198 protein-coding genes, 2 rRNA genes, 2 pseudogenes, 2 riboswitches and 1 other annotated feature (1 of these 205 cut by a window edge) are annotated in these 230686 nt (G+C 41.9%); of the genes and pseudogenes, 161 read left to right on the forward strand and 41 right to left on the reverse strand.

Going from position 1 to position 230686, the window contains the following annotated elements; translation table 11 throughout:
- Positions 1-42: 42 nt before the first annotated feature.
- The 22 genes from ACSBOP_RS03200 to ACSBOP_RS03305 all read left to right on the forward strand — a co-directional run bounded on the left by ACSBOP_RS03200 (position 43) and on the right by ACSBOP_RS03305 (position 29422).
- Positions 43-2971 (forward strand): 23S ribosomal RNA (locus ACSBOP_RS03200).
- A 151-nt stretch (positions 2972-3122) separates the two neighbouring features.
- Positions 3123-3239, forward strand: a 5S ribosomal RNA gene (gene rrf / locus ACSBOP_RS03205).
- Positions 3240-4112: 873 nt separating this feature from the next.
- Positions 4113-5078 (forward strand): ABC transporter ATP-binding protein, encoded by a 966-nt coding sequence (locus ACSBOP_RS03210; RefSeq protein WP_442603038.1) that lies wholly within the window; start codon positions 4113-4115, stop codon positions 5076-5078.
- A gap of 25 nt (positions 5079-5103) precedes the next feature.
- Positions 5104-6060 carry an ABC transporter ATP-binding protein gene (locus ACSBOP_RS03215; RefSeq protein WP_442603039.1) on the forward strand — a complete coding sequence of 319 codons (957 nt, stop codon included), beginning with the start codon at positions 5104-5106 and terminating at the stop codon, positions 6058-6060.
- 31 nt (positions 6061-6091) lie between these two features.
- Positions 6092-7747, forward strand: a complete 1656-nt coding sequence (locus ACSBOP_RS03220; RefSeq protein ID WP_442603040.1) for a peptide-binding protein — start codon at positions 6092-6094, stop codon at positions 7745-7747.
- A gap of 32 nt (positions 7748-7779) precedes the next feature.
- Complete coding sequence (locus ACSBOP_RS03225) at positions 7780-8751, forward strand: ABC transporter permease (protein WP_442603041.1); 972 nt, start codon at positions 7780-7782, stop codon at positions 8749-8751.
- Between the two features lie 4 nt (positions 8752-8755).
- On the forward strand, positions 8756-9628 hold the full coding sequence (gene opp4C / locus ACSBOP_RS03230) for an oligopeptide ABC transporter permease (protein WP_442603042.1): 873 nt from the start codon (positions 8756-8758) through the stop codon (positions 9626-9628).
- A gap of 200 nt (positions 9629-9828) precedes the next feature.
- Positions 9829-9930: riboswitch (purine riboswitch) on the forward strand.
- 162 nt (positions 9931-10092) lie between these two features.
- Complete coding sequence (gene purE, locus ACSBOP_RS03235) at positions 10093-10578, forward strand: 5-(carboxyamino)imidazole ribonucleotide mutase (RefSeq protein WP_442603043.1); 486 nt, start codon at positions 10093-10095, stop codon at positions 10576-10578.
- The gene (gene purK / locus ACSBOP_RS03240; RefSeq protein WP_442603044.1) at positions 10575-11771 is read left to right on the forward strand and encodes a 5-(carboxyamino)imidazole ribonucleotide synthase; all 1197 of its coding nucleotides are present in this window, start codon (positions 10575-10577) and stop codon (positions 11769-11771) included. Before purE ends, purK begins: the two co-directional genes overlap by 4 nt.
- A 236-nt stretch (positions 11772-12007) precedes the next feature.
- Positions 12008-13303 (forward strand): adenylosuccinate lyase, encoded by a 1296-nt coding sequence (purB, locus tag ACSBOP_RS03245; RefSeq protein WP_442603045.1) that lies wholly within the window; start codon positions 12008-12010, stop codon positions 13301-13303.
- Positions 13304-13492: 189 nt separating this feature from the next.
- Positions 13493-14389, forward strand: a complete 897-nt coding sequence (locus tag ACSBOP_RS03250) for a phosphoribosylaminoimidazolesuccinocarboxamide synthase (RefSeq protein WP_442603046.1) — start codon at positions 13493-13495, stop codon at positions 14387-14389.
- Positions 14390-14453: 64 nt separating this feature from the next.
- Complete coding sequence (gene purS / locus ACSBOP_RS03255) at positions 14454-14693, forward strand: phosphoribosylformylglycinamidine synthase subunit PurS (RefSeq protein WP_442603047.1); 240 nt, start codon at positions 14454-14456, stop codon at positions 14691-14693.
- Positions 14694-14770: 77 nt separating this feature from the next.
- Positions 14771-15466 carry a phosphoribosylformylglycinamidine synthase subunit PurQ gene (purQ, locus tag ACSBOP_RS03260; RefSeq protein WP_442603048.1) on the forward strand — a complete coding sequence of 232 codons (696 nt, stop codon included), beginning with the start codon at positions 14771-14773 and terminating at the stop codon, positions 15464-15466.
- Positions 15444-17687 (forward strand): phosphoribosylformylglycinamidine synthase subunit PurL, encoded by a 2244-nt coding sequence (purL, locus tag ACSBOP_RS03265; protein ID WP_442603049.1) that lies wholly within the window; start codon positions 15444-15446, stop codon positions 17685-17687. The genes purQ and purL overlap by 23 nt, the downstream gene beginning before the upstream one ends.
- Positions 17672-19159: an amidophosphoribosyltransferase gene (gene purF, locus ACSBOP_RS03270; RefSeq protein ID WP_442603050.1), complete on the forward strand. Its 1488-nt coding sequence runs from the start codon at positions 17672-17674 to the stop codon at positions 19157-19159. The genes purL and purF overlap by 16 nt, the downstream gene beginning before the upstream one ends.
- 373 nt (positions 19160-19532) lie before the next feature.
- The gene (gene purM, locus ACSBOP_RS03275) at positions 19533-20573 is read left to right on the forward strand and encodes a phosphoribosylformylglycinamidine cyclo-ligase (protein WP_442603051.1); all 1041 of its coding nucleotides are present in this window, start codon (positions 19533-19535) and stop codon (positions 20571-20573) included.
- Between the two features lie 3 nt (positions 20574-20576).
- Positions 20577-21200: a phosphoribosylglycinamide formyltransferase gene (gene purN / locus ACSBOP_RS03280; RefSeq protein WP_442603052.1), complete on the forward strand. Its 624-nt coding sequence runs from the start codon at positions 20577-20579 to the stop codon at positions 21198-21200.
- 67 nt (positions 21201-21267) lie between these two features.
- Positions 21268-22809: a bifunctional phosphoribosylaminoimidazolecarboxamide formyltransferase/IMP cyclohydrolase gene (gene purH / locus ACSBOP_RS03285; protein WP_442604354.1), complete on the forward strand. Its 1542-nt coding sequence runs from the start codon at positions 21268-21270 to the stop codon at positions 22807-22809.
- Between the two features lie 240 nt (positions 22810-23049).
- The gene (gene purD, locus ACSBOP_RS03290; protein WP_442603053.1) at positions 23050-24321 is read left to right on the forward strand and encodes a phosphoribosylamine--glycine ligase; all 1272 of its coding nucleotides are present in this window, start codon (positions 23050-23052) and stop codon (positions 24319-24321) included.
- 197 nt (positions 24322-24518) lie between these two features.
- Positions 24519-26258 carry an SWIM zinc finger family protein gene (locus ACSBOP_RS03295; RefSeq protein ID WP_442603054.1) on the forward strand — a complete coding sequence of 580 codons (1740 nt, stop codon included), beginning with the start codon at positions 24519-24521 and terminating at the stop codon, positions 26256-26258.
- On the forward strand, positions 26255-29194 hold the full coding sequence (locus ACSBOP_RS03300) for a DEAD/DEAH box helicase (RefSeq protein WP_442603055.1): 2940 nt from the start codon (positions 26255-26257) through the stop codon (positions 29192-29194). Before ACSBOP_RS03295 ends, ACSBOP_RS03300 begins: the two co-directional genes overlap by 4 nt.
- Before the next feature lie 15 nt (positions 29195-29209).
- Positions 29210-29422 carry a hypothetical protein gene (locus ACSBOP_RS03305; RefSeq protein ID WP_442603056.1) on the forward strand — a complete coding sequence of 71 codons (213 nt, stop codon included), beginning with the start codon at positions 29210-29212 and terminating at the stop codon, positions 29420-29422.
- 6 nt (positions 29423-29428) lie between these two features.
- Here ACSBOP_RS03305 and ACSBOP_RS03310 read toward each other — a convergent pair whose 3' ends face one another.
- Together ACSBOP_RS03310 and ACSBOP_RS03315 are read right to left on the reverse strand one after the other, a co-directional pair.
- Entirely contained in the window at positions 29429-29590 is a 162-nt protein-coding gene (locus ACSBOP_RS03310) for a hypothetical protein (protein ID WP_442603057.1), read from the reverse strand.
- 436 nt (positions 29591-30026) lie between these two features.
- Positions 30027-30446 carry a thiol-disulfide oxidoreductase DCC family protein gene (locus ACSBOP_RS03315; protein ID WP_442603058.1) on the reverse strand — a complete coding sequence of 140 codons (420 nt, stop codon included), beginning with the start codon at positions 30444-30446 and terminating at the stop codon, positions 30027-30029.
- A 68-nt stretch (positions 30447-30514) separates the two neighbouring features.
- Here ACSBOP_RS03315 and ACSBOP_RS03320 point away from each other — a divergent pair, with 68 nt between their 5' ends.
- Positions 30515-30865, forward strand: coding sequence for a DUF3048 C-terminal domain-containing protein (locus ACSBOP_RS03320; RefSeq protein WP_442603059.1), 351 nt, complete (start codon positions 30515-30517; stop codon positions 30863-30865).
- Positions 30866-30893: 28 nt separating this feature from the next.
- Here the strand turns inward: ACSBOP_RS03320 and ACSBOP_RS03325 are convergent, their stop codons facing one another.
- On the reverse strand, positions 30894-31448 hold the full coding sequence (locus tag ACSBOP_RS03325; protein ID WP_442603060.1) for a hypothetical protein: 555 nt from the start codon (positions 31446-31448) through the stop codon (positions 30894-30896).
- Positions 31449-31678: 230 nt separating this feature from the next.
- On the opposite strand from ACSBOP_RS03325, the gene ACSBOP_RS03330 reads away from it, so the two are divergent.
- The 9 genes from ACSBOP_RS03330 to ACSBOP_RS03370 all read left to right on the forward strand — a co-directional run bounded on the left by ACSBOP_RS03330 (position 31679) and on the right by ACSBOP_RS03370 (position 44029).
- Positions 31679-31969 (forward strand): YerC/YecD family TrpR-related protein, encoded by a 291-nt coding sequence (locus ACSBOP_RS03330; protein WP_442603061.1) that lies wholly within the window; start codon positions 31679-31681, stop codon positions 31967-31969.
- 137 nt (positions 31970-32106) lie between these two features.
- Positions 32107-32880: a sirohydrochlorin chelatase gene (locus tag ACSBOP_RS03335; RefSeq protein WP_442603062.1), complete on the forward strand. Its 774-nt coding sequence runs from the start codon at positions 32107-32109 to the stop codon at positions 32878-32880.
- Positions 32881-32921: 41 nt separating this feature from the next.
- The gene (locus ACSBOP_RS03340; protein WP_442603063.1) at positions 32922-33878 is read left to right on the forward strand and encodes a diacylglycerol kinase; all 957 of its coding nucleotides are present in this window, start codon (positions 32922-32924) and stop codon (positions 33876-33878) included.
- Entirely contained in the window at positions 33862-35397 is a 1536-nt protein-coding gene (gene rlmD, locus ACSBOP_RS03345; RefSeq protein ID WP_442603064.1) for a 23S rRNA (uracil(1939)-C(5))-methyltransferase RlmD, read from the forward strand. The genes ACSBOP_RS03340 and rlmD overlap by 17 nt, the downstream gene beginning before the upstream one ends.
- Before the next feature lie 739 nt (positions 35398-36136).
- Entirely contained in the window at positions 36137-38698 is a 2562-nt protein-coding gene (locus ACSBOP_RS03350; RefSeq protein ID WP_442603065.1) for a type I restriction-modification system subunit M, read from the forward strand.
- Positions 38698-39960, forward strand: coding sequence for a restriction endonuclease subunit S (locus ACSBOP_RS03355; RefSeq protein ID WP_442603066.1), 1263 nt, complete (start codon positions 38698-38700; stop codon positions 39958-39960). The genes ACSBOP_RS03350 and ACSBOP_RS03355 overlap by 1 nt, the downstream gene beginning before the upstream one ends.
- Complete coding sequence (locus tag ACSBOP_RS03360) at positions 39957-43040, forward strand: type I restriction endonuclease subunit R (protein WP_442603067.1); 3084 nt, start codon at positions 39957-39959, stop codon at positions 43038-43040. The genes ACSBOP_RS03355 and ACSBOP_RS03360 overlap by 4 nt, the downstream gene beginning before the upstream one ends.
- Positions 43041-43561: 521 nt before the next feature.
- The gene (locus ACSBOP_RS03365) at positions 43562-43723 is read left to right on the forward strand and encodes a hypothetical protein (RefSeq protein WP_442603068.1); all 162 of its coding nucleotides are present in this window, start codon (positions 43562-43564) and stop codon (positions 43721-43723) included.
- A gap of 42 nt (positions 43724-43765) precedes the next feature.
- Positions 43766-44029: a hypothetical protein gene (locus tag ACSBOP_RS03370; RefSeq protein ID WP_442604355.1), complete on the forward strand. Its 264-nt coding sequence runs from the start codon at positions 43766-43768 to the stop codon at positions 44027-44029.
- Here ACSBOP_RS03370 and ACSBOP_RS03375 read toward each other — a convergent pair.
- A pseudogene (locus tag ACSBOP_RS03375) lies at positions 44024-45140 on the reverse strand (IS3 family transposase). The gene ACSBOP_RS03370 and the pseudogene ACSBOP_RS03375 sit on opposite strands and share 6 nt — an antisense overlap.
- A 132-nt stretch (positions 45141-45272) precedes the next feature.
- Positions 45273-45410, reverse strand: coding sequence for a hypothetical protein (locus ACSBOP_RS03380; protein ID WP_442603069.1), 138 nt, complete (start codon positions 45408-45410; stop codon positions 45273-45275).
- Between the two features lie 361 nt (positions 45411-45771).
- On the opposite strand from ACSBOP_RS03380, the gene ACSBOP_RS03385 reads away from it, so the two are divergent.
- From ACSBOP_RS03385 to ACSBOP_RS03410, 6 genes are all read left to right on the forward strand, one after another.
- Positions 45772-46719: a Hachiman antiphage defense system protein HamA gene (locus ACSBOP_RS03385; protein ID WP_442603070.1), complete on the forward strand. Its 948-nt coding sequence runs from the start codon at positions 45772-45774 to the stop codon at positions 46717-46719.
- A complete protein-coding gene (locus tag ACSBOP_RS03390) occupies positions 46700-48739 on the forward strand; it encodes a DEAD/DEAH box helicase (RefSeq protein ID WP_442603071.1) in 2040 nt (679 codons plus the stop codon). The genes ACSBOP_RS03385 and ACSBOP_RS03390 overlap by 20 nt, the downstream gene beginning before the upstream one ends.
- Positions 48740-48783: 44 nt before the next feature.
- Complete coding sequence (locus ACSBOP_RS03395) at positions 48784-49083, forward strand: hypothetical protein (RefSeq protein ID WP_442603072.1); 300 nt, start codon at positions 48784-48786, stop codon at positions 49081-49083.
- Between the two features lie 282 nt (positions 49084-49365).
- Entirely contained in the window at positions 49366-50694 is a 1329-nt protein-coding gene (locus ACSBOP_RS03400; RefSeq protein ID WP_442603073.1) for a DUF4261 domain-containing protein, read from the forward strand.
- A 341-nt stretch (positions 50695-51035) separates the two neighbouring features.
- Positions 51036-52409 (forward strand): GTP pyrophosphokinase, encoded by a 1374-nt coding sequence (locus tag ACSBOP_RS03405; protein ID WP_442603074.1) that lies wholly within the window; start codon positions 51036-51038, stop codon positions 52407-52409.
- 264 nt (positions 52410-52673) lie between these two features.
- Positions 52674-53057, forward strand: a complete 384-nt coding sequence (locus ACSBOP_RS03410) for a DUF6985 domain-containing protein (protein WP_442603075.1) — start codon at positions 52674-52676, stop codon at positions 53055-53057.
- A gap of 848 nt (positions 53058-53905) precedes the next feature.
- Here ACSBOP_RS03410 and ACSBOP_RS03415 read toward each other — a convergent pair.
- Positions 53906-54652, reverse strand: coding sequence for a MerR family transcriptional regulator (locus ACSBOP_RS03415; RefSeq protein WP_442603076.1), 747 nt, complete (start codon positions 54650-54652; stop codon positions 53906-53908).
- Between the two features lie 86 nt (positions 54653-54738).
- Here ACSBOP_RS03415 and ACSBOP_RS03420 point away from each other — a divergent pair, with 86 nt between their 5' ends.
- The gene (locus ACSBOP_RS03420) at positions 54739-55443 is read left to right on the forward strand and encodes a CPBP family intramembrane glutamic endopeptidase (protein ID WP_053489874.1); all 705 of its coding nucleotides are present in this window, start codon (positions 54739-54741) and stop codon (positions 55441-55443) included.
- Between the two features lie 422 nt (positions 55444-55865).
- Here the strand turns inward: ACSBOP_RS03420 and ACSBOP_RS03425 are convergent, their stop codons facing one another.
- Entirely contained in the window at positions 55866-56144 is a 279-nt protein-coding gene (locus tag ACSBOP_RS03425; protein ID WP_442603077.1) for a hypothetical protein, read from the reverse strand.
- Between the two features lie 489 nt (positions 56145-56633).
- On the reverse strand, positions 56634-57527 hold the full coding sequence (locus ACSBOP_RS03430) for an aminoglycoside phosphotransferase family protein (protein ID WP_442603078.1): 894 nt from the start codon (positions 57525-57527) through the stop codon (positions 56634-56636).
- Positions 57528-58351: 824 nt separating this feature from the next.
- On the opposite strand from ACSBOP_RS03430, the gene ACSBOP_RS03435 reads away from it, so the two are divergent.
- The 4 genes from ACSBOP_RS03435 to ACSBOP_RS03450 all read left to right on the forward strand — a co-directional run bounded on the left by ACSBOP_RS03435 (position 58352) and on the right by ACSBOP_RS03450 (position 64102).
- Positions 58352-59284, forward strand: a complete 933-nt coding sequence (locus ACSBOP_RS03435; protein ID WP_442603079.1) for an aldo/keto reductase — start codon at positions 58352-58354, stop codon at positions 59282-59284.
- A gap of 111 nt (positions 59285-59395) precedes the next feature.
- Entirely contained in the window at positions 59396-59767 is a 372-nt protein-coding gene (locus tag ACSBOP_RS03440) for an ester cyclase (protein ID WP_442603080.1), read from the forward strand.
- Positions 59768-60336: 569 nt separating this feature from the next.
- Entirely contained in the window at positions 60337-61308 is a 972-nt protein-coding gene (locus ACSBOP_RS03445; RefSeq protein WP_442603081.1) for an NAD(P)-dependent alcohol dehydrogenase, read from the forward strand.
- A gap of 136 nt (positions 61309-61444) precedes the next feature.
- Complete coding sequence (locus tag ACSBOP_RS03450) at positions 61445-64102, forward strand: LuxR C-terminal-related transcriptional regulator (RefSeq protein WP_442603082.1); 2658 nt, start codon at positions 61445-61447, stop codon at positions 64100-64102.
- Between the two features lie 82 nt (positions 64103-64184).
- Here the strand turns inward: ACSBOP_RS03450 and ACSBOP_RS03455 are convergent, their stop codons facing one another.
- On the reverse strand, positions 64185-64565 hold the full coding sequence (locus tag ACSBOP_RS03455) for a winged helix-turn-helix transcriptional regulator (protein ID WP_442603083.1): 381 nt from the start codon (positions 64563-64565) through the stop codon (positions 64185-64187).
- A 156-nt stretch (positions 64566-64721) separates the two neighbouring features.
- Here ACSBOP_RS03455 and ACSBOP_RS03460 point away from each other — a divergent pair, with 156 nt between their 5' ends.
- Positions 64722-65438 carry a 3-ketoacyl-ACP reductase gene (locus ACSBOP_RS03460; protein ID WP_442603084.1) on the forward strand — a complete coding sequence of 239 codons (717 nt, stop codon included), beginning with the start codon at positions 64722-64724 and terminating at the stop codon, positions 65436-65438.
- A gap of 156 nt (positions 65439-65594) precedes the next feature.
- Here ACSBOP_RS03460 and ACSBOP_RS03465 read toward each other — a convergent pair whose 3' ends face one another.
- The gene (locus tag ACSBOP_RS03465; protein WP_442603085.1) at positions 65595-66755 is read right to left on the reverse strand and encodes a hypothetical protein; all 1161 of its coding nucleotides are present in this window, start codon (positions 66753-66755) and stop codon (positions 65595-65597) included.
- A gap of 570 nt (positions 66756-67325) precedes the next feature.
- Between ACSBOP_RS03465 and ACSBOP_RS03470 the strand changes: the two genes are divergently transcribed.
- Positions 67326-68543 (forward strand): DUF1963 domain-containing protein, encoded by a 1218-nt coding sequence (locus ACSBOP_RS03470; protein WP_442603086.1) that lies wholly within the window; start codon positions 67326-67328, stop codon positions 68541-68543.
- Between the two features lie 200 nt (positions 68544-68743).
- Complete coding sequence (locus ACSBOP_RS03475) at positions 68744-69715, forward strand: C40 family peptidase (protein ID WP_442603087.1); 972 nt, start codon at positions 68744-68746, stop codon at positions 69713-69715.
- Positions 69716-69793: 78 nt separating this feature from the next.
- On the opposite strand, the gene ACSBOP_RS03480 is transcribed toward ACSBOP_RS03475, so the two are convergent.
- Positions 69794-70153, reverse strand: a complete 360-nt coding sequence (locus ACSBOP_RS03480) for a 2OG-Fe(II) oxygenase (RefSeq protein WP_442603088.1) — start codon at positions 70151-70153, stop codon at positions 69794-69796.
- A gap of 313 nt (positions 70154-70466) precedes the next feature.
- Here ACSBOP_RS03480 and scfA point away from each other — a divergent pair, with 313 nt between their 5' ends.
- The 8 genes from scfA (at position 70467) to ACSBOP_RS03520 (ending at position 79486) form a co-directional block, all read left to right on the forward strand.
- Entirely contained in the window at positions 70467-70616 is a 150-nt protein-coding gene (gene scfA, locus ACSBOP_RS03485) for a six-cysteine ranthipeptide SCIFF (RefSeq protein WP_442604356.1), read from the forward strand.
- A gap of 124 nt (positions 70617-70740) precedes the next feature.
- Entirely contained in the window at positions 70741-72144 is a 1404-nt protein-coding gene (gene scfB / locus ACSBOP_RS03490) for a thioether cross-link-forming SCIFF peptide maturase (RefSeq protein ID WP_442603089.1), read from the forward strand.
- 295 nt (positions 72145-72439) lie between these two features.
- A complete protein-coding gene (locus ACSBOP_RS03495) occupies positions 72440-73501 on the forward strand; it encodes a suppressor of fused domain protein (RefSeq protein WP_442603090.1) in 1062 nt (353 codons plus the stop codon).
- Between the two features lie 30 nt (positions 73502-73531).
- Positions 73532-74014, forward strand: coding sequence for a hypothetical protein (locus tag ACSBOP_RS03500; protein WP_442603091.1), 483 nt, complete (start codon positions 73532-73534; stop codon positions 74012-74014).
- Between the two features lie 38 nt (positions 74015-74052).
- On the forward strand, positions 74053-75405 hold the full coding sequence (locus ACSBOP_RS03505; protein WP_442603092.1) for an SMI1/KNR4 family protein: 1353 nt from the start codon (positions 74053-74055) through the stop codon (positions 75403-75405).
- 306 nt (positions 75406-75711) lie between these two features.
- Entirely contained in the window at positions 75712-76953 is a 1242-nt protein-coding gene (locus tag ACSBOP_RS03510; RefSeq protein WP_442603093.1) for a chloride channel protein, read from the forward strand.
- Positions 76954-77178: 225 nt separating this feature from the next.
- Positions 77179-78243: a hypothetical protein gene (locus tag ACSBOP_RS03515; protein ID WP_442603094.1), complete on the forward strand. Its 1065-nt coding sequence runs from the start codon at positions 77179-77181 to the stop codon at positions 78241-78243.
- Positions 78244-78358: 115 nt separating this feature from the next.
- Positions 78359-79486, forward strand: a complete 1128-nt coding sequence (locus ACSBOP_RS03520; RefSeq protein ID WP_442603095.1) for a beta-ketoacyl-ACP synthase III — start codon at positions 78359-78361, stop codon at positions 79484-79486.
- A gap of 68 nt (positions 79487-79554) precedes the next feature.
- Here ACSBOP_RS03520 and pgtP read toward each other — a convergent pair whose 3' ends face one another.
- Entirely contained in the window at positions 79555-80913 is a 1359-nt protein-coding gene (pgtP, locus tag ACSBOP_RS03525; protein WP_442603096.1) for a phosphoglycerate transporter PgtP, read from the reverse strand.
- A 310-nt stretch (positions 80914-81223) separates the two neighbouring features.
- On the opposite strand from pgtP, the gene ACSBOP_RS03530 reads away from it, so the two are divergent.
- From ACSBOP_RS03530 to ACSBOP_RS03550, 5 genes are all read left to right on the forward strand, one after another.
- Positions 81224-82144 carry a substrate-binding domain-containing protein gene (locus ACSBOP_RS03530; protein ID WP_442604357.1) on the forward strand — a complete coding sequence of 307 codons (921 nt, stop codon included), beginning with the start codon at positions 81224-81226 and terminating at the stop codon, positions 82142-82144.
- Positions 82141-83571: an ATP-binding protein gene (locus ACSBOP_RS03535; protein WP_442603097.1), complete on the forward strand. Its 1431-nt coding sequence runs from the start codon at positions 82141-82143 to the stop codon at positions 83569-83571. The genes ACSBOP_RS03530 and ACSBOP_RS03535 overlap by 4 nt, the downstream gene beginning before the upstream one ends.
- Positions 83571-84239 carry a response regulator gene (locus ACSBOP_RS03540; RefSeq protein ID WP_442603098.1) on the forward strand — a complete coding sequence of 223 codons (669 nt, stop codon included), beginning with the start codon at positions 83571-83573 and terminating at the stop codon, positions 84237-84239. The genes ACSBOP_RS03535 and ACSBOP_RS03540 overlap by 1 nt, the downstream gene beginning before the upstream one ends.
- A 153-nt stretch (positions 84240-84392) precedes the next feature.
- Positions 84393-85391, forward strand: coding sequence for a DUF3829 domain-containing protein (locus ACSBOP_RS03545; protein WP_442603099.1), 999 nt, complete (start codon positions 84393-84395; stop codon positions 85389-85391).
- Positions 85392-85546: 155 nt separating this feature from the next.
- Positions 85547-86035, forward strand: a complete 489-nt coding sequence (locus ACSBOP_RS03550; protein WP_442603100.1) for a DUF2199 domain-containing protein — start codon at positions 85547-85549, stop codon at positions 86033-86035.
- Between the two features lie 84 nt (positions 86036-86119).
- Here ACSBOP_RS03550 and ACSBOP_RS03555 read toward each other — a convergent pair whose 3' ends face one another.
- Positions 86120-86764: a formylglycine-generating enzyme family protein gene (locus ACSBOP_RS03555; protein ID WP_442604358.1), complete on the reverse strand. Its 645-nt coding sequence runs from the start codon at positions 86762-86764 to the stop codon at positions 86120-86122.
- Positions 86765-86801: 37 nt separating this feature from the next.
- Positions 86802-87461, reverse strand: a complete 660-nt coding sequence (locus ACSBOP_RS03560) for a TetR/AcrR family transcriptional regulator (protein WP_442603101.1) — start codon at positions 87459-87461, stop codon at positions 86802-86804.
- 188 nt (positions 87462-87649) lie between these two features.
- On the opposite strand from ACSBOP_RS03560, the gene ACSBOP_RS03565 reads away from it, so the two are divergent.
- The 10 genes from ACSBOP_RS03565 to ACSBOP_RS03610 all read left to right on the forward strand — a co-directional run bounded on the left by ACSBOP_RS03565 (position 87650) and on the right by ACSBOP_RS03610 (position 102237).
- A complete protein-coding gene (locus ACSBOP_RS03565; protein ID WP_442603102.1) occupies positions 87650-88300 on the forward strand; it encodes a Vat family streptogramin A O-acetyltransferase in 651 nt (216 codons plus the stop codon).
- 101 nt (positions 88301-88401) lie between these two features.
- Positions 88402-88821: a hypothetical protein gene (locus tag ACSBOP_RS03570; protein ID WP_442603103.1), complete on the forward strand. Its 420-nt coding sequence runs from the start codon at positions 88402-88404 to the stop codon at positions 88819-88821.
- Positions 88822-88837: 16 nt separating this feature from the next.
- Entirely contained in the window at positions 88838-93802 is a 4965-nt protein-coding gene (locus ACSBOP_RS03575; protein WP_442604359.1) for a DUF4132 domain-containing protein, read from the forward strand.
- A gap of 194 nt (positions 93803-93996) precedes the next feature.
- Positions 93997-94995, forward strand: a complete 999-nt coding sequence (locus tag ACSBOP_RS03580) for a DUF3829 domain-containing protein (RefSeq protein WP_442603104.1) — start codon at positions 93997-93999, stop codon at positions 94993-94995.
- An 18-nt stretch (positions 94996-95013) separates the two neighbouring features.
- Entirely contained in the window at positions 95014-96048 is a 1035-nt protein-coding gene (locus ACSBOP_RS03585; protein ID WP_442603105.1) for a DUF3829 domain-containing protein, read from the forward strand.
- A gap of 169 nt (positions 96049-96217) precedes the next feature.
- Entirely contained in the window at positions 96218-97996 is a 1779-nt protein-coding gene (locus ACSBOP_RS03590) for a LytS/YhcK type 5TM receptor domain-containing protein (RefSeq protein WP_442604360.1), read from the forward strand.
- Complete coding sequence (locus ACSBOP_RS03595) at positions 97974-98720, forward strand: LytR/AlgR family response regulator transcription factor (protein ID WP_442603106.1); 747 nt, start codon at positions 97974-97976, stop codon at positions 98718-98720. Before ACSBOP_RS03590 ends, ACSBOP_RS03595 begins: the two co-directional genes overlap by 23 nt.
- 143 nt (positions 98721-98863) lie before the next feature.
- Positions 98864-100669: a carbon starvation protein CstA gene (gene cstA, locus ACSBOP_RS03600; RefSeq protein WP_442603107.1), complete on the forward strand. Its 1806-nt coding sequence runs from the start codon at positions 98864-98866 to the stop codon at positions 100667-100669.
- Positions 100670-100784: 115 nt separating this feature from the next.
- Positions 100785-101387: a hypothetical protein gene (locus ACSBOP_RS03605; RefSeq protein WP_442603108.1), complete on the forward strand. Its 603-nt coding sequence runs from the start codon at positions 100785-100787 to the stop codon at positions 101385-101387.
- A complete protein-coding gene (locus ACSBOP_RS03610) occupies positions 101308-102237 on the forward strand; it encodes a DUF7832 domain-containing protein (RefSeq protein WP_442603109.1) in 930 nt (309 codons plus the stop codon). Before ACSBOP_RS03605 ends, ACSBOP_RS03610 begins: the two co-directional genes overlap by 80 nt.
- Before the next feature lie 172 nt (positions 102238-102409).
- Here ACSBOP_RS03610 and ACSBOP_RS03615 read toward each other — a convergent pair whose 3' ends face one another.
- The 3 genes from ACSBOP_RS03615 to ACSBOP_RS03625 form a co-directional block, all read right to left on the reverse strand.
- Positions 102410-103054, reverse strand: a complete 645-nt coding sequence (locus tag ACSBOP_RS03615) for a formylglycine-generating enzyme family protein (RefSeq protein WP_442604361.1) — start codon at positions 103052-103054, stop codon at positions 102410-102412.
- Positions 103055-103091: 37 nt separating this feature from the next.
- Positions 103092-103751 carry a TetR/AcrR family transcriptional regulator gene (locus ACSBOP_RS03620; protein ID WP_442603110.1) on the reverse strand — a complete coding sequence of 220 codons (660 nt, stop codon included), beginning with the start codon at positions 103749-103751 and terminating at the stop codon, positions 103092-103094.
- Between the two features lie 202 nt (positions 103752-103953).
- Positions 103954-104520 carry a TetR/AcrR family transcriptional regulator gene (locus tag ACSBOP_RS03625; RefSeq protein ID WP_442603111.1) on the reverse strand — a complete coding sequence of 189 codons (567 nt, stop codon included), beginning with the start codon at positions 104518-104520 and terminating at the stop codon, positions 103954-103956.
- A gap of 195 nt (positions 104521-104715) precedes the next feature.
- Between ACSBOP_RS03625 and lpdA the strand changes: the two genes are divergently transcribed.
- The 18 genes from lpdA to ACSBOP_RS03715 all read left to right on the forward strand — a co-directional run bounded on the left by lpdA (position 104716) and on the right by ACSBOP_RS03715 (position 119284).
- On the forward strand, positions 104716-106113 hold the full coding sequence (gene lpdA, locus ACSBOP_RS03630) for a dihydrolipoyl dehydrogenase (RefSeq protein ID WP_442603112.1): 1398 nt from the start codon (positions 104716-104718) through the stop codon (positions 106111-106113).
- 204 nt (positions 106114-106317) lie between these two features.
- The gene (locus ACSBOP_RS03635; protein WP_442603113.1) at positions 106318-106749 is read left to right on the forward strand and encodes an N-acetyltransferase; all 432 of its coding nucleotides are present in this window, start codon (positions 106318-106320) and stop codon (positions 106747-106749) included.
- A gap of 99 nt (positions 106750-106848) precedes the next feature.
- Positions 106849-107310, forward strand: coding sequence for a GNAT family N-acetyltransferase (locus ACSBOP_RS03640; RefSeq protein WP_132420618.1), 462 nt, complete (start codon positions 106849-106851; stop codon positions 107308-107310).
- Between the two features lie 242 nt (positions 107311-107552).
- The gene (locus ACSBOP_RS03645; protein ID WP_442603114.1) at positions 107553-107960 is read left to right on the forward strand and encodes a DUF6188 family protein; all 408 of its coding nucleotides are present in this window, start codon (positions 107553-107555) and stop codon (positions 107958-107960) included.
- 342 nt (positions 107961-108302) lie between these two features.
- Positions 108303-108398, forward strand: a complete 96-nt coding sequence (gene comI / locus ACSBOP_RS03650) for a competence inhibitor ComI (protein ID WP_235857441.1) — start codon at positions 108303-108305, stop codon at positions 108396-108398.
- Between the two features lie 479 nt (positions 108399-108877).
- Positions 108878-109405, forward strand: coding sequence for an AAA family ATPase (locus tag ACSBOP_RS03655; protein ID WP_442603115.1), 528 nt, complete (start codon positions 108878-108880; stop codon positions 109403-109405).
- Positions 109406-109649: 244 nt separating this feature from the next.
- Positions 109650-110078 carry a GNAT family N-acetyltransferase gene (locus ACSBOP_RS03660; protein ID WP_442603116.1) on the forward strand — a complete coding sequence of 143 codons (429 nt, stop codon included), beginning with the start codon at positions 109650-109652 and terminating at the stop codon, positions 110076-110078.
- A gap of 227 nt (positions 110079-110305) precedes the next feature.
- Positions 110306-110977 carry a hypothetical protein gene (locus ACSBOP_RS03665; protein WP_442603117.1) on the forward strand — a complete coding sequence of 224 codons (672 nt, stop codon included), beginning with the start codon at positions 110306-110308 and terminating at the stop codon, positions 110975-110977.
- A gap of 450 nt (positions 110978-111427) precedes the next feature.
- Positions 111428-111622, forward strand: coding sequence for a hypothetical protein (locus ACSBOP_RS03670; protein ID WP_442603118.1), 195 nt, complete (start codon positions 111428-111430; stop codon positions 111620-111622).
- A 143-nt stretch (positions 111623-111765) separates the two neighbouring features.
- Positions 111766-112311 (forward strand): GrpB family protein, encoded by a 546-nt coding sequence (locus ACSBOP_RS03675; RefSeq protein WP_442603119.1) that lies wholly within the window; start codon positions 111766-111768, stop codon positions 112309-112311.
- Between the two features lie 235 nt (positions 112312-112546).
- Positions 112547-113011, forward strand: a complete 465-nt coding sequence (locus tag ACSBOP_RS03680) for a GNAT family N-acetyltransferase (protein WP_442603120.1) — start codon at positions 112547-112549, stop codon at positions 113009-113011.
- A 329-nt stretch (positions 113012-113340) separates the two neighbouring features.
- Positions 113341-114396, forward strand: coding sequence for an ankyrin repeat domain-containing protein (locus tag ACSBOP_RS03685; protein WP_442603121.1), 1056 nt, complete (start codon positions 113341-113343; stop codon positions 114394-114396).
- A gap of 565 nt (positions 114397-114961) precedes the next feature.
- A complete protein-coding gene (locus ACSBOP_RS03690; protein WP_442603122.1) occupies positions 114962-115399 on the forward strand; it encodes a hypothetical protein in 438 nt (145 codons plus the stop codon).
- A 186-nt stretch (positions 115400-115585) separates the two neighbouring features.
- Positions 115586-116017 (forward strand): hypothetical protein, encoded by a 432-nt coding sequence (locus tag ACSBOP_RS03695; protein WP_442603123.1) that lies wholly within the window; start codon positions 115586-115588, stop codon positions 116015-116017.
- 286 nt (positions 116018-116303) lie between these two features.
- Positions 116304-116657 (forward strand): hypothetical protein, encoded by a 354-nt coding sequence (locus ACSBOP_RS03700; RefSeq protein ID WP_442603124.1) that lies wholly within the window; start codon positions 116304-116306, stop codon positions 116655-116657.
- Positions 116658-116854: 197 nt separating this feature from the next.
- On the forward strand, positions 116855-117721 hold the full coding sequence (locus ACSBOP_RS03705) for an alpha/beta hydrolase fold domain-containing protein (protein ID WP_442603125.1): 867 nt from the start codon (positions 116855-116857) through the stop codon (positions 117719-117721).
- A gap of 233 nt (positions 117722-117954) precedes the next feature.
- Positions 117955-118515, forward strand: a complete 561-nt coding sequence (locus tag ACSBOP_RS03710; protein WP_442603126.1) for a 2'-5' RNA ligase family protein — start codon at positions 117955-117957, stop codon at positions 118513-118515.
- Positions 118516-118849: 334 nt separating this feature from the next.
- Positions 118850-119284, forward strand: a complete 435-nt coding sequence (locus tag ACSBOP_RS03715; protein ID WP_442603127.1) for a VOC family protein — start codon at positions 118850-118852, stop codon at positions 119282-119284.
- Positions 119285-119400: 116 nt separating this feature from the next.
- Here the strand turns inward: ACSBOP_RS03715 and ACSBOP_RS03720 are convergent, their stop codons facing one another.
- Together ACSBOP_RS03720 and ACSBOP_RS03725 are read right to left on the reverse strand one after the other, a co-directional pair.
- Positions 119401-119865 (reverse strand): hypothetical protein, encoded by a 465-nt coding sequence (locus tag ACSBOP_RS03720; protein WP_442603128.1) that lies wholly within the window; start codon positions 119863-119865, stop codon positions 119401-119403.
- Positions 119866-120250: 385 nt separating this feature from the next.
- The gene (locus ACSBOP_RS03725) at positions 120251-120940 is read right to left on the reverse strand and encodes a helix-turn-helix transcriptional regulator (RefSeq protein ID WP_442603129.1); all 690 of its coding nucleotides are present in this window, start codon (positions 120938-120940) and stop codon (positions 120251-120253) included.
- A gap of 175 nt (positions 120941-121115) precedes the next feature.
- On the opposite strand from ACSBOP_RS03725, the gene ACSBOP_RS03730 reads away from it, so the two are divergent.
- The 11 genes from ACSBOP_RS03730 to phnE (ACSBOP_RS03780) all read left to right on the forward strand — a co-directional run bounded on the left by ACSBOP_RS03730 (position 121116) and on the right by phnE (ACSBOP_RS03780) (position 130934).
- On the forward strand, positions 121116-121496 hold the full coding sequence (locus ACSBOP_RS03730) for a RidA family protein (protein WP_442603130.1): 381 nt from the start codon (positions 121116-121118) through the stop codon (positions 121494-121496).
- Between the two features lie 25 nt (positions 121497-121521).
- Positions 121522-122811, forward strand: coding sequence for an MFS transporter (locus tag ACSBOP_RS03735; RefSeq protein WP_442603131.1), 1290 nt, complete (start codon positions 121522-121524; stop codon positions 122809-122811).
- A 40-nt stretch (positions 122812-122851) separates the two neighbouring features.
- Positions 122852-123802 (forward strand): sugar phosphate isomerase/epimerase family protein, encoded by a 951-nt coding sequence (locus ACSBOP_RS03740; protein WP_442603132.1) that lies wholly within the window; start codon positions 122852-122854, stop codon positions 123800-123802.
- Between the two features lie 153 nt (positions 123803-123955).
- The gene (locus ACSBOP_RS03745; protein WP_442603133.1) at positions 123956-124990 is read left to right on the forward strand and encodes an ABC transporter permease; all 1035 of its coding nucleotides are present in this window, start codon (positions 123956-123958) and stop codon (positions 124988-124990) included.
- A gap of 1 nt (position 124991) precedes the next feature.
- Positions 124992-125669: an ABC transporter ATP-binding protein gene (locus tag ACSBOP_RS03750; protein ID WP_442603134.1), complete on the forward strand. Its 678-nt coding sequence runs from the start codon at positions 124992-124994 to the stop codon at positions 125667-125669.
- 225 nt (positions 125670-125894) lie between these two features.
- Positions 125895-126407 (forward strand): ferritin, encoded by a 513-nt coding sequence (locus ACSBOP_RS03755; protein ID WP_442603135.1) that lies wholly within the window; start codon positions 125895-125897, stop codon positions 126405-126407.
- A gap of 95 nt (positions 126408-126502) precedes the next feature.
- Positions 126503-127156 carry a M48 family metallopeptidase gene (locus tag ACSBOP_RS03760; protein WP_442604362.1) on the forward strand — a complete coding sequence of 218 codons (654 nt, stop codon included), beginning with the start codon at positions 126503-126505 and terminating at the stop codon, positions 127154-127156.
- Positions 127157-127446: 290 nt separating this feature from the next.
- On the forward strand, positions 127447-128370 hold the full coding sequence (locus tag ACSBOP_RS03765) for an EamA family transporter (protein WP_442603136.1): 924 nt from the start codon (positions 127447-127449) through the stop codon (positions 128368-128370).
- A gap of 220 nt (positions 128371-128590) precedes the next feature.
- Entirely contained in the window at positions 128591-129364 is a 774-nt protein-coding gene (gene phnC / locus ACSBOP_RS03770; RefSeq protein ID WP_442603137.1) for a phosphonate ABC transporter ATP-binding protein, read from the forward strand.
- Entirely contained in the window at positions 129361-130140 is a 780-nt protein-coding gene (phnE, locus tag ACSBOP_RS03775) for a phosphonate ABC transporter, permease protein PhnE (RefSeq protein ID WP_442603138.1), read from the forward strand. Before phnC ends, phnE (ACSBOP_RS03775) begins: the two co-directional genes overlap by 4 nt.
- Before the next feature lie 35 nt (positions 130141-130175).
- Entirely contained in the window at positions 130176-130934 is a 759-nt protein-coding gene (phnE, locus tag ACSBOP_RS03780; protein ID WP_442604363.1) for a phosphonate ABC transporter, permease protein PhnE, read from the forward strand.
- Between the two features lie 121 nt (positions 130935-131055).
- On the opposite strand, the gene phnD is transcribed toward phnE (ACSBOP_RS03780), so the two are convergent.
- A complete protein-coding gene (phnD, locus tag ACSBOP_RS03785) occupies positions 131056-132024 on the reverse strand; it encodes a phosphate/phosphite/phosphonate ABC transporter substrate-binding protein (RefSeq protein ID WP_442603139.1) in 969 nt (322 codons plus the stop codon).
- A gap of 181 nt (positions 132025-132205) precedes the next feature.
- On the opposite strand from phnD, the gene ACSBOP_RS03790 reads away from it, so the two are divergent.
- The 6 genes from ACSBOP_RS03790 to ACSBOP_RS03815 all read left to right on the forward strand — a co-directional run bounded on the left by ACSBOP_RS03790 (position 132206) and on the right by ACSBOP_RS03815 (position 141055).
- Positions 132206-133804: a bifunctional metallophosphatase/5'-nucleotidase gene (locus ACSBOP_RS03790; protein ID WP_442603140.1), complete on the forward strand. Its 1599-nt coding sequence runs from the start codon at positions 132206-132208 to the stop codon at positions 133802-133804.
- A gap of 187 nt (positions 133805-133991) precedes the next feature.
- Complete coding sequence (locus ACSBOP_RS03795) at positions 133992-134705, forward strand: response regulator transcription factor (protein WP_442603141.1); 714 nt, start codon at positions 133992-133994, stop codon at positions 134703-134705.
- Positions 134702-136186 carry a sensor histidine kinase gene (locus tag ACSBOP_RS03800; RefSeq protein WP_442603142.1) on the forward strand — a complete coding sequence of 495 codons (1485 nt, stop codon included), beginning with the start codon at positions 134702-134704 and terminating at the stop codon, positions 136184-136186. Before ACSBOP_RS03795 ends, ACSBOP_RS03800 begins: the two co-directional genes overlap by 4 nt.
- Before the next feature lie 7 nt (positions 136187-136193).
- A complete protein-coding gene (locus ACSBOP_RS03805; protein WP_442603143.1) occupies positions 136194-137264 on the forward strand; it encodes a LolA family protein in 1071 nt (356 codons plus the stop codon).
- Between the two features lie 169 nt (positions 137265-137433).
- A complete protein-coding gene (locus tag ACSBOP_RS03810) occupies positions 137434-139530 on the forward strand; it encodes a stalk domain-containing protein (RefSeq protein WP_442603144.1) in 2097 nt (698 codons plus the stop codon).
- Positions 139531-139651: 121 nt separating this feature from the next.
- On the forward strand, positions 139652-141055 hold the full coding sequence (locus ACSBOP_RS03815; RefSeq protein ID WP_442604364.1) for an MATE family efflux transporter: 1404 nt from the start codon (positions 139652-139654) through the stop codon (positions 141053-141055).
- Positions 141056-141110: 55 nt separating this feature from the next.
- Here ACSBOP_RS03815 and ACSBOP_RS03820 read toward each other — a convergent pair whose 3' ends face one another.
- Together ACSBOP_RS03820 and ACSBOP_RS03825 are read right to left on the reverse strand one after the other, a co-directional pair.
- On the reverse strand, positions 141111-141512 hold the full coding sequence (locus tag ACSBOP_RS03820) for an NUDIX hydrolase (protein WP_442603145.1): 402 nt from the start codon (positions 141510-141512) through the stop codon (positions 141111-141113).
- 70 nt (positions 141513-141582) lie between these two features.
- The gene (locus ACSBOP_RS03825) at positions 141583-142584 is read right to left on the reverse strand and encodes a quinone oxidoreductase family protein (protein ID WP_442603146.1); all 1002 of its coding nucleotides are present in this window, start codon (positions 142582-142584) and stop codon (positions 141583-141585) included.
- 177 nt (positions 142585-142761) lie between these two features.
- Here ACSBOP_RS03825 and ACSBOP_RS03830 point away from each other — a divergent pair, with 177 nt between their 5' ends.
- The 8 genes and pseudogenes from ACSBOP_RS03830 (at position 142762) to ACSBOP_RS03865 (ending at position 149504) form a co-directional block, all read left to right on the forward strand.
- A complete protein-coding gene (locus ACSBOP_RS03830) occupies positions 142762-143448 on the forward strand; it encodes a winged helix DNA-binding protein (RefSeq protein ID WP_442603147.1) in 687 nt (228 codons plus the stop codon).
- A gap of 686 nt (positions 143449-144134) precedes the next feature.
- A complete protein-coding gene (locus ACSBOP_RS03835; RefSeq protein ID WP_442603148.1) occupies positions 144135-144929 on the forward strand; it encodes a GNAT family N-acetyltransferase in 795 nt (264 codons plus the stop codon).
- 14 nt (positions 144930-144943) lie between these two features.
- Positions 144944-145495, forward strand: coding sequence for a histidine phosphatase family protein (locus tag ACSBOP_RS03840; protein ID WP_442603149.1), 552 nt, complete (start codon positions 144944-144946; stop codon positions 145493-145495).
- Positions 145496-145577: 82 nt separating this feature from the next.
- A pseudogene (locus tag ACSBOP_RS03845) lies at positions 145578-146264 on the forward strand (class I SAM-dependent methyltransferase).
- Between the two features lie 27 nt (positions 146265-146291).
- The gene (locus ACSBOP_RS03850; protein WP_442603150.1) at positions 146292-147044 is read left to right on the forward strand and encodes a class I SAM-dependent methyltransferase; all 753 of its coding nucleotides are present in this window, start codon (positions 146292-146294) and stop codon (positions 147042-147044) included.
- Positions 147041-147916: a helix-turn-helix domain-containing protein gene (locus ACSBOP_RS03855; RefSeq protein ID WP_442603151.1), complete on the forward strand. Its 876-nt coding sequence runs from the start codon at positions 147041-147043 to the stop codon at positions 147914-147916. The genes ACSBOP_RS03850 and ACSBOP_RS03855 overlap by 4 nt, the downstream gene beginning before the upstream one ends.
- 566 nt (positions 147917-148482) lie before the next feature.
- A complete protein-coding gene (locus ACSBOP_RS03860; protein WP_442603152.1) occupies positions 148483-149007 on the forward strand; it encodes an ankyrin repeat domain-containing protein in 525 nt (174 codons plus the stop codon).
- A 32-nt stretch (positions 149008-149039) separates the two neighbouring features.
- Entirely contained in the window at positions 149040-149504 is a 465-nt protein-coding gene (locus ACSBOP_RS03865; protein ID WP_442603153.1) for a GNAT family N-acetyltransferase, read from the forward strand.
- 54 nt (positions 149505-149558) lie between these two features.
- Here the strand turns inward: ACSBOP_RS03865 and ACSBOP_RS03870 are convergent, their stop codons facing one another.
- Positions 149559-150503 carry an MraY family glycosyltransferase gene (locus ACSBOP_RS03870; RefSeq protein WP_442603154.1) on the reverse strand — a complete coding sequence of 315 codons (945 nt, stop codon included), beginning with the start codon at positions 150501-150503 and terminating at the stop codon, positions 149559-149561.
- Between the two features lie 112 nt (positions 150504-150615).
- Between ACSBOP_RS03870 and ACSBOP_RS03875 the strand changes: the two genes are divergently transcribed.
- The 7 genes from ACSBOP_RS03875 (at position 150616) to ACSBOP_RS03905 (ending at position 160044) form a co-directional block, all read left to right on the forward strand.
- Positions 150616-152028 carry a serine hydrolase domain-containing protein gene (locus ACSBOP_RS03875; RefSeq protein WP_442603155.1) on the forward strand — a complete coding sequence of 471 codons (1413 nt, stop codon included), beginning with the start codon at positions 150616-150618 and terminating at the stop codon, positions 152026-152028.
- A 2-nt stretch (positions 152029-152030) separates the two neighbouring features.
- A complete protein-coding gene (locus ACSBOP_RS03880) occupies positions 152031-152900 on the forward strand; it encodes a phosphotransferase (protein WP_442603156.1) in 870 nt (289 codons plus the stop codon).
- Positions 152890-153765: an aminoglycoside 6-adenylyltransferase gene (locus ACSBOP_RS03885; protein WP_442603157.1), complete on the forward strand. Its 876-nt coding sequence runs from the start codon at positions 152890-152892 to the stop codon at positions 153763-153765. The genes ACSBOP_RS03880 and ACSBOP_RS03885 overlap by 11 nt, the downstream gene beginning before the upstream one ends.
- Before the next feature lie 278 nt (positions 153766-154043).
- Positions 154044-154730 carry a hypothetical protein gene (locus ACSBOP_RS03890; RefSeq protein WP_442603158.1) on the forward strand — a complete coding sequence of 229 codons (687 nt, stop codon included), beginning with the start codon at positions 154044-154046 and terminating at the stop codon, positions 154728-154730.
- Positions 154731-154890: 160 nt separating this feature from the next.
- Positions 154891-155805, forward strand: coding sequence for a phosphotransferase (locus ACSBOP_RS03895; RefSeq protein ID WP_132420591.1), 915 nt, complete (start codon positions 154891-154893; stop codon positions 155803-155805).
- Between the two features lie 483 nt (positions 155806-156288).
- Positions 156289-158937, forward strand: coding sequence for a phosphoenolpyruvate synthase (gene ppsA / locus ACSBOP_RS03900; RefSeq protein WP_442603159.1), 2649 nt, complete (start codon positions 156289-156291; stop codon positions 158935-158937).
- Positions 158938-158991: 54 nt separating this feature from the next.
- The gene (locus ACSBOP_RS03905; protein WP_442603160.1) at positions 158992-160044 is read left to right on the forward strand and encodes a leucine-rich repeat domain-containing protein; all 1053 of its coding nucleotides are present in this window, start codon (positions 158992-158994) and stop codon (positions 160042-160044) included.
- A gap of 123 nt (positions 160045-160167) precedes the next feature.
- Here ACSBOP_RS03905 and ACSBOP_RS03910 read toward each other — a convergent pair whose 3' ends face one another.
- A complete protein-coding gene (locus tag ACSBOP_RS03910; protein WP_442603161.1) occupies positions 160168-161247 on the reverse strand; it encodes a M42 family metallopeptidase in 1080 nt (359 codons plus the stop codon).
- Positions 161248-161290: 43 nt separating this feature from the next.
- Between ACSBOP_RS03910 and ACSBOP_RS03915 the strand changes: the two genes are divergently transcribed.
- Positions 161291-162199 (forward strand): metallophosphoesterase family protein, encoded by a 909-nt coding sequence (locus ACSBOP_RS03915; protein WP_442604365.1) that lies wholly within the window; start codon positions 161291-161293, stop codon positions 162197-162199.
- Positions 162200-162203: 4 nt separating this feature from the next.
- On the opposite strand, the gene ACSBOP_RS03920 is transcribed toward ACSBOP_RS03915, so the two are convergent.
- The gene (locus ACSBOP_RS03920) at positions 162204-162950 is read right to left on the reverse strand and encodes an MBL fold metallo-hydrolase (RefSeq protein WP_442603162.1); all 747 of its coding nucleotides are present in this window, start codon (positions 162948-162950) and stop codon (positions 162204-162206) included.
- Between the two features lie 135 nt (positions 162951-163085).
- On the opposite strand from ACSBOP_RS03920, the gene ACSBOP_RS03925 reads away from it, so the two are divergent.
- A complete protein-coding gene (locus ACSBOP_RS03925; RefSeq protein WP_442603163.1) occupies positions 163086-163514 on the forward strand; it encodes an Lrp/AsnC family transcriptional regulator in 429 nt (142 codons plus the stop codon).
- Here ACSBOP_RS03925 and ACSBOP_RS03930 read toward each other — a convergent pair.
- Positions 163494-164024: a methylated-DNA--[protein]-cysteine S-methyltransferase gene (locus ACSBOP_RS03930; RefSeq protein ID WP_442603164.1), complete on the reverse strand. Its 531-nt coding sequence runs from the start codon at positions 164022-164024 to the stop codon at positions 163494-163496. The genes ACSBOP_RS03925 and ACSBOP_RS03930 overlap by 21 nt on opposite strands.
- Positions 164017-164604, reverse strand: a complete 588-nt coding sequence (locus tag ACSBOP_RS03935) for a bifunctional transcriptional activator/DNA repair enzyme AdaA (protein WP_442603165.1) — start codon at positions 164602-164604, stop codon at positions 164017-164019. The genes ACSBOP_RS03930 and ACSBOP_RS03935 overlap by 8 nt, the downstream gene beginning before the upstream one ends.
- 190 nt (positions 164605-164794) lie before the next feature.
- Here ACSBOP_RS03935 and ACSBOP_RS03940 point away from each other — a divergent pair, with 190 nt between their 5' ends.
- Positions 164795-165778: a hypothetical protein gene (locus ACSBOP_RS03940; protein ID WP_442603166.1), complete on the forward strand. Its 984-nt coding sequence runs from the start codon at positions 164795-164797 to the stop codon at positions 165776-165778.
- Between the two features lie 142 nt (positions 165779-165920).
- A complete protein-coding gene (locus tag ACSBOP_RS03945) occupies positions 165921-166529 on the forward strand; it encodes a metalloregulator ArsR/SmtB family transcription factor (RefSeq protein ID WP_442603167.1) in 609 nt (202 codons plus the stop codon).
- A gap of 49 nt (positions 166530-166578) precedes the next feature.
- On the opposite strand, the gene ileS is transcribed toward ACSBOP_RS03945, so the two are convergent.
- Entirely contained in the window at positions 166579-169659 is a 3081-nt protein-coding gene (gene ileS / locus ACSBOP_RS03950) for an isoleucine--tRNA ligase (RefSeq protein ID WP_442603168.1), read from the reverse strand.
- Between the two features lie 293 nt (positions 169660-169952).
- Positions 169953-170208, reverse strand: a binding site (T-box leader).
- A 200-nt stretch (positions 170209-170408) separates the two neighbouring features.
- On the opposite strand from ileS, the gene ACSBOP_RS03955 reads away from it, so the two are divergent.
- From ACSBOP_RS03955 to ACSBOP_RS04050, 20 genes are all read left to right on the forward strand, one after another.
- Positions 170409-171326 carry an ABC transporter ATP-binding protein gene (locus ACSBOP_RS03955; RefSeq protein ID WP_442603169.1) on the forward strand — a complete coding sequence of 306 codons (918 nt, stop codon included), beginning with the start codon at positions 170409-170411 and terminating at the stop codon, positions 171324-171326.
- 3 nt (positions 171327-171329) lie between these two features.
- Positions 171330-172478 (forward strand): ABC transporter permease, encoded by a 1149-nt coding sequence (locus ACSBOP_RS03960; protein WP_442603170.1) that lies wholly within the window; start codon positions 171330-171332, stop codon positions 172476-172478.
- 1 nt (position 172479) lies between these two features.
- On the forward strand, positions 172480-173586 hold the full coding sequence (locus ACSBOP_RS03965; RefSeq protein WP_442603171.1) for an ABC transporter permease: 1107 nt from the start codon (positions 172480-172482) through the stop codon (positions 173584-173586).
- Positions 173587-173608: 22 nt separating this feature from the next.
- Positions 173609-176260 carry a condensation domain-containing protein gene (locus ACSBOP_RS03970; RefSeq protein ID WP_442603172.1) on the forward strand — a complete coding sequence of 884 codons (2652 nt, stop codon included), beginning with the start codon at positions 173609-173611 and terminating at the stop codon, positions 176258-176260.
- Positions 176241-177383, forward strand: a complete 1143-nt coding sequence (locus tag ACSBOP_RS03975) for a condensation domain-containing protein (RefSeq protein ID WP_442603173.1) — start codon at positions 176241-176243, stop codon at positions 177381-177383. Before ACSBOP_RS03970 ends, ACSBOP_RS03975 begins: the two co-directional genes overlap by 20 nt.
- Before the next feature lie 11 nt (positions 177384-177394).
- Positions 177395-178975 carry a non-ribosomal peptide synthetase gene (locus tag ACSBOP_RS03980; RefSeq protein WP_442603174.1) on the forward strand — a complete coding sequence of 527 codons (1581 nt, stop codon included), beginning with the start codon at positions 177395-177397 and terminating at the stop codon, positions 178973-178975.
- Positions 178959-180434: a condensation domain-containing protein gene (locus ACSBOP_RS03985; RefSeq protein ID WP_442603175.1), complete on the forward strand. Its 1476-nt coding sequence runs from the start codon at positions 178959-178961 to the stop codon at positions 180432-180434. The genes ACSBOP_RS03980 and ACSBOP_RS03985 overlap by 17 nt, the downstream gene beginning before the upstream one ends.
- Before the next feature lies 1 nt (position 180435).
- Positions 180436-181596 carry an ACP S-malonyltransferase gene (locus ACSBOP_RS03990; RefSeq protein ID WP_442603176.1) on the forward strand — a complete coding sequence of 387 codons (1161 nt, stop codon included), beginning with the start codon at positions 180436-180438 and terminating at the stop codon, positions 181594-181596.
- Between the two features lie 40 nt (positions 181597-181636).
- On the forward strand, positions 181637-185404 hold the full coding sequence (locus ACSBOP_RS03995; RefSeq protein WP_442603177.1) for an SDR family NAD(P)-dependent oxidoreductase: 3768 nt from the start codon (positions 181637-181639) through the stop codon (positions 185402-185404).
- A gap of 18 nt (positions 185405-185422) precedes the next feature.
- Positions 185423-189925 (forward strand): SDR family NAD(P)-dependent oxidoreductase, encoded by a 4503-nt coding sequence (locus ACSBOP_RS04000; protein WP_442603178.1) that lies wholly within the window; start codon positions 185423-185425, stop codon positions 189923-189925.
- Positions 189918-191132: a beta-ketoacyl synthase N-terminal-like domain-containing protein gene (locus ACSBOP_RS04005; protein ID WP_442603179.1), complete on the forward strand. Its 1215-nt coding sequence runs from the start codon at positions 189918-189920 to the stop codon at positions 191130-191132. The genes ACSBOP_RS04000 and ACSBOP_RS04005 overlap by 8 nt, the downstream gene beginning before the upstream one ends.
- Entirely contained in the window at positions 191129-191872 is a 744-nt protein-coding gene (locus tag ACSBOP_RS04010; RefSeq protein ID WP_442603180.1) for a thioesterase II family protein, read from the forward strand. Before ACSBOP_RS04005 ends, ACSBOP_RS04010 begins: the two co-directional genes overlap by 4 nt.
- A complete protein-coding gene (locus ACSBOP_RS04015) occupies positions 191869-193470 on the forward strand; it encodes a non-ribosomal peptide synthetase (protein WP_442603181.1) in 1602 nt (533 codons plus the stop codon). The genes ACSBOP_RS04010 and ACSBOP_RS04015 overlap by 4 nt, the downstream gene beginning before the upstream one ends.
- A complete protein-coding gene (locus ACSBOP_RS04020) occupies positions 193451-194110 on the forward strand; it encodes a hypothetical protein (RefSeq protein ID WP_442603182.1) in 660 nt (219 codons plus the stop codon). Before ACSBOP_RS04015 ends, ACSBOP_RS04020 begins: the two co-directional genes overlap by 20 nt.
- 14 nt (positions 194111-194124) lie before the next feature.
- Positions 194125-194799 carry a 4'-phosphopantetheinyl transferase family protein gene (locus tag ACSBOP_RS04025; protein WP_442603183.1) on the forward strand — a complete coding sequence of 225 codons (675 nt, stop codon included), beginning with the start codon at positions 194125-194127 and terminating at the stop codon, positions 194797-194799.
- Between the two features lie 179 nt (positions 194800-194978).
- On the forward strand, positions 194979-195632 hold the full coding sequence (locus ACSBOP_RS04030; protein ID WP_442603184.1) for an accessory gene regulator B family protein: 654 nt from the start codon (positions 194979-194981) through the stop codon (positions 195630-195632).
- A complete protein-coding gene (locus ACSBOP_RS04035; protein ID WP_442603185.1) occupies positions 195613-195780 on the forward strand; it encodes a cyclic lactone autoinducer peptide in 168 nt (55 codons plus the stop codon). The genes ACSBOP_RS04030 and ACSBOP_RS04035 overlap by 20 nt, the downstream gene beginning before the upstream one ends.
- 169 nt (positions 195781-195949) lie before the next feature.
- Entirely contained in the window at positions 195950-197251 is a 1302-nt protein-coding gene (locus ACSBOP_RS04040; RefSeq protein WP_442603186.1) for a sensor histidine kinase, read from the forward strand.
- An 11-nt stretch (positions 197252-197262) separates the two neighbouring features.
- On the forward strand, positions 197263-197997 hold the full coding sequence (locus ACSBOP_RS04045; RefSeq protein WP_442603187.1) for a LytR/AlgR family response regulator transcription factor: 735 nt from the start codon (positions 197263-197265) through the stop codon (positions 197995-197997).
- Positions 197998-198016: 19 nt separating this feature from the next.
- Positions 198017-198952 carry an MBL fold metallo-hydrolase gene (locus tag ACSBOP_RS04050; RefSeq protein ID WP_442603188.1) on the forward strand — a complete coding sequence of 312 codons (936 nt, stop codon included), beginning with the start codon at positions 198017-198019 and terminating at the stop codon, positions 198950-198952.
- A 100-nt stretch (positions 198953-199052) separates the two neighbouring features.
- On the opposite strand, the gene greA is transcribed toward ACSBOP_RS04050, so the two are convergent.
- The 4 genes from greA to ACSBOP_RS04070 form a co-directional block, all read right to left on the reverse strand.
- The gene (gene greA, locus ACSBOP_RS04055) at positions 199053-199529 is read right to left on the reverse strand and encodes a transcription elongation factor GreA (RefSeq protein WP_442603189.1); all 477 of its coding nucleotides are present in this window, start codon (positions 199527-199529) and stop codon (positions 199053-199055) included.
- Between the two features lie 191 nt (positions 199530-199720).
- Positions 199721-199810 (reverse strand): putative holin-like toxin, encoded by a 90-nt coding sequence (locus tag ACSBOP_RS04060; RefSeq protein WP_442603190.1) that lies wholly within the window; start codon positions 199808-199810, stop codon positions 199721-199723.
- Between the two features lie 108 nt (positions 199811-199918).
- Entirely contained in the window at positions 199919-200761 is an 843-nt protein-coding gene (locus ACSBOP_RS04065; RefSeq protein ID WP_442604366.1) for a 1,4-dihydroxy-6-naphthoate synthase, read from the reverse strand.
- Complete coding sequence (locus tag ACSBOP_RS04070) at positions 200761-201426, reverse strand: futalosine hydrolase (RefSeq protein WP_442603191.1); 666 nt, start codon at positions 201424-201426, stop codon at positions 200761-200763. The genes ACSBOP_RS04065 and ACSBOP_RS04070 overlap by 1 nt, the downstream gene beginning before the upstream one ends.
- A 382-nt stretch (positions 201427-201808) precedes the next feature.
- Between ACSBOP_RS04070 and ACSBOP_RS04075 the strand changes: the two genes are divergently transcribed.
- Both ACSBOP_RS04075 and ACSBOP_RS04080 read left to right on the forward strand, forming a co-directional pair.
- Positions 201809-202351, forward strand: a complete 543-nt coding sequence (locus ACSBOP_RS04075; protein ID WP_442604367.1) for an ECF transporter S component — start codon at positions 201809-201811, stop codon at positions 202349-202351.
- A 27-nt stretch (positions 202352-202378) separates the two neighbouring features.
- A complete protein-coding gene (locus ACSBOP_RS04080; RefSeq protein ID WP_442603192.1) occupies positions 202379-204685 on the forward strand; it encodes an ATP-binding cassette domain-containing protein in 2307 nt (768 codons plus the stop codon).
- A 27-nt stretch (positions 204686-204712) separates the two neighbouring features.
- On the opposite strand, the gene ACSBOP_RS04085 is transcribed toward ACSBOP_RS04080, so the two are convergent.
- Entirely contained in the window at positions 204713-205147 is a 435-nt protein-coding gene (locus tag ACSBOP_RS04085; RefSeq protein ID WP_442604368.1) for a threonine/serine exporter family protein, read from the reverse strand.
- Positions 205148-205167: 20 nt separating this feature from the next.
- Entirely contained in the window at positions 205168-205926 is a 759-nt protein-coding gene (locus ACSBOP_RS04090; RefSeq protein ID WP_442603194.1) for a threonine/serine exporter family protein, read from the reverse strand.
- A gap of 135 nt (positions 205927-206061) precedes the next feature.
- Between ACSBOP_RS04090 and ACSBOP_RS04095 the strand changes: the two genes are divergently transcribed.
- Positions 206062-207048 (forward strand): Gfo/Idh/MocA family protein, encoded by a 987-nt coding sequence (locus ACSBOP_RS04095; RefSeq protein WP_442603195.1) that lies wholly within the window; start codon positions 206062-206064, stop codon positions 207046-207048.
- 169 nt (positions 207049-207217) lie between these two features.
- Here ACSBOP_RS04095 and ACSBOP_RS04100 read toward each other — a convergent pair whose 3' ends face one another.
- The 3 genes from ACSBOP_RS04100 to ACSBOP_RS04110 are packed head-to-tail and all read right to left on the reverse strand — an operon-like array spanning position 207218 to position 209366.
- Positions 207218-208045 (reverse strand): RnfABCDGE type electron transport complex subunit D, encoded by an 828-nt coding sequence (locus tag ACSBOP_RS04100; RefSeq protein WP_442603196.1) that lies wholly within the window; start codon positions 208043-208045, stop codon positions 207218-207220.
- Positions 208038-208931, reverse strand: a complete 894-nt coding sequence (locus ACSBOP_RS04105; protein WP_442603197.1) for an FAD:protein FMN transferase — start codon at positions 208929-208931, stop codon at positions 208038-208040. Before ACSBOP_RS04105 ends, ACSBOP_RS04100 begins: the two co-directional genes overlap by 8 nt.
- A 12-nt stretch (positions 208932-208943) precedes the next feature.
- Positions 208944-209366, reverse strand: coding sequence for an FMN-binding protein (locus tag ACSBOP_RS04110; protein WP_442603198.1), 423 nt, complete (start codon positions 209364-209366; stop codon positions 208944-208946).
- 114 nt (positions 209367-209480) lie between these two features.
- On the opposite strand from ACSBOP_RS04110, the gene ACSBOP_RS04115 reads away from it, so the two are divergent.
- The 7 genes from ACSBOP_RS04115 to treR all read left to right on the forward strand — a co-directional run bounded on the left by ACSBOP_RS04115 (position 209481) and on the right by treR (position 216785).
- Complete coding sequence (locus tag ACSBOP_RS04115; protein WP_442603199.1) at positions 209481-210413, forward strand: metallophosphoesterase family protein; 933 nt, start codon at positions 209481-209483, stop codon at positions 210411-210413.
- An 85-nt stretch (positions 210414-210498) separates the two neighbouring features.
- A riboswitch (PreQ1 riboswitch) is annotated at positions 210499-210543 on the forward strand.
- A 167-nt stretch (positions 210544-210710) separates the two neighbouring features.
- On the forward strand, positions 210711-211373 hold the full coding sequence (gene queC, locus ACSBOP_RS04120) for a 7-cyano-7-deazaguanine synthase QueC (RefSeq protein WP_442603200.1): 663 nt from the start codon (positions 210711-210713) through the stop codon (positions 211371-211373).
- Complete coding sequence (queD, locus tag ACSBOP_RS04125) at positions 211373-211846, forward strand: 6-carboxytetrahydropterin synthase QueD (protein ID WP_442603201.1); 474 nt, start codon at positions 211373-211375, stop codon at positions 211844-211846. Before queC ends, queD begins: the two co-directional genes overlap by 1 nt.
- Positions 211839-212555 (forward strand): 7-carboxy-7-deazaguanine synthase QueE, encoded by a 717-nt coding sequence (queE, locus tag ACSBOP_RS04130; protein WP_442603202.1) that lies wholly within the window; start codon positions 211839-211841, stop codon positions 212553-212555. Before queD ends, queE begins: the two co-directional genes overlap by 8 nt.
- 206 nt (positions 212556-212761) lie before the next feature.
- Positions 212762-214204, forward strand: a complete 1443-nt coding sequence (treP, locus tag ACSBOP_RS04135; protein ID WP_442603203.1) for a PTS system trehalose-specific EIIBC component — start codon at positions 212762-212764, stop codon at positions 214202-214204.
- A gap of 29 nt (positions 214205-214233) precedes the next feature.
- Complete coding sequence (gene treC, locus ACSBOP_RS04140; protein ID WP_442603204.1) at positions 214234-215919, forward strand: alpha,alpha-phosphotrehalase; 1686 nt, start codon at positions 214234-214236, stop codon at positions 215917-215919.
- A 161-nt stretch (positions 215920-216080) separates the two neighbouring features.
- On the forward strand, positions 216081-216785 hold the full coding sequence (treR, locus tag ACSBOP_RS04145; protein WP_442603205.1) for a trehalose operon repressor: 705 nt from the start codon (positions 216081-216083) through the stop codon (positions 216783-216785).
- Positions 216786-217131: 346 nt separating this feature from the next.
- Here the strand turns inward: treR and ACSBOP_RS04150 are convergent, their stop codons facing one another.
- Positions 217132-218532, reverse strand: coding sequence for an SEC-C metal-binding domain-containing protein (locus ACSBOP_RS04150; RefSeq protein WP_442603206.1), 1401 nt, complete (start codon positions 218530-218532; stop codon positions 217132-217134).
- Positions 218533-218722: 190 nt separating this feature from the next.
- Between ACSBOP_RS04150 and ACSBOP_RS04155 the strand changes: the two genes are divergently transcribed.
- From ACSBOP_RS04155 to ACSBOP_RS04190, 8 genes are all read left to right on the forward strand, one after another.
- Entirely contained in the window at positions 218723-219835 is a 1113-nt protein-coding gene (locus ACSBOP_RS04155; RefSeq protein WP_442603207.1) for an S-layer homology domain-containing protein, read from the forward strand.
- 89 nt (positions 219836-219924) lie between these two features.
- Positions 219925-221169 carry an MDR family MFS transporter gene (locus ACSBOP_RS04160; protein ID WP_442603208.1) on the forward strand — a complete coding sequence of 415 codons (1245 nt, stop codon included), beginning with the start codon at positions 219925-219927 and terminating at the stop codon, positions 221167-221169.
- Positions 221170-221173: 4 nt separating this feature from the next.
- A complete protein-coding gene (locus tag ACSBOP_RS04165; protein ID WP_442603209.1) occupies positions 221174-222106 on the forward strand; it encodes a helix-turn-helix transcriptional regulator in 933 nt (310 codons plus the stop codon).
- 85 nt (positions 222107-222191) lie between these two features.
- A complete protein-coding gene (locus tag ACSBOP_RS04170) occupies positions 222192-222950 on the forward strand; it encodes an effector binding domain-containing protein (RefSeq protein ID WP_442603210.1) in 759 nt (252 codons plus the stop codon).
- 90 nt (positions 222951-223040) lie between these two features.
- Positions 223041-223880 carry a MerR family transcriptional regulator gene (locus ACSBOP_RS04175; RefSeq protein WP_442603212.1) on the forward strand — a complete coding sequence of 280 codons (840 nt, stop codon included), beginning with the start codon at positions 223041-223043 and terminating at the stop codon, positions 223878-223880.
- Positions 223881-223962: 82 nt separating this feature from the next.
- Entirely contained in the window at positions 223963-225312 is a 1350-nt protein-coding gene (locus ACSBOP_RS04180) for an MATE family efflux transporter (protein ID WP_442603213.1), read from the forward strand.
- A 93-nt stretch (positions 225313-225405) separates the two neighbouring features.
- Positions 225406-226356 (forward strand): sugar-binding transcriptional regulator, encoded by a 951-nt coding sequence (locus ACSBOP_RS04185; protein WP_442603214.1) that lies wholly within the window; start codon positions 225406-225408, stop codon positions 226354-226356.
- A gap of 90 nt (positions 226357-226446) precedes the next feature.
- Positions 226447-227466, forward strand: a complete 1020-nt coding sequence (locus ACSBOP_RS04190; RefSeq protein ID WP_442603215.1) for an FUSC family protein — start codon at positions 226447-226449, stop codon at positions 227464-227466.
- 54 nt (positions 227467-227520) lie between these two features.
- Here the strand turns inward: ACSBOP_RS04190 and cysC are convergent, their stop codons facing one another.
- The 3 genes in view from cysC to ACSBOP_RS04205 are tightly spaced (each overlapping or abutting the next) and all read right to left on the reverse strand, a layout consistent with a single transcriptional unit that may run on beyond the window.
- On the reverse strand, positions 227521-228054 hold the full coding sequence (gene cysC / locus ACSBOP_RS04195) for an adenylyl-sulfate kinase (RefSeq protein ID WP_442603216.1): 534 nt from the start codon (positions 228052-228054) through the stop codon (positions 227521-227523).
- On the reverse strand, positions 228041-228778 hold the full coding sequence (locus tag ACSBOP_RS04200) for a sulfotransferase (protein WP_442603217.1): 738 nt from the start codon (positions 228776-228778) through the stop codon (positions 228041-228043). Before ACSBOP_RS04200 ends, cysC begins: the two co-directional genes overlap by 14 nt.
- Positions 228766-230686, reverse strand: partial view of a glycosyltransferase gene (locus tag ACSBOP_RS04205; RefSeq protein ID WP_442603218.1) — the 3' portion only. It continues 713 nt past the right edge of the window; the window shows 1921 of its 2634 coding nt (coding positions 714-2634); the start codon falls outside the window, past its right edge — the gene reads right to left on this strand; it ends in the stop codon at positions 228766-228768. Before ACSBOP_RS04205 ends, ACSBOP_RS04200 begins: the two co-directional genes overlap by 13 nt.

The raw sequence follows: 230686 nt of genomic DNA on the forward strand, positions 1-230686 counted from the left end.
CATTCTTATGTTTCATAAGAATTGCCTAGTTAGTTGATCGCAAGATAAGCTAATAAGGGCGCACGGAGGATGCCTAGGCGCTAGGAGCCGAAGAAGGACGTGGCGAACGACGAAATGCCTCGGGGAGCCGTAAGCAGGCTTTGATCCGGGGATGTCCGAATGGGGGAACCCAGCTGTGGTAATGCACAGTTACCCTGCAGTGAATACATAGCTGCAGAGGAGGTATACCGAGGGAACTGAAACATCTAAGTACCTCGAGGAGAAGAAAACAAAAGTGATTCCGTCAGTAGCGGCGAGCGAACGCGGATTAGCCCAAACCAAAGAGCTTGCTCTTTGGGGTTGTAGGACGTCAACATGGAAATAGCTTGCTAGGCGAAGAGATCTGGAAAGGTCTGCGATAAAAGGTAACAGCCCTGTAGCCAAAAGTGAGCGAAATTCCTAGACGGATCCTGAGTACGGCGGGACACGTGAAACCCCGTCGGAATCTGGCAGGACCATCTGCCAAGGCTAAATACTCCCTAGCGACCGATAGTGAAGCAGTACCGTGAGGGAAAGGTGAAAAGCACCCCGGAAGGGGAGTGAAAAAGAACCTGAAACCGTGCGCTTACAAAAAGTCAGAGTCCGTTAAGGGATGATGGCGTGCCTTTTGTAGAATGAACCGGCGAGTTACGTTTGCATGCGAGGTTAAGGTGATAAGCCGGAGCCGCAGCGAAAGCGAGTCTGAATAGGGCGACTATTAGTATGTAGACGTAGACCCGAAACCGTGTGATCTACCCCTGTCCAGGGTGAAGGTGCGGTAACACGCACTGGAGGCCCGAACCCACGCATGTTGAAAAATGCGGGGATGAGGTGGGGGTAGCGGAGAAATTCCAATCGAACTCGGAGATAGCTGGTTCTCCCCGAAATAGCTTTAGGGCTAGCCTTGGAATAAGAGTAGTGGAGGTAAAGCACTGATTGGATGCGGGGCCCCCCAAGGGTTACCAAGTTCAGTCAAACTCTGAATGCCACATACTTATATCCAGGAGTCAGACAGTGAGTGCTAAGATCCATTGTCAAGAGGGAAACAGCCCAGATCATCAGCTAAGGTCCCCAAGTGTGTGTTAAGTGGGAAAGGATGTGGAGTTGCAAAGACAACCAGGATGTTGGCTTAGAAGCAGCCATCATTTAAAGAGTGCGTAATAGCTCACTGGTCGAGTGACTCTGCGCCGAAAATGTAACGGGGCTAAACACACCACCGAAGCTATGACAACAGATGAATTTCTGTTTGGGTAGGGGAGCGTTGTGTACAGCAGTGAAGGTTGATCGTGAGGACAGCTGGAGCGTACACAAGTGAGAATGCCGGTATGAGTAACGAAAAGACAAGTGAGAATCTTGTCCGCCGAAAACCTAAGGGTTCCTGAGGAAGGTTCGTCCGCTCAGGGTAAGTCGGGACCTAAGGCGAGGCCGAAAGGCGTAGTCGAATGGACAACAGGTTCAAATTCCTGTACCACCAAAAACCGTTATGAACGATGGAGTGACGCAGTAGGATAGTGACGCGAGCCGATGGATACGCTCGTCCAAGCAGTGAGGCTGATGTGTAGGCAAATCCGCACATCGATAAGGCTGGGCTGTGATGGGGAGGGAAACTTAAAGTACCGAAGGTCATGATTTCACACTGCCAAGAAAAGCTTCTAGTCAGGTCAAGGTGCCCGTACCGTAAACCGACACAGGTGGGTGAGAAGAGAATTCTAAGGCGCGCGGAAGAACTCTCGTTAAGGAACTCGGCAAAATGACCCCGTAACTTCGGGAGAAGGGGTACCCCGGTAGAGTGAATAGCTCGAGGGGGTCGCAGTGAAAAGGCCCAAGCGACTGTTTAGCAAAAACACAGGTCTATGCGAAGCCGTAAGGCGAAGTATATGGGCTGACGCCTGCCCGGTGCTGGAAGGTTAAGGGGAGTGGTTAGGGGTTAAACCCGAAGCTGTGAACCGAAGCCCCAGTAAACGGCGGCCGTAACTATAACGGTCCTAAGGTAGCGAAATTCCTTGTCAGGTAAATTCTGACCCGCACGAATGGCGTAACGACTTGGGCGCTGTCTCAACGAGAGATCCGGTGAAATTTTAATACCTGTGAAGATGCAGGTTACCCGCGACAAGACGGAAAGACCCCATGGAGCTTTACTGCAGCTTGATATTGAACTTTGGTACGATCTGTACAGGATAGGTGGGAGCCTTAGAAGCCTGAGCGCCAGCTTAGGTGGAGGCAACGTTGGGATACCACCCTGATCGTATCGGAGTTCTAACCTACTACCGTATAACCGGTAGAGGGACCGTGTCAGGTGGGCAGTTTGACTGGGGCGGTCGCCTCCTAAAGAGTAACGGAGGCGTCCCAAGGTTCCCTCAGAATGGTTGGAAATCATTCGAAGAGTGCAAAGGCATAAGGGAGCTTGACTGCGAGACCTACAAGTCGAGCAGGGACGAAAGTCGGGCTTAGTGATCCGGTGGTACCGCATGGAAGGGCCATCGCTCAACGGATAAAAGCTACCCTGGGGATAACAGGCTTATCTCCCCCAAGAGTCCACATCGACGGGGAGGTTTGGCACCTCGATGTCGGCTCATCGCATCCTGGGGCTGAAGTAGGTCCCAAGGGTTGGGCTGTTCGCCCATTAAAGCGGTACGCGAGCTGGGTTCAGAACGTCGTGAGACAGTTCGGTCCCTATCTGTCGTGGGCGTAGGAAATTTGAGAGGAGCTGTCCTTAGTACGAGAGGACCGGGATGGACGTACCGCTGGTGTACCAGTTGTTCCGCCAGGAGCACCGCTGGGTAGCTATGTACGGAGGGGATAAGCGCTGAAAGCATCTAAGCGCGAAGCCCCCCTCAAGATGAGATTTCCCAATTAGTAAGACCCCTTGTAGACGACGAGGTTGATAGGTTGGAGGTGGAAGCGCAGCAATGTGTGGAGCTGACCAATACTAATCGGTCGAGGGCTTATCTAAAATATTATGAAGATCAGACTTCGTAAACCCTATCTTTACTCTTCAATTCGCATCTAGTTTTCAAGGTACAAGCCTTGGTATGCAAGTCATTTCTTCTTACCCATAGGGATCGAAGAAATACTCGCGGGTCGCTTTTGTGAACAAAAGCTAGTTTGGTGACGATGGCGGAAGGGAACCACGCGTACCCATCCCGAACACGACCGTTAAGCCTTCCAGCGCCGATGGTACTTGGACCGAAGGGTCCTGGGAGAGTAGGACGTCGCCGAGCAAATTGAAAAAGCTGCAGCCTTAAAAGGGGCAGCTTTTTTATTTTGTGAATAACGACAAATGATATATTGAAAATGATGTGGATATGTTGATTTATATAATGAATATCTGGATAAGTTTGAAAATAATTTTCACTTGTCCACAGAATTGTACGTATTTAAGAGCCTATTGAGTAAATTCTTTAGGTTCTTTTTTGTCTTACACACATTCTGTGCACAGTAGTGGGATAAGTCTGTGATTAAAATGTGTTACTTAAAATAACTGGCTGCTGGAAGTTGCGGTGAGAACACTAGGGATACGGATGAATTCAGAGTAAAACGGCTTAAATAAGCGCTACTAGATTAAAGAGGTGTATAAACGCGGGAATATGCGTTTAAACGGATTGTAGGGGTTTCTAAGAGCCTTTATATAGCTATTTACATTAGACTAAGTCATTTTACATTTAAGGGCATAGAGCGTTTATTTTGTTGGTCACAAGAGGGATGGGCTTAAAAAGAGGAAAAATCAGTTGATTATAAACAAATTCCATGCCAATCATAACAAAAAACATAGGATTATTTAGGATTTTTTTATTTTCAATATCTGGAAGATGGAAAAGGAACAAAATTAACTTCTCTTATGCTTATCATTCTCCCAAATGCTGATCTGCCGGGGATCTATGAATAATGCAACAAATATTAACCATTGGTAATAAAAGTATATTTAAGAAAACTCTTCTAGTTTACCACGTGCGATTTCATTATTTCAATATTTTTCAAGCGAAAATATATAAAGAATTTTTAAAAAAGTTCGTGACAACATGGTCAATAAACCTTAAAATGAGACAAGTGCACTATTGTACCTATTTAACCGGACTGAAATGAAGGTGAGCAGCATGCAGGAAGCAATTTTAGAAGTTAAAGCACTGAAAACGGTGTTTAAAGACAAAAAGAAGAATGAAAAGGTAATTGTCGACGGGATCGATTTTGAAATCGGGACTAATGAAGTAGTCGCGTTGGTCGGTGAATCCGGCTGCGGCAAGAGCATGACGTCCTTATCTATTATGCAACTTCTTCCTCAAGCAGGAGAAATTGCTAGTGGCGAAGTCCGGTACCGTGGAAAGAACCTTGTTGGACTCAATAAGAAGGAAATGGCGAACGTTCGTGGTGGTAAATTATCCATGATTTTTCAAGAGCCAATGACTTCACTTAATCCGGTTCTAACAATTGGATTTCAATTGACAGAGTCGATTACGAAACATTTGAAAGTTTCTAAGGATGAAGCAATTAAAATTGCGGATGATTGGTTAAAACGAGTAGGGTTCCCTGAACCTACACGGATTCGTAAAGAATATCCACATCGATTATCTGGCGGTATGAGACAACGTGTCATGCTGGCAATGGCAATGTCTTGTAAACCAGATTTACTTATTGCAGATGAGCCAACAACTGCTCTGGACGTAACAATTCAAGCACAAGTCCTGGATCTTATTCGCAACTTATTAGATGAAACAGATATGTCAGTCTTGTTTATTACACACGACCTTGGCGTAGTCGCTGAGATGGCGAACCGAGTTATTGTTATGTATGCAGGCCAAATCGTGGAGACAGCAGATGTTCGTACGATTTTCACATCACCGCAGCATCCGTATACGAAAGGTTTATTGCAATCTACTCCTCGTATGACTGGCTCCATTGAGAAGTTACATCCAATTCCAGGAACGGTACCTGCAGCTGGAGCATTTCCAGAAGGTTGTCGTTTTGCGGAGCGTTGCCCAGTAGCCACTGCATCATGCCGAGAACAAATGCCAGAATTGCGCGAAATTAATCCGGGTCATAAAGTTCGTTGCATCTTGGTTTAGCAGACGCAAAAGGGGGATATAGAAAGTGAGTACTCCACTTCTCGAGGTCAAGGATCTCAAAAAGCATTTTATGATTGGCAGCAGCGGAAAGAAAGGCACTGTCAAAGCCGTAGATGGCGTGGAATTTAATGTATATGAAGGTGAAACACTCGGTATTGTTGGTGAATCTGGTTGTGGTAAATCGACGGTTGGTCGCTTAATATTACGTTTACTTGATCCAACCTCTGGTCAAATACTATTCGATGGTAAAGACCTGAGTAAATTGAATCAACGTCAGCTGCGACCATTGCGTAAAGATATGCAGTGTGTATTCCAAGATCCATTTGCATCTTTGAATCCACGCATTGCAATCGGTAAAGCGATTGCTGAACCGATGGTCATTCAAGGTGGACTAAGTCAACAAGAAGCGATGAAGCGCGCAGAGGAATTACTTGGATTAGTTGGTTTACGACCACATACATCCGTACTTTATCCTCATGAGTTCTCAGGTGGGCAAAGACAACGTATCGCGATCGCTCGTGCGATTGCATTAAATCCGAAGCTGATTATTGCGGACGAGGCTGTATCTGCTTTGGACGTATCGGTGCAAGCACAAATTGTGAATTTGCTTGGTGATTTACAGCAGCAAACGAAAGTGTCCTACTTATTTATTTCTCATAATCTAAGTATCGTAAGACACATTTCGGATCGAGTAGCTGTTATGTACTTAGGAAGAATTGTTGAAACGGGTACCCGTGACCAATTGTTTGACAATCCGAAACATCCATACACACAAGCATTATTATCGGCAGTACCCGAACCTGAGATCGATGCAAAGCGTGAACGAATTGTCTTAAGTGGCGAGGTGCCGAACGCAGCGAATCCGCCATCAGGTTGTCCGTTCCACCCACGTTGTCCACACGCAGTGGAGCGTTGTCGTATAGAAAGACCCGCATTTACAGAAGTGGAGCAAGGGCATTATGCTTCTTGCCATTTCATATAAAAAATAAAGTATTAGAGAGGGGATTATCAGCATGACAACAAAATCATTTGGCAAGTACGGAACGGTTGCACTTGCTACATTAATGTCAACTAGCTTGTTCCTATCCGCTTGTGGATCAAGCAACTCTGCAAAGCCAGAAACAACGCCAGGAGCTTCTCCAGCAGCTGCAGCAAAAGAAAAGGTAGATGGTGGTGAAATCACAACTGCATACCTTGGAGATCCACAAGGCTTTATCCGCTTCTGGGCAACAAGCGCAAACTCATCAGAAGTTATTGAATTGGTATTCAGCTCCTTGTACAAATTTAACGAGAAACAAGAAATCGTTCCTGATTTGGCTGTAGGTCAGCCGACTTTCTCCGAAGACAAAAAAACAATGACAATAAAAATTCGTAACGATGTGAAGTTCTCTGATGGTCATGCATTAACAGCTGACGACGTTGTATTCACATACAACATTGCAATTAACCCTGATTACAAAGGACCACGTAAAGGAACGTTTACATCCGTTGCTAAGGTTGAAAAAGTTGACGATACAACAGTTAAATTTACGCTTAAAGAACCAAATGCAGGTTACATTGACATGATGCCTTACAACATCTTGCCGCAACATTTGCTTAAAGATGTACCTGTTAAAGATATGGATAAATCCGAATTCATGAAGAAGCCAATCGGTTCTGGTCCGTACAAGCTAGATGAGTGGAAATCCGGTCAATACTTGAAGTTCAGCCGTGTTGAAAACTACTATGCTGGCAAGCCTTCCATTGAGAAAGTTAACATCAAGATCCTAGGTGATGCTAACGCTATGATGGCTCAATTGCAAACGGGTGAAATCAACCAAGTGACTGTTCCAGTTGACAACTTGTCTGTTATTGAAAACTATGCAAAACAATCCGGCAAAATTAAGCTTGAAAAAGGCGTTAAAACAAGCAGCTACAGCTACATTGGCTGGAACTTGAAAAACCCATTATTCCAAGACAAGGCTGTACGCCAAGCTTTGACAATGTTAATGGATCGTCAAGGTATTATTGATGGTGTAATTGAAGGTCAGGGTACAATCGTGAACGCTCAAACACCTCCAACTTACTGGACATTCACTGACAATGTTCCGAAGTTCAACTACGATGTTGATAAAGCCAAGAAAATGCTTGCTTCCGCTGGTTGGAAAGATTCCGATGGCGATGGCATCCTAGATAAAGACGGTAAGAAGTTCGAGTTTGAAATGACTGGCGTTCAAGGTAACAAAGTTCGTGAAAAAGCAATGACTGTTGTTCAACAGCAATTGAAAAAATCCGGAATTATCATGAACATTCGTATGCTTGAATCTTCTGCATACTCCAAAGCTGTTATTACAGAAAAGAAATTTGAGTCTGTGTATGGAGCATGGAACATTGCTGGAGACCCGAACCCACGCGGTACATGGCACTCCAGCGAGATTGAAACAGGTATGAACACCACTGCTTACAGCAATCCTGAAGTGGATAAATTGATCGACGAAGATTTGAAAACATTTGATAAGAACAAGCGTAAAGAATTGTTAAATAAAGTCGATGCTCTAGTTGCTGAAGATCAACCTTACACATTCTTGTACTCTGGTTTCTCAACAAATGCTTACCCAAGCAATCTTGCAGGTTACAACCCGCAACGTGACGGTTTGAAAGAAATTGAGAAATGGTACTTCACGAAGTAATACAAAGTCTTAAAAGAAAGAAGTGACATCCGGTGGTCAAATATGCACTACGACGTATACTAAACGCCATTCCTATTCTTCTCGGCATCACGATCATATCATTCGCCATTATCCACTTGGCTCCGGGTTCACCTCTGTCGCAATATATTGAGGATCCGACCATTACGGCATTAGACAAAGAAAATATGATCAAAGCGTACGGCTTGGATAAACCGCTTCCTACTCAATATTGGGAATGGCTCACCGGCATGCTGCAAGGGGACTTTGGTATTTCTTACATGAAGAATGAACCTGTTCTTAAGATCGTTCTAGATCGATTGCCTACAACGTTACTCTTGACGGTTACGAGCTTTATCATATCCATGTTGATTGCGATACCGCTGGGTATTTTATGTGCTCTGAAAGCAAATTCTAAATTTGATCGAATTATATCAGGATTTAGTTTTGTCGGGATGTCGATCCCTGGATTCTGGCTTGCATTAATCCTATTGATGGTCTTTGGTGTTAAGCTTGGGTGGTTGCCAACAGGTGGCTTGCAATCCATTAGTGGACCGACTGGTTTTTGGGATCGAGTGCAACACTTGATCTTGCCGATCTCCGTAATGGTGTTCCACGAAGTAGCGATCTGGCTGCGATACATTCGTTCCAGCATGCTCGAAGTTATTCATCAAGATTACATGAGAACTGCAAAGTCCAAGGGGTTATTGCCAGGTCGAATTCTGGGAATCCACGGCATGCGCAATGCACTTGTTCCGCTTGCTACACTATTAGGACTAGCAGTCCCTGGATTTGTGGCAGGTTCCCTTATTCTCGAAGCACTGTTCTCCATTCCTGGAATGGGAGCCTTGTTTAGAGATGCAGCATTTCAACGTGATTATCCGATTATCTTTGCTATTACAACATTAGGAGCAGTGCTTACTGTCCTTGGTAATATTTTTGCTGATATCTCCTATGCGTTCCTTGATCCACGTGTAAGTCTAAGTAAACAAGAAGTGAAGGGGTGAGAAGATGAACGTAGCGATTTCTGAACAAAATACAGCTCTAGTCAAGCCGAAAAACCGTGCTTGGGAGCGATTCAAAAGCAACAAGATGGCGCTAATCGGTCTCATTATTCTTGTCACTCTTGTAATCTTAGCTTTAATTACACCATTCATTGCACCGTATGATCCTGCAGCGCAGGACTTGCTAGCTCGTCTTAAACCGCCAAGTGCAGAGCACTGGCTCGGAACGGATGAATTAGGGCGCGACTTGTTCTCTCGTGTTCTCTATGGTGGACGTGTTTCATTATCAGTAGGTATATTCGCAGTAATATTCAACGTAATAATTGGTGTTATCGTGGGTTCATTATCAGGTTACTATGGTGGTAAAGTAGATTCTATCTTGATGCGCTTTGTTGACATTATGCTAGCGTTCCCAACGATGTTCATGCTGATTACCGTTGTAACATTGCTTAAACCGAGTTTGGTTAATATTATTATTGTATTGGTAGTGTTCGGTTGGATGGGTAAAGCGAGACTTTTACGCGGACAAATCTTGTCTGTGAAAAATCGCGAGTTTGTGGATGCAGCACGTACGATCGGGATGTCGGATTTCCGTATCATCTTCCGTCATATTTTGCCTAACTCCCTTGCGCCAGTTATCGTATCTGCTACCCTACAAATGGGTAGTATGATCTTGACGGAATCCTCCTTGAGTTTCTTAGGTCTAGGTATTCAACCTCCAAATGCAAGCTGGGGTAATATTTTGAATGGCGCACAAAGCTTGAAGGTCATGCTTGAAGCACCGTGGGTTCCAATTGCTCCGGGTGTGATGATTTTCATTACAATCATGTGCTTTAACTTTATCGGGGATGGATTGCGCAGCGCGCTAGATTCCAGATAACAATTGAATGAAGAAGGGATTCCTGATGTAAATCAGGGGTCTCTTTTTTTAGGCATTTTCTTCCATCCATTAATGGAGTGAAACACGAATGATTTTATGCTTATTTCATTAAATGTTCGCTTTTTAAAATTGACATCTTAACACTGCTGCTGTTACACTAGAGGAGCCAAAGTACTATTTTAGCAACATAGTATGCCAAATTAAATAATAAAGAACGAACTCGTATAAAGTCAGGAATATGGCCTGAAAGTCTCTACCCGAGAACCTTAAATTTTTGGACTACGAGGATGTTGCTTGTTGGTTAAACTGCCCCTGTTTATGGATGGTTGGATCAACATGTTTTTTTAGCATCCCCAAGTCCAGAAACTCGAGTTACTCGGTTGGTTTCTGGATTTTTTAGTTTCTATTGGGTTAAGATGCGAATTTTGGAAAATGATAAATAGAAGAATGGAAGTGGATGAAACGTGTCAGTGCGTGTTGGGGTCATAATGGGAAGTCAGTCAGATTGGGAAACCATGAAAAAAGCTTGTGACATTCTGGATGAATTGGCGGTACCTTATGAGAAAAAGGTCGTATCTGCGCACCGTACACCAGACTTAATGTTTGAATACGCAGCGAGTAGCGTAGAACGCGGACTCAAGGTGATTATCGCGGGTGCAGGTGGGGCAGCTCATTTGCCAGGTATGGTAGCTGCGAAGACAGAACTGCCGGTCATCGGTGTACCTGTGCAATCCCGAGCACTGAACGGACTTGATTCACTTCTATCGATTGTGCAGATGCCAGCAGGTGTACCTGTTGCAACTGTAGCAATTGGAGCGGCGGGTGCTGCTAACGTGGGGTTACTTGCAGCGCAGATTTTAGGAGCATTCGATCCTGAGCTGCAAGTAAGATTACGTGAACGTCGTGAAAAGACGAAGCAAGCTGTGCTGGAAAGCTGTGAACTGCTATGATGGAAGTGTCGGAAAAGCAATTGACACAGCCAGGTTGTAGCCAGAGGCAAGTCATACTCCCGGGAAGCACAATTGGTATTCTTGGCGGGGGACAACTTGGTCGAATGATGTCGCTTGCGGGTCGAGCAATGGGTTACCGATTCGTGACTCTCGATCCGGTGACAGATGCTCCTTGTGGACAAGTGGCTGATGAGCAAATTGTAGCAGCTTATGATGATTTAATAGCGGCACAGCAATTGGCGGATCAATCAGATGTCATCACGTATGAGTTCGAAAATGTGGATGCAGGGGTAACGGAACTTCTCATGAAGCAATCCTATGTCCCGCAGGGTAGTCAATTGTTGTTTACGACTCAGCACCGACTTAGAGAGAAACGGGCAATCGAAGCTGCAGGTGTAAAGGTTGCTCCTTACTTGGAGATTGATAGTGAGGAGAAGCTGCGAGAGGGTGTTCGTGCATTCGGTACACCTTGTGTATTGAAAACAGCGACTGGCGGTTACGATGGTAAGGGTCAGTGGGTTATTCGTTCTTTAGATGAAGTAACAGATGCTTACAACACTCTTAGCCAAGCAAAAACGGAACTTGTGTTGGAGAAGTTTATTCATTTTGACAAGGAACTATCGGTTATTGCAGCTCGGAGTCCACGTGGCGAAGTGAAAGCATTCCCTGCCGCTGAGAATGTGCATGTGGACAATATCTTGCATGTGTCGATCGTACCGGCTCGTGTATCAAATGAACTTCAGCGTCGAGCGGAACAGTTAGCGATTCAAATTGCGAAAGGGCTCGATGTTATTGGTCTTATTGCGGTGGAAATGTTCGTAACATCAGACGGTGAGATCTACGTCAACGAGCTAGCTCCTAGACCGCACAATTCAGGGCATTATACGATGGAAGCGTGCCACACCAGCCAGTTCGAACAGCACGTTAGAGCAATTTGTAACTTACCACTTGGTCCGACAGAGTTACTTACACCTGCTGTGATGGTGAACTTGCTTGGGGAGCATATGGAGCCGTTGATGAACTGGATGGAGCAGGAAGAGGGTCTTCCAACGGATGTAACACCAAAAATTCACCTTTACGGTAAACATGAAGCTAAAGTGAAGCGGAAGATGGGTCATGTGAATCTTTTGACGAAAGATGTTGAAAAGGCTCTAAAATGGATAGAAGACTCATCAATATGGAAAAATATGTAGAGTGTGACTGAAAAGTTAAGCGAAGAAATTAAAGGCGTACTGTAGGATGCTTTCGATGTACTTTTTCTTCGAAAAAGTTGTATCGCCTTTGGAATCGTGAAATTACCATTAAATCAATTCAAAATTCACGAGTCCAACAGCGACCGGAAGTATTCCTTTAATTTCGTAGCGATCTAACTTTGTAGGAACACGCTCCAATAGAGAAAAAGCAAGAGTCGAGATTAGGAGGATGGAAAATGATTGAACGTTACAGCCGCCCGGAAATGGCGCGAATTTGGACGGAAGAAAATAAGTTTAAAGCTTGGTTAGAGGTTGAGATTTTGTCATGTGAGGCATGGGCAGAACTTGGCGTAATTCCGAAGGAAGATGTAAAAGCACTTCGTGAGAAAGCAGGCTTTGATATTGATCGCATCTACGAAATTGAGCAAGAAACACGTCATGACGTCATTGCCTTCACACGTGCGGTGTCGGAAACACTTGGCGATGAGCGTAAATGGGTGCATTACGGTTTAACTTCAACGGACGTTGTGGATACAGCACTTGGTTATTTGCTGCGTCAAGCTAATGAAATTTTGGAAAAAGACTTGATCAATTTCATTGAAATTCTTCGTGAAAAAGCAGTCGCTTATAAACACACAGCGATGATGGGAAGAACACATGGTGTTCATGCAGAACCGACAACTTTTGGTTTGAAAATGGCACTGTGGCATGAAGAAATGAAGCGTAATTTGGAGCGTTTCCGTTTTGCAGCTGACGGCGTGCAGTACGGTAAAATATCTGGCGCAGTAGGTACGTATGCGAATATTGATCCTTTTGTAGAGAGCTATGTATGTGAGAAGTTAGGCACAAAGCCTGCTCCGATCTCTACACAAACGTTGCAGCGTGACCGTCATGCTGAGTATATGGCTACACTTGCGCTAATCGCAACTTCAATGGATAAGTTCGCAACGGAAATTCGTGCTTTGCAGAAGAGTGAAGTGCGTGAGGTTGAAGAAGGTTTTGCAAAAGGTCAAAAGGGTTCTTCCGCAATGCCGCATAAGCGTAACCCGATCGGCTGTGAGAGTATTTCCGGTTTATCCCGTGTAATCCGTGGACATATGATCTCCGCTTATGAGAACGTAACGCTATGGCATGAGCGCGATATTTCGCACTCTTCGGTAGAGAGAATTATTTTGCCAGATGCAACGATTCTATTGAACTACATGCTTAATCGCTTCGGAAACATCGTGAAGAACTTGACTGTATTCCCTGAGAATATGAAGAGAAATATGAAAGCAACGTATGATGTGCCATTCTCTGGTCGCATTATGACGAAGCTGATTGATAAAGGATTTGCTCGTGAAAAAGCGTATGATACGGTACAGCCGCGTGCGATGCAAGCTTGGGAAGAACAACGCTCATTCCGAGATATCGTAATGAATACGCCTGAAATTACAGATGTATTAAATGCAGAAGAAATCGAAGATTGCTTTAACCCAAGCTGGCATTTGAAGCATGTGGATACGATTTTTGATCGTTTAGGGTTGAATTAGTGTGTTCAAAAGTCAAGCGAAGGAGAAAAGAAGCAACTGAAGGAGTGGAACGTTCGCCTTTGAAATTGTGAATCTACAATAATATCAATTCAAAATTCACAATTTCAACAGCGACCGGAAGTGCTACTTTTATCTGTAGTGAACAGACTTTTGGACACGTATAAATGAGAGAAATGGGAGGTTGAATCGATGTCACAAACATTAACTACAGCGGTGGATTTGGTCAAAGCCCCGCTGCTTTATAAAGGCAAGGTTCGTGAGTTGTACGATTTGGGCGAGCATTTGCTAATCGTTGTAACGGATCGAATTTCGGCATTCGATTATGTGCTTGAGCCTGCGATTCCTTTTAAGGGTGATGTGCTTAATCTTCTTACAGGGTTCTGGTTCGATATGACGTCAGAAATTATGGCGAATCATGTTGTTCATAATGATATTGATCTAATCGACGACTTAGTGACAGATAAAGAGGCGCTTCGCTATCGCATTATGGTGACTCGTAAAGCGACTCGTATTCCAGTTGAGTGCGTGGTTCGTGGTTACTTAACAGGAGGCGGTTGGCGTCAATACCTGGAGACAGGTAAAGTCAACGGTCATGAGCTCCCTGAAGGCATGCGTAAAAATCAACAGCTGCAAAGCCCAATCTTTACGCCTGCGAAGAAAAATGATGTTGGTCATGACGAAGATATCACGATTGAGCATATGCGTGAATGGCTAGGTGACCGTTTAACGACGCAGCTGATCCAAAAGAGTATGATGCTCTACGTACTTGCACATACGTATTGCGAGCAACGCGGTATTATTTTGGCAGATACGAAGTTTGAATTTGGCTTTATTGGGGATGAAATCATTCTAATTGATGAGATCTTTACTCCAGACTCTTCTCGTTTCTGGGCACAAGATCAATATCAGTTAGATGTGGAAATTGATTCTTTAGACAAAGAACCTGTTCGCTCGTACTTGGCAAATTCGGGTTGGGATAAAAATTCGCAGCCTGCACCATTGCCTGAAGAGGTAGTCGAGGCAACTTCGGTTCGCTATCGTCAAATTTTGGGTCTTTTACTTGCTCAATTGCAGCAAGCGGAGTAGATTGCTAGATTGTTCTTATTTTTATTTTAATAGAGTTGGTCATTCATAGAGGAGGATTCACCAAATGAAAGCAACTGTCTACGTTACGATTAAGCAAAATGTTCTAGACCCGCAAGGAAGCGCCGTTCAAGGCGCTTTACATGCAATGGGTTTTGAGGAAGTAGGAAAAGTTCGAATTGGGAAGTACATGGAATTTGAACTGGATACGACGGATCGTGCTGAAGCAGAATCACGTGTGACTGCTATGTGCGAGAAGCTGCTTGCGAATACGGTAATTGAAGACTACCGTTTTGAATTGAATTAACGGAAGTCTCTTACTATTAAGTTTCCCAATACTCAGAAATCCTATCATTCGACTTACAAACTTGAGGAGGTACCCTGATGAAATTTGCGGTTCTCGTATTTCCGGGATCGAACTGTGATATCGATTGCTATAAAGCGGTGGAGGATACGGTTGGCCAGCAAGTCGATTATGTATGGCATACTGCGACTGATCTATCAAGCTATGATTGTATTCTAATACCAGGAGGCTTCTCCTACGGTGATTACTTACGCTGCGGTGCTATCGCACGTTTTGCACCTGTGATGCAGGCTTTGATTGAAGCAGCTGAACAAGGTAAGTACATTCTTGGTATCTGTAATGGTTTCCAAATCGTTACGGAAGCAGGATTACTACCAGGTGCTCTACTGCGTAATAAAGGAATGAAATTCCTATGCCACCCGACGAATCTGGAAGTTGTGAATGCGAATACGCCGTTTACATCGGATTTCCGAGAAGGCGAAATCATTAGTATCCCGATTGCGCATGGTGAAGGTAATTACTATGTGGATGATGAAACCCTAGCAGAACTGCAAGCGAATAAGCAGATTGTGTTCCGTTATCAGCAAGGTACGAATCCAAATGGTGCAGTCGATGATATTGCAGGTGTATGCAACAAGGCAGGCAATGTCGTAGGGATGATGCCGCATCCAGAGCGTGCAGTTAGTGATCTGCTCGGATCAAGTGACGGTAAGCGAATGTTTACATCGATTCTGAACACATGGAGGAAACAACATGACGCAGCAGTTGTCCGTTAAGGAACCGACCGCAGAACAAATTGCGGAGCAGCAAATATATAAGCAAATGGGTGTAACCGATGATGAATACGCAAAAATTTGCGGTTTTCTCGGACGTCAGCCTAATTACGTTGAAATCGGCGTGTTCTCCGTGATGTGGTCGGAGCACTGTTCCTATAAAAACTCTAAACCTTTACTAAGAAGATTCCCAACTTCAGGACCTCGCGTCTTGATGGGGCCTGGTGAAGGAGCGGGTATCGTAGACATTGGTGATAATCAAGCGGTTGTTTTCAAAATTGAAAGTCATAACCACCCATCAGCGATTGAGCCTTACCAAGGCGCAGCTACGGGTGTTGGCGGAATCATTCGTGACATCTTTTCAATGGGTGCGCGTCCCGTTGCATTGTTAAATTCATTACGCTTCGGGAACCTCAAGAATGATCGTGTTAAATATTTGTTTGAACATGTCGTATCCGGTATTGCGGGTTATGGGAACTGTATTGGGATTCCAACCGTTGGCGGCGAAGTGATGTTCGATGAAAGTTATGAAGGAAATCCACTCGTTAACGCCATGTGCGTAGGTTTGATCAATCATGATCAAATTCAGCGCGGTGTGGCAAAAGGTGTAGGCAATCCTGTATTTTATGTAGGTCCGGCTACGGGGCGTGACGGTATTCACGGAGCGACGTTCGCTTCTGAAGAGTTGACTGCGGAATCCGAAGCGAAGCGTCCAGCCGTGCAGGTTGGCGATCCTTTTATGGAAAAGTTGGTACTTGAAGCTTGTTTAGAGCTTATTGATACAGGCATCGTACTTGGTATTCAAGATATGGGTGCTGCGGGTCTTACTTGTTCTTCAGCAGAGATGGCATCTAAGGCTGGTAACGGTATGGAGTTGTACCTGGATGCTGTTCCACAACGTGAAGAAGGCATGACGGCTTATGAGATGATGTTGTCTGAATCTCAAGAGCGTATGTTGTTTGTTGTTGAACCGAAGCATGAAGCGCAAGCGACAGAAATTTTCCATCGTTGGGGCTTGATCTGTGCGAAGGTTGGTAAGGTAACGGACGATGGTCGTCTGAAACTAATCCACCATGGTGAAGTTGTTGGGGATATGCCGGTTACAGCGCTTGTTGATGAGTGTCCGGTATATGATAAGCCATCCCAAATGCCTGCGTATTACGAGACTAGTGCGAATATCGATACGAATCGTTATGCAGAAGTAACAGATTTGAATGATGCGCTTGGTAAAGTGTTGGCGTCCCCAACTGTAGCAAGCAAGGAATGGGTATATAACCAATACGATCACATGGTTCGTACATCGACAGTTGTTCGTCCGGGTTCGGATGCGGCTGTTGTATCGATCCGTGGAACACGCAAGGCGCTTGCGATGACGACAGATTGTAATGGACGTTATGCGTACCTTGATCCTGCTGTAGGCGGTCGAATTGCGGTTAGTGAAGCTGCGCGTAATATCGTATGTTCAGGTGCTGAACCCCTTGCGATTACGGATAACTTGAACTTCGGTTCCCCAGAGAAACCAGAAATTTTCTGGCAGATGGAGCAAGCTGTAGACGGTATGGCTGAAGCTTGTCGTGTACTGGATACGCCTGTTATCGGTGGTAATGTATCGCTATATAACGAGAATGCAAAAGGGGCTATCTATCCGACTCCTGTTGTCGGTATGGTGGGTTTAGTTCATGATACCGATCACATTACAACGCAAGCGTTCAAGCAAGCTGGCGATGTTATCTTCGTACTTGGTGAAACAAAAGCTGAGCTCGGCGGTTCTGAGTTCCAATATATCGTGCATAATGTGACAGAAGGTCGTCCACCTGTTCTAGATTTAGAGACGGAGAAGAAATTGCACAGCACAGTGCTTGGCGCGATCCAACAAGGATTAGTTGCTTCTGCGCACGACTTGTCCGAAGGCGGTCTTGCAGTTGCACTTGCTGAATCATGTATTTCATCGGGCCTTGGTGCTGTAGTGAATTTCGCAACGGAATTACGTGCGGATATTGCTTTATTCAGTGAGAGCCAATCCCGCATTCTTTTGTCGGCAACACCTGCTAAGGCAGATGCACTTGAAAAATGGATTGCTTCCCAAGGCGTGCCATATCAAGTCATTGGTACCGTTCAAGGTGAAGAATTAAACATTCAAGTAAATGGGCAAGGAGCTGTTCAAGCTACCGTTCGTTCATTCGAAAAGATCTGGAAGGATGCGATCCCATGTCTGATGCAGTAAAATCCGGACATGGATTGTGGACCGGGGACTACTATAACGAAGGCATGAACATACATGCCGGGGTGATGGATAAACTTGGCGAAGAGTGCGGCGTATTCGGTGTTTTCGGGCATGATGACGCTGCCTCCCTTTGTTACTACGGACTTCATGCGCTTCAGCATCGAGGTCAAGAAAGTGCAGGGATTTGCACAGCCGATCCAAACAACTTTCACTATCATCGCGGAATGGGTCTTGTAAAAGAAGTGTTCAACAATACGAACCTTCCGAATCTTATGGGATCCTCAGCAATCGCACACGTACGTTATTCAACGGCGGGTGAGAGCAAGCTGGCAAATGCGCAACCGCTCGTTTTTAAATATCGGGAGGGTGATCTGGCTATTGCAACGAACGGTAACCTTGTGAATGCAGGAGAAATTCGTCGTAAGCTGGAGAAGATGGGTTCCATCTTCCAGACGACCTCCGATACGGAAGTTGTCGCACATTTAATCGCACGCTCCGAGCATGATGAGATTGAGGATGCAGTAAAAGATGCATTATCCCAAGTAGTGGGCGCTTATGCGTTCCTTATTTTAACGAAAGATAAGCTTATTGCAGCTCTTGATCCACATGGACTTCGTCCATTCGTAATCGGTCGCTTAGGTGATGCTTACCTATTCGCTTCTGAAACGTGTGCGTTCGAAGCTGTGGGGGGTCAATACTATCGTGATGTACGTCCAGGTGAGCTGCTCGTCTTGGATCGAAATGGTTTGAAGGAAGATCGTTTTGCCGAAAGAGAGAAGCGAGCGATTTGCTCGATGGAATATATTTATTTTGCAAGACCAGATTCAGATATGAATGAAATTAATGTCCATGCCGCTCGCAAGCGGATGGGTAAGCAGTTAGCGAAGGAAGCATTCGTTGATGCGGACATTATTACAGGTGTACCGGATTCTTCGACTTCCGCAGCGATTGGTTTCGCCGAGCAGACGGGTATCCCGTATGAGCTTGGTCTGATTAAGAATCGCTATACCGGTCGTACTTTCATTGAACCGAGCCAAGAATTACGTGAACAAGGTGTCAAAATGAAGCTTAGCGCCGTACGCGGAGTTGTCGAAGGAAAACGCGTCGTGATGATTGACGACTCGATCGTTCGTGGCACAACCTCCCTACGGATTGTGAACTTGCTTCGTGAAGCGGGTGCAACTGAGGTACATGTTCGCATCTCCTCACCACCATTCAAAAATCCGTGCTTCTACGGAATCGATACACCAAGCCGCAAAGAGCTCATCGCTTCTTCGCATAGCATTGAAGAAATGCGCAAGAAAATCAACGCAGACTCCTTGTATTTCTTAAGCAAAGACGGAATGCTAGATTCCATCGGTCGCACAGCGGATGAGTTCAAACACGGCTATTGCACCGCATGCTTCGACAACGAATATCCAACCGAGGTCGATGACGAGGAAGCACCTGCGGCTGTGAAGTGCTCTGGCTGAGTGGGGCTAGAGGATGTTCAAAAAGTTTGGTCACTGCGAAGAAAGGGAGTACTTCCGGTCGCTGTTGGAATCGTGAAAGTTGAATGGAATTAGCGGTATATTCACGATTCCAAAGGCGATCGCTTCGCCATAACGGAGTGAAACGATCGTTATTGGCAAAATGATGCGTTCGTGCGGCTGGTGCGAGGGGGCGGAGAGCAGCATATGTCCTGGAGAGCAGAAGCGATCCGCATTTGTTGTTTCGTTCCCTCTTCACCAACCTAATCAAGGAACGAAACGACAACAGCGGACGGAAGGACATATGCAGCTCGCAGCCCTCTCTCCCCGCACTCAAGCCATATTTTCCACAAATTTAAAAAGGGAGTTGAACGAAATGTCCGATGCGTATAAAAAAGCCGGCGTCGACATCGCTGCAGGTAACGAAGCGGTCGAACGCATGAAAAAACATGTTCAATCCACCATGCGTCCTGAAGTCATGGGCGGACTTGGCGGATTCGGCGGATTGTTCGGCCTGAATAAAGATAAATATGCAGAGCCTGTTCTCGTATCAGGTACAGACGGCGTAGGTACTAAGCTTAAGATCGCTTTTGCAATGGATAAGCACGATACAATCGGCATTGATGCCGTTGCGATGTGCGTGAACGATATCGTCGTGCAAGGTGCCGAACCGTTATTTTTCCTTGACTATCTGGCATGTGATAAAGTCGTACCTGAGAAAATTGAAGCAATCGTCAAAGGTGTGGCAGATGGTTGTGTACAATCGGGCTGTGCCTTGATCGGTGGCGAAACGGCTGAAATGCCGGGTATGTACGCAGATGGTGAGTATGATATGGCTGGATTTACAGTTGGTATCGTAGACAAAAGTAAAATGATCGACGGCTCCACCATTCAAGCTGGTGATGTTGTGCTTGGACTTGCATCCTCAGGTGTACATTCCAACGGCTTCTCTCTTGTACGCAAGCTGCTTTTAGAAGATAAAGGCTACACGCTGCAAGATGAAGTAGCTGAACTAGGTGGAAAGCTTGGCGACGTACTTCTTACACCTACACGGATTTACGTGAAGCAAGTTTTGGCTATGCTAGAAAAAGTAAAGGTTAAAGGACTTGCCCACATTACGGGTGGCGGTTTTATCGAAAATATTCCCCGTGTGCTACCAGCAGGAGTTAACGTGGACATCGAGTATGGTGCATGGCCGATTCTACCGATCTTTGAATTGATGCAGCGCGTCGGCGACATCTCTAACCGAGACATGTTCACGACTTTCAATATGGGTATTGGTATGGTCATTGTCGTTCCTGCTGAGGAAGCGGAAGAAGCGATTCGTATTGCAGCTGAGCAAGGTGAAGTGGCATATAAGATTGGACAAGTAACAGAAGGCGACCGAATTGTGACTTTTACAGGAGCGGTGGTATAGTCCATGAGGGATTATCGGATTGCTGTATTTGCATCGGGCAGCGGCTCGAATTTTATGGCGATTATGGATGCAATCAAGCAGGGGAACTTAGATGTGACCATCTCTCTCCTCGTCTGTGATCGTCCAGATGCTCCCGTTGTGGAAAAAGCAAAGCAGGCGGGAGTGCCTGTTTTTGTTTTTCGCCCTAAGGATTACGCTTCGCGAGAAGCGTATGAGGAAGAAATTGTTCATCAATTAATGAAGCATCAAGTTGATCTTATTGTGCTGGCTGGCTATATGCGTCTGATTACGGACAAGCTCGTGAAACCTTTTTATGGAAAAATAATCAATGTGCACCCATCGCTGCTCCCCGCTTTTCCGGGTAAGAATGCTGTACAGCAGGCATTAGCGTATGGTGTCAAAATAACAGGTGTGACGGTGCATTTGGTTGATGGTGGACTCGACAGTGGTCCAGTTATTGCGCAAAAAATCGTCGAAATTCAGGATACAGATACAGAAGAAACTGTGCTAGCTCGTATCCATGAGGCTGAGCATCAGTTGTATCCACAGGTGATTGATTGGTTTAGCAAGGGACAGATTCGATTAGCAGATCGACATGTTCGAATTGAAGCGCCAAATCCATCCTGATCGATGGAGATGAACACAGACTTAAACAACAAATAACGCAACACATAATAGATGGGGGTTATTAATGATGGCAATCCGAAGAGCGTTAATCAGCTTATCTGACAAAACCGGTTTGGTCGATTTTGCGCGTGAGTTGGTGAATTTAGGTGTGGAGTTAATCTCTACCGGTGGAACGAAATCATTACTTGAAAAAGAGGGCTTACCTGTCGTTGGCATTTCGGAAGTTACAGGTTTTCCAGAAATTCTAGATGGTCGTGTGAAAACACTTCATCCCAACGTCCACAGCGGATTGCTCGCAATTCGTGATTCCGAAGAGCATCAAGCGACCATGAAGGAATTGGGTCTGGACTACATCGACCTTGTCGTGGTCAATTTGTATCCTTTTGCAGAGACGATTGTAAAGCCTGATGTGACGTACGAAGATGCGATTGAGAACATCGATATCGGTGGACCGACTATGCTTCGCTCAGCGGCGAAAAACCATGCGTTTGTGACAGTTGTCGTGGATAATGCGGACTATGCAAAGGTTGTTGAAGAACTGCGCGCAGAGGGAGACACAACGCTTGAAACACGTAAACGTTTAGCAGCTAAAGTATTCCGTCATACGGCGGCTTATGATGCATTAATCTCGGATTACTTGTGCGAGCAGCAAGGGGAAGTGTTCCCTGAGCGTTACACCGTGACGTATGAAAAAGTGCAAGATCTGCGCTATGGCGAGAATCCGCATCAGAAGGCAGCATTCTATCGCAATCCGCTTGCTGAAGCAGGCTCTTTAACAACGGCGGAGCAGTTACATGGGAAAGAACTGTCCTATAACAACATCAATGATGCCAATACAGCTGTTCAAATTGTAAAAGAGTTCAGCGAACCGGCAGTCGTTGCGGTGAAACATATGAATCCATGCGGCGTTGGGATCGGTGCAACGATTCTGGATGCCTATCGCAAAGCGTATGAAGCAGATCCTGTATCGATCTTCGGCGGTATTGTAGCGGCTAACCGTACGATTGATGAAGCAACAGCACAGTTGCTGCATGAGATTTTCTTAGAAATCGTCATTGCACCAGACTTCACGCCGGAAGCACTTGAGATCCTTATGAAAAAGAAAAACATCCGTCTGCTGAAACTTGATGTAACAGCATCGGCGAGCAAAGCGAAGCCTGTAATCACTTCTATCGATGGCGGAATGCTCGTACAAGATCGTGATGAATATGCGCTGACAGAAGCGGATATCAAAGTCGTAACAGATCGCAAGCCTACGGAAGAAGAAATGAAGCAATTGTTATTTGCATGGAAAGTTGTAAAAAATGTCAAATCCAATGCGATCGTTCTTGCTGCTGACAATATGACGATCGGTGTAGGTGCAGGTCAAATGAACCGCGTCGGAGCGGCTCGTATTGCTATCGAACAAGCAGGCGATTTAGCTCAAGGCTCTGTACTTGCATCCGATGCATTCTTCCCAATGGGGGATACACTAGAGATCGCTGCAAAAGCAGGCATCAAAGCTGTCATTCAACCAGGGGGTTCCATTAAAGACGAAGAGTCCATTCGCGTTGCCAATGAGAACGGAATTGCTATGGTTATGACGGGCGTGCGTCATTTTAGACATTAATAGTTGGACTATATAAAGATAAAATAATGAGTGTGTTTAAAAATCAAACGAAGGAGAAAGAAAGCAACTGGAGGATTTGCTTACGATGTAACATTTTCCTTTGGAAAAGTTTTGTCGCCTTTGAAATCGTGAAATAACAACCTCATATAATCAAAATTTCACGATTTCAACAGCGACCGGAAGTGCTTTCTTTCTCAGTAGTGATTAGATTTTTAAGAATGCTCCACGGGAGTGGAAGAAATGCGGATTTTAGTTATTGGAAGAGGTGGTCGCGAGCATGCGATCATCTGGAAGCTAAGTCAAAGCCCGAAAGTGACAAAGCTGTTCTGTGCGCCGGGTAATGGAGGCATTGCGGAACTTGCAGAATGCGTGCCGATCACGGAAATGCAATTCGAGCAAGTTGCACAGTTTGCAAAAGAGAAGCAGATTGATCTTGTGTTCGTAGCACCTGATGATCCTCTTGCAGCAGGCATGGTCGATTATCTAGAATCACAAGGCATTGTCGCGTACGGACCGCGTGCAAATGCCGCTCTGATCGAAGGCAGCAAGAAATTTATGAAGGATTTGCTTGCGAAATACAACATTCCAACTGCTGCATACGAAACGTTTGATCGCTATGAAGCAGCGTTAACTTACTTGGAACAGCAATCTGCGCCAATTGTTATCAAAGCAGATGGGCTTGCGGCAGGTAAAGGTGTGATCGTGGCACAAACGCTGGACGAAGCGAAGCAAGCGCTGCAAGATATTATGCTCGATCAAGTATTCGGTGCATCAGCTGGGGCTCAAGTCGTGATTGAAGAATTCCTGCAAGGACAAGAGATGTCGCTGCTTGCATTTGTTGAAGGGGAAACGGTTCGCGTGATGGTGCCATCCCAAGATCACAAACCTGTATTCGATGGTGACAAAGGCCCAAATACAGGCGGGATGGGTACGTATTCGCCAGTTCCGCACATTGCGCAATCTATTGTAGATGAAGCGATTGAGACGATCGTGAAACCTTGTGCGCGAGCATTGGTACAGGAAGGACGCCCTTTTAAAGGCATCCTTTATGCAGGACTCATGATCACACCGGAAGGGAAGCCGAAGACGATTGAATTTAACGCTCGCTTCGGTGATCCGGAGACACAGGTGCTTCTCCCTCGCTTGCAAACCGATCTACTGGAAATCGTCTTAGCAACCCTAGAGGGTCGCTTGGCTGATCTTCCGATTCAATGGAGCGAGGATGCGGCCGTGTGCGTCATCCTCGCCTCGCCGGGCTATCCCGGCGAATACCCAAAAGGCCTGCCAATCACAGGCCTGAACGAACTGATGGAACACGCTGTTGTGTTCCATGCAGGGACTGCTCGCCAAGCGGATGGCTCTATCCTCACAAATGGCGGTCGTGTGCTAGGCATCACCGGTATGGGTCGTGACATCGCCGAGGCTCGCACAAGAGCATACGCGGCAGCAGATCACATCCGCTTCGAAGGCAAACACTATCGCACAGACATTGCGATGAAGGCGCTGCGCTAGATGAATAGCCTGTAAACAGCTATTTTGATAGAAATATAGAACGTGAAATTGGACATCATAATGTCATAATGAGTTGAAGAGGAGTTGTCGAAACCTGACAATTCCTCTTTTTTTTATTTGAGTCTGACACGCAAGACTCGAACATGATCGATTCATTCCTTATGGTATAATTGGCTTATATTTAGGGGGAACGATGGATGAATAACGTGATCATTTCGGAAGAAACACTGGAGCGGACAGCAGATGCGGTTCGTACTCATTTTAATATAATCATACTTCTCCGGGGGCTTGAGTATTGTGTGAAAAAGGCGGTCATGCATATGACCTTGATCCATCAAGATACAGCGCTTCGTGCTGTCGTTCGGGGGACGGATCGGTACGAGGTCATTCTGGACTTGGAGCAGTTTGAGCGGAGCTCGTGCGAATGTCCATATGATCATGGCTATTGTAAGCACATCGCGGCGGTGTTCCTCACCGCATATGCGCTGCAAGGTAAACGTCCGGAACAGTTCGTTCAGACGTTTAAGCAAACGCAAGCAGGCGTGGTATCTCGTTTAGCACCAAGGGAGTCGTTGTCAGCTGACAAAGTAAGAGCCAAGTTAGCACAAGCTGATGAAGAAGCAGTGCTCACAGCAGATCAAATCTTAACGGGTGGATCGGCTAAAGCATCACAGGATGAATCAGATCAACTTGCGCAGTATCAGTCCGTTCAAACTGCGATGTCTGCTCCGCAGCCAAATGAGCTCCCCGAGCAGTGGCATACTTATTTTGGAATGCGGTGCGGCGGGTATTTGAAGCGACAGCAGGGGAATGTTCAATCCTTTTACAGTGAAGCAACGAAAGTTCTATATCCACATGCAGAATCTTGGGAACCGATGCTTCGCCAGATTTATGAGCTACATGTATTGCTGTTTATCATCATTGAAATTGAACGGGGTTTTCTGAGACTTGGGAAAAATGCGCATACGTACAATATGTACTACTACCAAAATAGCTATGAACTAGCAGGAGATCAGACCGAGCGTGCAATTCAAAAACATGTCAGTCAGATGAACATTCAGGAAGCACTTACAGCTTATCCCGAATACATGGAGCCAATCGCAGCTAATCTTGCGGATCATGCGTTTACGATCGATCGAACACCTGTAGATTGGCTTAATATGTATCGATATCTATGGGGGAATGTACTTCTACGCAGATCATGGGGAGAGGCTGAGGTTGCTCGTTTGCAAGAAGAGCGAAGCAAGTATGCTTCCGATCGGGTGTTATCGGAGAAAATCAATTTAGCGTTAGCGCACTTTGAATTTATGAACGGTGAGGACGAATTAGCGATTAACCGATTGGAACCTTTTACCCGTAATGAAAAAATATTCGCGCTGGTGTGGCCCTATCTGCAATCGCATTTTAACCAAAAACAGTGGGATAAGCTGTCTCTTTGGCTTGAGTTTGTCGCGCAATTTATCGAGCGGTCATACGGAAAAGATTGGGAAATGTTCTGCTCCTATTGGCATAAGGCCATGGAGAATGCACCGAATAAAGTGAAGTTAGAGGCAGTCATGCGTTCGCTGCACCCGCGATCTTTTATATTTTACACGGGATATTTAACGGATGAAGAACGTTGGCAGGATTGGGTCGATGTTCATTTGTATCACGGTGTCTCACCCTTACAAGCGAATAAATTTACCATCAAGGAAATTGAGAAGAACGATCCAAGTTTATTGCTCCCGATGTATTATCAAGCCGTTGAGACACTCATTGTATTGAAAAATAGAGATGCGTACCGCCTCGCTGTACGGATGCTTAAAAAGCTGCGGACGATCTATAAAAAGCAAAAACAAGAGCATAAGCTGCAGCCTTATGTGGATTACTTGGTTAAGCAGCATTCACGCCTACGTGCACTGCAAGAAGAGCTAAGGAAAGGAAACTTCATCGCATGAGAGAAGATCAGCGTATTAAGGATGATGCAGTGATTTCTGGAAAATATTTGGAAGATGGGACGTTTTTCTTCTGGATGGATGAAGGTCAGCAGTCCAATATGATGCTCATCAAGCATCGCTTGTTCGGATGGCATAAAGCTTCCTACTACGGGACGATTCTGGAAATTAGAGAACAGGATAGAAGACAGGGGATCGTTGTCTCTAGCTGGCTTGCGATGGATTACCTAGCGAATGCATCCACAGTTAAGGCGATGGAGATTCAATGGAGTGAAGAACTGAGTGTGCTGCGACGTGCGGCACAAGTGATGCGTACCCTACTTGATCAAGGGTTGTTTGCGCCAGATCATGAGCAGTGGGCAGCAGGGGTAAAAGGCTGGAAGCTGATGCTGCCAGCAAAGCTAAATCGCGAATATGCACAGATCGAGTATGAAGCTAAATATCTAGGCATCACCTACTTGTCGGAATGGTTCAATCAAGTTGTTACGGAGTTAATTGCAACTAACCCTGCTGTAAATACGGCGTGGGAGCAGTTGATAGATGCTTATCCAGCGCTTCGCAAGCAAGGGAAAAGTGAGGGTACTCCTGAATTTGATGGTGTAGAAGATGAACATGATTGGCTGGTCTCGATCGGCTGGAAGCAAGATGAAGTCCCATTTATTATGGGTCTTCAACTCCTAGAACCTGATCTCGAAGATGACTGGGGTCTAAGGGTTATTTTGCAGGATAAACAAATAGCCGATCTTATTATGGAATGTACGCTTGAAAAAGATGGTGACAGCTATATGGCGCATCCGCTTGAAGGCGGATTACCTGCGCATTGGCAGCCTTATGCTGCATCCAAAACCGAGCGAGAAATTCGGAAGTGGCTTAGCGCCGTTCCTTGGCTCGAAAGTCACAACCGTGATGGACAAGTTAGACGTACACTGAGTGAAGATGAGGCATGGGATTTTCTTGATCAAGGGAGTCTACGTCTGCTAGAAGCAGGGTGCTCCGTGTTCCTTCCGTCTTGGTGGGAGCGGGTGCAGAAATTCACGCCTAAGCTGAAGGCGAAGGTTGCTTCTACGGTGGGTGCCACGACGCATTCCTTTTTCGGGATGAAACAGCTAATAGAGTTCAATTGGAAACTAGCGATAGGGGATTTGGAGCTTTCTGAGGAAGAGTTCCGAGAACTGGTGCTGCGCAAACGGCGATTCATTCAAATTCGTGGTAGATGGGTACATCTGGATCCTGCATCGATTGAGCAAATACGAGAGATTTTGAAGCAGGTAGAGAAGCAGCGCGGGTTGTCTTTTCAAGATGTGTTGGAACTTCATTTACTTGAAGATGAAGTGCCTCAAGAGGCTTATGATCCAGATACAGCGGTGGAAGAGCAGCAGCGGGTGCAAATGGAAGTGGAGCTGAATGATCATTTGAAAGAAATGATAGCAAAGCTGCACGATCACACACAAATGCCGCTTTACGATACCCCATCTGATTTTCAAGGAAGCTTGCGAAAGTATCAGCAGGAGGGATTTTCTTGGCTGTTATTCTTGCGTCAGATCGGTTTGGGTGGTTGTCTGGCAGATGATATGGGACTTGGGAAAACGATCCAATGGATCTCCTATTTGCTCACGATTAAGCAGACAGAAGATATTAACGCTCCCGCGCTGCTCATTTGCCCGACGTCAGTGCTTGGTAATTGGCAGATGGAGTTGGAACGTTTTGCGCCATCGCTTCAGGTTCATATGCATTATGGAGCGGGGCGTGCAAAGGGAGCGGCGTTTATCGAGTCAATCCGGGGGGCCGATTTGGTGATCACATCTTATACCCTCGCTCAGATGGATGAACCCGAAATTTGTTCCGTGACATGGAGCTCGCTTTGTCTAGACGAAGCACAAATGATCAAGAACGCCTATACGAAGCAGTCAGCCGCGATCCGGCAAATTCCTGCCGATCATCGGATTGCCTTAACGGGTACACCGATTGAGAACAGGCTGACTGAACTCTGGTCGATTTTTGATTTTGTAAACCCAGGATACTTAAGCAGTCTGCATGATTTCCGCAAAAGATACGTGAATCCAATTGAGAAAGAACAGGATCAAGGACTTATTGATCAAGTACAGAAGCTGATTCGACCGTTTCTACTCCGTAGACTTAAGAAAGATCCGAAGATCCAGCTTGCGCTCCCTGAAAAAAATGAAATGAAAACGTATGTGTCACTAAACGCTGAACAGGGCAGTTTGTACGAGAACCTCATTCAAAACATGCTTGAGAAAGTTGATGAGCTAACTCCAATGGAACGTCGTGGGCTTATCTTAGCTACACTGACTAAATTAAAACAAGTGTGTGACCATCCTTCCTTATTGGTCCAAGAAGATGTACCTATTAGCGAAGATTTGCGATCTAATAAGCTGGCTCGTTTAGTAGAGATGATTCAAGAGCTGCGTGCAGAAGGGGAAAAATGTTTGATCTTCACGCAATTTGTGCAGATGGGTCATCTGATGCAAGCTGTTCTCGAACGGGAACTTGGCGAAAAACCGCAGTTCTTACATGGTGGTGTTCCGAAAGCGAAGCGGGATGCGATGGTTGCTCATTTTCAAAAGGAAGATGTGGCAGACGAAGAGTCATGTTCGGTGTTTATTTTATCGCTAAAAGCAGGCGGTACAGGTCTGAACTTAACAGCAGCCAATCACGTATTCCATATTGATCGTTGGTGGAATCCAGCGGTGGAAAATCAAGCGACAGATCGAGCATTCCGGATCGGACAAAGACGTGATGTGCAGGTGCATAAATTCATTACACTAGGCACACTTGAAGAGCGAATCGATGAGATGATTGAGAGTAAGCAAGGATTAAGTGAACAAATTGTGGGCAGTGGGGAAGGTTGGGTAACAGAGCTGTCGACTAGCGAACTGCGTGAATTGTTCGCCCTTCGTAAGAAATGGATTGATACGTAAAGGGAGGGAAGATGAATGGCGATAGATAAGGAAGGCAAAGAGGAGCAAGCTTCCATTGCAAAAGCAAAGGCACCAAGAGGCAAACGCAAATTATCTGCAGAAGAGCTGCAGGCACAGGAAATTGAATCATTTGCTGAGCAGTCTGAGTCTGATCATCTCAAACTCGGTGCACAGCCGTGGAAAGCCTTTTATTATCAGATTCATAAAAGGGTTCGAGAAGGGGATTGAGCCATACTAGTCGATTTTCGCAGGTTTATCCGGCTCAACAGTCTCTGTCTCATCTTCGAGTTGGTACTCGCTTTTATTGACGATAATCTTGATGGCAGCCACGATGACTCCGAGAATGAGTAGGATGGAAAGCCAGTTTTCCTTGATCCAGATGAAAAAAGTTGGCATGAGGGACACACTCCAAATGAGCGATTTTCGTGTAGTACGTTGTAGTTTGTCCTTTATTACATTTTAAATAATCGGTTTGTACTCCCAAAAAATGGCTTTATTTCCGGATGACATTATTGTAAGCTTAAAGTAATCAATATCGATGGAGCGAATGCTTCTAAATACAGTACACTAGTCTCGTAAGACAACGATTAAATCGAACGAGGAGGATGGTACGTATGAAAAAGTTTATCGCAGAATTGGTGAAAGTAACATTCGGAGTATTGATCCTAGGACGTAGTTACGTCGAGGAGATCGGGCTTGAACAGCAAATCGTGTCACTTCGATAGATGTTAAGATCATCCTACTTCATATACAGATTTATAGCGTTAGCTTAGACCGAATCACTTCAGACAGAGGGGGTTCGGTCTTTTCGTTAATATAAAGTTCTAAAGCTTTATTCGCTTAAGAAGCGCTGCTTCATATCTGGAGTCGGGACCATGCAAGCCTCGGCTTGACCGAACCACTTGTAACGATGGTGTGCAATATAACTGTAAATCGAATCTCGTAGTGGACGTGGGACGACAATGCCTACATATAAGAGGGGCCATAACTTATTCAGTTTACGTATTAAGCGTAGAGCCGCTGTTGATTTTGTATAAGCGCGATTATTGTCAATGAGGACGAAGGTGTTGAGATCGGATGTGGACAAGCTATAAGCTTCAAGGAGCCGCTGTCCCGCATTCGATTGCAGAGACGCGAACTGTAATTGTTTCTTAGGATCATGACGAATCGTAAATTGGACTATGCCATTACACATGTTACATACCCCATCGAACAGCACAATGACAGGGTCATTCATTGGCTTCCTTGTCATCGAACGTCTCCTTTTCTTTACTTTACTTTACCTAATTTAAGCATAGCATGAAAAAGAGGTGTTTCCAATTGCGTGCTGATCGCATAGGCACGTCTCAATCCGGGCTGGGTAAAGTAGAAGTTGGACACAATCGACCTGTGCGCTCGAGGCGGCTTTATTTCGTGGGACAGCTGGCTGCTACGAATCTAGTTGTCATTGAGACGGAACATCAGGTTCTGGATAAAGAAGGACGCCGTAGTGTAAATGTGAATGGTCCTGGCCGAGGTGTAATTCTGCAAGAGGGAAAGTCGCAGCAAATAACGTGGGAGCGTAATGACGGGATGATACGTGCTTTTGCAAACGGCAGCGAAATTCCACTCCTTGCAGGAACAACATGGGTTCAGATTGTGCCTATTGGGACGAAGTTTGTGTTGGAATAGCATGATGCGGTGTATGCGTTTGAATGGATTATCGAGCAGGTTTCTTCTTAGCTAGCGGCCTTGAAGGTTTTGCACTTGGAACAACACGGTTAACTTTGGATAAGTTGTTCTTGGCTGCCTTGTTATAACCGGAGTAGACTTTGCTTGAAGTTTTTCTTTTCTTACGTCTACGACGACTCGTTCTCGGCGGGTCCTCTAAGGAACTGGATTTGTTTTTTGAAAATGAACTAAAGACCATTTTGATCATAGGTGCCATTTGTTGAAAAGAGTTCATGAAACCTTGCACTTTATTCATCGTGCCGACGATGCCTTCAATACCGCCCATGCGGTCTATAAATCCTTTGACTTGGCCTAGGTTGAGTAAGCCTGAACCTTTGGCAGCAGTTGCTGCGCCGACTTCAGTAAGTGCAACGGCACCTCCCGGGTTTACTGGATACGGGGAGTACGACGCTTCGATAGGGTACGGAGCGCTTTCGATGACTTGCTGGTTGGCAGGAGCTGATCCACCGCCGAACAAGTTGCCGAAGGCTCGCTGATCTTTAGCAGGGGAATTATAGCCTTCGTTTGGGTAATAATTGTTCACGGGAGTCACAATCCTTCCTTTGGATTTTCTGGTATAGTGTATGTGGTAGGCAAATGTTTCGTATAGACGATTGTCATGGGTCTGCACATTTTATCTCTTTAACGCATGACATTTATAAAGTTTTTTATCCGACATGGAAAGGAAAAACTATATTCTTGTCGAACAAATATGGTATTCTTTAATAAGGTAATGAGTTGAACACAAAGTTTTTAGTAGGGGTTGATTATGTAATGCAACTAAAAAAATTAAATGATAAAGCGATAGACCAGCTTTTTGAATCGGTATTAACCTTAAAGGATATTGAAGAGTGCTATGTGTTCTTTGACGATCTGTGTACGGTAAATGAAATTCAATCCCTTTCTCAACGTCTAGAAGTTGCGCGTATGCTCCGCAAAGGCTGTACGTACAATCAGATTGAAACCGAGACGGGGGCTTCAACAGCTACGATCTCGCGTGTTAAAAGATGCTTAAACTATGGCAATGACGGCTATATCTTGGCCTTAGATCGCTTAAATCGTTAAGTGGCTCGGACGAAAATGTAGATGAGAAAACCGAAATCCTATTTTACGATTGTAAAGTGGGATTTTTCGTGTTGATTGACATCTTAGAGTGGTTTGGATAGCATGGGGGTAATGGCTTAATTCGGAGGGAATAGTAAATGGGACGAAAATATGGCGTCCTCGTGATTGCGCACGGATCACGCAGCGAGGCATGGGTCAATCTCGTTGACGAAATGGCGTCTAATGTCGAGCTGCCGCAAGGCATACCGCTTGTTGTCAGTTTCTTAGAGCTTGTAGCGGGACGTGGCATTCAAGATGGCATTGACGAGCTTGAGCGGCAGGATGTCTCCGATCTCATTACGATTCCTTTATTTATATCCAAGGGGAGTACACATGTGCATGAGATTGCTTATGCACTTGGTGTGATTCCACATACATTAGTAGAGACAGAGCTTGAAAAGTACCATATAAAAGGACGAATTCATTATACATTGCCCATTGATGATGACGCGGATGTCGCGGGTGTCATATGGGAAAAGATTCGCTCGTTATCGGATCGACCCGAGCGGGAAGTGATTCTTCTTGTTGGTCATGGCAGCCCGCATGCGGGATTTTATGACCAATGGCATGAAGGACTGCATCAGCTTGCTCAGAGGGTAAGACAATTAGGTGGTTTTGCTGCATGTGATGCCGCGATGCTGCGGCCAGATCAACTTCGCGAGCGGGTGGTTGAGTGGCAAGCAAGCAGGCCAGAACTGAAAGTGATCGTAGCTCCAGTTTTCCTAAGTGAAGGCTATTATACGAATCAAGCCATCCCGAACAGGTTGGTAGATTTAAAATATCGGTATCATGGTCAAACCCTGCTGCCGAGTTTTCGGTTGTCGAAATGGGTTGAGCGCCAAATGATGCTTGTAATTGAACAGGAACAGTGATTTAACTGAAGGTACTACAGGAAGGTAATAGGTGATAGTTCATGGCAACAAAAAGAGCAAGGTTAATCTATAATCCGTCTTCCGGTCGGGAAGAAATGCGTAAGCGATTACCTGAAATTTTGCAGCGTCTGGAGCAAGGCGGTCTTGAAACATCAACACACGCCACAATTGGAGCGGGTGATGCGACACTTGCTGCGGCAGATGCTGTGGAAAGGGGCTTTGATGTCATTATCGCGGCTGGCGGAGATGGGACGCTCTATGAGGTCGTCAACGGAATTGCGGAGAAAGAGAATCGACCGAAGCTTGGGATTTTACCGCTGGGCACAACAAATGATTTTGCCAGAGCATTATCCATCCCTCGTGATTGGAAGGAAGCTTGTGATCTTATTATTGGTGGGGAAACGCGCAGCATCGATGTCGGAAAAATAAATAAGCGATATTTTATCAATATTGTAGGCGGGGGCTCCATGACGGAGCTGACCTACGAAGTACCAAGTAAGCTTAAGACGATGCTTGGTCAGCTTGCTTATTATATGAAGGGACTTGAGAAGCTGCCGCGATTTAAGCCAACTAACATGCATATCAAGTCCAAAGAAATGGAACTGCATGAAGATGTGATGATGTTCCTGATCGCCAACAGCAATTCTGTGGCTGGTTTTGAAAAATTAGCACCTGACGCGAGTCTGAATGATGGTCAATTTGATGTAACCGTTCTGCGTAAATGTAACTTGGCTGAATTTATTCGTGTTGCGACTCTGGTGCTGCGTGGCGATCACTTAAATGATCCGCATATTATTCAGTTCAAGACGAATCATATCGAAATTGAATCACCCGATTATGTGCAGCTTAACTTAGATGGTGAACTAGGCGGCATATTGCCATGCGTAGTTACGAACTTACCGTCTCACTTGGAAATTTGCATCGATCCATCGGGTCAATCGACCTACATGAAGCCAAGAATGATTCGTAGGAGGTTCCTGAATGACAACGAAGAGTAACAGAGGGAAAAGAGCTGGGAGCGCGGGACGTAATCGAAGTGCAGCCCAAGTGGATCTGTCGCATCTTCCGGTAGCGAAGAATGAAGAGTATGAAGCAGAGATTATTGGAATTGGGCATGATGGTGAAGGGGTGGGCCGTGTAGACGGCTTTACCCTTTTTATTCCTGGGGCGTTACCTGGGGAGCGTGTACGGGTTAAGGTTGTGAAGTTGAAGAAGCAGTATGGATACGGAAAGCTGCTTCAAGTGTTGGAAGCAAGCCCTGAACGTGTTCATGCACCTTGTGAAATTAACGATAAATGCGGCGGTTGTCAGCTGCAGCATCTGAGCTATGAGGCACAGCTGCGTTGGAAGCGTCAGTTCGTCGTCGATAACTTGGAGCGGATTGGGAAGTTGAACGTGGCTTCGAGTACTGGATTGAATGGGGCAACTAATGGCGATTCGAGTATTGCTGCCGATGGCGAACATGCAGCGCCAAACGAAGGGATCGTGGTTTACCCTACACTTGGGATGGACGACCCTTGGCGTTACCGCAACAAAGCGCAGGTTCCGATTGGTGAGGAGCAAGGCGGGCTAGTTGGTGGGTTTTATTCACAGGGTAGCCATCGCATCGTCGATATGGAAACTTGCCTGATTCAGCATGAGAGTAATGATGAAGTGATTGCAAAGATTAAGGAAATCGGTAATCGCTTAGGCATTACAGCTTATTCCGAGGAGACACATCAAGGACTATTACGACATGTTGTCGTAAAGGTTGGCTTCACGACAGGTGAAATGATGGTTGTATTAATCACGAATGGATCCAAAATACCGAATCAAGAGCAGTGGATTCGTGAAATTCAGGAAGCCCTTCCGAATGTTGTATCGATCTGTCACAATGTGAACAAAGAGCGGACGAATGTGATCTTCGGTACGGAGACACGTGTATTGTGGGGTCAAGAGCATATCTATGATTACATCGGTGATGTGAAGTTCGCAATTTCCGCGAGATCGTTCTATCAAGTGAATCCTGTGCAGACCGAAGTGCTGTATCGGAAAGCACTGGAGTATGCCGACTTAAGCGGGAATGAAGTCGTGATCGATGCGTATTGCGGCATCGGAACGATTTCGCTGTTCCTTGCGCAGCATGCGCGCAAGGTGTATGGCGTCGAGATCGTGCCGGAGGCGATCGCGGATGCCGTATGTAATGCCGAGTTAAACGGCATTACGAATGTTGACTTCGGCGTCGGCGCCGCCGAAGTGGTGATTCCCGCGTGGATTGACGCGGGATTGCAGGCTGACGTGGTGGTCGTTGACCCACCACGCAAGGGTTGCGACGCGGCATTGATCGCGTCGATTCTTGCGATGCGGCCTCGCCGCATCGTCTACGTGTCGTGCAGCGCATCGACACTAGCCCGCGACCTCCGTCTGCTTGAGGACGGAGGGTATCGCACCGAATGCGTGCAGCCGGTGGATATGTTCCCGCATACCGTTCACGTAGAATCGGTGGCTTTGTTGGTGAGGGATGATACAGATCGCTGAGATTGCAGTGGTGGAGCGGGTTTAGGGAGTAGTACAGATCAGATGGAATTGTGAAACAGAAGCAAGAAATTAATAGAGTTGACTGATTGTTGACGAAATAATAGGGAGATTCCTGATTCTTGAATCGGGCCTTTTCAATTACAGGGAAAGGGGTTCAACTCCCCTCAAATGTTGGACCCCCTTTCCCTGCAAGGGTGTAAGCCCTTTTTGGGAAGGGGTTCGGTGCGCTTATAGTCTAATTCAGGTTTATCTTTATTGAATGCGCCAGTTCTTTCAGATGCGTCATGTGACGGATTTGAGGATGCTGGTGCTTTTTGAGTTACCCGAAGTTTATCCATCGTTGGGAGTTTGTTAGCTGGGTTGGGAACTACTGCGTACGCTTGAGCCTATGTACTTTATGAAGCATCAAACTTCTTGTAAAATTTTGGGCTATAAATGTATAATTGGTACTCAAGGAACTACCGTAAAGATGGAATGGATCATAATGTACGTAACGCCAGGACGTTAAACAACTGAATTTAGTTACTGAGGTGATAACTTTGGATGTAACAATTTTAGGAAGTAAATCTGGACCTGAGTACGAGGCAGCCGAACATTTGGCTAGGATTTTCAAGTGTTTTTAAACAATTTTTGTTTTTGTATTGAGGTTAAAGACCATCCTCCTGAATCAGTAATGTTTCAAGGGGATTAAGTGATATGATTGAGCTGAAAAAATAAAGAAATCAATGGAGGCTATAAAGTGATTACATCAGAAGAAATTAAACGCAGATTATGGGACGGGGCAAATGAACTGCGAGGCTCAATGGATGCCAGCCGTTACAAAGATTATATGCTTGGGCTGATGTTCTACAAGTTTTTGAGTGATAAGACTTTAGAAGCATTTAAAGTGACCAGTGGTTTAGGGCAAGTGACTGACAATGAATTGGTTGAGGAGTACACAAAGGCCAAAGCTGAATACGGTGAACAGCTAGATAAAATGCTTCAAAATATACTAGGTTATTATGTTTTACCCGAGCATCTCTATCAGACTTGGTTGAAAGACATCAACTCAGGAGATTTTGAAGTTCAAAAAGTAACGGATAGTTTGAATAACTTCGAGCGTACAATTGCCGTGTCTGGCGATTCGAATGAATTCAAGGGATTGTTCTCAGGTTCTGCGCTTGATTTAACTGATACTGCTTTAGGTAGTAGCCTAAACGATCGTAGCAAAAATATTAAGGCACTGATTCTGCTGTTTGCAGACTTGAACATGGTGGCATTGCAAAAAGGTGATGTATTGGGTGATGCGTATGAGTACCTCATTGGTCAGTTTGCGATGGAGTCAGGGAAGAAGGCTGGAGAGTTCTACACACCACGCCAAGTGAGTGAAGTCATGGCACAAATCGCAGTGAAAACGCCAGCCATCAAGTCAATCTACGATCCGACTGTCGGTTCAGGTTCCCTACTATTAACGGTAAAGAAGCATTTAGATGCAGATGTTCAAAAGAATTTGAGCTATTACGGACAAGAAAAGAATACAGCAACTTACAACTTGACTCGTATGAATTTATTGCTCCATGGTGTTCGCCCAGATAAGATGACTGTTAAAAACGGCGATACACTTTCTCAAGACTGGCCAGAAGATCCAACACTTCCAAATGAAGGTGTACAGTTTGATGCAGTGGTTATGAATCCACCTTATTCTGCGAAGAACTGGAACAGAGCAAATTTAAAAGTCAGCGACCCTCGGTTTGAAGTAGCGGGAGTGTTGCCACCAGACTCCAAAGGAGATTTTGCATTTCTTTTACATGGATTATTCCACTTAGGTCAAAACGGAACAATGGCGATTGTCTTGCCTCACGGGGTTCTGTTCCGTGGTTCATCTGAAGGTGAGATTCGTGAACGATTGCTCAAGAAGAATTACATTGATACCATCATCGGCTTGCCAAGCAATTTATTTACCAATACAGGTATCCCAGTAGTTATTATCATTCTGAAGAAGAACCGGGCAATCGGCGAACCTGTCTTAATTATTGATGCTTCTCGCAATTTTGTTAAAGTTGGCAAACAAAACATGCTACAAGAAAAAGACATCGCTAAAATCGTGGATACGTATGTTGAACGAAGATCACAGAAGGGGTACAGTCATTTAGCAACTCGTGAGGAAATACTGGCGAATCAATATAACATGAATATTTCTCGCTACATTGAGGCGCTTGACGAAGAAATTTCTCATGATGTAGATGCGCATCTTCTGGGTGGGATTCCTCAGAAGAGCATTGACGACTTGAAGATTTTGCAGTCTACCGTGTCAGATGTATTGGGGCAATCGTTGAGAGAAATTCGTGCCGGGTATGTTGAACTATTAAAACCAGTTGATGAAATTTCTGTGGATATACTGAGCGACTCGCGCATTATTGACAAATCAAAAGAAATCGCAAGTAAAGCCAAATCTTATATTGATAAATATTGGGATATTCTACGATATGTAAACATCGACAGTAATTTGACTCAATTAATGGATGAGATGCTCGTTGAAATCAAGGTGGAGTTATCAGAGTTCAAGTATATTGATACTTATGATGGATATCAGATTGTCGCTGAGATTTGGAAGAATGCACTGGCACATGATACCGAAATAATTGCGTCAAGTGATTTCTATACGGCAGGACGCACTCGCCAGCCGAATATGGTAACTAAAGGAACGGGTGAAAAGAAACGTGAAGAGCAAGATGGCTGGTTTGGTAGTATCGTACCGAATGAGTTGATCGCGCAACGTTTATTTAGTGACAAGCTGGAAGAAATTGAATCGAAAAATATTCGCATTCAAGAGATTGAAGCTGAGCTGTCAGACTTAATTGAAGCTGCAAAGGTTGAAGATAGCGATGAAGCTAATGCTTTAGGCGACATCTTAAATGAAGCTGGTGAGGCTTTTGAAAGCAAATTAGTTAAAACAGAGTTGAAGAAGTCTATCAACGGAACAGTTGAATATAACCTACTGAGTAACGTTGAAAAGTTATTCGCAGATAAATCAGCGCTTAGTAAAGCCGTCAAAGATGATGAAAAGGCGCTTAAAGAAGCCGTGTACGAGCGTATCTTAATTTTGACAGACGAAGAAATCGACAACTTAATGTATGAAAAATGGTTCGGAAACGCCGTGGATGCTATGGTTGGTTTGGTAGAACTACCGCTAAAAAAAGAGCTGAAAACGTTGCAAATGTTGAACAATCGCTATGCCCATACATTGTCAGCCATTGATGATGAAAGTCGAAACTTGGAACCAGCGTTTGAAGCATTAATGAGTGAATTGGTGGTGCGATAATGAATGAACAAAAAAAACTAGTGCCAAAAAGGCGTTTTAAGGAATATCAAAACACTAACGCTTGGGAACAGTGTGAGTGGGTAAACACAGTCGATATTTCGACTAATATGATAGATCCCAGAACCGGTAAGTATGATAATTTGCCGCACATCGGGCCGGGAAATATTGAATCATTCAGCGGACGATTATACGACAATGTGAACACCGTGAAAGATGATAACTTGATTAGTGGTAAGTTCCTTTTCAATAAAGGCGATATCATTTACGGGAAGATAAATCCGCAACTCGGAAAGTACGTTTTTGCACCATTTGAAGGGCTTGCGAGTGCAGATGCTTACGTACTGAATGCAAAAAATGGACTTGAGCAAACCTTCTTATTCACTCTGCTTCAAACGCAGCATTTCTTCAAATATTCAGTGTCGGTTTCAATGCGTTCCGGTATGCCGAAAATTAACCGCGACGAGTTGAATGAGTATAAATTTAATGCTCCAAGCGTAGAGGAGCAGAAGCGTATAGGCGAATTTTTCTTATCACTTGACCACCTCATCACCCTTCATCAGCGTAAGTTAGAAAAAACGAAAGCGTTAAAATCTGCTTATCTATCTGAAATGTTTCCCGCTGAAGGTGAGTGTGAGCCAAGAAGGAGATTTGCCGGATTCACGGAAGCTTGGGAACAGCGTAGGTTGGGGGAACTCATGGAGATTTCATCTGCGTCTCGCGTTCATAAAGAAGAATGGACGAAAACCGGAGTCCCTTTTTTTAGATCCAGTGATGTTGTATCAGCGTTTAAAGGATTAGAAAATGATAAGGCTTTTATCTCATATGAGCTTTTTGAAGAGTTATCAAATAAATCTGGAAAAGTACAGGAAGATGATCTATTGGTAACAGGTGGTGGCTCAATAGGAATTCCCTATAAGGTTAAGAACAATGAGCCTTTATACTTCAAGGATGCTGACTTAATTTGGCTAAAAAAATCAGTCTTAATTAATAGCGATTTTTTATATACCTATTTAATAACATCAGTTTTTAGAAGATACGTTGGTAGTATTACTCATATTGGAACAATTTCACATTATACGATTGAGCAGGCAAAGGCTACTCCGATTATGATGCCTAAAATTGAAGAACAATCGCAAATCGGCAAATTCTTCGCACACCTCGATCACCTCATCACCCTTCATCAGCGTAAGCTGGAAAAATTACAAAGTATTAAAAAAGCATACCTAAATGAGATGTTTGTTAGAGGGGAGCGTAAGTCATGAGTAGTGCACCAAAAGCTGCGGCAGAGAAAACCTATCAAGAAAATTTTGTTAAAGAACTTCAAAAATATAAATGGCAAGCTCCTGACTTCTTAGATGGAAATATTCAAAAAGTGACCGTTGCTGATCTGGTTGCTCATTGGCGTTGCGAATTGAACCGTATTAATGCCGACCAGCTAGAGGGTGTGGAATTAACGGATAACGAGTTCAAACAAGTTATGGCAAAAGTTAATCGTATCAGCAACAGCTATGAAGCATCCAAGATTTTAGCCATTGAAGAATCAAAAGGAAAGATTGATGGCATTTACCGAGATGATAATCCAAATATCACGAGAAAACAAATCACGTTGACCATATTTAAAAAAGCTGAAGTCCGTGGCGGAGATTCAAGCTATAAAATTGCTAGAGAAGTACAGACATCAAATAACAACCGTTTTGATCTTGTCTTGCTTATCAATGGCTTACCGTTAATTAATATTGAGCAAAAACGTACTGACAAAACGCTAGACGAGGCATTTGGACAGTTTATACGCTACTATCGTGACGGCGAATACAGCAATAACTTTATGGCCTTTTCGCAGATGATGGTCATTACTTCTGAAATTGCCACTCGATATTTTGCCACTCCAAAAACCGTAGGAGATTTTAACCCTAGCTTTGTCTTTCATTGGTCGGATAAAGACAACAAACCGATTAACAATTGGCAAACAGTAGTGGAGCACTTTCTGATGATTCCAATGGCTCATCAAATGGTAGGAGATTACTTGGTGATTGACGAAGCAAAAGATGAAGAAAATAGGCGCCATATGCTATTGCGTCCATATCAAGTGTATGCCCTACAATCTGTCGAAGGTGCTGCTTTTGGTTGGGATAATGATGAGAAAATTCCTCATGGTGGATTTGTCTGGCATACCACTGGCTCAGGGAAGACCATCACGAGTTTTAAGACAGCTTTGTTTTTATCGACTAGGGCAGGATTTGATAAGGTCGTCTTCCTTGTTGATAGACGAGAGTTAGACAACCGTACAAGTGAGAACTTCAAAGCGTACGCTGCTTACGAAGCTGTTTCCGTTGATGATACGAAGCACACTTATCAGCTGAAAAAGATACTTAAGTCAGCTAAACATGGAATTGTGGTAACGACAACATTCAAACTGAACTCTTTAGTTAAGGAACTGGAAGAAGCTCAGGATCATAGTTTAGCAGATAAGAGAATCGTTTTTATCATCGATGAAGCTCACCGTACGACAATGGGTCAGATGATGGGAACCATTAAGAGTTATTTTAAGAAAAACGGACTTTTCTATGGCTTTACTGGAACACCATTATTTGATGAGAATAAGATCAAAGGAAAAGTTAACGAAAAAAGCGAAGTCATCGATACAACCGAAAAGCTATTTGGACCTAAGTTACATCAATATACAATTGATGAGGCGATTACGGATAAAAACGTATTAGGTTTTCATGTTGATTATATCAACACTGGAGAGTTCAAGAGCTATGATGATTTAAGAGAGAAATTGGCTGAAAAGATTAAGGAAAAACATCCGGAATTGACGGAAAGAGAAATCGAACGTCAAGTTCAAGAAAAGTCAGAAGTAGACCTCGAAAAGGAAGCTAAAGAACGAGGATTACTTATTTACCAAGATGAAACGCATATCCCACGTGTGGTTGAAGAAATTTTGAATAACTGGGAGTCTCAATCACAAAATAGAGAATTTAATGCTATTTTAACTGTAGCCTATAAATACCGAGTGATTGCATATTATGATGAATTCAAGAAACAACTGACAGCTCGTGGTGAAAAGTTAAACGTGGCGATGACGTTTAGTTTCGGTAACGAAAATGATCCTACGCCAATAGATCCTAAACTTGTAAAGGGCATGTTTAAGGACTACGCTGCATTTACCGGTATTGAGTTTGTCGCCGGTGATAAAAAACACGGTGAGGATGCTTATTTTGAAGATCTCGTGGAGCGTGCCACTCGCGGCGGTAGTGGACGAAATCCTAAAAATATTGATCTAATAATTGTGGCAGATCAATTACTGACAGGCTATGACTCTAAGCGTCTTAATACACTTTATGTTGACCGTTCACTTGAACTTCAAGGGTTGATTCAAGCCTATTCACGAACAAATCGTGTGTTTGGCTCAAATAAAGAGTTTGGAACGATTATCAATTTCCAATATCCACGGCTTACTGAAAAAATCGTAGATAAAGCTTTGGAGCTGTATGGAAGCGGGGGTAAGAGCAGTAAAGCAATCGTAGATACTTATGAAACAGCTGTAAAAAAACTAGCCATAAAAGTAATTGAAATGATCCCTACTTTACCTGATCCTACTGAGTGGCAGGCGATTGGAAATGATGAAGAGAAAAAAGAAGCATTTATACTTGCTTATAAGGATGCTGCTGAACAGCTTAATCTAGTAGAACAATACTATGAATTTAAGTGGAATGATTTAGCTTTTGGTATTGATGAGCATACTTGGTTGCAGTATGTAGGTGCTTATAGAAACTTAACGTGGAAGCCAGGAACTACACCTCCAACAGCATCAATCAATCCACTTGTTGGAAAAACTAAGCTAGCAGGAACACAAGTAATTGATGCGAATCATATTCTTAGTTTGATTGGTTCAAAAGTTACCGTGTCTAACGGCGTACAAACAGTGGATGGTGAAACACTCCGTATTATATATGAGCAAATTCAAGAGCTGAGTAACATGGGGGAACACGAACAAGCTCAAATATTGAAGGAATTTGTGGATACGGAACTTGTATCCGGTAACTTATCGAGCGGTCTGGAATTTGATGAGGCGTTTGAAGTTTGGAAAGCAGGTAAGCTGCAGAACATAGTTAATGGTTTTGCTTTAGAGTGGGGACTAGATAGTGATTTGCTCTACAAATCGGTGAATGCATATTCTATATTACAGCCTGATGTTGTTCCTTACATCAATGAGCTCATTAGTAGTATTAATTTTAGTAAGGCAACCAATCAAACGGCAGGCAACTTATTAAGGCATAATATGACGCTAACTACCAAACTTCCGGCGTGGATTGCTGAAATTAAGCAAAAATATAGTTAACCTGATGGTGCTCTTGTAGTGTTTACGGACCTGTTGACGTCTTGTTGACGAACATCGTCAACAACCAATAAAACGCAAACAAATAGAACAGTACGGCATGGTTAAAACCCTTGTAAATTAAGGGTTTTAACCAACTAATACAGAACCCAACCAACTCCCACATGTTCCCGCATACGGTGCATGTGGAGTCGGTGGCTTTGTTGGTGAGAAAGTAGTTTGAAGTCACATTTACCTAAAAACCATAACCTTTAGAAAAAGCTCAAAAAGATAATTTTGAGCTTTTTTTTACGAAATAAAGGGGCATAAATGAGAATGTCGAATCTACTGCCAAGTGGTTTCCATCAGTTACCGTTTTACCGCTACTATATTTTTGGAGGGAATATCCGATTAATAGAAAATTTCATTTAGAGAATGTTGGAAAAGAGGAAGACATTTACGCATCAAACGGAGAAGCTACTTCAGGATTCGGTTTGTTTGTTTTGTCTAATGAACGCATAGAATACCATTTTAGAGAGGAAGACATGAGTTTAGACGAAGCGGAGTCATATATCGAAAATTATTTAAATAATCTACCTGATGAAACAGTCGATGAATTATGCAAAAAAATGTGCGCTTGGAAAGATAATGTACTGACAGATTGTTATCCAGATATGAAATGCCCAGATGGTTTGTTGGATGCTTAGGGCAGGGATATCTTACGTTTTATTTCAGTAAGTGATATTTATATCTACAGAAATCCTTATGATAAAAATGATACCCTATTTGGAGCAAGTGTTTGGGCTGGTATGGAATGGGAATTTGAAGATGGTATTGAAATTATTATCAAAGGCAAGGAAGTTCTTGAAGTACGTGAGTTTCTAGGTTATGGGGAGAAAACGACTACATGTAACGAAATAAGCCTTAGCAGAACTCTACTTTCCGATTCTTGTCCCGTTCCATCCAAGGAATCCGTAGTGTATTGTCAACAGAAAATTGGACAACATTTATGAGGTCAATCGTCTAGCTTCTACAGGCGTAAGATAACCTAGAGTCCCATGATTTCGATGATAGTTGTACCGGTTGACGTAATCGCTGAGTTCCAGCGCTAACTGCTCCGAATTCAGAAAATGAACATGGTTGGCAAACTCCGTTTTGAAGATCTTAAACATGGCTTCTGCAACCGCATTGTCATAAGGGCAGCCTTTCTTACTTAGGGAACGTTCGATGCCGAAGGCTATCAGGGCCTCAGAGATAAGCTTGTTATCGAATACCCTGCCTCTATCGGTGTGGAACATTTGGATGCGATCCAGGCGCACTGAAATGCTCGCAATGGCCCTGTAAACCAATTCGGCTGTCTTTCGGGGACCACTGCTAAAGCCCAAGATTTCACGGTTAAACAGGTCGACAAACAAGCATACATACATAATGTCATTTACCGGCAACACGTACATAAGTCAAGTCGCTCACCAAATCGGCATAAGGCTCGTCCTGATTGAACTTTCGCTGTAGCTGGTTTTCCATCTTAGACTCGTTAGAATCGGCCTTATGTGGCTTGAATTGGGCAACGGTGTAATTGGATACTAACCCATGCTTTTTCATAATCTGACCGATTTTTCGGCGTGAGATCTCAATCGACTCTTTCTTTAGCTCCACTTTGATCTTGCGCGTTCCGTAGTTATTGCGACTGGCAGTGAAGATCCTGAGAACGGCATCTTCAAGGGGTTGTTCCTCTTTATTCGTTGCAGGTTCGGGCTTGTAATAATAAGAGCTTCTCGGGATTTGTAGGACGCTGCACATTGTTGATACCGAGTATTTGTGAGCATTGTTTCTAATCACATTTACTTTCGTCCCATTGATCAGTGCTGCTTGCTTTAAAATGTCATTCTCCATCTTGAGGCGCTGGTTTTCTTTTCGCAGGGCAATGAGTTCATTATCTTCGGGAGATCGGTTTGCTTTCTCAGAAAACGATCCAGAGCGTTGACTCTGCCCAATCCAACGGTCAAGAGCAGATGCAGTCAGATCGTATTCCCTAATAAAGTCGCTCCGTGATTTACCACCTTCGTACAGTTGAACCATCTGTTTCTTAAATTCATCTGTAAACTTACGTCTAGTTTGAGGCATTGTAGTTTCACTCCTTGTCTGTTGTGCTCATTCTACTAGCCCTCAATTTATCTGTCCAACTTACTGTAACCGATCCATATTATTCCCCTTAGTGGGGTAGGGGAATGGGAAACACATGTGGGTTCAGGTTTCCTACATGACATATGACGTGCTCAGGTACGGCTTTACCACGTGCATGATAACATGATCTGTCATGAATCCCTCGCTCTTAAGATTCATATAGTAAGCGGCTTCTTCAACCGTCATCAGCCTGTTACTTTTGATAAGCATGTTGTCACCTCTTTTCATACTTTTGATGACAGTATAAGAACAGGTTGTCATGACATAACAAGCAACGGGTAATGATTTCAACCCGCAAATATGGAATCTAGCAATTTTATTGATGAAAGGCGAGAAGAGGATATGAAAATTATGTTATAAATGTAGCCATAAAAGTGCAGGTAGAGCATATTGGGGGGAATTTTGTACAGAGAAAATGAGGGTAAATTTTGTGGAGGGAATTAAATACAACACGTTAGGCACTGGGTACTAGAAATGAGACAGCTCAATTCGACTTCAATCGCCTAAATTATGGTACTATGGTATCAGAGCATTAAAATTCTGTAAGTATTCGTTAATTCGGGGTGAAAACATGAGTACTACAATAAAATTTACATCTAAGAAGTATAAAACATTTGAAGTGCATAATATCGTGGATAATTTTAGTTTTTTTCATATTGAAATAAAAAATGATGAATCACTTTTTCTAAAGGGATTATCTGACTACATTTTCAATGAAGATAATTTGCTGTGCTATGCAAAAAATATAAAAGCTATTAATTTTGAACCTGAAAGAAGGAATTACGTTTCCTTATTCAGGGAACTGCATAATTTTATTGACGATGAAAATATTGACTGGGTAGAAATTGATCTTGATTTAGAAGATGTATTAGTTGATGAGTACGATAAGGTTAAAATAAAGAACGGGAAGAAATTTATAAGATTAAGTAAGATCGGCAGAATAGGGGAATATATTTTTCATATTTTTCTTTCAGACTATTTTAATTTCAATTGCATAATTCCAAAGGTTAAGCTTACTACCGACAGAAACATGAGCGTGTATGGAATCGATGCGCTCTTTTTAGATAAAACAAATCAAATGATTCTATTTGGAGAGTCAAAAGTTGCAAATAAATTAGATAATGGAATCACATTGGTAAACAAATCTCTAAAAAATTATGAAAAAGAAATCAGAGAAGAATATTCATTAGTCTTATCAAATAGCCATTTGAAACTAAATGGATTGGAAGATTTATTTCCAGGGCAGACAGAAGTATGCATAACATTTGATGAGTTTCTAACTCAAACAAATACCAAGAACATAGGCGTGCCAATATTCATTGCACATGGAGAAGAAATTGACCATAAAGTAATTCTCCAAAGATTACACAAAAAAATTAATCGAACAAGGTATTTTAACCTGAACACAATTTATTATGTTATTTCACTTCCAATAATCAATAAAAGAAAATTATTTAGTTATCTAACTAATACAATTAGTGAAAAGTTGGAGGAGTATAATGCGTCTGCAAACGGTTAGAGAAAACATTATTTTAGAAATCGAAGAATCGGAAAATAAAACAAGAAAAGTGCAGCAAATTGCTGATAAGTTATTTACAGTGGGCTTAACAATGTATTCGAAGAATTATTCATTTGACTCGATTTTTTATAATTCATTTGCAACCTCGTTTCTTGACAATAATATTTCATTACATCCTGAGCAATTAAATATCATCAGCGAATTAAAAAAAAATGAAGGTGTGATATTCAGTGCTCCTACAAGCTTTGGAAAAACATTTGTTGTTTTTGAATACATAGCTAGAGAAAAACCGAAAAATGTTGTTTTAATTGTTCCTACACTTGCACTAGTTGATGAATATAACAAAAAGATTATTAAAAGGTATCAATCTACATTCAGTAAATATAAGGTATACCTATCTCTTCATGAAGATCAGGTTTACAATTTTGATCAATATAATTTATTTATTCTTACTCATGATAGGGCTATTGAAAATGCTAACTATTCAATTCTTGAACAAATAGATTTCCTAGTAATTGACGAAGTATATAAATTAAAAAGAAATGCACTTGATGATAGAGTACTGATTTTGAACTTGGCTTATTTCCATTTAGTAAAAATTGCAAAAAAACATTTACTTCTAGCCCCCTTTATAAGCGGGATTCAAAATGTAGATGTCTTACAAAAGACCCCAGTATTTCAAAGAAGTGAATTTTCGCCAGTTGTAAATAAAGTAAAAACTTATGACATTATAGACGATAAAGATCGTAATTCAACAGTGATCGATATTTTGGATAAGCTGTCATTGGATGAAAAAACGATGATTTACTTTCCGGCTGTAACACAGATTTATTCTTTCGTAAAAAAACATCTGTCGAATTTCGATGATATTAATGAGAATGAGACTGAGATTAATGAATTTATTGAATGGTTAAGGGATGAAATTCATGAAGATTGGTATTTAGTAAAAGCGATGGAAAAAGGGTTCCTTGTACATAATGGTCAACTGCCATTGGGCATAAGAATTTATCAATTGGATTTATATGATAGAAAGGATTCAAATTATAGTAGGCTATTATGCACTTCAACCCTTCTTGAAGGAGTCAATACATCAGCTAAACATATAATTATTTCTAAACCCGCTAGAACTTCTGATGAAAATTTTGATGCATTCGATTTTTATAATCTAGTAGGAAGATCGGGAAGAATGTTTGAACACTATCTTGGCATTGCCCATTATATTAAAGGTCCAACAGACCCTTATTTTTCAAAAGAAGAAGCTGTAAAGAAAATTGAGTTTGAAATAACAGAAAATAGCGAGGACATTAATATCCAAACAGATAATATTGAACATGAATATGATTACTTGTTTTTTTTGAAGACGTTAGGGATTACTCATGGAGATTATAAAGAAAACATTGGTGCCAAATATAGATTTCGGACAATTCTCAGACTTTATACTAACTATTGCTCTAAGAAAAATGAGTTGTTATATGAGTTGGAATTAATGTTCAATGATGAGAAAAGAGGACGCCCCAACCTCATTCGAATCTTGTATTTCATCTTTGAAGGAAGAAATAATAAGTTGGAGTCAAGGATAATAAATCAACTTCTTAATAAAAAAAGGCTAAAAATAAAGAAGATTATTAATGATACATTTGAGAATTCCACAATCATAGATATAGACCACATAATTACAACAACACTGAGGTTAAAATCAAGTTATATTGAACATAATTTTTATTCAAAATTATTGATTGTAATGTATTTTATGAAATGTGAAAAAGTTGAACCAAGGTTTATCGACATAATCGAACAAAAAGTAAAAAGCAGCATCGATTACTTATATTTCACAGAATCAAAAGCAAAAAAGATGCTTAAGGATTTAGGTTTTTATGAAAGAGATATCGAATATATTCTGAAGGTTATAGGAGATAGATTTACAGATACTTTCTCACTAAAGAACCTTTTAATAAGAAATAAATTTAAGTTAGGAAAAGTAACGTACCTTTCAAAATATATTATCAATTCGCTAAGCTAGGATATAAATTGCTTTTATTTTTCTTTGTATGGAGTTATTAACGTATGAATGGTGATTTATATAATCTTCTTATTTCAGGAGATGAAAATGCTTGGGAATCGGATACAAAGATATTTGATTTAATATGCGAGATGGACCCGATGACTGGAAAACTGACTGAAAATATGTTTGGAATTAGTGTTAACGATGTGAAAAATATTTCTCTGAAAAAAGGTTTATTAAAAACAAAAGTGAAGATCACTTTTTCTGATGATTCAGTGATCCTGTTTAAGCCAAATAATTTTTGCATTGGTCTGTCCAACCACAAGATGAACTTGTTAAAACTCAAGGAAATGTACAGTTGATTGAATACGCAACCCACACATAGTAAAAAGGTACTATTAAAAATAGTACCTTTTTAATTTGAATCAACATCTATTCCCTCCTGCAAATCCTTATGCACTTAATCTCAACTGTTTTAAGCTTCAGACCACCCGCAATTTAATAAATCATCGTACTCAAGTTTTTTCCTAACTACGCATTAAATGTCGGCCATTGTTGGTTTCCTATTAGCGAAGTAAGGAGGTTTTCCGAAATAAAACTAGAAAAATATCTAAGAGGCTTTTGGAAACTAAGGAGGTAGTGTTATGGAAAAAGACCTGTTGGAACAGCTAAACCTATGGCATGAAGATGATGAATTTGAAAAAATAGTAGGCAAGATTGCGGAAATTCCCGAACAGGACAGAGACTATGATTTAGTCGGCCATTTAGCGAGAGCATTAAACAATCTGGAGCGTTATAATGAAGCATTGCAGCAGCTTTTGATGATCAAAACGTTAGGCGAACATGATCCTCTTTGGCATTTCCGTGTAGGTTACGCCTACTACTACCTATCGCAATATGAGGACGCAGTAACAGCATTCGAAATAGCGAATAAACTTGATCCCGAGGATGAAGATACTTCGTTGTTATTGAAATGGAGCCGTCATGAGGTTGGCCTAACAGACCGTCAAGAGAACTCAGTGACAGTGCAGCCAAACGCAATTGCTTCGGTGAAGAATGATATTGAGGCGAATGAGATGCTTGAACAGGAAAAGGACTTTGGTTTTGCCCGGGTGTACGCTGTGGAGCTAAAATACAAGCAGCCGCCGAAGCTGGACCGAAACCTGCTTTACGAGAAGATGGAACTTTACACGGGTAAGGTTGATCGCGGAGAACATCATCCGGATGCCGCGGGACTTGCTGTGTGGGAAGCGAACAGTCAGGAAGATCAGAATTTGCTGCATTTTTTCCATTTGAATTATATGGTTGAATATACGCAAGGCGAAATGCCGGCGCAAACCAGCTTGATGGATACAGAAAGCCACCCGGTTACGGACTACGAGACGGCCATTCAGCAGTCCTGGCATTGGCAAGAAGCCGCTCAAGTCGTGAGTGATTGTAAGCACTCGCTGCTGTTGATCGACATGATGGCATCGGGACTCGATCCCAAATCGCGGCTGCAGCTGTTCACCGGCTCGCTGCGGGCGGTGCTGGAAACGGCGCCTTGTGACGCCATCTATTTCCGGGAAAGCGACAAGCTCGTCGAACCTAGCGCTTATCTGGCGGCGATTGAAGAAGGAGAACTGTTATATGGTGCGCTGAACATTCGTTTTTATAATGTTGAAGGCACAGGCAGCGACCGCCCTGAAGGTCTGATGGATTCATTGGGACTCGCCGCGCTTGGTATTCCGGATGTTCAGTGTCATTATCACGATCTGGAGCCTGATGAAGTAGCCGGAAATTTGCTTAATATCGCCTATTATTTATTCGACCGCGGGGACGTTATTACTGACGGGGAAACAGTTGGTTTCACCGAAGAGATGCGCTGGCGCTGCGAACACCAATACGGGCTGGCCGCACCACACCGGGTTGTCATTGATATAGATCCGGGAGAACCTTATTATGCCGGCAGACAAGGCTCAGAGCAGTCGTAACCAGCAGTTACCTATCCGCGATGGTGCCTATGTTGCATGTTTTAATATCACGAGTTGTTCTCACTGATTACTCGTCACACGTGGAGTCCGTTGCACTGTTAGTTCAGAATGATGTAACCAACGGTTAAACCCGTCCTATTCCTAATAAACTCATGCTAAAAATCGAATAAAGACGTGATACAATCGGGGAAAGGATGAATGGAGAAGGGAAAACCCAGATCCATCAAGCCTTTCCTCTGTTTTTGTATCAAGACATTATTCAGAATATACCGACCTTTGCTTTTGCATACATCGATGCAGGATGGTATCCTGATCATGATTAATCATAAGGAGGAGACTTTGTGGAATTAAAATTGTTCAATTTTATAGAGAATGTTACAGAGTATCTGGAGGATTCCAAAGATGAGTTGAATGCAGCAAGCAGAGATATACGGTTATATTTTGAAAAAGTATTAGAAGATTATAATGAAGGGTCTTTGAACGTTAATTCCAGAGTCAAATCTACATCAAGTCTAAAAGAAAAAATTCTTCGAAGTAGCTACTATAAAAAATATACATCTCCACAGCAACTAATTTCGAGCCTGTCAGATTTAATCGGGATACGAATTGAATGCAGATTTATTGAAGATGAAAAAGAAATATGTGAGCTACTAAAAAAACATTTTCATGAACAAGATGAAGATGGGTATTTTTACAATTCCACGAATAAAAACATAAAATTAAAGTTGGCAGGAGAACAACCTCAACGGCAAAAAAATGGCTTTGAAATATTCAGGATAGACGGGTATTGCCAATATGAGGGTGAAAAGATCAACTTTGAATTGCAAATTAAATCTCTCGTGAATATATTCTGGGGAGAGATTGAGCACAAGGTCATCTACAAAAATAATAATTATACCTTGGGAGACGAATTTATAAAAAGCCTAATGACGTCGATTAAGAAAAATCTCTTGATGATTGATAGTCAACTACTGGCAGTAGATAATCAAATCAATAAACAAAATTCGATTAATCCTGTCAATCGGAAACGGCAGATCCAGAAGCTGCTGTCAAAGATTATTTATGATATTTATTCATTAAAAATGGAAAATAACATTGGTCTTATCGTGGATTTTAAAGAATCCAGTGATACGATCATGAAATATATTTTTCGATCAAATAATGCGGAAGAACTAGGAGACTACAGTGAAACGTTAGTTAAGACATTGAATAGGTTGAATGATGTCAGTCGGAATCATGTTTGCTTTACTAGTGAAATAACATTTGAGAAGGATATATATTTCCAAGATGAATTTAGCAATATGATCGGCAGCACAATCTTAAAGTCCATCAATCGTGATTTTAATTGGAACGTATTCTTTCGAGTTTTATTTGAAATACAACCAGGCAATAATGTGGAGGATTTTGAGAATTTTATTGGATTTTTCAAGAATTTGTTGGAGGAGAATATCAACTTTGTGAAATTGCGTTCAAAATTTAGTAGTGAAGAAGCAGGTTACATTGCGAACTTGCTTATGAAGGAAGTAGCGTACTGTTTTACGCAAATTGATTCCATTACATTTATATATGACCGTAGCATTGAAGAAATCAAGCATGTTGTAGACAACACCATTGATTTGATCAATAGAAACATCGATTCATACCAGCAATGGGAGAAGGAACATGAAGTTTACCTGGAAATGACCGGTTCAAAATTATTATCAAGGCTCACGTAAAAGCTCAAAAGATAATTTTGAGCTTTTTTTACGAAATAAAGGGGTATAAATGAGAATGTCGAATCTACTGCCAAGTGGTTTCGATCAGTTACCGTTTTACCGCTACTATATTTTTGGAGGGAATATCCGATTAATAGAAAATTTCATTTAGAGAATGTTGGAAAAGAGGAAGACATTTACGCATCAAACGGAGAAGCTACTTCAGGATTTGGTTTGTTTGTTTTGTCTAATGAACGCATAGAATACCATTTTAGAGAGGAAGACATGAGTTTAGACGAAGCGGAGTCATATATCGAAAATTATTTAAATAATCTACCTGATGAAACAGTCGATGAATTATGCAAAAAAATGTGCGCTTGGAAAGATAATGTACTGACAGATTGTTATCCAGATATGAAATGCCCAGATGGTTTGTCGGATGCTCAGGGCAGGGGTATCTTACGTTTTATTTCAGTAAGCGATATTAATATCTACAGAAATCCTTATGATAAAAATGATACCCTATTTGGAGCAAGTGTTTGGGCTGGTATGGAATGGGAATTTGAAGATGGTATTGAAATTATTATCAAAGGCAAGGAAGTTCTTGAAGTACGTGAGTTTCTAGGTTATGGGGAACATGCAATTTGGGAAGAAAACGACTACACGTAATAAGCCTTTGTAGAACTCTACTTTCCGATGCTCAGATGCACAATCTCGATTATGGAGCCGCGAATAATTCTTAGGGTTTATAAAATATAATTTGGAGAGGTCGAGTGGAAGTGAAGTTAGATCATGCGCATATTGACGATGCCAAGAAGGTAATGAGCGTGAGCTTAAAGGGGTAATAATTTTCATATAGACACTCTGTAACGCAAGGGGACATATCAAAAAAAAATGTTTTTGATATCCTAAAAAGATTTTTTTGTTGACACCTTGTTTACGAACATCGTCAACAAGCAATCAAATTCAAACAAAAAGAATGATACGCCATGATTAAAACCCTTGATTTACAAGGGTTTTAATCAACTAATACAGAATTAGACCAACAACTACATGTTCCCGCACACAGGTCATGTTGAATGCTGTGTGTCGCTCGTGAGAACATAGTGATTTAGAGCCACATTAACCTAATGTTTTTCTGTAAAGTTCAAGCAGTCACTTGCTTGGGCTTTTTTTTATAAGTACCCGAGTTCATGGAAGATACTTGAAACTGTAGGCACTAGAAATGCCATTGTTGTTTGCTCTTTTCATTCCAGGATTTCGCAGAAGCCGGTTTGCTGATACCGTATTTCTTGGTTGCAGTCTTAACACCAATTTTCCCACTCTCGACTTCACCATAGATAACGAGTTTCTCTGACGCACCATATTTTTTATTATTCCACCTGTCTACCGTAAGGGGAGCATATCAATTATCGGCAGCATTTTCTGTTACATCCACATAGTTTGCTGAGGATATATGCAACAATGATCATTGGTGGATGAAGGAATCACTCAGATCTATAGTGTTAAGAAACCAATCATTCATTTTCTTTATTCAGCAATTGCTCTGCATAGATAATACAACGTTCTGCAAATTCCAGTGATTGATCTGTTATAGGATACAGTCCAGTTGTCTCTGACGGCATTTTTCTTACTTCCCAAAACTTATTCATTAACTCTTCATTTCCATCAAATGTATCATTGGAAACTGCAATCAACTCACAACCAATCTGATAGCCAGCTTCAGATTCAGGTAATATGCTATGCTGCTGACACCATTCAATTCTCCGTAATAGTGAAATATATTGTTGGGTGATTCGGTCGCTTTTACTAAGACTAGGAAGCACTTGTTCTAAAAAACCCTTCTCGTCATCTTCAAAATATTCAATCCATTTTTTCGAATTATGTTTGGCTGTCTGTACTAAATGTGAAATTCGTTTCCACGATAATTCTCCCTCAAGATCAAACATGTTGATGAGCGAGGTCGTATTGGAGATGCTAGTTTTGAGCGAAGAAAGTTGTTCTTGAAGATGATTATAGTGAGCTTTTAGTATTTCTCGGTAGGATAGCTTATCCAATAAATTCTGAATCTCTTCGAGTGGAAGCATGAGAGATTTTAGAAGTGTGATCTTTTCCAAAGTAAACAAGTTTTCTTCGGAATAGCAACGGCGTCCGCTTTCGTCCTTAAAGCTAGGTGTAAGGAGCCCAATTTGATCATAATAGCGAAGTGTTCTTACAGAAACATTGCTTTGTTTGGATACTTGTCCTGTTGTCCAATGACTCATGATATTCCTCCAAAAAAAATGCTTGCAGGTGACGTAGCGTCACCCAATATATTTGAATTATATCACAGAGACAAAGGGGTAAGGGAATGACTGATCACTTAACGCATTGGAAACAAAGGGATAATTGGACATGGAAAGAGTTTGTAGCTTTGCTGTTGCTAGAGTTTGTATTTGTTATCGGATTTATTAAATTTGTAGTAAAACCCGTATATGCGCAATGGCTTGGAGATGAGCTGTATTCAGGAACATTGACAGGGCTTACAATAGCAATAGTATTAATGCTGGGAGTGTATTTCATAGGGCTACGTCCTAAAAAGCTTTCTTGGAGTGAAGTGGGTTTAAGATCCTTTCCTGCGAAGGATTGGTGGCGAATTCTGTTATGGACGTTCTTGCTGATTATAGGCAGCACCATCGTAATGATCCTTACCAGCTATATCGGCAATACATTTGAAAATTCTAAGACGGAATCAATTCAGCAGAATGTTACGGTCTTCAGTGTATTCATTGCGTTTGCATCAGCAGTGATCATCTCGCCTATATACGAAGAGATATTCTATCGCGGTTTTATCTATCGCTGGCTGCGAACCCGATTAGGCATTGGTTGGGCAATGTTTTTGAGTGCGAGTCTCTTTACGATAGTCCATATTCCTACCTATAACGCGATGCCTGCGAATTTTCTTGGGGGGATCATATTTGCATGGGCGTATGAACGAACAAATTCTGTTTGGCCTGCAGTATGGGTACATGGCTTAACAAATGGACTATTTTTATTATTGACTCTGGTAATGTAACGGGAGATTGAAAAAGAGTTACCTAATTCGTAAACAAGCACTTCGAGGCAATGACGACAAATGAGACGGGACTCATCACATGGCTAGTAGAGTTTAGGATTAGAAGAGATGAATTATAAGTGGGGCTGCCATTTGGTAGCCCTTTTTGCTCGGTTTTGTATTTACCATTTACTATATCTATATGATTGAAAGGCATTAGAAGAAAATTTGGCTTTCCTCACAAACGGCACAAAACTGAGCTAGTATATGGTTATGGTGAGTGACGTTTTATATATTCCGAAATGGACAATGGTTTGAGGACGCGAGGTTATGTACGGGGAACCGCATCACAAATAGTGGTAAAGCGCAGAGTTAAATTGAAAATTAGTAAAAATGGGATAACCCCCACAATATATGGGGGCGCCAGTTGATACTGCATTAAATTAAAATTTCGGATTGCGGCAAATACCACGGTAATAATCGACCCAACCGTTCGCTTGAAACAGTTCCTTCAATTCATTAACTTGCAATTTATGGTGAGCAGACCAAACAGCCGTCATGTCCCATCCCATCTTGTAATCGACCTCAATACCGGCATCAACGCACCGTTGGTATTTCTCCATCGAAATTGCCTCCACAGAGTTTTTATAGTTGATAATGTCGCTCTCAAGCCAAATCGGTCCACAACTTAGTTCTTGAATCGGTTCAGGCAGTGAAAGCATTGTTTTTGGTAAGCCTCCTGGTTTTTCGAAAACAAACCAACGTCGATTTGTTCCACCCGAGGACTTCGGCAGCTTCGGCAATTCCACATAAGCTCAATTCATTATATATGGTTAAGCTGGTTAAATAGGTTATTCCAAGCGGGAAGAAGCAGCATCCGAATGTCTTTGATTGGAATGATGCTTTGTAATAGGTATTTTAATTATGTGATGTAAAGAATTTAGATGAAGTTTCGTTAAGTACTTAGGTGAATACAGCCACATCATCTTAATTTATTCTACCGTCAGCACTCAACACATGTGGAGTGTTGCTCACTGTTGGTCAGGAAAGACTAATAGTTGAGATGTATTGGCGGAAATAGTAAAGAGGAGCAAGTAGCCCCTCTTTTTCTTTTACCCGATGAACTATCGTTCTGCGTTAGCTTAACAAAATTACTTTAAATAGGGGTACCGTCAGGGCAAGATAAACGGTTCCACTACTTTTAATTAAGTTTATTTAAGATTTTTCTCTAATTCATAGTCCTGTTCGATTATTTTAATAATATTATATGATTCTTCTGCTATTACTTTGTTAGAGTTTCTATTCCAATTGTAAGTAATTAAAGCCTTCCATAAAGCCCATCCTCTTGCACGATTCCAAGTGCCCTCATCCATATTCAATGTATTCTTGAATACCTTTCTACTTGTATTATCAAAAAATGTCCATGCCATAGCAGCATCACAAGAAGGGTCCCCAATTCCTAAAATTCCGAAATCAATAATAGCAGAAAGCTTTCCATCTTTAACTAGAATATTACCTGGTGCAATATCGCCATGAACCCAAACTGGATTTGCAGCCCATTTCGAATCTAAAGCAAGTTCCCAGATTTCATTCAATAATGAAACGTTTAATATATCTTTATTCTGTTCGATTGCATCTCTGGTCTCTTGATCGTATACTGCAACATTTCCACCTCTATAAAAATTATGTTTCCCTGCTAAAGGACCACCACTAGCATCAATAGATTGTAATTCATTTAAAAATGTCCCCAAGTCTTTTGCAAGTTGGCTAAGATCATTAATATTTTTTAGATTTAATGTCTCTCCCTCTACCCACTTGTTGACAGTCCATGGGAACGGGTATTCCTTACTAGGATTCCCTTTTGCTAAAGGTGTTGATATTGGTAAAGAAAGTTCTTTTGATAATTTTGGTAACCACTTTTGTTCTTTCTCCACTTGTGGAACATAATCTTCAGCACTTGGTAACCTTACACTCATATCGTCTCCCAAGTGAAACGTTCTATTGTCATTTCCACCATTTTTAACAGGTCTGATTTCTAATTTTGACCATTCTGGGAATTGCTCATTTATTAATCTTTTAACTACATTCACATCAATATTATTCATTTAATACACCTCTATCAGTTATTAATCACCTTACTTTTGGCTTCAGCAACACATTTAGTTAGATATAATTTCATTAGAATTACCTCCCTGTATTCACATTACTCTAATTATGGCACGATTAAAAATTTCACTGATTTGCTTTTTAGCTAAGTATTGAATATTAAACACTATGAATCCTTATCAAGGATACGGTTCAGCGTATCACGATTAACAACTATCCTGCCCGATCGCTTAATGAATCTTGGGAGGAGTACACGTACATGGTATATTCGAGGAGAGGTAGCCTCATAAATTAAATCCAAGTGCCTGTAACTGTTCTTGACTAACGATAGTGAGTCCTGCGTAGGCTTTAACCGATAAAGGGAAAAACAGCTTATATAATGTGACATATATATAATAATTGTCGGATGACAAGAACAATGTACGATAAATAGCCGCGGAAATCTTCATTTTCCGCACTTGGAGATTACTTATTGTTATATTCCTCTTGCACCTTACGTAGCGTAATGTCTTATAGTAAAAGCACATGAGATAAAACATAAAAAATAAAGCAAAGGATCTGATGTATGGCGAACACGTTTGGGAGATGGTGCAGCAGAACAGAACTTTTACGTTGGATGACTTTATACGATTATTAGAATTGACGAAAAAGAGAAATGAGAAATATTTAATCAGCTGGGAATACAGCCTAGATTATCAAGAAATTATCTAAGATCAACGAATTGTCTTTACTTACACGATGGATATGGATCAAGTGCGTATCTCAGCTTCATTTTTTGCATAAAAGTGACTAAACGATTAAAAATGAGAGGAAGTTGAAGAGAATGACGAAACAAACACGAATTGGTAAAACAGATTTAGTTGTCAATCCAATCGGACTTGGAACAAGCGCTGTAGGTGGGCACAATATTTTTCCTAATTTAAATGAAGAAGTAGGAAAAGATTGTCTATGGGCTGCGATCAACCATGGAGTGAATTTTTTTGATACAGCGTTTTTTTATGGAACAGGACGTTCAGAGGAGCTAGTAGGTGAAGCGATAAAAGAAGCAGGGAAACGTCATGAATTCATCCTTGCAACAAAAGGCGGCCTTACACTTGCCGGCAATGATATTGCCATGGATAATTCGCCTGCTTTTTTGAAACAAGCCGTTGAAGGTAGTTTGAAAAGGCTGCAAACAGATTACATAGATTTATTTTATATTCATGTTCCAGATCAGGATACACCAAAAGATGAGGCGGTTGGAGTCTTAAAACAGCTGAAGGACGAAGGTAAAATTAGAGCAATTGGCGTTTCCAACTTCTCACTTGATCAATTGAAAGAAGCAAATAAGGATGGTTATGTCGATGTATTACAGGGAAACTACAATTTGCTGCAGCGTGAAGCGGAACAAGAATTCTTTCCATATACGACAGAGAATAATATCTCGTTTATTCCATACTTTCCACTAGCTTCAGGCTTACTGGCCGGTAAATACAATAAAGATATGACATTCAATGATCTACGCAAAGATATGCCTCTATTCCAGGGCGATGTATTTAAAAAAAATCTAGAAAAGATAGAGCAGCTCCGTAAAATTGCGAATGAAAAAAATGCCGAAGTTGCTCATGTAGTCCTGGCTTGGTATTTAAGACATGATTCAATTGGTGTTGTCATTCCCGGAGCAAAAAGAGCAGAGCAAGTGCTGGATAATTTAAAAACATTAGACATCCACCTGACAGAAGAAGAAATCAACGAAATTGATCGTATTTTTAATTAGGTTCTCTGTGGCGAACACATTCATGCCGATCCCGAAACTGCTTGGGGCACCGGAAAATTGTACGTTAAGGGTCTTGCCGGTACCCGGTTTAGAGAAACGGAGAGGATTTCATTGACGAGAGAAGAAACGGAACAAATCATTCATCGAATGTACGAAGCGTTCAATAGCAGAGATATAAACTCAGTAGAAGTTATTTTTACAAAAGGATTTTATAGTCATTCCTTACAAGCTGGACTTGAAGCCGTTAAAATAGCATGGGCTTCGATGTTCGAACGATTCCCGGATATCCAAGTGGTTGTCGAAGACCTGCTTGTTGATGATGATAAAGCCGCAAGCCGCACAAGTATACGGGGAATCACCGCAGCAGATTCTGAAAAACAGCCGATGATTCTTGAACTTATTCGCGTGGAAAACCAACGGATTGCCGAAGTGTGGGGGCTTACAAATTTGGGGGAGTTCGCCAGGGCAAAGCGTAAGGACTAAATTAACAGCTTACAATAATACCGCAGACTACATTCCGCTAACGGGACACGATAGTTCAATCACCGCCTTTATAAGAGGCGGTTTTCTTACTTGACATAATGTTTGAGTGGAAAGGTAAGTAAGTCATCATTCTTGAAATTGACATAGCTTCGCTGTCTCATCCAGCAGTGAGAAGTGGTGCATGGTGCGTATAACCTTATTTCCTGGGTACTGACATTCCGCACCAAGACACGTCAATTTGTGATGTTGCATAGCTTAGAGCCCCGACATAAAGTCAGGGCTTTTTCTATGGTTGGATAGGGGCACATCGTCGTATAAATTGTTCACACTGAACACACAACACATGTGGAGTGCTGTTCATTGATCCCCCTTGGTTCCATCATACATTAAACAATTAAACACAGCTGTAAAATGGCTGTGCTTTTTTGTGTTTTGTAACCCTAAAACAATACTTTAGTATCTATTATTCAATACCGAGTTATAGATATACTTCTACCATATTAAGCAACTGCAACAGCCTTATACCGAGAGTGATCTTGACTGGCTCAAATCAATTAAGGAGGGGACTTATGAAAGCGATTGTACGCTCAAAATATGGAGGTCCGGATATCCTTCAACTTGGTGAGATCGAAAAACCTGTTCCAAAGGACAATGAAGTATTGATTCGTGTTCACGCGGCATCCGTAAATCCATTGGATTATCATTTCATGAGAGGCACACCTTACATCATGCGCCTAGAGGGCGGGCTGTTCAGACCAAAGAACAATGGTATGGGAGTAGATGTGGCAGGACGCATAGAAGCAGTGGGTAAAAATGTGAAGGAGTTCCAACCGGGAGACGAAATATTTGGTGCGTGCAATGGTGCCTTAGCAGAGTATGCATGTGCATCTGAAAAGTCTTTAGTAAAGAAACCAGTCAATGTGACATTTGAGCAAGCAGCGGCTGTGCCGATAGCGGCATTCACTGCCCTGCAAGGTCTACGTGACCAAGGTTTGATTCAGCAAGGGCAGAAGATATTGATTAATGGTGCTGCGGGAGGTGTGGGTACCTTCGCAGTGCAGATCGCTAAATCACTCGGAGCGGAAGTGACAGGGGTGTGTAGCACGAGGAATGTAGAGATGGTTCGTTTAATCGGATCAGATCATGTTATTGACTACACACAAGAGGATTTCACTCGAAGTAAGAATAGGTATGACCTCATTCTTGATCTGGTGGGAAATCGATCGCTCTTCGCTTGTAATAGGGCACTAAAAGCTCAAGGCACTTTGGTTATTGTTGGATCGCAGAGTAAGGGACGGTGGCTTGGACCACTGGCTCGAGCGCTCCGAGGGCTCCTTGTTTCACGTTTCATATCTCAAAGAATAAAAGTTTATATGGCGAGATGGAGTAAAGAGGATCTGATGACGATGTATGAACTTCTTGAAGCTGGAAAAGTAAAACCGGTTATCGACAGATGTTACAATTTAAGCGAAGTATCGGAAGCTATTCGATATCTTGAAGAGGGCCATGCTCAAGGCAAAATCATAATTAGTTTTAGTTGAAACGGCAGAGATGTCGTTTTTTTGTTTTTTTATTAGGGGAGTTTCAAAAAGGAGATGTAGGAAAAGTCGGCGAATTTACTATCAATCCATGTTTAAACCGCGCAAGTTGAAGGCGTAAAACGGAACGGTGGTAATCATGTCTACTACTATTTTATCTACTAAATTTTTCATTCCAGCACCTCGGCCTAAGGTTGTCTTACGTCCTCGGTTGGTCGAATTTCTAAATGAGGGGATAGAACGCAAGCTGACTTTAGTTTCTGCTTCTGCTGGCTATGGTAAAACGACACTTGTAAGCGAATGGCTTACGACTTGTCCACAACCAGCCGCATGGCTGTCACTAGAAGAGGCAGATAACGAACCTCTTCGTTTTCTAACTTACTTCATCGCCTCATTGCAAACGATTGAAAAAGATTTTGGGAAAAATCTGTTTCGTATGCTCCAATCCTCTCAGCCACCGCCAACTGAAACCATTATAACGATCTTAATCAATGAAATCACAGCCCTCTCCTATCCATTCCTGCTTGTACTTGACGATTATCATGTTATTGATGCAATTGAAATTGATAATGCCATATCTATATTTCTTGAGCGTATGCCGCCACAAATGCATTTAGTCATAATTACGCGTGAAGAACCGCGTCTACCATTGGCTCGATTACGTGTTAGGAACCAATTGACTGAGGTGCGCGCCAAAGATTTGCGTTTTTCACCTTCTGAAGTGGGTGAATTTTGTGAAAGGGTGATGGGACTAAAGCTTACATCCGAAAACATCGCATTACTTGAAAATCGCACAGAAGGCTGGGTCGCTGGCTTGCAGCTAGCCGCTCTTTCCATGCAGGGGCATAAAGATCCAAATAGCTTTATCCAATCATTTTCTGGTAACCACCATTACATAGTAGACTATTTGATCGATGAAGTGATACACAAACAATCCATACACGTTCAGACCTTTTTGCTTCGCACTTCTATTCTTGATCGTTTATGTGGCTCACTTTGTGATGCTGTAATACATAGCGGAGATGGGGAAATCCTCTCGTCTACTTCTGGTCAAGAAATATTAGAAATTCTCGATCGATCCAACCTATTTGTCATCCCTTTAGACAATGAGAAGCGTTGGTACCGTTACCACCATCTCTTTGCAGAATTGCTTCGGAATCGCCTCTACCAAGGTGACGTAAAAGTTTCAGATCTATACATACGTGCTAGCATATGGTTTGAAGAACATGATCTAGAGATTGAAGCTTTTCACTATGCAGCTACTGCCAAGGATACTAGGCGCGCCGCCAGATTGGTGGAAGGAAATGGGATGCCTTTGATCTTTCGTGGTGTGGTGGCTCCTGTATTAAAATGGTTGGATTCGTTGCCTCGTGAAGAACTGAATGCAATACCTTCCATGTGGGTCATGTATGCCTCTGCGCTACTGATGGCAGGCCAATTGAACGGTATTGAACAGAAGCTGCAAGCAGCTGAGAAAGCATTGAACGGAATTGAGCTGGGCGATCAAACAAAAGATCTGATCGGTCATATTGCCTCTATACGTGCTACGCTATCAGTCAACAGCAACCAGGCTGAAACCATCATTACCGAGTCGCTTCGTGCTTTGGAATTTCTGCATCCTGACAACCTTCCCATTCGTACTTCTACACTATGGACAATGGGATATGCTTATCAGCTTCAAGGGGATCGTATCTCTGCTGGTAAAGCGTATGCCGAAGCATTATCCATCAGTCAGAAGATCGGGCATGTCATCATAACCATCACTTCAACACTTGGACTAGGGAACATACAGGAATTAGAGAATATGCTGTATATGGCTGCTGAGACGTATAGAGAAGTAGTAAGATTGGCAACAGATCCGCTTCCGCTAGTGGCTTACGAAGCAGAATTGGGTTTAGGCCGACTTTATTATGAATGGAATGATTTGGATACTGCTTTGCTGTACGCTAGGCAAAGTATTCATCATGCGAAGCAGTTTGAAATGATAGATAGAGTCATCGTTGGAGAGGTGTTACTAGCAAAAGTAATGCTTGGTAGGGGAGAGATAGGTGGCACCGCCACTATTTTGGAAAAGGCGGAACTTTTGTCACTTCAACATAATTTAGTAGATCAGATCCCCAAAATTGCTGCATTGCAGGTAGACTTGTTACTACATCAAGACAATCTACTAGCTGCTGAACAAGTGGCTATGAGACACGAACTTCGCCTCAAACTAGCACAGGTACATCTTATGCAGGGGAACACTTCCACTGCACTTTCAGTACTTGAACCATTAAGAGCTTATGTGGAGGAGAAGGGACTAAAGGATGAACACCTTCAGGTATTAATCCTACAAGCAGTTGCATTGCACGCACACGGAGAAAAGTCCAAAGCCAAACAACTCGCAATAAAAGCCCTAAAAGTAGCAGAGTCCGGTGGTTTTATCCGGATATTTGTTGACCTAGGCATTCCAATGCGGAATTTGTTGCATGAGGTAGCCGATCAGGTAAGGATGACGGATTATTTAGCAAAGTTACTTGGAGCATTTGATGAAAAGGAGCAAAAACGTGGTATGAACTCGAATCAGCTTCTAACCAATTCTGCCAAGCTGTTGATCGAACCACTAAGTGAACGAGAGTTGGAAGTATTGTATCTCATAGCTCAAGGTCATTCAAATGATGAGATCAGCAAGAAACTTTTCATTGCACTGCCTACCGTAAAAGGGCATAATCGTATCATTTTTGAGAAACTACAAGTAAAACGACGTACTGAGGCTGTAGCGCGTGCACGCGAGCTAGGATTGATAAAAGATCTGTAAAACAAAATTTTCATATTTGTCATGAATACTATGTATCATAAGTAGGGAATTTATATAATTGGAATTGATCTCCTTATCTTTCTTATTCAAAATAATTGTTTTCTTGTTTAATTTGATCTATTCGTTTTTTTCCCCATTCATACATCATCTCAACGATAGGTAATAACGTCATCCCAAGTTCAGTCATTGAATATTCGACTTTCGGAGGAATTTCTGGAATCACTTCTCTATGAACAATTCCATCTTCTAACAGTTCACGTAATTGGTTTGTTAATATCTTATGCGATATTTTTGGGAAAAGTCTTTGAAGTTCGCTGAATCGATGTGTCCCTTCGACACCTAAATGCCACAAAATAACAACTTTCCATTTGCCACTAATAATCGATAAGGTGAGTTCTTTTTCACAATGATAATCCTGATTTAATATTTTCTCTTTAATCTCTTTTCTTAATGTATCTGACATGGGGGGGTTAACTCCTTTTCTTACAATAGTAACCGTTTGGTAACCTCCGCGCAAAAAAGTGCGTTCTTCACAATGTAGAAATTTGTCGGTAGAATAAATTTAGCGACAATCAAACTCACCTTAAGTAAATCTATTTCATCTCAAGGAGTGAAAACCATGCAAACGATCGAAGGTAAAGTGGCGTTAATTACAGGAGCAGGGCGTGGAATTGGACGTGCAACAGCAGTAGCTTTTGCACGAGAAGGTATCCACGTAGGTCTTGTTGGACGTACGCTTGAAAATTTACAACAAGTAGCAGAGGAACTTAAACAGTATGATGTGAAGGTAGCAATCGCTGCGGCAAATGTAGCGGATTTAGACTCTATCACTACAGCGGTTGAATCAATTCGTGGCAAGCTTGGTGCAATCGATATTTTAGTAAACAATGCAGGCATTTCAAAATTCGGCAACTTCATGGACTTAACGCCTGAAGAATGGACAAATATTATCGATGTCAATGTAAAAGGTGTGTACTACACAACACGTGCGGTATTACCGGAAATGATAGAGCGCAACACAGGCGACATCATTAATATCTCATCAACAGCTGGTCAAAAAGGGGCACCAATTACAAGTGCCTACTCGGCTTCCAAAGCTGCAGTTATCGGACTAAGTGAGTCATTAATGCTTGAAGTGCGTAAGCAAAATATTCGTGTTACAACGTTAACGCCAAGTACGGTTGCAACAGATATGGCTGTTGAACTAAATTTAACAGACGGCAATCCAGAAAAAGTGATGCAAGCAGAAGATTTAGCAGATTTAATGGTTGCACAGCTAAAACTTCATCCACGTGTTGTATTAAAACATGCTGGACTTTGGTCGACCAACCCTTAATAAAAATATTCGAAATATCTGTCCAAACTGTCTACTCAACACATGTGGAGTGTTGTTCACTGTTGGTGCGGAAGGACAACTAATCGGAGATGTATTGGCGGAAATAGCAAAGAGGGGCGGCGAACCCCTCTTTTTCTCTTTGTAATTCTTTTGGAACTAAGCTTTTTGATCAATTCTACTTTCGTATTTACTTACAACAAGTTTGTTTTTTCTTAGTAAGTCGTTCAGGCTTTTCGTCTGCTGATTGTATGCGTCAAAAGCTTGAATTTTAACTTGGGTAGCAGGAATATTAATAATTTCTTGATCGATTGTACTTATTTCATTGTTTTGAATTGAATTCTTTTGTTGCAGATTTTTTATTTGTTCTTCAAGAAACTTTCTTTTAACTTTTTCGGTTTCAATTTTTTCAACTATATATTCTTGAGTAAGTTGTTCTGTTTTAATTTGTTCGTTCCTTACTTTTTGCTCTTGGGTTGCGTCATAAATAGTTTTTCCCACTTGAGCCACATTAGGTAATACGTCAAAGAAAGAAGGGCTGTTATGTCCGAAGCTCTTAAAGTCGAGTTCAGGTAACGTTTCTTCTCTTTTTTTCAAATGGTTGGAGCAGAGAATTTTAACTTTATTTTCTTCCTCTAAATAAACTCCAATTAATGGCTTCTGAATTTTATTAAAAGCTTCAAAAAAACTATTAAAGTATAAAGGAAACTTTTCTAACGAAGTGACATTGTCATTTTCATTTTTATCCAAAATAGTAATGTAATCATCTATGTCATGTTCGTATTTAAGGTATTCGTTAAATTCACTTTCCAATTCTTTCTTTTGATTCAAAATATTGTTCTTTAATGTTCCGGTAGCAGTCTTTGGTAAATTTCTAATCGCCGCAGATGTTAATTCATCAAGAGCATCAGTAAAAGAATCACCTATTAATTTGGAGGCTTGAAATAGTATACTGGTAGAGATATTACGTGTAAGTATTGTATTTAATCTTTTATACAATCTAATCAGTATTGATATTTTTAATATCATCTTATTAGGGTATAAAGTTATAGGATATCCAATTGATTGAAACGCAAAAAAGTGATTATCTTTTGTCAAATCAACATAATCAAAGTTGAAGTATCTTCTTTTAATAGGATTATTTAAAATTAAAAGGTTTCTAGGCGATACTCCATGTTGTAACTCTTTCGAGATAGTTCTTAACAGGTCTAATTTATAGTATTCGTTTCCGAAATTATTAATAAAGTTAGAAAGTTCCCAAGGGTCGAATACTTCATTAACTGTTCTAGTTAATGTTAATCCATATCTCCCATGCTCCATAAAAGTTTGCCCCCTTTAAAGCTGTCTTAACTTATTTATACCATTTTTCTACAAATTTCTCCATAATTAATAATGATAAGAGAAGTTTGTCAACTCTAGTTTATTTGAGCCGCCCCGAAGGGCGGTTATTTATATATAGCTGATATTCAAGAAAATTTCAGGCGCGTCAGACGAGCGTAAACTTTCTCTGAGGTCGATGTTCTCGGACGCTAGGCACTCCGTGCCCCTTACATGTCGGTTGCTTATAAGTCGAATGTGAGCGTCATGTGAAGGCGGTAGTGTCAATACATCGTGTTGACAAATAATAGGGAACTTTTAAACCATATTTCAAAACAATAGACTTTGAATTAGCTCATGCTGAGATTGCATGAGCTAGTTTTGTTGGGGTTTAACTCAGTTGGGTTTTTAGCAGCACAATTTAATTTCGACGCTGTTAAAATATTTGTTAAAATACATATAAAAGGGATTGAGAAAGGAGGATTAATGGTGACGCAGCGCATTCCATGTAAAAGTGAAGGCTGTTCGGCGACTATATTGCCGGCCACCTTCGAGAAAACAGGTGGTTATTGTATGCCGTGTCAACAAGCCAGGGAGCGTCAAGAGCGGCAGGAATATATAAAACGGCACCGTAGGGAAATAGATTTATATGAAGGGGTTACGAACCCGGTGGAAGTGCTCAAGATCATGCACACTACCCGGAAGTATGATCCTCTAATCCAATACACTCCATTCGAATTGAATAAGGAGCAGCTATATATTTCCTTATCTGAAATGAATGCGGACAAGATGCAAAACTATGCTGTTAGTCTGTTACGTGCAGGAGACGAAGATACGAGTATTGATATTCTTTTATCGCTGATATGTTATAGGAACAAGCCGCTGACTGACTGTATCCACGAGCTTATCCGCAATGGACTGTATTACCCTGGAATTTTATTCAAGGAAGCTCCGATGGAGATTCGGGAACAATTGCTGAAGCAGGTGGAACAGGATAGCGACAATCGTAATCATTTATTGCTGGCTTTGAGTTGGATTGGAGATGATCAGGTGGTTCGGCGTTTCCATCAATGGCGTGAGAATAAGCCGCAATGGACACAAGAGCTGCATGTTGCACCTGAACTATACGCATATGAAGCAGGATGGGAGCTTACTGAAGAAGGGGAGCGCCGGAATTTATTTTATAAGAGCAATTATGCCATTGAAAAAGTGAAGGAATCCAAGAGTTCAGGCAACGGGGTAGATAAATCTACAAGTTTTCTGACTAAGAGCCAGCAGGTTTGCCCATGGTGCTGCGGGAGGTTGACCAACCTTTTGGAATTGGAGGTGGGCCACCACTCCATTCAACATTTGTCTCTGGATGGAGAACGATTTAAGGTGCAGACATGTGTAATCTGCGGCTGCTATAGTCCGATTTACATGGAGCTGGATTTTCGTACAGAACCCCAATGGAGTGCCTATAATCAAAAACCAGATTATTTGCCAAATATTAATCTTGATGAGAATGGCGATGAGTACTTATCTGTGGGCGAATATTTAAGGATAGCGACTGAGCCGCGGAATACATATCATGCCGTTCAGTGGACGCTGGAACCGATGGTTTCACAAATTGGCGGGCACCCGACCTGGATACAGGATGCGGAGTATCCCACATGTCCCTGCTGCTCCCAAAGCATGCATTTCATCGGCCAGTTGGATTGGTCGGAAGTAGAAGAGTATGGAGAGGGAATTTACTACATGTTCTTATGTCCCAAAGGCAAGATTACAGCTACGCTATTCCAGCAATCCTAGTACCGGAGCAGTTAATATCAATGGGGAATGTAAGCAGGTTTAGATGTAAAGAATGATTCGACAAATATCCGCATACCAATCCGATCATCCTGAAGCTTGGGGAAAAAGCTCACTGAAGTGGCCCAATGTTCTTTATATTGTGGAGAACTCGCCCTGTTGTTCATAAAATGGAGCAAATCTTATTAGGAGTGGTGCAACTAGTGGCGATTACACGACAGGTAAAGATTAGATTAATACTATTTCAAAGGGACTTTTTCACAAAGCGGAGAAGAGTTTTCAATACCATCAGTTTAATCATAAGAAATAATCTAAATTATTTACCGGTTAATACGATCTTGGAAATATTGGAATATGACATCAAAAAAAATAACATTAACAATTTTACAGTAACAGATGGGTCGGAATTTGTTACTATCCCTAAGACAGGGCCAGTTGCGAGAAGAGAAGGAATACATTTTCCAATTGATCCGTTAATTTATTTCAACAATAGACAGTTCATCAGTCTTCGATCTGTTAATCGCTTATTTAATGTGGCTTTAATATTAAACATAAAATCCAAAACGGTAACTATTCGACAACCCGGACGGTTCTTTGTAACCTTAAAGGGCGATGATCTCAGGAGCATTGCCGCTTTATTAAATACTTCTGTTAAGAGGCTACTTTCCGTTAACAAAAATTTGAATGAACCGATATCATCGGGTATTCGAGTGACCATTCCGAGTTTCTCTTCTAGAGCAGGAACACAAAACTCGAGATCACCTAAAAACGTAAAGGTGAAATTTCACATTGAAGCAGGACCGGTTATTAAATTAGGTCAAACCTTAAAAGGTACCCCTTATAAATTTGGAGCAGGACCATATAGAAAGACCGGAGTATTTGACTGTTCATCGTATATGCAATATATTTATGGCCGAAATGGAGAACCATTACCGAGAACAAGCAGATCACAAGCTCGACGCGGTATATTTCGTAGGCAACGCGATATAGAATCAGGGGATTTAATCTTCTTTAGGAGGGATAGATACTCCGATAATCGGATCGGTCACGTGGGAATGGATATTGGCAATGGCAGAATGTTAAATACCTACGAATCGCCGCCAGGCGTAACGATAACAAAGTGGAGAAGTCCCTATTGGTTGAGAAGGTATGTCACCGCCAGAGAAGTTTTATGATTGTTAGCGGAAGGCGGCTCGTTAAATAAACGGGGCGTCTTTTAATTTGGATTCGCTCGAAGTGCAAGCAACTTAACATTAATTCCTTCGCTGTTGTCTCATCCACTTTGTAGCTATCCACTTTTCCCCTTGAACAACCGGGGAACCTCCGTGCAGGGTCAATGGATCGACCTGACCAAGGCTATTACTGTATTCGAAATATACCGCCGATCCCATCTGTGGGACAATCGAAAGCCCGATTTTCGGGAATAAGGTTTCACCACCGGAGACCACATCATTAAGATAGATAACTAACGTGCTCATACGCTGACCACCATTTGCAAGTTGCACCTTACTTCCTGAGGCAGCGGCAAAGTAGTCGAAATGCGGCTTGTATTTTTTCCCTATGTCATAGTTTAGAATTTGAATCTCTTCTCCATTTTGGATGGGGCAATTCATGACTTCCGCGATGCGTCGGTCCAGTCTGGTAATCAGCTCATTTTCGTTGTCGAAACATCCATTTTATTTGCTAAAGCCTCGATGGAATCCGCTTCTTTGGTCGCTTCTTTTTTGACATTGTTCTGACTCTGTTTTGGTTTCCGCAGCCGCATCCTACGATCACAAGCATGAAAGAGAGAACGAGTTTTGCGTTGATCTAATCTATTTTCGGTTCATTTTTTGTGAAATATTTCACATCTATTTTTAAAAATATAGTTTTTACTAGTGTTTGAGGTTCGGGAAAGTCATCTTTGTACAGAAGGAGTTATTTATGATGAAAAGAATCGTAACACTGAGTACCCGCAAACTAATGGATACCGCAAAACACGGCGGATGCGGTGCATGCCAGACATCTTGCCAGTCCGCTTGTAAAACTTCCTGCGGAGTTGCAAACCAGCGCTGTGAAAACGTAATGAACAGATAGGATTCGGAACTTTACCGCCCATTGCTTTGCAGATGGGCGGCTATTTTTAAGAAGTGGATGCCACCTTTAAAGGACGGCAAAGCCACATTTCCACTTGTGGGCAAAAGGAGCTTGATTAGCAAGTATGATTCATCAATATCAACTAAATGGATTTAACATCGTGCTCGACACCTACAGTGGCTCAGTACATATTGTCGATGACCTCGCATATGAAATTATAGAGCTTTATGAGAGAGCTTCTTTCGAAGAAATCGTGACAACGATGTTGGATAAATATAAACATGATTCCGGCATTTCCGAGATGGGCATTCTTAAAACCATCGCGGATATCGAGGAGCTTAAAAAGGATGGGCAGCTCTTTACAAAGGATGCGTATGAGGACCTCGCCCTTGATTTAAAAAATAGAAAAACTTATGTCAAAGCGCTCTGCCTCAATGTTGCGCATACCTGTAATCTGTCATGCGACTATTGCTTCGCCAGCCAGGGGAAATACAACGGAAATAGGGCAATCATGAGCTATGAGGTTGGACAAAGAGCTATCGATTACCTGCTTGAAAATTCGGGTCATCATCGAAACCTTGACATCGACTTTTTCGGTGGGGAACCGCTTATGGCCTGGAAGGTGGTTAAACAGATCGTAGCTTATGCAAGAAGCAGAGAAAAAGAATACAAAAAGAAGTTCCGCTTCACCTTCACGACGAACGGCATGCTGCTCAGCGATGAGGTCACCGAGTATTTAAATCAGGAAATGTACAATGTCGTATTAAGCCTGGATGGAAGAAAAGAGGTTCATGACCGACTTCGCACCACGGTTACTGGAAAAGGCAGCTACGATCATATTGTTCCGAAGTTCCAAGAATTCGTTCGTAAGCGCGGAGACCAAGAATACTATGTACGAGGAACCTATACTCGTAACAATGTCGATTTCACCAAAGATATATTTCATATTGCTGACCTGGGTTTTGACAAGCTCTCGATGGAACCGGTCATCTGTGATCCACGGGAACCCTATGCACTTACCGAGGAGGACCTCCCAGAGATTTACAGACAGTACGAAATTCTCGCCAAGGAAATGATCAAGCGAGGTGAAGAAGGTAAAGGATTTACTTTTTACCACTACATGCTTGATCTCTCGGAAGGACCTTGCATCCAGAAGAGAATCACCGGCTGTGGTTCAGGAACGGAATATCTCGCTGTAACACCTTGGGGTGAGCTTTTCCCTTGCCACCAGTTCGTCGGGGATGAAGAGTACAGCATGGGAAACATCTGGGATGGAATCACAAAACCTGAGCTGCAATGCCAATTTAAAGAGAGCAACTGCTACTCGAAGCCGGAGTGCAAGGACTGCTGGGCGAAACTCTACTGCAGCGGCGGCTGTCCTGCCAATGCGCTGCACGCGACTGGTTCCCTGGGTGGAACCTACGACTTCAGCTGCGACATCTTCCGTAAGAGGGTCGAATGTTCCATGATGGTGAAGGTTGATGAATCCATTAGAGCGATGGAGGGGCAATCTAGAAAGCTACCATAACGGAGTTAAAAGAGATGATTTTGCCGAAAGAATTGCAGAGAGAAGAGCCACTGCGGGAGAGCGCTTGAATGGATAGATTAATTTTAGACAACACCTGATGCTGAAATCAGGTGTTTTGCTTTTTAGCTAGGTGATCTGTCATCAAGATATCGGGCCGCCAACCGTCGTAAGCAAAAATCTTTCTTGACTTCATTTGCCAGTCTGGCCTTTTCCCTAACAAAACGCTGCTGTCGTTAATCACGGTTTCGGGTTCTGTTATAATAGTAGGCATATGCATCAATAGGGAGGAACGACGATGAACGAAGAAGTAAAGTCTGACGGATGGGACGCCATTGAACAGGCCATGTCCAAGCTCTACGGAGATCAGGAGCCGAAGCATTACGGCACGCTTATTTCATATAGGCTGGGAGGTCCCGATCCGCTCAACGGTATCAGCGCATACAAGGCGGAGCAGCCCCTGCCTCATTGGCATATCGTTACGTTTGGGTTTTCGGAGCTGTACGATAAGGAATCGGACGATGCCGAGCACAGCGGCTACGGATTTGAATTGACCTTTCGGCTCGCTCGCGAGGAAACGGAGGAAGAACCTCCGGCTTGGGCGCTAAACCTGCTGCAAAATATGGGGAGATATGTTTTCAAGAGCGGGAACATCTTCCGGTCGGGCGATTACTTGGATGCCAACGGCCCGATCTACCTTGGGTCCAATACGAAGCTGACGGCGCTGGCCTTTATCGAGGACCCCGAGCTTCCGGCAGCGGACACACCGAACGGTCGGGTGCAGTTTCTACAAATGGTCGGCATTATGGGCTGCGAACTCGAAGCGATGCAGACGTGGAATACGCTCGGCATGCTGAGGGCTTGCGAGGAATACATGCCCCGTTACATAACGGATCTGACGCGGGATTCTTTCATGCAGGTGCCTGCGGTCGACGAAGCGGTGAAAAGAGGGATGGCACGGGACGGGTCCAATACTGGCTTTTTATATGTGGATCAATTGGGCTGGGAACCGACTAAGAAGCGTCTGCTCGGCAAGACCCCGGCAGTGCTCAGATTAGGGGCTAAACAGGCCGGGATCGTCGGCAAGCTGCTGGCAGGCCGCATTTTGAAAGGGAAATCGCTTTATATGACAGGTCCGGATATTCAGGTTGTTTTGGATCCGGGGGAGACAGTGGGTTTGGAAGAAGGAGAGGACAGGGTTCGCATCAAGCTTGATGAGGCGAGCGCGGCCGAGTTGTCCCGGAAGCTGCAACCGAAGGAAGGCATGATTGCGCTGTCTTCCTTCAAAGGAATGACCATTCAAATCGTTAAAACCTATATTAAAGACCAGGACGGAAATGTCGTATCGACGATCGGTTAGCCGATGATGCCGTATATTAAGGAGAAGAAAATGAGCAGTTATCCCATCGTCATTGAAGAATTTCACAATACACTTCTCAAGCTAAGAGGCTTTACGGGAATTGAAAGCGGAGTCGAGAACCTAGAGCCGATCGATACGGACATGCTTGGGTCCAGCGCGTGCGCCCATCTTCCCCACACCGCCCTGCTGCGCACGGACGGCGGGCTGAATCATGAAGTGCTGATCCAGTTTGAGATTACCTTCGACTATTCACCTGAAAGCCTGCAATCCCTAGAGTTTCTGGCCTGGTTTGTCAGGGACTGCGCGCGGGGCGGAACGAAAGTCCAGCTCAGGCCCTTCGCTCTTCCGCCGGAAACTCCCTTCGGAAGGCAGCTGGGAACGACGCTGAAATGGCATATGGATCTTTTTATCGATGGTATCGAAGAGAGCCTGGAGCCGGCTTTTGAAACGGTTCGCCGGCTTCATCATTCCTTGCAAACGGCGATCCAGCTGTACGATATCCCGCTGAAATGATCAGTATCGCTTTTGGAATAAAAACAGGGGAGGAACACATGCCAAGAGAACAATTGTACCGGATTCGCCGGAAGCTGGAGCAAGCGGCCAAAGCCGATCCGGAGTGCAAAGTATTCGGAGCCAGAGCGCATAGGTACAAACTGAACGAGCCGCTCAGCCTTGCCGAGCTTCGCCGGTTCGAACGAGAGCACGGAATCGCTCTGCCTGAGCCTTATGCGGCTTTTGTGACGGAGCTGGGGAACGGAGGAGCCGGACCTTATTACGGGATTCATCCGTTGGGTGCCAAGCAGGCCATTGACCTTGACCTCATAGGGCATCCTTCGCCCTTGCGCCCGGGAGCCAAACTGGAGCCGTCCGGAACGCCCAGCGGCGACTGGGATGACGATTTTGAGGACGATGAAGACGAAAAGTACCCAGGACTGCTCAATATCGGCGAGCAGGGCTGCAGCTACGAAACGATGCTGATGATTACAGGGGATTACCGGGGCAAAGTGATCTATGCGGATCTGGACAGCCGAAAGACGTTTTTCACCTATGAAGCGAACTTTCTGGATTGGTACGAGCGCTGGCTGGACGAGACAATCGCGGGTTACGACAGCGCGTGGTTCGGGCTGCGCCGCGGCGGGGACGACCGGGAGCTGATGGAGCTGTACCGGTCGGTTTCGGAGGAAAGTATCAAAATCGAAGCGCTGGAAGGCATGCTTAAGTTGCCGGACATTGCCGATGAAACCGTCGGCTTTCTCCTGCGGCAATATCACGAGAGCTCCGGCGAAGTGTGCCGCTGGGCGCTTCATGTGCTGGCCAAGATGAGATTCTGCCAGGCGGAGATGCTGATCAGGCAAAAGCTGCGCAGCCAAGACGCCGCTGATCGCCTACATGCGCTGCAGCTCATCAAGTGGTACATGCCCGAAGGGGACTGGCACTTTACGGAGGAGCTTGCGGCCATGCTGCCGCTGGAGAATGACGAGGAGGCGTTTCTCTTTCTAGCGATGATATTGAGCGAAGCTGGGGCAGACATGCTGCCGCTCATGCTGCCTTTTTTTCTCAATCCCAACAAGGACATTCGCATCCAGGCGCTGTATCAAGCGGGAAAATCGCCTGCCTCTGTGAAAGCGGACTATGTGCCGAAATTCATCGCGGCCTTGGAAGATACGGAAGTGAGGGTGCAACTCATCGCCTTGCAGGCGCTGAGGGGCGTGACGGATGCCAGACTGCTTGAAGTCTTTGAGCGGCTGCTGCAGCAGCACAAGACGGACAAGGATTATATCCGCTCCAATGTGCGGGGGCTGCTCGAGGAATTCCCGTTCCGATCTCTGGAGCAGGTGGAACGGGAAGTTCCTTCCTCCTTAAGGCAAGTGAAGGGGACGCTAAGAAAACTGATGGAGCCTTAACGCATTCTGGCCAAGCTGGAATTGCTCAAACAGGAAGCAGCCCGATCATTTGGTGACCGGGCTGTTCTGATTTTAAGAATGAGTTTTATATGTTACAAGTCTACAAGCATTCCATTCGCGTCATAAACAGCAAATCCCCCACTTGTCGGAGCTTCCATCAATCTTTAAAGCTTGTTAGATCAAGAACTGTGAGGTATAGTTTTTACTTCCTCAGCTGAAAATAATATAAGTATAGTATAGGGATGTCTGAAAGCACGAATCTTGTGATCAGCTTGAGAATGAAGGAAGGAGGACAGTTACAAGATAATGAAATGGATTGCTAGGGGTTATTTGATATTATATAGCGTCACTTTCGGAGGGATTGCAGGGCTCCTGACGTGGAGTTTTTTAACTATCACCTCTTTAATGACCCACTTATTATGGGATGTTTTGCCGAGTACGATTCATGTTCAATATTGGACTATTCTTGTATGTTTAGTCGGAGGTATTTTGGTAGGATTGTGTCAGAAGTATTTCGGTAATTATCCGCGCAATATGGAGCAGGTCTTGGCCGAATTCAAGGAAACTAAAAGAATTGACTACAGTACCGGGTTTAAGAGTGCGCTTACTGCACTTATCGTCCTTTCTTTTGGTGCCAGTCTTGGGCCTGAAGCGGCTTTAGTTGGCATTGTGGGTGGACTCTCTACGTGGGTGGGAGACGTCCTTAAATCGAGGGTGAAGAAAAAAACCATCGAAAACCAGTACAAAGAAATTATCATACAGTACAGTGTTGAAACGACGATTGGTATGATTTTTAGAGCCCCGCTCATAGGAACGACTCCCCTAATTCAAGAGCGGCATGATTCAAAGTTATTAAAGTTGATCAAGACCACTGTGTATATAATTACGACGGCTGCGGGCTTTGGAGTATTTGTATTATTATCCAAAATCGATAACCGACAATTTGCGATAGCTGATTTTGGTCCGGCCACCATACGTGTAAATGAAATATTGGCTTTGATCCCGCTTATCCTGGTCGGAATATTGCTTGCCCAAATGTATGAGTTCTTCGGACGTATTTTTCATAAATTACTCAGACCGCTGGATCATTACAAAGTCATTAAAGCGGTAATCGGCGGATTAGTCCTTGGAATAACAGGTACGCTCCTTCCTCTTACGATGTTTTCAGGAGAGCATGGGCTCACCGATTTAGTAGTAGAATGGGGCAGCATGTCTATATATCTATTGCTGATATTAGGCATTGTAAAGTTATTCTTAACGGAATTTTGTTTATCCACCGGTTGGCGTGGAGGGCACATTTTTCCTATCATTTTCGCTGGAGTAAGTGTAGGGTACGCCATAGCAGCGTTAACTGGGATTGATCCTGTAACATCTATTACCATGGTCACTACTTCACTGACGAGTGCAGCTCTCAAAAAGCCAATTGTTGTCGTATTTCTTTTAATGATGATTTTCCCATTAAAGCTACTCGTACCTATAATTTTGGCGGCCTACCTCCCAGTATTTCTGTATAAGGCTTTAGCGAAACGGAAAATCGTCGAATCTTAGAGATAAAACGAACGAAGAACCGCAAGAAAGATACCTTGAAATAGGTACCGCTTGCGGTTTTTGTATTTTCCATAAATTGGTAGATCAAGTATGGGGATCATAGAATCGACAAAATCTTGCAAATTTTTCTTTTCAATTTCCTGCTTATGTAATAAAATAAAAGAGTTTGAACAAGAAGAGATTAAGAAAAGAGAATAGGAAAAGAGAAGAGAGGGGTAACACTACATGAGAAAGTTATTGCTTATGATGACCATGCTCGTATTTGTACTATCAATGGTACTGTCTGGATGCGGAGCGAAAATGGAACCGAAAAAGACGTTGGAGAATGCGTTTTCTAATATGTCCAACATCAAATCTGGAGATTTTAAAATGTCTTTTGCATTAAATCTCGAATTCCCAGAAGAGGCGATCCAAAATAATACTGGTCTCGCTACTGCTGCTCAATTATTGAAAAATATGGAAGTTAATGTTAACGGTACATATCAGAAGGATCCGATGCAACTGGAAATGAACTTGGAAGCTCACCTCAAAGGCGACATGCAAATGAACTTTACTTTGCCAATCGTTATGAATGAGAAAAAAGTGTGGATTAAAGTACCTAACATCCCGATGCTGCCACTGCCAAAAAATATCGTAGGTAAGTTCGTGGAATTGGACATGAAGGAACTGGCCGAAAAGTCAGACCAAAAAATTACTTTGGATGCAGCTGCGATCCAAAAGCAGCAAGAGTTTGGCAAAGAGGTTATGAAAACCATTCTAAAGAATGTTGACGAGAAAACATACTTCACGCAGCTAGACAAAAAAAATACGAAGCTTCCGGAAACTGTAGAAGCGGATCGTATCGTTAATTTCGCGGTAAAAGACGAAAACCTTGAAGCATTTGTAACTACAGTTGTAGAAAAGGTGTTGCCTGAATTGTTAGATTTGATGTCGAACGAGAAGTATGCGGGCCTCTTCAATATCGACAAAGCAGAAGTTGAGAAGATGAAAAAAGAGTTGGCAAACAAAGAATCGCTGAAATCAGGTCTAGAGGAAATCAAAAAGGCGCTGAAAATCAATGATCTTCAAATGACAACGGCTGTTAATAAAAAAGACTTCCCAGCATACTTCGAAATGAACGTTGATCTGGCGAACAAGGATGCTGAAGCAGCGGAAAAAGAAGAGCCGACCAAGTTCGGTTTTAATGTGAAAGTGGAATACAGTAAGATCAACGAGCAACCTCAGTTTAAAACGGGTATTCCGAAAGATACGATTACACTCGATCAATTGCAATCCCAAATGAACCAGTAAACGACCAAGGCCGTCTCCCCCATTCAAGGGAGGCGGCTTTTCATTTGTCCTAATTCTTTACAATTAGTTAAATATATACAATAATTACAGTTATATAATAATTGTGAGGTGCTCTATGAATCAGGTTTATATTACTAGTATAGGTAAATTTCTTCCTGGATCTCCGGTTAGCAATGATGAAATGGAAGATTATCTCGGCAAAATTGGCGGTAAATCTTCCAAAACGAAGCGAATCATTCTGGAGAGGAATCAAATAAAATATCGCTATTATGCGATAGATAAAGAGCAAAAGAGTTTATACTCAAATGCAGAGATGGCTGCCCTAGCAATTCGTGATGCATTAGAACGACATGGGCATGTAGCGGAACATGAGATTGGGTTCCTTGCAGCAGGTACGACAAGAGGCGACGTACTTCTACCTGGATTTGCTAGTATGGTGCATGCAGAGATTGCTTTTCCTGTAATGGAAATTGCTTCGTTTTCTGGGTTGTGTGCGAGTGGCATGCAGGCACTTAAGACTGCTTATTTACAAATTAAGGCGGGTGAGCATGAAGCAGCGATCTCTTGTGCAAGTGAGTTTCTGAGTCGGGAATTTAAACATACCAAATTTGAAGCACAGAGTGTCTGTAGCAATGGTAGGGTACCATTCGACACGGATTTCTTGCGATTTATGCTTTCGGATGGAGCGGGTGCAGCCATCTTGCAAAATAGCCCTTCTGCCAAGGGGCAATCGCTGCGCATTGAATGGATCGATAATAAGTCGTATGCGAATCAATACGATGTGTGTATGTATTCGGGCATGAGTAAAGAAGACGGTAATAAATCCTGGCTTGATTATCCATCCACGAATGAGGCGGCCGATCAAGGGGTTTTTAATTTAAAGCAAGATGTAAGGCTTGTTAATGAAATAACAAAGGTAGGAACGAATCATTTTTTGGAGATGGTGGAGGCAGGTCGTATTGATCCACAGGCGATTAATTGGATGGTCTGTCATTATTCATCGCATTTTTTCAAAGAAGAAATATTCCGATTGTTCGAACTTGGAGGAATTACGATCCCGGATGAGAAGTGGTTTACGAATTTATATACGAAGGGCAATACAGGTTCGGCTTCGATTTATATTATGCTGGAGGAACTGCTGAATTCAGGACATCTCTCTGAGGGTGAGCAAGTGGTGTGCGTCGTTCCCGAAAGTGGTAGATTCCAAAGCTCGATTATGCTTTTGACCGTTGTGGGATCCTAGGGCCTGACCAATATTTGTGAACGGGAACCCGCAGGGGCATCCTGCTGATTCCCGTTCTAATAGGATTCCTATACTGCCTGTTTCTTGCTGCGTTCCAATTCTTTTACCCCCATATGGGCCAATATACAGAAAATAATACAGCAGACTACAGCAGCCAATAGAACATAGAAGCCGCCATTCCAGCCCACCTTGTCAACCATTACACCAAAGAGGGTAGTACCAAGAGACGCACCTAGAATGTAGCTCATAAAGCCGCGCAAGCCAACCGCAGATCCTACGGCAAATGACGGCACAACCTCCAACGTTTGCACGGAAGCCAAAAATTGCGGGACGTAAATCAAACAACCGATGATGGCAGCGAAGATAGTAGTGCCAAGCAAAGTGCCGCTCTGCCAGTAGCCAATGACGCAGAAGAAGATCAACACCATGGCAATGATAGCAGGTGGCATGCGGTATCCCTTGAAAAACCTGTCCGATAGATAACCAACTAGAAGTGTGGAAGGAATAGCCGCCCACTCAAAAAATAAAAAGGCAACGCTCATTTCGGATTTGCTGAAGTGTTTTACACTTAGCAGATAAATAGGCAACCAGCTTATAATGCCAAAACGAACCATGTACACAAAAACGTCTACGAAGGAAACATACCATGCATTTTTGTTGCACAATACATAATTTTTGAAGATTTGCCAGACAGTCATATCTTCCGGCGGTTTGGAGTTGGTTTTTTGTAGCTTAGTAGAGTCCGATTCATCCTCGATGATTTCGTTCAATGGTGGCAAGCCTTCGCTTACCGGAGAGCCTTTGACCAGAGCTAATATGACCATTGCCAAAACGATAGCGACTGCTGCTGGTACCTGGTAGCTTGCCGCTTGCCAGTGATCAGTACCAAGCATAGCAAAGCCGACACCAACGATAGGCGCTACGATTCCGCCGCCTAGATTATGCGATATATTCCAGATGGCACCGGCAACACCTCTCTGTTTGCGCGGGAACCAGTTTGCGAGGGTAATGAAGCTAGGCCCGACTCCCATTCCCTGAAAAATACCGTTCAGAATAACGAGTGAGGCAAACATCCAGAACGCCGTAGTGAATCCCATCATAATATTGACGAGTCCGCACATAAGCAAACCAAGTGCCATGTACCTTTTCGGATCGGCTTTATCCGCAAGACTGCTCATGAGTCCCTTGCTGACTCCGTAAGCAATGAGCAGACAACTACTTAATAGCCCAACTTCCGTAGCACTAAGGTGAAGCTGTTCTTTCAGATATGGAGTAGACAATGCAAAATTGTTACGAACGATATAATAGGCCATGTAACCCAAAAATACACCTAATAAAGACTGCAACCGGAAGAGCTTGTATGTTTTTTGAACATCTCCCGGTGCTACCTTTTTGGTAGCGACTTTCGGTTTTAAAAATGAAATCATGCTATCAACCTCGATTCTTAGCTGTTAATGATGCTGTCTTCATGATAGTGCTTTCAAAAATTTCTTGATGTCGTTATGACCTCCCCGTTTTTGAATATCTCCCTACATCCTTTCTTTATTATCATGCCAATTGGAACTATAAAACTATCAGCAAAGTTCTGAATTTTTGTAGGAGAATAAGGAGGTCTTGTCAGATAAAATCCTATCGTGAATGTCAGTATTTCATGCTATACTTTGAAGAAATTAAATCAAATCAGATAGAGTTATGCTGCCTTCTGGCGGAAGCCTACTGCGTAGAATGGAGAAACTGATGATAAGGCTGCCGATGATACTGCTTATTATTTTGATTACTGTACTTGCGTCAGGATGTTCAAATAGTCGTTCTGATTATCAGATTGTTTTTTCCGAGAGGGATGTTACGCCTGCCAATGCCCAAGATGGGACGCCATCCCCGGTCCGTGTGGCCATTTCAAGTGTGCTGCCACCGAGCGAAACGGTTATGCACTACAGAACAATTGCCGATTATGTAGGAGAGAAACTTAACAGACCTGTTATTCTTATTCAGCGTAAGAGCTACAATGAGATCAGCAAGCTAATGATGAATGGTGGGGCTGACATCGCTTTGCTGTCGTCAGGCGCGTATCTAACCTCCAACCGAGTTGAGGGGATTGAACCGATTGCGATGCAAGAGCGAATGGGGGTACCTTACTATTACGGTTATCTTGTCGTAAATCGTGACAGCAATATGACAGATATTAGCGATTTAAAAGGAAAAAGCGTTGCCATTACCGACCCTTCCAGTTATTCCAGCTATATTTTTATGAGCGAAAGATTAGCTGAAATTGGGGAAACACCGGAGCATTTTTTTGGCAGTCAATTGTACACGTACAATCATGAAAACTCACTCAAAGCTGTCATCAACAGGGTCGTTGACGTTGCAGCTGTGAACAGTTTGGTTTGCGAACAAGCCAAGCTGAAAAATCCTGAATTAGCTGATTCTTTACAAATAATTGCCAAATCAGAGCCGATAGGTACTGGCCCGGTAGTAATCAGCAGCAGTTTACCTGATGAAGATAAGAAAATTATAAAAGAGACTTTTTTGTCCATGCACGAGCAAGGAACCATACAACCAGCTTTGCAAAGTTTGTTTATCGACCGATTTGTTCCGTTTGATCCTCTATTATATGACACCGCTTACAGTAAAAGCTCCTATAAACGAGGTCGCCTATGAAATGGTTGAGTAAACTTCGTATAAATCGGAAGATATTCGGAATGATCCTCGTGGCGCTGCTTTTTCTCGCCTCTGTCTTAGGGTCGATCATATGGGATTCGCTTACCAACATGATGACTGAAGAGCTGGAAAAACGCGGCACTAGTATTGCGAATAATATCGCGGCGTTGAGCTCGGATTATATTCTTACGGATGATCAATTTTCAATTCATCTTCTCATCTCCCAAGCACAAAAATCGAACGAAGACGTTCGTTATATCCTGATCATTAATAGCAAAAATGGTCTTGTGGGGGATACGTTCTCCGGTAATCTGCCGAAGGGGATATTAAGTGCGCATACTCTCGGTGGCGCGAATCATCAAAAAGTTGCTACACTAACCTCAGATGAAGGGAATATTCACGATATCCTTGTCCCCATCGAGGGGGGAGATGTAGGATTCGTTCGTGTTGGCATGGAGGAGAAACAGGCCAAAGCCTTTATTTTCACTAAAATTGGCGAGTTGGTTTGGGCCACATTATTGGTTTGCATAGGCACAGCCGGAATCGCTTATTATGTGACCCACTTTATTACGAAACCGATCAATAATCTGGTTGCTGTTGCAACAGGCATATCAGCGGGAAATTTATCTATACGGGCGAAAGTGACGAGTGACGATGAAGTGGGAAAACTCGCGCATGCTTTTAATGATATGGCAGATAACTTGATTAGCTCGGGTACCGAAGTAGAAATGCTATTGAGGAAGCTTCAAGAAAAAGAACGGCTTCGTGATACGCTAATCTTGAAGTTATTGACCGCTCAAGAAGATGAGAGAAAGAGGATCTCCCGTGAGCTTCACGATGAGACAAGCCAAGCACTTACTTCACTCATGGTTACCATGCGTGTGCTCGCTAATGAAGCGAAAGATGCCGAACAGCAGGAGCTGCTTCATACTAGCCGAGAGGTTGCAGCGAGTATTTTGCGGGAAATTAGGGATTTAGCGGTAGAATTAAGACCGCCTATTTTAGATGATATGGGATTAATTCCAGCAATAAAGAAATATATTCAAAAGTTTGAAGAGAAGCACGAAATTGTGGTAGATCTATTCGCTCCCGCAGATGATATCGTCATTGATAGTCTTACTGCTGTAGCCTTGTATCGTATTCTTCAAGAGAGCCTGACGAATGTAGTCAAACATACGGCAGCGACCAGAATCGAGATTACCATGGGAACTACAGATCATTGTATACAACTGACTATTCATGATAACGGGCACGGTATCCAGCCGGAAGATTTTGAAAGGGCTCGTCAGCAAAATCGGATCGGAATATATGGTATGAAGGAAAGAGCCGAGTTGCTTGGAGGTTCATTTTTTGTTAAAACTACGAATGTCGGCGGGACCGAACTTAGGGTGTCTATCCCGCTGAACCTGGAAAAAGGGGTGCAGTGATGGAACAGACTATAACAATCATGCTAGTTGATGATCACGCTTTGCTGCGGGCAGGCTTAAAGCTGTTGCTGCAGAAGAAGCCATCCTTAGAAGTTGTAGGTGAAGCCGCCGATGGAATTGAAGCTCTGCAGTTGTACGAAGAACTCAGACCTCAAATTTTAATACTTGATATCAGTATGCCGCGCTTAGACGGAATTCAGGTGCTCAAAGAAATCAAATTACGTTATGAGCAAGCGAAAGTCATCGTACTCACCATGCATGAAGATGAAGATTATATTACTTCAATCATGCAAGCAGGAGCTTCGGGTTACATCCCTAAGGTGGCAGTGGATGAAGAATTATACACCGCTATTGATTCCGTCGTGAACGGGCATATCTACCTTCGGCCGCAAGAAACTCGTACATTGCTTTCATCGATGCTCAAAAAAACACCAAAGAAAGCAGAATCGCAAAATCCTTATGTGCTATTAAGTCCACGTGAGCGCGAGGTGCTGGTGTTTCTTGCAAAAGGATATACACTAGTTGAGACAGCTCAGCAATTAACGCTTAGCATCAAAACGGTAGATACACATAAGACAAGAATGATGAATAAACTGAATGTTTCTCGAAAAAGCGAGCTTGTTGAATATGCGATGAAGTATAAGCTTTTAAATGATGGAACAGTATGAATGCAAGAATCAAATAGGGATAAAATTTCTTCAAATATTCAATTTTAAGCTAACAATTCTCAAATTTCTACTGGTAATATTAATAAATATTCCCTTTGTGACCGATGTAAATAGTCGTAATGGAATAATATAGAGATTAAGGAGTGTAGTGTTTTGAAGAAATTATTATCCGTTTTATCAGTATTACTTGTATTGTCGGTTCTTTTGATTTCATGTGGTTCTAAGGAGAAGGAAGGAAAAATTGATTCAGCAGCAGCAGTAGATGTAGAGAAATACAATTCCTATGTAGACATAAGCAATTATATGACGGGATTTTTGGAGACAGGTATTCGCAAATATTTAGAGAATTTTGGAACTGAAGAAGAGCTTAAATTTAAAAAGAATTTTGACGCGAAAAAGTTCGATGGTCAGATCTTATCTCCAATTGCCAAATTCGCTTTTGATCAAGTGGAAACGGCGCTGGCATACTCGTCTAAGAAGCCTTCTTTCGGTGCAGCAGATGAATCTATGAAGGCTTTACTGCCCAAAATGAAAGATTACTTAAATATGATAAATGAATTAGACACCTATTATCGTTCCAAAGCCTTTGCACAGGATGACTTCGCAAAAGGAAAAGAATTACATAAAAAGTTTTATAAGACGTACAATGAATACACAGCTTTAGGAGATAAATTTTTCATAGACTTCTCTGAAGTAACGAAGAAAATGGAACAGGCGGACTTGGAAAAGTTAAAGAAGGATGATTATCTGGTCAGATATTATGCGAAGAGCATAGTAATGAAAGCGAAGGAAATTCAAAGTGATTTTGCCTTAGCTAAGGTGAATGACAGTAACATACTGGATTATGACGCCAATAAATACAAAGAAAAGTATGACGTTTTAACGGAAGATATGAATAAGTTCTTGGAATACGCCAAGGACAAGTCGAGACTTGAAAAAGAAGGCATCAAAACTTTAGCGAGATTTGATCAGATCATACCAGAAGTGAAGGCAAGTGCTACAGATATTATGCAGGTCTTACAAACGAAGAGTACCAACTTAAATAAGCCTTCTGACGGTAAAGTAAAATCAAGTGAGACAGTAGGATATCTGGATAAATACAGCAATAAGGTTTCTAGTTTAATTAGCAGCTATAACAATATGATGAAGTAAGCTATTATTTAACAAATTTATCCAAATAGTGATGGTAGAAATGCACGCCTTAGAATAAGCATCGGACAACCTCAGGGTTACTTCGATCGATCGATTCTTTGGCGTGTATTTTGTTATAAGATTAACCTGATTGATGTAAAGGAGGAGTAGGAACGATGAAATGCCCTCAATGTAATAACGAATTAAACGAAGTTCCTTTATGTTATGGAATTGAAGCGCCATACTATTATTACACGGTACCAGAAGAGAAAAGAACAGAATTAATTAGAGATTTTTGCGTAATTGATGAGCAGTATTTTTTTATTAGAGGACACATTGAAATACCGATAATCGATAGTGAAGAGAAATTGATATGGAGTGTTTGGGTTTCACTTAGTGAAGAAAATTTTATGGAATCCAATGAATTATTGCACGTACAAGGAAGAGAAAATAACCAACCCTATTTTGGATGGTTGTCAACGGAACTTTCAATATATCCAATAACTACACTGTCGTTGAAAACAATGATACATACCCAAGAAGTTGGCGCTGTTCCATTAATAGTACTAGAACAGACTGATCATCCACTTGCAGTTGAACAAAGAGAAGGAATTACAATGGAGAGAGTAAAAGAGATTGCTCATTTAATAAATCATACGCAGTAATGCATATACCTATTGTCTAACCTGTCAGAGCTCAAGCGGAAACAATGCTTGAGCTCTTTTTAAATGTTAAATAACTTCCGAATCTTATAAAGACCGGGCAAGGCGGAATCCAAGGTCATCGATGCAAAAAGACGGGTGACTGCGACGACGGCAGGTAGCCCCACAGCCTCGTTCCTCTTCGGCCCAGCTGCCACCTCGGAAAATTCGGTAGGAACCATATACGTTCTGGTCATATAAATCCCAGCACCACTCCCAAACATTCCCTAACATGTCATACAGACCCCATGCATTCGGTTCCTTTTTTCCTACTTCATGGGTTTCACCTTCTGAATTTTCATTATACCAAGCGATCTTATCCATTTCTCCGTATCTGTACCCGCTAGTTCCTGCTTTACATGCATACTGCCACTCTGCTTCAGAAGGAAGTCGATAACCGTCTGCTTCCCAATCACAGATGATTTCTTCACTGTCATTACTAATAGAATAACACGCATTCAATCCAGCCTTCTGAGAAAGTAGATTGCATATGTAAATGGCTTCATTCCATGAAATATTCGTAACCGGCTTTTGACTTTTATCGATAGAAATGGGGGATTTCCCCGTAGCTGCACAATACAGTTCCATTGTTACAGGATACGGAGCAAGAAGGAAAGGTCTTATTTCGGCCTTCCATATCCTTTTTGTTCGATCGTCTCTTAATTCTATTTCTCCACCTGGAATTTTGACCATTGGATAATCAAAATCGCTTTTAAATGCAGCAGACACTCTACTTTCCTCCTCTAGTTAGCCTTTTGACATAGTCCTCACAGATATATCGATTATCTTCACCGTTCATTGGCGGGATATCTGCAACTCGAAAGAAGCTTAGCCCTACGACCATCGCCAGCAGGCCATAAGCAGCGCTATTCGAATCATCCACCTTCATACTCCCTAACATGTTGCCATAGTCAAAGATTTTCACTATACCTTTCATGTCTTCCTTATACCCCGCCGACACGACTTCTTGTAAACGGGGATCCAATACTGCTTTAGAAAAGAAATGAAGAAAAAGCTTTGCTTGAACTTCGTGTGGGATATACATCCTTTCAATACCTTCAAGATCCGATACATTGATGGGTTCTTGTGTATCCTTGCTATAAGGTGGGAGGATGTTCTTCAGTGTAACCTCGATCATTGCCTCTGGAGTCATTGTATTCTGAATTTGAGAATTGATCTTCAAACCATAATAGGCCAAGAACGACCTGAAAGCCTCAATAATCAAGTTATCCTTATTCTTAAAGTAATAAGTTACAACACCTTTTGAACAATCCGCATACTCAGCGACTTTATCCAGCGTCATGCCATCAATCCCATGTCTGCTGATACACATTAGAGTGGCGTTAATTACATCTGCTCGACGCTTTGGTTCCATTCCTACTTTAGGCATTTTTCTATTCCTCTTTTCATGAAAAGACTTCTGATTTATTTTATTTATACTGAACAGCCGGAATAAAATAAAACATACAGGATATGGAACCTTATGTCAATCCAGTACGGACTTGGGATCGATCATTTCAATTGGTATACTTATAATCAAAAGAAAAGTTAATAACCTATTAGAGAGGTAGTGGTCGTATGACGATAGCTCCGGATAAAAATAAGCTATATCCAAATGAAAATATTAGAACAGTTTGTTACATTAATAATCTACCAAGCAGGCCTAATGTTGAGATTGGTGATTATACATATTACAGCGACAATACAAACTCACCAGAGAATTTCTATAACAATATTCAGCATCATTATGATTTTTTAGGTGATAAGCTGATTATCGGTAAGTTCTGCGCCATGGCTGAAGGGGTTACTTTTATTATGAATGGTGCTAATCATCGGATGGATGGTATTACAACATATCCTTTCAATATTTTTGCTGGAGGTTGGGAAAAGGTCACTCCAACGTTAGAGCAGCTGCCTTTCAAAGGCGATACTTGGATTGGCAATGATGTATGGCTGGGACAACATGTCACGATTATGCCGGGAGTAAAAATTGGTGATGGTGCAATTGTCGCTTCGAACTCAACGGTTACAAAAAACGTTGAACCCTATACAATTGTTGGCGGCAATCCTGCAAATGTTATTAAGAAACGTTTCAGTGATGAGATGATTCAATTATTGTTGGAGCTTCAATGGTGGAACTGGGATGAGAAAAAGATATTTGAAAATCTTGAGCAATTAGTAGCGGTTAACGATATTGCCACACTAAAGAAGCTACTAAATGAGGAGTAATTATTTATGGAGAAATATCATCGCCGTTTTGGGAGATAAGCCTCAAGATAAGAACGTGTGTTTCTGTTATTGTTTGAGTTAGAGAGATGGAGGAACAGTCTATGAAATTGTACGTAACGGTTAAAAGCTTGGGTAAACGGAAAAATGTACTGACAAGGCTTGGAATAGAGCTTCCGGTTATTCCGACAACGCTGAAGGAGCTCATTACGGAAGTAGTTAGCTTTAACGTGCAGCAGCTAACCGAGAAGCAACAGAGTACTGCGCTGATTCCATTCTTAACGGGTGAGGAGATTAACGAGCGCGGAGAGAGTGGAAAGGTAGGGTTCGGCTCGGTATATAACGAACAGAGTCCTGATCTTGCCAAAGCAGTAGAGACCGCATTATTAGCTTTTGAAGATGGGCTATATAAAGTATTTATTCGTGAAGAAGAGAATAGTCATTTGGAATCACCCCTTCAGCTTATGGAAGAGGATGAAATTGTATTTATCAGGTTCACAATGTTAGCTGGAAGCCTATGGTGAGGGGAGACAAAGAATGATGGAGAAGCATGAACAAGAGAAGCGCTACTATGCATTATTACAAGAAAGAGCAGAGGGGTTAGATCCTCATCTTTCTCCATTAGCGAAGTTAGTGGTAGAGTTGGGGCAAGTGGGGTATGTACGTCAGGATGAAGAGTGTTTTTTGAAATGCCAAGAGATATTGCATTCACTTGCTGCGGGGAATGACGATCTATTATTCGAACCATTGGTGAAAGTTGTGAAGCAGCTCACGAATGAATACACAGGAGAAGTATTTGATTATATTACTGCTCATGCGACTGAATACCCATATAGCACAGGATACGTACGTAGACCTTTCCGTACATCGGAATGTAGTGCTCACTTGGGTCAGGTCATTAAGAAGATGAGCTCACTTATATCTATGGATTGTCAAGGGTTCGCAATTATAGATTATTTGACGTCAGCAGACTACCCGTTGAAGCAGAATTATAAGTTGGAACAGACGATCAGTGATGTTATTGCGTATGAGTTAGATCGTAACAATACAGAAGTACTTGCGGCACTTAAGGAAATTGTATATGGAGATAACCAAACGGCGCTGCTTACCCACGGAATGATCAAAGGGATATTTATGAGTCACCATGAGGAATTGTACGTGATGATGGGCGAGCTATTAGCTGCTTCTCGGTTGCAAGAGGGGCTTCGACAATCCATTGTGGAACGAATGGACGAGGGGACGTTGGAAGCGAACCTTTACATGCTGAAGGTTAACATTGACCAAGGTTTTATTCGCTATAGTTCTGTCGTAAGAGCGCTTGGCGTTTGGACAGGTATGGGACTGGAATCAACAAATCAGCGTGTAGCTGGGCAGCTTATCGAGGGAGCTTATCATGCTCTAAATGATGAATCCGTTCGTGCATCTTGGTTGACTAGTGATAATGCGAATCATGTCTATTTAAGCTTATGGGCTACAGCCGTATTTGAAGAACGTGACTTATTTAGTAGAATTAAGTATTTGATGGAGCATGGAGAGCTGTATCAGAAGATCATTGCACAGTATGTACTCGCGAACAGTGAGAATAAAGATGTTCGTTATGGAATAGCTCGACAATACTTAGATGCTGCGGATCCTGAATTGCAGTATTGGATTCTATCCAACTATTGTTATGATTACACGCGTATATGGAAAAAAGAGGAAGATGATAGGCTTAGTATTACGTTTGAACGTATTCCTCTTCTGGAGAACAAGGAGGAGCGGCGACGTGAATTTGAACAGCTTGAGGCGATGTTCCTTGGCGGTATTCACAAAGAGATATCTGCTCCTTCCAAAGTGCTAGATTTTGCGCATGTTCATTACACCCCCGACCTCCCTATTCGTAAGATGTTATATCTAATAGCGTATGATATGGATAGCGAATGGATCGCAAAAATTATTGCCTTGAAGGATCGGTTAAGTGCAGAAATGCGTGGAGAGCTGTTAGCTCATTTCATGCAGGATATGGATCATTCCATACAGCGTGAATTCATATTTGCCTCTTTATCAGATAAGAGCATGAGTAACCGCGAGAAGGCGCTCGATAAGGCGAAAAAATTAACGTTATCGGACGAAGAGTTGAAGCTGGTGGAAGGTTTGTTGAAGCTGAAGACGGGCTCCTTACGCCAAAGTGCTATCGAGCTGTTGTTGCGCCAGCCCGAGGATAGTGTGACAATCTCACTAACTCGGCTATTGCAAGGTAAGAGTGAATTACAGCGCCTGGCCGCGCTGGAGACGATTGTTGAAATTTTTGAGGATAGTGAACGTACGGGGCAGTATGAAGCTGTGAGTTCGCTGCCTACTTTAATTGAGAATCCGACAAACAATGAACGGCAATTGATCGGGAAGCTTAGTCAGAAAAATGAATATACAGCAGCGAATGGCTTCGGTCTATTCGATCCGAAAGTTATCGAACCTTGGCTTACAGAGACTCCGGTAATAGGAGAATTTGACTGGAAGCATATCTTCACTATGTCGGTGGAAGATGTGATCCGTTTTCTTTCTGGGCTGGATCAAGAAATTCATAATCATCGTGATGTTGAGTATGAGGTAGAGTATTACTCTGGTTACAAGGATACGCTGCTGTTGGGTACAGAATTAAGAAGGATTCGTCCATTTCAAGAGGAAGAGGACGATACAGCTGAGCTTACGAAATATCCGCTGCACGAGGTTTGGAGAGATTACTTAGAGCGGAGTAATTTAGGGGCCTCTGAATTAATGGAGCTCTACTTCTATTCCATACTGGAACCCCTTGATCAGAAAATGAGCCAGTATTATCGGTATTTCTCTGATGATGAGATGGATTACGCTGAGCTTGAGAAACATACGCTGTTAGAGGGTTCGCGCAAAGAGTTTGCGGAGCAGTTGTATCCTGTTGCTCAAATTCAAGAGATTAAAGATGCGCTCAAAGGATTTAAGTATAGTAGTCAGATCAGTAGTCTGCTTTTTGCTTACTTCATGGATAGCGATAAAAGCTCAACATTTGATTTAACGATAAATGCCTTGAGTGCTGTGATGCAAGCGATGCCTAAAGATAAAGTATCCAAAGAGTGGGGGATATTGAAGCTCTTAGCAAATCCATGGTTCTCAATGGCCCGTAGTCGAATGTATGATGATGACAGCTTTAAGCGAATGTTCCATACGTTCTATACATTTAATATCATGAACCCGAATGAGAAAGTTGATTCGATCCTTGACCTTAAGGATTACTTACGTGCTTTTGAAGCGGGGATGATCGGTACAGGGGAAGTATATCGGGAATTAGTAGGCAGTCAAAACAGTCGCAATCATATACGTAATATTACATCTAAACGATATGATTGGATCGATCATAATCCTGAGTTAGTTGCGATTCGTCAGACCGCTGTTGAGCGGATTCTAGAGATAGAGCTCGAACGTGGTGATCTAGCTACGGAGGTTACACCTATGGTCATGGGGCTGGAGCGGATCGAGGGTATGGAGCATTTTATTCATATATTATCCGGGCTGCAGCAGGAAACCTTCATCCGTGGCTATATCTATGGATATGGGGATAGTATTACGAAGAAGGAATCTTTCTCTCATTTACTTAAGATCAGTTATCCACGTAAAGGTGAAGACGATACACTCTTGAAACAAATGTTAGAAGGTCTTGATATTACGGAGAAAAGGTTGCTAGAGGCAGCCATGTATGCCCCTCAATGGTTAGACATTGTAGCCAAATATTTAAATTGGGATGGGCTGCGTAGTGCAGCTTGGTATTTCCATGCGCATATTAACGAAGGCTACTCCGCCGAAAAAGAAACGATTGTAGCGCATTATTCACCGATTTCAGCGCAAGACTTTAATGATGGCGCCTTTGATATAAGGTGGTTTAAAGAGGCTTATGACACGTTGGGGGAGAAGCGGTTCGACTTATTATACGATTGCGCTAAATATATTTCCGCCGGAGCCAATCATCGAAGATCACAGCTGTTCGCAGATGCTACACTGGGGAAGTTAGATATTATGGAAATACAAAAGTCCGTAGAAGAGAAGCGGAATAAGGATCACTTGCTCAGCTATAGCCTTATTCCATTAGCTAACAATCGTGAGAAAGATATTCGTGAACGGTATGATTTCATTCAGCATTTTATTATGCAGAGTAAGAAATTTGGCGCCCAACGTAGGGCAAGTGAAGGCATGACTTCACAGATTGCTCTTGGCAATTTAGCGAGAAATGCAGGGTATGGAGATGTCATCCGGCTGATGTGGGATATGGAAGCGCGGAAGCTGGACGATATGCAATCTTATTTCCAACCATATAAGCTAGATGAGGAGACGACCGTACAGCTTCTTATTGATGAAGAAGGACAATCAGAGATTGGCATTACGCGTAAAGGCAAAGAGTTGAAATCTGTCCCTGCAAAGTATAAGAAGGATGAATATATTGCTGATTTGAAAGAAATGAAGTCGGAACTAACAGATCAGTACCGGAGAGCACGTAAGGAGCTGGAACGCTCCATGGAATCAGGGAATACATTCACTTTACAGGAATTGAAGGGGCTATCAGGGAATCCAGTGATTACACCTCTATTGGGGACGTTGGTGTTTAAGTCGGGAGAGATATTGGGATACTTCGATGCAGCTGAAGGAGGGCTTATCGATCCAGCGGGTAAATTAATGCTCATAGGGGATTCAGAAGAGCTCCTTATTGCGCATCCCCTTCATTTATACGAGAGCGGTCATTGGAGTCAGTATCAGAAGGACTTGTTCGATCGCAAGCTTCGACAGCCATTTAAGCAGGTGTTCCGTGAATTGTATGTTCTGAATGCAGATGAGCAGGCTCAGGGTACGATTTCCCGCAGATATGCCGGGCATCAAGTGCAGCCAAGAAAAACAGTCTCCTTGCTTAAAGGCAGACAGTGGACAGTTAGTTATGAAGAGGGACTTCAGAAGGTATACTATGCTGAGAATTTGATTGCGAATCTCTATGCGATGGCGGATTGGTTCTCTCCTTCAGAGATTGAAGCACCTACACTGGAAACCGTTCAATTCTTGGATCGGAACACGTATAAGAGCGTTACCTTGGATAAGGTTCCTCCCATTTTGTTCTCAGAAGTGATGCGTGACATCGATTTAGTCGTGAGTGTGGCTCATGTTGGCGGTGTCGATCCAGAAGCCAGTCTGACAACGATTGAGATGCGAAGAGTAATTGTCAAAGAGTCACTGCGTCTCTTGAAGATTGATAATGTTCGCTTAGAAGGTAATTATGCTCGAATTGATGGTGCACTTGGCGAGTATGGGGTACATTTGGGCAGCGGTATGGTTTATAGACAAGCTACAGGAGCTATGCATATTATTCCTGTACATTCACAGCATAGAGGTCGTATATTCTTACCCTTTATTGATGAAGATCCGAAGACAGCAGAAATTCTGTCGAAGATCGTGATGTTGGCCGAGGATAAGAAGATTAAAGATCCGCAAATTCTCATGCAATTGCAATCATAAAGAAGTGAATAGGGATAGCCCGTGTTTAGGGGCTATCCTTTTTCATGAGTTGACTCAGCTGTTCCTTGGCTATCTTGGATGCCCATGTGAATGGTGACGACTAGAAAAATTAATAAATAATCCCTTTGTGGCCGATGTAAAGATTTGTAATAAAATAATGTGCTTTATCAATAGAAATGAAGGAGTGTAGTGTTTTGAAGAAATTATTATCTGTTTTTTCAGTATTAATTGTATTGTCTGTTCTTTTGATTTCCTGTGGTTCTCCGGAGAAGGAAAAGGAAGAAAAAAGTGATTCAGCAGCAGATGTAGGAAAATACAATTCCTATGTAGGCATAAGCAATTATATCACGGGATGGCTGGAGTCAGATATTTACGGATATATAGAGAATTTTGGATTTGAAGAAGAGATTAAATTTAAAAAGAATTTTGACCCGAAAAAGTTTGAAGGTATGATATTGACTCCAATTATCAAAGGTGGTTTCGATCAAGTGGAAGAGGCGCTGGCATACACGTCTAAGAAGCCTTCTTTCGGTGCAGCAGATGAATCTATGAAGATTTTACTGCCCAAAATGAAAGAGTACTTAAATACAATAAATGAAGTAGACACCTATTATCGTTCAAAAGCCTTTGCAGAGGATAACTTCGCAAAAGGAAAAGAATTACATAAAAAGTTCTATGCTATGTACAACGAATACAGGGATTTAGCGGATAAATTTTTCATAGACTTCTCTGAAATAGAGAAGAAAAGGCAACAGGTCGACTTGGAAAAGTTAAAGAAGGCGGATTATCTGGTCAGATATTATGCGAAAAGCATTGTAATAAAAGCCAAGGAAATTCAAAGTGATTTTGCCTTAGCTAAGGTGAATGACAGTAACATATTGGATTTTGACGCCAATAAATACAAAGAAAGGTATGACTCATTAACGGAAGATATGAATAAGTTCTTGGAATACGCTAAGGACAAGTCGAGACTTGAAAAAGAAGGCATCGGATCTTTATGGAGATTTGATGGGGCCATACCGGAAGTGAAGGCAAGCGCTACGGATATCATGCAGGTCTTACAAACGAAGAGTACCAACTTAAACAAGCCTTCCGACGGTAAAGTAAAATCACGTGAGACAATAGGATATCTGGAGAATTACAACAAAAAGGTTTCTAATTTAATTAGCTGCTATAACAATATGATTAAGTAAGTTATGGGGATGAGTATAGTGAAAAGAAAATTAGTCATGATGGTTGTGATGCTTGTACTGTGCAGCGTGCTTACTTCTTGTGATAATAGGACAAAGGAAGATAAGGAGATACCAAACATAAATGTGGCATCCTCCGACATGGACAAGTCTTTGCAGGATGAATCCATGATCAAGAAGTATACGGCGTATACGAAGCTGAATCTGCTTGTGACAGGGAAATTGGAAAGTTGTTTACGTTTTTACTTTGGTAAGTTCGGAGCAACAGAAGAGTTTAAGGTGGACAGTCGTACAAGCCTAAGTAATGGGATCTTCTTGGAGCTTAGCAAAAAAGATATGACCGGAGTTGAAGAATACGCGTCAAAGGAGCCATCCATTGCAGGGGTCGACAGTTCTGTAAAGGAGATGTACCCGAAACTCAAGGAATTGGTTCAATCTCTGGAGGAAGCCGATTTATATTATAAGATGAAGTCTTATGTAGATGATAATATGGCAAAAGGAAAAGAATTGCATAAGAAAATTTATTCTCAATCTCTGGAGGTAAAACCACTAGCTGCAAAGTTCACTTCTGAACTGGCTGCAGATTTTTCTAAGAAGAGTAAAGCGGAATTGAATAATCTGGAGAAGAAAGATTTCAAGGTGAGATACTATTCTTTGAGAAGTGTTATGAGTGCTATGGAGTTAGAGGATGAAATCGTCAGACAAGGCATTTCTTCTAAAAATCTGAAAGATCTAGATATGGAGAAGTTCAAAGAAAAGTATAACTTACTAGTTGAGCATACAAATAAGTTCCTAGAAATTTCCAAGGATCTCGAGCAGTTGAAAAAGGAAAAAATAAATGAATCCATTGCATACGTGAGTGATTTTCGGATATCAGTCATGAATACAAAAACAGCCGCAACAGATATGATCATAAGGGCAGAGGCAGAAAAGAATGCAAAGAATGGAACGGCAAAAGATATTTCGCGTGAGGAAAAAGAAGTAGGAACCCCAGAAAATTATAGTAAGAAAATCAAAGAGAGTATCATCCATTATTTAACAAATTTATCTAAATAGTTTGCTGATAGAAATACACGCTTTAGAATAAGTATCGAACAATCTCGGGGTTACTTCGATCGATTCTTTGGGGTGTATTTTTATGCAGACAAAGTTCGACAAATCTTTATTTTTTGTTATAAGATTAACCTGATTGATGTAAAGGAATAAATAGAACGGATGGATGAATGTGTTACATCTACTGCCTTTCATGATAGAAAAAATAGGAATCATTGTGATCGTAGCTTTTTTACTTTCTCAAATGAAATCATTTCGTCAAATTGTACAAGGGGAACACAAAACAAGTGGGAAAATTCAACTCACCATCCTGTTCGGAGCCTTTGGAATGATAAGTAACTATACGGGGATCGAAATCCATAACAATGCAATTGCCAACCATAGTTGGTTAGTTACTATTGGTTCGGATAATGCAATTGCTAACACGAGAATCATGGGTGTTTTCATTGGAGGCTTGATAGGAGGACCCATAGTAGGACTCGGAAGTGGGCTGATTGCAGGTATACATCGCTATTCATTGGGCGGCTTTACTGCTGCAGCCTGTGCAATTTCAACCATTTTGGCTGGAGTTACTGCGGGATATATAGGGAAATGGCGCCGGAAGTTCAGGAAAATTACCCCCTTATTTGCCGTAACAGTAGGGATGACATTAGAAGCAGTTCAAATGATGATTATTTTGTTGCTAGCAGAACCATTCGTGAATGCTTGGGAGCTTGTTCAGGTAATTGGACTGCCGATGATTATTGGAAACGGTTTTGGGACGTTGTTATTTGTTTTTATTATTCATTCGATACTCCGTGATGAAGAACGGACCCGTGCGTTCCAAACAAATCGTACGTTTCATATTGCGGATCAAACGCTGCCCTTTTTTAGACAAGGACTAAATCCGGTTTCGTGTAAAGAAATTTCCGAAATTTTGCTCTTAGGAACGGATGCAGACGCGGTTGCTATTACTGACGACCACAAGGTACTCGCTCATGTGGGTGCTGCGTCTGATCATCATACGCCTCTTGAGGGATTGGCAACAGGTTTAACTAAAAAAGTGCTTGAACAAGGTGTAATCCATGTAGTCAAATCAAAAAAAGATATTTATTGTTTTCAAGAGGACTGCCCTTTGCAGGCAGCGATTGTGATCCCATTGAAAGTACATCGTACAACGGTTGGCACACTTAAAATGTATTTCACAAATCCCGAAAAATTAAATGAAATTCAGCAAGAACTAGCTGAGGGCTTAGCTAATTTATTTTCTACCCAGTTAGAGTTAGCTCAAGCTGAACAACAAACGAAGTTGTTGAAGGATGCGGAAATCAGAGCGTTACAAGCACAAATACATCCACATTTCTTATTTAATGCGATTAATACGATTTCTGTATTATGTCGTACTGACGTCGAAAGAGCGCGAGAACTACTCATTGATCTGAGTGCTTTTTTTCGTAGTAATTTGCAGGGTGCACGTCAGTTACTTATCCCTCTAGAAAAAGAGTTAGAACATGTTGAGGCATATTTATCACTAGAGCAAGCCCGATTTCCGAATAAGTATCAAATTGTTTTGGATATAGAACCAGGTCTTGAGACAGTTCTTCTGCCTCCATTTTCCTTGCAGCCATTAGTGGAAAATGCGATTCGTCATGCTTTTTCAAATATTAAGAGCAGTGGGAAAATAACCATAAGGATTTTTTCCGAAAATGAATGCATGAATATTGAAGTTGAAGACAATGGGACAGGCATAAAGAGTGAGAGAATGAGTGCACTTGGTCAGCAAATTGTAGATTCCACAAAAGGTACAGGAACGGCAATTTTTAATATTACTGAACGTCTGGAAGGCATTTATAATGGGAGAGCTTCACTAATTATCCGAAGTGAAGTAGGAAAAGGCACGATAATTCAAATGGCCATCCCCCTTGATCGTAAAGGAGATACTGAGCATAATGCTGAAGGCTTTTATCGTTGATGATGAACCACTTGCTAGAGACGAATTGAAATATTTTCTGCTTCGAAGTAAACAGGTAGAAATCGTTGGCGAAGCAGATTGTATCGAAGACACACTTAAACAGATATCATTAGTGAACCCGAATGTTGTATTTTTGGATATACAGCTTGCGGAAGACAGTGGATTCGAATTGGCTAAACAATTGCTTACCTTTAATCCGCCCCCAGCAATTGTTTTTGCTACGGCCTATGACGAATATGCTCTACAGTCATTTGAAGTAAATGTCGTGGATTATATCTTAAAACCATTTAATGAAAAGCGAATCCAGCAAACATTAGAAAAAATTCGGAGTATGCAAAGAATCTCGGAGAAGGATAGGAATAGCCACACTTCCCCATCAGCCATTCCCGTTGAACAATTTGGAAAAATAGCTGTCTTAGTTGATGAACGAATTGTCATAATCGATTGTCAGATGATCGTGTGCGTAGGCTCGAGTGAAGGTAAATGTGCAATAAAGACGTTGGACAAAGAATACAAGGTGGGCGATTCGCTCATTATGTTAGAAAAAAAGCTCAATCCACATCGATTTATTAGAGTTCATCGTGGGTTCATCGTTAATATCGATCATATATCTGAAATTCAGCCTTGGTTTAATTCCACTTATAATCTAATCATGAAAGACGGATCTAAGATTCCAGTAAGTCGTACCTATATGAAAGACTTAAAGCAACTCTTAGGTTTTTAGCTTAAAATTGTAAGCGCTTTTGTATTTTGACGTTCTATTTTTGTAATCCATCTCCGCTTTTTTGTGCTTTATCTTGAAAATCAATTTAATTGGTTTTCATTGTGTATGATTAGCATAACATCAAGGAGATGGAGGTACACAATATGAATGCAGTTACAATAGTAGTTGGGTCTATATGTATTTTATTAATTGCTTATCGTCTATACGGTACGTTTATGGCTGCGAAAATATTAAAACTTGAGGCAATGGATGCCGCTAAGAAAACACCTGCACATGAGCTAGAGGATGGTAAAGACTTTGTACCAACCAATAAATGGGTCACGTTCGGTCATCACTTTGCAGCAATTGCTGCTGCGGGTCCATTAGTTGGTCCGATCTTGGCCGCACAATTCGGTTATTTACCTGGACTTATTTGGCTTCTTATTGGAGCTGTTATCGGAGGAGCCGTACATGATGCGGTTGTCTTATTTGCTTCGATGAGAAAAAATGGACAATCTTTATCTGAAGTGGCTAAAGCGGAACTCGGTCCTGTTGCAGGCTTTTGTACAGGGCTCGCGATGTTATTTATCATCACGATTACAATGGCGGGGCTTTCTATGGTTGTACTTCATGCCTTAGAAAATAATCCATGGGGTACATTTGCAGTTGGTATCACGATCCCAATCGCAATGGGTGTGGGAATCTACCACCGGATGACAGGTCAATTAAAAGGAGCTACCATTGTCGGTTTTGTCTTAATTATGGTGGGAATTCTGCTCGGACCAAACATCCAAGGTACAGCTCTTGGCGATTTCTTAACACTTAAAGCAAGCACGCTTGCAATTATTTTACCCGTGTATGCATTCTTTGCTGCAGCATTGCCTGTCTGGCTCTTACTCGCACCTCGTGATTATTTAAGCACCTTCATGAAAATTGGAGTTTTTGGAGCACTAATTGTTGGTGTTTTTTATGTAAACCCTACAATTCAATTTCCAGCTCTTACTGAATTCATTAATGGCGGCGGTCCAATCGTAGCGGGTCCAGTTTGGCCATTCATCTCCATTACGATTGCCTGTGGGGCCATTTCAGGATTCCACGCATTCGTTGGGTCAGGAACAACACCCAAAATGTTAAATCGGTGGACAGATATTAAACCAGTAGCATTTGGCGCTATGCTTGTTGAATGTCTTGTTGCCATTATGGCTTTGATTGCTGCTGTTTCCCTTCAACCAGGAGATTACTTTGCAATTAACTCCTCACCTGCAGTATTCGCAACACTCGGGATCGATACCGTCCATCTGAAAGAATTAGCCGCAGAGATTGGGATGAATCTAGAAGGACGTACGGGTGGTGCGGTTACACTAGCCGTCGGTATGACTTATATTTTCACGAAACTTCCTTGGTTTGAAAACTTAGCTTCTTTCTTCTTCCAATTTGTCATTCTCTTTGAAGCGGTCTTTATTTTAACAGCCATCGACTCAGGTACACGTGTAGCACGATACTTGATTCAAGATTTCTTTGGAGATTTCTATAAACCATTAAAGAGAACGAATTGGTTACCAGGTAACATATTTGCAAGTGCATTAGCATGTTTTATTTGGGGCTATCTGCTCTTTTCAGGGGATATCAGCTCGATCTGGGCACTGTTCGGAGTTTCCAATCAATTGATGGCATCTATCGGTTTAATTATCGGAGCAACGATCGTCTTGAAAATTGCGGATAAACGTTGGTATATGCTCACATGCTTGATTCCACTAGCTTACTTGTACGTAACAGTCAATGTAGCAGGATACTGGATGATTAAGAATGTGTATTTGAATACAGCTTCCAAAAGTTATAGTGTGTTAAATGGCGTTCTTTCCATCGTTATGTTGGTCTTAGGGTTAATCATTATTATTGCCGCTATCAAAAAGTGGATGGAGCTTTGGAAAACTCCTCAGCAAGAGTTAGCAAAAAAATATGGAATATAAATAAATAGAGCATAATTCATTGAGATTTCATCTCTATGGATTATGCTCTTTCTTTTTCTAAGCTTGCTGTATAATGATTACGTAGAACAATTTATATTATGGAGGAATACATCAAATGCCAGACATAATTGAAGAGCTCAGGAAAATGTCTCAAAAAAAGGGATTTGAAAATAAAATTGATTTTCAACAGTTGCTAGAAAAATGCAAGACCATAGCGTTATCAAGTGCAGATGCTGAATTTTTAACAGAATTATATTTTTTAGCAAAAAATTTGTACATTCGTAACATAATAATGATGTCACTTGTGTTTTGTGAAGATATTGATTTAAAGGACTTTTTCTTCAAAGCCTTTAAAAAAGAACGCTATCTAGATATGAGATTGACTGCAATCCGAGGATACGCGAATTATGCCACTGAAAAAGAAGTAGAGAAACTGATGTCTAAGTTCATAGAAACTCTGATGATGCGTCCTGAAAATACACCATATAACTATCAAGAATATGAGTTGATTCGTTCTGCTTTTGGGTTACCATATTTAGTAAATAGATTTGGATACGCTTGTTTTATTCAGGCATATGCACAAGAAGAAAAACAATACAATGCAATGCCAGATGCTTTCAAAGGACACTTTACGATAGATGAAAAAGGAAATTCTGTCCAACTTCGGTCATCTGAAGAAACCAAGAAAATGCTTGATGAATTTTGGGGAAGAGTATAAGCATTTTCTAATTAATTCATTTATAGATTATGTAAGTCGGTGGGTGATAGCAACGCTAGAGCATGTCGATGAAATTGCGATTGAAGGGAACTTGAAATTTGCCGATCCCGTTTATGAAATGTATAAGGAGGAAAGAGAATTGAATCCGAAGAGAATATTGCTTACAAAACCGAGCAAAAATTATAAACAATATATTCATTTGATGATCACGGAGACTTCGTCAGATCTACATATTTTAAATATCGTGAAAGGCCGGTTAACATTACGGAAAAAAACCACTAATGCGGTGTATCAACAATATCCAATGGAAGAAGCGCTTTATCAGCTTGAGCAATTGTCTCTGGAATACCAAGCGAAAGGATATATCGAAGAGCCTGAATCGATTCTAGATGCAATTATGATTCCTGAGGATCGTGTATTAGATAAAGCGAAGTGGCACTATGAAGGGGATTTCCCGGAGGATTTAACAAAAGATGCTGCTTACACCGCTACGGGCATGTTCATCACTTGGTTAATTAAAAATAATTGGTTTTCAGAGGAAATAGAGCATCAGTTCGCTACTGAAATAGAGAAAGTAAAGCAGAAGCAGCTTACGGGTGCTGAATTCTATCGAAAATGTCTGGACGGCGTGTTTTCAACCCAAGAACTTGCAGATGAGATTAAACCATTCGTCAATGAATATTTGAATATTCAAAAGGACATTTATATAGCTGAAGACTATGTCCATACCTTTCAAGGAGTTGGACTTACATTTTATCATGTTGCTAATATATGGGAAAATTACGACTTGATTGAACCTGTGATTGAACAACGTTTTAAAGAATTTTGGGAGAGAATACAAAAGATATAGGCTACTATTCTTATAAATTGTTTTCACTCTCTATTCGGTGCATGTGGAGTGCTGTGTGTCGGTAGTGAGAAAGTAGTGATTTAACGCCGCATTTACCTACTGTCTAACCTGTCAGAGCTCAAGCGGAAACAATGCTTGAGCTCTTTTTCAGTGTTAAAATAACTTCCGAATCTTATAAAGACCGGGCAAGGCGGAATCCAAGGTCGTCGATGCAAAAAGACGGGTGACTGCGACGACGGCAGGTAGCCCCACAGCCTCGTTCCTCTTCAGCCCAGCTGCCTCCTCGGAAAATTCGGTAGGAACCATATACGTTCTGGTCATATAAATCCCAGCACCACTCCCAAACATTCCCTAACATGTCATACAGACCCCATGCATTCGGTTCCTTTTTTCCTACTTCATGGTTTTCACCTTCTGAATTTTCATTATACCAAGCGATCTTATCCATTTCTCCGTATCTGTACCCGCTAGTTCCTGCCTTACATGCATACTGCCACTCTGCTTCAGAAGGAAGTCGATAACCGTCTGCTTCCCAATCACAGATGATTTCTTCACTGTCATTACTAATAGAATAACACGCATTCAGTCCAGCTTTCTCAGAAAGTAGATTGCATATGTAAATGGCTTCATTCCATGAAATATTCGTAACCGGCTTTTGACTTTTATCGATAGAAATGGGGGATTTCCCCGTAGCTGCACAATACAGTTCCATTGTTACAGGATACGGAGCAAGAAGGAAAGATCTTATTTCGGCCTTCCATATCCTTTTTGTTCGATCGTCTCTTAATTCTATTTCTCCACCTGGAATTTTGGCCATTGGATAATCAAAATCGCTCTTAATTGCATCAGACACTCTACTTTCCTCCTCTAGTTAGCCTTTTGACATAGTCCTCACAGATATATCGATTATCCTCACCGTTCATTGGCGGGATATCTGCTACTCGAAAGAAGTTTAGCCCTACGACCATCGCCAGCAGGCCATAAGCAGCGCTATTCGAATCATCCACCTTCATATTCCCTAACATGTTGCCATAGTCAAAGATTTTCACTATACCTTTCATGTCTTCCTTATACCCCGCCGACACGACTTCTTGTAAACGGGGATCCAATACTGCTTTAGAAAAGAAATGAAGAAAAAGCTTCACTTGAACTTCGTGTGGGATATACATCCTTTCAATACCTTCAAGATCCGATACATTGATGGGTTCTTGTGTATCCTTACTATAAGGTGGGAGGATGTTCTTCAGTGTGACCTCGATCATTGCCTCTGGAGTCATTGTATTCTGAATTTGAGAATTGATCTTCAAACCATAATAGGCTAAGAATGACCTGAAAGCCTCAATAATCAAGTTATCCTTATTCTTAAAGTAATAAGTTACAACACCTTTAGAACAATCCGCATACTCAGCGACTTTATCCAGCGTCATGCCATCAATCCCATGTTTGCTTATACACATTAGAGTGGCGTTAATTACATCTGCTCGACGCTTTGGTTCCATTCCTACTTTAGGCATTTTTCTATTCCTCTTTTCATAAAAGACTTCTGATTTATTTTATTTATACTGAACAGTCGGAATAAATAAAACATACAGGATATGGAACCTTATGTCAATCCAGTATTCGTGGGCAGGGTTTGATCCCCCTAGGTTTCGCCAAACACAAAAAAACACGCCATTGGTTGGCGTGTTTTTTGTTTATTGAATTGCTTGAACAAAATTAAATCATCACCAGCTCTTTGGCATGCTGCTTGCCTGCCGAGAGCAGGGTGTTGCTCAGTTCAGGATCATGAACAGACCGTGCAAGAACAAGGGAGCCAACCAAGGTACTAAGCAGTGCACTACCTTTGGACGTGTCAATTTCCGCTAGGTTGGAGATAAAAGCAATCATCCGTTTCAGTTCATGGGTGAATACCTGCTGAACCTCTTCTGAAGAACGGGATATTTCGCCAGAAAGGGCAGGAAGAATGCAGCCCATCTCCGTTTTGTCGCGGTGATATGGACTTAAATAATAATCAATGACCGTATTGATTTTGGGATTCTGATTCTCCTGATCAGCGGCTTCCTGTAGAAGTGCGATGGTATCGCTGATGGCATACCGGCAGGCTTCGGCGACCAGCTGTTCTTTGTTGTCAAAATGAGAATAAAACCCACCATGAGTTAGCCCCGCCCCTTTCATAATGAACGGAACACTTACATCGTGGATGCCATGGGTACGAAAAGCCTGGGCAGCACTTTCAACGATTTTATTCCGTACTTTCATCTTATGGCCTTTGGGATAAGGCATTGTAATCACTCCACGATTCATAATTCTATTTTCAAAATATTATAAGTGTCATAATTAAACCTGTCAATTTAGTGAATCGGCAACTGTTGGCTCATGAAAGGTTAATGAGCGGTTGACGTTTTTAAAATATGATGATTATAATATATTACGATCATCATATTATTTTACAAAAATTTCAACAGGGGGTATCAGAATATGAGTAAGCTTGAATCCGTAGAAACGTTGGTTATAGGATCAGGTCCGGGAGGTTATGTGGCGGCACTGCGATCTTCACAGCTTGGAATGAAGACGGCGATTGTCGAACGCAGTCAGATTGGCGGAGTTTGCACGCATATTGGATGCATTCCATCCAAAGCATTAATTGCAGAATCGCATCGCTATGATTTGCTCAGACAATTTAATAACGCAGATGCAGCAGCGTCATTTAAGAATGCTCAGGATTTCAAGCAGGGGATTGTGACTAAGCAGGCAGGTGGAGTTCGTTATTTATTGAAGACTGCTGGAGTGAGCATTCTGGAAGGAGAAGCTAGTTTAGTTGATGCACATTCAGCTATTATCAAACAAGCTGGACAGGAGCAAACTATTTCTTTTAAGTACGCCATACTGGCAACAGGCTCTCGTCCGATTGAACTGCAAGCATTTCCGGTTGGAGGACGTATTTTGTCTTCCACAGAAGCTTTGTCACTCCCTGAGGTTCCGAACAGCCTAGTAGTTATCGGCGGTGGATATATTGGTGTCGAACTGGGGCAAATGTATGCCAAATTTGGAACAAAAGTAACGATTCTGGAGGGAGGAGAACAAGTGCTGCCGGGATTCGAGGCAGACCTTGCGGTCCCTGTTGTTCGACAGTTGAAAGCCGATGGTATAAACGTTATAACCGGGGCGACAGCTGAGAAAGTGGTGCAGAATGCGGATACAATTACACTGCATTATGTAAAAAATCTGGAGCAGCAGCATGTTATAGCGGAATATGTGTTAGTCACTATTGGCAGAAAGCCAAACACAGACGGCAATTTAGGGCTGGAGCATATAGGTTTGCCAGTGACGAGCAGGGGGCTGATTGAGACGGACGAACAGTGCAGAACGGCTATCCCGCATATTTTCGCAATCGGAGATATTACGGCTGGTCCGACACTTGCTCACAAGGCATCCTATGAAGCCAAGATTGCGGCAGAAGCCATTGCAGGCCATGCCTCCGAGGTTGATTATAAAGCCATTCCGCTCGTCGTTTTTTCTAATCCAGAGCTGGCCAGCGTTGGCTTAAGTGAAACGGAAGCAAAGTCAAAATTCATTCCGATTGTTATGGGTAAAGCCTCTTTCGGGATCAACGGCAGGGCGTTGGCATTGGGGGAAACCGAAGGGTTTGTCAAAATTGTGGCGGACGCGACCTCAGGAATCGTGCTTGGTGCACAAATCGTTGGCGTGGAGGCATCAACACTCGTATCGGAGCTTGCACTTGCCATCGAGATGGGGGCAACCGTGGAGGACTTGGCTATGACGATTCATCCCCATCCCACATTGGGAGAAGTGATTATGGAGGCTGCTGAAAATACGGTCAGAAAAATGATGACAACATTTAGAGAATGGGAATAGGGATCAAGATCAGCAAGGAGCACCGATGGTGCAGCCTCCACCATTCATTACAACCATGTAAATGATAATGTTACATCAAACGCTGGATGTCTGTTAAATGACAGCAGCGTTTTTATCTGCAGTGAAATGATTTTTGACTGACCATTTTTCAGATAAATGGTATCCTTTAGTAAATGAGGAATGAGAGTTAGGAGGAAAAGTTAAATGATTATAAGAACAAAAGTAGAAAATGATCTGGACAGAATGGTAGAAATTTGGTTTGAAGGTTCGAAACAGGCTCATCATTTTATTGATGAAGTTTATTGGGAAACAAATCAGGCAGTAATGAAGGACGTATATCTACCTATGTCTCAGTCATATGTCATTGATAGGGATAGTGAGGTAGTGGGATTTATTTCTTTAGTTGATAACTACATAGCAGCTTTGTTTGTAGATCTCAGTGAACAAGGTAAAGGGTATGGAAAGATACTTCTTGATTACGTTAAAGATAAGAATGAAGGCTTGCACTTAAAAGTGTATCAAGAAAACCAAAATGCGGTTAGATTCTATTTGAAAAATGGCTTTACTATTTCATCTGAATCGATTGATGAAAAAACGAATGCCAACGAGTATGAGATGACTTGGAAAAAAGAGTAGAATGGCTTCTTTCACATTGAGGGATAGCTAAGAATCTTTATGATGACTAGTCGAGGATATCTAATCAAGTTCGTCGTGAGAATTGAAAGGAATATAAAAATGAATCTAATCCGCATAGAACCAATTGATAAAAATAATTGGGAAGAAGCTCTCTCGATATCTTTACTCAAATCACAAGAGAAGTTTGTGCCTTCTGTTATCGAATCATTAGCATGGGCTTATATAAAACCGTGGGATGAGGCTTTTGATCCATATATTTTGTGCAAGGATGATAAAACATTTGGATTTTTCTATCTTTCCTATACACCTAATAGTACTAATAATTACTGGATCGGTGGCTTTCAAATAGACAAGGAATATCAAGGGATGGGATTAGGAACACAATCTCTTAAAAGAATATTAGAATTCATTCAGGAAATGAACAGACAATGCGAAGTAATCTCTCTAACAATCGAAAAAAGTAATAATCATGCTAGAAAGCTTTACGAGAAATTAGGATTTGTCAATCAAGATAAAGAGAACCAAGATGGCGAGATTATATATAAACTAAAGTTAAAATAAACTATAAAGAACTTGTGCTAGGTTACTCGAAGAGGCCGTTGACATCAGCTAACATTACATTCCTGCGTCGTCGCTAAAGCTCCTCGGTCACCGAGAGGATTTTCGGAAAAGCAAATCAGGCGACACATCCAACCGGCTAAGTCTGACGACCCGGCAACTTTATTGCCTTAAGCCGCTTGGACGTCAGGAATGCGAAACGTTATATGAAATGGCCGAAATGCTGAAATGAAGGAGAAATAAAAATGAATAGACCAAAAAGCGATATTAATTTTTCTTCATTTAAAGGTCAGAGGATCAATGAAATAAACAGGATGTATCCAATATTAATTTTTGATATTGGACATCTGACTATCGAATGCCCTTGGAGATTAAGAAACGAAAATCGAATATTAGTTGGTGAACCTGAAACAAAAATTGAAAATCGAAAAAAGCAAGCTTATTTAGATTTTGAGAAGCACATATTGAATAACTCGATAGTTGAAATAATTCATTATGAAGATATCTCTGATTTAGTAATTATTTTTGAGAATGATGTTATTTTAGAATTGTTTCATGATAGTTCCTGGTATGAAGGCTGGCAATTGCAAGGATCAGGAAACTTTTTAGTTGTTTCAACCCCAGGAGGGCAATACTCATATTGGAAAGAATAGAATCGGTTTTTATAAGCATATCAAGGGAGCCCCACTTCATATAACAACGTATCTGCGTATCGTCGCGTACGCTCCTCGGTCTGCTCGAAAGGATTGGTGGAGTGGATTCAGCAGACAACCCTGCAAGGCTAAGTGGCGGAGCCACCCAGCCGCTGACGCTCCTTTAAGCTTTTCGGGTTCGCAAATACAACAACGTTATATGAAAAGGATGCAGACATAAAACCATAAAAATATGAATCAAAAACACATAGGAACACTTGTACGCAAATGAGAATAAAGGTAAAATATAACTACAATTGAATCTTGGGTGGGCATGGTTTCCCTTCGAAAGGAGGTGAAGCCATGGAAGTAAAAGATGCAATAACGATTATGTTCCTATTTGGAATGTTCATTCTTGCTCTATTAACATACATTAATCATAACAACAAGAAAAAGTAAAACCCACCCTAAGATTAGAAGCCGAAGGTGGGTTTTCGTTCCTATTGGACTCAGAAGGGAACAACCATCCAAGCCAATTGTACTGACCAGGTGTTGACGCACTTGGTCTTTAATAAATATATATTACCATATTACAAAAAATGTATCAAAGTATGAAATAACGATTTGAATTAAAGAGTTTGAAACAATTTAGTAAATGTAAAAATGAATTGTAGGGTAACTCAAAGAAGGCATCTCAATCATATAACACAGTATTCTCGCATCGGATCGCAAGCGATCCTCGGTCCGCCAGAAGTGAAGGAAGAAACATCACAACGAAGAAGTTTCAGTAACAGGAAGTTATACCAGTCGGACACATCCTGCGAGGCTAAGTCTTCGACCTGGCGCTAAAGCGCCTTAAGCCTCTATACAACAACGTTAGCTGAAACAACTGTAATGCATTATACAAACCCACAAAACGAAACAAAGGAGGAAATTCTATGAATAAATTGCCGTTATTTGTTGTCACCGGCGCCAGTGGAACAGGAAAAACTACAATATCTTCATTGGTACGTAAGTTGCTTCCTGATTTTGATGTCTTCGATTTGGACATTATTAATAATGTTGATTGGCAAATTGCTAAAGCTAATTGGTTGAGAATTGCTTATAGTATTTCTTTAAGTGGTCGAGGTACAGTGCTTTGTGGAACGATGATTCCGGAAAACATCGAAACGGCAGACCATAAAGATAAATTTGATAGAATTTATTATATGAACTTGCATTGTAATGATTCTGTTCGTGAAGAAAGATTAAAGGCAAGAGGATGGGGAGAAAACTCAATTGAAGATCATAAGAACTTTGCGAATTGGTTAGTTCACAATGCAAATACTGCATTTAACCCACCAATGCAAATAACTGATACATCAGAGCTTTTGCCTGAAGAAGTAGCAGAACAAATTAAAGATTGGATTTTAAAGAATTGGAATAATCAGTTGTCAGTATCTCAAGGGGACAGTTGCAACAGCTAACAACATGTTCAGGCATCGGGCATTCGCCCTCGGTCTGGCAGAGGAATTTCGGGGAAGTGGGAGCAGCCGGACACATCCGCACTGACTAAGCGCACCGCGCCCGGCACCTTTGGTGCCTTAAGTCGGTGGGACGTCGTGAACACAAGAACGTTATACGACAGAACGAAGATTAAGGTTTATTGTGGGTGAAGACAATGGAGTAATAGAGAAACATCAAAAAACTATATTATTAACGGAGATGTATATGAGTAACGAATACAGAACACTTAAAAGAATGCCTACTATTGCTGAATATAGAAACCTTTGTAATGCAGTTGGTTGGAAAGATTACATGAATTTTGATGTTGCAGAAGAATCTTTAAATCAATCATTATTTGGAGTTGTCGTTCAATATAAAGATGAAATAGTTGGAATGGGAAGAGTAATTGGGGACGGAAAGATCTATTTCTATATTCAAGACGTAGCTGTCATACCAGAACATCAAAACAAAGGAATCGGTAACATCATATTAAAGGCAATTACTGAATTCTTAAAAGAAAATGCACCAGAAAAATCATTTGTAGGCTTGTTTGCGGCCGCTGGTAAAGAGTCATTTTATAATAAATATGGTTTTAATAAGCATAATGGAATGACAGGAATGTTCGGAGTAATCCATGAGAATGAGATAAAGTGATTTTGAAAGTAACTCAGATTTCCATCGTATAACAATGTGTTCTTGCTTCACGTCTATCGCCGCTCGGTCTGCCAGAAGTATATCAAGGAGGTAGAAGCAGGCAGACACATAGATTCCCCTAAGATAAGAGCTATCTAAGGGGAATCGACGTCAGGAACACGAATACGTTATAAGAAATTGGCGTAAACCTAAAAGATTAAAAACCGTATTTAATGGGGGACTCAAGTGTGTGGAGATATTCAACGATCTTTCTTTTAACCACCTTTTTAATAATTACAGATTGTAATAAGAATGCAGATACGACGGTTATACCATCATCGGAATCTGTCCAATTGACTAGTTATGATGACAAGAATCTCAATTCGATGACTGTGGATCCGATTGAGAATACGTTCTTCTTTAAGAACAATGTTACGAAGGCCATCTATAAAGGTAAATTTCTTTTCAACGAATTTATAGAAACGGATATTAATGTTTCTGTTCATGAATCGTCTACCTATAAGAATGGCAAACTTTATGAATTGGTCATTGATTCAATTGAAGGTGTTCCTAATGAACGATTAAAGCTGGGGTACTTTTATGTCACGAAAGATAGAGTATATCGAATGGGAACAAGGGAAGATGAATCAAGTAAATTGAAATTGGGCCTAGTACCTGATGATAGTGTGGTGGTCTGTCAAGATGCTGAGTTAGAGGATAGATTAGATGTGGACCAACCAGGATGGCATCAATCTATACAAGTAAATGGAGAAAAACGAGAGTATCGATCTTACAATAGTCTGGTAGAAACCGGTTATTATGAAACAATAACATGGGAAAAGAATAAAGGACTAATAAACTATCGAAGTGGATTTGGTGCAGAAAGAGATTCCATCGAAATACAATTAAAAACCTTTTAATGTATAACAACACATATAATAGAACAAGAATTTTTAAGAATGATCGGAGATAGCACCTACATCTTATAAACCGTATTCACCTGCATGCTTAACGGTCCTTGGTCTGCTTGAGGCAATTCGGAGAAGTCGTATCAGGCAGACCACTCCTGCGAGGTTAAGTCTCCGATCCGACGCTATGCGCCTTAAGCCCCCGGGGTTCGTGAATACAAGAGCGTTAGACAAAATCACCTGAAGATTGAAGGGATGAAGTACTTCTAAAAACAAAATCTTTATAGATATACTATCTCGTTGTCAGGTTAGATGACTTTTAATAAATTACATTACTATACCTGTTCATAATAGACATAAATAACAGGAATGATACGAATAGAAGGGATAAGAAATTAATACCACTTAAATTATATTAATTGGTAATTTTAGTTAAATCCTTAATTATGGGGGGGATATATAATGGATGGTATAATTATTTCATTATTTTTATGGATTCTAGGGCTTATAATTTTATTTTTTATTATAAGACATGCAATCGATTCATCGAGGACAGCATCAAAGTACGATGATTTAATACATGAAATAAGAATGTTAAGAAATGAACTTAAGAATCAGGAAAATAAAAGAAAACATATTATAGATGAAAGAATTTAGCACGTATATCCAAAGAAGCCCCCACCATCTTATAACAACAAATTCACGCTGCGACCGGCAGCAAGCTGCCTTAAGGTTCTCGGCGTCGTCAGAAACGTTAGCCGAAACCATTGCAATGATTTTTTTACAAAAAGGAGTATCTTATGGGAGATCAATGGAGAATTGCGAAACATGATCCAGAATGGAGAGATCTGTTCCTTGAAACTGGATCGAAATTAAGGAGATCTTTAGGGGAATTGGCAGTTCGGATAGATCATGTGGGATCGACTTCAGTTTTTGGATTAGATGCAAAACCAATAATAGATATTCAGATCTCAGTTTTGAATTTCGAGGACGATTTAGCCTTTAAAGATAAAATTGAAGATATAGGATTTGTTTTACGCAAGGAAAACCCCGACAAAACTAAGAAGTACTTCAGGGAAGTGCCTGGATATAGAAGAACTCATGTTCATGTCAGGCAGTTAGGAAGTTTCTCAGAACAAATGACATTACTTTTTAGAGATTATTTGAGAGAACACGCAGAGGATTGTTGGAGATATGCTGAAGAGAAACATCATTTAATGAAATTATTTAAGAATGAACGCCCTAAATATGTTGAAGGTAAAGGTCCGATTGTATGGGATATATTACAAAAAGCTCATATTTGGTCACAAGAAACAGGATGGAAACCAGGTAAATCAGATTTGTAAGATTATCGAAGAGGGCAATGGCATCGGCTAACATCATATTCCCGCAGCGGATCGCAAGCGATCCTTGGTCGCAAGAGGTATAGGCAGGGAAGTGGAGTCAGGCGACGTATCCGCACCACCTAACCGCACTCGCGGCCGGCCCTAACGGGCCTTGTAGTGGGACGTCGGGAATACAGAAACGTTATCTTAAATTCTGTTAAATTCTAATTAAGCAATTCTTGGATGGTGACCTCAATTGAAAGAAGTATATCAAACTCTTGTAATCGAAGAAGTAAGTAAAGAAACTCAAGAACATGCTAAACATATTGTTTTAGCTGGACTAAAAGAAAGATTTGGATTATTGGATAAATCATTAAATCAAGATCTCAATGAAATTGTCCTTAATTATAATAGTAGAGGGAATCTCTTCTTGGTTGGCAGAATAAATACAAAAGTTGTTTGTACTGGTGCATTAATTCGTGAAGAGGCTGATACAGGAAGAATTGTTAGAATGTCAGTACAAAAAGAATATCGAAGACAAGGGATAGCTCAAAAAATGTTAAAAGAGATTGAAAAAAGAGCACAAGCTAAAGGATTCAAGAAAATTGTGTTAGAAACGACAAATTCCTGGCATGATGCAATTTCTTTCTATAAGAAATATGAGTATAAAGAATATGATAGAAATGAATATGAAGTGCATATGGTAAAGGATTTATTATAGTTATTCAATGGAGAACTGAACTTCAGATAACATCATGTTCACGCATCGGGCCTATCGGCCCTCGGTCCGTCCGAGGGATTTCGTAAAAGCGGAATCAGGCGGACAACCCTGCGAAGCCACCCGGCGACATCGTCGCCTTAAGCCTCTCGGTGTCGTGAATACGGGAAACGTTATCAGAAATGATTGCAAGATAATGTTAAAAGATATGTTACAGAAACTTGATTTCAAAAGCAATTATTAATACTACAAGAAATGAAATGATGGTAAAATCCAGAATGTACATGGTGTTGAAGAAAATTTATATACTCTGACGTAAGGAGAGAAAGCACATGGTCAAGAAGAAAAAAACCTTACCGAAAAATTTTGATGAACTAATTAAAGCAGGCGACATATCAGCATTAAAAAAGGTATTTACCCAATGCGAATTGGATGCGCGTGGTGGTTACAGTAAATCAACTGCCTTGAGCTTTTTCAAAATACCGAATGAATTGGTTCGCTGGCTCGTGGAACAGGGTGCTGATATAAATGCAAGAGACAATTACGGAAGAACGCCTTTGCATGAACATGTAGTAAGTTGGTGCGGTAATACTGAATTGCTGCTTGATTTGGGTGCAGATATAGAAGCCGTTGATTATCAAAACGAGACACCTTTATTTGCCGCCGCAGGTTCATTTAAACCAAATGCGGTTCACACGTTGGTTACTAATGGCGCAAATATCAGCGTAGAAAATAAGATGAAACAGACTCCATTAGAAAAAGCTTTGGCACGGTGCAGAAACGCGGATATTGTCAATATCGCGGAAGTTGCCGATATTTTGCTTAACGCAGGAACAACAGTAACTCCGGAAATGATAGACTCTATTAAGCGAATCGGAAACGACTTTGAATTTCACAGAGAAGGCTTTAATAAAGAATATTTGAATCAAACCGATGAGGCACTTTTACGTTTATATGAGCTATTTGATGTTACCCCAGTAGAAAAGCGAAAGACGCACGACGGCGCCTCTTCAATAACAGTATCAACAAAGGGTTGGCAGGCGCAACATAATGAACTCTGGAGTTTACTCATTCCTTCAAACGGACATGCGAAAACCGTACAGGGTGAGGTTATCCGTATTACGGGTAAAGTGTCATACGAAGTTTTAGATAATGGCGGTATCAACTGGGATAATCAATATCGTAAAATGCTCAATATTTTGATACATTACTTTAGTTCGGGTACACCATTAAATCCCACTGCACTTCAGGAGGCAGTAACATTAGTGAAAGAACTTCACAACGGAAATGGTAGTGATGAACCTACGAGACTGTGCGAACTGGCAGTGCATTGGGTACTCAGCAATCCGAATCCTATTACTCTGGAAAAGCCTGACTATAAGCGATAACTTATGTTCGATTTATTCAACGTATATAATAAGCTTTTCTTGCGCAAAATACATTCCCTTTTTCTAAGCACTTTCTAGCTAAGAAAAGGGGATATTATTTTAATTCAATACAACAAGAAATGTAAATATAGTAAAATCTGATATAAATAGTGAGTTAGTGATTCATGCTAGGTTACCCTACAGAAAAGTGTAACATGAAATATGAAGCATTAAGATCAGTACATGGTAAATAATTCAAGAGCCGACTCTAGGTTAGGTTTTGATCAAAGGGATTGCGGCGCATTAGGAGTAGAGTTTTATAAAGAAATGTAAAGAACGAAGAGAAATGAAGTAACTAATGAAGTGCGTTGTAGAGTAACTCGAAGAAGGAAATCACATCTGATAACAACCTATTTACACTGCGGGGCTTACGCTCCTTGATCTGCCTGAGGAATTTCGAAGAGGTGAATTCAGGCAGATAACCCTGCAAGGCTAAGTGGCAGAGCCACCCGGCAGCAAGCTGCCTTAAGCCTTTCGGGTTCGTAAATACAACAACGTTATCAGAAATCTATGAAATGGGGTAAATATGAGCACACTTAAAAACAGGAAAATATTGGCTATATTAGTAACTGTGTTTCTGATTGTATTAATATCAACGTGGTATATTGGATCACAGCAAAATAATAACAAACAAACACCTGATGGAGTTATTAATAATTTTATGAAAGCTCTTGTTGATAAAGACGCTAAAACTGCTACCTCACTGATGTTTTTGGATTGCAGTAAATCATTAGATGAAAAAATTAATGGACTTGAAGAAGAACTATCTAAGAACCCTATCAGTTCCTATAGAATTATATTAACCAAACAGTTAGAAGATGATACTGTTCAATATATGATAGGACTTAATGAAAATACAGAATTAGAATATAGAGTGTTTAAAGTTGAAGGAGTTTGGATGTTATCCTATGAGAGATTGGGAGAGAATCCTAACAAATTATTAACGAAAAACTGTAAAGAATAAGTGTTTGTAGCTCGAAGAAGGCATAGTAATCTGATAAAGAGGAAATTACAGAGAAGCGAAATCAGCAGATAACCCTACACTGGCTAAGTCCGTCGGACCCGGGCGCAAGCGCCCTTAAGCCCCTCGGGTTTGTGAATACAACAACGTTAGCTAAACCTAGGCAATTATGAACGCGGGGTACATGAGATGGATAATGATTTCGAGAGTGATTTAAAACAGAAAAAGAAAAAAATTGTTAGACGAAGTTTATTAGTATTTACTTCTTCAATTTTATTGGTGATAGGAATCATTTTTACTTATTCTTTTAAGTTTGGCAGTGAGATTGTGTCCGGGCTATGTGGAAATACGATTATAAATAAAGTTGAACAACCTAGGAATGGACTCTATGAAGCGGTATATTTTAAGAGGGATTGTGGAGCAACAACCGGCGACAGTTTTCATTTGTCGTTGATTAAACATGGTAGTGAGTTGGAGAATGATCGGGGAAACATTTTTATATCAAATAGTGAATTTCAACTTATCTGGCAAGAACCGAAAAACATTGTTGTTATTGGTGGTTCAGGGGAGAACTTTAAAAAAACATCAAAATTTAAAGGGATCGAAATAACATATAAATGACGTTGATGGGCTCAGAGATGGCCTAGGCATCAGCTAACATCGTATTCACACTACGGTCACTTACGTTCCCTTGGTCCGCCCGAGGATTTCCGGTGAGGTGGAGTCAGGCGGACAACCCTGCAAACCTAACCGCGTAGCAGCCGGTCCTACGGGCCTTAAGGTTCTCGGGTTCGTCGTTAGCTGAAACCCCTTAAACCATATAGGTAAATTACGTTTATTATATTTAATTCACTTGAGTTGAAAGGACTGAAATAAAATTAATAAACGCAATCCATTTGGAGTAACTTTGATTGGTTATTTTTATGTTTTTGGAGCAATTGTTCTGTTAGTATCGTTGTTTTTTAGTTCTCCAGCAGACGAGATTAGTGTCTCAATGAGAATGGGACTTTCTTGGGTACCAGAAGGTATTATGAGAGTCGTGTTGGCTGCATTTACATTAATATTATCGTATTTGTATCTAAAGCTGACTGTTATTGGATTCTGGTTAATGGTTTTATATAGTTGTTATTTTTCAATTGTTAGTGTTTACTTGGCTATTCAAAGTAACAGTCAGCCCTTTATAGGTAACTTTATATTTTCAGGTATTGTGTTGATTTACACGATTTTTAGAAGAAAGGAATTTATTAATAAAAAATTATAAAGTAGTTTGTAGGCATAATCGAAGAAGAAGGGGCATCAGCTAACATCGTATCTACGCTGCGGGATAACGCCCTTGGTCTGGCAGGGGGATTTCGGAGAAGTAATATCAGCCAGACAACTCTGCCTTAACCCAGTGAGGGTTCGTTGATACAAGAACGTTAGCAGAAATGCGGTAAAGACAGAGGAGGAAACTTGAAGATGAAAGAAACAAAAATCTATAAGGAACTGAAGTATAGTTCAATTAGTGCTGATGTGTATTACCAAGGTAGCCGTACTCCAGTAATTATATATATTCATGGGGGCGCATTGATTTTTGGTACTAGAACTTGGTTGCCGTCAGAACAGATTGATTATTACACAAGAGAAGGATTTAGCGTTGTTAGCATAGATTATCGACTAGCTCCTGAAACGAAAATTGATTTAATTATCGAGGATATAAGAGACGCAATCAATTGGGTTAAGGCTAAAGCAATTCATGGATATGATTTTGATACTGATAATATTGCTTTAATTGGTAGTTCTGCTGGCGGGTACCTTAGCTTATTAGCTGGCACAATGGAAATAAAACCAAAAGCGATAGTTTCTTTTTATGGATATGGAGATATTCTTGGTGAATGGTACGCTCAACCTAGTGAGTTTTACTGTAGGAAGCCAACTATTGATAGAAATAGTGCCTATGAATATGTAGGGGATATGGAAATAACTAATGGTCCTTGGGAACGATTCAATTTTTATCTATATTGTCGTCAACAAGGAATATGGGTAAAAGAGGTAACTGGAATGGACCGAATTAATGATAATGATATGTTAATTAGCTACAATCCAATTGATATGATTTCGATAGATTATCCTCCTACACTTTTTCTTCATGGTGATCAAGACACGGATGTACCCTACGAACAATCAGTAATAATGTATGAGAAACTCAAAGAAATTGGAGTCTACACTAAGTTAATAACAATAGAAGGCGCTGATCATGTGTTTGATCATAAGTTTCAAGATTCTATAGTTCAAAGTGCTTTTATGAATGTTGTTGAATTTTTAAGAACACATTTAAGTAAGTGATTCGAAAAGGTACCGCACACATCAGCTAACACAGTTTTCCAGATGCGGGATTTACGTCCCTTGGTCCGCCAGAGGAATTTCGGAGATGTGGAGTCAGGCGAACAACCCTGCAAGGCTAAGTGGCGGAGCCACCCGGAGCAAATGCGCGTTAAGCCTTTCGGGTTCGTAGATACAAAAACGTTAGATGGAATTGCTGGGAAACTGATTATAAAAAATAAAAGAAGGATGATGAAATGTACGCAATCGAGTTATTTTTCGAAGCTCCATTTGAACAACATGTAAAAAACATATGGAAAGAATTAAGAGATAATAATATTAGTTCTGAAATGCATGACATTATTGGTTTAAGACCCCATATAACATTAGCAGTCTATGAAGACATTCCGAAATTTAGTTTATATTTGAAGCACTTCACGAATTATTTTCAGAATGTTCATGAAGTTAGTTTGAAATTCGATGTTCTGGCTTTTTTTCCAACATCGGGTACATTATTTATTGATCCAACCGTAACAGAAACTTTATTAAGACTTCATAAAGAGTATCATCAAGAATTTAACGAATTAATGGAGTTTGCCAATCAGTATTATATACCAGAGCAATGGGATCCTCACTGTACATTAGCGATTAAGCTTTCTTCAGATAAAATCTTAGAAGGAATGAAGTATTGTTATAGAGATTTTAAACCTCTAAGAAGCAAAATTATTGAAATAGGAGTGGTTAAGCTTGAATATGATTCAAATTACAGATGTTTAAGCAGTAATACAATTCATTCTAAAAGACTAAAACCGATTTGAGAGTTTATCAAGAAGTCAGTAACTTCATTTAACACCGAATTAACACTGCTGTCTGGCGCCCTTGGTCCGACCGTATTAGAAGTGCCGAGGGTATAATCAGTCGGACAACCACTGCGAGCCTAATTCTGACGACCCGTTCCCTTCGGTTCACTTAAGCCTCTCGGGTTCGTGAATACGGTGACGTTATAAGTTTATTCAGCGAATAACTCTGCACTGGCTAAGTCCGACAGACCCGCAGCTAATGCTGCTTAAGCCAGTGAGGGTTCGTGAAAACAAACGTTATATGAAAGGGATGCAATATTTCTAAAACCATAAAACCAAAGGAGCTGCTTATATGGATAAAGAATTTACATTTACACGAATAGGTAATGTTTATGTTCCGACTACAAAGATTGATGAGTCAATTGAGTGGTATACGAAGAACTTAGAATTAAAGTTGATGAATAGGTTTCAGGATCGAGGTTCATTTTTAGCTGTATTACATCATCCTCATAAGAGTTCAATAGCGTTATTACTAATTGAGACGGAAGACAGAAAGACATTAGAAATATCAAGGAATGGAAAACCATTTCCAATCATGGCTTTAAATTGCTCGGATATTGAATTTACTCATGGATACTTAAAGAACAATGGAGTTGAAGTAGAAGCAATACATACACTTGGGGCAGGAGAGGCGAAATATTTTTATTTTAGAGACAATGAAGGAAATCTATTAGAAGCTGCTTGGTCAATATGGGATCCAACAGATGAGATTAAAGAAGACTTTTAAAACAAGGAACCAAATAAATAGAGAAGTGTACACTAAAAAAAAACCGCCCCTTGCCCATTTTGGGCGAAGGAGCAGTTTATTATAAAATAATTATGCCTGATGGAAAGTCGACTGCATTAATTGTGCGTTAGACTTGCAACAGAACCATTGCTATCTACGCTGATGTTAATTACTTTGGTTCCACCGATATCACCGCCTGATACGAAAAATTCAATCGTATGATTGCCATTTGTCGTCAGCGGAATCACTGGCGTCCATGCTTTAACTGTAGTAGGTTGTCCACTTGGACCAGGGGGACCAATCTGAAGCGGAGCGTAATATTGTACGCCGTCAAGTTTGTAACCTACAGTAGAATTATGACTACCAGTCGTGTAAGGGGCTGATAGACGGAACGATCCATCTTTCAAGATGCCGTTCGTTTGATCTTCATTAATGAAGTCAATCCCATAATTCCCCAAGCTCCAATCAGGGCTTGTCGCCGCTGCTGACACAGTCGCTGGCTGTGCTGCAAGGGCGGGTGATACGATTGCTAATGCCAGTGCGGAAATGCGTAAAACTTTCTTGAACTTGTTTCTCTCCATTTTGTTTCCTCCTAGTATATTTATGGTTTGTTTTACAAATATATACTATCACAAAAATTATTAAGATAGTTTTAATTTTCTAACAATTCCGATAAAACAAGTGTGGTTTAAGCGCGTTGTTCAATGAATTGTCATATTTATGAACAGATTTACTGGAGTCTGTACATAAATTAATCAATCCATAAAAAAGCAGTACAATTGAACCTATGCTGACCGAAGAATTTAAGTGGATGCATCCATAGGCGGCGCGCCAGATTCGGTTCACCAATGTTCGAGACCCAAACAATCCAAAACTCGAGAGTCAAGGGTTGAAAAAGGTATGCAGCAAATTTAAGAATAAAAGAAAAGCTCATCCCCGATGAACGGAGATAAGCTTATGGCTTCGTTATTTTATTTTATTCAAATATCTATAGATCGTCGCTTCGGAAGCTTCCAAATGCTTGGCCACCTCACTTACGCCCCCTTTAAGCAAGAAAACCCCTTTTTCGTTAAGCTTTCTAACGACATCGATTTTCTCTTTAGGAGACATTCGCTCAGGCGTGATTTCACTCTCAGATAATACTCCTTTAATCAACGATAAGAGAAGATCTTCGATATTGTCCTCGAAGCTTTCCAGCACGTTAAGATCCAACGCCGATTTTTGCTTCTCCGTATGATTAGGTTCGTTGTTAGCCGGGATTGTAAAATTGGCAAGCATAATGGCATCTTCAATAACATTTCGTGCCGATATAAGATCGGATAGGTCGACGTTTACACAGATCATACCGATGATTTCATTATGTTCATCCTTTATAAAATAACTCGAAGAACGAAAAGGCTTCTTGCTCTTGCCTATGCTTTCGTAATTGCATATGAAATGTTTGTCTTTATAGTTTTTGTCCTTCATAACTTTTAAAGCAAGGTCCGTAATTGGACCGTTCACTTTTCGACCACTAATATGTCCATTAACAATCTCAACGATAGAGTTATCCGGCTTTGTCACATCGTGCAGCACAACCTCGCAATTCTTACCCAAGATTTCACCAATAAAATGAACAACCGGGATATACTTCGTGAGAGTACCTGGATCTTCCACTTATACCACTCCTTTGCTTTCATTATCTCATATTCCGAGTCTATCAATAAAAAATTATTATTTCAATAAAAAATTCTCAAAAAAGTATTGTAATCGTGAGAAACATGTATTAAAATAAAATCATCGTAATAATAAATTATCATTATGATAATTAATCCACATTGGAGGACATCACATGCATACAACAATTTCAACTGAAAACGCTCCAGGAGCAATCGGACCCTACTCGCAAGCTGTTAAAATTGGAAACCTCGTTTTCGTTTCCGGTCAACTCCCAATTAACCCTAAAACAAATGAGATGCCTGAATCCGTCGAAGAGCAAGCGAAACAATCGCTAGAGAATGTAACCGCTATCTTGGAAGCTGCAGGCAGTAATTTGAAGAATGTTGTTAAGACTGTTATCTTTCTGAAAGATATGAATACGTTTGCAAAGGTGAATGAAGTATACTCCACTTATTTCAAGGACAATTATCCGGCTAGAAGTACCATTGAAGTCGCACGTCTGCCGAAAGATGCATTGGTAGAAATTGAAGTGACTGCATTTATTGAAGGATAATAATTCAGGGGAGGGAATGAGTATCATGAATTCGAAAAACGTAAGATCAAAGAAATGGTTGACTCTTGTCGTACTCATTCTGGGCGGGGGGACTATTTTCAAATTACCTTATCTAAAAGACGCGTTTTATATTCCGATGATGGAATATTTCCATCTGACACATACGCAAATCGGTGTTACGATGTCCGTCTACGCCTTAGTTCAGACCTTTGGTTACATCACCTCGATGTACATCACAGATCGGTTTTCCAAGAAGAAGCTGCTCCCAATCGCACTGGGCGGAGTAGGCTTACTCGGCTTTTACATGACAACGTTTCCAGGATATTATGAGATTTTGATATTATGGGCGCTATTCGCTTTGTTTGCTGAACTCGCGTTCTGGCCTGTTCTGATCAAAACGGTAAGATTGCTTGGAGACAGTAATGAGCAGGGCAGAATGTTCGGCTTCCTGGAAGCGGGAAGAGGGATTGTAGATACGATTGTAGCGTTTGCTGCGCTTGGTATTTTCCAATGGATGGGGGCAAATGCAGCGGGCTTGAAAGGTGCCATCATTTTCTTCTCTATTACGGCAATTGTAATCGCTATCATCTCTTACTTCCTTATCGAAGACGACGTTATTAATGATACAGACGAACATGGCAATAAAATTAATCGAAGCAAGATGGCGTTTGATGGAGCCCTAAAAGCCCTCAAAATGCCTGAAATATGGGTGGTCTCATTTACAATCTTCTCCGTATACTCCGTTTATATCGGACTTACATATTTCATACCGTTCCTGAAAGATATTTACGGAATGCCTGTTGCACTGGTCGGGGCGTACGGGATTATCAACCAATACTGCTTGAAAATGGTCGGCGGACCTATTGGCGGTTTCCTGGCTGATAAAACTTTCAAATCTCCGTCTAAATATTTAAGAATTACTTTTGTGTTCGCTATTATCGGCATGATCATCTTTATGTGGCTTCCGCATGAATCTATGAATATCTATGTAGGTATGGTATTTACACTCTGCTATGGCGCGATTATTTTCTCACAAAGAGCTGTGTTCTTCGCTCCGATCGAAGAAGTTGGCATCCCTCGGGAAATTAGCGGTGCGGCGGTATCCATTGCTTGTATGATTGGTTATCTTCCATCCATGTTCGCCTTTACACTGTATGGAAATATGCTAGATAGTACGCCGGGGATTGATGGATACAAACATGTGTTTATGACCATGATTGGGTTTGCCGTGTTAGGTTTAATCGTCAGCAGTTACTTAGTAAGAATCGTTAAGAAGAAAAGAGCGCAAGAACAAGAACAAGCTCAACTTCAATAGTTAATCATATAAAAAAACAGAATGTATGGAGGAGAGACATATGAAAATCGGTTTAGAAACAGAAAGCTATCACTTGCAGTTTATTACAGGTAGAATGGATATTTTTAAATTTATTCAAAAAACCGCTGAGCTCGGGCTAGACGGGGTTATGATCAATATCGTGAAATGGCCGGGACTGCCTGGATGGGGAACACTCGAATCGTTCGAGCCTGAATACCTGAAAAGAGTGAAGGCTGAAATCCAGAAATACGGATTTTTCGCTGAGATCGATACGAATGGTACGGACCCGGATCACTTGTCGCAAGTGATTGAAGTTGCTCATCAAATCGGAGCGGATGTTATCCGTACATACACTTGTATGGGCGAATACGACGCTGCACGCATGGCTGAAGCACCTACAAACATTAAGAAAATTGTTCCTTTGCTGAAACAATACAGAATTAAGCTTGCCGTGGAAAACCATGAGGAAGAGCTAGCGGATGAGGTTATCCAAATCATTGAGGAAGTGAACAGTCCTTGGGTCGGCGCTCATTGTGATCTCGGTAATGGCATGATGGCGTGGGAGGATCCGGTTGATGCTGTGACCAAGTTGGCACCGTACGCATACACCACCCATTTTAAAGACCACATTATCGTTCATGACGGCGAGGACTACAGAGTATGCGGTGTTCCTGCTGGGACGGGTAACATTGATTTGGATCAACTGTTCAAAATCCTTGTTGAGCAATCGACTTTGACCCGAATCAACGTAGAAATGTGTTTCCCATACGCGATCCATTTCAAAAGAGAGCCGGGTGCTGGCGGCGTGTCCAAAGTCGGTGAAGGAGCCTTTAAAGTCGAGGAGCCACCTTATGACTTGTCCGTGATTAAGCCGCTAGATTATTATTACCCGCCACAAGAGTTAATGGAGCAAATGATTGAAGATCAAGCAAGAGGTGTGGAGCAATCTGCCAAACATGCACTCGCTTTGAGAGATAAGTATTGCCGTTAAATGCCGGATAAAGATTTAGCTTTAGGAGAGAGGGACGTTGCACTATGCGACGTCCCTCTTTTTTGTTTACTGATAGGTTGTAAATTTCCGTTCATACTCCGTTCATAGAACAAGCATATACTCTAGTTGTAACAAAGAAATGGAGGGCTTCTCATGAATATGGCATGGAAAGAAATGAAGAAGAGTAAAGCGAAGTTTATTATATTAGGGTCTATTATTTTCTTAGTTAGTTTTCTAACATTTATTATTTCGGGTTTAGCAAACGGTTTGTCCCAAGACAATGCAGCCCTAATCAAGGACTTACCTCAAGGTCACTTCTATATGAATACCGATGCGAAAGAAACATATAATCTTTCCAAAATAGATCCAAGCGTGCAAGACCAAGTGTTACAGGAACACAAGGATGCTGCAGCATTTTCCATTCAGATGGGCTTTGTTAACGATGCAGAGGACAAGCAGCATACCGTAGCGTTCGTGACTTCAACGGATTCCCCGTTATTCGAAAAAGTAGGTCCGGGAGAAATCGTGTTAGACCGTTCCTTGGAGAAGGATGGCATTAAAGTCGGGGATGTACTCACGAATAATCAGTTCAACGGCAAATTCAAAGTCGTCAAATTCGTGGATCAGAAGAAATACAGCCACGCCCCTGTCGCCTATATTAACATAGATAACTATAAAGAGATTTACCGTGCGAAGGGCTTGCAGCTGCTGTTCATCCCTGGACAAGATACGACACCGTCGATCACGGGATTACAATCCTTTTCAAATAATGGGTTTCTTAACACCATCTCAAGCTACAAGGCAGAGAACATGTCCCTCAATATGATCATTTGGTTCTTGATTGCCATCAGCGGCTTGTTGTTCGCGATTTTCTTCTACATGATGAATGTGCAGAAAATCGGGCTATACGGCATCTTGAAAGCGATCGGAGTAAAAACAGGTACGCTATTCCGTATGATGTGGGCTCAAATGTTCTTCATTACCATCACCGCATTGGTCCTGTCCGTAGCATTAAGCCTAGGCTTTAACATGATCGCACCGAAAGGCATGCCGTTTAGTCTGACAATAGAAGGGACGATGCTATTATCCATCCTTTTCTTAGTCATCGGATTTATCGGCGCTACTCTCTCTGGCTTACAGATTCGGAAAGTGGAACCTTTACAAGCTATTCAACAAGGAGACATGTAATATGACAACCTTCACAATACAAGACGTTACCAAATCATTTACTAATGGCGAAGTTACAGAGCCAGTACTCAACGGAATCAACCTTTCTCTCAAAAAAGGTGAGCTCACGGCTCTCGTGGGTGCTTCCGGTTCCGGAAAAAGCACGCTGCTCACTATTGCTGCCGGCCTTCAACGCGCATCCGATGGGCAGGTACAATTCGAAGGGAACAACATGACCGCGATGACGCAGGAGGAGATCCGAAAGATACGTGCAAGCAAATTTGGATTTGTGTTCCAATCTGCTCATCTGGTAGCGTTCCTTACCGTAGAAGAGCAGCTCATGCTAATGCTCGACGTGTCAGAGTCCAAAATGAATAAACGCGAGCAAAAGGAAGAAGTCGCCAAGATTCTCAAATTAGTCGAAATGGATCATCGCAAAGACGCTTATCCCGCTTCCTTATCCGGTGGGGAAAAACAACGGGTTGCTATCGCTCGTGCCATCATCCACAAGCCTAAAATCCTGTTCGCGGATGAGCCAACGGCAAGTCTTGACTCAAAGCGTTCACGGGATGTTATGACGCTCATCCGTGAACTGACCAAGACACTTAACATCACAACCTTGATGGTCACCCATGATGAAGAAATGCTCCCTTATGCGGATCATATCATTACAATGAAAGATGGATTGATTGTACAATAAAGAGGAAGTTGTATATTCATGATGAATATACGACTTCTTTTTTCTTTGGCTATACGATACTCATTCTATATCGCCACAACCCTTTACTTTCCCGCATATTTCCAACATACTAAGAATAGAAGGAAGCCCAATGGTGCACAATAACATCGATTACCGTTTGTTAGTAATGCTGCCTGCTCAGGCTTACCTCTCATCTAGACCAGTGAATAAGGGAGAGCGATCTGAATGTTAAGTGAGAAACTGCTCGCGAAGTTGAACGATCAAATGAATTATGAATTTTATTCTTCTCAGGTGTATTTGGCCATGGCGGCTTATTGTTCGTCAGAGAGTTTTGATGGATTTGCGAATTTTTTCATCATGCAGTCGGAAGAAGAAAAATTTCATGGAATGAAAATTTTCCACTTTATAAATACATTAGGGAAAAGAGCCATTGTTACTGGCATGGAAAATCCTCAGAATGAATACAGCTCATTACTGGATGCCTTTGAACATTCCTTCGAGCATGAGAAAACAGTAACCAAGCGAATCTATGAATTATCGGACATCGCGTGGGATGAGCGAGAGCATGCAACGATTAATTTCCTCAAGTGGTTTATTGATGAGCAAGTGGAGGAGGAAGCAACCTTCGACAGCATCATTCAGAAGCTGCGCCGCATCGATAATGACAGTAATGCTTTCTATATGCTCGATTCCGAGCTGGGTAAGCGCACATTCACGCCACCGGCAGGGGAAGCTTAAGCTTATACAATGAAGGAGCTGTTTTCCCGAAAATGAGGGAAGGCAGCTTCTTTTTCATGTGTTTTAGAAATAACTCTATAGAAACGATGTTGATGATGAAAATTGAATTTGGACAGCATATAATTGAATTTCATGCTGAATATGGACCTCGAAAGAAGATTTCCATTCATATTAATCCTACGGGTCTGATTACGGTGAAAGCGCCTAATGATACAAGTGACGATGTCGTAATGAGCGCCGTGAAGCAGCATGGGAATAAGATTATGGAACAATTACATGCGATTGAAAAAGCTCGTGAAACGCCGAAAACAAGAGAATATGAAGATCAGGGCAAGTTCCTTCATCTGGGGAAATATCATTCTCTTCATGAGTTAATCGAGACGAAAGATCGGAATGAAGACGAACTTAAACGCGATTTGAAGAAGTTTTATTTCTCCAGTTGCAAGAAGATTGTCGAGGAACGAATCAAAATCTATCAGAAGCAACTGAAAGTAAAACCCCGAACCATTGAGGTCGTGGAGTCTCGAAAGCAGTGGGGAAGCTGCAGCTCGGATAAACAGCTAACCTTTAATTATCGCCTAGCCATGGCACCCATTGAAGTGATTGATTATGTGATCATCCATGAATTATGCCATCTCACGCATATGAATCATGATCGATCCTTCTGGAGACGTGTAGGAAGCGTGATGCCGGATTATAAAGTAAAGGAAGAGTTTTTGGCTAGATATGGGCAAGCGATGACATTGTAATACGAACAAAATCCATTGTCCATGAGGATGAGTCATGATCACAGCGTAGCTTGTCAGTGGTATGATCCTAAGGGTTGACCCGCACCTTAAATCCTTTTACAATAGACAGATGCATCCAGATATTCAACTAAACTTCACGTAGGAGCCTAAGGCTTTATGACGTTGAAGGCGAAATTTTAACAAAGTACATCCGCTTTGGTTTCATTCGCCCCCTTGTTCGATTATGAACAAGGGGGTTTTAGTTTGCCATTATTCACTTCATCACGTTAAACAGAAAGGGGTACAAACTTGTGGATCGAATCAAATATTCACTGCTCGTTTTTCTTGGAGCGTGCAGTTATGGGGTGTTATCAACCAATTTTAAATTGGGGATGGGCGCAGGCTTTACAATGCCACAGATTCTAGGAGGACAATACTTTTTCGGATGGTGTATGCTGCTGCTCTTGATGTTGATATTCTCACGAGTCAAAGTTCGTCTTAAGCAAGTCGGTGCACTGCTGCTTGCAGGGATTCCGATGAGTTTGACAGGTCTTTTTTACGGTATTGCTGTTGAGGAGCTTCCAGCTTCAATGGCTGTACTGATGCTGTTCCAATTCACATGGATCGGTGTGATTCTCGAAGCAATCTGGGAACGTACAATGCCAAGTCTCGGCAAGTTGATCTCGATTATCGTGCTGATCATAGGTACGATCTTAGCTGGAGGGGTACTGGAGCAGACTGGTGGACATTGGACGTTCATGGGCATTGTGTGCGGTTTGTTATCTGCCTTAACATTTGCTATCTATATCTTCGTAAGTGGGAAAGTGGCGACAAATGTGCCGGTTTTCATGAAGAGTTTTATTATGGTGACAAGTGCTCTTATTATCTTGCTGTGCGTGCTCACGCCTTCGTTCTTATTCGATGGTTCCTTGGCTCAAGGTGCATGGAAATTCTCGATTCCGCAAGCCTTGCTCGGTAGCATTATTCCAGTTGTGTTCTTCACGATCGGTGTACCGAAAATTGGTCCAGGCTTGGGTACGATTCTTGGTGCAGCTGAACTGCCAGCAGCCGTTGTTGTGTCTGTTCTTGTGCTTCATGAGGAAATATCGGTTCTGCAATGGAGTGGCATTATATTGATTCTGATCGGGATTGTCATTCCGCAATTGATGGCCCAGCGTGATGGAAGGAAGTTGGAAGAACGGAGGCTTCGTTGTACGATGGAGCATTCCGTTTAATTTTTTCATAGATACAAAGCAAATTGATAAGGCGTCTCTATTAGGAGGCGTCTTTTTCATTTACAAAATAAATACAATTTTTACATCTTTAATTAATCTTCGGATCACAATCTATTAACAGTTGTTTATTACAATTCTATTGGTTGAACAAACTAGCGAGCATACCCTTATTTTCTTGAAATAAGGGTATTTATTTTCATCCAAGGGAGTGGAAGATTTCGTGATCACGTTTAGAAATGTTTCCAAGCAGTACAAGAATGGGACAATAGGATTGAAAAATATTGATTTATCTATTAAGCAAGGGGAGTTTGTGGTCATTGTCGGATTGTCGGGTGCAGGGAAATCAACGCTGCTGCGTTCGATTAACCGGATGCATGAGATTACCGAAGGCGAAATTATCATCGGCGATAAGTCCATAACAGCGGCTAAGGGTGAGGAGCTTCGTCATATGCGACGGGGGATTGGCATGATTTTTCAAAGCTTTAATCTTGTGAAGCGATCTTCTGTCATTCGTAATGTGCTCTCAGGTCGGGTTGGATACCATTCGACGCTAAGGACAATACTAGGGCTTTTTCCAAAAAAGGATATGGAACTGGCCATGCATGCATTAGATCGCGTTAATATTAGAGAAAAAGCGTATGTTCGTGCGGATCAATTATCGGGTGGACAACAGCAGCGTGTCTCAATTGCAAGAGCATTAGCGCAAGAACCTAAAATGATATTAGCGGATGAACCAGTAGCCTCGCTTGATCCATTAACGACTCAGCAAGTCATGGACGATTTACAGCGGATCAATCAGGAATTGGGAATAACAATGATCGTCAATTTGCATTACGTAGACTTGGCACGCCAGTATGCCACTCGAATTATTGGACTGCGGGCAGGAGAAGTCGTGTTCGACGGTCCTGTTGCCGAGGCAACCGACGAGAAATTTGCCGAAATCTATGGCAGACCGGTTCAAGAAGATGAATTACTCCGGGTGAGCAGCCTATGAGTCAGCAGCATGTACACAAACCAACACATGTGAAACCGGCATTAACTACGCTTCTGATCGTGGTACTTGTGTGGGCGAGCGCGAATCAGACAGGCGCAACATGGACTCAACTGGTTACAGGGCTTCCGGAAATGGGGAAGTTGATCGTTGAGATGTTCCCTCCAGATTGGAGTTACATCGATACAATCTGGGGACCGATGATGGAGACCGTACAAATGGCAGTTATCGGTACAACAATCGGGGCTATCCTTGCTGTTCCCATTTCACTACTTGCAGCAGGCAATGTGACACGTTCCCCTTTTCTATATTACCCGGCAAGAATGATTCTTAATTTGATCCGTACCATACCGGATTTGTTGTTTGCAGCTATATTCGTAGCGATCTTTGGTTTAGGTGCAGTAGCAGGGGTGGCAGCGCTTAGTTTATTCTCGTTCGGCTTAATATCCAAGTTGTTATATGAATCGATTGAAGCGATCGATCCGGGACCACTTGAAGCGATGACAGCGGTAGGTGCGAACAAAATCCAATGGATCTTTTTCGGTGTCATTCCGCAAGTGATTCCGCAGCTCATGACTTATCTTTTATTCACATTCGAAGTTAACGTACGTGCGGCAGGGGTACTAGGCCTAGTCGGTGCAGGCGGGATTGGGCTGCTGCTCACACGTACTCTAGATCAACTGCGATATGATCGGGCATGTCTTATTATTCTTTTAACATTAGCTATTGTCTTAATCATTGATTATGTAAGCAATAAAATTCAGGAGAAGCTGCTATGAATAATGAGTTATTGCGAAAACCGCCGTTGTTGCGAATGCGCTTTTGGATTGTGACGGTAATCCTCGTTGCTTTGTATGTTTGGTCGATTTCAGGTATTCCTTATTCGGGTATCAGGGAAAATGCAGGTTCCATTACGAAAGCCATCCTGAGCGGCATCGTTCATCCAGATTGGGATTATGTGTATTTGCCTGAAGGTGAGGATTTGCTTCGAGGGATGTTGGATACCATAGCGATTGCTTTGTTAGGAACTGTTGTATCGGCTATATTATGTATCCCATTCGCCTTTTGGGCGGCAAATAACTTGAGCAAGATCAAGGTCATAACGGGATCAGGAAAATTTGTTTTGAGTTTGATTCGAACTTTCCCAGAAATCGTAATGGCGATTCTTTTTATTAAAGCTGTTGGACCAGGGCCGTATGCGGGGGTTCTTGCACTAGGTTTACATTCGGTCGGTATGCTTGGCAAGCTCTACGCAGAAGCGATTGAGAAAATGGACAGGGGTCCAGTAGAGGCTTTAATCGCATGTGGAGCGGGCCGTTTGCAGATACTTTGGTATGCAGTGATCCCACAGGTGCTGCCAGACTTTTTCTCCTTAATGTTGTATCGATTTGAGATTAATCTACGTTCTGCTACGATCTTAGGGATGATCGGTGCGGGTGGGATTGGTACACCGCTCATTTTTGCACTGGATAGTCGGAATTGGCCACGAGTTGGCATCATCTTACTTGGCATTATTGTTACGATTACGCTTGTTGATATGATTTCCAGTTACATTCGTAAGAAACTCGTATAAAAGAGGGTTGTCTAAGTCGTGCTTTCGCATCGGACTTGGACAACCCTTCATCCATTCCCAAATCATAAAAACAAGCTAACTCCTGAATGATTCAGGTGTTAGCTTGCGGCGTTACAACGTATTATTTTTGTCCGATTTGCTTCGCTACATCACGCACGATATCAAAGTTCTTATCATTTGAAGGAATGTAACCTTTGTGTGAGTACACATCGGAGATGATTTGTTGTCCTTGTGGATCTTTGCCGATGGCAATGAAAGCATCTTGAATCTTTTTGCGCCATTCGTCGTTCATGTCGTTACGTACGGAAATCGTGTCGTTCGGGATAGCTGAAGTGAAAGTTAGCACTCTTGTTTTGCTCATCACATCTGGAATATCCTTCAGTACGACTGTGCGTGCATCTTGGAAAATTGCAGCTGCATCCACATCGCCGTTGAGTACAGCCATAACACCTTTATCGTGTCCTTTTACTGTGATGCCTGTAACATCTTTATCTGGATCAATGCCTGCTTTCTTTAATTCAAACGCCGGCCATACATAACCTGCTGATGAAGTCACGTCCTGCCAAGCGATCTTCTTGCCTTTCAGATCCTTAATGTCTTTGATCTTGGAGTCCGCTTTAACGATAATCATGGATTTGTAGAAATCAACTAAGCTTGTAGTTGGTTTGCCAGTCGCATCTTCCACTCCAAAACGCTGTGCTTGAAGCAGGATGTCTGCTGTCTTCTTCGTATCATGAGCAAGTACATAAGCGTTCGGCGGAAGGAATCCGATGTCTACTTGCTTAGAAGCCATGGCTTCAATGATTGTATTATAATTTGTAGAAACGCTGACTTTAACTGGAATTCCAAGTTTCTCGCCTAGCAGTTTCTCAAGCGGCTTGGCTTTGGCTTCTAATGTCTCTGCATTTTGCGATGGAACGAATTGTACTTTCAGTTCCTTAGGTACATAACCTTGAGCAGCTGGAGCTTTTGTAGGCGTAGGACTTTGTGGAGCAGTAGTCGTACTTGCGGCTTCTTTTTGTCCACATGCAGTAAGGAATCCTACTGATAGAACCAAGGATAAACCGAGGGTTGTTACTTTTTTCAACATGCTAAAAGACCTCCTAAGGGATGGTTGTATATGACCAAACTTAATTTAACATAAACAAGATTATCTTGCAGTTAAGATTTTGTAAAAAAGGTAGAATTATGTCGAATATACTTTACTATGGGCGCTTGCCGTTGCTATATTGGATTACAAATGAGTAGAAGAAAGATAGGGGGATGAATACATGACAGAGACGAATACGAATACCTCTTTCACTTTGACAATTTTGGAGACGAGTGATTTACACGGGACGATACTGCCCATTCAATATGCGAATAATACGCCGAAAGAAGTAGGCTTGGCTAAGGTGGCAACCTTAATTCACGTAGAGAGACAATTAAATCCCCATACGTTGTTAATAGATAATGGAGATCTGATTCAAGGCACACCACTGGCTTATTATCATGCGCGAGTGGATCATAAATCCATTGACCCCATGGTACTTTGTTTGAACGAATTGAAGTACGATGCGGCAGTTATCGGCAATCATGAATTTAATTACGGGTTGGATGTGCTTGGCAAAGCCGTGAGTGAGTCCAATTTCCCTTGGCTGTCTGCGAATACGATTTGCATAAAAGAAGAGACGCCTTACTTTGGACCTCCTTATGTGATTAAACAATTTGATGGAGGACCAAGAGTCGGGATTCTGGGGATTACCACCCCATTTATCCCAAATTGGGAAAATCCAAAACATATTGAAGGCCTTGCATTTGATGATGCTGTGGAGACGGCTAGTAAGTGGGTAAAGCACCTTCGTGAATGGGAGAAAGTTGATGTAGTCGTTGTATCCTATCACGGGGGATTCGAGCGAGATATTCAAAACGGCGAAGTGTCTGAGCCAGAGACAGGTGAAAATCAAGGCTATCGCATATGCACCGAAGTGCCGGGCATTGACGTGTTGTTAACCGGTCATCAACATCGGACGATTGCAGGAGAAATGATAAATGGGGTCGTTGTGGTGCAGCCAGGTACGCAGGGGACCTTTTTGGCTAAAGTTCAATTGCAGCTAGAGTTGCGGGATCAAGCGTGGGTGGTGGTACAGAAACAAAGTGAATTGCTGCCAGTAGAAGGTGTACCTGCCGACCCACGATTGATGGAACTTGTGCAAGATTACGAAGATAAGACTCAGGTATGGCTGGATCAACCGATCGGTAAGCTTATTGGGGATATGCGTGTGAGTGATCCGATGATGATTCGTCTAAAGTCAAGTAGTCTTATCGAATTGATTCATCAGATTCAAATGGAGTTTGGACAGACGGATATATCGAGTACAGCGCTGTTCGATAACGACGCACCCGGTTTTAGTTCCAATATTACGATGCGGGAAGTGGTAGCCAATTACATCTACCCCAACACGTTGAAAGTCATTCGAGTCACAGGTCAGGATGTGCTTGATGCATTGGAACATTCTGCTGCTTATTTTGCTCCTTATACAGGAGATGGTATCCGAGTAAGTGATGCATTCCTGTACCCGAAACCGCAGCATTATAACTATGACATGTGGGCAGGCATTGATTATGAAATCAATATTTCACGAGCGGTTGGTGAGAGGGTAACCAAGTTGGAGTACAAAGGTAAGCCGATTGATTTGAACGGACACTACGATGTGGTGATGAACAATTACCGAGCCAGTGGTGGCGGCAATTATACAATGTTTCAGGGGAAGCCGGTCATACGAGACATTCCGACCGATGTGTCGGAGCTGATCGTCAGCTATATGATGGAACGTGGAACCGTTGAAGCGAAGGTTAATCCGAACTGGCAAGTTGTGTATGAGAAGTGAGTAATTTACTTCTAAGTTTACGAGTAGTACGATAAAATGGCCTTAGGTATTCAACGGCTAAGAAATGGTTCCTGCTTGAATGAGGAGTCATTTTTTTTAGCTTTTTTTGCATTTATAAAGTATTTCTAAAATTCAGAGGAACGTTCATGAACGATTTTATAATAGACACAGGGAGAGGGAAAACACAATGAAACAAGCAGCTCATGTACTTTTGGTGGAAGATGATCCGGAAATCGCTTGTGTAGTACGCGATGATTTAAGAAGAAGAGGCTATACCGTCACTTGGTCTTCTACCGGTGTAGAGGGCTGGGAAGATTTCAATCGAGAATCGTATGATATCGTACTTGTTGATCTGATGCTGCCGGAAATGGATGGATTTACGTTATGCAAAAATATTCGCCTGATCAGCGATGTGCCCATGCTTATTATTAGCGCTTATCAAGAAGATGTACATAAGGTGCGCGGTTTGGATCTAGGAGCAGACGATTATGTGACAAAACCGTTCAGTCTGGCGGAGTTGAACGCAAGAGTGGAATCACATTTACGCCGGTTTCACAGATATCAGGACAGCGTTGTTCAAGAAACGGAATGTACATCCTATGCATACGAGCTCTCAATCGACTTTAAGAAACAGCGAGTTTTTCTTGAAGGGCAAGAAATGATGCTGACCGCTAAGGAGATGGCACTCGTGCTACTTATGGCACGGCATCCGTTCACAACCTTTTCCAAGAGGGAATTGTATGAACATGTGTGGCAGCAAGCGGATGCGGATGGAAACAATACGGTGACCGTACACGTGAAAAGTCTGCGAGCCAAGTTAATGGATACGAAGCGGGAGGCCAAATTCATTCAAACCGTGTGGGGAAGCGGGTATCGATTTATTGGGGAGCAACTGCTATGAAAGTAAAGCATTGGATGCTGACTGCCTTCGTGGTTGTGATGATTCTTCCCCTTGCGGCAATGTACTCGCTCTATTTGCTGCTAAGTTCGTATGACCAGAAACATGATCTGCTAGAATATATGTCAGTTTCCCAGCGAATCGCCGATATGGAAAAGGTGCTTCAGAACACCTCCCTATATGAATTTCAGTCTCAGAAGCAGTATGAGCCCCTTACCCAGTTAACTAGCAATACGGTCAAAATTAATCTTTACCGTTCGGATGGACTGCTGCTCTTTGCTTCATTGAAAGAATCTTTAATGCCTGCCTTTAATCGGGAAAATAAGGAGCAATTATACAGTCGTTTGTATGATTTACAGAAAAACTATAGCAGTTATATCGTGAAAAAGCCTGTATTTGAGGGTTCAAAAATGCTTGGGATATACGAGATTACGATTGCCCGCGATCAATGGGTGCAGGGAGTCGAACATCGAACGGCATGGCTTGTTAGCCTACTTGGATTATTCTTCATCATTTTGTATGGAAGTGTTGCCGTATTATTAAATCGTAAATTGAATCGCCCGATAAGACTACTTATGAATCAAATGACTGCTTTTGCTCACAATCAGCCTGTAGAACCGATTCGGCATCGTGCGAATGATGAAGTAGGACAGTTGATCGAGCATTTTTCAACGATGCGTAAAGAGATCGAGGCAGCGAGGCTGCAAGTGAAAACAGAACAGCAGGAGAAAGAGTTTATCGTTGCAGCTTTATCACATGATCTGAAAACACCACTCACTGCCATAAGCGCATACGCCGAGCTGCTTACGGATCGGAGAAGTATTAGTGATCAAGAGAAAAGAGAGTATTCGTCGCTCATACTCGATAAGATTGCTTACATGAAACATATGTTGGATGATCTCACGATGTATGCCGTCCTGCGATCGTCGAGTCATCAGATGGAGCTTATTGAAGCAGATGGCGAAGAATTGTTCGATATGCTGCTATGTGGTTACGATGAACTGTGTGCGAAGAAGCATGTACAGCTCGTTCAGGAAAGCAGTGTAAGAGGTGTGTGTCAGGTGAATGTCGCCCAGTTGACCCGTGTTGTCGATAATGTAATGAGCAACGCCATTCGCTATACACAGCCTGGAGATAGGATTTGGTTAGGAGCTTTTTCGAGTGAATATCAGATGCCAGAGTGGATATTCCCATCACTACGCAATGAAATTATGAACTGGCGCACGGATGGAGTTATTCTAATTGTCCAGAATCAAGGGAAAGCGATTGCTGAACAGGATCAGCCGAGAGTGTTTGAACCTTTTTACCAGATTGATGCAGCACGTACAAAATCAAAAGCCGGGTATGCCGGACTTGGGCTTAGCATTGCGAAGATCGTGATGGATAAGCACCTAGGAGATATTCGGCTGTGGTCCGTTACAGGGTATGGCACATTGGTAGCCGTATGGCTGCCTGAGAAGATAGATACAGAGAAAAGAGGATGAGAAGGTTATGATCAGACAAGTACTATTAATAGGAAGTTTAGCCGCAGGATTATTAATAACAGGGTGTTCGCAGCAGGTTGGAGCGTCTTCCACAGATATCGTGACAAAAGCGTTGGAGAAAGGGAAGCAAGTGGAATCTTATTCAGCGAAAGGCACTTTTCGATTTTATGATAAAGATAAACTCACAGAGGATGCAGCGTTTAGTGAGTGGATGGATGCGGGAAATAATAAAAAGAAGATCGAGATGACCAGCAATGGAAAAGAGATCATTACGGTAAATGACGGGAAGCAGTTGATTAGCTACGATAAAGCCAATGAATCCGCATTGACGATGGATATAGGGGAGGATGTTCTCCCAACCGCGCTCACACAGCGAGAGCAGTTAATTTCCATGTTGGAAAAAATGAAAAAGACGCACAGTTTCGAAGTATCGGGTGAAGAGAAAGTGCTTGGCAAGGATAGCTACCACATCAAAGTCAGGGAGAACAAAGAAAAATCGTTGATGGGTGACATGGATCTCTGGATCGATCAGAAAACATGGTTTGTTCTCAAATCAACGTCTGTCCATGGTACGATTCGTACAGAGTTTGAATATACGGATCTTCAGCTCGGGCCATCCTTTGCTCCTGATACGTTTATATTAAATTTACCTGATTCGGTGAAAAAGACGAAGATCGGTGACCTTGCTCCAGCAGCTAAAAACGTTACGATCCCAGAAGCTGAATTGGCGCTTGGTAAGCCATTTCTTCATTCAGTTGATACTGGATTCGATGTAGTGAAGATGGAAATGAATGAATTTAAGGGTGTTCTTAATCGTAATGAAGTAACGGCTTATTATGCAAAAGGAGACATGCCTTACTATGAATTAAGCGTATTCCCAGTCACGGGTGATGTCGGTAAGTTAGATGGGGAAGAAATTCAAGTTCGTGGTACAAAAGGCGAATATTTAGAACAAATTAAAACAATCTTTTGGGATGAACAGGGTTTACGGTATAATATCATGATCCAGCATCCAGATGTAACGAAGGAACAGGCGATTGCTTTTATTGAAAAGATGGTATTGACCAAAGGTAAATAGTGAATGAAGAGATAGAGATGGGAATGACCGCCAAGTCTTGGACTTGGCGGTTTTTTTGTTAGTATGCCACTACTTGTGAACCTATTTTAAAATAAATTGTAAGAAAATACAGAATAATGTTATGATACTTACCTACCAAATAATAGTAGAGAAAGGATAAATTGAATCTATGAAAATACAAACGTACATACTCGCAATTTGCTTTATGATCGGATCTGTATTGTTTCCTGCTCAAACTTATGCTGCTGCTAAAGAAGTCAAAATCGAGGATCCTGTTCTTGAGAAGGCTATTCGTGAAAAGTTGAAACTGGCGGCCAATCAAACACTAGATGAACTAGCCATAAGGGAACTGACTTCTCTGAGGGTATCATTGCCAGAGAAAATTAAGAGTTTGAAAGGTCTGGAAACGGCATATAATTTACGCGAATTGATCTTACCAGATCAATCCATAAAGGATGTTAATCCATTACGTAATTTATACCAATTGCAAGTTTTAGATGTTAGTAATAATGATATTAAAAACATATGTGGAATTACGGGATTGAATAAATTACTACAAGTAAATATAAGTAATAATTCTATTGCGGATATTGGCTGTTTCAGTCGATTAACTTCATTAAAATTTCTCTTTGCTAGTAATAATAACATTCAAGATATTACATCTCTTACTTCGTCTCCGTTACAGTTGTTAGATATCGAAAATAATCCGATAACTGATATTTCTACTATGCAGACAATGAATGAATTACGAGCAATTTTGGTGAATGAAAAGGAGTTGAATGAAAAGTCCAAAGAGCTGCTAGTTCCTTTTCAACGATCAGGAGTCGTGGTGAATCCAGACCGAAACAATCCAATTCCTACTTCTGGTACCGCAGTTATTATGAATGGGAATAAAGTTAAATTTGACTATGCACCATTGATAGAAACAGGGACAACGCTTGTACAGTTCCGTCCATTATTTGAAAAGTTAGGTTATACGATTGAGTGGAATAACGAGACGAGAACTATACAAGCACATAAAGATGGAGTTGGGATCTCCTTACAAGTAGATAGCTCCAAAGCCGAATTGAATGGACATTCCTACGACCTACCTATTGCACCTAAAGATGTAAATGGCAACGTCTTTGTACCTATTCGCTTTGTTGCAGAGGCTTCTAAATATGTGGTGACTTGGGATGATTTAACAAAGACCATTCATCTTATGCCACTAACTCGTGAGGTAGTGAGTTCGGATGGAAATTCACAGATAGAAGTTAGCGGAAAATGGATCAATAAGGATGAACCTAAAGTTTACTCACAAATGTATATGACAAAGGAGGAAAATCGATTAGTTTCTAATACTTACACGAATCTTGATTTCCCACAGTATACAACGCTTAAAGACGTTGAGAAAGATATAATGAGATCCTTGGAATCTTATAAAATTAAGGATTATGTTCCTGGGTATCCAATAAAAGTGAATGGAATGGATGCAATCCAATTTTCTTATTTGTTTCCGTGGAAAGAAGGTGTGTATGATAAATATATCCAAACCATTATTCAAGGAACAGATCAGTTTTTTAGAATTTTCATAGGTATAGAAGATCCTAGTAAGTATGAAGAAATGAATGAAGAATATCAGAAAATCATTCAAACCTTTCAAGAAAGAAAAACAATGCCTCAATTAATCGATGAAAAATTCGGTCAGATGTCTCCAAAGGAACGGTTATTAGATGCTGCTCATTATTATCGTAAAGCAGGTTTCTTCGCAAGTGATAAACACTTAACCAATCAGCAATTTGATCAGAAGTTCGAGAAGGTATATAAAGATCGAGTTAATGAAGATTGGGACCCATTTGATTCGAAAAAAGATTCAACATTTTTCGCGGATCTTTTCGTTTTACTAGAAGATAAAGATCGTACTTTGTATGAAGAATTGGAAATGGACGTAATTCAAGGGAATAATAAATATGTGGAAACTTTAAAAAAGTGGAGCACGATTTCTCGTGGAGCGTTTAACCCTACGGACATTTCGGAACAATGGGCAACTGGAGAGGGGCCAGTAACGGTCTCTTTCACGTTAAATGGACAGAAGAAATCCGTACATCCGGTGTATTCAGGGAATTTATTGGATCCTACAATCATAGAAGAGATTAATATCATGATTAAAGATACTGGCTATCAGTTCGCTGCAATCTCAGATTCGCAAAATTTATTAATTACAATGTTAACAGCAGACGAGAAGTCGAAAATAGAAAAAGATCGTTCGATGTATTTTGCTGGCTAGAGAGGATCGTGCTTCGATAAGAGGCATGATTTTTTTCACTTCATACTCGCTTAACAGTGGTATAATAATTGGAGTCGTATTAAAGCGATGAAGTATCTTGGCAAATACATCCAAAGAAGTGATGCGTGAAGTGAACATAATAGGGCCGAGTATGAGACGAAAAACGGTTTTTCTGTTAGATAAGTATCTTACAGGGGAATCGCTGGACTACAAAAAGATTTTTGCAATCATTATTCCGGTTTTGGTGGATCAGGCGTTTATTATTTTGATGAGTTTGTTGAATACAGCGATGATCAGTTCCTCTGGGGTTGCTGCCGTTAGTGCCGTGAGCATGGTAGATTCGCTTAATATTTTCCTAATTAATGTGTTTGTTGCTGTGGCAACGGGCGGTACGGTCATTGTGGCGCAGTATAAAGGCAGCGGAAATCAGGAAATGGTATCCAAGGCTGCTTCACAGGCTATATCTGCTGTTGCCATTCTTTCTGTGTTCATAAGTGCTTTTGTGATTATTTTCCATACTCCGACATTAAACTTGCTATTCGGGCAGGCTGAAGCTGAGGTATTCGAGAATGCAAGGATTTTTCTGATCGGTAGTTGTATTTCTTACCCATTCATTGCGGTATACCAGGCCGTAACAGGTGCGCTCAGGGGCGTTGCGGAAACCAAAGCATGCTTGGGTTTATCGTTAATTATGAATTTGACTTATTTAGCTTTGAATATATTGTTGATCTCTGTGTTTGATATGGGCGTGATGGGGCTTGTGATCTCCGTGATTACAGCAAGGGTACTTGGGATGTTTGTGTCCGTCATCTATTTAATGAAATACAATCATACCCTGCGGTTTCATATTAAAAATGCACTCAAGCTTAACTTCTCGATTCTGAAGAAAATCATGATTATCGGGATTCCTTTTGCTGCGGAACAGATGTTTTTCAATGGGGGAAAGCTGCTGACGCAGACTTTTATTGTACAGTTGGGCACACTTGCGATTACGGTGAATGCGATAAGCGGTTCCATCGGGTTGTTGTACCAAATTGGCGGGAATGCACTGAGTATTACGATTGTAACGGTTGTCGGTCAGTGTATCGGTCAGAGGAACATTGCGGATGCAAGGAAGTTTGTGAAGTCGTTTATCGGAATCTCGACGGTATTCTTCGTCATTGCAGCGGTCATCCTATTGCCATTATTCCCGCTTATTGTGAAGCTGTTTGCACCACCACCAGAAATTGTTCCATCGATTTTCGCGCTTACGTTATTAATTGCGATTGCTCAACCGTTCCTGTGGTCGATCAGTTTTATTATGCCGTCTGCCTTACGGGCGGCTGGGGATTCGAATTTTACGTCTCTCACTTCCTTATTAACGATGTGGGTGATTCGCGTTGTTCTTGGCTACGTGCTGGGCATTACGTTCCAATTCGGAATTATGGGCGTATGGATTGCGATGGTAATCGAGTGGGGAATTCGTGGATCGATCTTCGTGTGGCGATTTAGAGGAGAGAAATGGTATAGTCGGAAATTAATTTAACAATTGAGTTGAGGGTTATACTACCCCCAAAAAACAAGCTTTCCTAAGATAAACTTTAGGAAAGCTTGTTTAGTTCGTACATTTTATCAAAAATAATCTGGGTAGCGGGGGATACACGCTCCCGATCCGCATAGGTTAACCAAGCCAACTCTTCAATCTCAGAAGCTGGACGGAGCTCTCCTTCGTAATCCGCGAAATAACAAGTCATTTGAACTTGCGTACCTTCCGCTTTACCATGCGCTTCTGCCACAAACGTTCCAAAATGGGTGATCGTTGCTGGCTTAATGTGAACGGATAATTCTTCCTCAATTTCACGAACCAGCGTCTCGTGATCGGTCTCGCCAGGGTCCCTTTTGCCACCAGGAATATAATAAATATCTTTTCCCTTGGAACGAGCCCCCAGAATTTGACCTTCAAGAAGGTGGATCCATGCGATTTTATCAATTATTGCTGTCATTTTGTATTCCCTCTTAATCTGTATTTGTATCAAAATTATATCATTATTTGCATCAGTTGCATCATTTGAACTATGGGATCAGCAAGATGCGTCCACTGACCTGTCGCGATTCAAATGCTTGATGGGCTTTGGCGGCATCTGCTAATGAATAAGTACGGTCGACTTTAATGGATAACTTTCCTTCATTCATCCAAGCGAGGAAATGCTCCATATAAGTAGGCCACAGATCCGTATAGTATAGCGCAGAGAAGCGATTAATATAGAGTGAACCTTTATCTTGAAGCGTCATGAGATCAAATGGAGGGATAAATCCGCTCGCTTGACCGAAGATTTCCAAATATCCACGAGGAGCAAGACTGTCGAGACTGCCCTCGAACGTATCTTTTCCAACCCCATCATACACGACATGGACTCCGCAATTATTCGTGATGCGTCTTGCTTCCGTGGCAAAATCCGCCTGCGTAGAAATAATGACTTCATCCGCTCCTGCTTCTCGAACCGCTTGCACTTTTTCTGGAGAAGATACAACAGCAATGACTTTACCCCCACGAATCTTCACCATTTGGCATAGCAAAAGACCGATCCCTCCTGCTGCTGCATGAATCAAGCACCAATCTCCTGCTTTAACAGGGTAAGCTGCATGCGTAAGTGCATACGCCATAAAGCCCTGTACGAGGCCGGCTGCAGCTTGCTCAAGGTTGATCTCATCTGGAATTGGAATTAAGCGTTTGGCAGGAGCCAATACATGTGTCGCATACGTTCCGCTTCCTCCTCCGCAGATGACGCGATCCCCAACCTTCGCATGACTGTCCCCCGGACCGAGTGCTTCCACGACACCGACACACTGACTCCCGATTGTAGCAGGGAAACTGGAATCAACTGCTCCTTCTTTTTTATAAAAGGCTTGCTGCACAAGCTCCCCGCGACGATGTTGAATGTCCAAGAAGTTGACACTTGCCGCCAACACACGAACAAGAGCTTCACCTGGACCCGGTGTTGGAATAGGAAGTTCTTCAAGTTGCATAACCTCAGGGCTGCCAAACGTATGGATTCGAATTGCTTTCATGGACATGGTTGATTTCTCCTTTATTACTTCAGCTCAATTTTAGTTTCAATGGATACTAAATAAGTATCTTGGAAACAATATAATATATGGAATGTGCGTTGTCAATATTGTTTCATGGAAACTTTAAATGTGAGTCTGCTCTTGTTATACTGGAAATAACAGAAAACGGAAGGAGATCCGTGGATGACGAAAGACCTATTAATCAAAGAATTAATGGAAACGACTATGAAATTGCAGCAGAGATTTCAAGCTGAGGATGACGAAGAAAAAAGATGGTTAATGGAGAACAGTAGCAGTCCGGCAGTAGCTCAATTTTTAAAGGAATCGACCGTGATGATGCTGCACATTATTGATGCTATCGGGCGTCTTGAGCCTGTGAATGGGATTACGATTTCGAAGCAATTTGGTATCCCGAAAGGCAGTGTCTCCAAAATCACGAGGAAGTTAATCGAGCAGCAAATTATTCGGACTGAAAATTTGCCAGATAATAAGAAAGAAATCCTCTTTTGCACAACACCGCTTGGAAAAGAAATATTTCATCTGCATCAAGCCCTACACCGTAAAATTGATATCGGAGTCAATCAGTTTTTGCAAAGATATGACGAGAATGAGCTGCGCTTTATTATTCGATGTTTGAAGGACACGCTGGAGGCGTCTTGGATTCATACAGAGGAACCAGAGTTGGAGAAAGGGTTTGAAAGTAGTTTAGGAGAAACTTCAGGTAGAAGTGGTAGGAAGAGTGTTCGTTCGGATGGAAATGCCGAAGAGATGAATGAGATTGTTCAAATGCTTCAGACCTTGGATGGTCGTGATTTGAAGAAAGCGAAGGCGATATTGAAGAATGTGTTTTTTACGGAGTTTGAGGGGTAGGAATACACTAATTTTCTTTGGAAAAAAACGGATTGGTTATTATAATTGATTTCATAGTGCGAATGTATAGTGCACATGATTTCCCCAGGACATTCGCACCAAATTTCTACCAATTAAATTCCAGTTTCTTTGAGTTTGTTATCTTACTGATTATTTTTTGATTGAAAAAATCATTAAAGCATTCGATTTACCGAAATTATGATCAATTCTTATTAATATTGATTAAATTTCGCTGTCGCACCTTATGTAGGTGCGTGATTGAAATTGCTTGCATCTCTCGGATAGTTCCGAGAAGTACTTGTCGCACCTTATGTAGGTGCGTGATTGAAATCAACTCGAAAAGGCGTTGATTAACGGCGTTGCGTGTCGCACCTTATGTAGGTGCGTGGATTGAAATGAACGTATCGGACGGATGTCGCTAAAGGATAAGGTCGCACCTTATGTAGGTGCGTGGATTGAAATAATCGTAGAGATCGTGTCCATACAACTCTGAATGTCGCACCTTATGTAGGTGCGTGGATTGAAATAATCGTAGAGATCGTGTCCATACAACTCTGAATGTCGCACCTTATGTAGGTGCGTGGATTAATAAAGATTAAAGCAGTAGGGATATTATTCTTATAATGAATCAAAGAGCTTTTTGAGAAATATTGATTTTAAAGTCTAGTAAAGGAGGTGTTACCACAATGACCAACCACCTATCCAATCTAGTCCGAGATAACTTTATACATAAAGCTTCATATCTTGCACGACGTACGAATGGAATGAGTGTTCAAGCAACACCCGATTATATCAGGGTGGATTGCGGCTTGCCTTCCGATACGTTTAATGTTGTGGTCATACTTAAATCGGATCTACAAGATTCAGATATAACAATCCTTCAAGAAACCGTACATTATTTTAGAGATAAAAATACCCCTATGGCACTCTGGTCTTGGGAAGATAGTCATTGCGTGACTTTTCAAACCCTAAGGAAGATAGGTTTAGAAATAGCCGAAACCAATGTTGCTATGGTTGCTAACCTAGACAATTTACACCCAGATACAATGCCACCTGCAAACTTTCGGATCTTAGAAGTATCAACTCCCGTGGAGATCCAGCAATTTGGGCATACGCTCGCTTCGTTATTCGGTGAATCACAAGAAGCTGGCAATGTTCGTGCATACTACAAACTTGTCACGGAATCCCTTCTTCAACCAGATTCAGCATTGAAATTGTATATTGGATACATCGGCAGTGAGGTTGTATCAACAGGTAGCATCATGGTAACCGACGAATCGGTTGGGATTTATGACATTGCGACCAAACAAGAATATAGAGGCAAAGGATTTGGCTCCGCCATGTTCAATTTCTTAATAACAGAAGCACAGAGACACAAGCCCAAGTTCTGCGTACTCCAGGCTTCCTCTGACGGGATCAATATTTACCTTAGATCAGGTTTTGAGCCAGTTTGCGAAGTCACTGTTTTTGAAAATAAATAAGGAGCTGTTATTCCATGAAAAACATCTACCTCGTCCGCCATTGCAAAGCCTCTGGACAAGCCGCTGACGCTCCATTAACGGAGATTGGCATAGCACAAGCTAAGCAGTTGGTACATTTTTTCTCAGATAAAAATATTGATTCGATCATTTCCAGCCCATTTGAGAGAGCACACCAAACCATCCACCCTTTATCTGCTCAATTAGGCATCGAAATCACTTTGGATGACCGATTAATGGAGAGGGTTTTGATAGGAGAAGATCATCCGGATTGGTACGAAATGCTTCGTCAGACATTCGATGATCTAGATTTATGCTATGAGGGTGGAGAGTCGAGCCGTACAGCTATGGCTCGTGCTATCAGTGTCGTTGATGAAATATTGAGTAGTCGCGCCCAGAACACAGTCATCGTTTCACATGGCAATCTAATCTCGCTTCTTTTGAAGCATTTTGATAAGCGTATGGGCTTTAAAGAATGGGAAGCCCTGTCCAATCCAGATGTCTACCATCTCTCCTTTGACAATCATTCTCCGAGCGTCAAGCGCATTTGGACGGAGTCATCTTTGTAAAAATAGGGATTGACCTTCTCGTTACGTCAACTTTTATCATAAGATCTGCAAACAGTTGATGAAATTGAAGGAGGATCACGAAATGCCAGATCACACATCCATTTATTTGAACGAAGCTGAGAAATACCACCTCTTAATCTCCAAGCAGCCTAAACTTGCGGAAGTTATTGCTGAGATTCGAGAATTTGAAGGACTCGACATTGTCGATATGGGAGCAGGGTCTGGGAGACTCACTACCGTACTCGCGCCATATGCGAAGTCGATCATTGCCCTCGACGCCTCACCAGCGATGCTGGAAGAAACAGCCGAGAAGCTTACACAAGCCGGACTAACCAATTGGAAGACGGAAGTAGCTGACCATCGCAAGCTTCCTTTAGAAGATCAGAGTGCGGATTTAATTGTCGCGGGTTGGACGATCTGTTATTTAACAAGTACGAATGTCCCAGACTGGAAGCAGAATTTGAATGATGTAATTTCTGAAATAAAGCGTGTCCTTAAACCAAACGGAACAATTATTATTTTTGAAACGATGGGCACTGGATACGAAACTCCGAACCCGCCTGATTTTTTAAAAGCGTAATACGCAAGTTTAGTCGAAGACTACGGCTTTTCCCACAAATGGATTCGAACCGATTATGAATTTGAACATGTAAAACAAGCAGCCGAACTGACGAAGTTCTTCTTTAGCGACGAGTTGGCTAGTAAAGTTCTTGCAGAAAACCTAACCCAAGTACCTGAATGTGCAGGGATTTGGTGGCTTCATGTATAGATTTTTTTGAAAGGTTGATAAGAACATATGAACACTCAAGCATACAAACAGTTTTATGATCAGGTTGGAAAGGCGAATGGATGGGATTTTAGTAAGGTGAAATGCACAACGACAGGTGTGAAATGGGATTTCTATAAGGAAATCATCCAATTGTGTAAGCATACAGATCTGTTGTTGGATATTGGTACAGGTGGAGGCGAATCGTTGTTATCTATTGCGGATGAGGCTTTGCTGCTAGTGGGCATCGATCTCTCAGCAGGCATGATTGAGACAGCGAACCGCAACCTTACTAGAGCGAATAATCGCAATGTTCGTTTTTTACAAATGGATGCCAATAAGTTGGAATTTCCAGACCAGTTTTTTCAAATCGTATCCTGCCGACAATCTGTATTTCACGCGCAAGAAACAGCGAGAGTTCTCGTAAGTGATGGTGTATTCTTCACCCAGCAAGTAAGTGAGAATGATAAATTGAATTTGAAAATCGCATTTGGCAGAGGGCAAGCATTGGGTACAACAGCAGGTACTTTACAGCAGCAGTACATGAATGAGTTGCAGGATGCAGGTTTTACTGACGTACAGTCATTTGAATATGATGCCGCAGAATATTATGAGACACCAGAAGATTTAATTTTCCTTTTGAAACATACACCGATTATTCCTAACTTCGGCCAACAGGAACATGACTTTCAAACTCTTGAGCGATTCATTGCGGACAACATGACAGAACAAGGGATTCGAACCAATTCTGCACGATTTATGATTGTGGCTAGAAAAAGATGACTTCACAGACTTCCACTTTAACGAACTTTAACCCGATTCTTCATGCAGCAAGCAGCAATTACTATTGGAAGGGCAAAGGTTTGTTATCCATCAAAACCTTTAGGAACGGTCGAGCGTATTACCAGGCGGGGCAGGGGCATTTTGCTGTTGAAGAAGGTAGTTATTTGCTGCTGAATCAGGATCAGGAGTATTCGATATCAATCGAATCGGACGTCCTGGTGGAGTCATTTTGTATCTTTTTCCCGGAGCGCATGGTGGAAGAGGTTTACCAGAGTTCGGGGGGATCAAGTGAACAGCAGCTGGATAATCCCAATGGGATGAGTCACGGGCCAATTGATTTCGTTGAGAAAACATATAACGCCGCTTGGCTCACCTCTACCTTAAATCAGATGAAAGCAGCGTCCACGCATAGTCAAATCAATCAAACTTGGTTAGAGGAGAAAATGTACGAACTCGCTCAAGGTCTGCTGCATGTTCATCGACACGTTCATCATGAAGCCCAGAGGTTGCAATCCCTCAAAGCCTCGACGCGAGAAGAGTTGTACCGAAGACTACATATTGGACATGATTTTATGGCTGCTTGCTATTCTCAGCCCATCTCTTTGACGGACATAGCGAGAGTCGCCTGCCTATCACCGAATCATTTTCTCAGAAGTTACAAGCAATTATTCGGGATGTCTCCCCATCAATTTCTAACCGAAAAAAGACTCCAACAAGCCAAGCGGCTGCTCTTACAAACAGATCAACCCGTCACCGATATATGCCTAGAGGTTGGATTCCAAAGCCCAAGTTCGTTTAGTGGACTATTTACCAAACGCTTCGGGGTAAGTCCATCGCTTTTCAGGCAACAAAGTGATTTTCGGGAAGTCTGATGGAGTATCGTCTTAAGACCTGTAAAAAAACGGAATATCGATTATAATGAATAGTATTAATCATTGATCGAGTTTAATTTTATGGTGCGAATGTATAGTGCACATGAATTCACTGGGACATTCGCACCATGTTTTTTTCAGATAAATACCAATTATCGAAAAAATAATTTGGTTTTGACTATTTTTAAAACAAATAGATCTTTGTTTAATCATTTTTGGTGTCGCACCAAACGTAGGTGCGTGGATTGAAATAAAACTCTGTCTTTGAATGCAATGTAGATGTAGCGGTCGCACCTCATGTAGGTGCGTGGATTGAAATATTTCCATCGAAACGGTGATCGTTGCTGGTCTGGTCCCACCTCACACAGGTGCGCGAAAAAATTACACCTAATTTCGTAAGTTCTGACAGAAAATTGGCTCCAAGAAGCAAGACGACTTTAGTGCAAGCCCTTCTCAATTCCTTCAAAAAAAGTGATATTCGAGAAGTGGGATGCAATCGATCTGCTATAATTAACCATATGATATGTAAATCTATCAATCTTCATTAAACAGGAGGTTTTACGATTATGGAGTTAAAGCAATGGATCGAAGATGTATTTCAAGCAGCGCAGACAGGTGATGCCACCAGTCTGACAATGATTTTACAAACCCAACCAGAACTTGCTAACACAGAAAACAGCGAAGGACTTACGCCTCTTGGCTATGCTGCGCATTTTGGCAATGTGGATGCTGTTCAAGTATTACTAGATTACGGAGCAGATGTTAATGCGGTCTCTCATTCCAAAGTTACCTATATTCCATCTAACACTGCGCTGCATGCCGCGATTGCAGGGGAACGTAATTTGGATGTTATCAAGCTGCTGCTTGCGAACAAAGCCCAGACGGATATTCTCGACAGCAACGGTCAGACATGCTTGCACACCGCTGCTTTTCATGACGACAATGAAGACATCATCCGTTTATTACTTGCACATGGAGCGGATGTAACCATAAGTACTGAAGAGGGTGTAACGGCATTGTCACTTGCGATTCAGCAAGGCAATCACAAGGTTGCGAATCTGCTTCGAGAGCATGGCGTTTCTTTTAAATAAATTGAATTTTCAATATCGTAGGAGGGGATTGAGTGGTTGCATTAAAACCTATGAACCATGAGGAATTTCAGCAGTATCTAGCACATGCCATTGATGGCTATGCCAAAGAGAAAGTGATTGCAGGAAATTGGAGTGAAGATGAAGCGATTAACCTTTCTAGAAAAGAATTTAATCGACTGCTACCAGATGGTGAAAAGTCTGAATGTCATTACTTATTCTCTATTTTTCATGAGGAGCAAGTGATTGGAATGATCTGGATTGGGCAAAAATCACCTGCGAACAAAGATGATGGCTATATTTATGATTTTAAAATTTTGGAGTCCTATCAGGGTCTGGGATATGGGAAACAAGCCATGAAAGAAATTGAAGTAATCGCTAAAGAAATAGGAATGAAGAAAATGGGACTTCATGTTTTTGGTCATAACCAAATTGCACGTGGATTATATGAAAAGTTAGGCTATGAAACAACGAATATATCGATGGCAAAATCAATTTAATAAACAAAATAAAAAGCCCTGACTTCTCGTCGTCAGGGCTTTCTTTATGATCCTCTAAATATTAATTAATAGTAAAATAATAGAAGCAAGTGACAAACAAGTACTCATCAAATAAATGATCAAAACCGTTTGTTTCTGTGTTAATCCAGCCGACAGCAGGCGATAATGCATTTGGCTTCGATCCGCTTGGTAGATCGGCTTGCCTGCGAGCATTCTTTTGACGATGACATATAGATTATCGGCAATCGGTACGCCCAGAGCAAGAACTGGAATGAAGATAGAAATCGCTGTCACTTGTTTGAAAGCCCCATCGAGTGCGATAACACCAAGTAAGAACCCGATGAATGTGGCGCCAGCGTCACCCATGTATATTTTTGCCGGAGGTTTATTGAAGATTAAATATCCGAGCGTCGCACCCACAAGAAGGATAGACATGATCGCTGAATCAATCTGACCTTTCGACAATGCCACCAAGAACAACGTGATTGCCGCAATTGCACTGACTCCACCTGATAATCCGTCTAATCCATCCATAAAATTAATGACGGTTGTCACGCCGAAGATCCATAGAATCGTTAATACAAATTGCAGCCAGACTGGTAAGAGCACCATTTCCTGTGTAAAAGGATTCGTAAATCCCTCGAATGTGATTCCAGCACTAAATGCGATTACCGCAGCCGCAACTTGTACAATTAGCTTCGGCCATGCTGGGAAGTCCTTGGCTTTTGTTTTGTACCAATCGTCAATAAGTCCAATTCCAATCACCAACAATGCCCCTATTAAAATAGCAGCGGATTTCATATTCCAATCGATGAATACCAAATACGGAATAATAAATCCTAAAAAAATCGCAATGCTCGCAAGATGCGGAACAGGCTCAATATGGATTTTTCGACTATTGGGTCGATCGACAAAGTCGAGGTTGATCGCGATTTTACGTAAGGGAGGAATCAAAGCAATAACAGTAAGAAATGAACAAATGGAGTATAAAAAATACATAACAATTCCCCTATCACAGAGATTACTAGATTTGACCTCAGTATAGGCGAAAAAGGAAATATTGTAAAATATTTTGTTATTTCATGTAAGTTCTTGTAAAGTGAAGTTATATATGAAAACACAATTAATCGATTTTCTCAATCAAATGGAGAGCGCCAACTTAGAAGTCAACAGCTTCATCTTATTACAGAATGGAAAAGCTACAGCTCAGTTCTGGCGAAAGCCTTATCATAGGGACACACCTCAACTTCTGTACTCACTGAGTAAGAGCTTTACCTCAATAGCCATGGGAATTGCTTGGGACGATGGACTACTTCAATTAGATGATCCTGTGATTTCATTTTTCCCAGACAAGCTGCCAATTATAGTTTCTGCAAATCTAGCAAAAATGACGATTCATCATCTTTTATCGATGAACACAGGTCATCACGACAATATTTATTCCCAGGTGGCTGCGGAAGAAGATTGGGTTCAAGCATTCTTATCCCTTGAGGTCGAACATGAACCAGGGAGTCATTACGTTTACAACACGCATGCGACATATATGCTGTCGGCGATTTTGGAACGGGTAACGGGTCAGAATTTGGTCGACTACTTAATGCCACGTTTGTTTGAACCATTGGGAATTTCTAGACCTACCTGGGAAACCTGTCCAATGGGCATAACCGCAGGGGGAATGGGGTTAAGTCTGACAACTGAAGGCATTGCAAAGTTCGGCCAAATGCTCTTACAGCGAGGGATGTTTGGTGGCAGACGAATTGTGTCGGAGGCTTACATCGAGCTTGCGACAACGGAGCAGAGCGATAATCGTGGAAGAGTTGATCTAATAGAAAGACCGGATTCAGCCCAAGGCTACGGCTACCAATTTCATCTGTGCCGACATGGTTGTTACCGGGGGGATGGAGCGTTCGGTCAAATGTGTCTTGTCGCTCCGCAGCAGAACATTGTCATTGCCGTTACAGCAAGCTTTCCAAGTATGAAGTCCTTACAGCTACTTCTCGATCTTATTTATAACCATATTCTTTTTCGGATTGATCAAAATATGAATTTAGCATCTCACGATCCTATGCTGTTAGAGCAGCGATTGAGCAGTATGAGCTGTCCTGTTCCTGCCTTTCAACCGGTTCCCGACAATGTTCCAAATATCGATGATCATACCTACATCATGGACACGAACTCGGAGGGTCTTCATCGGGTCTTTTTCAAAAGGAATAAAGATCAGCTTGCCCTCCATACGATCTATACCAATGAACGCGAGCACATCTTGATGTTCGATTTTACAAAATCAATTCATACTCAAGATACCTTTATCAAGGATTTATCCTTGCATGTGCAGGAGGTTGTTACTTACGCAGTCTGGCTTAATCGTCATACTTTGCAGCTTACGCTCGTATATATCGAAACACCTTACGTCGTCACCTATACAATTGGTTTTCTTCAAGATCAGACTATTGAATTTCAAATGGAGATGAATGTATCTCTCGAAAACAAGGGATACCGCATTTTTGGAGAAGGGAAGATCTGATAATGAGCAATGCGATAAAATCGATCAATTGGATCGACTATAATGACAAACTAGACGATTTATTGCGAGATGCAGACACGTTAACTGTTCATCCCATGACGCAGGGGTTCGAAGCGGAAGTGAAGAAGGTTTGCTCGCATGATGAAAGTTTTGTGATGAAAATATGGAACAAAGCGTCCAAGCCTAATATTCAGTTTCAGTATCATTTGCTGAGTACCCTTGTAGATTGTGGCCTATCGGTGTCTAAGCCCCTTGGTTGGGGGAAGAATGCTGAAGGAAATGAGGTGCTGCTTACAACTTTTGATGGCAATCCTATTAGCAAGATAAACAAAAAGAAGATAACGGATATGGCTCATATTTTATCGAAAATCCATCACATTTCGTTAGAGGATGTTCAACATCTTCAACTCCCCAAGCATGATTTCATTGACTATTTCTATCCGGAGATCGAGCAGCATTCAGATTTGCAGAAAGTTGCTGAACATCTCGTCGAGTTGGCAAAGCTTCGGCAAGATCGGGTTATTCATGGCGATTATCACATGTACAATGTGCTGGAGTCAGGTGACCAGTATGCGGTTATTGATTGGACGAACGCCCAGTTGGGAGACACGAGGTACGACTTTGCATGGACATATATTTTAATACACATCTATGTCGCTGAGCGTAATGCGAATCTATTCCGATCTGCTTATGTGCTTGATCATCCAATGGAGCAGGAAGAGCTGGACCTCTTCATAGCTATTGCTTGTGTAAGGTGGATGCTGCTGAATCGAAGTGGTGGGGTGCCTCAAGGAGCCAAGGCAATGAAGCAAGCGCAGATGCTCATTGAGGCCAATCCCTATCTGAAAGAAGTGAAATTAATTGAGAACTGAGAAAGAAATGTTCGATCTGATACTTGGCGTAGCCCAAAGCGATGAGCGTATTCGTGCGGTATATATGAACGGTTCAAGGACAAATCCTAATGTGCCGAAAGATCAGTTTCAGGATTACGATATCGTGTATGTCGTAACGGAAATAGCCTCTTTTTTGCAAGATCCCGATTGGATTCAGGTTTTTGGGGATCGACTTATGCTGCAAGAGCCGGATAAAATGGATCGAAATTGTGGAATCGAAATGAATTTTGACCGTTCCTATATGATCTTGATGCTGTTTACCGATGGCAATCGAATTGATCTTCGACTTCTGGTGAAAGAAGCGATGTTGGAAGAGTATAGGAAAGAGAAACTCACCGTTTTGCTTCTGGATAAAGACAATGGCATGCCGCAAATTCCACCTCCGACGGATGCCGATTATCATGTAAAGCGTCCGACAGAACCGCTGTATATCAGTTGTTGTAACGACTTTTGGTGGTGTTTGCAGAACGTAGCCAAAGGCATGGGGCGGGATGAATTGCCCTATGTGAAACAAATGTTTGAATCTGTTATTCGGGATCAGCTGGATACCATGGTTGCATGGTGGATAGGGATTCAGCACGATTTCAAAGTGTCCGTAGGCAAAATGGGGAAATACTATAAAAATTACCTGCCAGAATCTTACTATGACATGTATAAACAAACGTATTCAGATTCTAATTATGAACACATCTGGAAATCCGTATTTGTTACGTGTGATTTGTTCCGGGCATTGGCTCAAGATGTAGCTAAACATAGTGAGTTTACTTATGCCGTTCAAGATGACACGAACATGATGGAATATTTGAAGCGTGTACACGAATCTACTCCAAATACATCTAAATAATCGGTGATCTAATGAGATGGACCGAGTTTAAATGGATTAGAGAAAAAAAGTATTTTCTTAGTGCTAAGATTAGGATAAGGCACTTTTTAAAGCCATACATGCTACCCGCGTATGTACTTTAATTAATAATTGGAAATGGAATATAATGAGGAGGACGTGGCCCAAGCGAAGGTGCGGGAGCGTTCTTTTTATTGAACTAACGGGCAGGTTAGTTGAAGAGTGATGTTTAACTTGTGTTAAACAATCCATTGTAAAAACAAAAATAATCGAGGTTAATTATGAGTGTATTTTTAAAAACTGATAAAATACGTACTAATATTAGAGTAGGCAAAAAGCAAATGGCATATTCTGTGTTATTTTCATCTATTTTAGGATTGACATTGGGTTTCGTTGCTAAAATACTCGATTCACCTATGATTCCTAACGAAGTTTCAATTTTAGGCTACATAGGAAGTAACTGGGGGATGTGGATATTTATTTCCACTTTGATAGCTGTATATTCTTACACGCCTAAATTAGCCGCAACACGTGTTTTCACATTCCTTATTTCATTATTACTTTCGTACTACATATATACAATATTAGTTCTTGAACTTTTTCCATTAAAATATATTATTTTTTGGTGCATCCTTGCATTACTATCAGCGATTCCAGCCTATATAATGTGGTTTTCTCATGCCAATCATTTAATTTCCAGTATTATTACATCGTTACCAATTTCCGTAATTGCATTTGAAGGATATAAAATCTATCTTTCTACGGTAAACTATTATGAAAAATTCATGCAATACGAAAATGTTCTTATAAGTAAGGGAAACTATTTTTATATGCTTGGCACTGAAATATTATATGCTTTAATGATAATTATTATTTTACTTCTTGTTCCTAAAAGAAAAAAGCAATGTTTATATATTATTCCGTTTTCTGTAGTTGTATTTTTTGCTTTAGTGACAATAATACTTTAATTGTTCTTATTCCTAACGGAGAACTTTAGCTCAATAATCATAAGGAGAATGCTGTCGACAGCAATGGATCGGCAGCCTTTTCAGCTAACGGGCAGTTATGCGTAACTTCCAGGGAATGTAAACATCTAAATAACGTAAGGAACGAGGAGGCAGACAATTCATGGGAGGAACGAATGTATGGGATGCGGAGTGGGAGGTTAACGAAGAGCAGGCGCGGACGCTGATCGGCAGACAATTCCCTCAGCTGTCATCGAAGCAAGTGAAGCGATTGGGCTGGGGCTGGGACAATACGGTTTTTCTCATCGGTGACGAGTACGTGTTCCGGTTTCCAAGAAGAACGATTGCAGTTGGCTCGATTCGTATGGAAGGGAAGCTGCTGCCGAAGCTGGAAGCATATATGACCATCCCCTATCCGAAACCGTTGTTTTATGGCGAAGCAAGTGACGAATACCCGGCACCATTTCTTGGCTATGCCTACGTGCCAGGAGATTTCCCAATCGGTTTGACGGAAGAACGCCGGGCTTTATCGGCAGAGACGCTGGCGAAATTTTTGCGGAGATTGCATGAGTTTCCGGTGCAGGCGGCGCTGAAGTGCGGAGTTCAGCAAGATCATCGAAACTTGACGGACATAGCATCGCGCAAAGTGAAATTGGAGGGCTTTCTATCGAAGGTGGTTGAACACTTGTCGCCGGAGGAGTCCGGTGTGATCGAAGCGTATATTAGCAGGCTGCAAAAGGACCGTGTCGAGGCGGTGAATGCACTGCTACATGGCGATCTTCATTTCAAAAATATGCTTGTGAATGAGAACGGGATCGTTTCCGGCATCATTGATTGGGGTGATCTGAGCGTAGGCCATCCGGCTTGCGATTTGAGCGTTGCTTATAGCTTTTTACCACCTTACGCTCGCGGCGTGTTTTTCGAAACGTACGGGGGAGCGGACGAGGAAACGAAGCTGCTGGCGCGGCTGATCGCGGTATACATCCCCGTACTGATCTTAATGCAAGCGGTCGATGACGGGAATGAAGCGATTGCGGCAGAGGCGAAATCCAACATCATGCGGGCACTGTCGGATTAGGCTCATTATTTCGTTGCGGCTATGGGGCTATGGCTATCGGCACCATTTTGTCGTTTAAAGGCCGCGATAAGGTACGATCCGCCTTCTCTGATGCCGCTTTATGTTGAGGAACACGAAATTCAACAGAGTAAGTCGTTGCGCTAACGGGACACGTTAGTTAAACAAAAAAGGGGTAATATATTAGTCATGTATAAAATATAGAGCTCTTTATTTTATCTGACTTTCTTAAATTTAGCTCTTGATAAACTGAGTAAATAAAGTTTTTTATGCAGTGACGGAGTCGGCTTAAACTAGGTTTTTTTGATGTGACAAATGTAGTGGAAAATCAAAAAAAGAACCTGAACGATTCTACCATATTATTCTTATATTGCACATAAATGGATGCAATGATATAATCGGATAAAAATTTGTAAGTATATCATGTTGAAGAACTAATATCAAATGATGATTTTTTCTCAATTTAATGATTAGGAGTGATAGGTAATGAGTTCGTTGGTTCTCAGCTTACATGAAATCGAAAAGACACAGCTTTTGCTCGTTGGCGGAAAAGGGTTAAATCTAGGGGAATTATCAAAAATCCAAGGAATACAAGTACCAGAAGGATTTTGTGTTACAACCGAGGGATATCAAAAAGCCATCGAACAAAACGAAACGTATTATGCTTTGCTCAATCGGCTAACCATGCTAAACGTAGAAGATCGAGATCAAATTGGTGAAATCAGCAGGAAGATCAGGCAAATCATTATAGAAACAGAAATTCCTTCCGATGTTATGAAAGCGGTTACTCACTATCTCATCAAGTTTGGCGAGAAACATGCTTATGCAGTGCGTTCTAGTGCAACTGCTGAAGATTTACCGCATGCCTCTTTTGCTGGTCAACAAGACACCTATTTAAATATCATCGGCGTCGATGCCATCTTGCAGCATATCAGCAAATGTTGGGCTTCTTTATTTACAGATCGCGCAGTAATCTACCGTATGCAAAATGGATTTGACCACAGTCAAGTTTATTTATCCGTTATCGTTCAAAAGATGGTTTTCCCACAGGCTTCAGGGATTTTATTTACAGCTGATCCGATTACCTGCAACCAAAAGGTGCTATCAATCGATGCCAGTTTTGGACTTGGAGAAGCTCTGGTCTCCGGCTTGGTTTCTGCCGATTGTTATAAAGTACAGGAAGGGAAAATCGTCGATAAGAGGATTGCAGCCAAAAAATTGGCTATCTATGGACGAAAAGAAGGCGGAACAGAGACACTGCAGATCGATCCTGATCAGCAAAAAACTCAAACACTTACTGATCAACAAATTGTGCAACTGGCACGCATTGGCAGACAGATCGAAACTTATTTTGGTTACCCACAAGATATCGAATGGTGTTTGGCCCATGATACATTTTATATTGTCCAGAGTCGGCCCATCACAACGTTATACCCCATCCCCGAAGCGAATGATCAAGGAAATCACGTGTACATATCTGTCGGTCACCTACAAATGATGACGGACCCTATAAAACCACTGGGACTGTCCTTTTTCTTGTTATCGACTCCTGCACCCATGCATAAAGCGGGTGGAAGGTTGTTTATTGATGTGACACCTATGTTGGTTTCACCTGACAGCAGAAAAACTGTATTTAATCCCCTAGGACAAACAGATCCACTCATCGAAGACGCACTTCGGACCCTCAAAGAGCGGGGAGATTTTATTAAACCGCTACCAGATGATAACACAGCACCTAGTCGCAGTAAAAGCATGATGCCTCCGGCTCCTCAGGTACCAAGCGAATACGATCCTTCAATCGTTCCTGATTTGATTAAGAGCAGTCAAACATCAATTGAAGAGTTAAAACAAATCATCTCAACGAAATCTGGATTAGATTTATTTGATTTTGTTCTAGAAGAAATCCAACAATTAAAGAAGATTTTATTTAACCCACGAAGTTTGGGTATCATTATAGCTGCTACGGATGCTTCAACATGGATCAATGAAAACATGAATAAGTGGTTAGGCGAAAAAAACGTAGCAGATACACTTTCTCAATCTGTACCGGGCAATATTACTTCGGAAATGGGGCTAGCGCTACTAGATGTCGCAGATGTGATTCGTCCATATCCAGAAGTCATTGATTATTTGCAACATGTCAAAGAGGATAACTTTGGGGATGAACTCGTTAAGTTGGATGGTGGACAGGAAACCCAAGACGCGATCTATGCTTATCTCGACAAATACGGAATGCGATGTACGGGAGAAATCGATATCACTAGAACGCGTTGGAGCGAAAAACCAATTACACTTGTTCCCTTGATTCTTGCTAACATCAAAAACTTTGAGCCTAATGAAAGCAAACGTAAATTTGAGCAAGGCCGACAGGATGCTTTGAAAAAAGAACAAGAATTATTAGATCGATTGAAGCAACTACCGGACGGCGATCAAAAAGCCGAAGAAACTACAAGAATGATCGAGCTAATCCGTAATTTTATCGGCTATCGCGAATATCCAAAATACGACATGGTGACTCGCTACTTCGTTTATAAGCAGGCTTTACTAAAAGAAGCCGAACAACTCGTTCAAACAGGCGTTATTGATGAAAAAGAAGATATCTACTATCTCACTTTTGAAGAACTTCACGAAGCTGTACGCACAAATAAACTGGATTATCCGGGTTGCATGGTCGAGCAGCAAGCGAAGCTTGCGACCAGACAGATCATCAATAAACGAAAAGACGAATACAAACATTTTGAAAAATTAACTCCCCCACGTGTGATCACGTCTGATGGTGAAATCCTTGCAGGTGAGTACAAACGAGAAAATCTGCCAGCTAAAGCGATTGTAGGTCTAGCTGTTTCTTCCGGAGTTATAGAAGGACGGGCACGTGTCATTTTAAACATAGAAGATGCTGATCTAGAAGATGGAGATATATTAGTTACCTCTTTTACTGACCCTGGCTGGACACCGTTGTTTGTATCCATCAAAGGTCTAGTCACCGAAGTAGGTGGACTGATGACCCATGGTGCAGTTATCGCGCGTGAATATGGTTTACCAGCAGTTGTTGGGGTGGACAATGCCACCAATCTGATAAAAGACGGGCAACGAATTCGCGTGCATGGAACAGAAGGGTATATCGAAATATTGTAATAATACTACCAATAGGGATATTATGTACTTCGAATGGGAATGGAGACTTATGGGATGAGAATGTATACAGACCCTAAAGGCGAAGCTTACGAGCAGGTAATAGATTTGGCGATACGGAACTCGGAATGTTTTGTGCTTGGGGAGAAAATGCCGGCTGATGTGGTACGCGGCCATTACACAAGCGTATTGGAAGCGTTAAAACCTTACCTGGTGGAGACAATCGTAATCCAAGGCGATAATTTAGATGAAGTTATACAAATAAGAAATACCTATCGTAGTCATGCCTTTTATACCGCGGGAACCTACTATTTTTATAGATGCTGCGAAGAAAGCGGGAACCTACTGAAGCAAATGGCAAACCGCCTGTCGGATTGGATTTACCCTAGCCTACCGGAAGACTTGTGTTTCTTGAAAGAAGGTGGCGGAGACTACCTTTACTCGGTTGTGCATGAACATATGTATGGTATGGAAGTAACTGACGAAGAAGCAATCGAACTGATGGATCGAATCACAGGGCTTTTTTTGGAATTAAAGGCTCACCGGGATCTGGATTGTCTGCTAGATGATGCCATTAAGCATAAAACCGACTGGCTGTATATAAGTGGACATGGGCTGACAGAGCTGCCTGAGAGAATTCGGGACCTTACAGAGATGCGTGATCTGGAAATTTTTGAACAGGATCTTTATCGTCTACCCGAAGGGCTGTTCGAGTTAAGTAAGCTTGAACGCTTGAAAATCCTGACGGCTGATTTGGAGAGTATTCCCGCATCCATAGCCAGGCTGAAGAACCTGAGAGAGCTCTGCATCCAATGTGCGAGCTCGGATCGACCGACTCCAGGGTATCGGGTTAAGCCGAAGGAAGAGATCAGCCTAAACCGCATCCCACCGGAGATTGGAGAGCTGGAACAACTGGAGCGGCTTACGATTCAATACACCTCGATCCATGAGCTACCGCTTGAGCTAGAGAAGCTGAAGCACCTGCGATTCTTGGACTTAGGAATGTGTATGATCAATCGGAAACCTGATTTCCTCTATGGTATGAAGCAACTGGAATACATTAATGTGTCACAGAATTCGTTATGGGAAACGATTGAGTCAGAACAGTAGCTTAAATAACGGACAAATGCACTAATCTAACGGCACACGTTAATTCAATAAAACAGCGGCAGTCTAGGACTTTATTTTCTCGTCCATGGCTGCCGCTGTTTCTATAAACGGGGTCTTCTTTTGTTATGAGCGTTCCAAAATCGTGTTCATCGTTGTACGATCGGTATGTTTGACAAGTTGAATTAATAGCTCTTTGGCCGCATCGATATCATCTGTATGGACAATTGACGCTGAAGTATGGATATAACGTCCGCATACACCAATGATCGTAGATGGGACACCCGTACCACTTAGATGTACTTGCCCAGCATCCGTTCCGCCTGCGGATACGAAATATTGGTATGGGATTTTATAGGTTTCAGCCATATCTCGTACAAACTCTACGAGCCCGCGGTGTGTGATCATCGTCGGATCAAAGATGCGAAGTAAAGCGCCTTTTCCAAGTTGACCAAATGCGTTACGATCTCCCGTTGTATCATTCGCTGCACTGCAATCCAGTCCGTAGAAAATATCGGGTTGAATTAAATTTGCAGCCGTACGTGCACCACGTAATCCTGCTTCTTCTTGAACAGTAGCGCCGCAGTAAAGCACATTCGGAAGCTTCGCTTGTTCTTGATGAAGTTCTTTCATTAGTTCAATGGCAAGACCAACGCCATAGCGGTTATCCCAAGCTTTAGCCATGATTTTCTTCGGATTCGCAAGCGGTGTGAAGGGGCAGATCGGCAATACGGGCAACCCTGGATGTATGCCAAGTGACTCGACATGTTCCCTGCTATCCGCACCAATATCGATATACATGGTATTGATCTCAACGGGTCTACTTTTAGCCGCTGGATCTAATAAATGCGTCGGAGTAGATCCAACAACACCGTATACGGGTCCATTTTCTGTGATGACTTGTACGCGTTGAGCGAGTACAACCTGGCTCCACCAGCCACCTAGTGTGTGGAATTTGAGCATTCCATTATCCGTAATTTGCGTAATCATAAAACCAACTTCATCTAAATGGCCAGCAACCATAACGCGAGGCCCTTGCTCATCCCCACGTTTTACTCCGAAAATACCGCCCAATCCATCCTGCACGAATTCGTCCGTATATTTGGATAATTCCCCTTTTACGTAAGCGCGAAGTTCGCGTTCAAATCCTGGTGCTGCCGGGAATTCTGTTAATGTGCGGTACAACTCTAATGTGTCTTGATTCATGTCGAACACCTCATTTTGAAAGTTTCCTGATGTAGATACGTTGATGCATATATGGTTTAGTATGTACCTTTGCGATTTGCGATGCAAGCTTAGAATTCAGACTACTTATCTCGCTATGCAGGAACAATTAGAATCCAAGTCGAATTCTTTCTATTTCATCATTCCTTTTACATGTTCATCTTCTGGAGGTATATTCGTGAGATTAGCAGTGATTTCAGATACACATGGCAATGCGACCGCGCTTGAGGCAGTCGTCCATGATCTTAAGGGGCAAAGTCCCGATGCTATTGCATTTCTTGGAGATATGGTGATGCGCGGGCCACAGCCAAGCGAATGCATCGAGTTGATTCAGTCGTTAAACCCGCTCACGGTCATCCGTGGCAATTACGATAATCTTTTCACCCGTTTTCCGAAAAAGGATTGGGTGCCGACCAGTCATAAAGAAGAGCTGGTCCTGCGTGCGTTTGAGTATGATTGTGCGCGAATTTCAGCGGAAGATCAGATATGGTTGGGGAACTTGCCGATCGGGTTTCATGATTGTTTAGATGGCGTACCAACGGAGATGTACCACGCAAGTTCCAAGTCGCTCGTGGATATTGTGTACCCATGGGCGACATTGGACGAGCTGGACACGTTACATGCGGATGAACAAACAAAGCTTCTACTTTATGGTCACATTCACCATGCGCATGCGCGCCAAGGTAAAGGCAGACTGGTTGTGAATTGCGGTAGTGTCGGTACGCCATTTGATGGAGATAATCGGGCTAGCTATGCCATCGTCGATTTGAATAAGCAGGACATCGCCGTTCAACTACGCAGAGTCACTTATGATATTGAAAAAGCGATCACCATCGCCAAGGAGCGGAATATGCCCGATGTCGAGTATTTTGAAATCGCCCTCCGCACAGCGCAGTATCCATATACACAAGTGAAACAACCAGTTAATAACTAGCTTCTTAGCACCATTCACCGTCCAGCGGAATCGTAACTTGCTCCAATAGACTTTCCGCAGATAAACGGTCACGTAAAACTTCCCTCGTAACGAAGCAGTGATTGATCGCATCCATATGAACGGCAATCACCTTCGTGCAAGGGGCATACCTACTTGTGCGAACCACATCATCAGCATCCATCGTAATCGGATCACCAACTGCGAAATGAGCACCACCGCTATTCACAACGGTTACATCTGGGCGATGTGCATCTAGCACCTGTTTAACGTCCTCACACCAGATGGTATCTCCAGCAAGATATAAGGTCGGATGTCCATCCGCTTTGAAAATAAACCCCGACACGCGCCCCATAAGCTTGCGGATTACCCCCGTACCGTGCTGCCCGGATGTACGAATGAGGGTCACCCCTTTATAATCGACCCTACTGGACACAGGCGTCACGGAACTAAAACCATGCGAGCGAATCCTTTCATCCTCATCTGGTTGGCAGAAGATCGGAACTTGTTTCCCAATGGCTGCAGCGGCAGCTTCATCCCAGTGATCGCGGTGCAGATGAGTCACTATGACAGCATCAGGCTGAATAAGCTCATCAATGGGTATAGGCAGTTCTACAAGTGGATTTCGACGAGTATTAGAGGAGTTTGGAATTGGGGGATTTGCACCCTTATCACTAAACATTGGATCAATTAAAAATTGGACGCCCGCATACTGTACCCATAGTGTGGCGTTGCGAATAAGACGAATTTGCATGATTGGACACCTCATATCTTTTTAGTGAAGAAAAATTCTACTACTGTTAGGATATAGGATAGGAAGTGTGAAGCACATAATCTGGTGAAACGAATGACAAGGATTCTTTTTCACGATGAAAGGAAATAGCTCAAGATGAATCACTCGACGTTGGATGATGTTGATTTTCGTATATTGCAGCATTTACAGAAGGATGCGACCCTCTCTCATAAGGAGATTGGACAACTGGTTCACTTAACAGGACAGGCGGTTGGCGCTCGTGTACGCAAGTTGCAGGAGAATGGGATCATTGAAGGTTATACATTACGTGTGAATCCCGAAAAGTTGGGGCAGGTGGTGCATGCGTTTATTACAATGTTTTTAAAATCACCGACTGCGCATCAAAAATTTCAAACTTTTGTATTGCAGCATGACTCCATTATTGAATTACATCGTGTCAGTGGTGAAGGATGCTACTGGATGCGAGTGCGTATGGGTACATCCAGTGAGCTTAATACACTATTGGACGAGCTGCTGCATTATGGCAATTATAAATTGAGCTTATCAATTAGTCAGGTGAAGTAGGCCCTCTAACGCAAGGAGCTGCCTCTTCATCTCCAGACCACCTCGGTAGCCAGTGAGCGCACCATTTTTACCCATTACGCGGTGGCAAGGGATTGTTACGAGCAAAGGATTGGCTCCAATCGCTGTGCCGACTGCTCGAACTGCTGCTGGCTTTTGAATCTGATGAGCAATGTCGGAGTAAGATACCGTCTGACCGTACGGGATGTTACATAATGTCTCCCACACCGCGAGTTGGAACGAAGTGCCGTGATAATCATAAGGCAGGGTAAAGACTTGGCGTTTTCCTTGCAAATACTCGCTAATCTCCGCTTTATAAGGTTGCATCCCCACTTCATCCTGAATGAGTGTACGATTGGGAAAATACCTCTTCACCCATTCTTCGAGTTGCTCATAGGGTGCATGTTGCGAACCGACGTAGCATAGCCCTTTTGGTGTAGCTGCGATCATAAAGTTCCAACCATTCTCATTAATCAATGCCCAACGAATCCCTTCAATCTTTAAATCACTCATGATTTAGTCCCTCTCTTTGAAGTTTATTGTGCTGTAATTGGCGATAGATTGCAGGTGTATGCCCGGTTTTCTTTTTGAATAAGGTTATAAAATAAGGTGTATTCGCAATCCCAACAGCGTGGGCAATATCTGCAATAGATAGCTTGGAATGATTCAGATATTCGCAAGCTTTGTTCACTCGAACTTGCTGGATATAGGCAGTAGGTGTCATTCCAGTCACTTGCTTGAACGTGCGATGGAGATGATACGGACTGCCGTGACATTTGTCTGCAAGAAGTTCCAGGGTTATTTCTTCGCTATAATTCATGTCGATGAAATGTGTGATCTGAGCGGCCCACTCCTCATTGGGTAGGCGTTCTCCTGTTGGTTTACATCTCTTGCAAGGGCGGAAGTTGGCGTCTAGTGCTTCTTTGGAATCTTTGAAAATACGCACATTGTCTTTGAGCGGGGCTTTGGATTTACAAGATGGCTTGCAAAAGATCCCCGTCGTCTGAACGGCGTAAATAAACGTATGGTCATAGGACGTATCATTATTAAGAATCGCTTGCCATTGGTCATTGGAAATAGGATCTTGGATCAATTGAATCACCTCCATCTTCAGTATACCCTTGAAGGGTGCCTGCTGTACTTATTTGGAAATGGATGAGCAAGATAGTGAAATGACGGAAGTGAGGACTAAGGAAGGATTTACTAGTTGGAAGAACCTATCGTATAATAACAAGAGCTTAGCAATTCTAGTATGTATAAAAAAATATGGAGTGACTTTCATCATGTGGATGGTTATTGGAATAATAGGTTTAGTAGAGTTTCTTGTATGTATCGCCGCGTTGTTGTATGCGGTAAATAAGGGAACAGGCAGAGCCAAGTTGTTCGGCATACTGGCGGGCGTTAGTTATGTGGTTTTCATGATTGGCGGGTATCAAGTATTACAAGATCAGAAGATGCATTCCGCGGAGGCAGCCATTGTAAAGCAGGATATACAAGAACCAAAGCCGGATGAACAAGAAGTGGCACAGCCTTCTCCTTCGACTCCAAATCCAAATCCAAATCAAACAGAGGAATCTAATCTTACAAATTGGTTGGCGAAATGGAAGGAAGAAAGGTCGAAGTTAGATCTAACACAGATTAGTAATCTGGCGGATCAAGACCATTCAAAAGGTCAAGTGAAAGGGCTTAGTAAACAACAAGGCAATCAAACGATGACGTCATCTGTAACACCTAAGGCGAAACCAACGCCGGATACAACTCCGACTCCTGTGACGCAGGACAAGCCATCTGTAACACCGGAGGTTCCTTCAAAAGAGGGGTCTAAAGAGCAGGAATCCAAACCGGAACAGCCATCTGGGAACAAACCAACTTCGAATCAGATGACGGCAGCTGGTGGATTAGGTGATACCTTAGCGGTGTTTGAAGATAAGTATGGCGCTAATGCAGGTAACAAGGCGAATGCTAATTTTAAAAATGGAACGCTTAAAGCAACATTCCTCGATAACGGAAGAGCGATTAGCATGGACTACGCTTTTGCTGGAACAATTGATGAAGCGAAGGGATATGTCAACAGTCATATTCCAAGCGACGCAGTTATCGTGAAACAAAAAGAAGCGGGTAATAATACTTTGATCCAATATCAAAGCAAATTGTTATCTTCGGTCGTAAGTCACAGCGATTTCGTCGTTGTCTTCGTGAAGTCTAATAATAAGGTTAACGCAATCAGTATAAGCTTGGGTTCGATTAGCAAATCAGCAGGTGAATAAGCAGATTAGCAAGCACGCCTAGATAGGGCGTGTTTTTTATTTTCATAATTGACAAATAATTCGGTATCCATTAGCATGTAATTTAACAAGAATCTAATTAGATGATCATTAAATTAGTTTGCGAGTAAAGGGGATGTCTTGGATGCAACTGAGTAAAATCGTTAGTTATCACAAAGCTTTAGCAGATCCAACTCGAATTCGAATGTTAATCTTGCTTGCTGATGGAGAGTGTAATGGTCAGGTAATAGCGGAGAAATTGAGCGTAACGCCTGCAACAATCACGCATCATGCAGCCAAGCTGCGAGAGGCAAGTCTGATTCATGAACGTAGGGAGAAGAACACGATCTATTTTTCCCTGGATCATTACTTTATCAAGAATAGTGCAATGGCAACAGCTAACTTAATTTATCGTGCCGCCAATCAGACAGGAGGTGAGGATGTGTCGGAAAATCAGAATGAACGCTTGAAGACTTCGGTTATGAACAACTTTTTCACAGCAGCAGGGAAATTGAAGCATATACCCGCTCAGTATAAGAAGAAATTGATTGCCCTTGAGTACATTGTCATGCAATTAGAGAAGGGCCGGAAGTATACAGAGAAAGAGCTGAATGAATTTATTAAGACATTCCATGATGATTACGCAACGATTCGTCGCGAATTTATTGTGCATCAGTTCATGTTCCGGGAGAACGAAATTTATGAATTGAATCCGCAGGAGATGTGGACGAATTGGAAACAAGTTGGAAAGTAAATTAAGGGGCAGCTTCATGATAGAAGAGCTGCCCTTTTTATATACAAATTTATTCAATTTTTAAGCTGAATGTCATCTCGCCAATGGAGGCTAATTCCATATCTGTTTCATGCCCGTATTTGACATCTAATAGTAACACATTGTCCTGTAAAACAGATGTGAATCGATCTAGAGCTGCTTTTAATTGATCATTCACATCTAGCGTTAAGATCACCCGTTTATCAATAGGTAAATCCATTTTTTTACGGCAATCTTGGATAACACGGATGACTTCGCGAACCATGCCTTCCTGCTCCAGTTCTTCCGTTATTGTTGTATTTAGAGCGACATGAATCTGATTACCAGAAGCGGTAGCAAAGCCAGCTGCGCCTTGTTTTTCAATAAGAAGCTCATCAAGTGAAATCCGTACCATTTCGCCTTCTAGGCTGGCATCTAGATAACCGCTCTTCACGACTTCCTTCGCTTCGGAGGCTGATAAGCCTTTTAACAGATTTTGAATCGCACCGACGAGCTTTCCGTACTTCTTACCTGCTGCTTTTAAATTCAATTTGAAATGATACGTCACAAAGCTGCTGTCACTTTGCTCCATCCGGATTTGTTTGATGTTGATTTCCTCTTTGATGATGTCAGCAAATCGATTCAAATTGAAATCTCGATCCATGGAGATGATCATTTCAGATAGGGGCTGACGTGTTTTAATGCTGGTTTCGTTGCGGATGTTCCGTGCAAGTTCCACGATTTGGCGGGCCGTTGCCATGTCGTACTCCAGCTCTGGGTCGATTGCCGCTGTGTTTACAAGTGGATAATCGGTCAAATGGACACTTTTTTCCCCGTGCAGGTTGTCATAAATGTCCTCTGCAAGGAGCGGGGCATATGGCGCGATCATTCTTGCGAGTGTTAAGAGTACTTCCCGCAGCGTTTGGTAGGCAGATATTTTATCCTCGGACATATCACTGCTCCAGAAACGGTCCCGGGAACGGCGGATGTACCAGTTGCTGAGTTCATCTACGAACATTTCCATGGATTTTGCTGGATTAAGAAAATCGTACTTCTCAAGTCCAGTCACGACATTTTGCAAGGTAGAATGAAGTCGAGATAAGATCCATCGATCCAGCTCATTCGTAGACTGTTTTTGCGGATAGTCGTCATGGTTGTATTGATCGATTGATGCATACAGGCAATAGAAAGCATGTGTGTTATGGATCGTATCAATGAATTTGGATTTTGCTTCGGCTACAATTTTCTTGGAAAAGCGCTTGCTGCTCCACGGTGCACTGTCAGACAAGAGCGCCCAGCGGAACGCATCCGCACCGAATTCTTCAATAACTTCCCAAGGGTTGATACCATTGCCCTTACTTTTGGACATCTTTTGACCGTTCTCATCTAGGACGTGTCCAGTTGAGATCACCGCCTTATAGGGTGCTTTTCCATTATAAAGGGTAGAAACAGCCAATAAACTAAAGAACCAGCCTCTGGTTTGATCGATGCCTTCAGAAATCAGATCAGCGGGGTATTGTTCTTGGAACAATTCCTTATCTCCGAACGGGTGGTGGTATTGTGCGAATGGCATTGATCCACTGTCAAACCAGACGTCAATGACTTCGGATGTTCTTTCCATCGTCCCCCCGCAGGAACATCTTAATTTCACATCATCGACATAAGGTTTATGCAATTCTAGGTTTTCATCTAAAGGTTCTACGGATTTCTCACGCAAGTCCTTCATGCTGCCAGGTGCATATTCACATCCACAATCTTGGCACAGCCAAATATTAAGCGGTGTGCCCCAATAGCGATTGCGGCTAATGTTCCAATCCACGAGTTCTTCTAGGAATTTACCGAATCGTCCTTCGCGTAAATGACCAGGATACCAATCGATTTTACTGTTATTTTCGATCAACTGATCTTTTATCGCAGTCGTTTGGATGAACCAGCTTTCCATTGCATAGTAGAGCAGCGGAGATTTACAGCGCCAGCAGAATGGGTAGCTGTGTTCATAACGCTCTTTCGCGAATAGCAGCTTCAGGTGCGAAAGCTGTTTCACGATATCCAGATCGCAATCTTTAACAAAACGTCCTGCGTAATCCGTAATTTGATCCGTATAACACCCCGCTTGGTTGACCACATTTACGAAGTCCAATTCGTGTTGACGCGTCGTACGGTAGTCATCTTCCCCATGTGCAGGGGCAATGTGGACGATACCCGTACCACTCGTATCGCTGACATAATCAGCATCGACGACAAAGTGACCTTTGTTGACTTTGATATAGCCAAAAGGTGGTTCATAAGGTGTCCCAATGAATTCGGAACCTTTGTGTGTCGACAAGATTTCGTAATCTTGTTTCAATACTTTTTCCACTAGATTTTTGGCAATTACATACACTTCATCGTTATGTTTCACACGTAAATAGTTGATTTCTTTGTTCACCGCAAGCGCGATATTCGCAGGAAGTGTCCAAGGCGTAGTAGTCCAAGCAAGAAAAATATCGGAGCTTGTTTTACTTTTGAATTTCACAGTGGCACTTAAGTCAACAACGTCTTCATAACCTTGAGCAACTTCATGTGAGCTTAGCGTCGTCTGGCAGTCTGGGCAATAAGGACTGACGCGATGACCTTTGTACAGCAGCTCTTTTTTATGAATTTCGGCGAGGATGTGCCAGACACTTTCGATATAGTCGTTGGTTAACGTCACGTATGGATGATCCATGTCCGTCCAATAAGCGATTCCTTCGGTTAGCTCACGCCATTGCTTTTCGTACTCAAATACACTGCTCTTGCATTGCTCTACGAATTTGGCTACACCGTAGTTTTCAATCTCCTGTTTACCTGAGATGCCAAGCTGTTTTTCGACGCCAAGCTCAACAGGAAGTCCATGCGTATCCCAACCCGCTTTTCGTACAACACGAAACCCAGACATCGTTTTGTATCGTCCAATGAAGTCTTTGATTACCCTTCCAAGGACGTGACCGATATGGGGTTGCCCATTCGCAGTAGGAGGTCCTTCGTAAAACACAAAATTGGGTTTACCTGCTCGATTATCGATCGATTTCCGAAACGTATCCTCTTGTTTCCACTGCTGCAAAACACGCAGCTCGCGGGTTCTAGCTTTTTCTTTGACATCGACTTTTCTCATCGTTATTCATCCTCCTGTAAATTATTGGGATGTTAAAAAGTCGAACGGAGAAAAAAAGAAGCACTGGGTTAATGCTTACGATGTACATTTTCTTTCGAAAAGTTTGAGAGTGAAACGTTCGCCTTTGAAGAGGTGTCCAAACCTTCTAATTTAATCATAAGGACACCGATTCAACAGCGACCTCAAGAGTTTTCCAGAGGAAAACTTGCATCGAAAGCATAAGCTTTGTGCTTCTTTTCTTCGCAGCGATCAGACTTTTGAACATCCCCTGAAAAACAAAAAAATCCCGCCCCCTAAGGGACGAGATTTGAACTCGCGATACCACCCTTGTTCCAGTTGATCCATCAGAATGATCAACAGGCACCTCACTACGTACTATCATACGCGGCCCTTGTAACGGTGGGATTCCGGGTCAGCTTACTACTCATTGCCTTCAGCTTTCCTTCTCGGAGATGATTTTCGGCTATAACTTGAACATTGGCTTTCAGCACACGGCCAACTCTCTGGGGAACAAGGGAACAGCTTACTTTTTCTCGTCAATGAATGTAATAAATGAAATTATATTATGTTTTACACTATTTTCAAATAAATGTCAACTCATGAACAAGTGTAAATTTGGAGTGCTCAACCCTACAGTTATGACTTCAAATAAGCCTCTTAAGTCATAAAAGTATATCCCAATAGGGATGGTGCTAGACTGTGACTAGTTAGGAATCTACCTAAACAAAACATTTTGGGGAGGCTTATGAATGCGAACAGTATTCTCAGGAGAAGCGATTAATTTTAGTTATAACAAAAAGAAACCGGTCTTAAATGGTCTTTCACTTTCCATTGGTGATCGACAAATTTATGGCCTTTTAGGGCCAAATGGGGCAGGTAAATCTACACTAACGAAAGTCATGCTTGGACTGGATAAACCCAAAAGTGGCAAGCTGCAGTGGTTTAATGAGCATCCCAATCAGAGTACGAATAAAAGAGTGGGGTATGTGCCACAGGACTTAGCTCTTATTTATGATCTATCTGCTTATGAAAATGTGCAGTTCTTCGGTAAGCTCTATAATCTGAAGGGTGAGCGGCTGGAGAAGCAAGTACGTTATGCGCTAGAGTTCGTAGGGCTCTGGGATGAGCGTAAACAAAAGCCGAAGAAATTTTCCGGCGGTATGAAGCGTAGATTGAACATTGCCTGCGGAATTGTGCATAACCCGGATGTCATCATTTTGGATGAACCGACTGTCGGTGTCGATCCACAATCTCGTAACCGTATCTTGGATGCGATTCTGGAATTAAATCAAATGGGTACAACGGTCGTATATATCTCGCACTATATGGAAGAAGTTGAGAAGATTTGTTCTCACGTTGGCATTATTGATCAAGGTCAACTGCTTTGTGAAGGGAAATTAAGTGACATCATCGAGGAACATACAGATCAAGCGGTTTTGAAGCTGGAACTTCACCGTAAAAGCTCGAACTATACCTCTCAGCTCGAAAATTATGATGTTCTGGCAACAGAAGGCAACAATGTCGAAATTGGGGTCCCTAAGAACGATGTAGAGACAATTAGTCGAATTAAAGAAGGTTTCGGAGAAGAGGTTAAGAGTTTTCAATACATCTCACCGAACTTGGAACAAGTGTTTTTCAAATTAACGAAAAAGAATTTGAGGGATTAAGCGATGTGGACAATATTCGTAACGAGTATGAAACGCAAGGTGAAGAATCCGATCATTATCGTCAACTACATTTTACTGCCGTTACTTCTCATTCTCATTCTGGGTAATGCACTGTCTGCTGTGTTTCAAACTAAAGAAGACAGTAAGGCAGCCGTTAACCTGAAGCAAGTGAAGACGGTCGTTGTGAATGAAGATAGTGGAGAGCTCGGTCAAAATATCGTGAAGTTCCTGACAAGCGAGGACAATAAAGCGATGTTCGATGTAACCGTCAGTACAAATGCGGATGAGGCGAAGAAATCGCTTGAAGCAGGTGAATACGAGCAGTATATTCATTTACCGGCTAATTTAACAAGTGGATTTAAAGCCAAAGAGATCAGTAACGTCACGATCTATGGAAAAGATAACAACATTGATAAGGTCAATATTACGGGGCTGACTCTTTCAGCATTTGGTGATGGATACTTAGCAATGGATATCTCCAGTCAAAATAATCAACCGATTATGTACACACATGTGTATAACAATTTATTAACGGTAGGGAAAGATCAGGAAGCAGGTAAAACATCGGGGAACATAACAGCTCTTAGTTATTATGGGGTTACGATGCTTGTGCTGATTTTATTCTATGGGTTAGCTAATACGATGAACTTCATCCAGGAGGAATACAGTGAGGCACTTGGGGATCGTTACTTGATCTCACCTGTATCGAAAAGGTCGCTTGTCTTGGGTCAGCTGATGACAGGATGTACGATTTCTATTCTCCAGGGATTAATCATCGTGTATTTTGCCAAATGGTTCTTCCAAGTCAGTTACGGTGATAACATGCTCATTGCCTTGTTAATCGTCGTCGTAGGTGCGATCTTCTTCAATGCACTCGGACTTATTCTGGGTGTGATCGGACGACATTTTAAACAACTGGACAGTATTGTCACATTGCTGATTCCGATTATGACTTTTGTGGGTGGCGGATTCATTAAGATTGATCTTGGTTCACTAAGTAATTTTAGTGTGAATGAAATATTCCAACGTCCATTATTTGATTACATTCAACAAGGCACAATTAATTTGATGCCCCTCTATACATCACTCATTCTTGCAATCGGCTTTATTGGAATAGCGGTCTTTTCATTAACTAGAAGGGAGACCAGATAAGATGCGTGTATTCGAATTATATATGAGACGGATTATTAAACGTAAAATGACCTTTATCTTCATGCTGCTGCTTCCGATCATGTTCACATTCATGGTCGTTGCCCAGTACAAAGAGGCAACAAAGGTAAATCTCACCCTTTTTGTAGAGGATCAAGCCGTTGATACGTATGTATCCAGTCTATTGGAAAAACAGGGCGTAACGCTTACTCATGTGAAGACAGCAGATGAGTCCATTCACAACAGTACGAACATGGGAATTGTTTTTACGAACAATGTGAAAACGATTTTCTCAAATCCAGATCAAATTCGGGTTGAAATGTATGCGAAAGAGACGAATTATAACTCGAAATCACTAGAAATTAAGCTCAATAGCGTATTCTCTACGCTGAAGACACTCGCTAAGAATGCGAAGACTGTAGAAGCATTTGAAGCAAATATGAAACAAGCGGCAAGTTCAACATCACCGATTAAGGTGGAATCCAGTATTCTTGGTAACCCTAATGCAGCTGTATTAACAAGTACGTTCAATATGATCGCGTTCATTATGTTATTCCTGACGATGACCAATACCTTGTTGTTCCTAGGCGACAAAGTACACACCACAACGCAGCGTGTATTGTTATCCACAAGTAGTAAGCTCAGCTACTATCTGCAAACAGTTGGGGTATTTGCGGTTATCGGCATTGTGCAGTTCCTAGTCATGATTGTCCTCATGAAAACAGCATTTGCCATCGATTTATGGCTCTCAATTGGTGAACTACTACTCCTGGTATTGGCTTATGGCTTGCTCAATGTGATTTCAGCTGGCATCGGATTACTGATTGTAAGTCGTACGACACGATTGTCCACAGGCAGATTACTGATAACGGTCGTTTCACTGCCGCTTGCGATGTTGGGAGGAACGTTATGGCCTAGTTCCATTATGCCTGAAGGGATGCAATCATTCGCCAAGATCTTGCCAACAAATTGGGTAACTGAGCTAAATATAGAGATGTTCAGTGGTTTTTCAGGAAGCAATGGTTCGATTATGGTGCACTTCATGAGTTTACTGCTATTTGCAGTCGCAATCTTCTTCTTGTTGACTCGTGTGAAGACGGAGGATATTTAGGAAAAGGGAGGGCAGTGAAGCGATGGAGAATACGGCAAACGATATGGAGCTTCGAGCCATGGCTCCTCTCCACGAGAAGATTTTGTACGCAGAGAAGCATAAGAAAAATTATGATATTTATTTCTCCGTGCAGTATGATTCGAAGCTTTCGGTAACGGAGCTAGATGAGTCACTTCAATTTGTGATGAATGAGATGGAAATTTTCCGATATCGGGTCATCCAACAAGGTACACAATATTTCTTCTGTCTGGATCGAAATTCGCATTCAGCACCATTTAGAAGTGATAGATCATTACAATCACACAAAATAAATGTGTTCCAGGGTGATTTATTAGCGAACTATTACATTGATGAAGCCGCCAATCGAATTGAATTTTTAATGCACCATCTAATCTTTGATGGAGAATCGTTGTATTTATTTTTGGATTACGTGGAGAGGGCAATCCTTCAGCGTGAGCAGCTTTCTTTTACCCAATATACGCTAAAGCCAGTTTCTGAATCCAACTGCGGTACAAAGAATCCGTATCATGATCAGGTGGAACGGCATGCAAACCGAAGTCGACAGGTTCTTTCATTAGATCGCCCTGTATACGCACAAGGGAAAATATCCGAACAGGTGAATCGATCCATCATCTCCCTGGCTCAAAAATTACGTGTGACGAAATTCGTCGTCTTGCTCTTCGTGACAGCACTTCTTGCACGCCATCAGGAGCTTGTCATGGGAATTGTCGTATCACGGAAAGATAAACGAGATCAAGCAGATATGATCGGTAATTTCACAGATGTTGCACCTTACTTGCTTCAATTGGATTCGAATAAAAGTTATATGGAAAATGCCAAAAAAGTATTCAAAGACCTATTCGTCGCAATTGAGCAATCGGCGTCCCTATCTTACGATGCATATCGAAGTATCGTGGGTGTCAGAGGTTTTGATTGTATCGTGTCTTATACGAAAATGACTGACCTTGAGCAGCAGTCCACCTTATTTTCTAAGCTGGAGCTCGGTGAATATCTGGTTAAGTATGATAATCACATACAGTTTAATGAATATCACGATCATCTGGCCTGGGAAATGCGATATGACAATTCCCAGATGCAAGTGATTCATGCAGAGCTTGAAAAAATGATACTTGAACTCGATCAAATTGATCTGACGGCAGAGATTCCACTTGATCCAAGTGATCAAGTGGATCACAACACTCCCATTAAGAAGGAGCAATTATCGGAAACAACGGCTCAGAAGGGGGAAATAGGAGCACGCTCTGTTGATCTCTTGTTTGATCCGTATGAAGAGCATGTGAATATATTCGATTCGGGCATCTCTTCCTTTGAAATTGCCAATATCATTACAGAGGTTCATGAGAAATTCGGTGTGACTTTATCTTATTCCGACATGTATGCGACACAGACGATTCGTGAACTTAAAGATTTGATTGTCTCTAGGTTACAAGATCAATCGTATAAGGAGGCTTTGCAGCAGAGCCACACAGGGCAAGTCGTTCAAGCAGGGCAGTATTATGTATGTCCAAGTTTTATGAAAGCCATCTTTATTGACAGTTTTCGCTTTGTGGATTCACGTATGTATGATGTGGTGTATGCCTATCGGTTGACAGAAGAGGCGAAGGAGAAGGTAGAGAAACTGAAGCATGCGATTGAACAGGTTGTCATGAACAATGATGTGTTCTTCACAACGTTTACGTACGAAGAAGGCGAAGTTATTGGTTTGATTCAAAGCGACAGGTGGATGGACCTTGAGATTATCACGGTCAACGAGCTAGCCGACATGAATCATATCCCAAGGAATTTGCAAATTCTAGGTACTCAGAAGCTATGGGAAATGAAATTGATTCATATTCGCGCAACAGATGAAATTTACTTCTATGTTCACATGCACCACATGATTGTGGATCATATGGCAATTGCTATTTTACTTCAACAAATTTCTATGAATTATCAAAATCTAACTCCCGACTATACACAATATGGGCAAATTGCGAGTTATTACGAGCTGGCTAAAGATCAAGCAATTAAGGCTTGGACTTGCCTAGTCCCTCAGCAGAACTATCCGAATATCGGTAAACCGCTGCTGGCATCAGGAAGATATACCCACCACGCATTTCGCCTATCACCAATGACATGCTCCTTTCCAGATATGGAAAGAGCCCTGTTAACTTTCATAACACGTGCGCTTGCACCATTTTTCGATCATCAAAAGGGTTATATAGGTGCTGTCTATCATGGTAGGGTTGTGCCAAATGCTAACCATGTCATCCAGTCGTTCGCAAGGGTATTGCCGATATTTTTCGATGTATCGAATGATGAAATTCTCCAGACTAGTTTGCGTACGGCACATCAGCATCAAGGGGTATCGATCTATGATCTGAATGAATCGGGGCTTATGCTCGAATATCCTCGAATTGTCTATCAGACTTTATATGAAAATGTGGAGCAGATGACGTTATTCGATCATACGATCGAGTTTGAAGGACAATCGAAGTTTCAGATATTTATGAATCTGCACCTGCGTGCGGATGCATGGCAATTTAGTCTCTATATCGATTCGACAATGTATGATCCCAAAGAAGTGAATGCCATTGTTGCTGCTATGGGGGAAGGATTACTCCAGATGGATCCTGGTTTAGGAGAATTGCCATATGCACAATCCAATCAATAGTGAACTAACCTTGATGCAGGCAAAGATGTTTATTTGCAACCAGATGCCGATCTACCGGCTCCCACTGCTGTATGGGTTGGAAGCGGGTGATACCTATGAATCGGTAAGATCGGCTTTATATCTCACATTCCAAGACCATCTTTTATTGCAAGTGAAATACGGCTATAACCCTGATCATCGTAAGTTCTATCAGCAGATTATGCCTATACCGCAAGAAGACTTTACAATATCGATACAGCTCATAGATGAAGATCCGATCGCTTATGTCTCGAGGCGAAGATCTGGTATTGATCTAAATCGGGATTACCCTTGGTACATTCAATTCATTGAATATCAGGATAAGCGATTTCTGTATATCGAGTTTCATCATATTTGTATCGATGGATTAGGGATTCGAAGTTTTGAAGCGACTTTCATGAATCGATTAAAGCACAATCCGAGTACACCACTACCAGGGACATTGAATTTATCGACGTATAGAAAAATCTGCGAATTACAGCGTAGTGTTGATGACACGAAGCACTCCTCTTTTAACAATTTAGTACTTCCACAGACGACAACGATGATACATAAGAATGCCAGACTCAATCGCTGGACAAAAGACCTTCAACCCCATCAACAAAACACAATTGCTGCAATGGCTAGAACAATGAATGTAACGAAGAGCGCCATTTATCAAGGCGTAATGGAAGAAGTTTTAATGAATAGCTGTGATGGAGAGGCCTATGGAACGATTGGAAATTGGCGTATTCATCTTGGTAATTTCAATGAGGTTGGATGTTTTGCTCGAATGCAGCCCCAACTCTTAAATAGAAATTTAAGTTTAGAGGATCGGGTTAAGCATATATTTAGCGGCAACCTGAAGCGTTTTATGAATCAAGATCAAGAGATGAGAGGCAGCTTGGATTTCTCGATTGTGTTCTCTTATGAAGAAGATATGTTTCAGCATTTCCGCTACATTCCCGTTGACCAGCTTTGTAAGTTCGATCTTTACATTCGGGTTCACAGTTATCACAAACATACTCAGGTGGAATTTGAGTACAACAGAAGCAAGTATTCGGAAGATCAGATGATAGCAATTTACGAGGAATTCGTATCCATTCTCGACCAATATGCCGAATAGGAGGTTACTTTGTGGACTTAATAGAAAATTTTACTAAAGTTATAAATTTATACCAAAATAAGCAGGCCATCATTACGAATTTCTTAACGTTGACTTACAAGCAAGTGGATGAAATCACATACAAAGTTGCGAGTTATTTAATTTCGCAAGGCATTGGTGAAGAGGATGTTGTGACAATCGAGACGAGTGACAAGTTGGATGCCATTCTGATGTTGATTGGAGTGGTACGAGCGGGAGCAGCCTATTGTGTCATTCCAGAGGATTATCCCGATCATCGAAAAGAACACATGCGAACTAAAGTAGATGTGAAATTATCACTCTATGACTTAGCTCTCGTTCTTCAAGAAGCACCGCCACTAGCCATTTTACCTACCCATAGAAAACCAGATAGTCTGCTCTATGTCATCTTCACTTCAGGCTCTACCGGATTACCGAAAGCAGTGGCAATTCAGGATCGTGCCATAGACAAAATTGTCAATCATTCGCCGTTCTATGCCGGAGAAGTGATCGCTCAACTAGCGCCATTAGAATTCGATGCTTCGATTTATGAAGTGTTTGGCGGGTTACTGAACGGAATGACGTTGCGACTTGTTAGTAAAGATGACAGTCTGGATTTTGATGTGATGTCAGGCATGCTGGATACGATTGATTGCTGCTTTTTAACTACGCGTCTGTTTAATTTGTATGTGGAAGAGCTAGGTGAAGAGCTTAGCAAATTGTCACTTGTGCTAACGGGTGGAGAGCGATGCTCGGTTAAGCATCTGACGCAAGCGTCTCAATATTGCAAAGTTTTTAATGTATATGGGCCAACGGAGACAACCGTTTATGCGACCAAATATGAAGTCAAAGGAACGGAAAATGAAGTTCCAATTGGCAAAATGTTCGATAAGGGCTCCTATTTAATTCTCGATTCCAATCGGAACGAAGTTGGGCTAGGTCAACAGGGGGAGTTATGTATTTCTGATTCCGGCCTGATGCGTGGTTATATGGGGGATGATGCAGCAAGTGCAAAAGTATTTTTCTCCCATCAGGATAAGCGGTATTACCTAACAGGGGATATCGTGTATGAGAATCCAGATGGTGATCTAATCTATGTGGAGCGTAAGGATCGACAAGTGAAAATTTCGGGATATCGAATTGAGCTTGGTGAGGTGGAAAATTGCGCTTATTCGTATGGATTAGAAAAAGAATGCTACGCCCATTATGACGGGAAACGATTATATTTATACATCAAAGATCAAGTGGATCTTGAGGATTTTCGCCAATATGTAAGAAGTAGATTACCTGATTATATGATTCCAACGGTGAAGGTGGTGGACATTATTCCTATGAACACGAATGGAAAAACGGACTTAAACGCGATTTATGAAGAGCATCCACAAATGGCTGCAGATAACGAAATTGTAACTGTCGTGAAAAATGTGCTTAAGAGTGACATTCATCTAGATATGACATTCTTGGATTTAGGCGGAGATTCGATCAAAGCAATGGAGATCATTTGGCAATTGGGGAGTAAGGGATATCAATTGGATCTGGATATGCTCTTCAGCCGAACGATAGGAGAGATCGTGGACAATGTGGCAAACGGTTAGTGATAACGAGAAAAGAATAATTAACAGCAGTCTTTTAAGTAAGAACGCTTATAATATTCCGCTCTTCGTAAAGTTTCCCAAAGGACTTAACATTCCTAAAATGTACCGATTGCTTATTCAATACTTTGAGCAGCATGCCATTTTTCGAACTTCTTATCAGGTCGATGATCATATTCGCAAAAAAACCAACGATGATATTCCTACGATAGAGGTTCAGACATTCATGCATTTGGATAAGGAACTGTTGTTGGAACGGCAGTTGATATCCATTGAGGATCAAGATCTCGTGAAAGTTGTGCTCTGTAAAGTGGTGAAAGAGCCATACGATTATATGTTCATCAATGTGCATCATGTACTCATGGATGGGTTTAGTATGAATCTCTTTTTGCAGGATGTTATTCGTGCCTATCTCTATGATGAACCTACAAGCTTGGAGATCGATGAGCAACCTGGAGTCAAGCAGATGAGTGAGGGGCCAACGAATTCCGTTTCAGTCAATTTCGAACAGTATGGCGCATTCAAGTCCAAATTGCTCCAGAAGCAAGTGGATGCCGTTCATTACCTGGACGAACAGTTGATATTGCCTAGTAAGCCGACTCCTCGTTATTCCGAGTTTGCGATCAGCTTAACGGCTTTTGCAGTTAGTCTTGCAGAGTGGTTGGGGAGTTGGAATGTTTATTTGACGTATCCATCACTGGGCAGAGATAAGATGAACTACCGATCTCTAGGTAATTTCGTACAGTTAATCCCATTCCATCATAATTTTGATCAAGTGGGCGAAGGCGAATTGAATCACATTCTGGGTGAGATTCAGAAGCGCATTTTTTCCACACTTGGCTCCCATGATCTTTATGATGACGTGATTCAGAGGGAACAGATGAGCCATATGAATATTTTTCGAGATATTGTGTTCGATTACAAATCGGGCAGCCTTATTGGCAAAATGCTAGATGAAGCACATGGCATTACGTTGGAAGAAGCGAGCACGTATCGGGATGAGAAGTATGGCTTGCATGTCTCTGTCTATAAGTCTCAGAACGAGCTTACTGTAAATATCATTTCGAGTGAATATGAGCTGGTGGATCTGAAGCATCTCCTTACTCTTTTTCAAAAAAATATCCAAGCTTTGTATAGGTCTGATCACGTGTCATTAGGGGAGTTACTGACGGTTAATGAAGTAGCTGCAGCTCGGGAAGTCGATGTAATGCCAGGGATTAAGCAGGGAGCTGTATATGAAGAAGTAACGAGTCTCGTATCTGCATTGTTAGAAGACGATGTCCGTGTAGGTGTTGATGAGAGTTTCTTCGATCTTGGCATGGACTCCATGATGCTGGTCAAGTTTAAGAAAAAGGTAAAAGAAAAGTTCAATATCAATCTTAAAATATCTGATTTTTTCAACAATTATACAGCGGAACTATTAACCAAAAAAATTATGGAACAATTGAAGGAGGCCAATTGAAATGAAAATTGCATTATTGTTAGCAGGACAAGGAACCAAGGTAACGGAGCAAGTGAAAGAGCTGTGGTTGAACAATATTGAAGCCAGACGACTGATCGAAGTGGCAGAGGCGCAATTGCAAGAACCGATTGAAGCGTGGCTCACATCGGATTTGAGTCAAGATACGAGAAAAGCGCAATTGGTAACTTATATCGGTTCCATGTGCATGTATCAACTGTATAAGGAAGCGATCGGGCTCTATCCAAGTTATGTGCTGGGTCACAGCTTAGGTGAAATTACAGGCTTAACAATCGCAGGTGCGATGAGCTATGAAGAGGGCTTGCAACTCGTCGATATTCGTGGCAAAGCAATGAAAGCTGTCACCGAAGGCAAAGAACACTTAGGAATGATGGCGATTTTCGCATCCCCACAACGTGTAGAGGAATTGTTAGCGGGCTCCGACCAAATCTATGTTGCGAACTATAACTCTCCTAAACAGACGGTTATTGCAGGACCGAAACAAGAACTTCAGGAGTTCGCTAAACAGAACCGTTTGGAGAACGTATTGCTCGGTGTGAGCGGAGCATTCCATACCTATCACATGCAGGAAGCAGCTGATCGCGTATATGAGCAATTAGGGGAATTTACGTTTAACCCGAATTTGATTACACAAGTGATCAGCAATAAACACGCCTCATCTTATCCAATTGATCACATTCGTGAGGAAATCGCAAGTCAAATCGTAAGTCCAGTGAAATGGAATCAATCCATCGATCTCGCCAAACATAATGGTGTGCAATTGTTTGTGGATCTTTCGCCAAATGGTATGTTCGTGAAAATGTTTAAAGAATCAAGTTCGATTTTTGCTTTCCATAACGAAGACAATATTGCAGCATTGCGCACAGAGCTCAAGGATGATATTGAAGTCAGTCGGCACTATGACTTGTACGCTCGTGCTTTAGGTGTAATCGTCTCAACGAAGAACAATAGTGACGATGCAGAAGCTTATGAAAATATCGTAATGACAGGTTACAACCAAATTAAGTCCAGAATTGGTGAGAAAGTGACGGGAGAGGATATCGGTAAGACGTTATCGTTATTGGAACTGATCTTGCGCACGAAGGAAGTACCAGAAGACGAAATTATGGATTACCGTAACAAGCTGGCATGGAAAGTGGGATAAGTTCCTGTAACACATAAATGAAGGAAGGAGATGATTCGGTTTGCAAACAGGGGATATTGCGATTATTGGCTTGGATATTACGATGCCTCATTGTAACAATCAAGACCAAGTATGGCGCTTTCTAAGTGAAAAACGTGTGTCGAGAAGGAAATTTCCATCCGAACGATTAGATCAGATTGGGATATATGACGAAGCGGATCAATTTATGGAAGGCTCTTATTTAGACCAGATTGATCAATTCGATCATAAGTTCTTCCACATTTCTCAGAAGAGCGCTGACTATATGGAACCTAATCAAAGGCTGACACTGCTAAGCGCGACAAGAGCATTGCATGACTCTGGCTACTTGGACAAAATCAAAGGAACCCATGCAAGTGTATATGCGAGTGTGAACACGACACAGCAATATCAATATTTGGCGCTGCTGCAAGAGCGCAAGTTAAAGCCGGATTTACTCGGAATGTTGAACTCCACCATTTCTAGCCGCATTCATTATATTTATGATCTTAAAGGTCCGTCGGTTATGACGGACACAGCATGCTCCTCTTCACTGGTTTCCGTGATTCAAGCGTCTAATGCATTACGATCAGGTACCATTGATTACGCTATCGTCGTCAGCTCAAACCTTTATGTAAAGCCTGGTTATAAAGCAGATAAATTAGTTGATATTTTGGCTGGAGATGCGAAAACCAAAACTTTTGATGAACGAAGTACAGGGACCTCGCTTGGAGAAGGTGTATGTGCTGTTATTTTGAAAAGGCGGGAGGATGCGGAGCGGGATGGCGATTACATTTATGGCGTCATCAAGAACTATGCGATGAATAATGATGGCCTAACGGTGAACATGTCATCCCCTAACCCGCTTGCACAGGAAAGCTTGATTGAACAAGCATGGTCCCCTTTTACAAATGATCTGAAACATTTGGCATTCATCGAAGCGCATGGGACCGGAACAGCCGTCGGCGATACGATTGAATTTGAGAGTTTGAATCACTTTTTTCGGCAGCAGCAAGTAACGAAGCAATCCGTCGCATTAACAGCATGTAAGTCGAACTTCGGACATTTGGATGTCGCATCAGGATTATTTTCGATAATTAAGTCAGTGTTAAGTTTAAAATATCGTACGGTTCTACCTCATCCCGATTTTGTGATTCCGAATGAAGATATAGAGTTCGAAGACTCGATCTTTTATATTCCGGATCAATGTCAACCTATTGGTGAAAAGGCTCTAGCAGGTGTCAGTTCATTCGGTATGACGGGTACGAATGCCCACGTTGTGCTAGAGGGCTATGCAAGTGAAAGGGTTCATAACGTAAATGATTTACCTCTTCAGCTGCATTCGTATTGGTTCCCGCAGGAGATGAACTCTTTTGCAATCGATCATACCCTACAGCTTATTGAAACGGAGGACGTTTTGACAGTTCAATTTCCGCTTCATGTTAATAAGAATTGGGAGATCAAGGAACATAAGTTCAATCGAGAGCATCTGCTCGTAGGTACCAGTATATTTGAGATGATTGCGCAGAGTTTGGAGCATTCGACTTATAGTCTGGAACTTTACAATGTGCACAATCTTCATATCCTGAACCAGCTTCGCATCCAAGAAGGTGCATTTCCAATTGTGCTCGTTTTGGATAAGGAAAGTTTGAAAGCAACAGTCTCTTTTACAGCAAAAGGGGAAGAAAATCGGAAATGGATGCAATTTGATTTGAGGAAGAAGGAACCACATAGTAGGCAGAAGGACAATGTTCAGATGGACTTTCTTCTTGATGATTCGGATCTACATGAAATCACCGTCACGAATCAAGTTGGCGAAACCGATGAGACCGATATTTCGATCTCTGCTAGATGGAATGTTGTCGATCAGCTATGGGTCAATGAGGAGCGAACGAGAGCGATTGTGAAGCTGCGTATACCTACAGGATATGAGAAGGAGTTTAAGTTGTATCATTTTTACCCTTCGATCTTGGATCCGGCTTTTAATGCACTGAATCGGTTAGCTGAACCGGATGATATCTTGTTCCCATGGCATTGGAGCGATATTGAATTTCATGCAACACGGCTAACGGGCGAACAATTTTATTCAGAGATTCGTGTGCGAGAGAAGACAACGGATGAACGAGGTAACATTATTCTCTCGTATGATATTCGCTTGTACGATGCGAACCGTCATGTGATTTTGTCAGTGGATAATTACAAAGTAAAGAATGCGCTGACAGGAAGCGTCGCAGAGCGAAGTTCCTTTTTCAAACAGGAGCAATTCATTCCTACTACATTCGGAGTTCATGAGAATCAGATCAGGTCGTTAATCCTTATACATGAATCGCTACGAGATCGCGTGATAGAGGAAACTCGTGATTCACTTCAAGATCCGGTGCTTTATTTTGACCAATTATCGGATTTACAGCAGTTCGAACTTCGTCATGAGGAAGTCGAACAGATTTACTTCTGGGATCGGAATTATGACGATGAAGCAGCGATTGCAAGCCATACGTATGAGCTAGGTCAATTTCTGTTACGAGTCAATAAGGAACTCAAAATCAAATCTTTCTACTATGTAAGCTCAGGTATTTTCGGGTTTGATGGAATGAATGCATTAAACCGCAGTATTGCGATGGGGACGTACTCGCTTCGATTGGAGATGAATTATCGGATTGGGGTGATCGATTCCGACGATCAGATGCATGTCGATCAACTAAAGCAAATGGATCTGGAGCAGGAGGACTTCATCGTTGCACGTCATCATCAATTTCATCGAATTCGCTTTAAAACGTTGAGATTGGCCCCAGAACAAACGCCTAAATTCAACAACTGTAAAAACATATTAATCGTAGGTGGTGGATCTGGCATTGGTCTAGCTTATACACGCTATGCAGCTAATCTCTATCCAGATGCTCGAATCATTGTTGCAGGTCGTAAGCCAGCGTGGACGGCAGAATCGATTCCAGAAAATGTTCGTTACGTATCGATCGATATTACAGATGAGAATCAACTTCAGCAATTCACAGCTGCGCATCATGAAGGTATGGATTATGTTCTTAACTTTGCGGGTGAACCAGGAAAAGGTCTGTTCATAAATAAGACGCATGCTGAGTTTTGTGAGCGAACACGAAGCAAAATTAATGGTTCATTTCATTTAAGCAATTATTTTCCGCAGGCAAGGGAGATCATTCATTTCTCTTCTCTAGCTGGTCTGATCGGGGCGATGGGGCAAAGTGAATACTGTGCAGCGAATGCGTATCAATCCGGTTTATCGTATGGTGATGATGGTGTGAGGGCATTGAATTTAACTGGATGGGAAGATGTCGGAATGTCCGCGGGCAAGGAAGATTACTATTTCGAGAAATTGCACAGCGAAGCGGGTGTGAAGCTGATTGATTGGTTTGTTCAATCTGATGTGAAGCAAGCTTCGATGTTCAAATTAAACCATGCGGCAGATGACTATTCTTCTCTTTTCCAGAAGATTACGAAAGCACATACGCACAGCTCTCCCGAATATGAAGCAACGACTTCGAATACGGTTCAAGGTGAAATTGAGGATGCGTGGAAGCGCACACTTGGTGAGGATGTATATGAGACTGGGATTAGCTTTTTTGAACAAGGAGGCGATTCCATTACAATTGTGCATTTGTGTGATGAACTGAACAAGGTGTTCCCAGGAATCTTCGATGTGACTACTTTATTTTCGATACCAACCATTCAGGGACAAAAGGAATGGGTCGAACAAACCCTTCAACCTGAACACTTACCTGAAGCTAAAGATCAATATGTGGATGCAGCAGACATTCTAGCATTTTTATCAAATTAGTTGAAAGAGGCGATAGCGATGAAAGTAAGTGAGTTTATTTTTGATCAAGTGAAAAAAGGGAGTTTAGACGCCATAACTGGCAAAGAAATGTTAGAAGAAGTCATGCCAGATGATATCGCAATTGTCGGTATTTCTTGTGAGTACACCAATGTTAAGGATACTTTCGAATTCTATAATGTCGTGAAAAATGGGATGCGCGGTTTCAAGACGTTTCCTGAAAATCGGATTCCTTACATTCCTAAAGATCACAGCTATTTATACAATGGCGCCAATTATCTAAAAACAACAAAAGAAGATTTCCTCGATCGACTCTGCCGAGAAAAAGGAGCTTACTTGGACGATATTGATGCATTCGATCCGCAATTTTTCGGGATTTCGCAAGAGGAAGCGAAGTATATTGATCCGACACATCGACTCGTGATGAAACATTCCTATTTAGCTCTTGAAGATGCTGGCATTCGATTAGATAAAATTAAGGATAGTAAAACAGCAATATATATTGGAAAAGATAAGTCGATTACTGCGAATTACCGTTCTGAGATTGAGGAGGACTCCAACTATGTTAACTCGGGATGTTGGGAAGGAATTTTGGCCAGTCGCCTCAATTATATTTACAATTTATCCGGTGGTTCATTCGTCATCGATACGGCTTGCTCCTCCTCTTTAGTAGCAGCTCATCTAGCTGTCAAAACGCTGCGTGATAAAGAAATCGATACGGCGCTCGTTGGCGGGATTGCACTTGGTTTGTTCCCAAGACAAGGTAGTGTTATCGATCAATACAGCAACGTCGAAACTTCACGCTCGTTCCTGAAAGTGTTCGATGTGGAATCCTCAGGGACAATATTTGGCGAAGGAGTCGGACTCGTAGTCTTGAAACGTCTGAAAGATGCTATTGCGGATAATGACAATATTTACTCTGTTATTCGCGGCAGCATGATTAATAGTGACGGTAAATCTAATGGTTTGACAGCTCCTAATCCACATGCACAGAAAGATTTATTGCTTGATACTTATGAGCGCAGCCAGATTTCACCTGAAACCGTCGAGTATATCGATGCGCATGGTACAGGAACAAAATTAGGGGACCCGATTGAGGTCAGAGGTTTGACAGATGCTTATAAAAAATATGTGGACAAAAAAGGATTCTGTGCATTGACCAGCTTAAAGGAGAATATCGGTCATACTGTTGGTGCAGCTGGGGTTGGTGGATTAATTAAAATGTCGCTTGCCTTGCGTAACAAGGAAATTTTCCCGAATCAGTCTTTCGAGGCGCCTAATGAATACATCAAGTTTGTAGACAGCCCTTTTTACATTCCAACGAAAGCGAAATCATGGAAAAAAGGGAAATATCCACGCCGTGGCGGGATTAGCTCATTCGGGTTTAGCGGTACGAACGCACACGTTATTTTGGAAGAATACGATTACCAACAAGACAGAGACTATGTAGCGCAAGCCTATCCATTCGTCTTTACTGCTCAATCCCAAGAACAGTTATCTAAAGTGTTGAAAAAGTTCATTTTACATGGATCCTATATGCAGTCATACAGCTTGCGTGATATTTCGTATACGTTGATCCATAAACGGAATCATTTTCATACAGGTATTGGTTTTCAAGCTCAGACGATGGAAGAGTTTATGGCTAAACTTTCACAATCTGTTGCATTACTGGACCAGGATAAACATGCAGATGGCGTAATAACCGGTGACATTCAATCCCTTTCAAACGACATGAAGAAAATGATGCAGCACCGTCTGAAAACGAGCTATGACCAATTTACCCTCGATGAACTTATCCAATTGTATTTGGAAGGATATGATCTGGCACTTGAAGCCTTCGATTATGGTAGAGCCGTTACACTTTCTTTACCAACTTATGAGTTTAAAAAAGAAGTACTATGGGCGAATGTGAAAAAGTATGCGACGGACAACAATATCGGTCCTAGCTTGCCTATTAAGTCCACACTCATTAAGCAGCAGACATTAAAGACTGAAAATTCAGACGTTTATGTTGTGACATTATCGCCTCAAGATTGGTATGTTGACGACCATCGAATTGGAGGTAAACGGACTTTTTCAGGTACTACCTATACAGAAATTGCGGCAGAACTTGCAAGCATGTATTTTAACACGCCATCATTCACCATTGAAAAATTATATTTTATGAACCTCATCCAACTGGAGGAAAAGAACAAACGATTCTTGATTCAAGTGAATAAGTCCTCGTCTAAACATTTGGATGTTGAAGTATTCTCTTATGAGAATGATGAGTTAGACAATTATATCAAGCATGCTACTTTTACAATGAAAACTGCAGATGATATCTCCTCAACTAAAGTGGATGTGAATACAGAATTTGAGACTCTGTTACAGCCAGCTTCATTTGGAACGGAGAAAAATAATTTCTTCAAAGGACGTTGGGAATTTGTACAACATAATTTCCGTCTTGCGCAGAAGTCCAAATCCGAAATGCTCCTATCACTTTCATTAAAAGATGAATACCTCCAAGATTTAAATGAATTTTATTTACATCCTTCTATTCTTGACGGAATCATGGGCGCAATGGTGTTTGAACGGGCGTTAACGGTAAGTAAAACCTATTTACCGCTCTCTTATTTTAAATTTACTTATACAGGTTTGCGATTTACTCAAACCGTCTATTCCAAGACAGAATTTCTTTACGATCCAGACGGTGACCATGATGTGATTACCGCCAAAGTAACCGTATATAACGATCAAGGTGAACGAATTGCCTACGTGGATAAATATATGATGAAGGCGTTCACCAACATGTTCTTTAAGCCCTACTTACATCAGGTGCAGTGGGAGAAATCAGCCTACCATCTCGATCTTGCATCTGATCTTCAAGCACGCATATCCGATAAGAAGGTACTTCTAGTTGGTAATAAGGCGGCATCGGAGTATGTGTCCAGCCATGCAGCGATTGAAGTTGATTATGCAGATTATAGCGATGTGAAACAGGTGAAACCTGAAGATAAATATGATTTTGTATTGTATGCACCATGGCTAGGCGAACAACTTCCTGGAAGTGAAGAGATACAGGATCAAATGCGTCATTACTTTGACTTTGCGAAGAATGCGAATAAGTTAGTTAAACGCAATGGTAAAGTGCTGATTGTAGCAGATAATGGGGCTGCAATAGACGGTGATGAAGCAGTGATAAACCCATTGAATTACGCACTATTAAGTAGCGGAAGAATTCTGAGCATGGAGAATACGGGATTCAAGACGCAGATGATTAATATGAAGCAGTTCCAAATCGAGACGGTTCTGGCAATGGCCTTATCCAATGAATTAGATGGCAAGAAAGTACTCTATCAGAATGATACGTTGTACGAAGAATCCCTCGTTGAGTTGAAGGAACTTGATCCTAAATCAATTACTTTTGCAGACACAGATTGTGTTGTTGTGACGGGTGGTTATGGTGGGATTGGTCTGGAATATGTAGATCAATTGCTAGATATGAATTCGAATCTGCATATTGCTATTCTCGGTCGAACAGACACGCAAGCAGTATTGACTAGCAAAGAACAATTATCGGCCGTAGAAGAGAAGAAACTTGAGAAGATCAACAAAATAAAGCAAAAAGGGGTTAACGTTCAATTTTATCCTTGCGACATCTCGTCTGAAGAAGATGTTCGTAAAGTGATTGGGACGCTATCGACCGCTCACCGGATCGTAGGGGTCGTACACTTGGCAGGGGTACCAGAGGAAGGGATGCTGTTCTCAAAAACAGAGCAAGAATTTATGAAAGTTGTATCACCCAAAGTGACAGGAACAGTGCTTCTTCAAAAGTATGCGGCTAGTGAGGCGCTTCAATTCTTCATAACAAGTTCATCCATGACGACAATTGTTGGATCAGCAGGTCAGTTCTCTTATACACTTGCCAATGCATTCTTAGAGGGAGTGGCTTTAACAGACCGTAGAGTTAGAACGGTGCAATGGCCAGGTTGGAATGATACAGGAATGGCGCTCAACTTTGGAGATATCGCAGCTGCTGATGAGCATTTACTAATGAAATCTCTCTCTTCACTTGTCGGTAGACAATATATCAAATTGTCAATTGAGAAAAATGTGAGCAGGCTTATTGTTGGTGAGTTTAATACAGCGAAGGTGACGGACTATTTGGCGGATTACATGCGATTGCCGGGGCAATTGCTTAGTGTGAGTAAAACAGCAGACAGTGGCGGCTCTGCAACCGATGAAGCAGGTTCATATGCCGTTAAATCGTATGAACAACTGAAAATTACGGGCGCAGACCAACAAGATGAAATTGAAATGTTCATTACGGTTGTATTTGCTTCTGTACTGGATCGGGATGAGGTGGATGTCAACAAAAGCTTTACAGATCTTGGCGGGGATTCATTGAAAGCATTCGGTATCTATGCCCCAATTGCGGAGCAATTTAAGATCGATATTGAAGTGGCAGATGTATTCATTTATCCAACAATCACTCAACTAAGTGATTATGTGAAGGAATTGCTGGAGGAAAAGAATGGATAACCGCAGCGTTGTAATCGTCGATTGTATGTATGATTATCCCAATAAAGAAGGTCAATGCGCCAAAGAAATTTTGAGCCTTAAAGATCAAATTTGGGAAAGTCGTCTACGTGAGCTATCCAGTCAATATGATCAAAAATTTGAATATGTAGGTTCATTTGACGGTCTGTTCTATCGTTCAATTGAGGAGAAGTTCAAGGTCGAACACATTCCCATTGAGAAGAGTCGATTCTTACTTTCAAGTGAAAGAATAACGCTGTCCTTCTTCCAAACACTCATAGCGCGTAATCGAATCGGAGCGAAAAGTGACTTGTTACTATCAACAGGTTCAGCCCAAACCGATTTTCTTTCGAAATCCGCTTTGATGTCCAACATTAAGCCGGCTGATGTGGAACATGCGATATCTTTAATTGATCCGCTTTCTTATAACAGGTTCGTGCAAGTGAATCGACCAACTGCAGCTATTGAAATGATTAGCGAGGCTTCGACTTCAGGAATGGGCTCTTTGTACAGTGCTTATCGAAAGATTAAGAATGGCGATTTCAATATTGCGCTGTCAGGGGGCGCATGTGCAATGACTTTCCCTGTTCCGTTTGAACTCTCACATTTTGGAGTTGGAAGCGATCGCTGGATCCGACCGTTCGAAGATATGGCAGCAGGACATTATTTCTCAGAAGGAGGTGCTGCCTTTCTTCTTAAAGAAAGGCAGCAAGCTCTTGAAGATGGCGATGTGATTCTAGCCGAAATTAAGGATATTTCATCTGGCACGATGGGGAACGCGGTGGTGAATCGTAATGCCATTAAGAAGTTAGTAACGAAATCGATAGATCAAGCGGGTGTAGATGAAGAAGCGGATATTTTCCTGGAGTTGTACGGAAGAGGCAACGAAATTGATGATACAGCAGAGATTTCTTGTTTGAAAAATTTGCGAAAAAAATATAACAAATTAAGAGGTGGTTTTCTTAAAGAGAATGTTCAATATGTCGTTGGCTATTACGGGTTAATGGGCTTATGTCGCTTGTTAGAAGCGAAAAAAGAGAATCGTACTATAGTTGGAAGAAAAATTCAACAACCGAACAAATTTATTGGAATCATGAAGGAGGAGCAATGGGCAACGGAGATAAGTGATCAGCAGTTATTATCCATCCTCACTTACAACATGTATGGGAACAGCTATAACTTATTGGTGAAGGCAGGGGATACACAATGAAGCTAATATGCTTTCCTTATGCAGGCGCTCATGTGAATGTATTTACCGAATTGCAGAAGGGTCTGAAGCAAAGAGAATCTGAGATGCAAGTAATCGCAATGGAATACGCGGGTCATGGTAAGAGATTCTCTGAACGTGCGCATAGCTCCATTCATGATAATGTTGCGGATCTATTCCAGTCTTTGCGAGATACACTGGATCAGTCAGAAGAACTCTTCTTACTAGGGTACAGCATGGGTTCTCTTGTCGCTTATGAAATTGCACAATTATTAATCCAAGAAGGTTTTAATGTAAAAAAACTCTTATTTATGGCAGCGACACCGCCACATCGCATTCAAGTAGAGGATGAAGAAGATTTGGACGACGAAGCCTTGATTCAGAAATGCCAAATTTATGGATTGATCAAAGAAAATCAATTCACATCCGCGCAAATGCGTAAGTTGTTCCTACCTGCACTTCGCAGCGATATTGCATCTGTGAATCTGTATAATAACGTGAATCGATATCAATGTCACCCATTCGATGCATCGATTGATATTGCCATATTCCAAGGACTTGAGGATCGATCCGTCACTGACGTGGAACATTGGCAAGATCTTGCACAGCAGGACATTCATTCTTACAACTACCCTGCAGGACACTTCTTTATGAATGAGAATCCGCAGGAAGTCATCGACGACATAATCTATTTTTTGATGAATTCGAAGGCAAGTAAGATTAGAGGAGGAATCGATAAATGACGAACTTATTAGAAATTTTAGGTGAACAAGTCTCGACATTTGAAAAGAAAACGGCAATATCTGAAAGCAGCCGTTCGATTACCTATGGAGACTTAAATGCGCTGTCTAATTGCTATATGGACACTTTGATCGAAGAAGGAGTGAAGGCGAATGATGTTGTTGCAATTGAGCTTGAACGTAGTATTGAAGCGATTGCTGCTATGGTTGCCATATTGAAAGTTGGGGCTGCTTATACAGTTATTAATAAGGATTATCCCGATAGCAGAAAGCAGTACATGCGAGAAGTATTGAATGTGAAGGTAACCATCGATAAGAAGCTGGAACTCAGTGAGGAGCGAAATACGCAGTGGAATTATATCGAACGCACTCCAGATCAGCTCTGCTATGTGATCTTTACATCAGGTACAACATCGCTTCCCAAGGCTGTTGGTATTCCAGATCGCGGTGTGCTTCGATTATTGGGTGAGGCTCGACTTGGTTTCTCATCCGATAAGACGATATCACATATTAGCCCTCTAGAATTCGACGCTTCGATTATCGAGATCTGGGGTGGACTACTGAGCGGAATGACAATTGCTTTGTTGTCCAAGACAGAGATATTAAATATTTATCATGTTGAAAAAAGAATACAGCAAGAAATTGATATGATGTGGATTACAAGCTCCTTATTCAATTTCTGGGTCGATAAGAAACCGGAAATGTTCCAGAATCTGAGTCATGTCATTGTTGGCGGCGAGCAATTAAGTATATCTCATGTGCGGGAAGTATTGAAATACACGACCGTTATTAATGGGTATGGTCCGACAGAGAACACCGTATTTACAACACTCGATGTGATGCAACATGATGTACAAGAGATTGCGATTGGAACACCTATTCATGGAACCCAGGTATATGTAGTGAATGAACAGGGGAATCAAGCAATGGAGGGTGAATTGTACGTAAGTGGTGATGGCGTCGCACTAGGTTACCTCAGTAATCCAGACAAGACGAGGGAGTCATTTATCGAATGGGAAGGCATTCATGTTTACAAGACAGGTGATATAGTTCGGATCAATGAAGAAGGCAAGATTGTGTATTTAGGCCGAAAAGATACACAAGTAAAAATTAATGGTTACCGCATTGATTTACAAGAAATTGAGAACACCGTGCGATCATTAGGGGTGAAAAATTGCCACGCCTTCGTCCAAGAAAAACGCATCTATCTTGCGACCACATCCAGGTATGAGAATTTAAGCAATAAGTTGAAGAAACTGCTCCCAATGTACATGATTCCGTCCAAAATTGCCTATGTCAATGAATTACCATTAACAGCGAATGGTAAGACAGATACGAAATTGCTGTATGAGAGCTTTTTCCTTACAAAAAGCAAAAAACTGGCTCAAATCATCCAAAAGTATGTGCAAACCGATAAGCTGGATGAACATACGAATCTTTTTGAATACAACATCGATTCCATTACCGTGTGGGAAATTGCTAGGGATATTAATCACCACTTTAATTCGGATCTTAGCTTCTTCGACATCATTGAAAATCCGTCCATAAAGGAAATCACAGGTATGCTGGGGGAAGAATACTATGCAGCGAACAATTTATGATTTCTTGTTCCATAAATATGACTTCCTGAATAAAGGTGCAGATACCACGTTTCGTCATCAATTTCAGGAAAATATGAAGTTGTATTGGGGAATAAAGTTGCTTGCCGTTACAGTTTATTTAGGCATATTTTTAAAATTTGTGGGTCGAGACACGTTTCTGCCGAATGATACGTATTGGTTTGTAGGTTGTGTTGTTGCCTTACTAATCGTCATTACGCTTGCTTATTTTAATGTATTTAGTGCCTGGTTCATGATTACACTCAGTAAACATCGGAAGTGGCTGGATACGTTATTAATCTTCTCTGGAATCCTTTTATGCCTAAGTATCTACTTGCCCACTTATGCATTCGGGAACAGCACTTATGATCTTCAGACTCTCCATGATAATTTATTACTTCCGGGTATATTGATGTTTACAATTGGTATGTATCGGAAAATTCACTACAAAAAATCTCGGGCTGTTCCAATTAGTGCGATGTTTAGTCTTCTTGTTTCGGTGGGTATATTTGCTCTTTTTCCAGCTCACTCAATTGGAAAGAGTCTTTATCTCGGTTTTATTTTGCTAGTGAATGCAGGATTTTTGGCTGATATGGTTGTGTTTTATTATCTGCATAACAAATCGAAGGCTAATTATCGATAAGGGTGATGATGGACATGTTAAGTCCAAATTTAATCGAAATTAACAAGCAACAAAAGATCGATGCATCCCTCGTACTGAGCCCTGCAGAATATGAGATCTATCGGAATATGACCAATGAGAGCAGGAGGAATGAATATTTGATTGGAAGATATGCCATTAAGAAGAATATGGCAGATAACGTGCCTTTCTTCGATCTTCCTTTTACAAGCGTAACGGTTGAGTATGGCGCACTTCGGTTTCCAATCATTAAAGATAACCTTATTGAAGTAGGGTTAAGTCATTCGAAGCAATATGTGTTCTCGGTTATTTATTCCAAAGATAACATTGTAGGTGTCGATATCGAGACGATTCGATCTGACATCCCGATTGAAGAAATGTTAAGCAGTGACGAACGGAATTTAGTAGCAGGCTATGATACCCGCCCTGAGTTCGCCTATATCTTCTTTAGCTGCAAAGAGGCATTAGGCAAAGCTCTAAAGATGGGGCTACTAGCGGATTATTCCATCTATGAAATCAATCATATGGATTCTGAGATGCTGCATGGGACCGAGGTTTTCCGACTCCAATTCAAGCGATTTCCGTTCCTAACCGGGTATTCATTCATGAAGAATGAGAAGGAGATATGCAGCCTTGTAGTCCCGAAGAAAATGGATGTGAAGCATATTATCGGATTTCTAATTGCTTCATGAACAGACATCAACCGCCACCTGCAAATAGACTCGTTTCTATTTGCAGGTGGTGGTTTTTGTGTTTGTACAGTTAGGTCAAGAATCCATCCACTTATGATGAGATGTTTCTCATATATTTCCAATCATTACATATATTACATCCAATATGATGAAAACGTTTTCTTTGATTGAAAAGGATTATGATTATTTACAGAGAGGTGATACTTATCAAAGATGATCAAGTTGCACACATGAGTTTGACAGAATCGTTTTCCAGTAGAATGGCCAATTGGTTGAACAAGGAGCGTGGTGGAGAACACATTGACTATTTAAAAATGAAGCTAGGTCTCGAAATGATCTTTATCAATTTGAGTAAAGCCATCATTGTTTACGGAGTCGCTTTTACCCTACACGTATTTATTCAAACCGTAATTGTCCACATCACTTACTTTGCAATTCGGAGATCAGCTTTCGGTTTGCATGCAAACTCTAGTATGGCTTGCAATATCATGAGTGTCATCTTGTTCGTCGGTACTCCCCTGCTAATTGAATACATCTTACTTAACAACTATGTGGTAGCTGGTTTAGGAGTTGTATGTACAACTCTGCTTTATCGATATGCACCTGCTGACACTGACAAATATCCGATTCTTGGTGAGAAGAAGAGAAGAAAATTACGAAAGGAGACGGTGATCGCCAGTCTAATCATTACCTGTATCGCGCTTATTATCCCAAGTTTAGTAGTTAAAAGTTTGATGATATACGGAGTTCTCATTCAAGTATGTATGGTACTACCAATCACCTATAAACTATTAAAAAGGAGCTGTAATAATTATGAAAAATATGAAGGATAAATTGGTGAACGGATTCAAATCTAATGTTTCGAAGTCGGTAGGTAAAATGGCTTTAAAAGGCGGCGAAGTACAAATGGAAACTTGCTGCATCATATTTGGCTATGAACCTAAAATTCCAGCTGAATTACTTAAAATGAAATCAGAATAACAGAGGTAAGATGACGGAGTAGAAAATGCTACTAGATTATCCCATCTAGCAATTGTTAGATGAGGTCGTCTAATAGCATTTTTTTATATAAAAAAATTGACTATTAAAAGTGATTTCGCTATCCTCAAGTAATAGGATATATTATCCAATTTTGGTGGGGAGGACGTAAATGTTACTACTTTTTTCTGAATTGATTCAAGTAATTGCATTATGTGTATCCATTCAAATATTACTACAAAGAAGATTGAATTTGAAAATACTCATTTTCATGATTATCGGTGCAGAATGTATAGCTCACCCTCTATTTCCGAAGTTAGGTGCCTCAAGCATTTTATTTTCACTATTATTTATAATCTTATGTATATTTTGGACCATCCGTAAAATTTATTTAAGTGTAATCATTCCTGTATTTTCTTTGCTATTATTTGTAATCAGTAACTACATCATAGAGATGCTGCAAATCTATTTGTTGAGTAACGTATTACCATCTGATATACAGGGTAACGATTGGTACTTGGTGGTTGCGGTGATAGGTATAGGGATGTTAACGGTACTGCTCAGTTTAGTAGGCAGATCTCTTTTCCGTAAATTTAAAGGACATGATTTGTTTTTCCAGCGATATGGCATATTATTTACGGTACTTAGCATTGTGACTTTAATTATTTTTTATGTGAATATATATATCGGCAAGCAGCAAGGATTTTCAGATGAGAATATTGAAGCGAATAGTATCTTATTTTTGTTCTATTTTGCGCTGCTTCTTGTCGTATTTATCGTGTTATCTCGTAATGTTTATAAAGTGACGATGATGCAAAATAAGCAGGTGCAATACGAACGGTTAAAGGAATATACAGAGAATCTGGAACAATTGTATACGGATATGCAGAAGTTCCGGCATGATTATATCAACATTTTGCTCACGATGTCGGAGTACATCCGAACAAGAGATATGGACAATCTCGAGACGTATTTTGAACAAAAAATAATGCCGATCAGTCGAGGAATGGAGAATAACAATTATAAGCTAGGAACGTTGCAAAATGTCAAAATACAAGAAGTGAAAGGCATACTTTCTTCCAAATTAATTAAAGCTCAAGAGTTAAAGATCGATACATGCATTGAAGTGGTAGAGCCGATTTATAAGTTAAATATGGACTCGGTGAAGTTATGCCGATGCTTAGGAATTATTTTAGATAATGCGATTGAAGAAACGGAGCAGTGTGAGATTCCGACGATTCGTGTGGCTCTAATTCGAAGAGAGGGTGCTGATCTGATCGTTGTCACGAATAGCTGCAGACCGAATGGACCTGAACTGTTCAAGGTGTATGAGAAAGGCTTCTCAACAAAGGGACAGAATCGAGGCTTAGGACTTAGTAATCTCAAAGAAATCATATCGCAATGCGACAACGTAACACTGGATACACAGATCAAGGATGAACAATTTATCCAAGAGATAGAGATATTCGAGTAAGGGGGAGAAGCATGTTAGAAGTATTCGTGTGTGAAGATGATACTGAGCAGAGGAAACGCCTGACAACCTACATTGAGAACTATATTATGATGGAAAACTTAGATATGAAGGTCGTTATTTCAACTGGAAATTCGAATGATATCATTCAATATCTAAAAGAGAACCGCGTGACAGGCTTATATTTTCTAGATGTAGATTTGCAAGAAGAACAAAGCGGTATTGCCCTAGGAGCAGAAATTCGCCAATATGATAATCAAGGTTCCATTGTTTTTGTCACTACACATTCGGAATTGACGTACTTAACATTTACGTACAAAGTTGAAGCGATGGATTACATTACGAAAGACAAGTTCACGGATATTCAAAAAAGGGTCATCGATTGCATTGACACAGCGAATCAGCGTTATTTGCAAAATCGGCATAGTAACAAAAAAATATTTCAAACCAAAACAGGTGATAAAGTCATTAGCGTCGATTATAGTGACATTTTATTTTTTGAAACCTCGCCACAATTACATAAGATATTCCTGCATGCGACGAACCGGCAAGTGGAATTTTACGGGAAATTAAAAGATATATTGGAGATGGATAGTCGGTTCTATCGTTGTCACAATTCGTATGTCGTTAATAAGGATAATATTGCAGAAGTGGATATGAAAAAACGTGAGATCCGAATGATTAACGGTCAGATCTGCTACGCGTCCAGTCGGTTCCTTAAAGGCTTGAAGGACATCGTACAACACTAAGAAAGAGGAGAAATCGGACATGATTGAATTGAGCACACTCATCCAAGGCCAAGACAAGTTGCTGCCAGATTATCATGCAGATTTGAAAGTTGTTCTCTTAGGAACGGGTTCACCACGGGCTGTCTACGGGGTATCAAAGCCGGGAGTAGCGGTTTTAGCGGGTCATAAAGTGTTCTTGGTGGATTGTGGGTCAGGGACAGTCAATCAGTTAATATTAGCTGGCATTATGCCGCAACGAATTTCGGATGTGCTGTTTACGCATCATCATAGTGATCACAACTCAGGATTTTTCGATGTATTTATTAGTAGTTGGCGTACCCATGTCATTCCAGGTGCTGTCTACCGTAACCGTACCGTTCCGATGCAAGTATATGGTCCTGAGACGACCCAAGCTATTATTGGACAGATGGAACAGTCTTTTGCTTTCGATGTCAATCTTCGGATTAACTATAACAAGTCCGCACTCGACGGCTCCCGTATCGAATATCATGAATGTAATGAGGGGGTCGTGTACAATCAGGATGGCATCCGTATTACTGCCTTTGAGGTAGATCATCGTCCTGTGTATCCTGCTATTGCCTATAAATTCGAATTTAATGAGAAATCGGTCGTGATTTCCGGAGATACGATTCCGGTAGCGAATATGATCAAGTATGCCAAGGGTACTGATTTACTCATCCATGAAGCTTATAACAAGGAATGGCTTGATGCCTTAATTCAGATGTACCCGGATGAAGCTGTGGGGCTGAATAATCCGGCTAAATATCACACCACAACGCTCCAAGCTGCGGAAATTGCCCATCAAGCAGGCGTGAAGCATCTACTACTCACGCATCATATTCCTGCTCCCGCCAAGACACAAGAAGCCGCGGATGCCTATATCCAAGGGATGCAGGAGATTTACAGCGGTCCAATTACAGTCGGCAGAGATTTAATGGAAGTGGATTTAGGGTAAATTATGATAAATCGTATAAAAGGGGACTATCCCATAAGGTCATGGACCTTAAGGGATAGTCCCCTTTCATTCTTCGATTCTTTACCTTACATGCTTACAATTAGTTCATTGCCCGTATTTCAAGTATTTCATATTTCATTTCGCCCATAGGCGCGCTTACCGTCACAGTGTCACCAACGGATTTGCCCATTAGCGCAGTACCAAGCGGACTTTCGTAGGAAATTTTGTTCTCCATGACATCTGCCTCAGATGGGCCAACTATACGGTATTCAAGTTTTTCAGCGAACTCGAGGTCATTGAGTACGACAAGTGATCCAACATGAACGCTAGATGTATCTACGCTATCGGCAATACGTGCGACCTTAAGCATGCGTTCAATCGTAATGATCCGCGTTTCCATAAATCCTTGTTCTTCCTTAGCAGAATGATATTCACTGTTTTCTTTTAGATCACCATAGCTGATCGCGGTTTTGATCCGAGCTGCAAGCTCTCTTCTTCTAGGGCCTTTTAGTTCTTCAAGCTCTTGCTCCAATTGATGAAGACCTTCTTTAGTCAAAATGATTTCTTCTTTAGACATCGATGCGACTCCTTATTCTCAATTGCATACGGCATGAGATTTTATTATTTAATCTTATCATTCTACACGATATAGGCAAATCATGCGAAAAAAGAGTCAGATCCAAGAAAACAATCTGACCCGTAAGACGGCTTGGAATTGGCGGAATGTCTCTTAGTATGGTTTCAAACCACGACTAAAGCCAGCTAGAATTATTTGTTCCTCTTGTCAATGTAAGTCAACAATGTGAGTATGAACAACCCAAATGCGAACATGATTGAAAGAGCTTGGAATACATCCATTTGAACAGCCTCCACCTTTCAATTGAGGTGTCCGCCATAGTACAAGCCGCTTACTGTAAATTATGGCAATAATTAGTAAAATATGGTAGATGCCATTAGAACTATTTTTTATAACAATAATTTGTCCAAGTTGATATCGGGCGTAAGCCCTTCTTCAGCGGCGCGGCTGAGAAGAGTCGTTACAGCGGCATAGCCATCTTCACCTAGATTGGCAGTGAACTCATTCACATATAATTGAATGTGCTGCTGTACGACATCGGGAACCATTTCCTGAGCATGCGCTAGGATATAGGACTGCGAAGCTTCTGGATGAGCCCACGCATATTGTACAGACGCACGTGTCCATTTTGCGATTTCTTCGATTTGGAGAGAGCGATGAGCAATGATCGCACCGAGGGGGATCGGTAGGGAAGTATCAGACTCCCACCAGCTTCCAAGGTCTGTGAGCATGGACAATCCATAGTTGGGGTATGTAAAACGTGCTTCATGAATGACAAGCCCGGCATCAACATGTCCATCACGTACAGCAGGCATAATCTCGTGAAATGGCAGCACGACAATTTCGCCAACACCTCCTGGAACATGCTTGGCTGCCCATAGTCGGAACAGCAGATAAGCCGTGGAGCGTTCGCTAGGTACTGCTACTTTACGACCGGATAAGAGGGCAGGATCAGGAGTTTTAGATAGGCCGCTTCGTGTGAGAACAAGCGGTCCACAGCCTCTGCCAAGTGCGCCGCCGCAAGGAACGAGCGCATAATCATCGAGTACCCAAGGAAGGGCAGCGTAAGAGATTTTAAGCACTTCGGGGCCTTGTTTATTGGCAGCCAAATGATTTGTAATATCAATATCTGCATAAGTTACATCTAGCTTAGGCGCGTTTGGAATCAGTCCGTGCACCCAGGCATGAAAGACGAATGTATCATTGGGACAAGGTGAAAAGGCAATTTTCATCATAATACCTCCTTTATAATTGCAAAAGCTGACTCTAACGCTTTCAGCGCATCGCCAATTCGCCATGCGGCGCGATCACGGGGCCCAACGGCGTTCGAGATAGAACGGATTTCAAGTACGGGTATTCCAGCTTGTTTACACGCAGACGCAATCCCATAACCTTCCATCGCTTCGGCGGTAGCGCCTGCTACGCGATTTGTAAGATCTTCAGCAGTAGCAGCTGTTCCCGTTACCGTTGATAAAGTCAGGATAGGACCCGTATGAACAAGGAGCCCAGCTGTATGTAAAGCATCTACGATAGGTTTCGTTAATTGTTCATCTACGGATATTCGCGTGGAATCACCAAAGCCCAGCTCATCCAAACTGCTGAAGCCATCGGGCGTTTCTGCGCCTAGGTCAGCAGCGATGATTTCACTTGCTACGACGATTGAACCGATCTCGGCTTGTCCAACAAAGCCGCCGGCAATTCCTGCGCTGATAACCAAATCATATGGAGATGAAGCGGCTGTTAAATGAGCAGTCGTGCTGATGGCAGCTGAGATGGGTCCAACACCTGCGATCTGTACATCGAATCTAGAATCGTCTTGCAGTCCGCGTAATACAGCTTCTTTCTCCACTTTAACAGCAGTCATAATCAAAATTCGTTTCTTGCGAGCTGTCGCCATTTTTATATTCCCCTTTGCTATGAACACATCCTTTACTCTATGCAAGTATTATAGACCAACCCAGAATTCGATTCCAGACAGCAAGAAGTTATTGCCATTTCCCTTGAACTATTGTAAGGTATAGTCAATTACATACGAACCGACCGGGTGCTTGAGTGAGTCAGGCTGAGATAGTAGTCATTTTTTCCACTACTGACCGTTAATCTGAACTGGATAATGCCAGCGTAGAGAACATGTTGATTAGGGCCCTTTTCAACCGTCTGTGCATGTGCATTCAGGCGGTTTTTTTGATGTAAATTTACGCCTTAAGGAGAGGGTCATTGTGGCACAACAACCGACCAACGTTAGAGGATTAAAGTTCGCAGATATATTAATTACAGTGATGATTGCACTCGTATTCGGGGTTATTTTTAAGTTATGGGATAGTGTATATGGGGTTGTAAAGTCATTGCCATTATTCCCACAAGCAGGCCAATTAACGTACGGCATGTGGTTCATGGCAGGACCCGTTGCGTTTTTGCTCATTCGTAAGCCAGGCGTAGCGCTTCTTGCGAGTTTAGCAGCAGCCAATGTTTCGTCTTTGCTCGGTTCTTCATGGGGACAGGAAACGATTGTGTACGGTTTTGTTCAGGGACTGGCTGCTGAACTCATTTTTGCAGGTTTCCGTTATCGTAAGCATGGTCTTGTCCTAGCAGGATTCGCAGGCATATTATCTGCTGTGGGTTCATTCCTTGTTGACCTTGGCTATGGTTATGCCAACTACGAAACATGGGTGCTTGTGTTGAAATACGGCTTGCGTGTCGCGAGTGCATTCGTATTTGCTGGCATATTCGCTTACCTTATCGTTCGAGCAGTTGAGGCGACAGGGGTAACAAAGTTAATCCGTCCAATTTCGAAAGAAGATATTGCTTCATTAGATCAATAACGCCATGATGGCGAAGAGGTGTTTCATTTGTTAAAAGAACATAATGAGCCTGCTGTTCATGTCTCGAATTTAAGATTGAAATTTCCTGGAGAGGCGTCCTTCATTTTGAAGGACCTCTCTTTTGCTGTTCCACAAGGTCAAAAAGTACTGCTGCTTGGTCCAAGCGGCTGTGGGAAATCTACGCTGCTGCAAGTGCTAAGCGGAATCATTCCACACTCCGTCGAAGTTCCTCTTAAATATGATAAGATTCAGCTTCCAGCGTCTTGGGGATTTATTTTCCAAGATCCAGATACACAGTTCGGGCTGCCGTTTGTTGATGAGGAATTGGCATTCGTGCTGGAAAATTTACAGGTACCGCGGGAACGGATGGAAAAGGATATGAGAGGGGTATTGGAGCGGGTAGGATTGCAACTGAATGATTTGCATATGCCGATCCAATCGCTATCCCAAGGAATGAAGCAGCGGCTTGCATTGGCTTCTGTCTTATTGCTGGACCCGGACGTGTTATTTCTCGACGAGCCATCGGCTCTATTAGATCCAGAAGGTACCGTGCAAATATGGGATACGGTCAAAGAAATCGGCGCGGATCGCACGCTCATTATCGTCGAGCACAAAATCGAGCAGATTGTCAATTGGGTGGATCGTGTCGTCCTGTTTAATGATAAAGGGGAAATCGTTGCGGATGGGTCAGCTGTTCATATTTTTCATAATCATCATGATAAGCTGCTGGAGTATGGGATTTGGTACCCATCTGTATGGGAAGATTATACTCGGAGCAGTACATATCGCCATATGAAGGATGGTCGACAGTCAAGTCGTATGCATGCGAAGGGTCAGACTGAGGAGCTACTGAAGCTGAATGACTTTACAGGCTACCATCAGGATATGGCGAAAATAACAATACCGCACGCAATCGTTCATACTGGCGATTGGATCACAATTGTTGGTGAGAATGGGGCAGGTAAAAGCACGCTGCTGCTCTCACTCATGCAGCTTCTTCGTACAACAGGTGCCTATCGGATTCAAGGAGAAGAAGTCGGACAACAGAAGAGTAGACGATGGTTTACACGGTTACGTTCAATCCGTAAAGAAGCGTCATCATCTAAGCTGGGATTCGTATTTCAAAATCCAGAAATGCAATTTATTACAAATTCTATTTATGAAGAATTGGCCCACTCCTTGCGACAATCGAAAGTACCTGCTGAACGAATCGATCAAGAAGTAACAACTATGCTGAAAAAGTTCGATTTGCATATGAATGACGAGCGGCACCCCTACCAATTATCTATTGGGCAAAAGCGGCGTCTAAGCGTAGCTACAGCGATAGTCAATGAGCAGTTGATTCTGCTGCTGGATGAACCGACATTTGGTCAAGATGCAAAGAATACAATGATTATCTTGGAAATGCTGGAGCGCCTGCGATCACGAGGGATTGCGATTGTGATGGTGACGCATGATCCGCACATTGTCGAGCATTTTGCTACTGAAGTGTGGACGGTTGAAAAAGGTGTACTGGCTACCGCAACCATAGCTGCTCCAGCAAATACACAGACTTCGACAGGAAGGTCAAGCCGTTTCACCTTCGCCCCCGACAAGCTTACTTGGGCTCACCGCGTGAATCCAGCGCTAAAGTTTACTATTTTTCTCGTCTTGTTACTTATCGTCTTGTTTAATCGCAACCTAGATTTGGCATGGAATCAGATGATCGGCAGCTTCCTAATCCTTTTCTTATGCAGCGGATATCGCTGGCGTAGATTAGGGTTATTCCTGACACCATTTTTATTTATGTTTATTTCCTCCTCTTCTACGATGATTCTATTCGGTAAGGGAGAGCATGTCTGGTGGCAGTGGGGGTTGATACGCATTTCGGAGGAAAGCTTTCATTCAGGGCTTCTTATTGGGTTCAAGACGCTAACATTTGGATTGCTGGGGATGTTCTTTACGCTCACATCGAAGCCGATTCTGCTATTTTACTCGCTGATGCAGCAATTCCATCTCCCCCCTAAATACGGGTATAGCTTCATTGCTTCCATTCGGCTCCTGCCGGCGGTTTGGGAGGAAATATGGATTCGATCGAATGCGCTTCGTGTACGAGGTGTTCGGTATGCAAGAGGAATCAAAGGACTATATGAACGTTTCAGTCTATATGCCGTACCCATGCTAGCGCAGAGCATTCGCCGTGCTCAACGTGTAGCTATTGCGATGGAAGCCAAGCGTTTTCAGATAAAAGCATCACGTACCTACTATTATGTAACGACGTACTCCAGCGTCGATTTTGTATTTATTATTGTCATGGTCTGTTTCGTATGGTTTAGCTGGTTGGTAGCTCAATAATGGGGTATATCCTTGACTATAGACATACTATGAATGAGGTTTGGCGGTTATCTTACGTACCGTCTGGTTAAGCACTTCCGAGATGACAAGTCCGATTGCAATCGATCCAGAAATTAAGAAGGCTTTGGCAGCGAGCTGGATCGCTGTGTTGTAATCGTTCTCTACGAATTTGCGCATCGCATCATAAGCCAGTCCACCAGGTACAAGCGGAATAATGCCGGACACACTAAATATAATGACAGGTGTTCGGTATATTTTTGCAAATATAATGCTTATCAATCCGACAAAAAAAGTAGAAGCTAGCGTTGCTTGCACCGTATTAAAATTCGCTTGAAGCAGGATATACAACAGCCATCCCATCATACCGACGAAACCACACTGAACGAGGTATTTTCTAGGAGCGTTGAACAATATACCGAAGGCAGCAGATGCGATAAAGCTAGTAATGAGTTGCTCGATGATCACAAGATAACCTCTTCCTCTTAAAAAATTGTAAATACAAGTGCAATCCCCGTTCCAATTGCAAAAGCTGTCAGAAAAGCCTCTGCTCCCTTCGATAACCCAGATACAAGATGACCGGCCATTAAATCTCGAACAGCATTTGTAATAAGTAGCCCTGGAACTAGCGGCATCACGGACCCAATGATAATTTTATCGGCTTCATGCCCCAGCTCTGCTGTGACAAATAGGAAAGATAGTAGCCCAATAATAAATGATGCTGAGAATTCGGAGAAAAATTTGACCTCCACAAAGCGATTCATGAATAGAAACGTACAAAACCCGATTCCGCCGCACACAAGTGAAGGTAAGAAATCAAACCATGTACCTTGGAACATGATCATAAAGCAGCCGCTGGCAACGGATGCAGCAATAATCTGAAGCCATAACGAATAGGTGTGATTCGCAGCTTCTACTTGTCTAAGTTTCCGATACGCTTCATCAACAGTGATTGAACCACTGGTTAATGCCCGGGAAATACTATTCACCATATTAACTTTTTGTAAATCGGTTGTTCGATCTGTAATTCGAATGAGCTTCGCGGGCTCAGTACCGTCTGTTGAAAAAATAATGCCTGTTGGTGTGACATAGCTGTGAGAGTTTGGCATGCCGAGTGAGGTTGCCATTCGAGCCATTGTGTCTTCGACACGGTATGTTTCTCCTCCGCTTTGCAGCATGATCTTCCCTGCTAGCAGGCAAATTTCGATCAATTCAATTGTCTCTTTGTTTAGTGAGCGATTCATTTCAAACCTCTCCCCGTTCTGATAAAATGGAGTGAATTTGATCTTATCATTGTCATGATTAATCAGCAATGTCAACTTCATCTTTTATGCGGTATGATACACTATAATGACTACAGATATGAAGGAGCTGCGTATATGATTCGATTCGGTATTATAGGAACGAACTGGATTACAGACCGCTTAATTGACGCTGCACGTCAAGTGGACGATTTTGCATTGACAGCGGTTTATTCTCGAACAGAGGAGCAAGGCAAGGCTTTTCAAGAAAAACACGAGATCCCACATTTATATACGAATTTACAAGCGTTTGTTGCAAGCACTGAATTTGATGCTGTTTACATCGCAAGTCCGAATTCATTGCATGCGGAGCAAGCCATTCTCTGTATGAACCATGGTAAGCATGTGCTATGTGAGAAGCCGATCGCCTCGAATGCACGAGAGCTTAAGGCGATGATAGACGCTGCGCATCGGAATAACGTTTTACTCATGGAAGCCTTAAAGTCTACCTTGCAGCCGAATTTTAAATCGATCCAAGACAATTTGCATAAAATAGGCCCTGTTCGCCGTTACTTTGCGAGCTTTTGCCAATATTCATCACGTTATGACTCTTATAAGCAAGGCATAATCCTCAATGCATTCAATCCAGAGCTATCCAATGGCTCGATGATGGATTTAGGGATTTACTGCATTTATCCGATGGTGGCGTTGTTTGGCAAACCCGAGTATGTAAAAGCAAGCGGCGTCATGCTGGAATCGGGTGTGGATGGAGAAGGCAGCATTTTAGCCAAGTATAAGAATATGGATGCCGTTATGATGCACTCCAAAATCACGAATTCCTACCTGCCTTCAGAGATTCAAGGCGAGAACGGCAGTATCATCATTAGTAAAATCAGTCAATTGACAGACATCGAAATTCGCTATCATGACGGTACGGTTGAAGACATTTCTCTTCCTCAAGTGAGTAACACGATGTACTATGAGGTTCAACATTTTATTGAATTAATCCAAAAGGGTGAGCTGGAATCAGCTACGAATTCTTTTGCTAATTCCATGATTGTCATGGAAGTTATGGATGAGGCGAGAAGACAGTTAGGGCTGGTGTATCCGGCGGATTTACGATAATTGGTGGTTTCATGATTAATAGCAGCAGAGAAAAAAGCACTTCCGGTCGCTGTTGAAATCGTGAATTTTGAATTGATTTAATGGTACTTTCACGATTTCAAAGGCGAACACTTCGCTCCTCCAGTTGCTTTTTTCTCTTCCGTTTAACTTTTTGAACACGCTCTTAAAGCTACTTTGTGTCGAATGAACCTGAAGCAGACGTATTCCTTACCCTCTTTGACACGCTATGTTCGACTGATTTTATTTTTAAATAATGATAACAATTCCCTACCAGCAAACCTATAAATAAGTACATCAATCCCCCGAAGAGTGCATATATGGCGGCTCCGACAAGAGCAGTCAAAACTCCGAAAGCAATTTGATCTTTGTACTTCGCTGGTGATGTTGGCGGGTCTGTAAGCATCATGAAGGCAAAGAACAATGCAGCTTGAATAAAAGGTGGGCGTAAGGCGTCAGATGCATCCCCGCCATTTAGCAGGCCCATAATAAGCAAGAGAAATAAATAGGTACCCAGGAATGAAAAAACTTGGGGAAATTTATTAACTCGGTTGGTGACAGCGTACCCGCCTATCAACAGAAAAGCCATCATCCAAACAGGGAGATCAGCGAATGCTCCCCACCAATTTTGCCCTGTTTTAAAAATGATGATAGACAATAGTAGACCGAAAGTCGCTGGATTAAAGATCGGCTTCTTCTTATGAACGAGTAAATGCTTCGACAAAATGGCGATAATGGACGTTGCAGCAACAACTAGCCAACTCGTAGTCGAACTTAAGATCAAAGCAATAATTAAGCCGGTGATGAGTGCACCATCAGGCCTGATTCGTTTTCTTTTCTGAAACAAGCCAAAGAGGACGTCTGTGGCAAGTGAAGCGGCGATAGCGATGATGCCATTTTTTATTCCTTTGATGTCTTGATAGCCAATGGAAGCAATTAACAGATAGGCGATCAGAGAAAGAGCGACATATCCTTTTGGAGTTTTAGCCCATTTAATCACTACAACGTACACCTCCTAATGTATGAATTTCTAACCCAGGAGTGATCAAGATTGCTTTCATTTCTTCCTGCTGAATGAATCGTTTCCCGTTCTCAAAACCTAGTAAAAAAGTAGCTGTTGAAAAGGCATCCGCCATCATGGCAAAAGGTGCGATAACACTGCAGCTGATCCAATCATGGGGCGATTGCTTGGTTTTCGGATGGATTAAATGATGCATGTTTGTTATGTTCTCGCTTTTTCGCTCATAACTTCCAGAGGTACATATAGCTTCGTTTGAAATTTCAATAGTTTGAATAATTTGATTTTTTAACAAAGGGTGCTGGATTCCAATTTTCCATGGATGTCCATGTTCATCTACTCCCCCTGCAAATAGATCTCCACCAGCATTCACCACAAATCCTTCCAGATCTTTTAATTCACTTGCTGCTAGGTCAATTGCGAATCCTTTTGCAACAGCTCCTACATCAATCGTTAACGGTTTCCGTAATAACAATGTTCGATCTTGTTCATTTAAAATGATATCGCGGTAAGTTACCGATTCGTCGAATGCACTATGAGTCCGTTCTCCCGTTAAATAATGACGATTGAATCCATGTTGTTCCATCAGTGTTCCAATGGTAGGATCGAATACTCCATCGGTTAATTTAGCTATCTCTAAAGCGAAATTAAGCGGTTGAAATAGATAAGGACTTATAGCAACGGGTTTATGAGCGTGCTTACATGCCAGCATTAATTCACTATCTGGACTGAAACGACTGCATGCGTCTTCAACCCTACGAAATGCATCGAAAGCACGATTGATTTTTTGTTCGATATATTGGTTTGATTTTTCAATTACTGTGATTTCTACTACGGTGTCCATGTATAATTTGGTTCTTTTTATCATTGATTTCACCTATTATGAGTTAAGTGCCTGGGAAAGGGCATCTTTTATGGCGTTCTGAAAAGCCTCTGTACTATAAGTAGCTCCAGATACATTGTTAACAAGTGCACTTTGTTTTTGAAGCACTTCGTTAGGCAGTCCTATCACGTCGCTTTCAGAGTAATGCATGGCAAAATGACTAATTTCAACATCGGTAATCTTATCGTTCTTAATCGCGACGGTGACTTGTATGGAACCACGTCGATTATTTCCTGTTCCAGTAAAAGTTCCATTTTTATATATGGCTTTGATTTGGGACATTTGTGTGGATTGTGCTTGCTGCGATGAATGTGCAAGCAAGGCATTTGCTTGAGGCTCAGTTATCAAGTAACCAGTCGTGTAAATGGCTCCAATAGCTGCCGTACATAGGGTGATCCATTTTTTGTTCATTTTTGCCATCCAAACTCCCCCTATTTTTAGCCATCCATTCTCCCTCTATTAAAGTATAGAACACATAGATTAAAATAATCTTAAACTTTCTTGATTTCACTCATCCACTGGAGGGATAGCGCGATGAAGCAGCTTTTACAATTCAGTAAGGACGGTACGTTCACGATTGTCCAATTTACAGACATTCATTGGAAAAATGGCGATGAGAAAGATCAGAAGACGAAGGCATTAATGGAACGAGTCATTCAAGCTGAGCAGCCAGACCTCATTGTATTTACGGGTGATGTGATTGAAAGTGAGTTTTGTACGAATCCGGAGCAGTCTTTTCGTGATGCGGTCGCAACAGCCGAGAAGAGTGAGATTCCATGGGCTGCCGTATTTGGCAATCATGATTCGGAAGTGAATATCAAGCGTGAGCGATTGTTGGAAATTCAGATGGAGCATACCTATTCGTATGCTGCCAATCAGGCTGGAATAAGTGGATTCGGAAATTATGTACTTCCAATTATAGATCAATCGGGTTCCGGCAAAATAGAAGCCTTGCTTTATATGTTAGACAGTGGCGACTATTCCACACATCCCAATGTGGATGGTTATGCATGGATTAAGCGCGATCAAATTGATTGGTATTGCAAGCAATCTCAAAGTTTCACGCAGCGTAATGGAGGCAAGCCGCTTCCAGCCTTGGCATTCTTCCATATTCCACTCTTAGAATATCAATTAGTTTGGGATACACATACTTGCTATGGGCAAAAAGGTGAGCGGGTGTGCGGATCACTTGTTAATTCAGGGATGTTCGCAGCGATGCTGGAGATGGGGGATGTGATGGGGACGTTCGTCGGTCACGATCATATTAACGATTATTGGGGAGAGATGTGTGGGATTCGTCTTACATATGGGCGAGCAACGGGTTATAACACGTATGGAAAAGAAGGTTTTAAGCGTGGAGCACGCATCATTCGCTTAAGGCAGGGAGAGCGAGATTTCGAGTCGGTCTTGCATCTGGATGATGGCACGGTTGTAGCGTTTCAGCCTGAGCATGAGCCAGGCTCCTAATCATTTGGTGAAAGTTGGATAAGTGTCGAAAGTGTATATTATATGTTATGATGAAGGACGTACAAAAGAAAATTCATACAGGCGTATGAACGAGGTTCGCAATCCTCCCTCGATAAAAAACTAGGTGAATACGATCGCTGCGGCGCATCGTTGTATTTGGTTATGTAGAGGGATTGCTTATGAGCAGTCCCTTTTTGTGTGCGGCTATTTCGTGCTGCATAAGACCACAATTTATCGATATTCGGGTGTATTTCGAACACTTTTCTTTGACCATTTGGAGAAGGAAGTGTTAAACACATGAAGAATGAAAAAGCAGTTGTTGTATTTAGTGGCGGACAAGACAGTACAACTTGTTTGTTCTGGGCCAAGCAAAATTTTGCAGAAGTCGAAGTTATTACATTTGACTACAATCAGCGCCACGCTGAAGAGATTATGTGCGCGAAGGAAATTGCGCAAGATTTGAATGTGGAGCAGACGATTCTGAACATGTCGTTATTGAATCAATTAGCTCCTAATGCATTGACTCGTCAAGACATTGATATTACGGAAAAAGAAGGCGAGCTGCCTTCCACATTCGTAGATGGTCGCAATCTATTGTTCCTGACGTTCGCGGCTATTGCGGCGAAACAGAAGGGTGCAAGACATCTGATTACAGGCGTGTGTGAAACGGATTTTAGCGGCTATCCAGATTGTCGGGATGTGTTTGTGAAGTCACTTAATGTGACGCTAAATTTATCAATGGATTATCCATTTGTCATTCACACCCCGCTCATGTGGCTGAATAAAGCAGAGACTTGGAAGCTTGCCGATGAATTGGGCGCTTTTGACTATGTCCGTGAGAAAACATTAACTTGCTACAACGGAATCAAGGGTGAAGGCTGCAAAGAGTGCCCAGCTTGTAAGTTACGTAATCAAGGATTGGAACAGTACATGTCAGAAAAAAGTGAGATGAACCGCTAATGGTAGGTACTTTCCGAATTGTAGATAAGCTGCAGAAGTTGGATGAGGATATTAAGCGAGATCAATTAAAATATCATAAGAAACGCGTGCTGGTCAGCAAAGAATTTACGTTCGATGCGGCACATCACCTGCATGCCTATGAAGGGAAATGTAAAAACCTACACGGGCATACGTATAAGGTGATTTTCGGGATCAGTGGGTATGTGAATGAAATCGGGATAATGATCGATTTTGGTGATATTAAGCAGTTGTGGAAAGAACAAATTGAAGTTTATTTGGATCATCAATACTTGAATGAAACATTACCTTGTATGAATACAACAGCTGAGAATATGGTTGTCTGGATTTACGAGCAGATGGCTGCTGCCCTGCCAACGAATAATGAATTAGCTGCGAGAGTGGAATTCGTGAAGCTCTACGAGACACCGACAAGCTATGCGGAAGCGAGACGGGAGTGGATGATCGATGCGTAGCATTCCTGTACTAGAGATTTTTGGGCCGACTGTGCAAGGAGAGGGAATGGCTATTGGTCAGAAGACGATGTTCGTACGTACTGCTGGCTGTGATTATCGCTGCTCGTGGTGTGACTCGGCATTTACGTGGGACGGATCAGCCAAAGATGACATCCGTATGATGCGTGCTGAGGAGATATGGGAAGAGCTGTATCAGCTAGGTGGCGATAACTTTGCTTATGTTACTTTCTCAGGCGGTAATCCGCTTTTATTGCCCCAGGCTGCTGCATTAATCGATTTACTTAAAGCCAAAGGCATTCGCATCGGTGTGGAGACGCAGGGGACGATGTGGCAGGATTGGTTGACGAATATTGATGATATTACGTTATCCCCTAAACCACCAAGTTCCGGAATGACCACCGACTGGGCGAAGCTGGATGCCATTATTGCGAAAGTAAAGGATCAGAACGTGAGTCTCAAAGTCGTCGTGTTCGATGATACGGATTTTGAATATGCCAAAGAAGTACATGGTCGTTATCCGGGAATTCCATTTTATGTACAGGTTGGCAATGATGATACGAAGGCAGTAGATGATAAGCAGGTTGCATTGCATTTGATCGCACGTTATGAAACGTTGATCGAGCGGGCACTTCATGCACCTGAGATGAATCAAGTTCGTGTCCTGCCGCAGCTTCATGCACTGGTGTGGGGCAACAAAAAAGGGGTTTAGTAGCGATTATAGCGAGATCATAAATGAGTGCGATCCTTGGTTATCCAAGGGTCGCTTTTTGCATAATAAAAGGATACTGCCTACTAGTAAATATTACAACTTATATATATAAGTATTGACACACTCGTATATACGAGTTATATTATTATCTGAAAGCGCATACAGCATTTCATAACCATCATTACTTGATTGAAGGAGGCAGCCCCATGAGTAAGAACTATAGGGATACTGCAATAGAAATTTTAGAACATATAGGTGGAAAGGATAACATTGAACAGGCGGCACACTGTGTGACTAGACTGCGCATTGCACTAAAGGATGACAGCAAGATCAACACAGATAAATTACTAGAAATTCCTCTTGTTAAAGGCGCTTTTCATAACGCGGGTGTATTTCAGATCGTAATCGGACCTGTTGATGTGGAGCGAGTGTATGCAGAGCTTGTGGACCTTACGCAGATTGCAAAAGCGACAATTGCTGATGTAAAGACATCAGGATCTAAGAAGCTAAATCCACTTCAGAAGTTAGTGAAAATTTTCTCTGATGTATTCATGCCAATTCTTCCTGCAATTATTACGGCCGGTTTATTAATGGGTCTGAACAATTTGATCGGAGCCAAAGACTTATTTTTCGAAGGTAAAAATTTATTAGAAGTGTATCCGAGCCTTGAGGGGCTATGGGGCATTATCAATATGATGGCGAACACGTCATTCGTCTTCTTACCGGCTCTTGTCGGCTGGTCCGCAACGAAGCGATTCGGCGGAAGTGAAATTCTCGGTATGGTGCTTGGGCTTTTACTCGTACATCCAGACTTGCTTAATGCGTGGAACTACGGGCAAGCTGCAGCAGGTATTGACGGTCAATCCATTCCGCACTTTAACATTCTTGGATTATTTGAAATTGAAAAGGTTGGTTATCAGGGTCAAATTTTACCTGTACTTGTTGCAGCCTTTGTTTTAAGCAAAATTGAACTTTGGCTTCGTAAAAAGGTTCACAGTTCCATTCAATTGTTAGTCGTTCCTATCACATCGATTGTTGTAACTGGTTTCCTTGCACTTGGTATTATTGGACCGATTACGCGTTTGATCGGGAATTATATTACAGACGGTATCGTCCTTATTTTTGATGTTGCTCCTGTTGTAGGTGCTGTAATCTTCGGTGCTCTTTATGCGCCTCTGGTTATTACGGGGATGCATCATATGTTTATTGCGATTGATCTTCAATTGATCTCTCAAACAGGCGGGACATTCATATGGCCGATGATCGCGTTATCCAACATCGCACAAGGTAGTGCAGCACTCGCGATGTTCTGGATTGCGAAAAACCAAAATGATAAAAGTATGGCATCAACTTCAGCACTTTCGGCTTACTTTGGTATTACAGAACCTGCGATGTTCGGTGTGAATTTACGTAATAAATTCCCGTTCTATGCAGCCATTATCGGTTCCGCAATCGCAGCAATCTTTATTACGCTTATGGGCGTTCTTGCTGCTGGGGTTGGGGTTGGCGGTCTGCCAGGATTTATTTCAATCATTCCTAAACACATCCCGATGTTCTTAATCGGAATGGTCATTGCGATTATCGTTCCATTCACCCTCACTTTCCTGTTCTCGAAGTCCAAAAAGCTAGGTAAACGTGAGTTAAGTTAACGTTTTGTAGAAATAAGAGGTGAACAACCATGACTAACATCAAATATCCGGATTGGAAAAAATCCGTTATTTATCAAATCTATCCGAAGAGCTTCCGTAGTGCGCATCAGCGTGCTACGGGGGATATCCAAGGTATTATTGAGAAGCTTGATTACTTGGCAGGTCTTGGCGTAGATTACTTGTGGATTACCCCTATCTATACATCGCCGCAGCATGATAACGGCTATGATGTGAGTGATTATTATGCCATTGATGAAAGTTATGGGACGATGGCAGATTTCGATCAGCTCATTGCGGAAGCGAAGGCACGCGGCCTTGGTATTATGATGGATATTGTGGTGAATCACTCCTCCACGGAGCACGATTGGTTTAAAGAGGCTCGCAGTGGTCGGGATAATCCATACCGTGACTACTATATTTGGCAGGATAATCCCAATAATTGGGAATCAAAATTTGGTGGATCAGCATGGAAATACGATGAACTTACCGAACAATACTATTTACATTTATTCGACGAGACGCAAGCTGATCTGAACTGGGAAAATGAAAAATTGCGCCATGATGTCTATGAGATGATGCGTTTTTGGGTGAACAAAGGTGTATCCGGCTTCCGACTTGATGTCATTAATCTTATTTCCAAAAATAATGTATTTCCCGATGATCTAGCTGGTGATGGTCGAATCCATTATACAGATGGTCCGCATGTACACGAATATTTGCAAGAAATGAATCGTGAAGTATTCGAGGGTCATGAGGTCATTACAGTTGGTGAGATGTCTTCTACATCGATTGATAATTGTATACGCTACTCCAATCCAGATCGGAAGGAATTGTCGATGACATTCAGCTTCCATCATCTTAAAGTTGATTATCCGGGTGGAGAAAAATGGGTGAAGGCGCCTTTCGATTTCTTCATGCTTAAGCAAATCATGTCTGACTGGCAAGTCGGGATGCAAGAGGGCGGTGGTTGGAACGCTGTGTTCTGGTGTAACCATGATCAGCCGCGGATCGTCTCTCGCTTCGGTAATGATGGGCCCTATCGCGAGCATTCCGCTAAGATGCTTGCAACGGCGCTGCATATGCTGCAAGGAACTCCGTATATTTATCAGGGTGAAGAAATTGGAATGACGAACCCGAATTTTGACCAGATTGAAGATTATCGGGACGTCGAAACTCATAATATGTATGCGTTGAAACGTCAAGAAGGAGTGGCGGAGGAAGAAGTCATGGCTGCCATTCGTCAGAAATCCCGTGATAATTCACGCACCCCGATGCAGTGGGATGCTTCTAGACATGCAGGCTTCTCAGAAGCAACGCCTTGGATGAACGTTGTGTCCAATTATCGTGAAATTAATGTAGAGCAAGCATTACGTAATGAAGACTCCGTTCTTCATCATTACAAGAAACTCATTGCTTTGCGTAAAACGGTGGATGCCGTCACAAGTGGCTCATATGCCATTGTTTGTGCGGATCACCCCGAAGTTTGGGCTTATACGCGAAAAGCAGAGAATGAAATACTGTTTGTCGTCAATAACTTTTATGGGAATGAAACTACGATAGATTGGAGCGGTGAAGCCGAACTGCTCGCCAATTTTCGTGAGCTAGACGCTGAAGTAATTTTATCTAATTACGAAAATTCGGCATGCCCAACTGCGGGGGCTTATACACTTCGTCCTTACGAATCCATCATATTCCGATTCAAATCTCGTGCTTAAGTGCGACATGCTTTGAATCTACTTAGCAAAGAACCGCCTCAAGAGAAGCGGTTCTTTGCGCTTCATAGCGTTTGTTCAATAAGTGTCATTTATATCACGGGCTCATTTTGTGGTACGATAGAGTTAAACTTGTTTAACGGATGAAATGGGGGCTCACGCAGATGACGAAATACGAAATCATCATGGATGTGGTCGTCCAGAAGATCGAAGCGGGCAAATGGAAAGAAGGCCATAAAATTCCGTCCGAGACAGAACTAATGGATGAGTATGAAGCAAGTCGAGGCACGGTGCGAAAAGCAGTTGATTTACTGCAAGAACGAGGATATGTACAGAAGATTCATGGCAAAGGCGTCTTTGTGCTGCGCAAGAAAAATATTGAATTCCGCTTTGGCGGCATAGTCAGCTTCGCGGAAGAAAATATACGGCTAAATCGAAAGTTCCAGACGCGAGTTGTTGAAATGGATGATTTTCCAGCGGATAAAGAACTTGCAAAACTGCTAAGCGTCAAAGCGAAGACGAATGTAACACGGATCAAGCGGGTTAGGCATGTGGATGGCGAAAATGTCATTCTTGATATTAATCATTTTGTCTCGGAACTTATTCCTGGCTTAACACAGCAAATTGGTGAAGCATCCATCTATGCCTATATTGAGAAAATACTCGGGCTGCACATCAGCTATGCACAGCGTGTCATTGAAGTACAGCCATGTACGGAAGATGACTGTAAATATTTGGATTTAAATGGAACGGACTATGTCGTAGTCGTCAAAAATTACACGCACCTGTATGATGGCAGGCAGTTCGAATATACCGAGTCCCGGCATCGATTGGATAAGTTTTATTTCTCTGATGTAGCACGGAGATAGTGCGCCTTAATCTGGAATGACAATAGGAGCTGCCCGTTTTCTTGGGACCGCTCCTATTTTTGTTTTGTCCTATTTATTTTATCCCATAGACTCGATTTTCTTCGGTGCTTCATAGATCGTGGGATAAAAGAAGAAAGTTCCTCTGAAGGGGGTAATTCCGGAGATTTTGAAACAATCATGCTATCATCTTTGGATAGTAACATTCGCAGTTCTTCCTCTGTTAAAATATCACGCGACAGCATCTGACTCCATACCCCTTTTCATCCTAATTTTCCAGTATTTCCATTATACACAAAAAGCCAAGTTCGTCATAGCGACCTTGGCTAATGAATAGCTTTGAGCAATCTTACTTCAGTTTACGCGTAACCCACTTGATGAGATCCGGTTGCAAGTTCCAGAGATGAATGTGGCCTTGTACATAGTGAATCGCTTCGCTATCATCGCCGTATCCCATGAATTCTGGTGTCTTACGTGGAATTTTCTTATCGCCAGTTAAATAGGCAGCAACATGTGGATTCTGAGCAGCAGCATCTTTCCAGAGGGAGGTTAACTGCTTGGTAATGCCTTGTCGTTCAAAATGAATCAACATACGATTGAAGTTCATGTTTGCACAATCGTCATCTTTATACTGTTGAAGGAGTTGTTCTGCTTTATAAGTCTGCTTCGTGCTTAAATAAGCCGTTAGAAGCAAGTAACGAACGCCTTGGTTATCGCTGTGATTGAGCGTTAACATGTGTTCATAATGCATGATGGCTTCACGCATATGACCTAATTGATGGCACATTTGTGCATAGCCGATCTTAGCACGCATATAAGGACGAGTAGATACAATTCCCCAGAAATGTCCCGTATTTAACTCAAAGCTTGCAGCACCTAGCTCTTGTTCTGCTACATGCATCCCCTTTAAGTATAATTCCAAAGCTTCTTCTACTTGTGTGGATGCCTTTGCTAGAATCGTATACGCATCAGCACTGTTTGGATATAGAGCTAAAGCTTTTTTTGCTAGTTCCGTACGCGTCTCGATATCGGACTCTTTCCATGCATCGTAAAGGCAAGCTTGTGCTTCTTCTTTGCTTGTCATTTTCGTCTGGTTAGCTGCAGCAGGCTCATTCATAAGCCGGTCAATAAATGAGGCCGTTTTGATCTTACTTGCAGCATGGTTAGAGGTACCTTCGAACAATTGCTGCACCTGCATCAAATCCTGCTCCGTGATCGGAAGGCGAGCTAATGGATTATTCTCTTCGATTTCATTTCTATTGCCGTAATCTACGACTTCCATATATTCAATTACCTGTTGGAAGCGCTGTGAAATGGTACCGGAAGACACGTCATATTTTTCAGCTAAATGAGATTGTGTAATTTGGTTATGCGTATATTCCTGGGCAATGTAGTATTCGATTGCAGCTGCGAAAGCCCCTTCTTTACGAATGACAGGCTCTGTATCATTGACATAGGAATGCCACAAGAAAACGGCTTCTGTAATATATTTCCAATCATATACACCTGTCATTTGCGCAAATAGGTGTTCAGCGGTCGTTTTATATTGAGGCTGTTTCCAATTTAACTGGGTATCGATCAAGTCTTGGACCATTTTTTCTGTGAATTTAGTTGATCCAGATTTACCCGGCATAAAGGCAACAGTCGGTATAATGTTATGCATTTGATCATTTTCAAGACAGCAGCGTTTGTATTTTTTTTTGCTGCCGCATGGACATGGATCATTTCTACTTACTCGGTGGATGATCATACACCTCCAATGTTTGATAAAAAAATTAGGCACATGTCATTATACCATTACTTATTTTTTTGTGAACTAGGAGAGATCGGTATCTAAGCATGATCTAGACTACCATTTTATACCTGATGTAATTATTTTGGAAATTTTATAAAATATGTCTTGGAAAACAATTGCAACTAGAGAAGGAGAAGAGAAACAAATGAAAAAATGGTTATTGAGCGTAGCTGTGCTTGCTATGGTTACAACTGCTGTACCAACAGGTGCATTAGCTGCGGAAAACAAAGACGAACAACTGAAGGTAGACCCAAGATTACAATATTTTGCTGAGGACATGATGAATCATTGGGCAACGAATACGATGATTGATCTTGTACAAGCAGATGTACTTAAAGGTTACGAAGAAAATGGCGTTAGATTAATTAAACCTGAAGGAAACGTGACACGAGCAGAGTTCGTCGCTATCTTGCTTCGCGCTGCTGATGTGAAGATCGAAGCTTCCGAAACGCGGTTTGAAGATTCTACAAAAGAAGATTGGTTCCATGATACGGTTGCTACAGCAAGTAAGCTTGGCATCGTTGCAGGTAAGAGCGAAACAAAGTTTGCACCGAATGAATCCATTACTCGCGCAGAAGTTTCAGCAATTATGAATCGATTCTTTGAAAAAACGATTTCGTTTGATGGACAGGCTGTAGCGTTTAAAGACATTCAAGATCACTGGGCAAAAGCGGACATTGAGCAGATCAGCAAAGCTGGCGTAGTTGTGGGTTATGGTGATGAGTTCAGACCAGAGAACAATGCAACAAGAGCAGAAGCAGCAAGCATGATTGAGCGTGCGCTTCATAAGGAGCAGAAGTCACTTCCCGACACAGAAATATTTATTAAAAAGATGAATGATTCAAACGATGTCACCAAGAAATTAATTGAATCCAAAGATCTAGAAGCAGGATACAAATATTATGCAGAAGAAACAATGGGCTATGAAGCTGCTTCTGGTGAAGTCGGGTTGGAAGTTTTTAAAAAGCTATTCGAACAAGATATTAAAGCAGAGGCTACATTCTTAGGCGATCTGAAGACTGAGGTTGCTTATGTTTCTGATCGCTATGCAGCGATTAAAGTGAGTGGGCTTGAAGTGGAGTGGAAAATTGGCAATGAAGATAAGAGTCTAACTCAGAAATTTAAAATTGAAGATACATTCAAGTTCCGTAAAGTGAACGGAGTTTGGAAACTATATGGAGATAAAGATTTGTACCAAAAATTGGCAGATCAACTATTCTCTGAAGAAGGTCCAGATTCGGGAATCGAAGCAGAATAATAGCGAGTATTTTTATTGAAGGGCTTCAAATTTTGAAGCCCTTTTAGTAATATAGAAATATACGTTCGTATTCGTAGAGAGGTGAACACATGGGTGTAAATGTTAGAAAATTCTTTAAATTAGGAGGATTCCACCCTGTTGCCTGGGGTCTCATCATTGGAACTTTTCTCTCTCGCACGGGATTCTTTATGACCATTCCCTTCTTAGCTATCTATCTGGGTAAGGTCAAAGGAATTGATCCAGCTACAGTCGGGGCGATTCTTGCCGTGAGCTTATTCATTGGGACATTAACTAGCTTTATTGGTGGTGCTCTTTCAGATCTATTTGGCCGATATCCGGTGATGATTATTTCGATGGCGTTATGGAGCTTAGTTCTCCTTGGATTTGCTTATGCAGAAGAGACGTGGATGTTCTTCGTACTTAATGCACTTAACGGTATTTTCAGAAGCGTGTTCGAGCCGACGGCAAGGGCACTGCTTGCAGATGTAACGACCGAAGAACGCCGTGCAGATGTATTTAATGCGAGATATTTTGCAATTAATGTGGGTGGAACGATTGGTCCTTTAATCGGTCTCAAGCTTGGCATGGGAGGGAGTTCTTCTCAGTTGCCGTTTTTTGTGAGTGCTTCTATATTTGCCTTCTATACGGTAGTCTTGATTGGGTACTCGCTCAAATATAAAGAAGAAAAGTACGAGAAATCCGATTCCATACGAATGAATCAGATGATTCGGATTGTGTTCACAGATAAAGTATTCCTGTATTTTCTGCTGGGTAACATTTTCGTAGCAGGTGCCTACTCGAATCTGAACGGGACATTGTCACAATACATTGGACATTACAGTGTCGATACATTTTCATTCCTATACATAATAAACACAATTACCGTGCTTGTGCTGCAATATCCAATCGTGAAGATCATGAAGCGATATTCTTCCCTAACGGCCTTAAAGCTGGGCTGTATTTTATTCGGAATCGGGCTGTTTGGATTTGGGTTGACACAGAATATGATATGGCTTGCAGTTGCCATGGTTTTATTTACAGTAGGTGAGATATTAGCTTTTGTTATCGGCGATGTGTTAATTGGAGAAATTGCACCGCAGCATTTAAGAGGCACATACTATGGGGCGGCAGGATTCATGTTTATCGGGCAAAGCGCATGCGTCTGGCTCGGCGGCTATTTATTGCAAGTGCTCGGTTATAACCAAGGTCCGCTTTTATTCGGAATCTTGATGGTGCTATCTTTCGTCGCCTACCCATTTTTCAGTATGGGCCAGAGACAATGGGAGAAGAAGCAGGGGAATTCGAAATCTACTATTTTCGAAGCAGGAGGTTAAGGATATGAAGATGGATCGGCTGCTAGGCATCATAATGCTGCTCGTGAATCGGAAGCTTGTACAGGCTAAGGATTTGGCTGATATGTTCGAGGTGTCGATTCGAACGATTTATCGAGACATTGATACGATTAATCAAGCAGGGATTCCGGTTATCACCTATCAAGGTGTGAATGGGGGAATCGGCATAGCAGAGGGATATAGGCTGGATAAGAATCTGCTTACCAACAATGAGTTGGCAGCCATTGTAACAGCTCTGCAAAGCGTTTCTTCCACGCATCATAGTGCAGATAATCAGATTTTACTTGAGAAAATGAGCAGTATGATTCCAGATACACATGCAGAAGCTTTTCATTTTAAAACGAAACAATTATTTATCGATTTCGCACCATGGGGTCAGAATCAATGGCTAGAGGATAAAATTAAGCTGTTAAAAGAAGCGATTGAGCAGCTTCGGACGGTATTCTTTACGTATTGCAGCGCAAACGGAGATCTGACATCAAGGAAAGTCGAGCCGTATACACTTGTGCTTAAAAGTCAAAAATGGTATTTGTACGCTTACTGTAGAGAGCGTCATGATTTCCGCTTTTTTAAATTGTTTCGGATGAAAGATTTGAAGATCGAAGACACGGGATTTATACGCGAGAATATTGTGATTGAGGATTTACCGTGGGACAATCGTAAGAGCGATTCAGGTGTGCGGTCGCAGATCAAGCTGCGGTTTGATGAGAAGGTGAAGCATCTGGCTGAAGAGTGGTTCGGGGTAGAGAGCTTACTTGCAGTTGAGGGTGGGAAGTATGAAGTACAAGCTTCTTTCCCAGAAGACAATTGGTTATATGGCTTCATCTTGAGCTTTGGACCGAACGTTGAAGTGATGGAACCTGAACATCTACGCAAGAAGATCAAGAGCATTGTTGGCGAGATTCAAGCCTTGTATTAAATGATTGCAAAGAAATCTAGTAAACCTGACACTCTGTTGTCAAGTTTACTTCTGTACAATAGAGAAAAACGTATAGGAGTGATGGATGATGGCAATAAAATTTTGTCAAAGTTGTGGCATGCCAATGGAAAATGATGAAGTAAGAGGAACAGAGAAAGACGGGAGCAAGAGTGCAGATTACTGCAAATACTGTTATGAACAGGGTGCTTTCATACAGCCCGATTTATCCATGGAAGAAATGATTGCAGTATGTGTCCCTCATATGGTGGAGAGCGGTATGGAGGAGAATCAAGCAAGAGCGATCTTGAATCAAAGCATGCCTCATCTTAAACGCTGGTCTGACAGCCATGAAGGTTGTGTCCTAACACCTATTATTACGACGCGTGATGAAATGAAAATGGTCGGTATTGTAACCAGGACCTCGAATGCATGTGAGATGGGACCAAACGGAGCAATCCCTAAACTGTGGCAGCAATATGTGGAACAGCAAATTGGAGAGAAGATTCCCAATCAGGCAGAGCAACCTGTCCTCCTTGGCCTGTATACGAACTATGAGAGTGATGTCTCTGGGGAGTATGATATGGTCATTGGTATGACTGTGCATACATTGGATACCATTCCAGATGGGATGGTTGGTAAAGTCATTCCTGCTGCTAAATATGCGGTATTTACTTCACCGAAAGGTCCGTTTATGGAAGTCGTTCCGGTGACTTGGCAAGCAATATGGCAGTGGATGCAGACAACGAATGAAGTGCGTACGTACACAGGCGATTTTGAGTATTACGATGAGCGCAGCAGCAACCCGAATGACGCTCAAGTGGATATTTATATCGCAATTAAGTAGAATAAAGGATAGAAGAGACTTTTACGAAGCGCATTCGCGCTAGAAGTAAAAGTCTTTTTTCATCGAATTCAAGAGGATGGGTGAAGGTTTATGTTAATCAATCAACGGTTTACGATCGGTGAAATGGCTAAGATGCATCGAGTAGCAGAATCTACCCTTCGCTACTATGACGAAATGGACATTTTTACACCGAAGATGGTCGATCCGAAGACACAGTATCGATATTATACAATTGACCAGTTTTCGACAATTGATCATATTAAATTTCTGCGGCACTTGAACCTTCCACTTAAGGTAATCAAACGATACATGGATGAACGAACACCTTCCTATGCGCTTGATCTATTAATGCAGCAAAAAAATTTAATGATTCAGAAGCAGAAAGAAATCGAATATTTGCTTTTAAAAATGAACAGTGGCATCGAAGTCATCCAAGATGCGATGCAAACGCCACAGCAGACCGTGATGTTCAAATCCCTTCCGAGACGAATGATCGCCTCTGTCGCAATTGTACCAAATGCAACGGATGAGATGTTCGAGTATTGTATTCATAATCTGCAAAAGATGGTATTGCAAGATGCAAAGTGGAGTGAAATCATGCTGTATACAGGTGCCATTGGGGTCACTGTCGCGAAAGAAGCACTTTCTCACGGTCAGTTTCAATCGTTTAACCGTGTGTTTCTTCATATGAATGATATTCCATATGATGCCGCAAACTTTGATTCGATAGCTGAGGGAATGTTTGCTTCTATGTATCATCATGGACCTTATGAACGAACAGGTCAGACATATGAACAACTTCTCTCCGCAATTAAGCAAAATGGTTATGAGATCCTTGGAGATGCAATTGAACTCTGCATTGTCGATTTTTCCATGACCAAGAATACGGAGGAATATATAACCGAAATTCAAATTCCGGTTCATGGATAAAACGTTTCCCTACTTATCGCTTGACCTTCAAGTTACTTGAGAGTTTAAGCTGTTGAGAGCAAGAAGAAAAGGGGAAATTATCATGCAACAAGAAGTCATTCATCAAGATTTAAGGACGAAAAGTATTCGGAAGTTGTTTGTGTCTTATTTGGTACCTGCCGTACTGGGTATGGTGCTCATGTCGATTAACATTATTATTGATGGGATTATGGTTAGCCGCGGTGTGGGACAACTCGGTCTTGCGGGTGTTAACGTCGCATCTCCTGTGTTCCCGATTATTTTTGCGATTTCATTATGGATCGGGATGGGGGGAGCAACCCTGTATTCCATCGCACTTGGGGAGAATAAAATCGAACGTGCTAGGCATATCTTCACACAATCGATTACACTTGCCGTGGTTGTGGTTGGCATCTTAATGGTCGTGTGTTTATGGAACATAGAGGGACTTGCCTATTTGTTCGGTGCCAATGAAGTCATTTTGCCGTATACATTGGAATACCTAAAAGTTTTGTTAATGTTCGGGGTTATTTATGTATTGGAAAATGTACTGAGTATTTTTATTCGTAACGACGGCAATCCGCGACTTGCGATGACAGGACTCATCATTACTGCAATTTTGAATATTATTTTTAATTACGTATTTATTTTTATTTTTCATTGGGGCGTTAGAGGGTCCGCGCTTGGGACGATTTTATCTGCTGCTATTGGTTTCCTCGTGCTCCTCACTCATTTTTTCAAAAAGGATAGCCTATTGAAATGGACCAAGCTGCGGTTTGATTGGGCTATTGTGAAGGACATTATGACAATTGGATTCCCTAGTTTTGTGACGGAAATGTCAGTAGCGATCGTTACAGTCGGATACAATGTGGCCTTTATTAAACATGCAGGCGAGATAGGGGTTGCTGGCTTTGCAATCGTAAATAACATTCATACGATGGCACTCCTCGTCTTCTTCGGTGTTGGGGCTGCGCTGCAGCCAATCGTCAGCTACCACTTTGGTGCAGAGTTGTTTGATCGCATGAAAGCTGCGTTGCGACTTGCCGTGAAAACAGCCGTGGTATGTGGCATTATTGCGGTTGTGTTAGGGTTTATTTGTGCCAAATATATTGTCATGCTGTTTGATATTCAATCGCAGCAGTTGCTTGATTTTACAGTTAAAGGGATTGGACTATTCTTTATTCAATATATTTTCCTCGGTTTCAATATCGTATATGCCGAGTACTTCCAGTCGATTAGACAGACGAAGCGTTCTACGTTTATTATTCTAAGTCGTGGGTTACTATTGGTGTTCCCGCTGCTTTGGATCTTGCCAAACTTCCTAGGTGTGAATGGGATCTGGCTGGTACCTGTTACAGCTGAAGCACTGACAATGATCATGATTCTAGTTATGAACCGTAGGAAAGATCCGCTCCTAGTGACTAGAAAAGCTTAATATAATGAGCATGATCGGCGTAATGCGCTTGCACCGGTCTGAGCCCTGTGTCACAATCAGGGAAAGTGATGAAACAGGGACATTGGAGGCTTGATGGAATTCGTGAAGTTGCAAAAAATGATTGAAGCAGCCAAGCTTTATTATTTGTACGACTACAGTCAACAGGATATTGCGAATCAGCTTGGGATATCGCGTCCAACTGTCTCGCGGCTGTTGCAGCAAGCAAAAGAAGAGGGCATTGTTGAAATTCGAATTACGGACCCTACAGAAAATAGTAAGTTACTTGAACAGGAGCTGGAGCATACATTTGGACTGAAGAGGGCTCTTGTTACCTCTGTTCCTGTGTATGAAGACGATGTTATCAAACAGTATTTGGGGCAATTAACGGCTGCATATTTAAATGAAATTGTACAAGACGGTGATTTGATCGGCACGAGCTGGGGAACGACACTCTATCAAGTCGCCTTGCATTTAGAGCATAAGCATGTGAAGGATGTTCGGATTGTGCAATTAAAGGGCGGAGTGAGTCATTCGGAGACGAAGACGTTCGCTTCGGAGACTGTCCATCTGTTCGAACAAGCCTATGATGCGAAATCGTATCAGCTTCCTCTCCCCGCGATTGTCGACCACGTCGTCGTCAAAGAGGCCATAGAGAAAGATCGTCATATTCGAAAACTGCTGGACATGGGCAGACAGGCGAATATTGCGTTATTTACAATTGGCGTGCCGAAAACGGATTCACTGCTTTTTCAGGTCGGTTATTTGACAGAAGAGGAAGAACAGTTCATTATGAATCGCGCGGTTGGCGATATTGCTTCTCGCTTTTTTGATCAAGATGGTAACATCTGTAACGAAGCTTTGAACGCACGCACAATTGGGATTGAACTTCTTGAGTTAAGCTCGAAGGAGCAGTCTATTCTTGTTGCAGGTGGAGCGAAGAAAGTGGCAGGTATCCGTGGAGCCTTGAAGGCGAAATATGCGAATGTACTTGTGACGGATCACCATACAGCTCGAATGCTTCTGGAAAAAAAGAATGTAGAATAGATTCAATTTGGGTTTCAGTTATGTCATGGTATTTCACTTTTATATCATGTAAGATATAGGGTACTTAACATGTAAGAGGGAGGAACGACTGTGACTTTTGGAGCTAGAGTGCTCAAGACGGGGATGGCAGTTACCTTGTCTCTGTTTATCAGCACATTATTCCATTTTTCAAGTCCAGTAATTGCAGCTGTAGCGGCGATTTTTGCGATGCAGCCTTCTATTTATCGATCTTGGCGATATTTTATGGAGCAGCTTCAGACGAATACATTAGGCGCGATACTTGCGGTGCTGGGAGGTTTTTTCTTCTCAAAAGAGCCCATTGCAGTAGGACTTGTATGTATTTTAGTTATTATGCTTTGTTTGAAGCTTCGCATGGAAGAGACGATCGGACTGACACTTGTAACCGTAATTGCAGTAATGGAAGCATCTGGTGAATGGGAATTTGCACTTAATCGATTTTTACTTATTTTAATTGGAATGTGTTCGGCCTTTTTAATTAATATTTTATTTTTCCCACCTAAACCAAAGGAGCAGTTTGTCGGACATATTCATACGGTGTTCTCTAAGCTTTCTTTGCTGCTTCGTACCGTGATTTCAGATGAAATCAAAGAGAGTGTGTATCGGGATGAGAAACAATCGATGGAGGATTCACTTAAGTCGATTGCGGATAAATATAAATTGTTTGAGGAAGAGCTGAAGAAACTTAAGAAGGCGAAATACTCGCAGGCAAGAGAGTTAGTTATTTATAAGAAAATGCTGCACACGCTTCGTAAAGGCGCAGAAGTGCTGGATGTAGTGGAGGAACATTATTTTCACTCGCCACGAACGCAAGAGACGGATGATATTTTCGATCAGCATTTGGAGAAATTAATAAAATTCCATGAACATGTACTGCTCAAATTCGATGACATGCTCAAGCCAGAGTGTACGGATGGACTTCTTTTAGAAGAAGAGAATGAGACATTCATGGGACTTGTCTTGGACCAGTATGAAGATCGCCGTGATGGCATGCATCGCATGATGATTGTAGCAACTGTGATGTATGATTACGGCTATCAGATTCAAAGGTTAGATAAACTTGTGGAGCATTACAACCGAGGATCAGAATAAGAGGAATAAAATAAGGATAGTGACCGCGAATCAATTTCATCTGCGGCACTATCCTTATTTTTTGTGTGAAGTGGGTATAGCTGCAAGAATGAGATCCATGCACTCTTGTACCGTTTTTAAGTGAGTGGGGCAGATCGCTTGAGGAGCTAACGGAGGTTCGTAGGATTGATGAATCCCTGTGAATTGTTTCAGTTCACCGGATTCTACTTTTTGGTACAAACCTTTAGGATCACGCTGCTGGCAAATTTCCAGCGGGCATTCCACATACACCTCAATAAATTGCTCGGTACCCACCCCGCTGCGCACTTGATCACGAATAAGACGATACGGAGAAATGGAAGAAACAATGACATGGAATCCAGCAGTAAGAAGCAATTTCGCCACTTCCCCTGTCCGGCGCCCTACCTCACAGCGATCCTCTGTCGTAAATCCGAGATCACGATTCAATCCTTGTCTTAATTCATCGCCATCAAGAATAATGGATGGATCCAGCCTAAGTTTAAGTGCCTGAGCCAAGGTTGTCTTTCCAGCACCGGAGAGTCCTGTTAACCAGATGAGGTAATGAATACTCTCCTTACTCGTATCCATAAAGGTTCATTCCCTCACTGCAATATTGTCTGATTGCTTGTATTTCTTTGTGCGTCCTACGTCGACTTGTACTGTTCAGCTGAACGGATAATACGTGTTGAATGTCTTCGACGGATACATCTGCAAGCTTAGAGAGCATGTGAAGCGTATGTTCTTCTCGATTGTTGATATCTTCGTATCGGAATAAATAAATGGAGTTTGCATCATTTTGAAGTTGCCAATATTCATGGGCATGCTTATTCCAAGTCGCAGCGAATTTTTTAATATCACTTGCCCAATAGCGTTTCTCACTTCGCCATATATCTACTGGATGACGAACGAGTAGGATGATTATCATTTGTGGAAAGATCATCTTAAGCAGCTCAATTTCGTCTCTGCCATAGCGTACCTCCTTGAATCCAATCCGATCGTGATTATTGCGGTGCTGAACATATAAGGCTTGAAGCATCGTCCGCGCGCCCTCGATGATAGCCTCATGTATGAAGGGGTGATCCGGTGTCATATTCGCAATCCACGTATTCGGATCTTCTTGTCTGCCAAAATAATTTTGCTTCTCTGACTCGCTGCAAGTTGAGAAATGCTCTAAATCTTTGCGGAATTCGGTAAAACCTTTAAGGATGCCACCCTGCTCACCCCAGATCAGCGTCTGTTTCCTGCTATTAAAAATACGCTGTACGAGCGTTGAGCCTGTTCGCTGGGTGACACCCAGAATTACGATATCCATACGCACTCACCTCTAGCTGTCCACAGGGCATGAACCTGAACAGGGATTTCCGTATAAATTGCCTCTTCAGCGATGACTATATCGGGCTGAGCATAGTGTTCATCTTCCCAATTCATCCATTGCAGTCTGCCGAAGGAATAGAAATGCATGCCAGCTAAGTGCCGGATACGGAGATAGATAAGTTCCCCGCTTTGTAAGTATTGAATAATCATCTGCCCCAATTTTGTATCGTGTTGCGGGGACTGTTCGACGTAAATTTCAATGAGGCGTTTGGCATTTCGTACCGGAGTCAGATTGGATTCACTAGGAGTGCTTATGCATGATTTTAACAATTTCTTCCACTGATTATCCCATCGTAATTTGGAAAATGCAGTTGCAACACCCTGGGCTTTACTTTTGAATGATAATAGTTTATCTGGATGTTCAAGTAGATCGCAGATTGCCTCTTCAAGTGCGGCGCCATGAGGCTCAATTAATAAACCATTATATTGATTGATGACAAGATCAGTCAGCCCCCCTACCCTTGTTGCAATTACAGCATTGCCGCATGCCATTGCCTCTAGACAAGACAGGCTGGTGCCTTCACTGAATAAGGTTGGAATGATGGTGATGTCTGCTTCTTGATAAGCTTTTGACATTTCTTCTAGTGGAAGGGAGTACCATTTGATGCGACCGGGCCATTTTTTTATTTTTCCAGTTACATGTTGGGTATCTTCTTCAGAACCTTTTCCTACAAAATGAAACTCGACCTGCGGATACCTTTCCAAAATGGCATCTATTCGTTCTAGTGCTAAATAGAGTCCTCGTGCATGGTATAGACGGCGCGGATATAAAATAACGATTTTGTCTCGTAAGGCCAGGTGATCATCCCGAGGTACAAATACACTTGTATCGACATAGTTGGGAATGACGGTAATATTTTGACCTAATGTGTAGTCAATCGTTTGGAACCAATTCGGGCAATTGTTATCGACAGAGACGAGATTGCCGCATAACTGTGCGCCTTCGATAAATCGTCTATTCGTTTCCCAGAATGTCGTGCCATCTTTAAAAGAGGTATTCATGTGGTCCCAAGAGATGCCGTGTATGATCCCGATACTTGACCCACTCGCCTCGTAGGGCCATGCATTGAAATAAGCCGAGTAAATCGTAGCAGCGGATTGCTCAGCCGTCTGCTCTTGAAACAATCGATTGAAAGTCGAAACGGTAGAGATGGAGAAGGGATGCGTACGTTGTCCACCTCTTGATAAGGAAACGACATCGATTTCGTTAAACTTACGCACCCACGCATAGTTTCCGTATTGATAGATGGTCATCTGAATACCTAGCTGCTTACAGAGCTCGAATAGATCGACCAAGTAGCGCTCTGCCCCGCCTGAGTAAAAATTGTTCCCTTCATAATCTAGGAATGTCACAGTCATGACTGCTATTTTATTCGCAGATTGATAGTTTCCATATATTTTCCAAATAATAGGATGGTTCATAAGGAATTGCTCGAATTGATCAATGCGCGATGACCACTGATTGGCAAGGGCAAGCTGAATCCCGTTTTGATTCGCCTCCAATGCAGTTGAAGGATGCAGAGAGGCAAGAATAGCCTGCTCGAACTGTTCGACCTGGCTTGCAATCTGAACCCATTTACATGCATACGGCAGCATTTCAGGTAAAGGCGAAGTCACGACAGGAATGCCCAGTGCGGCATATTCATAGAACTTGATCGGTGAGACATGTTTTGTAATGTCATTCAAAAGGAAAGGAATCAGAGCAACTTGAAAAAATTGCCCATACGCAGCTAAATCTTTGTAATTTTTGGCACCTAAAAAATGAATATTGCTCGGTAAGATAAGATGATTCCGATCCTCTCGGCCATTATTACCAATACAGACAAATTGCCAATTAGGATGACGT

This window comes from Paenibacillus sp. KN14-4R (genome assembly GCF_052180255.1).
Lineage (GTDB): Bacteria > Bacillota > Bacilli > Paenibacillales > NBRC-103111 > Paenibacillus_AM.

Excerpts from the sequence above, each read along its gene's own strand:
- ACSBOP_RS03300 (WP_442603055.1), top strand. The coding sequence starts at position 26,255 with ATGAGAGAAGATCAGCGTATTAAGGATGATGCAGTGATTTCTGGAAAA.
- ACSBOP_RS03550 (WP_442603100.1), top strand. The coding sequence starts at position 85,547 with ATGAAATGCCCTCAATGTAATAACGAATTAAACGAAGTTCCTTTATGT.
- ACSBOP_RS04015 (WP_442603181.1), top strand. The coding sequence starts at position 191,869 with ATGACGAACTTATTAGAAATTTTAGGTGAACAAGTCTCGACATTTGAA.
- ACSBOP_RS04170 (WP_442603210.1), top strand. The coding sequence starts at position 222,192 with ATGATGGCAATAAAATTTTGTCAAAGTTGTGGCATGCCAATGGAAAAT.
- treR (WP_442603205.1), top strand. The coding sequence starts at position 216,081 with ATGACGAAATACGAAATCATCATGGATGTGGTCGTCCAGAAGATCGAA.
- ACSBOP_RS03395 (WP_442603072.1), top strand. The coding sequence starts at position 48,784 with ATGAATGGTGATTTATATAATCTTCTTATTTCAGGAGATGAAAATGCT.
- ACSBOP_RS04005 (WP_442603179.1), top strand. The coding sequence starts at position 189,918 with ATGGATAACCGCAGCGTTGTAATCGTCGATTGTATGTATGATTATCCC.
- ACSBOP_RS03915 (WP_442604365.1), top strand. The coding sequence starts at position 161,291 with ATGCATATATGGTTTAGTATGTACCTTTGCGATTTGCGATGCAAGCTT.
- ACSBOP_RS04160 (WP_442603208.1), top strand. The coding sequence starts at position 219,925 with ATGGGTGTAAATGTTAGAAAATTCTTTAAATTAGGAGGATTCCACCCT.
- ppsA (WP_442603159.1), top strand. The coding sequence starts at position 156,289 with ATGAGTTCGTTGGTTCTCAGCTTACATGAAATCGAAAAGACACAGCTT.
- ACSBOP_RS04045 (WP_442603187.1), top strand. The coding sequence starts at position 197,263 with ATGTTAGAAGTATTCGTGTGTGAAGATGATACTGAGCAGAGGAAACGC.
- purS (WP_442603047.1), top strand. The coding sequence starts at position 14,454 with ATGAAAGCAACTGTCTACGTTACGATTAAGCAAAATGTTCTAGACCCG.
- purN (WP_442603052.1), top strand. The coding sequence starts at position 20,577 with ATGAGGGATTATCGGATTGCTGTATTTGCATCGGGCAGCGGCTCGAAT.
- ACSBOP_RS03695 (WP_442603123.1), top strand. The coding sequence starts at position 115,586 with ATGGATAATGATTTCGAGAGTGATTTAAAACAGAAAAAGAAAAAAATT.
- ACSBOP_RS03705 (WP_442603125.1), top strand. The coding sequence starts at position 116,855 with ATGAAAGAAACAAAAATCTATAAGGAACTGAAGTATAGTTCAATTAGT.
- ACSBOP_RS03510 (WP_442603093.1), top strand. The coding sequence starts at position 75,712 with ATGAAATGGATTGCTAGGGGTTATTTGATATTATATAGCGTCACTTTC.
- ACSBOP_RS03515 (WP_442603094.1), top strand. The coding sequence starts at position 77,179 with ATGAGAAAGTTATTGCTTATGATGACCATGCTCGTATTTGTACTATCA.
- ACSBOP_RS03860 (WP_442603152.1), top strand. The coding sequence starts at position 148,483 with ATGGAGTTAAAGCAATGGATCGAAGATGTATTTCAAGCAGCGCAGACA.
- ACSBOP_RS03520 (WP_442603095.1), top strand. The coding sequence starts at position 78,359 with ATGAATCAGGTTTATATTACTAGTATAGGTAAATTTCTTCCTGGATCT.
- ACSBOP_RS03850 (WP_442603150.1), top strand. The coding sequence starts at position 146,292 with ATGAACACTCAAGCATACAAACAGTTTTATGATCAGGTTGGAAAGGCG.
- ACSBOP_RS03875 (WP_442603155.1), top strand. The coding sequence starts at position 150,616 with ATGAAAACACAATTAATCGATTTTCTCAATCAAATGGAGAGCGCCAAC.
- ACSBOP_RS03450 (WP_442603082.1), top strand. The coding sequence starts at position 61,445 with ATGTCTACTACTATTTTATCTACTAAATTTTTCATTCCAGCACCTCGG.
- ACSBOP_RS03530 (WP_442604357.1), top strand. The coding sequence starts at position 81,224 with ATGATAAGGCTGCCGATGATACTGCTTATTATTTTGATTACTGTACTT.
- ACSBOP_RS04150 (WP_442603206.1), bottom strand. The coding sequence starts at position 218,532 with ATGATCATCCACCGAGTAAGTAGAAATGATCCATGTCCATGCGGCAGC.
- ACSBOP_RS03750 (WP_442603134.1), top strand. The coding sequence starts at position 124,992 with ATGACAACCTTCACAATACAAGACGTTACCAAATCATTTACTAATGGC.
- ACSBOP_RS03675 (WP_442603119.1), top strand. The coding sequence starts at position 111,766 with ATGGGAGATCAATGGAGAATTGCGAAACATGATCCAGAATGGAGAGAT.
- ACSBOP_RS03730 (WP_442603130.1), top strand. The coding sequence starts at position 121,116 with ATGCATACAACAATTTCAACTGAAAACGCTCCAGGAGCAATCGGACCC.
- ACSBOP_RS03295 (WP_442603054.1), top strand. The coding sequence starts at position 24,519 with ATGAATAACGTGATCATTTCGGAAGAAACACTGGAGCGGACAGCAGAT.
- purL (WP_442603049.1), top strand. The coding sequence starts at position 15,444 with ATGACGCAGCAGTTGTCCGTTAAGGAACCGACCGCAGAACAAATTGCG.
- ACSBOP_RS03800 (WP_442603142.1), top strand. The coding sequence starts at position 134,702 with ATGAAAGTAAAGCATTGGATGCTGACTGCCTTCGTGGTTGTGATGATT.
- ACSBOP_RS03360 (WP_442603067.1), top strand. The coding sequence starts at position 39,957 with ATGAGTAGTGCACCAAAAGCTGCGGCAGAGAAAACCTATCAAGAAAAT.
- ACSBOP_RS03740 (WP_442603132.1), top strand. The coding sequence starts at position 122,852 with ATGAAAATCGGTTTAGAAACAGAAAGCTATCACTTGCAGTTTATTACA.
- ACSBOP_RS03760 (WP_442604362.1), top strand. The coding sequence starts at position 126,503 with ATGAAAATTGAATTTGGACAGCATATAATTGAATTTCATGCTGAATAT.
- ACSBOP_RS04010 (WP_442603180.1), top strand. The coding sequence starts at position 191,129 with ATGAAGCTAATATGCTTTCCTTATGCAGGCGCTCATGTGAATGTATTT.
- ACSBOP_RS04040 (WP_442603186.1), top strand. The coding sequence starts at position 195,950 with ATGTTACTACTTTTTTCTGAATTGATTCAAGTAATTGCATTATGTGTA.
- ACSBOP_RS03655 (WP_442603115.1), top strand. The coding sequence starts at position 108,878 with ATGAATAAATTGCCGTTATTTGTTGTCACCGGCGCCAGTGGAACAGGA.
- comI (WP_235857441.1), top strand. The coding sequence starts at position 108,303 with ATGGAAGTAAAAGATGCAATAACGATTATGTTCCTATTTGGAATGTTC.
- ACSBOP_RS03985 (WP_442603175.1), top strand. The coding sequence starts at position 178,959 with ATGTGGCAAACGGTTAGTGATAACGAGAAAAGAATAATTAACAGCAGT.
- treC (WP_442603204.1), top strand. The coding sequence starts at position 214,234 with ATGACTAACATCAAATATCCGGATTGGAAAAAATCCGTTATTTATCAA.
- scfB (WP_442603089.1), top strand. The coding sequence starts at position 70,741 with ATGATTCATCAATATCAACTAAATGGATTTAACATCGTGCTCGACACC.
- ACSBOP_RS04165 (WP_442603209.1), top strand. The coding sequence starts at position 221,174 with ATGAAGATGGATCGGCTGCTAGGCATCATAATGCTGCTCGTGAATCGG.
- ACSBOP_RS03710 (WP_442603126.1), top strand. The coding sequence starts at position 117,955 with ATGTACGCAATCGAGTTATTTTTCGAAGCTCCATTTGAACAACATGTA.
- ACSBOP_RS04180 (WP_442603213.1), top strand. The coding sequence starts at position 223,963 with ATGCAACAAGAAGTCATTCATCAAGATTTAAGGACGAAAAGTATTCGG.
- ACSBOP_RS04095 (WP_442603195.1), top strand. The coding sequence starts at position 206,062 with ATGATTCGATTCGGTATTATAGGAACGAACTGGATTACAGACCGCTTA.
- greA (WP_442603189.1), bottom strand. The coding sequence starts at position 199,529 with ATGTCTAAAGAAGAAATCATTTTGACTAAAGAAGGTCTTCATCAATTG.
- ACSBOP_RS03620 (WP_442603110.1), bottom strand. The coding sequence starts at position 103,751 with ATGCCTAAAGTAGGAATGGAACCAAAGCGTCGAGCAGATGTAATTAAC.
- ACSBOP_RS03420 (WP_053489874.1), top strand. The coding sequence starts at position 54,739 with ATGACTGATCACTTAACGCATTGGAAACAAAGGGATAATTGGACATGG.
- ACSBOP_RS03970 (WP_442603172.1), top strand. The coding sequence starts at position 173,609 with ATGGAGAATACGGCAAACGATATGGAGCTTCGAGCCATGGCTCCTCTC.
- ACSBOP_RS03810 (WP_442603144.1), top strand. The coding sequence starts at position 137,434 with ATGAAAATACAAACGTACATACTCGCAATTTGCTTTATGATCGGATCT.
- ACSBOP_RS03930 (WP_442603164.1), bottom strand. The coding sequence starts at position 164,024 with ATGAGTGATTTAAAGATTGAAGGGATTCGTTGGGCATTGATTAATGAG.
- ACSBOP_RS03415 (WP_442603076.1), bottom strand. The coding sequence starts at position 54,652 with ATGAGTCATTGGACAACAGGACAAGTATCCAAACAAAGCAATGTTTCT.
- scfA (WP_442604356.1), top strand. The coding sequence starts at position 70,467 with ATGAAAAGAATCGTAACACTGAGTACCCGCAAACTAATGGATACCGCA.
- ileS (WP_442603168.1), bottom strand. The coding sequence starts at position 169,659 with ATGAGAAAAGTCGATGTCAAAGAAAAAGCTAGAACCCGCGAGCTGCGT.
- ACSBOP_RS03315 (WP_442603058.1), bottom strand. The coding sequence starts at position 30,446 with ATGACAAGGAAGCCAATGAATGACCCTGTCATTGTGCTGTTCGATGGG.
- ACSBOP_RS03715 (WP_442603127.1), top strand. The coding sequence starts at position 118,850 with ATGGATAAAGAATTTACATTTACACGAATAGGTAATGTTTATGTTCCG.
- ACSBOP_RS03820 (WP_442603145.1), bottom strand. The coding sequence starts at position 141,512 with ATGACAGCAATAATTGATAAAATCGCATGGATCCACCTTCTTGAAGGT.
- ACSBOP_RS03335 (WP_442603062.1), top strand. The coding sequence starts at position 32,107 with ATGGGACGAAAATATGGCGTCCTCGTGATTGCGCACGGATCACGCAGC.
- ACSBOP_RS04200 (WP_442603217.1), bottom strand. The coding sequence starts at position 228,778 with ATGGATATCGTAATTCTGGGTGTCACCCAGCGAACAGGCTCAACGCTC.
- treP (WP_442603203.1), top strand. The coding sequence starts at position 212,762 with ATGAGTAAGAACTATAGGGATACTGCAATAGAAATTTTAGAACATATA.
- cstA (WP_442603107.1), top strand. The coding sequence starts at position 98,864 with ATGAATGCAGTTACAATAGTAGTTGGGTCTATATGTATTTTATTAATT.
- ACSBOP_RS03465 (WP_442603085.1), bottom strand. The coding sequence starts at position 66,755 with ATGGAGCATGGGAGATATGGATTAACATTAACTAGAACAGTTAATGAA.
- ACSBOP_RS03685 (WP_442603121.1), top strand. The coding sequence starts at position 113,341 with ATGGTCAAGAAGAAAAAAACCTTACCGAAAAATTTTGATGAACTAATT.
- queD (WP_442603201.1), top strand. The coding sequence starts at position 211,373 with ATGGTAGGTACTTTCCGAATTGTAGATAAGCTGCAGAAGTTGGATGAG.
- ACSBOP_RS03435 (WP_442603079.1), top strand. The coding sequence starts at position 58,352 with ATGACGAAACAAACACGAATTGGTAAAACAGATTTAGTTGTCAATCCA.
- purF (WP_442603050.1), top strand. The coding sequence starts at position 17,672 with ATGTCTGATGCAGTAAAATCCGGACATGGATTGTGGACCGGGGACTAC.
- ACSBOP_RS03495 (WP_442603090.1), top strand. The coding sequence starts at position 72,440 with ATGAACGAAGAAGTAAAGTCTGACGGATGGGACGCCATTGAACAGGCC.
- ACSBOP_RS03880 (WP_442603156.1), top strand. The coding sequence starts at position 152,031 with ATGAGCAATGCGATAAAATCGATCAATTGGATCGACTATAATGACAAA.
- phnE (WP_442603138.1), top strand. The coding sequence starts at position 129,361 with ATGAGTCAGCAGCATGTACACAAACCAACACATGTGAAACCGGCATTA.
- ACSBOP_RS04025 (WP_442603183.1), top strand. The coding sequence starts at position 194,125 with ATGTTAAGTCCAAATTTAATCGAAATTAACAAGCAACAAAAGATCGAT.
- ACSBOP_RS04110 (WP_442603198.1), bottom strand. The coding sequence starts at position 209,366 with ATGGCAAAAATGAACAAAAAATGGATCACCCTATGTACGGCAGCTATT.
- ACSBOP_RS03755 (WP_442603135.1), top strand. The coding sequence starts at position 125,895 with ATGTTAAGTGAGAAACTGCTCGCGAAGTTGAACGATCAAATGAATTAT.
- ACSBOP_RS03805 (WP_442603143.1), top strand. The coding sequence starts at position 136,194 with ATGATCAGACAAGTACTATTAATAGGAAGTTTAGCCGCAGGATTATTA.
- ACSBOP_RS03855 (WP_442603151.1), top strand. The coding sequence starts at position 147,041 with ATGACTTCACAGACTTCCACTTTAACGAACTTTAACCCGATTCTTCAT.
- purK (WP_442603044.1), top strand. The coding sequence starts at position 10,575 with ATGATGGAAGTGTCGGAAAAGCAATTGACACAGCCAGGTTGTAGCCAG.
- ACSBOP_RS04070 (WP_442603191.1), bottom strand. The coding sequence starts at position 201,426 with ATGGCGACAGCTCGCAAGAAACGAATTTTGATTATGACTGCTGTTAAA.
- ACSBOP_RS03355 (WP_442603066.1), top strand. The coding sequence starts at position 38,698 with ATGAATGAACAAAAAAAACTAGTGCCAAAAAGGCGTTTTAAGGAATAT.
- ACSBOP_RS03745 (WP_442603133.1), top strand. The coding sequence starts at position 123,956 with ATGAATATGGCATGGAAAGAAATGAAGAAGAGTAAAGCGAAGTTTATT.
- ACSBOP_RS03635 (WP_442603113.1), top strand. The coding sequence starts at position 106,318 with ATGATTATAAGAACAAAAGTAGAAAATGATCTGGACAGAATGGTAGAA.
- ACSBOP_RS03895 (WP_132420591.1), top strand. The coding sequence starts at position 154,891 with ATGGGAGGAACGAATGTATGGGATGCGGAGTGGGAGGTTAACGAAGAG.
- ACSBOP_RS03790 (WP_442603140.1), top strand. The coding sequence starts at position 132,206 with ATGACAGAGACGAATACGAATACCTCTTTCACTTTGACAATTTTGGAG.
- ACSBOP_RS03975 (WP_442603173.1), top strand. The coding sequence starts at position 176,241 with ATGCACAATCCAATCAATAGTGAACTAACCTTGATGCAGGCAAAGATG.
- ACSBOP_RS03470 (WP_442603086.1), top strand. The coding sequence starts at position 67,326 with ATGCCGTGTCAACAAGCCAGGGAGCGTCAAGAGCGGCAGGAATATATA.
- queE (WP_442603202.1), top strand. The coding sequence starts at position 211,839 with ATGCGTAGCATTCCTGTACTAGAGATTTTTGGGCCGACTGTGCAAGGA.
- ACSBOP_RS03305 (WP_442603056.1), top strand. The coding sequence starts at position 29,210 with ATGGCGATAGATAAGGAAGGCAAAGAGGAGCAAGCTTCCATTGCAAAA.
- purB (WP_442603045.1), top strand. The coding sequence starts at position 12,008 with ATGATTGAACGTTACAGCCGCCCGGAAATGGCGCGAATTTGGACGGAA.
- ACSBOP_RS03330 (WP_442603061.1), top strand. The coding sequence starts at position 31,679 with ATGCAACTAAAAAAATTAAATGATAAAGCGATAGACCAGCTTTTTGAA.
- opp4C (WP_442603042.1), top strand. The coding sequence starts at position 8,756 with ATGAACGTAGCGATTTCTGAACAAAATACAGCTCTAGTCAAGCCGAAA.
- ACSBOP_RS03575 (WP_442604359.1), top strand. The coding sequence starts at position 88,838 with ATGGAGAAGCATGAACAAGAGAAGCGCTACTATGCATTATTACAAGAA.
- ACSBOP_RS03955 (WP_442603169.1), top strand. The coding sequence starts at position 170,409 with ATGCGAACAGTATTCTCAGGAGAAGCGATTAATTTTAGTTATAACAAA.
- ACSBOP_RS03625 (WP_442603111.1), bottom strand. The coding sequence starts at position 104,520 with ATGCCTTATCCCAAAGGCCATAAGATGAAAGTACGGAATAAAATCGTT.
- ACSBOP_RS04090 (WP_442603194.1), bottom strand. The coding sequence starts at position 205,926 with ATGAATCGCTCACTAAACAAAGAGACAATTGAATTGATCGAAATTTGC.
- ACSBOP_RS03720 (WP_442603128.1), bottom strand. The coding sequence starts at position 119,865 with ATGGAGAGAAACAAGTTCAAGAAAGTTTTACGCATTTCCGCACTGGCA.
- ACSBOP_RS03425 (WP_442603077.1), bottom strand. The coding sequence starts at position 56,144 with ATGCTTTCACTGCCTGAACCGATTCAAGAACTAAGTTGTGGACCGATT.
- ACSBOP_RS03830 (WP_442603147.1), top strand. The coding sequence starts at position 142,762 with ATGACGAAAGACCTATTAATCAAAGAATTAATGGAAACGACTATGAAA.
- ACSBOP_RS03690 (WP_442603122.1), top strand. The coding sequence starts at position 114,962 with ATGAGCACACTTAAAAACAGGAAAATATTGGCTATATTAGTAACTGTG.
- ACSBOP_RS03410 (WP_442603075.1), top strand. The coding sequence starts at position 52,674 with ATGAGTTTAGACGAAGCGGAGTCATATATCGAAAATTATTTAAATAAT.
- ACSBOP_RS03595 (WP_442603106.1), top strand. The coding sequence starts at position 97,974 with ATGCTGAAGGCTTTTATCGTTGATGATGAACCACTTGCTAGAGACGAA.
- purD (WP_442603053.1), top strand. The coding sequence starts at position 23,050 with ATGCGGATTTTAGTTATTGGAAGAGGTGGTCGCGAGCATGCGATCATC.
- ACSBOP_RS03570 (WP_442603103.1), top strand. The coding sequence starts at position 88,402 with ATGAAATTGTACGTAACGGTTAAAAGCTTGGGTAAACGGAAAAATGTA.
- ACSBOP_RS04035 (WP_442603185.1), top strand. The coding sequence starts at position 195,613 with ATGAAAAATATGAAGGATAAATTGGTGAACGGATTCAAATCTAATGTT.
- ACSBOP_RS04065 (WP_442604366.1), bottom strand. The coding sequence starts at position 200,761 with ATGAAAATTGCCTTTTCACCTTGTCCCAATGATACATTCGTCTTTCAT.
- ACSBOP_RS03735 (WP_442603131.1), top strand. The coding sequence starts at position 121,522 with ATGAATTCGAAAAACGTAAGATCAAAGAAATGGTTGACTCTTGTCGTA.
- ACSBOP_RS03430 (WP_442603078.1), bottom strand. The coding sequence starts at position 57,527 with ATGAATAATATTGATGTGAATGTAGTTAAAAGATTAATAAATGAGCAA.
- ACSBOP_RS04175 (WP_442603212.1), top strand. The coding sequence starts at position 223,041 with ATGTTAATCAATCAACGGTTTACGATCGGTGAAATGGCTAAGATGCAT.
- ACSBOP_RS03815 (WP_442604364.1), top strand. The coding sequence starts at position 139,652 with ATGCGTGAAGTGAACATAATAGGGCCGAGTATGAGACGAAAAACGGTT.
- purM (WP_442603051.1), top strand. The coding sequence starts at position 19,533 with ATGTCCGATGCGTATAAAAAAGCCGGCGTCGACATCGCTGCAGGTAAC.
- ACSBOP_RS03220 (WP_442603040.1), top strand. The coding sequence starts at position 6,092 with ATGACAACAAAATCATTTGGCAAGTACGGAACGGTTGCACTTGCTACA.
- ACSBOP_RS04050 (WP_442603188.1), top strand. The coding sequence starts at position 198,017 with ATGATTGAATTGAGCACACTCATCCAAGGCCAAGACAAGTTGCTGCCA.
- ACSBOP_RS03965 (WP_442603171.1), top strand. The coding sequence starts at position 172,480 with ATGCGTGTATTCGAATTATATATGAGACGGATTATTAAACGTAAAATG.
- cysC (WP_442603216.1), bottom strand. The coding sequence starts at position 228,054 with ATGGATACGAGTAAGGAGAGTATTCATTACCTCATCTGGTTAACAGGA.
- ACSBOP_RS03925 (WP_442603163.1), top strand. The coding sequence starts at position 163,086 with ATGAATCACTCGACGTTGGATGATGTTGATTTTCGTATATTGCAGCAT.
- ACSBOP_RS03610 (WP_442603109.1), top strand. The coding sequence starts at position 101,308 with ATGAAAAAGGAAATTCTGTCCAACTTCGGTCATCTGAAGAAACCAAGA.
- pgtP (WP_442603096.1), bottom strand. The coding sequence starts at position 80,913 with ATGATTTCATTTTTAAAACCGAAAGTCGCTACCAAAAAGGTAGCACCG.
- ACSBOP_RS04105 (WP_442603197.1), bottom strand. The coding sequence starts at position 208,931 with ATGATAAAAAGAACCAAATTATACATGGACACCGTAGTAGAAATCACA.
- ACSBOP_RS03795 (WP_442603141.1), top strand. The coding sequence starts at position 133,992 with ATGAAACAAGCAGCTCATGTACTTTTGGTGGAAGATGATCCGGAAATC.
- ACSBOP_RS04020 (WP_442603182.1), top strand. The coding sequence starts at position 193,451 with ATGCAGCGAACAATTTATGATTTCTTGTTCCATAAATATGACTTCCTG.
- ACSBOP_RS03660 (WP_442603116.1), top strand. The coding sequence starts at position 109,650 with ATGAGTAACGAATACAGAACACTTAAAAGAATGCCTACTATTGCTGAA.
- purH (WP_442604354.1), top strand. The coding sequence starts at position 21,268 with ATGGCAATCCGAAGAGCGTTAATCAGCTTATCTGACAAAACCGGTTTG.
- ACSBOP_RS03645 (WP_442603114.1), top strand. The coding sequence starts at position 107,553 with ATGAATAGACCAAAAAGCGATATTAATTTTTCTTCATTTAAAGGTCAG.
- ACSBOP_RS03825 (WP_442603146.1), bottom strand. The coding sequence starts at position 142,584 with ATGTCCATGAAAGCAATTCGAATCCATACGTTTGGCAGCCCTGAGGTT.
- ACSBOP_RS03210 (WP_442603038.1), top strand. The coding sequence starts at position 4,113 with ATGCAGGAAGCAATTTTAGAAGTTAAAGCACTGAAAACGGTGTTTAAA.
- ACSBOP_RS03565 (WP_442603102.1), top strand. The coding sequence starts at position 87,650 with ATGACGATAGCTCCGGATAAAAATAAGCTATATCCAAATGAAAATATT.
- ACSBOP_RS03500 (WP_442603091.1), top strand. The coding sequence starts at position 73,532 with ATGAGCAGTTATCCCATCGTCATTGAAGAATTTCACAATACACTTCTC.
- ACSBOP_RS04060 (WP_442603190.1), bottom strand. The coding sequence starts at position 199,810 with ATGGATGTATTCCAAGCTCTTTCAATCATGTTCGCATTTGGGTTGTTC.
- ACSBOP_RS03870 (WP_442603154.1), bottom strand. The coding sequence starts at position 150,503 with ATGTATTTTTTATACTCCATTTGTTCATTTCTTACTGTTATTGCTTTG.
- ACSBOP_RS03905 (WP_442603160.1), top strand. The coding sequence starts at position 158,992 with ATGAGAATGTATACAGACCCTAAAGGCGAAGCTTACGAGCAGGTAATA.
- ACSBOP_RS03990 (WP_442603176.1), top strand. The coding sequence starts at position 180,436 with ATGAAAATTGCATTATTGTTAGCAGGACAAGGAACCAAGGTAACGGAG.
- ACSBOP_RS03605 (WP_442603108.1), top strand. The coding sequence starts at position 100,785 with ATGCCAGACATAATTGAAGAGCTCAGGAAAATGTCTCAAAAAAAGGGA.
- ACSBOP_RS03840 (WP_442603149.1), top strand. The coding sequence starts at position 144,944 with ATGAAAAACATCTACCTCGTCCGCCATTGCAAAGCCTCTGGACAAGCC.
- ACSBOP_RS03310 (WP_442603057.1), bottom strand. The coding sequence starts at position 29,590 with ATGCCAACTTTTTTCATCTGGATCAAGGAAAACTGGCTTTCCATCCTA.
- rlmD (WP_442603064.1), top strand. The coding sequence starts at position 33,862 with ATGACAACGAAGAGTAACAGAGGGAAAAGAGCTGGGAGCGCGGGACGT.
- ACSBOP_RS03455 (WP_442603083.1), bottom strand. The coding sequence starts at position 64,565 with ATGTCAGATACATTAAGAAAAGAGATTAAAGAGAAAATATTAAATCAG.
- ACSBOP_RS04000 (WP_442603178.1), top strand. The coding sequence starts at position 185,423 with ATGAAAGTAAGTGAGTTTATTTTTGATCAAGTGAAAAAAGGGAGTTTA.
- ACSBOP_RS03640 (WP_132420618.1), top strand. The coding sequence starts at position 106,849 with ATGAATCTAATCCGCATAGAACCAATTGATAAAAATAATTGGGAAGAA.
- ACSBOP_RS03385 (WP_442603070.1), top strand. The coding sequence starts at position 45,772 with ATGAGTACTACAATAAAATTTACATCTAAGAAGTATAAAACATTTGAA.
- phnE (WP_442604363.1), top strand. The coding sequence starts at position 130,176 with ATGCGCTTTTGGATTGTGACGGTAATCCTCGTTGCTTTGTATGTTTGG.
- ACSBOP_RS03960 (WP_442603170.1), top strand. The coding sequence starts at position 171,330 with ATGTGGACAATATTCGTAACGAGTATGAAACGCAAGGTGAAGAATCCG.
- ACSBOP_RS04075 (WP_442604367.1), top strand. The coding sequence starts at position 201,809 with ATGATTGCACTCGTATTCGGGGTTATTTTTAAGTTATGGGATAGTGTA.
- ACSBOP_RS03920 (WP_442603162.1), bottom strand. The coding sequence starts at position 162,950 with ATGCAAATTCGTCTTATTCGCAACGCCACACTATGGGTACAGTATGCG.
- ACSBOP_RS03535 (WP_442603097.1), top strand. The coding sequence starts at position 82,141 with ATGAAATGGTTGAGTAAACTTCGTATAAATCGGAAGATATTCGGAATG.
- ACSBOP_RS03460 (WP_442603084.1), top strand. The coding sequence starts at position 64,722 with ATGCAAACGATCGAAGGTAAAGTGGCGTTAATTACAGGAGCAGGGCGT.
- ACSBOP_RS03365 (WP_442603068.1), top strand. The coding sequence starts at position 43,562 with ATGAGTTTAGACGAAGCGGAGTCATATATCGAAAATTATTTAAATAAT.
- ACSBOP_RS04030 (WP_442603184.1), top strand. The coding sequence starts at position 194,979 with ATGATTATTTACAGAGAGGTGATACTTATCAAAGATGATCAAGTTGCA.
- ACSBOP_RS03390 (WP_442603071.1), top strand. The coding sequence starts at position 46,700 with ATGCGTCTGCAAACGGTTAGAGAAAACATTATTTTAGAAATCGAAGAA.
- ACSBOP_RS04155 (WP_442603207.1), top strand. The coding sequence starts at position 218,723 with ATGAAAAAATGGTTATTGAGCGTAGCTGTGCTTGCTATGGTTACAACT.
- ACSBOP_RS03250 (WP_442603046.1), top strand. The coding sequence starts at position 13,493 with ATGTCACAAACATTAACTACAGCGGTGGATTTGGTCAAAGCCCCGCTG.
- ACSBOP_RS03910 (WP_442603161.1), bottom strand. The coding sequence starts at position 161,247 with ATGAATCAAGACACATTAGAGTTGTACCGCACATTAACAGAATTCCCG.
- purQ (WP_442603048.1), top strand. The coding sequence starts at position 14,771 with ATGAAATTTGCGGTTCTCGTATTTCCGGGATCGAACTGTGATATCGAT.
- lpdA (WP_442603112.1), top strand. The coding sequence starts at position 104,716 with ATGAGTAAGCTTGAATCCGTAGAAACGTTGGTTATAGGATCAGGTCCG.
- ACSBOP_RS03445 (WP_442603081.1), top strand. The coding sequence starts at position 60,337 with ATGAAAGCGATTGTACGCTCAAAATATGGAGGTCCGGATATCCTTCAA.
- ACSBOP_RS03670 (WP_442603118.1), top strand. The coding sequence starts at position 111,428 with ATGGATGGTATAATTATTTCATTATTTTTATGGATTCTAGGGCTTATA.
- ACSBOP_RS03890 (WP_442603158.1), top strand. The coding sequence starts at position 154,044 with ATGAGTGTATTTTTAAAAACTGATAAAATACGTACTAATATTAGAGTA.
- ACSBOP_RS03560 (WP_442603101.1), bottom strand. The coding sequence starts at position 87,461 with ATGCCTAAAGTAGGAATGGAACCAAAGCGTCGAGCAGATGTAATTAAC.
- ACSBOP_RS04185 (WP_442603214.1), top strand. The coding sequence starts at position 225,406 with ATGGAATTCGTGAAGTTGCAAAAAATGATTGAAGCAGCCAAGCTTTAT.
- ACSBOP_RS03940 (WP_442603166.1), top strand. The coding sequence starts at position 164,795 with ATGTGGATGGTTATTGGAATAATAGGTTTAGTAGAGTTTCTTGTATGT.
- phnD (WP_442603139.1), bottom strand. The coding sequence starts at position 132,024 with ATGTTGAAAAAAGTAACAACCCTCGGTTTATCCTTGGTTCTATCAGTA.
- ACSBOP_RS03340 (WP_442603063.1), top strand. The coding sequence starts at position 32,922 with ATGGCAACAAAAAGAGCAAGGTTAATCTATAATCCGTCTTCCGGTCGG.
- ACSBOP_RS03615 (WP_442604361.1), bottom strand. The coding sequence starts at position 103,054 with ATGGCCAAAATTCCAGGTGGAGAAATAGAATTAAGAGACGATCGAACA.
- ACSBOP_RS03945 (WP_442603167.1), top strand. The coding sequence starts at position 165,921 with ATGCAACTGAGTAAAATCGTTAGTTATCACAAAGCTTTAGCAGATCCA.
- ACSBOP_RS03400 (WP_442603073.1), top strand. The coding sequence starts at position 49,366 with ATGGAAAAAGACCTGTTGGAACAGCTAAACCTATGGCATGAAGATGAT.
- ACSBOP_RS03555 (WP_442604358.1), bottom strand. The coding sequence starts at position 86,764 with ATGGTCAAAATTCCAGGTGGAGAAATAGAATTAAGAGACGATCGAACA.
- ACSBOP_RS03380 (WP_442603069.1), bottom strand. The coding sequence starts at position 45,410 with ATGCTTATCAAAAGTAACAGGCTGATGACGGTTGAAGAAGCCGCTTAC.
- ACSBOP_RS03480 (WP_442603088.1), bottom strand. The coding sequence starts at position 70,153 with ATGAATTGCCCCATCCAAAATGGAGAAGAGATTCAAATTCTAAACTAT.
- ACSBOP_RS03835 (WP_442603148.1), top strand. The coding sequence starts at position 144,135 with ATGACCAACCACCTATCCAATCTAGTCCGAGATAACTTTATACATAAA.
- ACSBOP_RS03540 (WP_442603098.1), top strand. The coding sequence starts at position 83,571 with ATGGAACAGACTATAACAATCATGCTAGTTGATGATCACGCTTTGCTG.
- ACSBOP_RS04115 (WP_442603199.1), top strand. The coding sequence starts at position 209,481 with ATGAAGCAGCTTTTACAATTCAGTAAGGACGGTACGTTCACGATTGTC.
- ACSBOP_RS03505 (WP_442603092.1), top strand. The coding sequence starts at position 74,053 with ATGCCAAGAGAACAATTGTACCGGATTCGCCGGAAGCTGGAGCAAGCG.
- queC (WP_442603200.1), top strand. The coding sequence starts at position 210,711 with ATGAAGAATGAAAAAGCAGTTGTTGTATTTAGTGGCGGACAAGACAGT.